227 protein-coding genes and 11 pseudogenes (2 of these 238 only partly in view) are annotated in these 230686 nt (G+C 37.1%); 227 read left to right on the top strand and 11 right to left on the bottom strand.

Translation table 11 applies throughout. From position 1 onward, the window contains the following. The 78 genes from rnc to rpsO form a co-directional block, all read left to right on the top strand. Nucleotides 1-506: the 3' portion of a ribonuclease III gene (rnc, locus tag KHA88_RS06965; protein ID WP_213096612.1), read on the top strand. The gene continues 226 nt to the left of window position 1, outside the view; 506 of the gene's 732 nt are visible here — the last part of the coding sequence; the start codon falls outside the window, past its left edge; it ends in the stop codon at nt 504-506. A 33-nt stretch (nt 507-539) separates the two neighbouring features. Then, nucleotides 540-4100, top strand: a complete 3561-nt coding sequence (smc, locus tag KHA88_RS06960; protein WP_213121672.1) for a chromosome segregation protein SMC — start codon at nt 540-542, stop codon at nt 4098-4100. Between the two features lie 23 nt (nt 4101-4123). Further along, complete coding sequence (gene ftsY, locus KHA88_RS06955; protein WP_213096614.1) at nt 4124-5113, top strand: signal recognition particle-docking protein FtsY; 990 nt, start codon at nt 4124-4126, stop codon at nt 5111-5113. A gap of 93 nt (nt 5114-5206) precedes the next feature. After that, a complete protein-coding gene (locus KHA88_RS06950) occupies nt 5207-5545 on the top strand; it encodes a putative DNA-binding protein (RefSeq protein ID WP_430413625.1) in 339 nt (112 codons plus the stop codon). A gap of 11 nt (nt 5546-5556) precedes the next feature. Next, complete coding sequence (gene ffh / locus KHA88_RS06945) at nt 5557-6900, top strand: signal recognition particle protein (protein ID WP_213121671.1); 1344 nt, start codon at nt 5557-5559, stop codon at nt 6898-6900. Between the two features lie 94 nt (nt 6901-6994). Next, nucleotides 6995-7267 carry a 30S ribosomal protein S16 gene (gene rpsP, locus KHA88_RS06940; RefSeq protein WP_213096616.1) on the top strand — a complete coding sequence of 91 codons (273 nt, stop codon included), beginning with the start codon at nt 6995-6997 and terminating at the stop codon, nt 7265-7267. An 11-nt stretch (nt 7268-7278) separates the two neighbouring features. Continuing rightward, nucleotides 7279-7512 carry a KH domain-containing protein gene (locus tag KHA88_RS06935; RefSeq protein ID WP_213096617.1) on the top strand — a complete coding sequence of 78 codons (234 nt, stop codon included), beginning with the start codon at nt 7279-7281 and terminating at the stop codon, nt 7510-7512. 72 nt (nt 7513-7584) lie between these two features. After that, nucleotides 7585-7974, top strand: coding sequence for a YlqD family protein (locus KHA88_RS06930; protein WP_213096618.1), 390 nt, complete (start codon nt 7585-7587; stop codon nt 7972-7974). A 6-nt stretch (nt 7975-7980) separates the two neighbouring features. Beyond that, entirely contained in the window at nt 7981-8499 is a 519-nt protein-coding gene (gene rimM, locus KHA88_RS06925; protein ID WP_213096619.1) for a ribosome maturation factor RimM, read from the top strand. After that, nucleotides 8496-9218: a tRNA (guanosine(37)-N1)-methyltransferase TrmD gene (gene trmD / locus KHA88_RS06920; protein WP_249312934.1), complete on the top strand. Its 723-nt coding sequence runs from the start codon at nt 8496-8498 to the stop codon at nt 9216-9218. Before rimM ends, trmD begins: the two co-directional genes overlap by 4 nt. A gap of 155 nt (nt 9219-9373) precedes the next feature. After that, nucleotides 9374-9718, top strand: a complete 345-nt coding sequence (gene rplS, locus KHA88_RS06915; protein ID WP_213096620.1) for a 50S ribosomal protein L19 — start codon at nt 9374-9376, stop codon at nt 9716-9718. Nucleotides 9719-9930: 212 nt separating this feature from the next. Next, nucleotides 9931-10473, top strand: a complete 543-nt coding sequence (gene lepB, locus KHA88_RS06910) for a signal peptidase I (protein ID WP_213097818.1) — start codon at nt 9931-9933, stop codon at nt 10471-10473. A gap of 20 nt (nt 10474-10493) precedes the next feature. Continuing rightward, the gene (gene ylqF, locus KHA88_RS06905; RefSeq protein WP_213121670.1) at nt 10494-11351 is read left to right on the top strand and encodes a ribosome biogenesis GTPase YlqF; all 858 of its coding nucleotides are present in this window, start codon (nt 10494-10496) and stop codon (nt 11349-11351) included. A 56-nt stretch (nt 11352-11407) separates the two neighbouring features. Then, nucleotides 11408-12175 carry a ribonuclease HII gene (rnhB, locus tag KHA88_RS06900; RefSeq protein ID WP_213096622.1) on the top strand — a complete coding sequence of 256 codons (768 nt, stop codon included), beginning with the start codon at nt 11408-11410 and terminating at the stop codon, nt 12173-12175. 17 nt (nt 12176-12192) lie between these two features. Then, nucleotides 12193-13485, top strand: coding sequence for a hypothetical protein (locus tag KHA88_RS06895; RefSeq protein ID WP_213121669.1), 1293 nt, complete (start codon nt 12193-12195; stop codon nt 13483-13485). Then, the gene (locus tag KHA88_RS06890) at nt 13482-13775 is read left to right on the top strand and encodes an EscU/YscU/HrcU family type III secretion system export apparatus switch protein (RefSeq protein WP_213121668.1); all 294 of its coding nucleotides are present in this window, start codon (nt 13482-13484) and stop codon (nt 13773-13775) included. Before KHA88_RS06895 ends, KHA88_RS06890 begins: the two co-directional genes overlap by 4 nt. Nucleotides 13776-13866: 91 nt before the next feature. Further along, a complete protein-coding gene (sucC, locus tag KHA88_RS06885) occupies nt 13867-15027 on the top strand; it encodes an ADP-forming succinate--CoA ligase subunit beta (protein ID WP_213096625.1) in 1161 nt (386 codons plus the stop codon). A gap of 82 nt (nt 15028-15109) precedes the next feature. Next, nucleotides 15110-16012 carry a succinate--CoA ligase subunit alpha gene (gene sucD, locus KHA88_RS06880; RefSeq protein ID WP_213096626.1) on the top strand — a complete coding sequence of 301 codons (903 nt, stop codon included), beginning with the start codon at nt 15110-15112 and terminating at the stop codon, nt 16010-16012. A 76-nt stretch (nt 16013-16088) separates the two neighbouring features. Beyond that, the gene (dprA, locus tag KHA88_RS06875) at nt 16089-16967 is read left to right on the top strand and encodes a DNA-processing protein DprA (protein ID WP_213121667.1); all 879 of its coding nucleotides are present in this window, start codon (nt 16089-16091) and stop codon (nt 16965-16967) included. A gap of 225 nt (nt 16968-17192) precedes the next feature. Further along, on the top strand, nt 17193-19268 hold the full coding sequence (gene topA, locus KHA88_RS06870; RefSeq protein WP_213096628.1) for a type I DNA topoisomerase: 2076 nt from the start codon (nt 17193-17195) through the stop codon (nt 19266-19268). 240 nt (nt 19269-19508) lie between these two features. After that, nucleotides 19509-20813 (top strand): FADH(2)-oxidizing methylenetetrahydrofolate--tRNA-(uracil(54)-C(5))-methyltransferase TrmFO, encoded by a 1305-nt coding sequence (trmFO, locus tag KHA88_RS06865; protein ID WP_213121666.1) that lies wholly within the window; start codon nt 19509-19511, stop codon nt 20811-20813. Between the two features lie 60 nt (nt 20814-20873). Continuing rightward, nucleotides 20874-21776, top strand: coding sequence for a tyrosine recombinase XerC (xerC, locus tag KHA88_RS06860; protein WP_213121665.1), 903 nt, complete (start codon nt 20874-20876; stop codon nt 21774-21776). A 23-nt stretch (nt 21777-21799) separates the two neighbouring features. Next, the gene (hslV, locus tag KHA88_RS06855) at nt 21800-22342 is read left to right on the top strand and encodes an ATP-dependent protease subunit HslV (protein ID WP_213096631.1); all 543 of its coding nucleotides are present in this window, start codon (nt 21800-21802) and stop codon (nt 22340-22342) included. Nucleotides 22343-22430: 88 nt separating this feature from the next. After that, nucleotides 22431-23819: an ATP-dependent protease ATPase subunit HslU gene (gene hslU, locus KHA88_RS06850; RefSeq protein ID WP_213097819.1), complete on the top strand. Its 1389-nt coding sequence runs from the start codon at nt 22431-22433 to the stop codon at nt 23817-23819. Nucleotides 23820-23932: 113 nt separating this feature from the next. Next, a complete protein-coding gene (gene codY / locus KHA88_RS06845) occupies nt 23933-24712 on the top strand; it encodes a GTP-sensing pleiotropic transcriptional regulator CodY (protein WP_213121664.1) in 780 nt (259 codons plus the stop codon). Nucleotides 24713-25459: 747 nt separating this feature from the next. Next, nucleotides 25460-25852, top strand: coding sequence for a flagellar basal body rod protein FlgB (gene flgB, locus KHA88_RS06840; protein WP_213096633.1), 393 nt, complete (start codon nt 25460-25462; stop codon nt 25850-25852). Nucleotides 25853-25854: 2 nt separating this feature from the next. Beyond that, a complete protein-coding gene (gene flgC, locus KHA88_RS06835) occupies nt 25855-26310 on the top strand; it encodes a flagellar basal body rod protein FlgC (protein WP_213107201.1) in 456 nt (151 codons plus the stop codon). 96 nt (nt 26311-26406) lie between these two features. Next, nucleotides 26407-26661 carry a flagellar hook-basal body complex protein FliE gene (gene fliE, locus KHA88_RS06830; protein ID WP_430413696.1) on the top strand — a complete coding sequence of 85 codons (255 nt, stop codon included), beginning with the start codon at nt 26407-26409 and terminating at the stop codon, nt 26659-26661. Nucleotides 26662-26724: 63 nt separating this feature from the next. After that, nucleotides 26725-28323 (top strand): flagellar basal-body MS-ring/collar protein FliF, encoded by a 1599-nt coding sequence (fliF, locus tag KHA88_RS06825; protein WP_213121663.1) that lies wholly within the window; start codon nt 26725-26727, stop codon nt 28321-28323. A gap of 11 nt (nt 28324-28334) precedes the next feature. Beyond that, on the top strand, nt 28335-29342 hold the full coding sequence (gene fliG / locus KHA88_RS06820) for a flagellar motor switch protein FliG (RefSeq protein ID WP_430413624.1): 1008 nt from the start codon (nt 28335-28337) through the stop codon (nt 29340-29342). Beyond that, the gene (fliH, locus tag KHA88_RS06815) at nt 29335-30090 is read left to right on the top strand and encodes a flagellar assembly protein FliH (RefSeq protein ID WP_213121662.1); all 756 of its coding nucleotides are present in this window, start codon (nt 29335-29337) and stop codon (nt 30088-30090) included. The genes fliG and fliH overlap by 8 nt, the downstream gene beginning before the upstream one ends. Next, nucleotides 30090-31415: a flagellar protein export ATPase FliI gene (fliI, locus tag KHA88_RS06810; protein ID WP_213121661.1), complete on the top strand. Its 1326-nt coding sequence runs from the start codon at nt 30090-30092 to the stop codon at nt 31413-31415. Before fliH ends, fliI begins: the two co-directional genes overlap by 1 nt. After that, nucleotides 31412-31858: a flagellar export protein FliJ gene (gene fliJ / locus KHA88_RS06805; protein WP_213096639.1), complete on the top strand. Its 447-nt coding sequence runs from the start codon at nt 31412-31414 to the stop codon at nt 31856-31858. Before fliI ends, fliJ begins: the two co-directional genes overlap by 4 nt. Nucleotides 31859-31866: 8 nt before the next feature. Continuing rightward, nucleotides 31867-32469: a MotE family protein gene (locus KHA88_RS21310; protein WP_213096640.1), complete on the top strand. Its 603-nt coding sequence runs from the start codon at nt 31867-31869 to the stop codon at nt 32467-32469. A 28-nt stretch (nt 32470-32497) separates the two neighbouring features. After that, a complete protein-coding gene (locus tag KHA88_RS06795) occupies nt 32498-34183 on the top strand; it encodes a flagellar hook-length control protein FliK (RefSeq protein WP_213121660.1) in 1686 nt (561 codons plus the stop codon). Between the two features lie 8 nt (nt 34184-34191). After that, a complete protein-coding gene (flgD, locus tag KHA88_RS06790) occupies nt 34192-34821 on the top strand; it encodes a flagellar hook assembly protein FlgD (protein ID WP_213121659.1) in 630 nt (209 codons plus the stop codon). 18 nt (nt 34822-34839) lie between these two features. Next, a complete protein-coding gene (locus tag KHA88_RS06785; protein ID WP_213121658.1) occupies nt 34840-35232 on the top strand; it encodes a TIGR02530 family flagellar biosynthesis protein in 393 nt (130 codons plus the stop codon). Nucleotides 35233-35330: 98 nt separating this feature from the next. After that, entirely contained in the window at nt 35331-36206 is an 876-nt protein-coding gene (gene flgG / locus KHA88_RS06780) for a flagellar basal body rod protein FlgG (protein WP_213096644.1), read from the top strand. A 51-nt stretch (nt 36207-36257) separates the two neighbouring features. Further along, nucleotides 36258-36464, top strand: a complete 207-nt coding sequence (locus KHA88_RS06775; RefSeq protein WP_213096645.1) for a flagellar FlbD family protein — start codon at nt 36258-36260, stop codon at nt 36462-36464. A 4-nt stretch (nt 36465-36468) separates the two neighbouring features. Beyond that, the gene (gene fliL / locus KHA88_RS06770; protein ID WP_213096646.1) at nt 36469-36894 is read left to right on the top strand and encodes a flagellar basal body-associated protein FliL; all 426 of its coding nucleotides are present in this window, start codon (nt 36469-36471) and stop codon (nt 36892-36894) included. Nucleotides 36895-36932: 38 nt separating this feature from the next. Further along, entirely contained in the window at nt 36933-37934 is a 1002-nt protein-coding gene (gene fliM / locus KHA88_RS06765; protein ID WP_213096647.1) for a flagellar motor switch protein FliM, read from the top strand. Next, nucleotides 37924-39057, top strand: coding sequence for a flagellar motor switch phosphatase FliY (gene fliY, locus KHA88_RS06760; RefSeq protein ID WP_213096648.1), 1134 nt, complete (start codon nt 37924-37926; stop codon nt 39055-39057). The genes fliM and fliY overlap by 11 nt, the downstream gene beginning before the upstream one ends. 20 nt (nt 39058-39077) lie before the next feature. After that, nucleotides 39078-39440 (top strand): chemotaxis protein CheY, encoded by a 363-nt coding sequence (gene cheY, locus KHA88_RS06755; RefSeq protein WP_213107195.1) that lies wholly within the window; start codon nt 39078-39080, stop codon nt 39438-39440. 8 nt (nt 39441-39448) lie between these two features. Then, entirely contained in the window at nt 39449-40138 is a 690-nt protein-coding gene (locus tag KHA88_RS06750) for a flagellar biosynthetic protein FliO (protein WP_213121657.1), read from the top strand. Beyond that, nucleotides 40131-40799 carry a flagellar type III secretion system pore protein FliP gene (fliP, locus tag KHA88_RS06745; protein WP_213096651.1) on the top strand — a complete coding sequence of 223 codons (669 nt, stop codon included), beginning with the start codon at nt 40131-40133 and terminating at the stop codon, nt 40797-40799. Before KHA88_RS06750 ends, fliP begins: the two co-directional genes overlap by 8 nt. A 39-nt stretch (nt 40800-40838) precedes the next feature. Continuing rightward, entirely contained in the window at nt 40839-41108 is a 270-nt protein-coding gene (gene fliQ, locus KHA88_RS06740; RefSeq protein WP_213096652.1) for a flagellar biosynthesis protein FliQ, read from the top strand. Nucleotides 41109-41112: 4 nt separating this feature from the next. Beyond that, entirely contained in the window at nt 41113-41892 is a 780-nt protein-coding gene (gene fliR, locus KHA88_RS06735) for a flagellar biosynthetic protein FliR (protein ID WP_213107193.1), read from the top strand. Further along, on the top strand, nt 41889-42971 hold the full coding sequence (gene flhB, locus KHA88_RS06730) for a flagellar biosynthesis protein FlhB (protein WP_213107192.1): 1083 nt from the start codon (nt 41889-41891) through the stop codon (nt 42969-42971). The genes fliR and flhB overlap by 4 nt, the downstream gene beginning before the upstream one ends. Before the next feature lie 30 nt (nt 42972-43001). Further along, complete coding sequence (flhA, locus tag KHA88_RS06725) at nt 43002-45035, top strand: flagellar biosynthesis protein FlhA (RefSeq protein ID WP_213121656.1); 2034 nt, start codon at nt 43002-43004, stop codon at nt 45033-45035. After that, the gene (gene flhF, locus KHA88_RS06720; protein ID WP_213096656.1) at nt 45032-46189 is read left to right on the top strand and encodes a flagellar biosynthesis GTPase FlhF; all 1158 of its coding nucleotides are present in this window, start codon (nt 45032-45034) and stop codon (nt 46187-46189) included. The genes flhA and flhF overlap by 4 nt, the downstream gene beginning before the upstream one ends. Further along, nucleotides 46186-47055, top strand: coding sequence for a MinD/ParA family protein (locus KHA88_RS06715; protein ID WP_213121655.1), 870 nt, complete (start codon nt 46186-46188; stop codon nt 47053-47055). Before flhF ends, KHA88_RS06715 begins: the two co-directional genes overlap by 4 nt. After that, nucleotides 47052-47648 carry a chemotaxis protein CheB gene (locus tag KHA88_RS06710; RefSeq protein WP_213096658.1) on the top strand — a complete coding sequence of 199 codons (597 nt, stop codon included), beginning with the start codon at nt 47052-47054 and terminating at the stop codon, nt 47646-47648. Before KHA88_RS06715 ends, KHA88_RS06710 begins: the two co-directional genes overlap by 4 nt. A gap of 14 nt (nt 47649-47662) precedes the next feature. Beyond that, nucleotides 47663-49711 carry a chemotaxis protein CheA gene (locus KHA88_RS06705; RefSeq protein WP_213121654.1) on the top strand — a complete coding sequence of 683 codons (2049 nt, stop codon included), beginning with the start codon at nt 47663-47665 and terminating at the stop codon, nt 49709-49711. Nucleotides 49712-49731: 20 nt separating this feature from the next. Further along, nucleotides 49732-50199, top strand: a complete 468-nt coding sequence (locus KHA88_RS06700; RefSeq protein ID WP_213121653.1) for a chemotaxis protein CheW — start codon at nt 49732-49734, stop codon at nt 50197-50199. Next, the gene (locus KHA88_RS06695) at nt 50189-50830 is read left to right on the top strand and encodes a chemotaxis protein CheC (protein ID WP_213121652.1); all 642 of its coding nucleotides are present in this window, start codon (nt 50189-50191) and stop codon (nt 50828-50830) included. The genes KHA88_RS06700 and KHA88_RS06695 overlap by 11 nt, the downstream gene beginning before the upstream one ends. After that, on the top strand, nt 50823-51311 hold the full coding sequence (locus tag KHA88_RS06690; protein WP_213096662.1) for a chemotaxis protein CheD: 489 nt from the start codon (nt 50823-50825) through the stop codon (nt 51309-51311). Before KHA88_RS06695 ends, KHA88_RS06690 begins: the two co-directional genes overlap by 8 nt. A 43-nt stretch (nt 51312-51354) precedes the next feature. Then, on the top strand, nt 51355-52122 hold the full coding sequence (locus KHA88_RS06685) for a FliA/WhiG family RNA polymerase sigma factor (RefSeq protein WP_213096663.1): 768 nt from the start codon (nt 51355-51357) through the stop codon (nt 52120-52122). A gap of 13 nt (nt 52123-52135) precedes the next feature. Beyond that, a complete protein-coding gene (locus tag KHA88_RS06680) occupies nt 52136-52678 on the top strand; it encodes a hypothetical protein (RefSeq protein WP_213121651.1) in 543 nt (180 codons plus the stop codon). A gap of 149 nt (nt 52679-52827) precedes the next feature. Beyond that, the gene (gene rpsB / locus KHA88_RS06675) at nt 52828-53547 is read left to right on the top strand and encodes a 30S ribosomal protein S2 (protein WP_213096665.1); all 720 of its coding nucleotides are present in this window, start codon (nt 52828-52830) and stop codon (nt 53545-53547) included. A 133-nt stretch (nt 53548-53680) separates the two neighbouring features. Further along, nucleotides 53681-54562 (top strand): translation elongation factor Ts, encoded by an 882-nt coding sequence (tsf, locus tag KHA88_RS06670; protein WP_213096666.1) that lies wholly within the window; start codon nt 53681-53683, stop codon nt 54560-54562. Nucleotides 54563-54663: 101 nt separating this feature from the next. Further along, the gene (gene pyrH, locus KHA88_RS06665) at nt 54664-55389 is read left to right on the top strand and encodes a UMP kinase (protein ID WP_213107186.1); all 726 of its coding nucleotides are present in this window, start codon (nt 54664-54666) and stop codon (nt 55387-55389) included. After that, nucleotides 55389-55946: a ribosome recycling factor gene (gene frr / locus KHA88_RS06660; RefSeq protein WP_213096668.1), complete on the top strand. Its 558-nt coding sequence runs from the start codon at nt 55389-55391 to the stop codon at nt 55944-55946. Before pyrH ends, frr begins: the two co-directional genes overlap by 1 nt. A 238-nt stretch (nt 55947-56184) precedes the next feature. Beyond that, a complete protein-coding gene (gene uppS, locus KHA88_RS06655; RefSeq protein ID WP_213096669.1) occupies nt 56185-56982 on the top strand; it encodes an undecaprenyl pyrophosphate synthase in 798 nt (265 codons plus the stop codon). Then, nucleotides 56979-57770 carry a phosphatidate cytidylyltransferase gene (locus KHA88_RS06650; protein WP_213096670.1) on the top strand — a complete coding sequence of 264 codons (792 nt, stop codon included), beginning with the start codon at nt 56979-56981 and terminating at the stop codon, nt 57768-57770. Before uppS ends, KHA88_RS06650 begins: the two co-directional genes overlap by 4 nt. Before the next feature lie 23 nt (nt 57771-57793). Beyond that, complete coding sequence (locus tag KHA88_RS06645; protein ID WP_213096671.1) at nt 57794-58936, top strand: 1-deoxy-D-xylulose-5-phosphate reductoisomerase; 1143 nt, start codon at nt 57794-57796, stop codon at nt 58934-58936. A gap of 18 nt (nt 58937-58954) precedes the next feature. Then, complete coding sequence (rseP, locus tag KHA88_RS06640; protein ID WP_213121650.1) at nt 58955-60217, top strand: RIP metalloprotease RseP; 1263 nt, start codon at nt 58955-58957, stop codon at nt 60215-60217. Between the two features lie 34 nt (nt 60218-60251). After that, on the top strand, nt 60252-61952 hold the full coding sequence (locus KHA88_RS06635) for a proline--tRNA ligase (RefSeq protein ID WP_213107184.1): 1701 nt from the start codon (nt 60252-60254) through the stop codon (nt 61950-61952). An 82-nt stretch (nt 61953-62034) separates the two neighbouring features. Next, complete coding sequence (locus tag KHA88_RS06630) at nt 62035-66360, top strand: PolC-type DNA polymerase III (protein ID WP_430413695.1); 4326 nt, start codon at nt 62035-62037, stop codon at nt 66358-66360. A gap of 305 nt (nt 66361-66665) precedes the next feature. Further along, entirely contained in the window at nt 66666-67133 is a 468-nt protein-coding gene (gene rimP, locus KHA88_RS06625; protein WP_213096675.1) for a ribosome maturation factor RimP, read from the top strand. A gap of 31 nt (nt 67134-67164) precedes the next feature. Next, nucleotides 67165-68292, top strand: a complete 1128-nt coding sequence (gene nusA / locus KHA88_RS06620) for a transcription termination factor NusA (RefSeq protein ID WP_213096676.1) — start codon at nt 67165-67167, stop codon at nt 68290-68292. A 6-nt stretch (nt 68293-68298) separates the two neighbouring features. Beyond that, nucleotides 68299-68580, top strand: a complete 282-nt coding sequence (gene rnpM / locus KHA88_RS06615) for an RNase P modulator RnpM (RefSeq protein ID WP_430413622.1) — start codon at nt 68299-68301, stop codon at nt 68578-68580. Beyond that, nucleotides 68581-68889 carry a YlxQ family RNA-binding protein gene (locus KHA88_RS06610; RefSeq protein WP_283247407.1) on the top strand — a complete coding sequence of 103 codons (309 nt, stop codon included), beginning with the start codon at nt 68581-68583 and terminating at the stop codon, nt 68887-68889. A gap of 15 nt (nt 68890-68904) precedes the next feature. After that, entirely contained in the window at nt 68905-71256 is a 2352-nt protein-coding gene (gene infB / locus KHA88_RS06605; protein ID WP_213096678.1) for a translation initiation factor IF-2, read from the top strand. Further along, a complete protein-coding gene (locus KHA88_RS06600; RefSeq protein WP_213121648.1) occupies nt 71253-71531 on the top strand; it encodes a DUF503 domain-containing protein in 279 nt (92 codons plus the stop codon). The genes infB and KHA88_RS06600 overlap by 4 nt, the downstream gene beginning before the upstream one ends. A gap of 15 nt (nt 71532-71546) precedes the next feature. Further along, on the top strand, nt 71547-71888 hold the full coding sequence (gene rbfA, locus KHA88_RS06595; RefSeq protein ID WP_213096680.1) for a 30S ribosome-binding factor RbfA: 342 nt from the start codon (nt 71547-71549) through the stop codon (nt 71886-71888). 83 nt (nt 71889-71971) lie between these two features. Beyond that, entirely contained in the window at nt 71972-72883 is a 912-nt protein-coding gene (truB, locus tag KHA88_RS06590) for a tRNA pseudouridine(55) synthase TruB (protein ID WP_213096681.1), read from the top strand. Nucleotides 72884-72914: 31 nt separating this feature from the next. Then, the gene (gene ribF, locus KHA88_RS06585) at nt 72915-73865 is read left to right on the top strand and encodes a bifunctional riboflavin kinase/FAD synthetase (protein WP_213121647.1); all 951 of its coding nucleotides are present in this window, start codon (nt 72915-72917) and stop codon (nt 73863-73865) included. A 119-nt stretch (nt 73866-73984) separates the two neighbouring features. Then, complete coding sequence (gene rpsO / locus KHA88_RS06580) at nt 73985-74254, top strand: 30S ribosomal protein S15 (RefSeq protein ID WP_213096683.1); 270 nt, start codon at nt 73985-73987, stop codon at nt 74252-74254. A gap of 68 nt (nt 74255-74322) precedes the next feature. Here rpsO and KHA88_RS06575 read toward each other — a convergent pair whose 3' ends face one another. Next, nucleotides 74323-74484 (bottom strand): hypothetical protein, encoded by a 162-nt coding sequence (locus KHA88_RS06575; RefSeq protein ID WP_213121646.1) that lies wholly within the window; start codon nt 74482-74484, stop codon nt 74323-74325. 281 nt (nt 74485-74765) lie between these two features. Here KHA88_RS06575 and pnp point away from each other — a divergent pair, with 281 nt between their 5' ends. From pnp to glnA, 45 genes and pseudogenes are all read left to right on the top strand, one after another. Then, a complete protein-coding gene (pnp, locus tag KHA88_RS06570; RefSeq protein WP_213096684.1) occupies nt 74766-76883 on the top strand; it encodes a polyribonucleotide nucleotidyltransferase in 2118 nt (705 codons plus the stop codon). A gap of 177 nt (nt 76884-77060) precedes the next feature. Then, on the top strand, nt 77061-78008 hold the full coding sequence (locus tag KHA88_RS06565) for a polysaccharide deacetylase family protein (protein WP_213097822.1): 948 nt from the start codon (nt 77061-77063) through the stop codon (nt 78006-78008). Between the two features lie 63 nt (nt 78009-78071). Then, nucleotides 78072-79307 (top strand): M16 family metallopeptidase, encoded by a 1236-nt coding sequence (locus KHA88_RS06560; protein WP_213096685.1) that lies wholly within the window; start codon nt 78072-78074, stop codon nt 79305-79307. A gap of 100 nt (nt 79308-79407) precedes the next feature. Beyond that, complete coding sequence (locus KHA88_RS06555; protein WP_213096686.1) at nt 79408-79650, top strand: YlmC/YmxH family sporulation protein; 243 nt, start codon at nt 79408-79410, stop codon at nt 79648-79650. A 903-nt stretch (nt 79651-80553) separates the two neighbouring features. Then, complete coding sequence (gene dpaA, locus KHA88_RS06550) at nt 80554-81453, top strand: dipicolinic acid synthetase subunit A (protein ID WP_213096687.1); 900 nt, start codon at nt 80554-80556, stop codon at nt 81451-81453. Continuing rightward, on the top strand, nt 81453-82046 hold the full coding sequence (gene dpaB, locus KHA88_RS06545) for a dipicolinate synthase subunit B (RefSeq protein ID WP_213096688.1): 594 nt from the start codon (nt 81453-81455) through the stop codon (nt 82044-82046). Before dpaA ends, dpaB begins: the two co-directional genes overlap by 1 nt. Nucleotides 82047-82201: 155 nt before the next feature. Continuing rightward, the gene (asd, locus tag KHA88_RS06540) at nt 82202-83266 is read left to right on the top strand and encodes an aspartate-semialdehyde dehydrogenase (RefSeq protein WP_213121645.1); all 1065 of its coding nucleotides are present in this window, start codon (nt 82202-82204) and stop codon (nt 83264-83266) included. Nucleotides 83267-83285: 19 nt separating this feature from the next. Next, the gene (gene dapG / locus KHA88_RS06535; protein WP_213096690.1) at nt 83286-84527 is read left to right on the top strand and encodes an aspartate kinase; all 1242 of its coding nucleotides are present in this window, start codon (nt 83286-83288) and stop codon (nt 84525-84527) included. 11 nt (nt 84528-84538) lie between these two features. Then, nucleotides 84539-85414 (top strand): 4-hydroxy-tetrahydrodipicolinate synthase, encoded by an 876-nt coding sequence (gene dapA, locus KHA88_RS06530; protein WP_213121644.1) that lies wholly within the window; start codon nt 84539-84541, stop codon nt 85412-85414. Between the two features lie 163 nt (nt 85415-85577). Next, nucleotides 85578-87248: a ribonuclease J gene (locus KHA88_RS06525; protein ID WP_283247406.1), complete on the top strand. Its 1671-nt coding sequence runs from the start codon at nt 85578-85580 to the stop codon at nt 87246-87248. A gap of 150 nt (nt 87249-87398) precedes the next feature. Beyond that, nucleotides 87399-88127, top strand: coding sequence for a ClpP family protease (locus tag KHA88_RS06520; protein ID WP_430413640.1), 729 nt, complete (start codon nt 87399-87401; stop codon nt 88125-88127). Continuing rightward, entirely contained in the window at nt 88124-88336 is a 213-nt protein-coding gene (locus KHA88_RS06515; RefSeq protein ID WP_213096692.1) for a YlzJ-like family protein, read from the top strand. Before KHA88_RS06520 ends, KHA88_RS06515 begins: the two co-directional genes overlap by 4 nt. A 145-nt stretch (nt 88337-88481) precedes the next feature. Then, entirely contained in the window at nt 88482-89840 is a 1359-nt protein-coding gene (locus tag KHA88_RS06510; protein ID WP_213121643.1) for an MATE family efflux transporter, read from the top strand. Between the two features lie 169 nt (nt 89841-90009). Next, the gene (locus KHA88_RS06505) at nt 90010-92331 is read left to right on the top strand and encodes an FtsK/SpoIIIE family DNA translocase (protein WP_213121642.1); all 2322 of its coding nucleotides are present in this window, start codon (nt 90010-90012) and stop codon (nt 92329-92331) included. A gap of 187 nt (nt 92332-92518) precedes the next feature. Next, the gene (locus KHA88_RS06500; RefSeq protein ID WP_213096695.1) at nt 92519-93610 is read left to right on the top strand and encodes a BMP family lipoprotein; all 1092 of its coding nucleotides are present in this window, start codon (nt 92519-92521) and stop codon (nt 93608-93610) included. Nucleotides 93611-93742: 132 nt separating this feature from the next. Then, complete coding sequence (locus tag KHA88_RS06495; protein WP_213121641.1) at nt 93743-95278, top strand: ABC transporter ATP-binding protein; 1536 nt, start codon at nt 93743-93745, stop codon at nt 95276-95278. Beyond that, nucleotides 95271-96311 (top strand): ABC transporter permease, encoded by a 1041-nt coding sequence (locus KHA88_RS06490; protein WP_213096697.1) that lies wholly within the window; start codon nt 95271-95273, stop codon nt 96309-96311. The genes KHA88_RS06495 and KHA88_RS06490 overlap by 8 nt, the downstream gene beginning before the upstream one ends. A gap of 9 nt (nt 96312-96320) precedes the next feature. Continuing rightward, nucleotides 96321-97271 (top strand): ABC transporter permease, encoded by a 951-nt coding sequence (locus KHA88_RS06485; protein WP_249312995.1) that lies wholly within the window; start codon nt 96321-96323, stop codon nt 97269-97271. Between the two features lie 207 nt (nt 97272-97478). Further along, entirely contained in the window at nt 97479-98759 is a 1281-nt protein-coding gene (gene yfmF, locus KHA88_RS06480; protein ID WP_213096699.1) for an EF-P 5-aminopentanol modification-associated protein YfmF, read from the top strand. After that, nucleotides 98756-100042: an EF-P 5-aminopentanol modification-associated protein YfmH gene (yfmH, locus tag KHA88_RS06475; protein WP_213121639.1), complete on the top strand. Its 1287-nt coding sequence runs from the start codon at nt 98756-98758 to the stop codon at nt 100040-100042. Before yfmF ends, yfmH begins: the two co-directional genes overlap by 4 nt. A 60-nt stretch (nt 100043-100102) precedes the next feature. Next, the gene (gene ymfI / locus KHA88_RS06470; protein WP_213096701.1) at nt 100103-100825 is read left to right on the top strand and encodes an elongation factor P 5-aminopentanone reductase; all 723 of its coding nucleotides are present in this window, start codon (nt 100103-100105) and stop codon (nt 100823-100825) included. 95 nt (nt 100826-100920) lie between these two features. Further along, a complete protein-coding gene (locus tag KHA88_RS06465; RefSeq protein ID WP_213096702.1) occupies nt 100921-101178 on the top strand; it encodes a DUF3243 domain-containing protein in 258 nt (85 codons plus the stop codon). Between the two features lie 255 nt (nt 101179-101433). Next, nucleotides 101434-102222, top strand: coding sequence for a DUF3388 domain-containing protein (locus KHA88_RS06460; RefSeq protein WP_213096703.1), 789 nt, complete (start codon nt 101434-101436; stop codon nt 102220-102222). Between the two features lie 18 nt (nt 102223-102240). Next, on the top strand, nt 102241-103125 hold the full coding sequence (locus KHA88_RS06455; protein WP_213121638.1) for a helix-turn-helix domain-containing protein: 885 nt from the start codon (nt 102241-102243) through the stop codon (nt 103123-103125). Between the two features lie 57 nt (nt 103126-103182). Beyond that, nucleotides 103183-103761, top strand: a complete 579-nt coding sequence (gene pgsA / locus KHA88_RS06450; RefSeq protein WP_213096705.1) for a CDP-diacylglycerol--glycerol-3-phosphate 3-phosphatidyltransferase — start codon at nt 103183-103185, stop codon at nt 103759-103761. A gap of 26 nt (nt 103762-103787) precedes the next feature. Beyond that, nucleotides 103788-105029, top strand: coding sequence for a competence/damage-inducible protein A (locus tag KHA88_RS06445; RefSeq protein WP_213121637.1), 1242 nt, complete (start codon nt 103788-103790; stop codon nt 105027-105029). A 285-nt stretch (nt 105030-105314) separates the two neighbouring features. Next, a pseudogene (locus tag KHA88_RS20935) lies at nt 105315-105440 on the top strand (IS1595 family transposase); the annotation flags it as partial. A gap of 63 nt (nt 105441-105503) precedes the next feature. Beyond that, entirely contained in the window at nt 105504-105932 is a 429-nt protein-coding gene (locus tag KHA88_RS06440) for a glycosyl-4,4'-diaponeurosporenoate acyltransferase CrtO family protein (protein ID WP_213121636.1), read from the top strand. A 324-nt stretch (nt 105933-106256) separates the two neighbouring features. Further along, nucleotides 106257-106865: pseudogene (gene recA / locus KHA88_RS06435) on the top strand (recombinase RecA); the annotation flags it as partial. Nucleotides 106866-107183: 318 nt separating this feature from the next. Beyond that, nucleotides 107184-107621: pseudogene (locus tag KHA88_RS06430) on the top strand (recombinase RecA family protein); the annotation flags it as partial. A 224-nt stretch (nt 107622-107845) separates the two neighbouring features. Continuing rightward, nucleotides 107846-109411 carry a ribonuclease Y gene (rny, locus tag KHA88_RS06425; protein ID WP_213096708.1) on the top strand — a complete coding sequence of 522 codons (1566 nt, stop codon included), beginning with the start codon at nt 107846-107848 and terminating at the stop codon, nt 109409-109411. 105 nt (nt 109412-109516) lie between these two features. Beyond that, a complete protein-coding gene (locus KHA88_RS06420; RefSeq protein ID WP_213096709.1) occupies nt 109517-110317 on the top strand; it encodes a TIGR00282 family metallophosphoesterase in 801 nt (266 codons plus the stop codon). A gap of 140 nt (nt 110318-110457) precedes the next feature. Continuing rightward, nucleotides 110458-110718, top strand: a complete 261-nt coding sequence (gene spoVS, locus KHA88_RS06415; RefSeq protein WP_213096710.1) for a stage V sporulation protein S — start codon at nt 110458-110460, stop codon at nt 110716-110718. Between the two features lie 251 nt (nt 110719-110969). Beyond that, nucleotides 110970-112505 carry a tRNA (N6-isopentenyl adenosine(37)-C2)-methylthiotransferase MiaB gene (gene miaB, locus KHA88_RS06410; RefSeq protein ID WP_213096711.1) on the top strand — a complete coding sequence of 512 codons (1536 nt, stop codon included), beginning with the start codon at nt 110970-110972 and terminating at the stop codon, nt 112503-112505. A gap of 1 nt (nt 112506) precedes the next feature. Continuing rightward, a complete protein-coding gene (locus tag KHA88_RS06405) occupies nt 112507-112935 on the top strand; it encodes a YlbF/YmcA family competence regulator (protein ID WP_213096712.1) in 429 nt (142 codons plus the stop codon). Nucleotides 112936-113306: 371 nt separating this feature from the next. Then, nucleotides 113307-113855, top strand: coding sequence for an outer spore coat protein CotE (locus KHA88_RS06400; RefSeq protein WP_213096713.1), 549 nt, complete (start codon nt 113307-113309; stop codon nt 113853-113855). A 158-nt stretch (nt 113856-114013) separates the two neighbouring features. Beyond that, nucleotides 114014-116599, top strand: a complete 2586-nt coding sequence (gene mutS / locus KHA88_RS06395; protein WP_213121635.1) for a DNA mismatch repair protein MutS — start codon at nt 114014-114016, stop codon at nt 116597-116599. 19 nt (nt 116600-116618) lie between these two features. Next, a complete protein-coding gene (gene mutL / locus KHA88_RS06390) occupies nt 116619-118487 on the top strand; it encodes a DNA mismatch repair endonuclease MutL (RefSeq protein WP_213121634.1) in 1869 nt (622 codons plus the stop codon). 175 nt (nt 118488-118662) lie between these two features. Continuing rightward, nucleotides 118663-118917 (top strand): hypothetical protein, encoded by a 255-nt coding sequence (locus KHA88_RS06385; protein WP_213096716.1) that lies wholly within the window; start codon nt 118663-118665, stop codon nt 118915-118917. A gap of 183 nt (nt 118918-119100) precedes the next feature. Next, nucleotides 119101-120054, top strand: coding sequence for a tRNA (adenosine(37)-N6)-dimethylallyltransferase MiaA (gene miaA, locus KHA88_RS06380; protein ID WP_213121633.1), 954 nt, complete (start codon nt 119101-119103; stop codon nt 120052-120054). 29 nt (nt 120055-120083) lie between these two features. Continuing rightward, on the top strand, nt 120084-120311 hold the full coding sequence (gene hfq / locus KHA88_RS06375) for an RNA chaperone Hfq (protein WP_213096718.1): 228 nt from the start codon (nt 120084-120086) through the stop codon (nt 120309-120311). A gap of 198 nt (nt 120312-120509) precedes the next feature. Beyond that, nucleotides 120510-121454 carry a stage V sporulation protein K gene (spoVK, locus tag KHA88_RS06370; RefSeq protein WP_213096719.1) on the top strand — a complete coding sequence of 315 codons (945 nt, stop codon included), beginning with the start codon at nt 120510-120512 and terminating at the stop codon, nt 121452-121454. Between the two features lie 149 nt (nt 121455-121603). Next, complete coding sequence (gene hflX / locus KHA88_RS06365; protein ID WP_213121632.1) at nt 121604-122854, top strand: GTPase HflX; 1251 nt, start codon at nt 121604-121606, stop codon at nt 122852-122854. A 14-nt stretch (nt 122855-122868) separates the two neighbouring features. Next, a complete protein-coding gene (locus tag KHA88_RS06360) occupies nt 122869-124140 on the top strand; it encodes a methionine gamma-lyase family protein (RefSeq protein WP_213121631.1) in 1272 nt (423 codons plus the stop codon). Nucleotides 124141-124259: 119 nt separating this feature from the next. Beyond that, nucleotides 124260-125594 (top strand): type I glutamate--ammonia ligase, encoded by a 1335-nt coding sequence (gene glnA, locus KHA88_RS06355; RefSeq protein ID WP_213121630.1) that lies wholly within the window; start codon nt 124260-124262, stop codon nt 125592-125594. Between the two features lie 102 nt (nt 125595-125696). On the opposite strand, the gene KHA88_RS06350 is transcribed toward glnA, so the two are convergent. The 3 genes from KHA88_RS06350 to KHA88_RS06340 form a co-directional block, all read right to left on the bottom strand. Then, entirely contained in the window at nt 125697-126836 is a 1140-nt protein-coding gene (locus KHA88_RS06350; protein ID WP_213121629.1) for a site-specific integrase, read from the bottom strand. 380 nt (nt 126837-127216) lie between these two features. After that, the gene (locus KHA88_RS06345; RefSeq protein WP_213121628.1) at nt 127217-128125 is read right to left on the bottom strand and encodes an ImmA/IrrE family metallo-endopeptidase; all 909 of its coding nucleotides are present in this window, start codon (nt 128123-128125) and stop codon (nt 127217-127219) included. Next, the gene (locus KHA88_RS06340; protein ID WP_346729163.1) at nt 128112-128492 is read right to left on the bottom strand and encodes a helix-turn-helix domain-containing protein; all 381 of its coding nucleotides are present in this window, start codon (nt 128490-128492) and stop codon (nt 128112-128114) included. The genes KHA88_RS06345 and KHA88_RS06340 overlap by 14 nt, the downstream gene beginning before the upstream one ends. A gap of 228 nt (nt 128493-128720) precedes the next feature. On the opposite strand from KHA88_RS06340, the pseudogene KHA88_RS21425 reads away from it, so the two are divergent. From KHA88_RS21425 to KHA88_RS06200, 28 genes and pseudogenes are all read left to right on the top strand, one after another. After that, nucleotides 128721-128828, top strand: a pseudogene (locus tag KHA88_RS21425) (helix-turn-helix domain-containing protein); the annotation flags it as partial. Nucleotides 128829-128891: 63 nt separating this feature from the next. After that, nucleotides 128892-129155 (top strand): group-specific protein, encoded by a 264-nt coding sequence (locus KHA88_RS06330; protein ID WP_213121626.1) that lies wholly within the window; start codon nt 128892-128894, stop codon nt 129153-129155. A 355-nt stretch (nt 129156-129510) separates the two neighbouring features. Continuing rightward, entirely contained in the window at nt 129511-130107 is a 597-nt protein-coding gene (locus KHA88_RS06325) for a Rha family transcriptional regulator (RefSeq protein WP_213121625.1), read from the top strand. A gap of 206 nt (nt 130108-130313) precedes the next feature. Further along, entirely contained in the window at nt 130314-131294 is a 981-nt protein-coding gene (locus tag KHA88_RS06320) for a hypothetical protein (protein ID WP_213121624.1), read from the top strand. A 74-nt stretch (nt 131295-131368) separates the two neighbouring features. Then, nucleotides 131369-131854 carry an ArpU family phage packaging/lysis transcriptional regulator gene (locus KHA88_RS06315; RefSeq protein WP_213121623.1) on the top strand — a complete coding sequence of 162 codons (486 nt, stop codon included), beginning with the start codon at nt 131369-131371 and terminating at the stop codon, nt 131852-131854. A gap of 705 nt (nt 131855-132559) precedes the next feature. After that, the gene (locus tag KHA88_RS06310) at nt 132560-132844 is read left to right on the top strand and encodes an ArsR/SmtB family transcription factor (protein WP_213121622.1); all 285 of its coding nucleotides are present in this window, start codon (nt 132560-132562) and stop codon (nt 132842-132844) included. Nucleotides 132845-132921: 77 nt separating this feature from the next. After that, on the top strand, nt 132922-133971 hold the full coding sequence (locus KHA88_RS06305; RefSeq protein WP_213121621.1) for a flavin-containing monooxygenase: 1050 nt from the start codon (nt 132922-132924) through the stop codon (nt 133969-133971). A 212-nt stretch (nt 133972-134183) separates the two neighbouring features. Beyond that, nucleotides 134184-134633: a MarR family winged helix-turn-helix transcriptional regulator gene (locus KHA88_RS06300; RefSeq protein ID WP_213121620.1), complete on the top strand. Its 450-nt coding sequence runs from the start codon at nt 134184-134186 to the stop codon at nt 134631-134633. A gap of 111 nt (nt 134634-134744) precedes the next feature. Next, entirely contained in the window at nt 134745-136130 is a 1386-nt protein-coding gene (locus KHA88_RS06295; protein ID WP_213121619.1) for an FAD-dependent oxidoreductase, read from the top strand. 64 nt (nt 136131-136194) lie between these two features. After that, the gene (locus tag KHA88_RS06290) at nt 136195-136419 is read left to right on the top strand and encodes a hypothetical protein (protein WP_213121618.1); all 225 of its coding nucleotides are present in this window, start codon (nt 136195-136197) and stop codon (nt 136417-136419) included. Beyond that, nucleotides 136420-136917 carry an arsinothricin resistance N-acetyltransferase ArsN1 family A gene (locus tag KHA88_RS06285; RefSeq protein WP_213121617.1) on the top strand — a complete coding sequence of 166 codons (498 nt, stop codon included), beginning with the start codon at nt 136420-136422 and terminating at the stop codon, nt 136915-136917. A 240-nt stretch (nt 136918-137157) separates the two neighbouring features. Beyond that, on the top strand, nt 137158-137571 hold the full coding sequence (gene merR, locus KHA88_RS06280) for a mercury resistance transcriptional regulator MerR (RefSeq protein WP_213121616.1): 414 nt from the start codon (nt 137158-137160) through the stop codon (nt 137569-137571). Further along, on the top strand, nt 137571-138029 hold the full coding sequence (locus KHA88_RS06275; RefSeq protein WP_213121615.1) for a putative iron-sulfur cluster-binding metallochaperone: 459 nt from the start codon (nt 137571-137573) through the stop codon (nt 138027-138029). The genes merR and KHA88_RS06275 overlap by 1 nt, the downstream gene beginning before the upstream one ends. A 352-nt stretch (nt 138030-138381) precedes the next feature. Then, entirely contained in the window at nt 138382-138726 is a 345-nt protein-coding gene (locus tag KHA88_RS06270) for an ArsR/SmtB family transcription factor (RefSeq protein ID WP_213121614.1), read from the top strand. 16 nt (nt 138727-138742) lie between these two features. Continuing rightward, the gene (locus tag KHA88_RS06265; protein ID WP_213121613.1) at nt 138743-140041 is read left to right on the top strand and encodes an arsenic transporter; all 1299 of its coding nucleotides are present in this window, start codon (nt 138743-138745) and stop codon (nt 140039-140041) included. Between the two features lie 25 nt (nt 140042-140066). Continuing rightward, a complete protein-coding gene (gene arsC / locus KHA88_RS06260; RefSeq protein ID WP_213121612.1) occupies nt 140067-140486 on the top strand; it encodes an arsenate reductase (thioredoxin) in 420 nt (139 codons plus the stop codon). A gap of 93 nt (nt 140487-140579) precedes the next feature. Continuing rightward, complete coding sequence (gene arsD, locus KHA88_RS06255) at nt 140580-140942, top strand: arsenite efflux transporter metallochaperone ArsD (protein ID WP_213121611.1); 363 nt, start codon at nt 140580-140582, stop codon at nt 140940-140942. Between the two features lie 21 nt (nt 140943-140963). Then, complete coding sequence (gene arsA / locus KHA88_RS06250) at nt 140964-142739, top strand: arsenical pump-driving ATPase (protein WP_213121610.1); 1776 nt, start codon at nt 140964-140966, stop codon at nt 142737-142739. Between the two features lie 19 nt (nt 142740-142758). Then, nucleotides 142759-143706 (top strand): thioredoxin-disulfide reductase, encoded by a 948-nt coding sequence (trxB, locus tag KHA88_RS06245; protein WP_213121609.1) that lies wholly within the window; start codon nt 142759-142761, stop codon nt 143704-143706. A 14-nt stretch (nt 143707-143720) separates the two neighbouring features. Next, nucleotides 143721-144152 (top strand): protein-tyrosine phosphatase family protein, encoded by a 432-nt coding sequence (locus tag KHA88_RS06240; protein ID WP_213121608.1) that lies wholly within the window; start codon nt 143721-143723, stop codon nt 144150-144152. 18 nt (nt 144153-144170) lie between these two features. Further along, nucleotides 144171-144446 carry an adhesin gene (locus KHA88_RS06235; protein ID WP_213121607.1) on the top strand — a complete coding sequence of 92 codons (276 nt, stop codon included), beginning with the start codon at nt 144171-144173 and terminating at the stop codon, nt 144444-144446. Nucleotides 144447-145321: 875 nt separating this feature from the next. After that, nucleotides 145322-148963 (top strand): YobI family P-loop NTPase, encoded by a 3642-nt coding sequence (locus KHA88_RS06230; RefSeq protein ID WP_213121606.1) that lies wholly within the window; start codon nt 145322-145324, stop codon nt 148961-148963. A 941-nt stretch (nt 148964-149904) separates the two neighbouring features. Further along, nucleotides 149905-150162, top strand: coding sequence for a hypothetical protein (locus tag KHA88_RS06225; protein ID WP_213121605.1), 258 nt, complete (start codon nt 149905-149907; stop codon nt 150160-150162). A gap of 3 nt (nt 150163-150165) precedes the next feature. After that, nucleotides 150166-150399, top strand: coding sequence for a pilin (locus KHA88_RS06220; protein ID WP_213121604.1), 234 nt, complete (start codon nt 150166-150168; stop codon nt 150397-150399). 60 nt (nt 150400-150459) lie between these two features. Then, complete coding sequence (locus tag KHA88_RS06215; RefSeq protein ID WP_213121603.1) at nt 150460-151431, top strand: hypothetical protein; 972 nt, start codon at nt 150460-150462, stop codon at nt 151429-151431. Beyond that, on the top strand, nt 151394-152440 hold the full coding sequence (locus KHA88_RS06210; protein ID WP_213121602.1) for a toprim domain-containing protein: 1047 nt from the start codon (nt 151394-151396) through the stop codon (nt 152438-152440). Before KHA88_RS06215 ends, KHA88_RS06210 begins: the two co-directional genes overlap by 38 nt. Before the next feature lie 42 nt (nt 152441-152482). After that, nucleotides 152483-154735, top strand: coding sequence for a VirD4-like conjugal transfer protein, CD1115 family (locus KHA88_RS06205; RefSeq protein WP_213121601.1), 2253 nt, complete (start codon nt 152483-152485; stop codon nt 154733-154735). A 47-nt stretch (nt 154736-154782) separates the two neighbouring features. Then, a complete protein-coding gene (locus KHA88_RS06200) occupies nt 154783-155019 on the top strand; it encodes a YdbC family protein (protein ID WP_213121751.1) in 237 nt (78 codons plus the stop codon). A gap of 193 nt (nt 155020-155212) precedes the next feature. Here KHA88_RS06200 and KHA88_RS20930 read toward each other — a convergent pair whose 3' ends face one another. Then, nucleotides 155213-155299: a putative holin-like toxin gene (locus KHA88_RS20930; protein WP_249312991.1), complete on the bottom strand. Its 87-nt coding sequence runs from the start codon at nt 155297-155299 to the stop codon at nt 155213-155215. A gap of 183 nt (nt 155300-155482) precedes the next feature. Between KHA88_RS20930 and KHA88_RS06195 the strand changes: the two genes are divergently transcribed. From KHA88_RS06195 to KHA88_RS06080, 24 genes are all read left to right on the top strand, one after another. Next, on the top strand, nt 155483-156007 hold the full coding sequence (locus tag KHA88_RS06195) for a hypothetical protein (protein WP_213121600.1): 525 nt from the start codon (nt 155483-155485) through the stop codon (nt 156005-156007). A gap of 40 nt (nt 156008-156047) precedes the next feature. Continuing rightward, the gene (locus KHA88_RS06190) at nt 156048-158435 is read left to right on the top strand and encodes a pLS20_p028 family conjugation system transmembrane protein (RefSeq protein WP_213121599.1); all 2388 of its coding nucleotides are present in this window, start codon (nt 156048-156050) and stop codon (nt 158433-158435) included. Next, nucleotides 158432-158776 (top strand): DUF5592 family protein, encoded by a 345-nt coding sequence (locus KHA88_RS06185; RefSeq protein ID WP_213121598.1) that lies wholly within the window; start codon nt 158432-158434, stop codon nt 158774-158776. Before KHA88_RS06190 ends, KHA88_RS06185 begins: the two co-directional genes overlap by 4 nt. A gap of 1 nt (nt 158777) precedes the next feature. Beyond that, entirely contained in the window at nt 158778-159419 is a 642-nt protein-coding gene (locus KHA88_RS06180) for a TraC-like domain-containing protein (protein WP_213121597.1), read from the top strand. 3 nt (nt 159420-159422) lie between these two features. Continuing rightward, nucleotides 159423-161372, top strand: coding sequence for a VirB4 family type IV secretion system protein (locus KHA88_RS06175; RefSeq protein ID WP_213121596.1), 1950 nt, complete (start codon nt 159423-159425; stop codon nt 161370-161372). A gap of 2 nt (nt 161373-161374) precedes the next feature. Then, entirely contained in the window at nt 161375-162016 is a 642-nt protein-coding gene (locus KHA88_RS06170) for a hypothetical protein (protein WP_213121595.1), read from the top strand. 19 nt (nt 162017-162035) lie between these two features. Then, a complete protein-coding gene (locus tag KHA88_RS06165; RefSeq protein ID WP_249312929.1) occupies nt 162036-163154 on the top strand; it encodes a peptidoglycan DD-metalloendopeptidase family protein in 1119 nt (372 codons plus the stop codon). 24 nt (nt 163155-163178) lie between these two features. Next, entirely contained in the window at nt 163179-164075 is an 897-nt protein-coding gene (locus KHA88_RS06160; protein WP_213121594.1) for a coiled-coil domain-containing protein, read from the top strand. 557 nt (nt 164076-164632) lie between these two features. Then, a complete protein-coding gene (locus KHA88_RS06155) occupies nt 164633-164962 on the top strand; it encodes a hypothetical protein (protein WP_213121593.1) in 330 nt (109 codons plus the stop codon). Then, a complete protein-coding gene (locus KHA88_RS06150) occupies nt 164959-165414 on the top strand; it encodes a hypothetical protein (protein WP_213121592.1) in 456 nt (151 codons plus the stop codon). Before KHA88_RS06155 ends, KHA88_RS06150 begins: the two co-directional genes overlap by 4 nt. Nucleotides 165415-165423: 9 nt before the next feature. Beyond that, nucleotides 165424-166611 carry a MobP2 family relaxase gene (mobP2, locus tag KHA88_RS06145; protein WP_213121749.1) on the top strand — a complete coding sequence of 396 codons (1188 nt, stop codon included), beginning with the start codon at nt 165424-165426 and terminating at the stop codon, nt 166609-166611. A 536-nt stretch (nt 166612-167147) separates the two neighbouring features. Next, the gene (locus KHA88_RS06140) at nt 167148-168878 is read left to right on the top strand and encodes an ArdC-like ssDNA-binding domain-containing protein (protein WP_213121591.1); all 1731 of its coding nucleotides are present in this window, start codon (nt 167148-167150) and stop codon (nt 168876-168878) included. Nucleotides 168879-169230: 352 nt separating this feature from the next. Then, on the top strand, nt 169231-169434 hold the full coding sequence (locus KHA88_RS20925) for a PDDEXK family nuclease (RefSeq protein WP_249312927.1): 204 nt from the start codon (nt 169231-169233) through the stop codon (nt 169432-169434). Nucleotides 169435-169871: 437 nt separating this feature from the next. Then, nucleotides 169872-170153, top strand: a complete 282-nt coding sequence (locus KHA88_RS06130) for a hypothetical protein (protein WP_213121590.1) — start codon at nt 169872-169874, stop codon at nt 170151-170153. A 68-nt stretch (nt 170154-170221) separates the two neighbouring features. Continuing rightward, entirely contained in the window at nt 170222-170722 is a 501-nt protein-coding gene (locus tag KHA88_RS06125) for a hypothetical protein (RefSeq protein WP_213121589.1), read from the top strand. A 92-nt stretch (nt 170723-170814) separates the two neighbouring features. Continuing rightward, nucleotides 170815-171258 carry a ribulose-phosphate 3-epimerase gene (locus KHA88_RS06120; protein WP_213121588.1) on the top strand — a complete coding sequence of 148 codons (444 nt, stop codon included), beginning with the start codon at nt 170815-170817 and terminating at the stop codon, nt 171256-171258. A gap of 504 nt (nt 171259-171762) precedes the next feature. Beyond that, entirely contained in the window at nt 171763-172464 is a 702-nt protein-coding gene (locus KHA88_RS06115) for a cyanophycinase (RefSeq protein WP_213121587.1), read from the top strand. A 19-nt stretch (nt 172465-172483) separates the two neighbouring features. Then, complete coding sequence (locus KHA88_RS06110; RefSeq protein ID WP_213121586.1) at nt 172484-172858, top strand: DUF120 domain-containing protein; 375 nt, start codon at nt 172484-172486, stop codon at nt 172856-172858. Nucleotides 172859-173261: 403 nt separating this feature from the next. Beyond that, the gene (locus tag KHA88_RS06105; RefSeq protein WP_213121585.1) at nt 173262-174173 is read left to right on the top strand and encodes a DMT family transporter; all 912 of its coding nucleotides are present in this window, start codon (nt 173262-173264) and stop codon (nt 174171-174173) included. 296 nt (nt 174174-174469) lie between these two features. Next, a complete protein-coding gene (locus KHA88_RS06100; RefSeq protein WP_213121584.1) occupies nt 174470-175765 on the top strand; it encodes an IS110 family RNA-guided transposase in 1296 nt (431 codons plus the stop codon). Between the two features lie 637 nt (nt 175766-176402). Continuing rightward, nucleotides 176403-177179, top strand: coding sequence for a class I SAM-dependent methyltransferase (locus KHA88_RS06095; RefSeq protein ID WP_213121583.1), 777 nt, complete (start codon nt 176403-176405; stop codon nt 177177-177179). Between the two features lie 711 nt (nt 177180-177890). Then, the gene (locus tag KHA88_RS06090) at nt 177891-178448 is read left to right on the top strand and encodes a hypothetical protein (protein WP_213121582.1); all 558 of its coding nucleotides are present in this window, start codon (nt 177891-177893) and stop codon (nt 178446-178448) included. A gap of 70 nt (nt 178449-178518) precedes the next feature. Continuing rightward, entirely contained in the window at nt 178519-179745 is a 1227-nt protein-coding gene (locus KHA88_RS06085; protein ID WP_346729162.1) for a GIY-YIG nuclease family protein, read from the top strand. A 151-nt stretch (nt 179746-179896) separates the two neighbouring features. Further along, nucleotides 179897-180199, top strand: a complete 303-nt coding sequence (locus tag KHA88_RS06080; protein WP_213121580.1) for a competence protein CoiA family protein — start codon at nt 179897-179899, stop codon at nt 180197-180199. Between the two features lie 523 nt (nt 180200-180722). Here the strand turns inward: KHA88_RS06080 and KHA88_RS06075 are convergent. Continuing rightward, complete coding sequence (locus KHA88_RS06075; RefSeq protein WP_213121579.1) at nt 180723-181610, bottom strand: LysR family transcriptional regulator; 888 nt, start codon at nt 181608-181610, stop codon at nt 180723-180725. A gap of 197 nt (nt 181611-181807) precedes the next feature. Between KHA88_RS06075 and tkt the strand changes: the two genes are divergently transcribed. Then, nucleotides 181808-183829 carry a transketolase gene (tkt, locus tag KHA88_RS06070; protein WP_213121578.1) on the top strand — a complete coding sequence of 674 codons (2022 nt, stop codon included), beginning with the start codon at nt 181808-181810 and terminating at the stop codon, nt 183827-183829. A 218-nt stretch (nt 183830-184047) separates the two neighbouring features. Continuing rightward, a pseudogene (locus KHA88_RS06065) lies at nt 184048-184595 on the top strand (DUF402 domain-containing protein). A 416-nt stretch (nt 184596-185011) separates the two neighbouring features. Here KHA88_RS06065 and KHA88_RS21305 read toward each other — a convergent pair. Next, nucleotides 185012-185439: pseudogene (locus KHA88_RS21305) on the bottom strand (class I SAM-dependent methyltransferase); the annotation flags it as partial. A gap of 258 nt (nt 185440-185697) precedes the next feature. Here KHA88_RS21305 and KHA88_RS06050 point away from each other — a divergent pair. The 10 genes and pseudogenes from KHA88_RS06050 to KHA88_RS06010 all read left to right on the top strand — a co-directional run. After that, on the top strand, nt 185698-186378 hold the full coding sequence (locus KHA88_RS06050) for an HAD family hydrolase (protein WP_213121575.1): 681 nt from the start codon (nt 185698-185700) through the stop codon (nt 186376-186378). Nucleotides 186379-186637: 259 nt separating this feature from the next. Next, complete coding sequence (gene murA / locus KHA88_RS06045; RefSeq protein ID WP_213121574.1) at nt 186638-187930, top strand: UDP-N-acetylglucosamine 1-carboxyvinyltransferase; 1293 nt, start codon at nt 186638-186640, stop codon at nt 187928-187930. 691 nt (nt 187931-188621) lie between these two features. Then, nucleotides 188622-189083: pseudogene (locus KHA88_RS21420) on the top strand (NUDIX hydrolase); the annotation flags it as partial. Continuing rightward, the gene (locus tag KHA88_RS21415) at nt 189069-189659 is read left to right on the top strand and encodes a nucleoside-triphosphatase (RefSeq protein WP_283247419.1); all 591 of its coding nucleotides are present in this window, start codon (nt 189069-189071) and stop codon (nt 189657-189659) included. The pseudogene KHA88_RS21420 and the gene KHA88_RS21415, both read left to right, overlap by 15 nt. 178 nt (nt 189660-189837) lie before the next feature. Continuing rightward, entirely contained in the window at nt 189838-190326 is a 489-nt protein-coding gene (locus tag KHA88_RS06035; protein ID WP_213121572.1) for an NUDIX hydrolase, read from the top strand. A gap of 149 nt (nt 190327-190475) precedes the next feature. Beyond that, nucleotides 190476-190958, top strand: a complete 483-nt coding sequence (locus KHA88_RS06030) for an NUDIX hydrolase (RefSeq protein ID WP_213121571.1) — start codon at nt 190476-190478, stop codon at nt 190956-190958. 195 nt (nt 190959-191153) lie between these two features. Continuing rightward, complete coding sequence (locus KHA88_RS06025; RefSeq protein WP_213121570.1) at nt 191154-191609, top strand: hypothetical protein; 456 nt, start codon at nt 191154-191156, stop codon at nt 191607-191609. A gap of 158 nt (nt 191610-191767) precedes the next feature. Next, the gene (locus KHA88_RS06020) at nt 191768-192610 is read left to right on the top strand and encodes an alpha/beta fold hydrolase (protein WP_213121569.1); all 843 of its coding nucleotides are present in this window, start codon (nt 191768-191770) and stop codon (nt 192608-192610) included. 631 nt (nt 192611-193241) lie between these two features. Beyond that, entirely contained in the window at nt 193242-193862 is a 621-nt protein-coding gene (locus KHA88_RS06015; RefSeq protein ID WP_213121568.1) for an NUDIX domain-containing protein, read from the top strand. Nucleotides 193863-194013: 151 nt separating this feature from the next. Then, nucleotides 194014-194379: pseudogene (locus KHA88_RS06010) on the top strand (class I SAM-dependent methyltransferase); the annotation flags it as partial. Here the strand turns inward: KHA88_RS06010 and KHA88_RS06005 are convergent. Beyond that, nucleotides 194376-194644, bottom strand: a pseudogene (locus KHA88_RS06005) (transposase); the annotation flags it as partial. The pseudogenes KHA88_RS06010 and KHA88_RS06005 overlap by 4 nt on opposite strands. Nucleotides 194645-194848: 204 nt before the next feature. Here KHA88_RS06005 and KHA88_RS06000 point away from each other — a divergent pair. From KHA88_RS06000 to KHA88_RS05880, 26 genes are all read left to right on the top strand, one after another. Beyond that, entirely contained in the window at nt 194849-195265 is a 417-nt protein-coding gene (locus KHA88_RS06000) for an NUDIX hydrolase (protein ID WP_213121566.1), read from the top strand. Nucleotides 195266-195399: 134 nt separating this feature from the next. Continuing rightward, the gene (locus KHA88_RS05995) at nt 195400-195627 is read left to right on the top strand and encodes a DUF3977 family protein (RefSeq protein WP_430413694.1); all 228 of its coding nucleotides are present in this window, start codon (nt 195400-195402) and stop codon (nt 195625-195627) included. 99 nt (nt 195628-195726) lie between these two features. Continuing rightward, nucleotides 195727-196617, top strand: coding sequence for a methyltransferase domain-containing protein (locus tag KHA88_RS05990; RefSeq protein ID WP_213121565.1), 891 nt, complete (start codon nt 195727-195729; stop codon nt 196615-196617). A 35-nt stretch (nt 196618-196652) separates the two neighbouring features. Continuing rightward, nucleotides 196653-197000: a GNAT family N-acetyltransferase gene (locus KHA88_RS05985; protein ID WP_249312926.1), complete on the top strand. Its 348-nt coding sequence runs from the start codon at nt 196653-196655 to the stop codon at nt 196998-197000. A gap of 453 nt (nt 197001-197453) precedes the next feature. Further along, a complete protein-coding gene (locus KHA88_RS05980; protein WP_249312925.1) occupies nt 197454-198566 on the top strand; it encodes a kanamycin nucleotidyltransferase C-terminal domain-containing protein in 1113 nt (370 codons plus the stop codon). Nucleotides 198567-198693: 127 nt separating this feature from the next. Next, nucleotides 198694-198996, top strand: a complete 303-nt coding sequence (locus tag KHA88_RS05975) for an HAD family hydrolase (RefSeq protein WP_213121564.1) — start codon at nt 198694-198696, stop codon at nt 198994-198996. 167 nt (nt 198997-199163) lie between these two features. Beyond that, nucleotides 199164-199352, top strand: a complete 189-nt coding sequence (locus KHA88_RS21410) for an SDR family NAD(P)-dependent oxidoreductase (protein WP_213121747.1) — start codon at nt 199164-199166, stop codon at nt 199350-199352. Further along, nucleotides 199353-199484, top strand: a complete 132-nt coding sequence (locus KHA88_RS21135; protein ID WP_283247402.1) for a hypothetical protein — start codon at nt 199353-199355, stop codon at nt 199482-199484. It abuts the gene before it with no gap. Between the two features lie 292 nt (nt 199485-199776). Further along, the gene (locus KHA88_RS05965; RefSeq protein ID WP_213121563.1) at nt 199777-200448 is read left to right on the top strand and encodes a 5'-methylthioadenosine/S-adenosylhomocysteine nucleosidase family protein; all 672 of its coding nucleotides are present in this window, start codon (nt 199777-199779) and stop codon (nt 200446-200448) included. 139 nt (nt 200449-200587) lie between these two features. Then, a complete protein-coding gene (locus tag KHA88_RS05960) occupies nt 200588-201325 on the top strand; it encodes an alpha/beta fold hydrolase (RefSeq protein ID WP_249312923.1) in 738 nt (245 codons plus the stop codon). 182 nt (nt 201326-201507) lie between these two features. After that, nucleotides 201508-201957: an HIT family protein gene (locus KHA88_RS05955; RefSeq protein WP_213121562.1), complete on the top strand. Its 450-nt coding sequence runs from the start codon at nt 201508-201510 to the stop codon at nt 201955-201957. A 95-nt stretch (nt 201958-202052) separates the two neighbouring features. After that, nucleotides 202053-202520, top strand: a complete 468-nt coding sequence (locus KHA88_RS05950; RefSeq protein ID WP_213121561.1) for an NUDIX hydrolase — start codon at nt 202053-202055, stop codon at nt 202518-202520. A gap of 30 nt (nt 202521-202550) precedes the next feature. Beyond that, entirely contained in the window at nt 202551-202802 is a 252-nt protein-coding gene (locus tag KHA88_RS21295) for an NUDIX domain-containing protein (RefSeq protein ID WP_346729161.1), read from the top strand. A gap of 352 nt (nt 202803-203154) precedes the next feature. After that, entirely contained in the window at nt 203155-203661 is a 507-nt protein-coding gene (locus tag KHA88_RS05940; RefSeq protein ID WP_213121560.1) for a DUF1572 family protein, read from the top strand. A gap of 140 nt (nt 203662-203801) precedes the next feature. Continuing rightward, nucleotides 203802-204239, top strand: coding sequence for an NUDIX hydrolase (locus KHA88_RS05935; protein WP_213121559.1), 438 nt, complete (start codon nt 203802-203804; stop codon nt 204237-204239). A gap of 96 nt (nt 204240-204335) precedes the next feature. Continuing rightward, nucleotides 204336-204809, top strand: a complete 474-nt coding sequence (locus tag KHA88_RS05930) for an 8-oxo-dGTP diphosphatase (RefSeq protein WP_213121558.1) — start codon at nt 204336-204338, stop codon at nt 204807-204809. Between the two features lie 100 nt (nt 204810-204909). Then, a complete protein-coding gene (locus tag KHA88_RS05925; protein ID WP_213121557.1) occupies nt 204910-205554 on the top strand; it encodes a hypothetical protein in 645 nt (214 codons plus the stop codon). 214 nt (nt 205555-205768) lie between these two features. Further along, complete coding sequence (locus KHA88_RS05920; RefSeq protein ID WP_213121556.1) at nt 205769-206638, top strand: SDR family oxidoreductase; 870 nt, start codon at nt 205769-205771, stop codon at nt 206636-206638. Between the two features lie 245 nt (nt 206639-206883). Further along, complete coding sequence (locus KHA88_RS05915) at nt 206884-207723, top strand: PHP domain-containing protein (protein WP_213121555.1); 840 nt, start codon at nt 206884-206886, stop codon at nt 207721-207723. Between the two features lie 279 nt (nt 207724-208002). Then, nucleotides 208003-208800, top strand: a complete 798-nt coding sequence (locus tag KHA88_RS05910; RefSeq protein WP_213121554.1) for a hypothetical protein — start codon at nt 208003-208005, stop codon at nt 208798-208800. Between the two features lie 200 nt (nt 208801-209000). Then, nucleotides 209001-209231 carry a nucleotidyltransferase domain-containing protein gene (locus KHA88_RS21405; protein WP_213121553.1) on the top strand — a complete coding sequence of 77 codons (231 nt, stop codon included), beginning with the start codon at nt 209001-209003 and terminating at the stop codon, nt 209229-209231. Between the two features lie 60 nt (nt 209232-209291). Next, nucleotides 209292-209630, top strand: coding sequence for an aminoglycoside adenylyltransferase domain-containing protein (locus KHA88_RS05900; RefSeq protein ID WP_213121552.1), 339 nt, complete (start codon nt 209292-209294; stop codon nt 209628-209630). A 192-nt stretch (nt 209631-209822) separates the two neighbouring features. After that, nucleotides 209823-210422, top strand: a complete 600-nt coding sequence (locus tag KHA88_RS05895; RefSeq protein WP_213121551.1) for a class I SAM-dependent methyltransferase — start codon at nt 209823-209825, stop codon at nt 210420-210422. A 113-nt stretch (nt 210423-210535) separates the two neighbouring features. Beyond that, a complete protein-coding gene (locus tag KHA88_RS05890) occupies nt 210536-210673 on the top strand; it encodes a hypothetical protein (RefSeq protein ID WP_213121550.1) in 138 nt (45 codons plus the stop codon). A 57-nt stretch (nt 210674-210730) separates the two neighbouring features. Then, entirely contained in the window at nt 210731-212620 is a 1890-nt protein-coding gene (locus tag KHA88_RS05885; protein WP_213121549.1) for an ATP-dependent nuclease, read from the top strand. Further along, nucleotides 212613-214529 carry a UvrD-helicase domain-containing protein gene (locus KHA88_RS05880; protein ID WP_213121548.1) on the top strand — a complete coding sequence of 639 codons (1917 nt, stop codon included), beginning with the start codon at nt 212613-212615 and terminating at the stop codon, nt 214527-214529. Before KHA88_RS05885 ends, KHA88_RS05880 begins: the two co-directional genes overlap by 8 nt. 2370 nt (nt 214530-216899) lie before the next feature. On the opposite strand, the gene KHA88_RS05875 is transcribed toward KHA88_RS05880, so the two are convergent. After that, a complete protein-coding gene (locus tag KHA88_RS05875) occupies nt 216900-217073 on the bottom strand; it encodes an asparagine synthase (protein WP_213097825.1) in 174 nt (57 codons plus the stop codon). Nucleotides 217074-217306: 233 nt separating this feature from the next. On the opposite strand from KHA88_RS05875, the gene KHA88_RS05870 reads away from it, so the two are divergent. From KHA88_RS05870 to KHA88_RS21400, 7 genes and pseudogenes are all read left to right on the top strand, one after another. Beyond that, nucleotides 217307-218587, top strand: coding sequence for a purine/pyrimidine permease (locus tag KHA88_RS05870; protein ID WP_213121547.1), 1281 nt, complete (start codon nt 217307-217309; stop codon nt 218585-218587). A gap of 325 nt (nt 218588-218912) precedes the next feature. Further along, complete coding sequence (locus tag KHA88_RS05865) at nt 218913-219359, top strand: GNAT family N-acetyltransferase (RefSeq protein WP_213107166.1); 447 nt, start codon at nt 218913-218915, stop codon at nt 219357-219359. A gap of 32 nt (nt 219360-219391) precedes the next feature. Beyond that, on the top strand, nt 219392-219877 hold the full coding sequence (locus KHA88_RS05860) for a DUF3995 domain-containing protein (protein ID WP_249312920.1): 486 nt from the start codon (nt 219392-219394) through the stop codon (nt 219875-219877). Between the two features lie 160 nt (nt 219878-220037). Beyond that, on the top strand, nt 220038-220655 hold the full coding sequence (locus KHA88_RS05855) for a pyridoxine/pyridoxamine 5'-phosphate oxidase (protein ID WP_346729160.1): 618 nt from the start codon (nt 220038-220040) through the stop codon (nt 220653-220655). Nucleotides 220656-220682: 27 nt separating this feature from the next. After that, a complete protein-coding gene (locus tag KHA88_RS05850; RefSeq protein WP_213121546.1) occupies nt 220683-221675 on the top strand; it encodes an NADPH:quinone oxidoreductase family protein in 993 nt (330 codons plus the stop codon). Between the two features lie 263 nt (nt 221676-221938). After that, on the top strand, nt 221939-222364 hold the full coding sequence (gene tnpB / locus KHA88_RS05845; RefSeq protein WP_213121545.1) for an IS66 family insertion sequence element accessory protein TnpB: 426 nt from the start codon (nt 221939-221941) through the stop codon (nt 222362-222364). Between the two features lie 100 nt (nt 222365-222464). After that, a pseudogene (locus KHA88_RS21400) lies at nt 222465-222916 on the top strand (IS66 family transposase); the annotation flags it as partial. Between the two features lie 88 nt (nt 222917-223004). Here KHA88_RS21400 and KHA88_RS05835 read toward each other — a convergent pair. After that, on the bottom strand, nt 223005-223430 hold the full coding sequence (locus KHA88_RS05835) for an exosporium protein C (RefSeq protein WP_213107162.1): 426 nt from the start codon (nt 223428-223430) through the stop codon (nt 223005-223007). Between the two features lie 147 nt (nt 223431-223577). Here KHA88_RS05835 and KHA88_RS05830 point away from each other — a divergent pair. After that, nucleotides 223578-223997: pseudogene (locus tag KHA88_RS05830) on the top strand (GNAT family N-acetyltransferase). Nucleotides 223998-224053: 56 nt separating this feature from the next. After that, nucleotides 224054-224602, top strand: a complete 549-nt coding sequence (locus KHA88_RS05825) for an RDD family protein (RefSeq protein WP_249312916.1) — start codon at nt 224054-224056, stop codon at nt 224600-224602. 125 nt (nt 224603-224727) lie between these two features. Here KHA88_RS05825 and blaOXA read toward each other — a convergent pair whose 3' ends face one another. After that, nucleotides 224728-225531, bottom strand: coding sequence for a class D beta-lactamase (gene blaOXA / locus KHA88_RS05820; protein ID WP_213121544.1), 804 nt, complete (start codon nt 225529-225531; stop codon nt 224728-224730). Nucleotides 225532-225647: 116 nt separating this feature from the next. On the opposite strand from blaOXA, the gene KHA88_RS05815 reads away from it, so the two are divergent. From KHA88_RS05815 to KHA88_RS05795, 5 genes are all read left to right on the top strand, one after another. Further along, the gene (locus KHA88_RS05815) at nt 225648-227000 is read left to right on the top strand and encodes an aminotransferase-like domain-containing protein (protein ID WP_213121543.1); all 1353 of its coding nucleotides are present in this window, start codon (nt 225648-225650) and stop codon (nt 226998-227000) included. Nucleotides 227001-227069: 69 nt separating this feature from the next. After that, entirely contained in the window at nt 227070-227561 is a 492-nt protein-coding gene (locus KHA88_RS05810) for a DinB family protein (protein ID WP_213107159.1), read from the top strand. A gap of 211 nt (nt 227562-227772) precedes the next feature. After that, nucleotides 227773-228726, top strand: coding sequence for an SDR family oxidoreductase (locus tag KHA88_RS05805; RefSeq protein ID WP_213121542.1), 954 nt, complete (start codon nt 227773-227775; stop codon nt 228724-228726). A gap of 147 nt (nt 228727-228873) precedes the next feature. Next, a complete protein-coding gene (locus tag KHA88_RS05800; RefSeq protein ID WP_346729159.1) occupies nt 228874-229485 on the top strand; it encodes a TetR/AcrR family transcriptional regulator in 612 nt (203 codons plus the stop codon). Between the two features lie 365 nt (nt 229486-229850). Beyond that, on the top strand, nt 229851-230686 hold the 5' portion of the coding sequence (locus tag KHA88_RS05795; protein WP_213121541.1) for an ABC transporter ATP-binding protein. Its footprint extends 169 nt past the window's final position; 836 of the gene's 1005 nt are visible here — the first part of the coding sequence; the start codon lies at nt 229851-229853; its stop codon lies beyond the right edge, outside the window.

The following is a 230686-nucleotide window of genomic DNA, read 5'->3' as shown; positions in this document are numbered from 1 at the left end:
TCAAGAAGTATCCAACGATGAGTGAAGGCGAATTAACTAAGCTTAGAGCAGCTATCGTATGTGAGCCATCATTAGTCATGTTTGCTAATGAGGTGAAGTTTGGCGAAGTTGTTTTGCTCGGAAAGGGCGAAGAAATGACAGGTGGCCGCACACGTCCCGCTTTGCTCGCCGATGCATTTGAAGCCTTTATCGGAGCGTTATACCTTGACCAAGGGTTGGAGACCGTCATTTCGTTCTTGGATAAGGTCGTATATTTAAAAGTGGATTCGGGTGCTTTTTCTCATGTGATGGACTTTAAGAGCCAATTGCAGGAATATGTTCAAAGAGATGGTCCAGGTACTTTGGAATATAAAATTCTCCAAGAAGAAGGACCTGCACATAACCGTATTTTTGTATCACAAGTATCTATAAATAATGAGGTACTCGGAGAAGGGGCTGGCCGGTCCAAGAAAGAAGCAGAACAGCATGCAGCCCAAATGGCATTAGGGAAATTAAAAGAGGAATAGGATCTATTTGAGCCGCAGAATGGAGGGAAGTTCTTGTTCCTAAAACAACTAGATATTATCGGCTTTAAATCGTTTGCAGAAAAGGTTACCATCGAATTTGTTCCTGGAGTAACTGCTGTCGTAGGTCCGAATGGAAGTGGGAAAAGTAATATTACCGACGCAATCCGTTGGGTGCTTGGAGAGCAATCGGCGAAATCATTACGTGGTGGGAAAATGGAAGACATCATTTTCGCAGGAAGTGATTCAAGAAAACAATTGAATTTCGCCGAAGTTGCTTTGACGTTAAATAATGAAGACGGTGCCTTGCCGATTGAATACAACGAAGTAAATGTGGCGAGAAGAGTATTTAGAACAGGAGATAGTGAATATCTCCTTAATGGCCATGTTTGCAGATTAAAAGATATTATTGATTTATTCATGGATTCAGGCTTGGGAAAAGAAGCCTTTTCCATTATCAGTCAAGGTAAAGTAGAAGAAATATTAAACAGTAAGCCGGAAGAAAGGCGAATAATCTTTGAAGAGGCAGCTGGTATCTTAAAGTATAAGACGCGGAAAAAGAAAGCTGAATCAAAGCTGCAGGAAACAAGTGAAAATTTAAATCGAGTCAATGATATTCTTCATGAATTAGAAGGACAAATTGAACCACTACAAATCCAAGCATCCATTGCTAAAGATTATCTTGATAAGAAAAAAGAACTTGAAAATCATGAAGTAGCATTGACTGTATTTGAAATAGGTGCTTTGCATGAAAATTGGGAAAAATCAAAGGTGGAATTACAAAAATTAGCTTCTCAGCATCAAGAACTTTCACAGATGATTAAACAAAATGAATTGCAAGTGGATGAGGGGCGAAGTCGCTTATCGTCATTTAATGCAAATATAGCAGAGCTACAATCTGTATTGCTTACGGCCTCCAAGGAACTAGAGAAACTGGAAGGTAGACGTGAGGTATTAAAAGAGAGAACGAGAAATGCGACTCAAAATACCGAACAGCTAAAAAAGAGTATACAAGAGGCAGAACTAAAAGGACGTCAATTAGCGGAAAACCTTAAAATAACAAAGAACGAAGCCAAAATTAAGGCAGCAGAAGTCCAAAAATTAAAAGACTCCCTAGCTGAAAAGAAGAAAAAATTAAGTCTTCTAGACGGTTCAATTGAGGACACAATTGAATCATTAAAAAGTGACTTTATTGAAGTGCTGAATGAACAAGCAGCCGCTAAAAATGAACTTCATTATTTGGATCAACAACTAAATCAGCAAATAGTAAAAAGTAATCGTTTAGATGGAGAGAACGAGAAATATATAGAACAACGAAGTGAAATTACTCAAAACTTGAAAAGTAAGATTGAAGAAATGGCAGTGGTTGAAGCAGAAATTGAAGCTCAACTCATTCAATTTGGCGAAGCGAAAAAAAATATTGACTTATTAAAACAGCAATATGATACAAAAACCTCTTTACTAAACCAGGCAAATCAATTTGTTCAAAAAGCACAGTCTCGAAAAGAAACCTTGGAAGAAATGGAAGAAGAATATACCGGATTCTTTCAAGGGGTCAAAGAAATTTTGAAAGCCAGGGGAGAAGCCCTTCAAGGAATAGAAGGGGCAGTAGCTGAGCTCATTTCTGTTCCCAAGCAATATGCTTTGGCAATCGAAACAGCTTTAGGAAGCTCGATGCAAAATATAGTTGTAAAATCGGAAGTATATGCAAGGAATGCAATTGACTTTTTAAAGAGGAATCAATATGGGAGAGCTACCTTTCTGCCTTTAAATATTATTCGAGAGAAAAACGTGCAACCAAGTCAAGAGGCAATTCTTAAAACAAATGATGCTTTTATTGGCATTGCAGCTAACCTGATCAATTACCAGATTGAACATGCACCTGCTATCAAAAGTCTCCTTGGAAACATAATTATTGCCAAAGATCTACCTGGTGCGAATACATTGGCAAAATTACTTCAGTACCGTTACCGAATCGTTACTTTGGAAGGGGATATTGTTAATCCGGGTGGATCGATGACGGGTGGAGCATCTAAGCAAAAAACGAGTTCATTGCTAGGGCGCAAGAGTGAGCTTGAGGAAATAAAAAACAAATTGGCTGATATGAAAGCTAAAACGGCCATCCTTAAGCAAGAATGGGTAAATATCAAACAAGAATTGGAAGATGAAGAAAAACGTCTTGAACAGATCAAATACACAGGTGAGAAACTGCGGATTAGGCAAAATGAGACGGAAGCAGCCATTGTCCAAATTGAAATAAGTAAAAAGAATGTGGACGAGCGTCTCGCTTTATATGATTTGGAAACGTCAGAATTAAAAGCTGAAAAAAATAAAATAACTGAACGAAGTACCGTGCTTGCTTCGATCACCGCACAATGTGAGGAAAAAATAAAGTCTTTAAACAACAGAATTGAAGAATTGACTGCTCAGCGGAACAGCGAAAGACAATCAAAAGATTTTTTAGCAAGTGAAATTACTGATCTTTCATCTCGATTTGCAGTAGCGAAAGAGCAACTTTCAGCGATTCATGCCCACTTAGAAATACTCACGCGGGAAATTTCAGAATCTAAAGCACAGCAAAAATCATTGGAAGAGGATTTGGCCTGGATTGAAGGTGAAATGACAGGTCACAATACAAGTGAAGAAGAGCTTGCAGCACAAGCGGAAGCGAAAAAAACAGAAAAACATGAAACTGAAAAAATGATTGCATTACGTAGTGAGGAAAGACTTCAACTCCAAACCTCTATTGAACAGAGAGAAGCTGAATTGAAAGAGCATAAGCGATTGTATAATGGAATAAATGTTATGTTAAAAGACGAAGAGGTCAAAACCAATCGTCTAGATGTAGAGCTGGAAAATCGACTATCCAAACTGCGAGAGGAATACACAATTACGTACGAAAGTGCCATGGAGAAATATCCACTTGTACTTCCAGTTGATGAGACTAGTCAAAAAGTGAAGCTATTAAAGATAGAGATCGCAGAACTTGGATCTGTCAATCTTGGAGCGATTGAAGAATATGACCGTGTGTATGAAAGATATCACTTTCTTTTAGAACAGCAGACGGACCTTTCTGAGGCAAAAGATAATTTGTTTCAGGTTATGGACGAAATGGATAATGAAATGATCAAAAGATTCAGTACTACTTTTTATGAGATTCAGAGCCAATTTGAAGGAGTCTTCAAAGCATTATTCGGCGGTGGCAGAGCCGAATTGAAGCTAACTAATCCGGAAGACATGCTCAATACAGGCGTTGATATCGTCGCACAACCGCCAGGGAAAAAACTGCAAAATTTAAGTTTGTTATCCGGCGGAGAGCGATCTTTAACAGCCATTGCACTCTTGTTTTCCATATTAAAAATTCGTCCCGTGCCATTTTGTGTACTAGACGAAGTAGAGGCTGCTCTAGACGAGGCAAATGTTCAAAGATTCAGCCGTTATTTACAGCAATTTAGCAGCGAAACTCAGTTTATCGTAATTACCCATAGACAAGGAACCATGCAGGGGGCAGATGTTTTATACGGTGTCACAATGCAGGAATCAGGGGTTTCTAAGATTGTTTCTGTAAAATTGGAAAGTGATAAGCAGATGGCATAAATTTAGGAAAGGAGCAGTATATTATGAGTTTTTTTAAAAAGCTAAAAGAAAAATTTACCACTTCTACCGATACTGTTTCAGAAAAGTTTAAAGATGGACTTGCGAAAACAAGGAATAATTTCACTGGAAAAGTGAATGATCTTATTTCTCGCTACAGAAAAGTAGATGAAGACTTTTTTGAGGAACTTGAAGAAATCCTCATCCAAGCAGATGTCGGTTTTGAAACAGTGATGAAGCTCGTTGAGGAATTGAGGACAGAAGTTAAGAAGAAGAATATTAAGGACCCTGAGGATGTTCAATCGGTAATCTCAGAAAAGCTTGTGGAAATTTACGAATCAGGCGCAGAATCCTCTAATAACTTGAATATTCAAGAAGGTGGCCTCACAGTCATTTTATTTGTTGGTGTAAACGGAGTTGGGAAAACGACAACGATTGGCAAGCTTGCACACAAATTTAAGCAAGAAGGAAAAAAAGTAATCATGGCTGCTGGTGACACGTTTCGAGCCGGAGCAATTGAACAGCTGGAAGTATGGGGAGAACGTGTGGGGGTTGATGTAATTAAACAAGCAGAAGGTTCCGACCCGGCGGCTGTCATGTTTGATGCACTGCAGGCTGCCAAATCACGAAAAGCCGATATTTTACTTTGTGATACAGCAGGCAGATTGCAAAATAAAGTTAATTTAATGAAGGAACTGGAAAAAGTTAAACGTGTCATTGAACGTGAAGTGCCTGAAGCCCCTCATGAGGTATTACTTGTTTTAGATGCTACAACTGGACAAAACGCATTGATTCAAGCGAAAACATTTAAAGAGGCCACGAATGTGAGTGGGATTGTCCTTTCTAAACTTGACGGAACAGCAAAAGGCGGAATCGTTCTAGCTATCCGGAATGAATTGCATATTCCTGTTAAATTTGTTGGTCTTGGAGAAAAAATGGATGATCTTCAAGAATTTGATGCTGAAAAATATGTATATGGACTGTTTTCCGATGCGATCGAAAGCGAAAATGAATAAGATAACGGTGCTTTTTCCGTTATCTTGACATTAATGAAGCTTCCGTGTATTATTTCATTGTAAAGGCTTTTAACTTAACAAGGTGGGATTTAAATGGCCATGCTTGAGAAAACAACGCGTATAAACTATTTATTTGATTTTTACCAGGCGCTGTTGACTCCGAAGCAACGCAGTTATATGTCCCTTTATTATCTCGATGATTTCTCGCTTGGTGAAATTGCGGAAGAATATGAAATTAGCCGTCAGGCTGTCTATGATAATATAAAACGTACTGAAGCCATGCTGGAAGAATATGAAGAAAAACTGCTGTTATTTCAAAAATTTCAAGAGCGCAAAAAAATTACCGAGCAAATGGAAAAGTGTTTGGCGGAAGGAAAACTAGACCGAGCCAATCTAGACCATTATTTGGTTTTGCTTGAGGAATTGGATTAGGGGGCGGCAAAATGGCATTTGAAGGATTGGCCGACCGGCTGCAAGCAACAATGCAAAAAATCCGAGGCAAAGGAAAAGTTTCGGAAGCTGACGTAAAGGCAATGATGCGTGAAGTCCGCCTTGCTTTGCTTGAAGCCGATGTTAACTTTAAGGTCGTCAAGCAATTCATTAATAAAGTTAGTGAAAGAGCGGTCGGGCACGAAGTAATGAAGAGCCTCACTCCTGGTCAGCAAGTTATTAAAGTAGTTAAGGAAGAGCTGACTGAACTCATGGGAGGAGAGGAGAGCCAAATCGCGACCGCGAATCGGCCTCCGACCGTAATCATGATGTCAGGTTTACAGGGCGCAGGAAAAACAACCACAACAGGAAAATTGGCGAATTTACTGCGAAAAAAATACAATAGAAAACCTTTGCTTGTAGCTGCGGACATATATCGACCAGCTGCCATAAAACAGCTGGAAACGCTTGGGAAACAGCTAGACTTGCCGGTGTTTTCAATGGGTGATCAAGTCAGCCCTGTTGAAATAGCTCGCAAGGCAATTGAAAAAGCAAAGGAAGAGCATCACGATTATGTGCTGATTGATACTGCAGGTAGGCTCCATATTGATGGCGAATTGATGAATGAGCTGAAAGAAATCAAGGAAGTTGCAAAACCGCAAGAAATTTTCTTAGTCGTGGATGCAATGACCGGGCAAGATGCAGTTAATGTTGCACAAAGCTTTAATGAACAGCTTGAAATTACCGGCGTTGTTTTGACAAAGCTTGACGGTGATACACGAGGCGGAGCTGCTTTATCAATCCGTGCAGTGACAGACAAGCCTATTAAGTTTGTTGGAATGGGTGAAAAAATGGATGCTCTGGAATCCTTTCATCCTGAACGAATGGCTTCCAGAATTCTTGGCATGGGAGATATGCTTACCTTAATCGAAAAGGCGCAAGCGTCTGTGGATGAGGAGAAAGCGAAGGAACTTGAACAGAAATTCCGTACGGCATCTTTCACATTTGATGATTTTCTTGAGCAGCTAAGCCAAGTGAGAAATATGGGGCCGCTTGACGAATTAATCAAAATGATGCCTGGGGCGAATAAAATTAAAGGTATGAATAACCTTCAAGTTGATGAAAAACAAATTGGCCATGTCGAAGCAATCATTCGTTCCATGACTACTGCAGAAAAACAACAGCCGGAGATCATTAATGCGGGAAGACGGCGTCGGATTGCAAAAGGAAGCGGTACATCCGTACAAGAAGTAAACCGACTTCTGAAGCAATTTGAAGAAATGAAAAAAATGATGAAACAAATGACCGGCATGCAACAAAAAGGGAAGAAAAAAGGGTTTAAACTCCCTTTCATGTAATTTTTTTAACCTGTTAAGAAAAAATACTTTACAAACAAATCATATATTTGATATCATACTATCTTGTGTGAAACTATTCGGAGGTGCTATTAAAATGGCAGTTAAAATTCGTTTGAAACGTGTGGGAGCAAAAAAATCTCCTTTCTATCGTATCGTTGTTGCAGATTCACGTTCACCACGTGATGGCCGTATTATTGAGGAAATCGGAACATATAACCCAATTTCACAGCCAGCTCAATTGGCAATCAATGAAGAAACAGCTCTAAAATGGCTTCAAGATGGAGCAAAACCATCTGATACTGTTCGTAACTTGCTTTCAAAACAAGGCATTTTGGAAAAATTCCATAACGTTAAGAATAGCAAGTAATTGTGATGCACATGCAAGAGTTGATTTTGTCGATTGTCAAGCCAATTGTTGATTATCCCGATGATGTTCGGGTGCATGTGAAAGAAGAAGAACAGCGCATCACCTACCACCTCTCGGTTCATGAAAATGATATTGGGAAGGTGATTGGTAGACACGGGAGGGTTGCAAAAGCAATCAGGACAGTCGTCTACGCAGCAGCAGGATTAAAACAACATAAGAAGGTATACATGGAAATCGACGAATAGGGGGCGGAAACACCCCCTTTTTTTGTATAAAAAACTCAGGTGAAAATACATAAAAGCGCGGAGGATGAGACAATGAAAATTCTCCAAACGGTCACCGTTAAGCAGATACTGACTGAATCGAGCAAAAAAAGCCTGCTTAATAAATACAATCATAATAAGCTGCAGCTGAAGAAGGAATGCGATCAGCTACTGTTTGAATTAAAGAAGCTGGAAAGAACCCGAAAATATTCTTCCAACGGTTTGAAAACACAATTTGACAAAGAATTAGATAAGCGTAAGGAAAAAATAAAATTAATTGACTTCCAAATTGACCAGCTTGATTTACTGCCACTGGGGAGTGAATTAAAGGACCAAGATGTTCAAGCGCTTATAGACATAAATATCGGCGATAGTTGGGATGATATTATAAAGGGAAAAACAGTGATCATACAAGATGGTATTGTCACGGAAATTAGGGAGTGAATGAAGATGGAGCGCTGGTTTAATGTAGGGAAAATTGTAAACACACATGGCATTATGGGAGAGGTTAGAGTCATCTCAAAGACTGATTTTCCAGAAGAAAGATACTCTCCAGGCAACCTCCTTCATCTTTTTATGCCCGGTAGTAAGCAACCGCAACAACTAAAGGTGAAAAGTCATCGAAAGCATAAAAATTTTGATCTCCTAACCTTTGAAGGACATTCCAATATTAATGATGTGGAAAAGTGGAAAAATGGCATTTTGAAAGTTTCGGAAACGCAACTGGAGGAATTGTCCGAGGGAGAGTATTATTTTCATGAGATCATCGGATGCGTCGTTACTACGATAGATGACGATAAATTAGGAAAAGTGATAGAAATTCTTACTCCGGGCGCTAACGATGTTTGGGTAGTGAAGCTAGATAATGGCAAAGAAGTTCTAATCCCTTTTATTGATGAGGTTGTTAAAGATATTTCAATTGAAGAAAAAAGAATTATTATTAATCCAATAGAAGGATTGCTAGAATGATGAAAATTGACGTATTGACATTATTTCCAGAAATGTTTTCTGGTGTATTCGGATCTTCCATTTTAAAAAAGGCAGCGGAGAAAGAGCTCGTGTCTTATCACGTAGAGAATTTCCGTGACTTTTCGGAAAATAAACATAAAGCTGTAGATGATTATCCATATGGAGGGGGCGCGGGGATGGTTCTTAAACCCCAACCCATTTTCGACGCAGTCGCTCATTTACAAGAAAAGAATGATTCGAACCCTCGGATTATTTTGCTTTGTCCACAAGGCGAGCAATACAATCAGCAAAAAGCTGAAGAACTCTCCCAAGAAGACCATTTAATCTTTATTTGTGGCCATTATGAAGGCTATGATGAGCGTATTCGTGAACATATAGTGACCGATGAAATTTCTATTGGGGATTATGTATTGACTGGTGGAGAACTCGGGGCGATGGTTATCATTGACTCAATCGTGCGATTAATTCCCGGAGTACTTGGAAATGAAGCTTCTCCTATTCTTGACTCTTTTTCTTCTGGTTTACTTGAACACCCCCATTATACTCGTCCTGCTGACTTCCGCGGAATGAAGGTTCCCGATGTCCTTTTGTCTGGCAATCATAGCAAAATAGACGAATGGCGCCAACAAGAATCATTGAAAAGAACCAAAAATCGGCGTCCGGACCTACTTGATAAACATCCGCTCTCGGAAAAACAAAAAAAATGGCTGAATGAGTAATATTTCTAAAAGTTACAATTGCAATCAAAATGGCTGTATGTTAATATAGTTTTTGTGGCTGGGGCACTTTATGCCCTTTGACCGCTTGAAACAACGGTGTTCCGCTGCATTTGCTTGTAGTTTGCAAGAGCATCGGTTGGAAGGAGATGAATACGATGCACAAACTTATTGAAGAAATTACTAAAGACCAGCTTCGCAATGATCTTCCAGCATTTCGCCCTGGGGATACTGTCCGTGTCCACGTTAAGGTTGTTGAAGGAACACGCGAAAGAATCCAGCTTTTTGAAGGCGTAGTGATCAAGCGCCGCGGAGGCGGAATCAGTGAAACATTCACTGTCCGTAAAATCTCTTACGGTGTTGGAGTTGAGCGTACATTCCCTGTACACACTCCAAGAATTGCGAAACTTGATGTCGTGCGTCGCGGTAAAGTACGTCGTGCAAAACTTTACTACCTACGTAAATTACGTGGTAAAGCAGCTCGTATCAAAGAAATTCGATAATTATACAGTAAAGGATCAGCTTATCGTTTTTGGGTGAGCAGACATATTTTACTGGATTATAAGAAATGATGTAAAAGGAGCTTGGGTACAAGCTCCTTTTATGTATTTTTAAATGATTAAACGTGTGCTTAAAGTTTTTTAAATACTAATTTTCCGGTACAATAGTACATATATGAATGGCAGATCTAAGCTTTGAATTGGATGGTGACAATATGACTAAAGAAAAAAATGAGTTGTGGGAGTGGACCAAAGCGCTGCTCATTGCAATTGGATTGGCAGCGGTAATTCGCTATTTTCTCTTTGCACCGATCGTGGTGGATGGATTATCGATGATGCCGACATTACATAATGGCGACCGGATGATTGTGAATAAATTAGGAAAACCAGAACGGTTCGATATCATCGTTTTTCATGCACCGGAACAAAAAGATTATATTAAACGTGTCATTGGTTTGCCAGGCGACACAGTAGAATATCGAGATGATATTTTATATATAAATGGTGAGCCGTATGCAGAACCATATTTAAACACTTATAAAGAGCAAATTACCGATGGCCCTTTAACAGCTGATTTTACGCTGGAAGAAATCCCAAATGGACAAAAGACAGTGCCTGAGGGCGAATTGTTTGTAATGGGAGACAACCGCCGTTTTAGCAAAGATAGCAGGCAAATAGGCACGATTCCGATTGAAAAAGTGATTGGTGATACAAATGTCGTTTATTGGCCGCTAAAAGATATTAGACTTGTGAAGTAAACTAGCTGGAGGCAAATTTTATGACAATACAATGGTTTCCTGGACATATGGCGAAAGCGCGCCGAGAAGTGACAGAAAAGCTAAAACTAGTGGATATTATCTTTGAACTTGTGGATGCCCGCATTCCCGAATCATCCTCCAATCCTATGCTCCAAGAAATTATTCATCAAAAACCACGTCTAATTTTATTAAATAAAGCTGACATGGCTGATCGAGAGTTAACCAAAAAGTGGACTGCCCATTATGCAGAACAAGGTCAGACAGCATTGGCCATTAATTCACAGGCAGGGATAGGGATAAAGGAAATTGTGAAGGCAGCTGAAAAAATACTGCATGAAAAACGCGAACGCCAAAAAGCAAAAGGATTAAGACCTCGAGCTATTAGGGCAATGATCATTGGTATCCCTAACGTAGGAAAATCGACTTTAATCAATCGGCTCGCCAAGCGTAATATTGCCAAAACAGGTAATACTCCCGGCGTTACAAGAGCACAGCAATGGATTAAAGTCGGAAAAGAGCTGGAGCTCCTTGATACACCAGGAATATTATGGCCGAAATTTGAAGACCCCGAGACTGGTTACAAACTTGCTTTGACCGGTGCCATAAAAGATACGCTCCTTAACATGCAAGATATCGCTGTATTTGGTCTTAATTTCCTTCAAACCAATTATCCAGATCGGCTCATGGAACGGTATGCATTAGCTGAAATACCGTCTGAAATCTCATCTTTGTTCGATAAGATTGGAGAGTTGAGAGGTTGCCTTGCTGCGGGTGGAGAAATAGACTATGACAAAACAGCCGAAACAATTGTTAGAGATTTGAGGATGCAATATTTTGGCGCGATTACATTTGATTTACCGGATCAAAATCCGATATAAGGGGCCCCATCGTTTGGGGTCTTTGTTTTTTAAAATTATTATGTTTGGAGTAAAAGATGAAAACAGCTTCTGTTAAAGAAATAAAGCGAATTTTAATGAATGTAAAAGATGAACATGACCCGTTAATTGCCGAGCTTGCAACAGATACACGAAAGGGTGTTATCGAGTTACTGGACAAATGGAGGCGTGCCAGGCTTCAAGAAAAGCAAGACTGGCATAATTATCAATCCATGACTCAATTTGAGCAGGAGGCTAGGATACAGGGATATCAATATATCGCTGGCATTGATGAAGCGGGACGTGGACCACTTGCAGGACCTGTTGTCTCGGCAGCGGTAATTCTGCACGAGAACAGCTATTTCCAGGGATTAAATGATTCAAAGAAAATAAATGAACAAAAACGGAAAGAGTTATATAGGCGCATAATGGATGAAGCGATTGCCGTAGGAATTGGTATTATATCCGCGGAAGAAATTGACCGTCTCAATATTTACGAGGCTACTAAAAAGTCAATGCGAGAGGCAATTCAAAATTTATCCACCCAACCAGATTATTTGCTCATTGATGCCGTGAATTTGAAGAGTATTTATCCGGAAAATCCGATCATTAAAGGGGATGCCCGAAGTGTATCAATCGCTGCAGCATCGATTATTGCAAAGGTTACACGTGATCAAATCATGAAAGAATATCATCATAAATATCCTGACTATGGATTTAATGTACATATGGGCTACGGAACGAAAATTCATTTAGAGGCAATAAAAACATTCGGACCATGCTCGATTCATCGGAAAACTTTCGCTCCTTTAAAGACTATGCCATAACAAGGAGGGGCCATATCGTGGAAGTGAAAGCTTCAATAAAAGCCTTGCTTCAAAATCAAGTATTACATCAAAGCCGCCCTTTACAGTTTCAACTGGGGCAAATCTTTTATGGTACTGTTCAAAAGTTATTTCCGAATCATCATGCGGAAATAAGGCTAGGGAACGATAAATTGATTGCTAAACTTGAGGTGCCGCTTACCATTGGAACGGGGCATTGGCTTCAAGTCTCCTCAAACGAGGGAGAAACAAAATTGAAGCTTTTAAATCAAAATATTGATTCGGTCTCAAATAAAAGCTTACAAGAAAACTTATTACGTCAATTATCCCTCCCAAACGATAAGTTAGGTCTAGCACTTGCCGGATATTTAATGAAAGAGCATATTCCATTAACAAAAGAAGACATCCACAAGTCTGTTCAGCTTTTAAAAATAACCGATAATCTTGAGCTGGGATTAAACACATTAAAGTTGATGCATGAGAAAAATAGTCCCTTTAATGAAGCGATTTTTAAATCCCTGATAGCTGCGGGGACAGAAGTAACAACAAATGAATTAATAAAATCACTAAGAACTTCGCTGAGTTTCGAACAAACCACCACTCATCCAGTGGCAAGGGAAATCCTATCATTATTACAAACTATCGAACAACATACTAGTGGGCCGGAAAAGCAGTATGGACGACAGGAAGCCTTAATGCAAATAAAACAGGCAGTCAAGTATACTGGACTTTTTTATGAGCGTACATTGTTAAACGATTCCCTAAGCAAGGATTCTTTTCAGGAATCTATCAAACCATTATTGGTTAAGTTTCTACACGAAACACAAGACTTTCAGCACCCGAAATCCAGAGATTTTGCAGAACAGCTACTATACAGAATGAATGGGCTGCAGCTCCTATCCACCCAAGATGGGCCGATTCAGCAAATGATATACGAGCTTCCCATTAACATTGCAGGCCATCAAACCGAACTTACAATGCAATGGTCAGGTAAGAAGACCGCAGAAGGAAAGATCAACCCAGATTTTTGCCGGATTGTATTTTATTTAGAGCTCGAGCACTTAAAGGAAACAGTCATAGATATGCAAGTTCAAAACCGTGTAGTTACAATTAATATAATAAACGAAAATAACAGTATGAAACGAGTAGCTGAGCAACTGCTCCCTTTACTGAAATCAGGATTAAAGGAGATGGATTACCACTTATCCGCCGTTTTTTTTAAGCAACCTGAAAGCAGTCCCAAGCAGAAAGAAAATACAAGTGATTACTTTCAAAAAAGCAGATCATATAATGGAGTTGATATACGGATATGAAAAGTAAGCAGAACGGACTTCCTCCTAGAAGGGAGGCTGTTGCTCTCCGCTATCAATCTGACATACATGAAGCCCCAACGGTCTTAGCGAAAGGAAAAGGGATGGTTGCAGCCAATATTCTTGAAAAAGGAAAGCAAAACAATATCCCTGTTCAGGAGGACCCAACGCTTGTCGAATTATTAGGTCAATTGGAACTGAATGAAGCAATTCCCGAAGAATTATATAAAGCGGTCGCTGAAGTATTCGCTTTTGTCTATCAAATGGATCGCAATAAAGCAAAGCAATTATAGTATTTGACAATAAAATTGGACAACCATTCAGCGTTTTAATACAATTATATAGCAATCTAATTTTTTTGACAGTGTGATAGGAGGATGGGAAATGAATATCCACGAATATCAAGGTAAAGAAATCCTCAGAAAGTATGGGGTTACAGTGCCTAATGGAAAGGTTGCTTTTACCGTTGAAGAGGCTGTTGAAGCGGCGAAAGAACTTGGTTCCGATGTTTGTGTCGTAAAAGCTCAAATCCATGCTGGTGGAAGAGGCAAAGCCGGCGGTGTAAAAGTAGCTAAAAATCTTGATGAAGTCCGTACATACGCCAATGAAATCTTAGGCAAAACTTTGGTAACTCATCAAACTGGCCCTGCTGGAAAAGAAGTTAAGCGCCTTTTAATTGAAGAAGGGTGCGATATTAAGAAGGAATATTATGTAGGTCTTGTAGTTGATCGTGCTACTGACCGTGTAGTATTAATGGCTTCTGAAGAAGGCGGTACTGAAATTGAAGAAGTCGCAGAAAAAACACCAGAAAAGATTTTTTATGAAGTAGTAGACCCTGTAGTTGGGCTCACAGGCTTCCAAGCTCGCAGAATCGCGTTTAACATTAACATCCCTAAGGAACTGGTTGGAAAGGCTGCTAAGTTTATGTTAAGCCTTTACAAAGCATTTGTGGACAATGACTGTTCAATTGCAGAAATTAATCCACTTGTTGTAACTGGTGATGGAAATGTAATGGCTTTAGATGCAAAATTGAATTTTGACGCTAATGCTTTATTCAAGCATAAAGACATTTTGGAATATCGAGATCTTGAAGAAGAAGATCCTAAGGAAATTGAAGCGTCTAAATACGACTTGAGCTATATTTCTCTTGAAGGTAATATCGGCTGTATGGTTAATGGTGCAGGCCTTGCGATGGCGACAATGGATATTATTAAACATTATGGCGGAGATCCGGCAAACTTCCTTGATGTTGGGGGCGGTGCAACTGCTGAAAAAGTAACAGAAGCATTTAAAATCATTCTTTCTGATGAAAATGTAAAAGGAATTTTTGTTAACATTTTCGGAGGAATCATGAAATGTGACATCATCGCTACAGGCGTTGTTGAAGCTGCTAAGCAAGTTAGCCTAGAAGTTCCTTTAGTAGTAAGACTTGAAGGAACGAATGTAGATTTGGGTAAAAAGATTCTTAACGAATCGGGATTAAATATTGTTGCTGCTGAATCAATGGCGGATGGTGCCCAAAAAATCGTAGAACTAGTAGGATAAGTCTAGAGGTCATCATTAGATAATGAGTAGGCGAGCGTTAGGCTAATGCCCGCCGCTAGAAATCTGAAAGGCAGGGAAAATGATGAGCGTTTTTGTAAATAAAGATACAAAAGTAATTGTTCAGGGAATTACAGGTTCAACAGCTCTTTTCCATACACAGCAAATGCTTGAATATGGTACGAAAATTGTCGGAGGCGTAACGCCGGGCAAAGGCGGAACAGAAGTTGAAGGAGTACCGGTATTTAATACTGTTTCTGAAGCAGTGAAAGCTACTGGTGCAAATGCTTCAGTCATCTATGTTCCAGCACCATTCGCTGCTGATGCAATTATGGAAGCAGTTGATGCTGAACTTGATCTAGTTATTTGTATCACAGAGCATATTCCTGTAATTGATATGATTAATGTTAAGCGTTTTATGGAAGGTAAGAAAACACGTCTTGTCGGTCCAAACTGCCCTGGAGTCATTACTCCTGGCGAATGTAAAATTGGTATTATGCCGGGTTATATTCATACAAAAGGTCATGTAGGAGTTGTATCCCGTTCAGGGACATTGACTTATGAGGCTGTTCATCAGTTATCCCAAGCAGGTGTAGGTCAATCTACTGCTGTTGGAATTGGCGGTGACCCGGTTAATGGAACCGATTTTATCGATGTTCTTAAGGCTTTCAATGAAGATCCGGAAACGGAAGCTGTGATCATGATCGGTGAAATCGGAGGCACTGCCGAAGAAGAAGCTGCAGAGTGGGTAAAAGCTAATATGACAAAGCCTGTAGTCGGATTCATCGGAGGCCGCACAGCACCTCCAGGCAAACGCATGGGCCATGCTGGCGCAATTATTTCTGGTGGAAAAGGTACAGCCGACGAAAAAATCCGTGTTATGAATGAATGCGGAATTAAAGTAGCTGAAACTCCATCTGTAATGGGTGAAACATTAATTGGAGTCCTAAAAGAAAATGGACTTTATGAAAAGTGCAAAACACATTAATGGCCATAATGAAAACCGGAACAGCCCCTCAAAATATGAGGGGTTGTTTCTCCATAAATTTATTAGAAAAAGGGGTATGATTAAAATTTTCGAAGAAAAATTATTTCATCTCATTCATTGCCGCCACCTTACCCACCGGTCAATTAGAAAATTGCTTAAGGTTGACCCTGATTTAAACATGTTTCCATCCCTCTCTTTAACGAACCTCCAACGAATTCTCCAGCTTGAATCTACTAAAATAAACAAGTTTTCTGAAGAATATCTCTCTATTAATGTGCAAAAACTCCTTGCGTTCTATGAATCAAAAAATATTTCTATGATTTCTTTTCGGGATCCTAGTTATCCGCATCTACTAAAAGAGATTCATGATCCTCCGCTTGTTTTGTTTACAATGGGGGATCAAACCCTTCTGGATAGGCATTCAGTGGCAATTGTCGGAGCTAGAGATGCAAATAGCTATGCAGAAAAAGCTCTCGATTTATTTCTGCCCTCCCTAATCGAAAAAAACATTGTTATTGTTAGTGGCTTAGCAAAAGGAGCGGATACGATGGCCCATAAACGTACCATCGAATTAAGTGGTAAAACGATAGCTGTATTAGGTGGAGGGTTTTTTCATTTATACCCTTCTGAAAATAGAGGGCTTGCAGAAAAAATAATAAAGGAGCACTTATTAATTTCGGAATATCCGCCGATATGGCGACCGGAAAAATGGTATTTTCCAATGCGGAATCGGATAATAAGTGGTCTTACAAAGGGTACGATTGTTCTTCAAGCGAAGAAAAAGAGTGGCTCCTTAATCACTGCAGACTTAGCATTGGAAGCAGGTCGAGAAGTTTTTGCCTTACCCGGACAAATTAACGATAAACTGTCAGAAGGAACAAATCAGTTAATTAAGCAAGGTGCGAAATTAATCGCTTCAAGCGATGATATTTTAGAAGAACTATTTTTAAGTTAAACAGTGGTAACGCTTAAATAAATGCATATGTAAAAAAGAGTACAAAAATAAAATGCTTGCATTTACTCATATTGTAGGATAGATTTTTCAAAAGGTGGGAAATCAAAAAATACATTAACTTTTCTAATGGAAGATATTTACTTCATTGACAAAAATAAAATAGCCATATAGTATTTACTCTGATTTATAGAGATGTTTATTAATAACCTCTAGGGAGGATTTTGCATGTCGGATTATTTAGTGATAGTGGAATCGCCAGCAAAGGCGAAAACAATTGAGCGCTATCTCGGAAAAAAATACAAAGTAAAAGCATCCATGGGGCATTTACGGGATTTGCCTAAAAGCCAAATGGGTGTGGATGTTGAACAAAACTATGAACCTAAATATATTACAATCAGAGGCAAAGGCCCAATTTTAAAAGAGCTTAAAACAGCCGCTAAAAAAGCAAAAAAAGTATATCTGGCAGCTGACCCCGATAGAGAAGGAGAAGCTATTGCCTGGCATTTAGCTCATAGCTTGGATGTTGATATTTATTCTGATTGCAGGGTTGTTTTTAATGAAATTACCAAAGACGCTATTAAGGAGTCTTTTAAACATCCACGTCCTATTAATATGGACCTTGTTGATGCCCAGCAAGCAAGACGAATTTTGGATCGGCTAGTCGGTTACAATATTAGCCCGCTTCTTTGGAAAAAAGTTAAAAAAGGACTTAGTGCAGGTCGCGTGCAGTCTGTTGCTGTTCGGCTAATTATTGATCGGGAAAATGAGATCAAAAGTTTCGTACCCGAAGAATACTGGTCTATCGATGGGAATTTTATAAAAGGAAAAGAGAATTTCCAAGCAGCCTTTTTCGGCTTTAATAGCAAAAAGACAAAGCTGAATTCAGAGGAAGATGTCAACTCAGTGATGAACAAGCTGACAGGTGACTCGTTTAAAGTTGACTCCGTTGTGAAAAAGGAAAGAAGAAGAAATCCTGCTCTCCCGTTTACAACTTCATCTCTTCAGCAAGAAGCAGCTAGAAAGCTGAATTTCCGTGCGAAGAAAACGATGATGCTCGCTCAACAATTATATGAAGGAATAGATCTTGGTAAGGAAGGGACCGTCGGGCTAATCACATATATGAGGACCGATTCAACTAGAATTTCCGAGGTTGCCCAAAAGGAAGCTGCAGAATATATAACGGCACAGTACGGAAAAGATTATATGAAATCTGAAGATAAAAAAGAGAAGAAGCAAAGTAATGCACAAGATGCCCATGAAGCAGTAAGACCTACAAGTACTCTACGTGAACCGAATGCTGTTAAAGCTTCTTTGAGCCGAGATCAACATAGGCTATATAAATTAATATGGGAACGATTTGTAGCAAGCCAAATGGCTCCTGCAGTCATGGATACCATGACCGTTAATTTGAAAAATGGAGAAGTAACGTTCCGAGCCAACGGTTCGAAAATAAAGTTTCCTGGATTTATGAAAGTATACGTCGAAGGAACAGATGATCAGCAGGAAGAAAAAGAAAACATGCTGCCAGATCTTGTTGAAGGCGATATGGTTCATGCTGAAAAACTTGAACCGAAACAGCACTTTACGCAGCCGCCGCCAAGATACACTGAAGCACGACTTGTAAGGACACTTGAAGAACTCGGTATTGGCAGACCATCAACTTTCGCTCCCACGCTTGATACGATTCAAAAACGTGGGTATGTAGCGCTTGAAAATAAGCGATTTATCCCGACGGAACTTGGCGAAATTGTTTTACAATTAATTATGGAATTTTTCCCAGAAGTCATCAATGTTGCATTTACCGCCAAGATGGAAAGTGAACTTGATGAAATAGAAGACGGAAAAATTGAATGGGTATCAATTATAGATGAATTTTATCAAGGCTTTGAGAAAAATTTAAAAAAGGCCGAAATTGAAATGCAGGAAGTTGAAATTAAAGATGAACCTGCCGGAGAAGACTGTGAAAACTGCGGAAATCCAATGGTGTTCAAAATGGGACGCTATGGAAAATTTATGGCATGTTCTAATTTCCCTGACTGCCGGAATACGAAGCCGATTGTCAAACAAATTGGTGTTAAGTGTCCGAAATGTAAAGAGGGCAATGTGATTGAAAGAAAAAGTAAGAAAAAACGTATTTTCTATGGCTGCGATCGTTATCCTGAATGTGATTTCCTATCATGGGATAAACCTTTAGAACGACCTTGTCCAAAATGCGAAGGGGTTCTTGCAGAGAAAAAACTCAAAAAAGGAATCCAAGTTCAGTGTGCAAATTGTGATTACAAGGAAAAGCCAGTACAATAGCACATCAGATTAAAGGGGCTAATACAATGGCCTCTTTTTTCGTGGCATTCTAGGTTAACGTCTAGCTTCAGCGCCTAGCCCCTCGATGTGGCGGTCTTAGCCGTTCATCCTAAAAAAGAGCTTGCGCTTTTCTAATAAGCTTTTAAAATGTAAATTTCTTGTCGAATAGTGTAGAATGCAAGAGGGACTATTATAAGTAGATTTTATAAGGATTTAGTTTTATATATAGGAGGGGCATATATGGAGCAGACTGTAAATGTAGTGGGTGCTGGTCTTGCCGGTAGTGAAGCGGCTTGGCAAATTGCTAAAAGAGGTATACGTGTTAATTTATATGAAATGAGACCTGTCAAGCAAACTCCTGCGCACCATACGGATAAATTTGCTGAACTCGTATGCTCCAACTCATTGAGGGCCAACACTTTGGCAAATGCAGTTGGAGTACTAAAGGAAGAAATGAGAATGCTTGATTCCGTAATTATAAGTGCGGCGGATCGCTCATCTGTTCCTGCTGGAGGCGCTTTAGCTGTCGACAGGCATGAATTTGCGGGCCATGTGACAGAAAAAGTTAGGAATCACCCTTTAATTACGGTATATAATGAAGAGATATCTGAAATTCCTGACGGTATTACAATAATCGCAACTGGACCGCTAACTAGCGAACTTTTATCGCAAAAATTACAGGAATTGACCGGGGAAGAATACCTATATTTTTATGATGCTGCTGCTCCTATTATCGAAAAAGACAGTATCGATATGGAGAAGGTATACTTAAAATCCCGTTATGATAAGGGAGAAGCTGCATATTTAAACTGTCCAATGACAGAAGAGGAATTTGACAGATTTTATGAAGCGCTTATTTCTGCAGAAACTGTTCCATTAAAAGAATTTGAAAAAGAAATTTTCTTTGAAGGTTGTATGCCAATTGAAGTCATGGCAGCCAGAGGAAAAAAGACGATGCTATTCGGCCCTTTGAAACCAGTAGGATTAGAAGATCCCCGGACAGGAAAGCGCCCCTATGCAGTTATCCAGCTTCGTCAAGATGATGCTGCTGGAACATTGTACAATTTAGTTGGCTTTCAAACCCATTTGAAATGGGGTCCACAAAAAGAAGTTCTCAAATTGATCCCTGGATTGGAAAATGTGGAAATTGTTAGATATGGAGTCATGCACAGAAATACTTTTATCAATTCACCAAAGGTTTTGGAACGGACATATCAATTTAAAGAAAGACCGACCTTATTTTTTGCAGGTCAAATGACAGGTGTTGAAGGGTATGTGGAATCAGCAGCGAGCGGTCTTATTGCTGGGATTAACGCAGCTAAACTTGCCTTAAATGAGGAGCCCGTCATTTTTCCAAAGGAGACGACGATGGGAAGTATGGCTTATTACATTACCTCTACAGGATCAAAAAACTTTCAACCGATGAATGTGAATTTTGGATTACTTCCAGATTTACCTGAGAGAATTAAGGATAAGAAATTAAGAAATGAACAATACGGTGAACGGGCATTGCGAACAATTCAAAACTTTGTGAAAAATTTGTAACATTCATTGCATAGGCTGCTAAATTATGATAATATTTAGTAGCCTTTGTGAGGTGAAGAGATGAATAAGTTTTCAGATGAATCAGTTTACTCTTTTATTGAATACCTGCAAATAGAAAAGAATTATTCTGAGTATACAATCGGCTTTTATAAAAAGGATATAGAGCAATTTTCCTTGTTCATGAATGCACAAGGTATTGACTCGTTTAAGAGCGTTGAATATTTTGACGCGCGTCTTTACGTCACTGATCTATACAGTCAAAAATTAGCAAGGGCAAGTGTGGCGAGGAAAATTTCCTGCCTGAGAAGCTTTTATAAATTTCTTTTAAGGGAAAAATTAGTGAAAGAGAATCCATTTGTTCTCGTTATTCAACCGAAAGCAGGTGTTAGGCTTCCTAATTTTTTTTACGAAGAAGAAATGAGAATATTATTCGAGGCGTGCGATAATTCAACTTTACTTGGCAAAAGGAATTTAGCTTTACTCGAGTTGCTGTATGCGACAGGAATACGAGTTAGTGAATGCTCTAACATCTTAATTAAGGACCTGGATTTTGACTTTGCAACTATTTTGGTAAAAGGTAAAGGTCGAAAAGAAAGGTATGTCCCTTTTGGGAGTTTTGCTTATGATGCCCTTCAAGGTTACATAAGTGGTGTAAGAGATGAGCTTATGAAAGGTAAACAGCAACATCATTACCTATTTGTCAATTCCCGTGGAGGTCCTCTTACTCCAAGAGGAGTTCGATATATTTTAAGTAATATAATTGAATCAGCTTCTCTAACTGGAAAAATTCATCCTCATATGCTTCGCCATACATTTGCAACACATCTACTTAACAACGGTGCTGATATGCGTACTGTTCAGGAATTACTTGGTCACGCTCACTTATCTTCAACACAAGTTTATACACATGTGACGAAAGAACATTTGCGAAAAACATATTTGAATCATCATCCCCGGGCTTAAATGTCTAGCAAGGAGGAGTTAAAATGAATCAATTTCATGCGACAACAATTTTTGCTGTTCAGCATAATGGGAACTGTGCAATGGCAGGAGACGGCCAAGTTACATTCGGAAATGCAGTAGTAATGAAACATACGGCTAAAAAAGTGCGAAAACTTTTTAATGGTAAAGTGTTAGCTGGGTTTGCAGGTTCAGTGGCAGATGCCTTTACATTGTTTGAAAAATTTGAAGGAAAGCTCCAAGAGTTTAACGGAAATCTCCAGCGTGCTGCCGTTGAATTGGCTAAAGAGTGGAGAAGCGATAAAGTATTGCGAAAGCTTGAAGCTATGCTGATCGTCATGGATAAAGATGATATTCTGCTTGTTTCCGGGACTGGAGAAGTGATTGAACCAGACGATGGAGTGCTTGCCATTGGCTCTGGTGGGAATTACGCATTGGCGGCGGGAAGAGCACTTAAAAACTATGCAGCAGAACATTTGACGGCAAAAGAAATGGCAAGGGCTGCCCTGGAGATTGCTGCGGATATTTGTGTGTATACAAATAGAAATATCATTGTAGAAGAGTTGTAAAATCAAAAAAGCCGAAAAGATATTAGAACTGAAAACATTCGTCTTATAAGGAGGGGACAGTTTGACAGCTGAAATTAAAGGGTTTAATATGACTCCGCGCCAAATCGTTGAAAAACTGGATCAATATATCATCGGCCAGAAAGATGCGAAAAGGTCTGTTGCTGTTGCACTTCGTAATCGCTATCGCCGAGGATTGCTAAGCTCTGAAATGAGAGATGAAATCATTCCGAAAAACATCCTGATGATTGGCCCTACGGGAGTAGGGAAAACAGAAATTGCAAGACGCATGGCTAAATTGGTGGGTGCTCCATTTATTAAAGTGGAAGCAACGAAATTTACTGAAGTCGGCTATGTGGGCCGTGATGTCGAATCCATGGTACGTGATCTCATGGAAACATCGATTAGACTTGTAAAAGAAGATAAAATGCAAGAGGTTAAGGCACAAGCTGAAAAGCAGGCAAACGAAAGGCTTGTAGAATTATTGGTTCCTTCAAGGAAAAAAGCTGAAAGCTTTAAAAATCCATTTGAAATGATTTTTGGAGGCCAACAGCAGGAATCAAGCGACGACTCAGATACACAAGAAGAAATGAGCTTACGGGATAGAAGAAGACTTATTGCTCAAAAGTTAGCAAATGGTGAAATGGAAGACCAAATGGTCCAGGTGGAAGTGGAAGAACAGCAGCCATCAATGTTTGATATGCTTCAAGGGTCTGGTATGGAACAGATGGGCATGAACATGCAAGACGCGCTAGGCAGTCTAATGCCAAAAAAGAAAAAGAAACGAAATCTCCCAGTAAAAGACGCCCGTATTGTCTTAACGAATGATGAGGCTCAGAAATTGATTGATATGGATGAGGTTTCTCAAACTGCCATTTTTCGAGCTGAACAAACGGGAATTATTTTTATTGACGAGATTGATAAAATCGCAAGCAAAAGTAATAGTACCTCTTCAGCTGATGTATCAAGGGAAGGTGTACAACGAGATATTTTGCCAATTGTAGAAGGCTCAACTGTAGTAACGAAATATGGTCCAGTTAAAACCGATCATGTATTGTTTATCGCAGCTGGAGCGTTTCATATCTCGAAGCCATCAGATTTAATCCCTGAACTTCAAGGTCGTTTTCCAATTCGCGTTGAACTTGGCAAATTATCGGTTGAAGATTTTGTGAGTATCTTAACTGAGCCTGATAATGCATTGATTAAACAATATATTGCATTATTGGAAACGGAAGGTATACAAATCGAATTTTCTGACGATGCTATTCATAGACTTGCGGAAATTGCCTTTACTGTCAATCAACAAACAGACAATATTGGAGCGAGGCGTCTTCATACAATTTTGGAAAAGCTGCTTGAGGATCTTTCATTTGAAGCACCGGAAGTGACATTGGAGACAGTTAAAATTACGAGAAATTATGTTGATGAAAAACTTGCCGCTATTTCTAAAGACAAGGATTTAAGCCAGTTTATCCTTTAGGTCGTAGGGGAAATGGTAAAGAGAGCAATTAACAGGTACTGAGAAGAAAAGGTATGTTATTATTTTCGCAATTTATGTATAATTGCATTTTCAATTTTTTAGGAGGAAAATACATGGAATTATTACCAAGAACAAGAACGATAAATGCTATGCTTCAAAAAGCTGCAGGAAAGTCAGTTAACTTCAAGGAGATGGCAGAAACATTAAGCGATGTCATCCAAGCTAATATTTTTGTAGTAAGTAGAAGAGGTAAGCTGCTTGGCTTTGCAATTAACCAACAGATCGAAAATGAAAGAATGAAAAAAATGTTCGAAGATCGCCAGTTTCCAGAAGAATATACGAAGAATCTTTTCAAAATTACAGAGACATCATCAAATTTGGATGTAGATAGTGAGTACACGGCTTTTCCGGAAGAGAATAAAGAGCTCTTTGGAAGTGGTTTAACAACGATCGTCCCTATCATTGGTGGTGGCGAGCGACTTGGTACCCTTATCCTTGCTCGATTGGAAGAGGAATTTCAAGACGATGATTTAATTCTTGCTGAGTACGGTGCGACTGTTGTCGGAATGGAAATATTACGTGAGAAATCGGAAGAAATTGAAGAAGAAGCCAGAAGCAAAGCGGTTGTGCAAATGGCAATCAGTTCACTATCTTATAGTGAGTTGGAGGCAATTGAGCATATTTTTGAAGAATTAAACGGTACAGAAGGTTTACTAGTTGCTTCAAAAATTGCTGACCGTGTTGGAATCACGCGCTCCGTGATTGTAAATGCATTAAGAAAACTTGAAAGCGCTGGTGTCATTGAATCACGTTCACTTGGAATGAAAGGTACTTACATTAAAGTATTAAATTCGAAATTTCTTAAAGAACTTGAAAAAATTAAATCAAGCTAATTAACCTAAAATACTAATGGGAATTTCCCCAAGTAGTGTCAGGCTGTAGACAAACTTGTCTACAGTCTTTTTTTATGATAAAGCAGGTTTTCCGAAGCTTACCGCTCGCTTTCCGCGGGGCGAGCGCCGAGCCGCTTCGTCGCTACGCTCCTGTAGGGTCTCGGCTGTCTTGCATATCCCGCAGGAGTCGAGCGGACGCTTCTCCAAACCAATAAAATGCTATATTTTACTATTCTATTCACTCATTCATTTTTATAATGGAAGCAGCCAAAAAAAGACTCTAAAAATCAAAATATGATTTTAGAGTCTTTTTTTATATTTTAATTAGGGTCTTGAATGTTGATTTTTTAGCAAGCTCCGTTGATTGGAGCGGAAGGCGGCGACTCCTGCGGGAAAAGCGCGTCCAGGTGAGACCCCGCAGGAGCGAAGCGACGAGGAGGCTCACCGACCGCCCGCGGAAAGCGTCCGCCTGGAGCGGAAATCAACAGTACCATAAGATCCTTTTTCAGTTCCTCGAGGTCAAATAACCTGATCTAATAAAACGCAGACCGGACTTTTATTGGATCAGAACTTTTCGGGGCTGATCAAGGAACCTATGCTTTTGAGTCTTAAGTACTATTTTCCTTTATTTGTCGCAAATTGTCATTTAATTAGAGTGACACGTATAGACGAATTGTTACATAGATATTACAATGAAGATATTGGAAATATACTATTTGTTGAATATTATAATTGGTGGTGTCGAATTTGGAAATATTTTCTGGCAATATTAATACTCTTGAAAGAGCATTGAATTATTCGTCACTTAAGCATAAACTAACTGCTCAAAACATCGCTAATGCAGATGTCCCGAATTATAAAGCAAAGGGTATCAGTTTTAAGAAAGAATTAGCAGATGCTTCAGCGAGAACCATACATTCGTATCGCAGCGATCCTCGTCATTTTGACTTTCAGATTGAAAATCGCTCTTTTTCAATTTACAACAAAAAAAATATGCAATATCAACATAATGGAAATAATGTGGATATTGATAAGGAAATGACAGACCTTGCATCAAATCAAATTTATTATAACGCTTTAATAGAAAGATTGAATGGGAAATTTTCTACACTTCAGAATGTTATTAAAGGTGGTAGGTAAAATTGTCACTATTTCAAGGTATGAGCATTACATCATCAGCATTAACTGCACAACGGTTAAGAATGGATGTTATTTCATCTAATATGGCAAACGTGGATACGACGCGTGGGAAGGTCGTTGATGGCGTATGGCAGCCGTATACACGGAAAATGGTTGTGATGCAGCCGCAAGGTCAATCCTTTTCTTCCATTTTAAACGCTTCACTGGGGAAAAGTGGCAGCGCGGAAATGAATGGAGTGAAAGTTACAAATATTGTAGAAGATGATTCTCCATATAGGCTTGTTTATGATCCTCAGCATCCGGATGCAAACGAAGACGGTTATGTGCAAATGCCGAATGTTGATCCCCTACGGGAAATGGTTGATTTGATCAGCACGACCCGCTCTTATGAAGCTAATGTTACAGTTTTAAATGCCTCAAAATCCATGTATATGAAAGCATTGGAAATAGGAAAGTAAGTTTAAAAAGTTTAATTGGAGGTATTTCCTAGTATGCCGGTTAATAATATCAGCTTTCCGAATGCACCGTTGGAAGCGATGAAAAGCTTGAATAACATGAATAACAATCAAACGATGCCAGTGCAAGCAGAAAAGAGCTTCGGTGAATTATTAAAAACAGCAATAAATGAAGTAAATAGTACCCAACTACAATCAGATGCTGCCACAGCCAGTCTCGTAAGAGGGGATAATATTGATTTGCATAATGTGATGATCTCGGCGCAAAAAGCATCAATCACTTTACAGGCAGCCTTGGAAGTTCGAAATAAAGCTGTCGAAGCATACCAAGAAATAATGAGAATGCAAATGTAAAATTAATTATCGACAATCGTTTAGAATAAGTACGTTGTGAATGTATGAGTAAGGGGCTTATAAATGAAAGAGACTCTAGGTAAGTATATAGCCGGTATAAAAGAATATTGGGCGAGCAGAACAGGAAACCAAAAATTCATTTTACTTGGTTCCTTGTTTACTGCCATTATTTTTGTGGTTGGCATCTTTTATTTTACAACTAAAACCACTTTAGTCCCGTTATATACAAATTTAAAACCTTCTGAAACCGGGTCAATCAAGGAAAGTCTCGATGCCAAAGGAATTAAATCAGAAATAGCGGATGGGGGCACGACGATTAAGGTTCCCGAAGAAAATGTCGAGACGTTAATGGTTGAACTCGCAGCAGAGGGGATTCCAAAATCAGGTAATATTGATTATTCCTTTTTTAGCAAGAATGCTAGTTTTGGAATGACTGATAATGAATTTAATGTACTAAAACTTGATGCGACACAAACAGAACTTGCCGAATTAATGAAAAGCGTTGAAGGTATTAATTCCGCAAAGGTAATGATTAATTTGCCTGAAAAAGGTGTTTTTTTGAGTGATGCAAATGAAGCGGCCTCTGCATCTATTATTCTTCAAACAAAAGCTGGCCATGAGTTTAATGAAAAGCAAATTAAATCACTATATCACCTGGTCTCTAAAAGTATTCCTAATCTGCCTGTAGAAAATATTGTAATTAGAAACCAATTTTTAGAATACTTCGATTTAAACAATGATCAATATGCAGAGAATGGTTATACACAGCAGATGCAAATAAAAAATCGAATTGAAAGAGACATCCAGCGCCAAGTTCAAAATATGCTTGGGACATTGATGGGGTTTAATAAAGTAGTCACCTCTGTTACAGCAGATATAGATTTTACCCAAGAAAATAGGGAAGAAAACCTAGTTGCGCCAGTTGATGAAGAAAATATGCGCGGACTCGCGATTAGCGCTCACAGAATAACGGAAACGTTCACCGGAAATGCCGACCAAGCAGCAGGAGGGGGAATTCCGCAAGGCAGTGATCCTGCTGATAGTGGAGGAAACCAGTATCTTGAAGGTGATGGGGAAAATGGTGATTATGAAAAAACGGAAGAAACAATTAATAATGAAATTAATAGAATCCATAAAGAAATTGTAGAAAGTCCATATAAAATTCGTGATCTTGGCATTCAAGTAATGGTAGAACCACCAAATCCTGAAGATGTTAATTCTTTTCCTGAAAATAGAAAGGAAGATATTAGGCAACTTCTTTCAACCATTGTTAGAACTTCAATTCATAAAGATGCGGGAATTGATATTTCTGATGACGCGATTCAAAACAAAGTGGTCATATCTGTCCAGCCGTTTAATGGAAAGGTTGAAATGGAGGATGTTCCAAGTAATAGACTTCCGTGGTGGGTGTATGTAGCAGGAGGGCTTCTCTTTGCGGTGATCGGAATATTGATTTTCCTCATAATCAGGGGAAGACGAAGCGTTGAATCGGAAGAGGATGTGCTTCTTGATGAAACGATTCCAGAATCTGTGGAAATACCTGATGTAAATGAAGAAGTAGTGACGGAAGCCGGAATGCGCAAAAAGCAACTGGAAAAACTCGCCAAGGAAAAGCCTGATGAGTTCGCCAAACTATTACGCACGTGGCTGTCAGAGGATTAGGGGGATTGTCGTTGTCTAAGAAAGGTTTATCGGGAAAACAAAAAGCAGCCATACTCTTAATTTCACTTGGACCAGATGTTGCTTCTTCCGTTTATAAGCATTTGACAGAGGAGGAAATGGAAAAACTAACACTAGAAATTTCAAGTGTTAGAAAAGTTGACTCTTCTGCAAAAGAGGACGTTTTAGGTGAATTCCATAATATCGCCATTGCGCAGGATTATATTTCACAGGGTGGGATAGGTTATGCAAAAACCGTTCTAGAAAAAGCACTTGGAACGGATCAGGCAATGGCGATTATTAATAGACTTACTTCTTCACTTCAAGTTCGTCCATTCGATTTTGCTCGAAAAGCAGACGCAGCTCAAATACTTAATTTTATTCAAAACGAGCATCCTCAAACAATTGCACTTATTTTATCTTATTTGGATCCGGAGAAAGCTGGACAAATTTTATCCGAACTTCCGCAAGAAATGCAAACCGATATAGCAAAAAGAATTGCTATTATGGACAGCACATCTCCAGAAGTTATTAGTGAAGTAGAAGCTATTCTAGAAAGGAAACTCTCAACAACTGTCACACAGGATTATACCCAAACTGGTGGCATAGAAGCTGTTGTAGACGTTTTAAACGGTGTAGATCGCTCGACAGAGAAAACAATTTTAGATGCACTCGAAATTGAAGACCCAGAATTGGCCGAGGAAATAAAAAAGCGGATGTTTGTGTTTGAAGATATTGTCACACTTGATAATCGCTCTATTCAACGGGTCATTCGGGAATGTGATAATGAAGATTTACTGCTGGCACTTAAAATATCAAGCGATGAAGTAAAAGACGTAATTTACAGAAATATGTCTACGCGAATGGTCGAAACAATCAAAGAAGAAATGGAATTCATGGGTCCAGTAAGGTTGCGTGACGTCGAAGAATCACAGTCTAAAATTGTAGGTATTATTCGTCGATTGGAAGAAACGGGTGAAATCATCGTAGCACGCGGCGGAGGGGATGATATTATTGTCTAGGATCATTAAATCTGATTCCGCTCCGGTCATTCAAGAGGAAAAAACGAAGCTAATTAAAGTGAGAAATTTGCTTGCGAATGATGCCTTTGAAGAATCATCCATCTCATTACATCGTGAAGAAATTCTTCAAGACGCAGAACAGAAGGCGAAAAAAGTATTGGATGAAGCTAACCATCATGCATCACAACTACTCTCACAAGTGCAACAGCAACAGGGAGAATGGGAACAGAAAAAACAGGAATTAATAAATCAAGCGTATGAAGAAGGTTTGCAAATTGGGATAAATGAAGGAAGGGTTAACGGATATTCGGAATATGAAAAATTAATCCTTCAAGCAAAAGAGGTTGTAGAATTATCCAAATCTGCTTTTCACGAACATGTTTCAGACGCGGAATCGACGATTCTTGAATTAGCCATAACAGCGGCTGAAAGAATAATTCACAGCAGTTTAGCTGAAGATCATGAAAAGTTTCTTCCGATTGTTAAGAAGGCAATAAAGGAAGCACGAGAATTTAAGGAAGTACAAATTCATGTTCACCCATTACAATATGATTTGCTTATCGCTGAAAAAAAAGATTTAGATGCAATTTTTCCTTCTAATACCCAATGCTTTATTTATCCAGATGCGGAACTAGAAGAATACGCCTGTTTTATAGAATCTGAGAATGGCAGAATTGATGCCAGTATCTCTAGCCAGCTTGTCGAGCTCAAAAAACAGCTAATGGAATTGCTTGAGGGTGATCATTGATGGAAGCACGATCCCTTATACCTCTCATAAATAATTTGAATACGTTTAAAAAATACGGGAAGGTGATTCGAGTCATCGGTTTGATGATTGAATCTCAAGGACCGGAAAGCTCTATCGGTGATGTTTGTTTAATTCATGTTGGAGGAGAGGCAACTCGAAGAAAGATTATGGCTGAAGTTGTAGGCTTTAAAGAACAAAATATTATACTAATGCCGTATACAAACATTCAGGAAATCGGTCCGGGAAGTCTCGTTGAGGCAACATCAAAACCATTACAAATCAAAGTAGGGCATGAATTAATTGGTAAAGTAGTCGATTCACTTGGTCAACCGATGGATGGATCGATAATCCCAGCTGGAATGAGAGCAGTAGCTACTGATCGTACTCCGCCAAATCCATTAAGTAGACCGCCTATATCTGAAACACTTGAAGTTGGTGTAAGGGCGATAGATAGCTTATTGACCGTGGGTAAAGGTCAACGGCTTGGGATTTTCGCTGGTAGTGGCGTGGGAAAAAGTACTTTGCTAGGTATGATTGCCAAAAATACAAAAGCAGATATCAACGTTATTGCGTTAATTGGTGAACGAGGACGTGAAGTAAGGGAATTTATCGAGCGTGACCTAGGACCAGAAGGACTGAAAAAGTCGATCGTTGTAGCTGCAACATCTGATATGCCTGCATTAATGAGAATTAAAGGTGCTTTTACAGCAACGGCCATTGCCGAATATTTTCGTGACAAAGGCCATGACGTTATGTTTATGATGGACTCTGTTACGCGAGTAGCGATGGGGCAGAGAGAAGTTGGACTTGCCGTCGGTGAACCACCAGCTACGAGAGGTTATACTCCTTCTGTTTTCTCGATTTTACCTAAATTGCTAGAAAGAACGGGAACCAATGATCAAGGCTCGATTACTGCTTTTTATACTGTTCTTGTAGACGGTGATGATATGAATGAACCAATCGCGGATGCGGTCAGAGGGATATTGGATGGTCATATTGTGCTAGATAGGTCTTTAGCTAACAAGGGCCAGTATCCTGCTATAAATGTGTTAAAAAGTGTCAGTAGATTGATGAATCATTTAACAAGTAGAGAACATCGAGCGGCAGCTGAAAAAATTCGTGATTTACTTAGCACCTATTTAAATTCGGAAGATTTGATAAATATTGGAGCCTATAAACGCGGCGCATCAAAAGAAATCGACGAAGCGATACAAACATACCCACAGATTATCTCTTTCTTAAAGCAGGAAACCGAGGATAAGATTTCTTTAGAAAAAAGTATCCACTCCCTGCTACATTTGGCGGAAACAGGTGAGTTGAATTGAAATATGAATTCAAATTTCAAAAAATCTTAAATTTGAAGGAACGAGAAAAGGATGAAGCTTTAGGCTTATATCAGGATTCTGTTGAAAAATTTGAAGCAGCTGCTGAAAAGCTTTTCGATCTTTTAAAGAAAAAAGAGGATTTAGAGTTATATCAATCACAGAAAATATCAAGTGGTCTTTCTATTCGTGAAATAAGACATTATCAACAATTTATCCTTAATATGGAAAAGACAATTGATCATTTCCAAAAAGTTGTTATGAATGCCCGTAATAAAATGAATTGGTGCGAAGAGAAATTAAAGGAAAGCAATATTGAAATGAAAAAATATGAAAATTTAAAAGAAAAAAGCCATAAAAATTATTTGCATATGATTAATGAAACTGAAAACATACAACTCGATGAAATTTCCGCTCTTCAATACTTTCATCGAGGCGGAAATTAGGTGAGAAAGTGGACAAAGCCTTAAAAAAACAAAAAGAGGAGAAGGAAGACCCAAGCCTTTTCCAGCGTTTTATCTTTTGGGTTTTAATTCCTCTTTTATTTGCTGTCTTCTTAGGTCTGCTTATCGCATCAATAGCGGGAGTAAATATCTTTCAAAAAGCTAATGAAATCAGCGAGAAGATTCCTTTTGTTCATGATAAAGCGGGTGGCAGTGAAGATCTAAGTGTTGCCGAATACGAAGAGAAAATGATCGGCCTCGATGCGGAGATTGAAAATAAAACTATTCAAGTTGATCAACTAAAAAAACAATTAGAAAACAAAGAAATGGAAATTGATCGACTACAGATTGAGCAGAAAAGGTTGGAACAAACAATAGAAGAATTAAAGCAAGTGAAGGATGAGCATAAAAGGGCTTTTAAAGAGATTGTATCTACATATGAAGCAATGACGCCTAAAAACGCGGCCTCGATTATTATGAAGATGAAGAATGAAGAGGCTGTGAAAATATTATCAAATATTGGTGCAGAATCATTGGCTAAAATTATGGAGAAAATGCCTCCGGAAGAAGCTGCGAAATATTTAGAAATGCTCTCTGCGGAAATAAAGCAATGAATAGGAAACCTTGGAAGGGGGTGAAAAAATGAAAATAGGAGTCTTAGATTTTGTTAATAACCAAGCGCCTTTACCGATAGGAAGCACAAAAGCTACTGTTGAATCAGACTTTCAAATGACACTTGGATTACTTCTAACCGAGAGTGAAAATATATCGCCGGCTTTTGAAACTAAAGGAAAACCTAATCCAGATGATGTTGGGCCAATAAATAAAGGCGGTCAGATGAGCGTAGCGGATGTAGATAAGCCACCTTTGCTGGAAATCGACCATAGAGAAGAAACTCTATCTCAAAATCCCAAATGGCATGAAGTTATCAAGAAGCTAGTTCATACGGTAAGTAAGACAGTGGAAAATACGCCTGTTGATGAATCGATTAACAAAATGCCTACACGTCAGGAAAAGATTAGCTCGGTTGATTTTTCAACTGAAATTGCCCCCCTCATTCAAATATTAGATGAGACGAATGAAAAGGTGGCGGAATCTATCGATGCTGATTTAGTTGTTCCACTTATAATGGTAGGAAAAGAGATGCTTAGTTTGCCTCATTTTCAAGAAAATTCAAAAGTGGAGATGGAAGAGGTAGAAAAGCTGGACAAAGAACTACAGCATTTGTTGGATGAGTTTGATACTAAAGGAAAAGAAACATTTCCTTCTCAACTCATTAAAATGGACTCTTCTGATAATAAGGTCAATCCGGAAAAACAATTTTCTGTTTTACAGCATATTCCTCGGAATATACAAATGGAAAAGGCTGGAAATTATAGCGTTGAGCCTGAAACATTACAGACCGAATTCAAAGTAGATTCGCTTCAACCATCTATCATGCAAACTGAGACTGATTCTAATCGGTTAGAAAAATTGAATCACTTTCGTCTTGTACGTCCAGAAACGATAATTGACCTAGTTGGGACAGGAAAATCGCAATTACCTCATTTAAACGAAGATGAATTATCTGGGGAGAAAAAGCTTAGTCAGCTTGAAAATGCTCTTCGGAATTTGTTGGATCAGCTGCAGAATAATGGCGAAGAAACAAAGCCTCAACATCTAGGTAACGCAATTAAATTAGCTTTCTCGCAAAGTAAAGAAAAACTAGAAAAAATCCCAACCATGAATCAGTTTTCTGTTTTTCAGCATATACCAAGGAGAGTTCAACTAGATTCGGTTCAAATAACAATGATACCGTCAGAATCCGAAACTGTTTCCCAAGTGAATGTAAATCCTACTGCTCATATGCGTACGGAAACATTTGATTTAAATTTACTAGATCAGATGAAACAGGAACCAACCATGCGTGGCTTTATGCAGGAATTTTCAAACATTCTAGGAAGATCAAATTTAACTACCAGTATGAATACGACTAAACTTTTAATTAAATTGTATCCAGAGGCACTAGGCATGCTAAGGATAGAATTACTTCAAAAGGATGGTCTAATGACGGCTAGACTGATGGCATCTACAAGCATGGCAAAAGAGATCTTGGATTCGCAGCTTCATAGTTTAAAGCATGCATTTATAACACAAAATATTCAAGTAGATAAAATTGAGGTCACCAATAGCCAAAGTGAAGCACAAAAGTATACAAGTCAAGATGGACATAGAGAAGAACAAAACAAAGACGAACATCAGCGTGAAGAAAATCTCCATACTTTGCAAAAAGATGATAGTAGTTTTAAAGAAGCTTTAAGTAACATTTTATTTGAAACCGAAGTGTAGGTGAAATAATGACAATTTCAATCAATCCAGATTTACTATTATCCTCTGTAAAACAAAGGGATGTGAAAACTGGAAATGATATTCTGGGTAAAGATGATTTCTTGAAGATATTAATGACTCAACTTCAGAATCAAGATCCAATGAACCCAATGGAAGATAAAGATTTTATTGCGCAAATGGCCACCTTTTCTTCACTTGAGCAAATGACGAATATGAATAAATCAATGGATCAATTATTGCAGCTAGAGTCGCAAACAAGTTTAATTGCTTATAACCAATTTGTTGGTAAAGAAGTGACTTGGCATAAACTGAATGATGATTTGCAATTGGGAGACTCAAATGTGACTGAAGGGAAAGGTATCGTGAGATCAGTCCAATTTATGGGTGATACGGTAAAGTTTATTTTAGCTGATGGAACGGAATTATCTCCAGCTAATATTTCCCAAGTAAACAGTTTAGAAATAGAACCGCCGCTTGTCCATGCAAGTTCTATGATTGGAAAGAATATTACATGGATGGATGGAGAAATTGAAAAAAACGGTATTGTAAACTCGGTAACATTGAAAAATGGAGTCGTTACCCTTAATACAGATAACAAACAATCAGTACAAACGAGTCAACTCATTAAAATAGGTTAATAAAAGGAAGTGGTTGTAATGAAAAGTTCTTTTGTTCACAAACTTCAACCACAGCCGATGAGAATCCAACCAATTCCGTGCAAGTCTAGTAGACCGGAAGCTTCTAAAGATCATTCTTTTTCAAGCCATTTAGAAAAAGCCACATCAGCTCAGACAAGATTGACGGTTAGTAAACACGCAGGGATAAGAATGAACGAACGGAAAATTACTATCGAACCGGACATGTGGGAACAAATTGATGCCAAAGTGAATGAAGCAAAACAGAAGGGTGTTAACGATTCACTCGTCTTGCTTAAAAATGCTGCATTAATCGTAAGCGCAAAAAACAGAACAGTTGTAACAGTGATGGATAGACAGGAAGCGGGTAAACAAATATTTACCAATATTGACGGCACAATCGTGATGGATTAATTTTTTATTATTAATTATTGGAAAAACAGCTGGACCTTTACAGGAAGCTGGGAGCTGCCGACTGATAGACGCGGCTCATATCGAAGGGAGAACTTTTAATGATTCGGTCAATGTATTCAGGTATTAGTGGGATGAAAAATTTTCAAACCAAATTAGACGTAATTGGTAATAATATTGCCAACGTAAACACATATGGGTTCAAAAAAGGTCGTGTTACATTCAAAGATATGGTAAACCAAACTATTTCGGGTGCTAGCGGTCCTTCTCAAGGAAAAGGGGGAATCAACCCGAAACAAGTTGGACTCGGCTCACAACTTGCGGCAATCGATACGATTGACACACAAGGATCATTGCAAACGACAGGAAGAGTATTAGACCTCGCCATTCAAGGAGACGGCTATTTGGTCGTCTCGGAAGGGACTGGGGCAGCGAGTTCCACATTTTATACAAGAGCAGGAAATATCTACTTAAATAATGATGGTTATCTCGTTACTTCAGGTGGACAATATGTGATGGCCACGAATGGTGCTAACCCACCTGTTATGTCGCGAATTCAATTAAATAACGGTAATATAAACGAAATTAAAAATTTAAGTATTTCTGAAGACGGAAAAATAACTTTTATTAAAGCTCAGGTCAATGGAGAAAACCTTGGCGCCGACTACCATCGTGATGGTGATCTAGTAATCTCTAATATTTCAATTGCTCTTGCCCGCTTTTCAAATCCAGGCGGTCTTGAAAAAGTTGGCGAAAATATGTATATAAATACAGCTAATTCAGGGGCTGCAACTAATATGGTTCCAGGATCAAATGGAGTTGGTTCACTTATTTCAGGTGCACTGGAAATGTCTAACGTCGATCTTTCAGAAGAATTCACCGAAATGATTGTCGCCCAGCGCGGTTTCCAAGCGAATACGAGAATCATTACGACTTCCGATGAAATCTTACAAGAGCTTGTGAATTTAAAACGATAATGTAAGGGAGGGACAGGGCCGGGGCCTTATGCTCCGGTTCTGATTTATATATTGATCACACTTACAAAGTTGAATGGCAAGTCTTTTCAGCTAAACCCACTGTACATAGAAACGATTGAGTCTTTTCCTGATACGACCATTACTCTGACGAATGGCCGTAAATATGTTACAGCAGAATCTGCAGAGCTAGTGAAAGAGCGTATACTGGAGTTCTATCAATGTATTAATCTTCTTGGCTTCAAACATATGGAGGATTGAGTAGATGAGTAAACGATTAATCAATACGATGATTATCATATTAACGGCCATTTTGCTTCTTGGTGCTTTTGCCATCATTGTTATGAAGAAATTAGAATCAGGAAATACAGAAAAAGCTTCATCGATTGAAGAAGTGTTGAAAGTATCTGTTGATGTGCCGGAACTTATGACAAATTTAAAAAGTAATGAATATGTGAAAATATCCTTCAAAGTACAAACGGATGGAAAAAAGGCGAAGGAAGAGTTTCAAATGCGGGATTTTCAAATTAAGAATTTGATTATTTCCGAACTCTCAGAAATGGAAGCCGATGATTTACAGGGAAAAAAAGGTAAAAAGCAGCTTGAAGAAACAATGAAAGTAAAAATTAATGATTTGATGCAAGATGGAAAAATCGTAAGAGTATATATCACCTCCTATATAATTTCATGAAAAAGCATTGAAACTAATTTCGAAACGGGGGTGCAGCCATGCCGGAAGATGTGTTATCACAAAGTGAAATAGATGCATTGCTATCAGCGATTTCAACAGGAGAAATGACGGCTGAAGATTTTAAAAAGGAAGACGAAGAGAAAAAAGTAAAAGTCTATGATTTTAAAAGGGCATTAAGGTTTTCCAAGGATCAAATAAGAAGCCTGACGAGAATATATGATAACTTTGCCCGTTTGTTGACAACCTATTTCTCAGCGCAACTGAGAACATATATAAATATCATTGTAGCTTCAGCTGATCAAATACCTTATGAAGAGTACATTCGTTCTGTTCCAAAAATGACGATTTTGAATGTTATAGATGTTCAACCACTTGATGGGCGCATGATCATGGAAATTCATCCGAACATCGCTTATGCAATGATAGACCGTATCCTCGGAGGAAAAGGTACAAGTTATAATAAAATTGAAAATTTAACTGAAATTGAAATGAGATTAATGACCAATCTATTCGAGCGGACACTGGAATTTTTACAAGATGCATGGTCTGGTATTGCTGAAATTGATCCAGTTTTGTCAGAGCTTGAAATCAATCCACAATTTTTACAAGGTGTTTCTCCAAATGAAACAGTAGTAGTAATTTCGATGAATGCTAGTGTAGGAGAAACGAGTGGAATGATTAATATTTGTATTCCACACGTATTACTTGAACCGATTATCCCGAAACTTTCAGCTCAATATTGGATGGAAACTTCGAGGAAACATAGAAAACCTGATGAAGTTGAACTTCTACAACAAAAGATTAAAGAAGCCAAAGTTCAATTGACAGCACAACTGGGATCCTCCAAATTGACGATCGAGGATTTCTTGTCGCTCGATTATGGAGATGTTATAGAATTGGATACTCGTATCGATGAACCACTCGTTTTGAAAATTGGGGAGATACCAAAATTCACTGGACAGCCTGGTAAACTGAATAAAAAATTGGCTGTGCAAATTCTGGATACGATAGAGGAGGGAGATGAAAAAAATGAATGGTGATATGCTCTCTCAGGAAGAGATAGATGCGTTATTACGTGGGGATTCCAACTCTGCACAACCAACTGATTATATAAATCATAATGTTACAGACCACTTAACAGACATGCAGCAAGATGCCCTTGGAGAACTTGGAAATATTTCCTTTGGTAGTTCAGCTACAGCTCTTTCTACATTGCTTAGCCAAAAGGTAGAAATAACTACTCCGGCAGTTTCCATTATCGATCACTCAAATCTGGAGGATGAGTTTCCGCATCCTTATGTGGCCATTCAAGTAAATTATACTGATGGCTTTTCCGGAATGAATCTATTAGTCATTAAACAGAGCGATGCTGCAATTATTGCAGATTTAATGCTTGGTGGCGATGGAAAATCGCCATCCGAAATGATGGACGAAATTCATTTAAGTGCCGTCCAAGAAGCAATGAATCAAATGATGGGCTCTGCTGCAACATCCATGTCTTCAATATTCAATAAAAAGGTAGACATTTCTCCACCATCCATTGAATTACTAAATGTTTCATCAGGAGAAGGCACAAATAATATACCTAATCAAAATTTACTTGTGAAAGTATCATTCCGTCTAAAGATCGGAAATTTAATAGATTCAGGTATTATGCAAATTCTGCCGGTAGACTTTGCAAAGAGCCTTGTGGAAGATCTTTTTTCACAAACTGAAAAAAAGACACCAGATTCATATAGCCAATCTGCAGTTGAATCGACACCAGTGATGGAAGAAACAATCAAAAAATCTGAAACAACGAGTGAACTCGAAAGCGGCCGGCCTTTATTAGAAGAAAACAAGCTGACTGTACAGCCGGCAAGCTTCTCTGAATTCAATGAGATTCCAGTTGCAACACCTGAGACAAAAAATCTTAATATGTTGCTCGATATTCCATTAGAGGTAACAGTGGAACTTGGAAGAACAAGCCGATCTGTAAAGGATATTCTAGAATTAGGGTCAGGCTCAATCATTGAATTAGACAAGCTGGCAGGTGAACCGGTCGATATACTTGTAAATAGTCGCTTGATTGCCAAAGGAGAAGTTGTTGTCATTGAGGAAAACTTTGGTGTGAGAGTAACTGACATCGTTAGCCAGTCCGATAGAATAAAAAAATTAAAATAACGCATTAGGGAGGAAATAAAATGGCAAACAGAATTTTAATTGTGGATGATGCCGCATTTATGAGAATGATGATCAAAGATATTTTGGTAAAAAATGGTTTTGAGGTGGTTGGTGAAGCCGCGGATGGTGCTCAGGCAGTAGATAAGTATAAAGAGTTAAACCCCGATCTCGTTACGATGGATATAACTATGCCAGAGATGGATGGCATTACAGCATTGAAAGAAATTAAAGCTTTTGACCCGTCGGCAAAAATAATTATGTGTTCAGCAATGGGACAGCAAGCAATGGTCATTGATGCAATTCAGGCAGGGGCAAAGGATTTCATCGTAAAACCTTTTCAAGCTGACAGGGTAATAGAAGCAATCCAAAAAACATTAGGGTAATCATGGTAATGAACTTCTTTATACTACGGGTACTTCTTGTCTCCGTTCTTATCTTTTTATTCTTTGCCCAAATGAGTGGCATAACAGTATTAGCTGAAAATAGCCCAATCAAAGGCAGCGTTACTGAATATATGAAGAATCCTGAAAAGTTTGAAGGAAATGACATAGAAAGCGTACCTAATAAAACAGAAAGTGAGCGTTCAAATCAGCTTGATATTGGAATTTTAGACGTATTAAAAATGGTGGCAGCGCTCATTTTTGTTATTGCTTTATTATATTTAATACTAAGATTTATTAATAAAAAGAGTCAATCATACCAACAGAACCGGTTAGTTCAAAATTTTGGCGGTACCCCACTAGGAGGTAATCGTTCAATACAGATTGTTAAGGTTGGCAGTCGATTATTAGTTCTCGGAGTTGGAGAGGATATACGCCTTCTGAAAGAAATTACAGATGATAAGGAACTAGAAGATTATATTCGGCAATATAATGAGCAGCTCACGCAAAATTCGCAGCATGTAGATGTGATTACAAAGTGGCTTAAAAGAAAAAAAGAAGGCTTCACCAAGCATAGTGCCAGCTCTGAACAACCTTTTCATCTTATTTTGAAAGGGGAGCTCGGTGAAATGAGAAAGAACCGAAAAACTGTATTGGATGAGCTTGAGCTTGGAAAGAAGGGGAAAAATAAAGATGAATGAGTTTATGGAGTTTTTTAATAACAGTTCATCGGAATCTGTTTCCACTTCTGTCAAGCTGTTTCTGTTATTAACCGTTTTATCACTTGCACCAAGTATATTAATATTAATGACTTCATTCACTAGAATTATGATTGTTCTGTCATTTGTCAGAACCTCTCTTGCGACGCAACAAATGCCGCCAAATCAGGTCCTCGTTGGGCTTTCATTGTTTTTGACTTTTTTCATTATGGCTCCAACCTTTAGCCAGATTAATGAAGAGGCACTGACACCATTATTCGATGATGAAATTAATTTGGAGCAGGCATATGAGCGTGCTGCCAAACCATTGAAGGAATTTATGAGTTCTCATACAAGGCAAAAAGACCTGGAGTTATTTCTGAATTATTCACAAGCAGAAAGGCCCTCAACAATAAACGACATTCCGTTGACAGCTCTTGTTCCTGCTTTTGCATTAAGTGAATTGAAAACTGCTTTCCAAATTGGATTTATGATATTTATTCCATTTCTAGTAATTGATATGGTCGTTGCCAGTATATTAATGTCCATGGGAATGATGATGCTCCCACCTGTCATGATCTCACTGCCATTTAAAATACTTTTGTTTGTACTTGTTGACGGGTGGTATTTAGTAATTAAGTCATTGCTCCAAAGCTTTGGTTAGATTGAGGTTTCAAAAATTGCAGTGTAACGAGGTGAGAGAATGAACGCGGAAGCAGTCATTTCACTTGCAGAAAAGGGAGTTTTTACAACACTTGTTGTAGCGGGTCCACTTTTGCTGCTCGCTTTAGTTGTCGGACTCGCAGTCAGTATTTTTCAGGCAACAACTCAAATTCAGGAACAAACCCTTGCGTTCATTCCAAAAATTGTCGCAGTTCTCGTTGGAATTGTTTTTATGGGACCATGGATGTTAAGCAGGCTTCTTTCGTATGCAACAGAAATATTTCAAAATTTAACTAGATTTGTAGGTTGATTGAATGGAAGTAATACTGCCAAGTTTATCAGTATTTATCCTTGTTTTTATGAGAGTTTCGGCCTTTTTCGTAACAATGCCGCTATTTTCTTATCGTACACTTCCAGCTTCATATCGAATAGGATTTGCTTTTTTTTTATCATTTCTCATTTATTTTACACTAGATGTTCAGCCGTTCGAGATAACAGGAGAATACTTTCTTCTTATTATAAAAGAAGCAAGTGTAGGCTTGTTCGTTGGTTTCATCGCCTACATGATGCTATCTGCGATACAAATAGCTGGCGGATTTATTGACTTTCAAATGGGATTTGCCATTGCTAATGTCATCGACCCACAAACAGGTGCACAAAGTCCCCTTGTAGGACAATATTTATATATGTTTTCTCTACTTTTTCTATTAGCGATTAATGGACATCATTTAATTCTCGATGGTATTTATAATAGTTATCAATTTATTCCAATCGATCAGTTGTTTATTCCTTTTGGTAATAGTGCATTTATAGGTTTTATCATTCAAGCTTTTGCCATGATGTTTATGATCGCATTTCAAATGGCGATACCAGTTGTGGCTTCATTATTTCTTGTAGATGTGGCACTCGGGATTGTTGCTAGAACAGTGCCACAGTTAAATATATTTGTTGTTGGTTTTCCGATAAAAATCGCTGTTAGTTTTATTGTCCTCTTCATCGTCTTAGGAATTATTTTTGGGGTTGTTCAAAACTTATTTGAAAATATGCTTTACGTGATGAGAACTGTGATGGAGTATATGGGAGGAACGAGATGAAGCAGCTTATTCTTGATCTCCAATTTTTCGCAGGAGAGAAAACAGAAAAGGCCACACCTAAAAAAAGGCAGGATACTCGAAAAAAAGGTCAAACCGCCAAAAGCCAGGATGTTAACACGGCCATTGGATTATTAGCTGTTTTTTCATTTCTTCTGTTCTTTTCCCCTAAACTCGGTGAAATTACTCTTAATACTTTTCGCCATTCTTTCAATGAGTATTTGCTAATGGAAGTGACGGAGGCAAACGTTCGTTTGATAATGATGGATATATTAAAAGAGATTGCGATTTTATTAGGCCCAATTATGCTTGTCGCATTACTGGCAGGTATAGGAGCGAATTTGATGCAAGTCGGATTCATGGCATCGGGTGAACCATTAATGCCTAAATTAGAGAAAATTGATCCAATAAAAGGATTAAAGCGGATTTTTTCAATTAGAGCAATTGTCGAATTATTAAAGTCTATGCTCAAAATTGGATTTGTAGGAGCTATCACATTATTTGTTTTATGGTCTAGGATTGATGAGGTACTGATTTTATCTCACAAATCAATTGCGTCCGCTTTAAAAACGCTTGGCAGTCTGACAATTCAAATGGGGATTGCCGCATCTATTGCCCTTCTCTTCTTATCCTTGTTCGATTATTTATACCAAAGGTATGACTATGAAAAAAATATCCGCATGTCAAAACAGGATATTAAGGATGAGTATAAAAATATAGAAGGGGATCCGTTAATAAAATCAAAAATTAAACAAAAACAACGGGAAATGGCTATGTCCAGAATGATGCAGGAAGTACCCAAAGCGGATGTGATTATAACGAATCCAACACACTATGCGATAGCGCTGAAATATGATGAAGAAAAAGCAGAAGCTCCTATTGTATTAGCAAAAGGAGTTGATTTTATGGCACAAAAAATCAAACTCATTGCTGGAGAACATAAAATAGTCATGGTGGAAAATCGCCCGTTAGCACGTTCCTTATATGAACAAGTTGATATAGGTGATACCATTCCAGATGATTTTTTCAAGGCAGTAGCTGAGATATTGGCTTATGTGTATAGAATCAAGCATAAAATATAATTTTTTTGAGAAATGCTGGGAGAGAACGTTATGAAATTTAAAGATATAGCCGTTTTATCGAGTGTTATTTTGATCGTAGCCATGCTGGTGATTCCATTTCCGACATGGTTATTAAGCTTGCTGATCATAACGAACATTTCTCTTGCACTTCTCGTTTTATTAACTTCGATGAATATGCAAGAACCACTCCAATTTTCTATATTCCCTTCCTTGCTACTGTTATTAACTTTATTCAGATTAGGCCTGAATGTTTCAACGACAAGATCTATCCTTTCAAAAGGAGATGCTGGCGGAGTTGTTGAAACGTTCGGGACTTTTGTTGTCGGCGGTAACGTGCTTGTCGGTTTAGTCGTTTTTTTCATCTTGATTATCATTCAATTCATTGTCATAACGAAGGGGGCAGAGCGGGTATCGGAAGTTGCTGCAAGATTTACTCTTGATGCCATGCCAGGAAAGCAAATGAGCATCGATGCAGATTTAAATGCAGGGATGATATCTGACCATGAGGCAAGGGAACGCAGGGACAAAGTGTCTCGTGAGTCCGATTTTTACGGAGCGATGGATGGTGCAAGTAAATTTGTTAAAGGGGATGCCATTGCAGGTATCATTATCGTATTAATAAACCTTTTATTTGGTATCATCATTGGCATGCTTCAACAAGGCTTACCAGTCGGAGAAGCAGCATTGAAATACTCAATGCTAACTGTCGGGGATGGAATTGTAAGTCAAATACCTGCTTTACTTATTTCAACTGCGACCGGAATTGTCGTAACAAGAGCAGCGTCAGACGGAAATTTGGGTACAGATATTGTAGGACAGCTATTTGCTTATCCGAAACTGTTATATATAGCTGCAGCAACCATTTTCTTGTTAGGGTTGACAACACCGATCAATGATATATTAACAATTCCAATTGCCGCATCGCTTGCAATTGGCGGCTATGTGCTGTCTCGTGTACCATCCGGAACGGAAGAAGAGTTATTGATGAATACCGATGAAACTGAAGCAGATGAAATGAAAAGTCCAGAAAGTGTAATTAATTTGCTGAATGTAGATGCGATCGAGTTTGAATTTGGATATGGTCTTATCCCATTGGCTGATGTGAATCAAGGGGGAGACCTATTAGACAGAATCGTTATGATTCGAAGGCAGCTTGCCCTTGAACTTGGGATTGTCATTCCGGTCGTGCGTATTCGAGATAATATACAACTTGAACCCAATGCCTATCGGTTAAAGATTAAGGGAAATGAAATGGCCAGAGGTGAGCTTCTTCTCGATCATTATTTAGCTATGAGTCCTGGCGGTGAAGATTTTATTGAAGGAATTGACACGATCGAACCTTCCTTTGGCTTACCGGCAAAATGGATTACGGAAGAGGTCAAAGAACAGGCGGAAATTTTCGGATATACCGTCGTTGATCCTCCTTCCGTCGTTTCTACCCATATTACCGAAGTATTAAAAACAAATGCTTGTGAATTACTAGGAAGACAAGAAACGAAACAACTCATTGACCATGTGCAGGAATCTTACCCTATTCTTGTTGAGGAAGTTACACCAAACCCGCTATCTGTAGGTGAGGTGCAAAAAGTACTTGCAAAATTATTAAAAGAAAGTGTATCGATTCGAAATTTGCCAATCATCTTTGAGACTTTGGCAGACTATGGGAAAATGAGTACTGATACAGATTTGTTAGCGGAATACGTGCGCCAAGCATTAGCGAGGCAAATCACTAATCAATATGCAGATGAAAGTACGACATTAAAAGTAATTACTGTTTCAGGGAAAATAGAAAAGCTAATTGCTGACAGTGTCCAACAAACTGAGCATGGGAATTACTTATCAATGGACCCAGGTGATTCACAAGCAATTCTTGAAGCTGCTGCAGCGCAAATTGAACAGCAATCACTCATGCAACAAGTACCTATTTTACTTTGCTCACCTGCCGTACGGATGTACGTTCGCCAATTGACAGAAAGATATTTTCCGCAAGTGCCTGTTCTTTCGTATAACGAATTGGAGGCCAATGTGGAAGTCCAAAGCACTGGGGTGGTGAATCTTGAATGAATATTAAAAAAATAATAGCTCCTACCATGCCTGAAGCAATGAGAAAAATAAAGGCCGAGCTTGGTGATAATGCCGTCATATTGAATTCAAAAGTTATTTATCATGGTGGATTTCTCGGCATGTTTCGAAAAAAGAAAATTGAAGTAATTGCTGCACTTGATAAACATCCAGTTAAACAAAATAAAAAACATAAGAGTCGGAAATTACCTGAAAAAGTAGATGTACACAATGAAAGAAATATCCCAATTGAAGCTGCGCCAATAAATGATCGGAACCATCTAGATATAATACAAGAGATTGCCGGGTTAAAAAAAGAGCTTGAAATAACCCGGCGGAAACAAGGGCTTTCATACATGCACTACCCTGAGTTGATTCAAACGTATATATCACAACTTCAGGAAGCAGGTTTGGAAGAAGAATTTATTGATGAAATTGGCGAGGGTCTCCTCAAGAATTGGCGAGAAGCAAAAAATTCACCCACGATCGAGGAGCTAAAAGATTGGTGTCATACTGCATTAACAGATCATTTACTTAAAGTAGATTTTAAAGGGATTTCCTATAATCGAAAATTCGTGACCTTTGTCGGGCCTACAGGTGTGGGAAAAACAACAACAATAGCGAAACTTGCCGCAGAAGCTGTCCTTGAACATAAAAAAAAGGTAGCTTTCATAACTACTGATACATATAGAATCGCTGCGATTGAACAATTAAAAACGTATGCAGAACTTCTTGATATTCCGATAGAAATTGTTTATTCACCAGATGATTTTCAGACTGCTGCAGAAAATCTATCACATTGTGATTTGGTTTTTATTGATACAGCAGGCCGAAATTATCGTGATATGAAGTTTATCAATGAGTTAAAAAAGATGTTTGGTGAAGAGAATAATATGGAAACATTTCTTGTCTTGTCACTATCGATGAAAGAACAGGATATTCGTAAAATTGCTAATAATTTTCTTGAAATGAAATTTAATAAATTTATTTTTACGAAGGCGGATGAGACGCGGGACTACGGAGTCATGTATAACATCGTTCGCAAACATGGCATAGGGGCTGCATATATCACTACTGGACAAGAGGTACCTGACGATATTACAGCATTAAATCCGGAAATGATCGCGGACTATCTACTTAGGAATGAAGACATATGAAAGACCAAGCTGAAAAATTACGCATGAAACTTCAAGAACAAGATCTGCCCATGGGAAAAACCATTGCCGTTGTTAGTGGAAAAGGTGGGGTTGGAAAATCAAATATATCTATCAATACCGCAATGATATTAACGAAAAAAGGCTATAAAGTTTTGCTTTTTGATTTAGATGTTGGGATGGGTAATGTAAATATTTTGCTCGGAAGATCATCTCCAACAACACTTTCTGACTTTTTGCAACAATCTATGCCGTTAGAAGACATTATATACAGTACTCCTGAAGGTGTATCGTATATTTCAGCAGGTAATGGTTTAAATGAGGTAATGCACATTAATGACTACATGCTTGAAAAGCTATTATCAGGGCTACGGGAGCTGCAGGTAAACTATGATTATATTATTTTTGATATGGCTGCCGGCGCTACGGCCGCATCATTAAAAATTTTGATGGCGGCAGACGATATATTTGTAGTATCTACCCCCGAGCCAACCGCCATTACAGACGCATATTCTATGATGAAATTTATTACTCTAGAGAAATCCACGAGCAGATTTCTGCTCATTTGTAATCGTGCAGACAGTGAGAAACAAGGAAAAGAGGCATTAGATCGCCTGCAACAAACTGCATTAAAATTTCTTGAAAAGATTGTAATTATTCTAGGCGTTTTGCCTGAGGATGGTCATGTAAGAAAAGCAGTGTTAAGCCAAACAGCTTTTACTAATAAATATCCTAATTCTCCTATTACCTTAAAACTTGAAAAAATAGTTCATTTATATTTACAAAAAGCAAATTTGGGAGCACTTGAAGAAAAAGAATCGTTTATTCATAAGCTTCGACGCTTTTTTATTGTGGAGGTACGAAAATGACTTTACGCAATCATCGCCAACAAGAAAAAATAATCTGTATCGGCACTTCCACTGGTGGGCCTCGAGCTTTACAAGTAGTTTTATCTAAATTGCCTAGCGGCCTACAAGCGCCAATTGTAATTGTTCAACATATGCCTCCTAACTTTACAAAATCTTTGGCAAATAGATTAAATTCTATTTGTGATATTAACGTAAAAGAAGCTGAAGATGGAGAAATCTTAAAAAAGGGAACGGCTTACCTCGCTCCCGGCGGTAAACATATGGAAGTCTTACAAACTGGTCGCGAAGCAGTTGTGAAAATTATTGATACTTTGCCAGTGAACGGGCACAGACCTTCAGTAGACGTCTTGTTTGAATCTATTAGTCATTTTAAAAAATATGAGAAGATTGCCGTAATCATGACAGGCATGGGTAATGATGGTGCTGCGGGTTTAATTAAATTAAAGGAAAGTGGCAATGCTAAAGCAATTGCAGAATCTGAGAGCAGCTGCATTGTCTATGGAATGCCGAAAGCAGCGATCAATACAGACATGGTAGATGAAATAGAAGATTTGGAAAATATCGCAGCAACGATTTTGACTTATATGAATTAAAGGGGTGGGCAAAATTGGATCTAAATCAATATTTAGAAGTGTTTATTGACGAGAGTAAGGAACATTTGCAAGCACTTAATCTTAATCTCCTAGAATTGGAGAAAAGCCCTACTGATTTAGGAATAATTAATAATATTTTTAGGGCTGCCCATACATTAAAAGGTATGGCCGCAACAATGGGATATTCAGACTTGGCCAACTTGACTCACATTATGGAGAATGTCTTAGATGGAATCCGTAATGAGAAAGTCCAAGTTACCTCTCAATTGCTCGATGTTGTTTTTCTTGCAGTTGATGATTTGGAAGCGATGGTTGAATCAATTGCTTCGGGAGGCGACGGAAAGAGAGATGTAAGTATGGCTATCGCCAAGCTGGAACAATTAGAAAATGGAAATCCTTCAAGCATTGAACAGGCTGCGAAAGAAATAGCAGCAACAACTTTTACTGAAAAAATACAGCCGAAAAATAAGTATGACCAATACGAAAGAACAATCATTGAACAATCACAAGAACAAGGGTTTGAATGCTTTGAATTAACTATTTCATTACGCCCGGATTGTTTACTGAAAACTGCTCGTGTCTATATGGTATTTGAAGTGTTAGAAAAATGTGGCGATGTGATTAAATCTTCCCCTTCAGTCGAGCAATTAGAAGATGAACAGTTTGATTCCGAATTTACTGTTTCAATCATTACAAAAGAACCTCTGGATGATCTGAAAATGAAGGTTATGAAGATTTCTGAGATTGACTCTGTTAATGCTGTTTCAATCAATATTTCTCAAATTGATAATGATGATCAAACAATCGATGCGATTAACCAGAATAATATTATGGAAATTAAACCAGATCAGCAAACAGCGGAATTAGTCCCATCTAAACAGCAAGCAGCGGAAAAACGCCCAGGAAAAGCGGCGGGAAGCAAAACAATAAGAGTTAATATTGAACGCTTAGATATTTTAATGAATCTATTCGAAGAGCTTGTCATTGATAGAGGACGCCTAGAACAAATCTCCGAGGAAATTGAAAACAATGATCTTGCAGAGACAGTAGAAAGAATGACAAGAATTTCTGGCGATTTACAAAATATTATTTTAAATATGAGAATGGTGCCTGTTGATACGGTATTTAATCGTTTTCCGAGAATGGTGAGACAGCTTGCGAAGGACTTAGACAAGCAGCTTGATCTGGAGATTATTGGTGCAGAAACTGAATTAGACCGTACTGTTATCGACGAAATAGGAGATCCCATTGTTCATTTATTAAGGAATGCCATTGATCATGGAATAGAAAGACCGGAAATTCGAAAAGCGAATGGAAAAGCTGAAAAAGGAATCATCCAGTTAAAGGCCTATCATAGTGGAAATCATGTGTTTATTGAGATTGAAGATGACGGGGCAGGGATAAATCGACAAAAAGTAATAGAAAAGGCGATAGCAAAAGGCATTATAACGGCGCATGAAGCAGCCGATATGTCAGATGTTGAAGCATTTGAGTTAATTATGGCACCAGGTTTTTCAACCGCAGATATTATATCTGACGTATCTGGGCGCGGTGTTGGACTTGATGTGGTGAAATCGACGATAGAATCTTTAGGGGGAATCATTTCTATTGATTCTCGTGAAGGAGAAGGTTCGGTATTTTCAATCCAATTGCCATTAACACTTTCCATTATATCAGCAATGTTGATTGAACTTGGGGATGAAAAATACGCCATTCCATTATCCTCTATTATTGAGACCGCGATTATTAAAAAGTCGGAAATTTTGCTTGCGCACAATCAACGAGTAATTGATTTCAGAGGCAGAGTTATCCCGCTTGTATCATTAAAAGAAGTATTCGATATGGACCATGATGAAGTATTAGATGAATTCATCTCAATTCTCATTGTGCGCAAGGGAGACAAAATGGCAGCACTGATGGTTGATTCTTTTATTGGTCAACAGGAAATCGTACTAAAATCGCTAGGCAATTATTTGACTGAAGTATTTGCAGTTTCTGGTGCAACTATTTTGGGAGACGGACAGGTAGCTCTAATCATTGATTGTAATGCATTAATAAAATAAGAGTTAGGAGTTGAGTGAAAATGAAAAAAGCAGCTGCTCCCGATCGGAAAGTAATTGTTTTTCAGCTTAGTGGCAAAGAGTATTCGATTTCTGTCGAAGAGGTAACCGCAATTGAAAAAATGCAGCACATCACGAGAGTTCCTAATGTCCCTGCGTTTATTAAGGGTGTAATTAACTTGCGTGGCGTAATTATTCCGATCATTGATTTAAAAAGACGTTTTGACTTAGGTGATGCTGAGTATACACATAGTACGAGAATAATTATTGTCTCATTTAACGAATTGGAAGTAGGATTTATTGTTGATTCTGCCAATGATGTATTAGATATTCCTGAAAGTGCAATTGAGCCACGCCCTGACAGTGTAGGAACATCAGAAGCGGAGTATATTAACGGAGTAGCCAATCTTGAGAGCCGGCTTCTTATCCTATTAAGTATGGAGAATATTTTAAAACCCGCTATTTTAAGGAATGTTGATCATGGGGCTTGAAAAACAAATTACCCCCCTTCATTTAGACGTGTTAAAAGAAATTGGAAATATCGGGGCAGGGAACGCAGCGACAGCGCTTTCTATTTTAGTAGACAAGAAAATTGATATGAAAGTCCCCACAGTCAGAATTATTACTTTTGATGAAATGCTAGATTTGACTGGAGGCCATGACAATATTGTAACAGCTGTTTTTCTAAGAGTGGAAGGCGATGTATCGGGAAGTATATTCTTTATCCTCCCATTGGATCAAGCGACGCGTTACGTCCAACAGCTGACAGGTGATTTATCATTTTCCTTTTCCGAGCCTCCTTATTCTGAGTTTGGGCTTTCTGCAATGCAAGAATTGGGAAATATCTTAACAGGATCATATTTGACTTCTCTTTCGGATTTTACCGGTCTCGATCTATACCCATCTGTTCCATCGATTAGTGTGGATATGGCGGGTGCAATTATTAGCTTCGGTCTCATCGAACTCTCACATACTGAAGATTTCGCCATTGTCATTGACACGGCATTAGATGAAAATGGTCAGAAAGAATCGGAAACTGTGAAGGGACACTTTTTCTTTTTGCCTGATCCCGATTCATTTTCCGTGATTTTTAAGACGCTGGGAGTAGGAATGAATGATTAAGACTGTAGTCAGAGTAGGGATTGCTGACATGAAAATAGTGAGAGCACCTGGCACCATCCGTACCTCTGGCCTGGGATCATGTGTAGGTGTCATTCTTTATGACAGTAAGATGAAAATAGCTGGCCTGGCACATATCATGCTTCCTGATTCTTCACTGGCCAGAGAAAAAAAGTCGATTAATACAGCCAAGTTTGCAGATACAGCCCTGATCGCATTACAAAAAGAAATGGCAGCAATGGGAGCAAAGAGCCTGAAAGCAAAAATTTCGGGTGGAGCCCAAATGTTTCAATTTACATCTCAAAATGATCAGATGAGGATCGGCCCCCGTAATATAGATGCAGTAAAAAGAGAGTTACAAGCTTTGGGAATTCAACTTGTGGCAGAAGATACCGGAGGAAATAGCGGCAGAACAATTGAATTCGATCCAGAAACATGTGTGCTGGAAATTAGAACTGTTTATCAGGATCCGATAGAAATTTGAATCAGCATTCAAAAAAAGCTTGTAGCTGTGAGGAGGAGATAGGATGTCAAACTCACCACCGATAGAAGAACAAGAATATTGGGAACTTTGGACGAGTTCCCGTGATGCTGATGCAGGAAATATATTAGTAAAAAAATACATGCCATTAGTAAGTTATCATGTTCAACGTATAGCAGTAGGACTTCCACGGAATGTGAGCAGAGAGGAACTGAAAAGTTTAGGATTAGTTGGTCTTTTAGATGCATTAAATAAATTTGATATTAGTCGCGATTTGAAATTTGATACATATGCATCTTTTCGAATAAGAGGCGCCATCATCGATGGATTACGCAAAGAAGACTGGCTTCCAAGGAGCACAAGAGAAAAGGTGAAAAAAATAGAAGCGACTTCTAATCAGCTTGAACAACGATTAATGCGTCATGCATCAACAGCAGAAATTGCAGCTGAAAGTGGTTTTTCTGAAGATGAAGTATGCAAAACTTTAAATGAGTATTTCTTTTCCAGCGTTCTTTCAATGGATGAACACATACAGGATCATGAAGAAAGTGAATCTGGTTCGCATGTAATAAAGGATGAAGAAACTCCTACCCCAGAGGAGCAGTTAGTAAAGAATGAATGGCTTAAAGAACTTACAATAGCAATTACAAGGCTAAATGAAAATGAGCAGCTTGTGTTAAGTTTATTTTACAAAGAAGAATTAACCTTTACAGAGATAGGTGAAATTATTCAACTATCCACATCAAGAATTTCTCAAATTCATTCGAAAGCCCTTTTTAAACTACGAAGCTTTTTATTAAAACAAACCCCTTGAATGGAGGATGAAGTTGACAGGAACACTAATCTTTCTATTATTTATGTTTAACATCCTCTTGACATTAGCTGTGGTCCTTCTGTACCTTCGGCAAAATCGATTTGTAGAAATAGAAAAAAAACAGCGCAAAATGCAGGCTGAATCAGAAGAATTATTAACAGGATTTTTGATGGAAATAAAAGAAGAGAACGAACAATTTATTTCAAAAGTATCCAAGATGAAAGAAGAAGAGGATTTATTTCAACAGGAGCTAAACACAGCTCAGCAATCTATTAAAGATGTTAAACATGAATCACATATATCAGCCGAAGCATATGCCAGGCTACTTGCAGCACGTGTGTACCAAACAGACGAGGTTGATAGCAGAAGCGACCTTCAACAATCAATGAACGATCCAGCGGATGCTGAAGAAGAAGCTTTAGATGAAAAAAGCTTCTCCGAACAAGTAAACTACTTAACAAAACAAGGGCTGTCAGAGGAAGAAATAGCAAAAGTATTAAAAAAAGGTAAAAAAGAGGTCGAATTACTTCTAAAGTTTCGAGGAGAGGGCAATTAACACTTGATAATGCTTTTTTTTTATGATATATTGTGTGATGGTGTTAATACACACGTTCCGTGATTTTGTAGCATGGTGCTGTTCATTCAACAGTTTGCTCAAAATATGAGCGGGGCGGAGGATAAAACAAAACCGAGGAGGAAACACAAATGTCAGTAATTTCAATGAAGCAATTGCTTGAAGCTGGTGTACACTTTGGACACCAAACACGCCGTTGGAACCCGAAAATGAAAAAATACATTTTTACGGAGCGTAACGGTATTTATATCATCGACCTTCAAAAAACAGTTAAAAAGGTTGAAGAAGCTTATAATTTCATGAGAGAGCTTGGAGAAAACAACGGAAAAGTTCTTTTCGTAGGTACAAAAAAACAAGCCCAAGAATCAGTTAAAGATGAAGCAGAGCGTGCAGGTCACTATTATGTGAACCATCGCTGGTTAGGCGGAACTTTGACTAACTTTGAAACTATTCAAAAAAGAATTGAACGCTTAAAAGCAATTGAAAAAATGGAAGAAGATGGTACTTTCGATGTACTTCCTAAGAAAGAAGTTGTGATGCTGAAGAAAGAGCACGAGCGACTTGTTAAATTCTTAGGCGGCATTAAAGACATGAAAGGTCTTCCTGATGCAATGTTTATTATTGATCCGCGCAAAGAAAGAATTGCTGTTGCTGAAGCACGTAAATTGAATATTCCGATTGTCGGCATTGTTGATACAAACTGCGACCCGGATGAAATCGATGTTGTTATCCCAGCAAACGATGATGCAATCCGCGCTGTGAAATTATTAACTTCCAAAATGGCTGATGCACTATTGGAAGCTAAACATGAAGAAGAAGCAGAAGAAGCAGCTGAAACTGCAAACGTCTAATATATAAAAGCTGCAGCATTTTTTTGATAGAGCTGTATCGTTACGATGAAAGGTGATGAGAGTGATAGACACTTATCACCTTTTTTCAAACAATTATTTATTTGGACAAGAGAGTACAAGGAGGAATATTCTTATGGCAATTACTGCACAAATGGTTAAAGAACTTCGCGAGAAAACTGGCGCTGGTATGATGGACTGTAAAAAAGCATTGACTGAAACAAACGGAGATATGGAAAAAGCAATTGACTTTCTTCGTGAAAAGGGCATTGCTTCAGCTGCCAAGAAAGCTGATCGCATTGCTGCAGAAGGCTCAACTTTTATATTGAGCGAAGGCAATGATGCAGTTATTCTTGAAGTGAATGCTGAAACAGATTTCGTTGCAAAGAACGAGAACTTCCAAATTCTTGTAAAAGAATTGGCGGAACATTTGCTAGCGAACAAACCAGCAACAGTAGAAGAAGCTCTTGAGCAAAACATGAAAAATGGCCAATCTGTAGGCGAATATGTAAACGAAGCGATTGCTAAAATCGGTGAAAAAATCACTTTGCGTCGCTTTGAAATAAAAACAAAAACGGATAACGGTGCATTTGGTGAATACTTGCATATGGGCGGTCGAATTGCAGTTCTAACTGTAGTAGAAGGCACAACTGATGCAAGTGTTGCTAAAGATGTAGCTATGCATATTGCTGCACTTAACCCGAAATATGTTTCTCGCGACGAAGTATCTGCTGAAGAAACTGAACACGAGCGCCAAGTATTAACACAACAAGCCTTAAATGAAGGCAAGCCAGAAAAAATCGTAGCAAAAATGGTAGAGGGACGTCTTGGTAAATTCTTTGAAGAAATTTGCTTGTTAGATCAGTCTTTCGTGAAAAATCCTGATCAAAAAGTTCGTCAATTTGTTGAAGCAAGTGGCGCTCAAGTTATCGGATTTATCCGCTATGAAGTTGGAGAAGGCCTAGAAAAACGCCAAGAAAACTTTGCTGAAGAAGTAATGAACCAAGTTAAAAAATAAGTAATACTTATAATCTTTACAATCCAATAGGGAACACATTGTGTTCCCTATTTTACAAAAGATGATTAAATACATATTAAGTAATTGCATTGGAGGTTCATATGAGCAACCCAAAATATAAAAGAGTTGTACTTAAACTTAGTGGTGAAGCATTGGCAGGAACTGAAGGCTTTGGCATCAACCCGTCTGTGATCAAATCGATTGCTGAACAAGTTAAAGAAGTTGCTGAGCTAGGTGTTGAAGTGGCCGTTGTTGTTGGCGGTGGAAATATTTGGCGTGGTAAAGTAGGAAGCGAAATGGGAATGGACAGAGCAACAGCCGATTATATGGGCATGCTTGCAACTGTTATGAATTCCCTCGCGCTGCAAGATAGTTTAGAACAACTTGGAATTGAAACGCGAGTTCAAACTTCTATTGATATGCGCCAAGTAGCGGAGCCTTACATCAGAAGGAGAGCTATTCGTCATTTAGAAAAGGGCCGCGTCGTTATTTTTGCTGCCGGGACAGGAAATCCATATTTTTCTACAGATACAACGGCAGCGCTGAGAGCAGCCGAAATTGAAGCAGAAGTAATTCTTATGGCGAAAAACAATGTAGATGGCGTATATAATGCAGATCCGAAGTTAGACAAAAATGCAGTGAAATATGAACAACTATCGTACTTAGATGTTTTAAAAGAAGGATTAGGCGTAATGGATTCCACAGCATCGTCTTTATGTATGGATAACGACATCCCATTAATCGTGTTTTCATTCAATAAAAAAGGAAATGTAAAACGTGCAGTAATGGGTGAACAAATTGGAACATTAGTGAGGGGGAAGGAATAATGGCAAACCAAGTGATTTCCGCAACAAAAGATAAAATGGAAAAAGCTATTCAAGTTTATAGCCGTGAGCTTGCAAGTATTCGTGCAGGTCGTGCAAGTTCTGCGCTTCTCGATAAAATCTCTGTAGATTATTATGGAGCTCCAACTCCGATTAACCAAATGGCGTCAATTTCAGTCCCTGAAGCGAGGCTGCTTGTTATTCAGCCATATGATAAAACAATTTTAGGTGACATTGAAAAAGCTATAATGAAATCTGATCTCGGATTGACTCCGACAAATGATGGATCATTAATTAGAATATCGATTCCACAACTAACAGAGGAACGACGTAAAGACCTTGTAAAAGTTGTCAGAAAAGAAGCTGAGGATGCAAAGGTAGCCATTCGAAATATTCGCAGAGACGGCAATGATGATTTGAAGAAGCTAGAAAAAAACGGTGAAATTACTGAAGACGATTTACGTGGATATTCCGATGATATTCAAAAGCTTACGGATGAAAACATTAAAAAAATCGACGAAATCACTAAAGATAAAGAGCAAGAGATTTTAGCTGTTTAACACCGTTTGGCGAGAGCATATGTTTTAGAACGGCTCCCTTCATATGAGGGGAGTTTTTTTATGGAATAATTAATACATTTATGAATACTATCCAAACAGAAATTTTTTCTTTATAATAGAAATGACTGTTTCATTAAATGTTTGCAGTACATTTAAGGCTGAACAAGGCGCTTGTGCTTTACTTATGTTAAGATAGGCTTTGGTACAGAGGGAAGCAACTCTGATGGAGGACACTTTCATGCTAAAAAAAATGAGATTATGGAAAACTTCCAAGGGAAAACCAGCGATTGAAGATACGGTGGATCGGATATTAAAGCAACCAGTCCCAGGGCATATAGCCATTATTATGGATGGGAATGGCAGATGGGCAAAAAAACGGGCCCTTCCGCGAATCGCGGGACACCATGAAGGAATGAAAACCGTAAAGAAAATCACGATGCTGGCTAATCGATTGAACGTAAAAACGTTAACTCTTTATGCGTTTTCCACAGAGAACTGGAAGCGTCCAAAACAAGAGGTTGATTATTTAATGGGACTGCCTGAAGAATTTCTCGGAAGTTTTTTACCTGAACTTATCCAAGAAAATGTAAAAGTCTGTATGATAGGCTATCCCGACCAACTTCCAGTCAGCACGAGGAAAGCCGTCGAACGAGCAATGGAAAAAACGGCAGAAAATTCGGGTCTTATCTTAAATTTCGCTTTAAACTATGGAAGTCGCGCAGAAATCATCGATGCTGTTAAGGAACTTACTAATGATGTTCAAAAAGGCGTGCTATCTGTAAAAGATATTGATGACGATTGCTTTTCCAATTATTTGATGACAAAACAGATCGAGGATCCTGATTTATTGATCCGCACAAGTGGTGAGCTGCGTCTAAGTAATTTCATGTTATGGCAGTTAGCCTATACAGAACTTTGGTTTACAAATGTACTGTGGCCGGATTTTTCTGAAGGACATCTGCTAGAAGCAGTTGAAGCCTATCAACGTCGATCGAGGCGTTATGGAGGGCTTCATGGCGAGGAGAGTGAAAAATGAAACAACGAATCATCACAGCAGCCATTCTAATTGCTGTGTTTTTACCAATAGCTATATTGGGCGGTGTCCCATTTTTAATTTTAACTTATGCGATGGCGACGATTGGATTGTATGAGCTTTTTCAAATGCGAAAGCTTAAATTAGCATCTATGCATGGACTAATTGCAATTATATTACTTTGGGTTTTTCTTTTGCCAAACAAGTATTTTGAAGTAATTAATGTGACTGAGCTATCAAAAATAGAATTGGCTTTTGCAGCAGTTTTGATCTTTTTGTCCTACACTGTCATTAGGAAAAATCAATTTACGTTTGAGGATGCTGGCTTTACTCTCCTTTCGGTATTGTATGTAGGGATAGGTTTCTATTATTTTGTTCAGACACGTGATGCTGGACTTATCTATCTTTTTTATGCATTATTTGTTGTTTGGGTCACGGACTCAGGCGCATATTTTATTGGAAGAAAATTCGGGAAGCGAAAACTTTGGCCGGATATCAGCCCTAATAAAACAGTAGAAGGTTTTTTCGGCGGCATTATTTCCGCACTAGCCGTTGCGGTATTATTTGCTCTGTTCTCTGATATTCAAATTTCATTTGTCAAGTTAATTTTAATGACGATTATCCTCTCAATTTTTGGCCAGATGGGAGATTTAGCGGAATCGGCATTAAAACGCCACTATGGAGTGAAAGATTCAGGTAATCTTTTCCCTGGACATGGCGGCATTCTTGATCGGTGCGATAGCTGGCTATTTGTTTTGCCGCTGCTGAATTTCTTACATATCTTACATTGATTATTCAGCAAGGAGAGAAAAGAATGAAGTATATAAGTTTGCTTGGGGCTACAGGCTCAATTGGTTTACAAACGCTCGATGTCATCAGGGAAAAGCCTGAACAGTTCAAGCTTCTTGCTATTTCTGCAGGAAAGAATATCGAGCTTGTCAGAAAAATCATTAATGAATTCTCTCCGGAACTTGTGTCCGTTCAACTAAAAGGAGATTGCGAAAAATTAAAAACTGAGTATCCGAGTGGCATAAAGTTTACATATGGAACTGATGGTCTATCGGAGGTGGCAGTTCACGAAAAATCCAATATCCTTCTTAATGCTGTAATGGGAAGTGTAGGGCTTCATCCCACATTGCAGGCCATTAAAGCAAAAAAAACGATAGCACTGGCAAATAAAGAAACACTCGTTACTGCCGGACATATTGTAATGGCCGCTGCTAAGGAGAATAATGTAAGTATTTTACCAGTAGATAGTGAACATTCTGCTATTTTTCAATGCCTTCAAGGTGAGCAGCACAAAAATGTGAACCGGTTGATTGTAACTGCTTCAGGTGGAAGCTTTCGGGATTTGACACGTGAAGAATTACGTTTTGTGACTGTGGATCAAGCTTTAAATCATCCAAATTGGTCGATGGGCTCCAAAATTACAATTGACTCTGCTACAATGATGAACAAGGGACTAGAAGTTATTGAGGCACACTGGCTCTTTAACTTGCCGTATGAGAAAATTGATGTGCTTTTGCATCGCGAAAGCATTATTCATTCAATGGTTGAATATCATGACAGCAGTGTGATTGCTCAACTTGGTAGCCCAGATATGAGAGTTCCTATTCAGTATGCACTATCGTATCCGGACAGGCTGTATTATGAAACGGAAAGCTTAAACCTTGCCAAAATTCGTAAGCTTCATTTTGAGGATATGGATTTCCAGAGATTCCGATGCTTACAATTTGCATATGAAGCCGGCAAAGTTGGCGGAACAATGCCAACTGTTTTGAATGCAGCGAACGAGGCGGCTGTCAGTGCATTTCTTTTAGGGGAAATATCGTTCCTAGATATAGAGGAGTTGATTGAAAAAGCTCTCGTCCGACATAATAACATTGAAAACCCAGATCTAGATGCCATCCAAGAAGTCGATATAGAAACGAGAAAATATGTTAACTCACTCTTTTAATAAAGGTGGTCATTTATTTTGAATACTGTTATATCCTTTATCATCATTTTCGGTGCGCTTGTCTTTTTCCATGAGTTTGGACATTTTATTTTTGCTAAGCGTGCAGGGATACTAGTAAGGGAATTTGCAATTGGATTTGGCCCGAAAATTTTTTCTTATTCAAAAGATGAAACAACGTATACGATCCGCCTCCTTCCAATCGGAGGATTTGTAAGAATGGCGGGTGAGGATCCTGAAATGGCAGAGATTAAGCCAGGCCATAGGGTTGCACTCGTGTTCGATGAAGATAACATAGTTAAAAAGATTATTTTAAATGGTAAAGATCGCTATCCGAATGCAAGAACAGTTGAAGTTGAAAAAGCTGATTTGGAACACCAACTTTTTATTCAAGGCTATGAAGATGGTGAAGACGAAGTTCTTCAAACATTTAAGATTTCTAGGGAAGCAGTCATCATTGAAGATCAAGCACAAACACAGATTGCCCCTTGGGATCGCCAGTTTGCATCAAAAAAATTGAGTGCTAGAGCAATGACGATATTTGCAGGTCCAATGATGAACTTTATCTTGGCAATTGTCGTTTTTACCATCATTGGGAGCATTCAAGGGGTCCCTGTAAACGATCCGGTACTCGGTAAAATTTCACCAGATGGTGCTGCACAGGAAGCGGGATTGCATCAGGGCGATGATATACTTAGTATTGATGGATCGGAAGTAGCTAATTTTGATGATATAACAGAAATCGTCAGGGCCCATCCCGAAGAAGAGCTTATTTTTACCGTTGAACGTAATAAACAAACAATTGATATCCCAGTGACTCCTAAAAGACATGTAGCTGAGGAGGGGGAATTCGGATTGATTGGTGTTCAGTCTCCAATGGATAAATCTTTTGTTAAGGTTTCGACAAACGGATTCAAGGAAACTTACCATTGGACGGTAGAGATTATTAGACTTCTCGGAAAGTTGGTTACCGGCCAATTTTCAATTGATATGCTTGCGGGGCCGGTTGGAATTTATGTATCGACTGAAACAGTAGCCAAGGCAGGTATTCTTTACTTAATGAAATGGGCTGGATTACTTAGTATCAATTTAGGTATTATGAATTTGCTCCCTATCCCCGCGCTGGATGGAGGACGCCTACTGTTTTTCGGCGTTGAAGCTCTTAGAGGAAAGCCAATCGATCGTCAAAAAGAAGGCATGGTACATTTTATCGGATTTGCTCTTTTGATGTTACTTATGATTGTTGTTACATGGAATGACATACAACGTTTTTTTATAAATTGATTGCAAATTGATCTATGAAGATGGGGTGCACAGAATGAGACAAAGCATGACACTGATTCCAACACTTCGTGAGTTTCCAGCTGATGCGGATATTAAAAGCCATCAGCTATTACTCAGGGCTGGTTATATTAGACAAACGGCTAGTGGAGTATATACTTACATGCCGCTTGCAAAAAGAACATTAGATAATATTGAGAAAATCATTCGTGAAGAAATGGAAAAAGCAGGAGCAGCGGAAGTACTAATGCCTGCGCTTCAGCCAGCTGAATTATGGCAGGAATCTGGACGCTGGTATTCGTATGGTGAAGAGTTGATGCGCCTCCACGATCGCCATGGCCGGGATTTTGCACTAGGAGCTACACACGAAGAAGTTATCACCAGTTTAGTAAATGACGATGTACAATCATATAAGCGTTTGCCGCTTACGTTATTTCAAATTCAAACAAAATTTCGTGATGAACAGCGTCCTAGATTCGGATTATTACGTGGGCGTGAATTTATTATGAAAGATGCGTATTCATTCCACACATCTGCTGAAAGCCTTGATGAAGCTTACGATAAAATGTACAAGGCATATACAAATATTTTTAATAGATGCGGACTTGACTTTAGAGCTGTTCTCGCTGATTCGGGTGCCATTGGCGGCAAAGATACGCAGGAATTTATGGTATTGTCAGATATTGGCGAAGATACGATTGCCTTCTCGGATAGTTCCGATTATGCCGCTAATATTGAAATGGCTGAAGTAACGCGTAAATACGAAAAGTCTTCGGAAGCGGAAAGGGCATTAGAAAAAATAGCAACTCCTGATCAAAAAACAATCGCAGAAGTCTCTACATTTTTAAATGTTCAGCCAGAGAATTGTATAAAGTCGCTCGTCTTTAAGACTGATGATGAATATGTCATGATTCTTGTTCGAGGCGATCATGAAGTAAATGATATTAAAGTAAAGAATGAATTAAATGCAACTATTGTTGAACTTGCTGATCATGAAGAAACAGCTGCGCTTCTAAACTGTTCTGTCGGATCGCTTGGTCCAGTCGGTGTACCGGAAAAAATGAAAGTATATGCGGATCACGCTGTTGAAGCCATGGTTAATGCGGTGTGCGGTGCGAATGAAGAGGGCTTCCACCTTATTAATGTGGTTCCTGGTCGTGATTTCATTGTAGAAAAGTATGCTGACTTCCGGTTTATTATGGAAGGTGATCCATCTCCAGATGGTGAAGGTACAATTCGATTTGCTAGAGGAATTGAAGTAGGGCATATTTTTAAGCTTGGAACGACATATAGCGACGCGATGAATGCGAAGTATTTGGATGAAAACGGCAAATCTCGAAGCTATATCATGGGTTGTTATGGAATTGGGGTTTCGAGGACCCTTTCTGCGATAGCCGAGCAATTCAATGATGAAAATGGACTTGTTTGGCCAAGCAATATTGCCCCATATCATGTTCATATTGTTCCAGTCAATATGAAAGATCAAGCTCAAGTGGAACTTGCTGACGAATTATATGATCTGTTAAAAGATAATCGCTTCGAAGTATTACTTGATGACCGGGCTGAGCGTCCCGGGGTTAAATTTAAAGATTCAGATCTAATTGGCCTTCCAATCAGGATAACAGCTGGTAAAAAGTCATCTGATGGGATCGTGGAAGTAAAAGTGAGAAAAACAGGCGAGATGTTTGAAGTAGAAAAAACAGAACTTTTACAGCTGCTTCAGCAGTTACTTAAATAGTATGAGGAAAAAGGTACCTTTTAAGGTACCTTCCTTTATTCAATAAGGAAAAAGAATAATATGGTGGATGGGAGCGAGAGATGTGGCTAATAATCCCGCCGAAAAAATAGAAAGATTTCGTCTGCTGCTTCAGCAGCTTGAATTAACAGAAGACGCAGTCGTGCGATATTTTGATAACGCGAAAATCGATAAACTAATAGTTGATAGAAAAAGTAAACAATGGCAATTCTCTTTTATTTTTGAAAAACATATTCCATGCAATATATTTTCACGTTTTACAGATCATCTCAGGCGTACATTTCATCACATTGCACAAGTCACGTTTACAGTAGAAGTAATCGACCACTCCAATAGTGAGAATCTGCTGTTAGACTATTGGAATCATTGTATAAAAGAAATAGATGGAATTTCTCCTATGCTTCTTAAGCTTTTGAACGAACAAACCCCGAAAATCCACGGTAATAAAATAACGGTAAGTACAAGAAATGATACAGAGGCACAAACCCTAAAAATGAAATACGGGGAAATTATTCAAAAAATATATCAAAGCTTTGGATTTCAGCAAGTTCTCCTTGATGCAGAGGTTGCAGAACAACCCCATTCGAATGAAGATTATCAAAAGTTTCTTGAGGCAAAACAAAAAGAAGATCAAGAACGTGCAAGGCAAGCTGTTTTTGAAATGCAACAGCAAGAAGCATCCAAAGAAAATAACAATGGCATCCCTTCCGGACCGTTAACAATCGGGATAACGATAAAGAATGATGATGAAATCAAAAAACTCGAAGAAATCATCGATGAAGAGCGGCGGGTGGCAGTGGAAGGTTATATTTTTGATGCTGAGACTAGAGAACTACGTAGTGGAAGAACTCTATTGACATTTAAAATCACCGACTATACGGATTCAATTTCAGTTAAAATGTTTTCCAGAGATAAAGAGGATGCAGAAATGCTGAAAATGGTCAAAAAAGGCATGTGGGCAAGGGTTCGAGGAAGCGTGCAGAACGATACATTTGTACGAGACCTTGTCATGATGGCAAATGATATTAATGAAATTAGACCTAAAGCAAGAATGGATACGGAACCCGAGGGTGAAAAACGAGTCGAACTGCATCTTCACTCGCCTATGAGCCAAATGGATGCTGTTTCATCCATTTCAAGCCATATCGCACAAGCAAAAAAATGGGGGCATCAAGCGATCGCTATAACAGACCATGCAGTTGTCCAATCTTTTCCTGAAGCATTCAGCGCAGGCAAAAAAAATGATATTAAGATTTTGTACGGTCTTGAAGCTAATCTCGTAAACGACGGCGTACCAATTGCTTATAACAGTGTCCATCGTCTACTCGATGACGCAGAATTTGTGGTTTTTGACGTGGAAACTACTGGATTATCAGCGATATACGATACGATAATCGAACTGGCGGCAGTAAAAATCCGTGACGGTGAAGTAATCGATACGTTTGAAAGCTTTGCTAACCCACATCATCCATTATCTGCCACAACGATTGAACTGACAGGGATCACCGATGATATGGTACAAAACGCTCCTGAGGTACATGAAGCACTTCAAAAATTTTATGAGTGGACAGGGGATGCTATATTTGTTGCCCATAATGCATCTTTTGACATGGGCTTTTTGAATACGGGACTTCAAAAGATGGGATTAGGGAAATCTGAAAATCCAGTTATCGATACTTTAGAACTGGCTAGATTTCTTTATCCTCAATTTAAAAACCATCGCCTAAATACATTAGCAAAAAGATTCGACATAGAGCTCACCCAGCATCACCGAGCCATTTATGATGCCGAAGCAACCGGATATTTATTTTTGAAGATGCTGAAGGATGCAAAGGAAAAAGGAATTGAATTCCACGATCAGCTTAATGACAATATGGGAGTCGGTGACGCCTATAAACGAGCAAGGCCCAACCATTGTACATTGCTGGCCCAAAATGAAACCGGCTTGAAAAATTTATTCAAACTCGTTTCCATCTCACATATGAACTATTTTTATCGAGTCCCACGTATTCCGAGATCGGTATTGGAAAAACATAGAGAAGGGATTCTTATTGGGTCCGGGTGTGATAAGGGTGAAGTATTTGAAGCAATGATGCAAAAGGGTAGTGCTGAAGCAGAAAAGGCGGCCGAATTTTATGATTATCTCGAAGTTCATCCGAAACCTGTATATAGGCATCTCATTGAGTTAGAGCTTGTTAGGAGCGAGAAGGATCTAGAGGATATCATTAAAAATATTGCTACTATGGGCGAGAAATTAAATATTCCAGTCGTCGCAACTGGAAATGTCCATTACTTGAATGAGCAAGATAAAATTTACCGTAAAATCCTGGTTAGCTCACAAGGGGGGGCTAATCCAATGAATAGGCATGAACTGCCAGACGTTCATTTTAGGACTACTAATGAAATGCTTTCCGAGTTTTCTTTCCTAGGAGCCGAAAAAGCAAAGGAAATTGTCGTTGAAAATTCAAACGCTATTGCTAATATGATTGAAGCCATCAAACCGATTAAAGACGACTTATATACGCCGAAAATTGAAGGCTCTGAGGAAGAAATTCGATCGATGAGCTATGAAATGGCAGAGCAAATTTATGGTGAATCATTACCTGAGATCGTTGAAGCACGACTTGAAAAAGAATTGAAAAGTATTATTGGCCATGGCTTTGCCGTTATCTATTTGATTTCTCATAAACTTGTAAAAAAATCCTTGGATGATGGTTACTTAGTTGGTTCCCGGGGATCTGTCGGGTCATCGTTTGTTGCAACGATGACAGAAATTACTGAGGTTAATCCTCTTCCACCACATTATGTTTGTCCTGGGTGCAAGCATTCAGAATTTATAGCTGATGGTACGGTGGGTTCAGGCTTCGATTTACCTGATAAAACATGTCCTGAGTGCGGTGAGGAATACAAAAAAGATGGACATGATATTCCTTTTGAAACTTTCCTAGGTTTTAAGGGAGATAAAGTACCCGACATCGACCTCAATTTCTCTGGAGAATATCAGCCTCAGGCCCATAACTATACGAAAGTACTATTTGGAGAAGATTATGTTTATCGGGCTGGTACAATCGGTACAGTTGCCGAGAAGACGGCATTCGGTTATGTAAAGGGCTATGCACAAGATCACAATCTTCACCTGAGAAATGCTGAGGTAGATCGGCTTGTTCAAGGTTGTACGGGTGTAAAGAGAACAACGGGCCAGCATCCAGGTGGTATTATTGTTGTACCGGATGATATGGAAATTTACGATTTCTCGCCCATTCAATTCCCGGCTGATGACAGTGAGTCACAATGGAGGACCACACATTTTGACTTTCATTCTATTGATAATAACTTGTTAAAGCTAGATATTCTTGGCCACGATGATCCAACGGTCATAAGAATGCTACAGGACTTAAGCGGAATTGATCCGATAACAATTCCGACTGATGATTCTGAAGTAATGAAAATTTTTAGCGGGACTGAATCACTCGGTGTAACTGAAGAGCAAATTATGTGTAAGACAGGAACGTTGGGAATACCCGAATTTGGAACTAGGTTTGTAAGGCAAATGTTAGAGGATACAAAACCAACCACCTTCTCCGAGTTGGTACAGATATCGGGACTTTCTCATGGTACTGATGTTTGGCTTGGCAATGCACAGGAACTTATCCATAATGGAACATGTACACTTCCTGAAGTGATCGGTTGCCGTGATGACATTATGGTTTATCTCATTTATCAAGGGTTGGAACCGTCACTTGCCTTTAAGATTATGGAGTCTGTGCGAAAAGGAAAAGGCCTTATCCCAGAATGGGAAGAAGAAATGAGAAAAAACAAAGTGCCTGAATGGTATATCGACTCATGTAAGAAAATTAAGTACATGTTTCCGAAAGCCCATGCTACAGCTTATGTGCTTATGGCTGTCAGAATTGCCTATTTCAAGGTACATCATCCATTGTATTATTATGCTGCCTATTTTACAGTGAGAGCAGATGATTTTGATCTAGAAGCGATGGTGAGAGGATCTCAAACGCTACGTGCTCGAATTGAGGAAATTAATGCAAAAGGTCTTGAAGCCACTACTAAAGAAAAGAACTTGTTAACCGTGTTAGAGCTCTCACTTGAAATGTGCGAAAGAAAGTTTCAATTCCAAAGAGTTGACCTTTACCGATCAAGCGCATCGGAATTCCTTATTGATGGAGATACGCTGATCCCGCCATTCAACGCGATACCAGGGCTCGGAACAAATGCTGCACTTAATATCGTGAAAGCCCGGGAAGATGGAGAGTTTCTTTCGAAAGAGGATTTACAACAGCGAGGCAAAGTATCGAAAACGATTATTGAATACCTGGATAACCACGGTTGTCTAGAATCATTGCCAGATCGGAATCAATTATCGCTATTTTAAAAAACCCCAAGGCGCTTCCGCTTTTGGTTCGTCTAGCTGCAGGCGCTAGGGGCTCGAGGTCATAAGCCAGTTGCTTTCAGAAGGCAAAAGACCGCCTTCTGCTAGCCCCTGTCATATGCTTGTCGCCCCTGGGCAAGCGCCTTCCGCATTTGGTTATTTGCAATAAAAATATGACTATGGTATATTTTTAATGGAAATACTGTGAATAACTCTCTGTTGACAAAAGAGTGGGCGCCCCCCACTCTTTCGTATTGTCGCGGATAATCTGGTATATAACCATAGAAATTCTTATCCTGGAGGTTATTATGAGTAAAGTAACGGACATGGTTGAAGAACTTGTAACACCAATCTTAGATGATATGCAACTTGAGCTTGTTGATATTGAATACGTTAAAGAGGGGAAAAATTGGTTTCTCCGTTTATTTATTGACAAAGAAAACGGCGTAGACATAGAAGAGTGCGGAATTGTCAGCGAGCGATTAAGCACCCACTTAGATGAGCTTGACCCAATTCCTCACAACTATTTTTTAGAAGTCTCTTCACCAGGTGCTGAGCGCCCACTAAAGAAAGAAGCTGATTTTACTAAATCAGTTGGAAAGAACGTTAATATAAAAACATATGAGCCAATAGATGGTGAAAAAACTTTCGAAGGTAAATTGACTGATTTTCATGCAGGAATATTAACGATTGAAGTGAAAATTAAAACAAGAACAAAGACAATTGAAGTGCCTTTGGACAAAGTTGCAAAAGCAAGGTTGGCGATTGTTTTTTAAAAAGAGGCGGTTTAAAGGGGATGACATTTGAATGAGCTCAGAATTACTGGATGCTCTAATTATTCTTGAAAGAGAAAAGGGTATTAGTCGGGATATACTGATTGAAGCGATCGAAGCAGCTCTAGTTTCTGCTTATAAGAGAAATTTTAATCAAGCCCAAAATGTCCGTGTAGATTTAAATTTGGATACAGGGACCATGAGAGTTTTTGCTCGAAAAGAAATCGTCGATGAGGTTTTTGATTCTCGACTTGAAATTTCTATTGATGATGCGAAGAATATTAACCCTGCATATGATATTGGGGATATTGTAGAGTTGGAAGTAACGCCAAAAGATTTCGGTAGAATCGCCGCTCAAACAGCAAAACAAGTAGTTACGCAGCGTGTTCGAGAAGCAGAGCGCGGCATCATCTACTCCGAGTTTGTTGACAGAGAAGACGATATTATGACGGGGATTGTGCAACGCCACGACCCGAGATTTATTTACGTTAGTCTTGGAAAAATTGAAGCATTATTACCACAAAGTGAACAAATGCCGAATGAGACGTACAAACCTCATGACCGGATTAAAGTCTATATTACAAAAGTTGAAAAAACAACAAAGGGTCCACAAATATATGTATCACGTACTCATCCAGGTTTGTTAAAAAGGCTTTTTGAAATAGAAGTCCCGGAAATTTATGATGGTACAGTGGAAATAAAATCTGTAGCCCGAGAAGCTGGTGATCGCTCGAAAATATCAGTCAGCACTGATAATGCCGAAGTTGATCCGGTAGGTTCATGTGTAGGTCCTAAAGGATCCCGTGTGCAAGCGATTGTAAATGAACTAAAAGGCGAAAAAATCGATATTGTTGAATGGTCATCAGATCCCGTCGAGTTCGTTGCAAACGCACTAAGCCCGTCTAAAGTTTTAGATGTAGCTGTTAATGAAGAGAATAAAGCAACAACAGTTGTCGTTCCTGATTATCAACTATCGCTAGCTATCGGTAAACGGGGTCAAAATGCTAGGCTTGCGGCTAAATTGACCGGGTGGAAAATCGATATAAAAAGCGAAACCGATGCGCGTGAAGCAGGTATTTATCCACGTGAAGAATCATTTTTATTATTTGACGAAGATGAAACAAACGTAACATTCGATTTGAATGAGGATGAAATCGAGTAGAGGTGAATGGTTTTGGCAATTCGAAAAAAAATCCCAATGAGAAAATGTTTGGCAACAGGTGAAATGAAGCCAAAAAAAGAGATGATTAGAATTGTCCGATCAAAAGAAGGGGAAGTATCGGTAGATTTGACAGGGAAAAAGTCTGGCAGAGGCGCTTATATTTCATTGGAAAGAGAAGCGATCTTGGCAGCAAAAAAGAAAAATATCTTTGCTAGTCAGTTAAGCGCCGAAGTGAACGAGTCGATTTACGATGAACTACTCTCTTTAGTCGATAAGGAAAGTAAATAAATGATAAAACAGGAAAAATGGATGTCACTGCTTGGATTGGCAAATCGAGCGAGAAAGATTATTTCTGGAGAAGAATTGGTTGTTAAAGAAATTAAAAATGGCAAAGCCAAGCTTGTTTTAATATCCAATGATGCTTCTTTAAATACTTCCAAGAAAATACAGGATAAATGCACCCATTACCAAGTTCCACTTCGTTTCGTTGAAACCAGGGAAAAACTCGGCCATGCCATAGGGAAGGATGCAAGAGTAGTTGTAGCAATTTTGGAAGATGGCTTCGCAAAGAAGCTCGGTTCAATGCTCGATGAATAAAACGGGGGTGAACATATGAGTAAAGTACGTGTATATGAATACGCAAAAAAACAAAATACATCTAGTAAAGATGTAATTGAAAAATTAAAGAACATGAATATAGAAGTGGCTAACCATATGTCTACGATTGATGGTGAGACGGCCGGAAAACTAGATTCTTTGTTTAAAGGCAATAACAAACAAGATAAAGAGATGCCTAAGAAGCCTATGCAACAAAACAGGGAGAAAACTCAAGGCGAGCAGCCTGCTAAAAAGGAACGAGTGGTCCATTCTAGCAATCAGCAAAAAAGGGATAATAAACCTGTACAGGCGCAGCAAGGTAGTCATGGTAATGCACAACGCGGCCCTGGGCAACGTCGCCAAGATAAACCGCAAACACAAGCACAAGCAGCAACCAAACCGCAAACGAGCGGAAATCAACGTAATAATGAGATGGGGCAAAATAAAACAAATATGAAAAACAGCAGTGGAAGTACTCAGAATAAAAATCAACAGCAAAGAGGCGGCAATAAAGGCTTCAACAAGAACCGACGAGGAAATAATACAAATAAAAACACGAAGCAACGTCAAAAGCCGCAGCAGCATCAACCTGCACCTCAAAGGCAAAAAGAGCTTCCTGAAAAAATTACTTTTAGCGGTTCACTTACTGTAGGCGAGCTAGCGAAGAAAATTTATCGTGAACCTTCTGAAATTATTAAAAAACTATTTCTACTTGGTGTAATCGCGACGATTAATCAAGAACTAGATAAAGATGCCATTGAATTGATTTGCGGTGAGTATGGCGTTGAAGTGGAAGAGGAAATCCAAATTGACGCAACAGATTTAGAAGTGTATTTTACTGAAGAAGATGAGGAAAACTTAATAGAGCGCCCATCTGTTGTTACTATTATGGGACATGTTGACCATGGTAAAACGACATTGCTCGATTCATTACGTAATACGAAAGTAACAGCCGGTGAAGCTGGTGGGATTACCCAGCATATTGGTGCTTACCAAATTGAATCAAATGGCAAAAAGATTACATTTCTTGATACACCAGGTCACGCTGCTTTTACAACGATGCGTGCTCGGGGAGCAAAAGTAACGGATATTACCATTCTTGTTGTTGCTGCTGACGATGGTGTAATGCCACAGACGGTTGAAGCAATTAATCATGCCAAAGCAGCCGAAGTACCAATTATCGTTGCTGTTAATAAAATGGATAAGCCAACTGCGAATCCAGACCGGGTTATGCAGGAGCTTACTGAACATGGCTTGGTACCTGAAGACTGGGGTGGAGATACAATATTTGTTCCGATTTCCGCTTTAAAAGGAGAAGGTATCGACAGCTTGCTTGAAATGGTATTACTTGTAAGCGAAGTTGAAGAATTTAAGGCAAATCCTAATCGGAATGCAATCGGAACTGTTATTGAAGCACAGCTCGATAAAGGTCGTGGCTCTGTAGCAACGCTCCTTGTCCAAAATGGTACATTGAAAATAGGCGATCCAATTGTAGTTGGAAGCACGTATGGCCGAGTTCGCGCTATGGTAAATGATATCGGACGAAGAGTGAAAGAAGCTGCTCCATCTACTCCAGTTGAAATAACTGGGCTTAGTGATGTTCCGCAAGCAGGAGACCGTTTCGTAGTCTTTGACGATGAAAAAACGGCGCGGCAAATTGGTGAAATCCGTGCACAGGAAGCATTGCAGGCGTCACGAAATGAAAGCTCCCGCGTAAGCCTTGATACATTGTTTGAGCAAATGAAGCAAGGTGAAATGAAGGATTTAAATGTTATTGTAAAAGCTGATGTACAAGGTTCTGCAGAAGCATTAGCGGCCGCGCTCAGACAAATTAATGTTGAAGGCGTAAATACCAAGATTATTCATACTGCTGTAGGTGCGATTAATGAATCTGATATTACGCTTGCAGCTGCATCAAACGCTATCGTAATCGGATTTAATGTTCGACCGGATGTAAATGCTAAACGTGCTGCTGAATCTGAACAAGTTGATGTTCGTCTTCATAGAGTAATTTACAAAGCCATTGATGAAATAGAAGCTGCTATGAAGGGTATGCTTGATCCGGAATTTGAAGAAAAAATTATCGGCCAAGCGGAAGTTAGACAAACATTTAAAGTATCCAAAATTGGTACTATTGCTGGATCGTATGTTACTGACGGAAAAATTACTCGCGACAGCGGTGTTCGCTTGATCAGAAATGGAATTGTCATATTTGAGGGTGTAGTTGATGCCCTTAAGCGCTTTAAGGACGATGTAAAAGAAGTGAGCCAAGGTTATGAGTGTGGAATCACTATTAAAAATTTCAATGATATGAAAGAAGAAGATATTATTGAAGCGTTTTTGATGGAAGAAATTGAGCGCACTTGATCGGTTTCGTTGAATGTGAGTATAGAATTTTCCAAACTCATTCATTAAAAGAAAAGCGTGCTGTGCTCAAACGGACTTTAACGAGGCTAAAGCAAAAGTTTAATGTATCTGCTGCCGAAGTAGAACATCAAGATTTATGGCAATTGACAAAAATTGCGATAGTCACTGTTTCTACCTCCCAGAAGTCGGCGGAACGTGAACTTGATTATGCCCTTAAATTTCTTGACTCTTTCCCAGAATGGGAAAGAGTCAAGACAAATTTTGAATGGCTGTAATGTGAGGTGTTTGACATGAGTGTACGTGCAAATCGAGTTGGAGAACAAATGAAAAAAGAAATTGGTGAAATAATCACCCGCAAGCTTAAAGATCCAAGGGTTGGCTTTGTCACCGTCACTGATGTGCATGTGACAGGGGATCTTCAGCAGGCTACGATTTATATATCCGTTCTTGGCGATGATGAACAGAAAGAATCTACTTTGCTAGGACTCGCTAAAGCTAAAGGATTTATTAGATCAGAAATAGGCCAAAGAATTCGTCTACGCAAAACTCCAGAAATTAATTTTGAATTTGATGAATCAATTGGCTATGGAAATAAAATAGAATCATTATTAAAACAAATTAAAGAAGACTGAGACTGGCTTCTAGAAAATGGGATAGACATGGAGTCTATCCCATTTTCTATGCAACAAAAGAAGCACTTGGAAGGGGGATGGCAATGGACGGAATTTTACCATTATGGAAGCCAATGGGATTAACATCACATGACTGTGTGTTTAAAATCCGAAAAATGCTAAGGACAAAAAAAGTCGGTCACACTGGTACATTAGATCCTGATGTGGAAGGTGTCCTTCCTATTTGTTTAGGTAAAGCAACAAAAATTGCTGAGTATATTACCGATGCTGGCAAAGTGTATGAAGGTGAAGTGACATTAGGCTTTTCTACTACTACTGAAGATGCCTCAGGTGATGTGGTTGAAAGTAATAAAGTTGATCGCAATATCTCAATCGAAGAAATTAAAACTGTCTTGCAGTCTTTAACTGGAGAAATTGAGCAAACTCCTCCGATGTATTCGGCAGTTAAGGTTAATGGGAAAAGGTTATATGAATATGCACGTGCAGGTATCTTAGTTGACCGCCCATCTAGAAAAGTGAATATTTACGATTTAACTCTTTTTAATGAATCTATTTCTGCTAAGGATGGGCTAGTTTCTTTCGCGTTTCGCGTACATTGCAGCAAGGGAACGTATATTCGCACACTTTCCGTCATGATTGGAGAAAAATTAGGTTTTCCGGCTCACATGTCCAAACTGACACGTGTAGCCTCAGCTGATTTTACTGTAAATGATTGTGTGACTTTCGATACACTTGAACGGATTATTGAAGAAGGAAAATTAGCTGATATCATTTATCCACTTGAAAAGGGAATTTCTCATTTGCCTATCTATCAATTAGATGATAATTTAGCATTAAAGGTAAAAAACGGTGCGGTTTTAACCAAGCCTAAAACTTGGCCAGAGGGTGAAGTTGTGATGACTTATCATGATATGGCTCTCGCGATTTATCAAGCACATCCTGAAAAAGAAAACGTCATAAAGCCGGTCAAGGTTTTGCGAAATGAAAATATATAATATCCAAATGCCAGAAATAAGGTGACCAGTATTGAAAGTAATAATGATCCATCATCCACACAATATTGATATTAAGGATTTACCGCCGATGGCCATGGCTCTTGGCTTTTTTGACGGCGTACATAAAGGGCATCAAAAAGTAATTTTAACAGCTAGGCAAATAGCGAATGATAATGGTTGGAAAAGTTCAGTTATGACATTTGATCCACATCCATCTGTCGTTCTTGGTACGAAAAATAAGACCATTCATTATATAACACCACTGAAAGATAAAATTGAAAAAATCGCTTCACTTAAAGTTGATTTTTTATTTGTTGTGCGATTTACCTCTGCTTTTGCTAGTGTAGAGCCTGAGAAATTTGCAGATGATTACCTTGCAAAATTAAATGTCCGTCACGTTGTAGCAGGCTTTGATTATACGTATGGAAAGTTTGGAAAAGGTACAATGGAAACATTGCCAATTCATTCAAAAGATAACTTTAAAGTAACAACAGTAGCCAAATTGGAAGATAAAGAAGAAAAAATAAGTTCTACAGCCATCAGAAATCTGTTGAATCAAGGTGATGTATACGATGCTAAAGCATTACTTGGCCGTTTCTACACGACAAAAGGCACCGTTGTTCACGGAGAAAAGCGAGGAAGGACGATAGGATTCCCAACGGCAAACGTCCAAATCCTAAGCGATTATCTTATTCCTAAAACAGGGGTATATGCGGTCCGGATACTTGTCGCCGAAACTTGGGAAAATGGAGTATGTAATGTTGGCTATAAGCCTACTTTCAATAAGCCAGGGCATTCCCAGCTATCAATCGAAGTTCACATTTTAGATTTTGATCGTTCTATATATGGTGAAGAAGTAAGTATAGAGTGGCATATGAGACTAAGGGATGAAAAAAAGTTCAGTGGAATTGAAGAGCTGAAATTACAAATTAATAAGGATAAAGAAATTGCGGTAGGATACTTTCAAACATTAGGTAAATAAACTTGATTTTTCTTTTAGAAAGATGTATCCTAATACAGTATCAAGAACCTTTGCTTGGCAAAACGACTCACCAACGTTTGCTAGGTAACAGGGGATTTTAAAACAGGAGGTGAAATAGGATGGCGATTTCTCAAGAACGTAAAAACGAAATCATCAACCAATATAAGATTCATGAAAATGATACCGGATCTCCGGAAGTTCAAATTGCGGTATTGACAGAAGATATCAACAAATTGAACGATCATCTTCGCACGCACAAAAAGGACCATCATTCAAGACGTGGTTTGATGAAAATGGTAGGCCGACGCCGTAACCTTTTAACGTATCTTCGTAATAAAGATGTGCAGCGTTATCGTGAATTAATTAACAGCCTTGGCTTGCGTAGATAATCAACGCAGAGCTATTTGAAAAAGCGGGATTTTTTCCCGCTTTTTTGTTAGGATTTATTAATAAGGTTTCATCGTATGCTAACTGTGGCAATACTGCTAAGGACTGTCATGTTTAAGCATGGCAGAACTGAACATTGGACATGCGTGTGATAAAGAAAAGCGGAGGCGCCTTGCAAAGGAAGAACGGCTAAGATCGCCACGTCCTGTGGCAACGCCGTTCTGACCCGCATCCTGCGGGCCTCCGACAAGCAAATGTTCTGAGACAATAAAAGTCCGTTCTTGACTTTTCTTGTCTCAGGTTATTTGACCTCGAGGGCTAGGCGCTGGAGCTGGACAGCTATACTTCTTTTAAAGAAAACGCAAGCGATTAATAATGATCACACTTATGTCTAATGTTCAGTGTGCAGGCAGCATCGATGATTCCAACAAGTAACAGTGGCTAAACCATAGTTCTCTGTGAACAATATAAAAAAGAGTCGACAATCGCTTTATGAAAGAGAGGAAATTCTGCATGGATCAAACGAAACAAACTTTTAGCATTGATTGGGCAGGTCGCAAACTGACTGTAGAAGTAGGCCAATTAGCGAAACAAGCAAACGGAGCTGTTTTAGTTCGTTATGGTGATACAGCTGTTTTATGTTCAGCTACTGCATCAAAAGAACCAAAAGCGGTTGATTTCTTCCCATTGACAGTAAATTATGAGGAAAGATTATACGCAGTTGGTAAAATTCCCGGAGGATTTATTAAAAGGGAAGGGCGTCCAAGTGAAAAAGCTATTCTCGCTAGCCGATTAATTGACCGTCCTATTCGTCCTCTATTTGCTGATGGCTTCCGTAATGATGTACAAGTGATTAGCATCGTAATGAGTGTGGATCAAAACTGCGATTCGGAAATGGCAGCAATGTTTGGTTCATCCCTTGCGTTAAGCGTTTCTGATATTCCGTTTGAAGGGCCAATTGCAGGTGTTAGAGTTGGACGTGTTGACGGGGATTTTGTTATTAATCCCACTGTTGACCAAATGGAGCAGAGTGATATTGATCTCGTTGTTGCAGGTACAAAGGACGCAATAAACATGGTCGAAGCAGGGGCAAATGAAGTTCCAGAAGAAACAATGCTTGCAGCAATTATGTATGGACATGATGAAATAAAACGACTAATTGCTTTCCAAGAAGAGATTGTCGCTAAAGCTGGAAAAGAAAAACGTGAAATCCCACTTTATGAAGTAAATGCTGACTTAGAAGCCGAAGTTCGTGCAATGTGTGAAACTTCACTTATTGCTGCAATTCAAGTTGAAGAAAAACATGCTCGCGAAGAGGCAATCCAGACTGTAAAAGACAAGGTTATTGCTGACTTTTCTGAGCGTGAAACTTCAGATGATGCAATCATGAAAGAAGTCAAGCATATTTTAAGCAATCTTGTTAAAGACGAAGTACGCCGTTTAATAACAGTTGAAAAAGTTCGTCCGGATGGTCGGAAACCAGATGAAATCCGTCCTCTTTCTTCTGAGGTACGCTTGTTAGCTAGAACACATGGCTCCGGTTTATTTACTCGAGGCCAAACACAAGCATTGAGCATTTGTACATTAGGAGCTTTAGGCGACGTACAAATTCTTGATGGTCTTGGCATTGAAGAATCGAAAAGATTTATGCACCATTATAACTTTCCACACTTTAGTGTTGGGGAAACAGGTCCGATTCGTGGACCGGGACGAAGAGAGATTGGACACGGTGCCCTTGGAGAAAGAGCTTTGGAACCTATCATTCCAAATGAGGTAGATTTTCCATATACAATTAGGCTTGTTTCCGAAGTTTTGGAATCTAATGGTTCCACATCTCAAGCAAGTATTTGTGCAAGTACCCTTGCAATGATGGATGCAGGTGTTCCAATTAAGGCACCAGTTGCTGGTATTGCTATGGGATTAGTTAAAACGGGAGAACATTATACAGTTTTAACAGATATTCAAGGGATGGAAGACCATCTTGGTGATATGGATTTCAAAGTTGCAGGAACTGCACAAGGTGTTACTGCATTGCAAATGGATATAAAAATTAAGGGGCTTTCTCGAGATATTCTTGAAGAAGCTTTAATGCAGGCTAAGCAAGGAAGAATGCATATTTTAGAATCCATGCTAGCAACTATTACAGAACCAAGGACACGCTTGTCCGAATATGCTCCAAAAATCCTGACCATGCAAATTAATCCGGATAAGATTAGAGATGTTATTGGACCTAGCGGGAAACAAATAAATAAAATTATTGAAGAAACTGGCGTAAAGATTGATATTGAGCAAGATGGTAAAGTTTTCATTGCATCAGCTGATGAGGATATGAATGCGAAGGCCAAGAAAATCATCGAAGATCTTGTGCGCGAAGTTGAAATTGGTCAAATGTATTTAGGAAAAGTAAAACGCATCGAAAAATTTGGTGCTTTTGTTGAATTATTCCCTGGAAAAGATGGCCTAGTCCATATATCTCAACTAGCGGAAGAAAGAGTAAACAAAGTAGAAGATGTAGTTGCAATTGGTGATGAGCTTCTCGTAAAAGTTATTGAAATAGACAATCAAGGCAGAGTTAATATTTCAAGAAAAGCTGTACTTAAAGAACAAAAAGAGCAACAGGATAAAGAATAATCGAAGCCAGGGTAACCTGGCTTTTTTTTCTTTTTGCTTAGTATTGTATAGCGCCAGTAGGTCCCCACACTTAGTTCTAACTTGTCCTCCTTATTCATAATGTAATTTGTGAAGGAGGTTTTGGCTTTGTACAATACAAAAAACTTGCTTGGCTTCGTAGTGATTGCTATTCTATCAATGTCTGTTATTTTTAATCCCTATACAACTGAGTATATTAGCCGATTAAAAACGGATGCTATATATGTAAATCAAGTACAAAATAAATTGTATAGGCAAATAGAACGTGCGGCGGAACATTATAATGTTGAACCGCAAGATGCTAAGCTTGATCGAGTCTGGAAAGCTATGCCCGGTTATAATGGAATAAAAGTGGACATCGATTCATCATACCAAAAGATGAAAAAAGGGAAGGTGTTTGATGAGCGAAAACTTGTTTTTATCCAAGTTCCACCTAAAGTACATTTAAAGGATTTGCCTCCTTCCCCGATTTTTCGAGGTCATCAGGAGAAGCCGATGGTTAGTTTTTTAATTAATGTAGCATGGGGAAATGAATATTTGCCGAAAATGCTGGAAACTCTTAAGAGAAACAACATTCATGCAACCTTCTTTTTGGAAGGGCGATGGGTGAAAGAAAATCCAGATTTAGCTAAAATGATTGCTGATAGTGGACATGAATTAGGAAATCATTCATACAGTCATCCTAATATGAAAATACTAGGGGCGGCTAAAATAAGAGAAGAGATTACTAAAACAAATGAGATTATCGAAGCTACTACTGGAAAAAAAGTAACATGGTTCGGTCCGCCCAGCGGCGCATTACGTGATGAAACAGTGGAAATTGCCCATTCGTTAAAAATGCGAACCGTAATGTGGACGGTGGATACAATTGATTGGCAAAAGCCGTCGCCACATGTATTGATTCAGCGTGTTACCTCTAAAGTGCATCCTGGTGCTATGATTCTTATGCATCCAACAGAACCAACTGCACAGGCGCTTGAAAAATTAATATTAGAACTTAAAACCCGGAACTTAAAAATTGCGACTGTTTCTAAATTAATGGATGAAGAACGGATTATAAAATTAAATGGGATAAAAAACATGGAAGAGAATAATAAGCATCCATAAAATGTTCAAATAGATTGGACATAAGGTATGTTTCTTTGCACCATGAACAGGAGGAATTGCTTTATGAAGAAATATATATGCCAAAATGGAGTAAGAGTTGTCCTAGAACAAATTCCTACAGTTCGGTCAGTAGCAATAGGTATTTGGATTGGAACAGGATCGCGTGATGAGGATGAAAGTAATAATGGTATTTCTCACTTTTTAGAACATATGTTTTTTAAAGGAACCGATACTCGCTCAGCAAGAGAAATTGCGGAGTCTTTCGATTCAATTGGTGGCCAAGTAAACGCATTCACATCAAAGGAATATACGTGTTACTATGCAAAAGTACTTGATAACCACGCAAAATATGCCTTGGAAATTTTAGCTGATATGTTTTTTAATTCGGTTTTCGACAAGGATGAGCTTAATAAAGAAAAAAATGTAGTTTTAGAAGAGATAAAAATGTATGAAGATACCCCCGATGACATTGTTCATGATATGTTGAGTAAAGCGGCTTATGAAACACATCCGCTTGGCTATCCCATTCTTGGAACAGAAGCAACACTTGAACGATTTACGAGTGAATTATTAAAAGATTATGTTCATAATATGTATACACCGGATAACGTTGTCATTTCTATTGCAGGAAACATTGATGAGAGTTTTATAAGTAATATCGAACAATACTTTGGATCTTTTGAAAGAGGGACAAAACAGATAGTAGAGATAAGCCCCAAATTTCACACAAACAAGATTACAAAACAGAAAGACACTGAACAAGCCCACCTTTGCATCGGATTTGAAGGTTTGCCAATTGGGCATGAAGATATTTATAATTTAATTGTCATGAATAATATTTTCGGTGGAAGTATGTCATCCCGTTTGTTTCAAGAAGTTCGTGAAGAAAAAGGACTCGCTTATTCTGTTTTTTCCTACCATTCTTCCTTTAAAGATAGTGGCTTAGTAACTCTTTACGGAGGTACAGGAGCTAATCAAATGGATGAACTATATGACACAATGCATTCTACGTTAGAAAAGCTAACAGATAAAGGTATTACTTTAAAAGAGCTAACTAACAGTAAAGAACAGCTAAAAGGAAACTTGATGCTTAGCCTGGAAAGTACTAACAGTAGAATGAGCCGAAATGGCAAAAATGAGTTACTACTTGGAAGGCATCGCACATTAGACGATATTATCGAATCCATAGACAATGTAACAATAGAAAGCGTAAATAAAATTGCCAATCAAATATTTGCAAATGATTATACAATTTCATTAATTAGTCCAGATAATAAACTTCCAGCTCGCCTCGGATGAATAACTTACCCCTTTGAAACCAATAAGGGGTTTTTTTGATTCTAAAAATGGCTAATCCAGCCTATACATGGTATTAATGGATTTCAAAAGGGGGGGCAATATGCGTCTTAGCGAACTTGGTGGAAAAGAGATCGTAGATTATAAAAAAGCGGAAAGACTAGGTATACTTGGCCAGACAGATCTTGAAATTGATTCAAGAACAGGTGAAATCAATCATTTGATTATTCCTTCCGGTAAATGGAAGGGAATGAGAAAAGGAGGAAATGAGATCAAAGTTCCGTGGCATTTTATAAGGACAATAGGAACCGATATGATTATTCTTGAAGTTCCTGAAAATAAATAGTAATAAACATAAAGGCAATTCAATCGCTTTTTCAGACTGTAGACAAACTCGAAATATATCGGGGGTGTTGACAGTATGTTTATTTTATATAGGGCAGGTTTACCGAAGCTTACCGCTCGCTTTCCGCGGGGCGAGCGCCGAGCCGCTTCGTCGCTACGCTCCTTTAGTGTCTCGGCTGTCTCGCAGATCCTGTAGGAGTCGAGCGGACGCTTCTCCAAACCAATAAAATGCTACATTATAAAACAAATGAAAAGTCAACCAGATCTTTAGTTTTACGCAAAAGATTATCATGTGGAACTACTAAATCATTAATATTCATATATGGACAAAAAACCATTGATTGGAGCGAAAGTGCGAGACTCCTGCGGGATCAGCGGGACAGGTGAGACCCCACAGGCGTTTACGCCGAGGAGGCTCTTGGAAAAGCGAAAGCGCCTTGACCAGCCCCGACAAGCATAAGACATATTACGTAGTGGCTTGCCTTTCAGCCACGAAGTAATATGACTTATGACCTCGAGGGGCTAGGCGCTGTAGCTGGACAAACCGCCCGCCCCGCGGAAAGCGAGCAACTGTAGCGGAAATCAACCTTCCGCGTTACTTAGTTAAAAGCAACAAAGTTTGCGCAAACAGCTCCCCAAAAAATAAATTGGGGACTACGAGTAAGAAAGCGTCCGCCTGGAGCGGAAATCAAGAGGCCGGTTAGCAGAGACCATCAATGAATGAAAAGTTGCCTAGAAATATACCCTTTATCGACAATCTGTAAGGCGATTATTATCGCCTTTTTTTGTTGGAATTAAATAATTTTTTGAGTTCCTACAAAGTCTTACATGCACCGCCTATTCCAACAAACATACACTGATTGTGCGGTGTTATTCAGCATGCAAAAGAAGGTGAAGAAACTTGATGTTGACAGATATGCACATAGCCGTATTGGGCGGAGATGCAAGGCAGTTGGAGATAATTAGAAAATTAACAGAACTGGATGCCAAGTTATTTTTAATTGGCTTTGAGCAACTAGCTCAGCCTTTCTCCGGAGCTGTGAAAGAAAAATTGGAAAACGTGGACTTTTCACAAATGGACTCGTTAATCCTCCCAGTACCGGGAACTAATCTTCAGGGTGAAGTAGAGACGATATTTTCAAGTGAAAAAATTGTTTTAACCGAGCAAATTCTTAATATGACGCCTTCTTACTGTACCATTTATTCTGGAATCAGCAATACTTACTTGGATCAAATATCAAAAGATTCGAATCGTAGACTGATCCAGCTTTTCGAAAGAGATGATGTGGCCATTTATAATTCGATTCCTACTGTCGAAGGGACGATTATGATGGCAATTCAAAATACTGACATTACGATCCATCAGTCATCCATTGCTGTTTTAGGACTCGGCCGTGTCGGTATGAGTGTTGCAAGAACCTTTGCGCTTTTGGGAGCAAAAGTTAAAGTAGGGGCAAGAAAAAGCGCCCATCTTGCGAGAATAACGGAAATGGGGCTAGTGCCCTTTCATTTAAATGATTTAAAGGATGAGGTTAAAGATCTTGATATGTGCATTAATACAATTCCATCTTTGATATTAAACGCAGGTATTATCGCAAATATGCCTTCTAATAGTTTGATTATCGATTTAGCGTCAAAACCTGGCGGAACAGATTTTCGCTATGCTGAAAAACGAGGTATAAAAGCATTACTTGCACCGGGGCTTCCGGGTATCGTTGCTCCAAAATCGGCAGGGCAAATACTTGCAAATGTACTTTCTCAGCTCCTTGCTGAAGATTTGGAAAAAAGGAAGGAGAAATCATAATGAGCTTAGAAGGAAAAAGAATTGGTTTCGGTATGACTGGATCTCACTGTACTTATGATGCTGTAATGCCTGAAATAGAGAAACTAATTGAAATTGGCGCTGAGGTAATACCAGTAGTAACATACACATTGAAAAATACAAATACAAAATTCGGAGATGGCATTGACTGGCTGGCTAGAATTGAAAAAGCAACAGGACGAAAAGCGATTGATTCAATTGTTGACGCTGAGCCGTTAGGACCAAGGGAACCGCTGGATTGCATGGTCATTGCTCCATTAACCGGTAATTCGATGAGCAAATTTGCCAATGCTTTAACCGATTCACCTGTACTCATGGCAGCAAAAGCCACATTAAGGAATCGGCGACCCGTTGTTTTAGGCATTTCTACAAATGATGCCCTTGGTTTAAATGGAATGAATTTAATGAAACTCATGGCAGCCAAGAATATATATTTTATTCCATTTGGTCAAGACGATCCTGTTAAAAAACCGACATCCATGGTTGCCAGAATGGAACTCCTTCCCGAAACAGTCGCAGCGGCCATTGAAGGGCATCAGTTCCAACCGGTCATTGTAGAGCGCTTTCGAGATTGAAAAGAAAATAATAATTAGGCCCATAATAGTTTATTAAATAGCTTTTTGCTAAAATAATACCGATAGCCGAGCCAATGTGATAAAATAATAGGTATTAACGATATTCAAATATCAACCAAGATCATCGTAATGTTGGAGTGGAAGGGGAATTCTTAATGTCGAAACTACAAGGCTATCATTTGGCTATTATGGGAGCAACTGGAGCAGTTGGACAACAAATATTGAAAACATTGGAAAAGAGAGATTTTCCAATCCGAAAGCTATCCTTATTGTCTTCAGCACGTTCTGCAGGCAAGGAAATTACTTTTAAAGGACAGACAATTATAGTAGAAGAAGCAGTTCCTGAAGCATTTGAAGGTGTGGATATTGCCCTTTTTAGTGCAGGAGGAAGCATTTCAGAAAAATTTGCGCATGAGGCAGTAAAACGCGGTGCGATCGTTATAGATAATACAAGTGCTTTTCGGATGAATCCAGAGGTGCCACTTGTTGTACCAGAGGTGAATGAGCAAGCCCTTCATGGTCACAATGGCATCATTGCAAATCCAAATTGCTCTACTATCCAAATGGTTGCTGCCCTTGAGCCAATTAAAAAAGCATACGGATTACAAAAAGTCGTTGTTTCCACATACCAAGCTGTTTCGGGTGCCGGTGCAGCTGCTATAAACGAATTAAAGGAACAAACAAATGCAATTTTAAATAATGAAGATTTCAGCCCGAGTGTTCTTCCTGTCGGTAGCGCTGATAAGCATTACCAAATAGCTTTTAACGTCATTCCTCAAATCGATCAATTTAGTGATAATGGCTTTACTTTAGAGGAATTGAAAATGATTAATGAAACAAAGAAAATAATGGAAATGCCTGATTTGAAAGTGGCTGCAACATGTGTTCGTCTACCGGTGGAAACAGGCCATTCAGAATCTGTATATATTGAAATTGAGAAAGATCACGTTGAAGTAGAAGACATAAAAAATACATTATTAAATGCACCAGGTGTTACTTTACAAGACAAACCTACGGAACAATTGTATCCAATGCCGGCAATGGCAGCTGGTAAAGAGGATGTATTTGTAGGCAGAATCCGAAAAGATTTGGATGAAGAAACAGGATTCCATATGTGGATTGTTTCTGATAACTTACTTAAGGGTGCTGCACTGAATACGATTCAAATTGCGGAAAGTCTAATAAAATTAGGCTTGGTTTCTAACAAACAGTATAGTTAATGGCAGATGGGGTGAAAGCATGAAAATAATCGTCCAAAAATTTGGCGGAACCTCCGTTCAAAATGACGAAACCAGGCAGCACGCTGTCGGCCATATCGAACGTGCGATTAAAGAAGGTTATAAAGTCATTACAGTAGTGTCAGCGATGGGGCGAAAAGGAGATCCTTACGCTACAGACACATTATTATCACTTGCTGGCGGAAACAAAACTCAATTATCCAATAGAGAGCAGGATATGCTGCTCTCTTGTGGCGAAACGATTTCAAGTGTCGTTTTCTCACAAATGCTGAAAGAAAATGGTATTAAGGCAACTGCTATGACTGGAGCCCAGGCAGGCTTTATCACTAGCAATGATCATACGAATGCAAAAATATTAGAAATGAAATGTAACAGACTCTTAAATGAGCTAGATTCCCATGATGTAATTGTCGTGGCAGGTTTTCAGGGAGCGGCAAAAAACGGCGACATCACTACAATTGGCAGGGGTGGAAGCGATACGTCCGCTGCTGCACTTGCAGCCGCATTAAATGCTGAATGGATTGATATATTTACGGATGTGGACGGAATGATGACAGCGGACCCTCGATTAGTAGAGAAAGCGCGGCCTCTCACAATAGTTACTTATAATGAAGTATGCAATATGGCCTATCAAGGGGCGAAGGTGATTCATCCACGGGCTGTTGAAATTGCCATGCAGGCAAAAATTCCAATCAGGATTAGATCAACATATACCGATTCCCCCGGAACGCTGGTTACTTCGCTCAGTAAACAAAATCAGAGTGCTGATGTATACGAGCGCCTTGTCACTGGAATCGCTTATGTTCCCAACGTGTCACAAATAAAAGTGGCTGCTAACGAAGGGCAATACAACCTTCAGTCGGAAGTGTTCAAGGCTATGGCAAATGAAAATATAAGCGTTGATTTCATTAATATTTCGCCTAATAGCGTTGTTTATACTGTTCCTGAGGCTGCAGTCGAAAAAGCCATAACTGTATTAAGAAAACAGGGATATGAGCCTTCCGTTGAAAGGAACTGTGCGAAGGTGTCCGTGGTAGGGGCAGGAATCGCCGGAGTACCTGGCGTAACTGCTAAAATTGTTACGGCTTTGTCTGAAAAGGAAATTCGGATCTTACAATCTGCAGACAGCCATACTACTATATGGGTGCTTGTCGACGGGATTGATTTAGCAGAAGCTGTCAACGCATTACATGATATTTTTCAACTACAGGATGAAAAAGTTGAACATGAACTAAAAGATTGAGGTGTGTAGAAATGGTTCATTTTGGCCGTGTATCAACTGCAATGGTGACTCCATTTGATCGAAAAGGAAATATTGATTTTACTAAAACAACAAAGCTCGTCAACCATTTAATTAGCAATGGCACTGACTCTCTTGTTGTTGCCGGTACAACAGGTGAATCTCCAACCCTCTCTACAGAGGAAAAAATCGCATTGTTTAAGCAAGTTGTGAAAGCCGCCGAAGGCAGAGTGCCTGTTATTGCAGGAACAGGAAGTAATAATACGTATGCTTCGATAGAACTGACAAAAAAAGCCGAAGAAATTGGCATGGATGGAATTATGTTAGTAGCCCCTTATTATAGCAAGCCTAATCAAGCGGGCTTATTTGAACATTTTCATTCGATTGCCAATTCTACTTCTTTGCCAGTTATGATTTATAATATTCCAGGCAGAGCAGCGGTTAATATTGCACCAGAGACGATAATTGAACTTTCAAAGGTTGAAAATATTATTGCTGTTAAAGAAGCAAGTGGTGATCTCGGCGCGATGGCAAAGATCATTGAAGGAACGGATGAAACATTTCAACTTTATAGTGGTGATGACGGATTAGCGCTACCAGTTCTCGCAATTGGTGGAAATGGCGTAGTATCGGTCGCTAGCCATGTAATTGGCCCTGAAATGCAAGAGATGGTCCGTTTGTTCGAAGAAGGGGACCATCAGCAAGCTGCCACACTTCATAGGAGGCTGTTACCGCTCATGGGTGGTCTTTTCCAAGCACCAAGTCCCGCTCCTGTTAAAACTGCATTGCAAATGACTGGGTTTGATGTAGGTTCTGTCCGACTGCCTCTCGTTCCACTTTCGGAACAGGAAAGATCATCGCTATTATCCTTGTTAGAATCTGTAAAATAAAAACACGGAGCTAAATTATTTACTATAAATAAAAGCTGGTTCCCAATATGGAACCGGCTTTTATTTTTTCTAAGGATTGGTATTTGTTGAACAGCGATTTCACATTCAAGTATAATGAGACTAACTGATGCAGATCGGGAATATAAAATGGGAGGAAATGGATTTGACAAAAATAAAAAATGAAATAATTAAAATTATTCCACTGGGAGGTGTGGGGGAGATTGGGAAAAATATGTACGTCATCGAAGTTGATACGGAGATTTTTATAATCGATGCCGGACTCATGTTCCCCGAAAACGAAATGTTGGGTATTGATATTGTCATCCCTGATATATCGTGGCTAGAAGAACAAAAGGATCGGATTAAAGCAATTTTCTTAACGCATGGACATGAAGATGCAATCGGTGCCTTGCCGTATATCCTCCGTAAAATTAAAGCGCCGGTTTATGGTTCAAAGTTAACGATTGCATTAGCACGTGAAAAAATGAAAGAACATAATATGAAATTGGATGTTCAGTTTCAAACGGTTAAATCTAATTCGAAATTAAGGTTTGAAGGAGTAGCTGTCAGCTTCTTCCATACCACACATAGCATTCCTGATTCACTTGGTGTTTGTATTCATACATCCGAAGGAAAAATTGTCCATACAGGCGATTTTAAATTTGACCAAGCCGCAACTGGACTGTATAAGTCTGAAATAGGAAAAATGGCGAGCATAGGAGATTCAGGGGTACTTTGTCTTCTATCCGATAGTAAGGACGCTGAGCATCCCGGATTTACTACTTCCGAATCTGTAATGGCACGAGAAATTTCAAATGCTTTTCACGCAGCACCAGGACGGATGATTGTCGCATGTTTTGCATCCAATTTCATTAGAATCCAACAAGCGCTGGATGCTGCATTTGAAAACGGGAGAAAAGTCGCTGTTGTCGGCAAAAGCATTGAACGGACTTTTGATATCGCCCTTAAATTAGGATATATAAGTGTGGAAGATAAAGAGCTCATTATTCCGATCCAAGAGATTGGAAAATATGAAGATAAAAATGTAGTGATCATTTCAACTGGAATTATGGGCGAGCCCATTGAAGCACTTCAGAAAATGGCTAGGCAAAACCATAAGCAGGTCAATATTAAAAAAGGGGATACTGTCCTTATTACAGCGACACCTTCAGCAGCCCATGAGACATCTTTATTTAAAACAATTGACTTACTTTACCGTGCTGGAGCAGTTGTGAGTTCAGCTAATCGAAAAGTACACGTTTCTGGACATGGCAGTCAGGAAGATTTGAAATTAATGCTTAATTTAATGAAGCCCAAATACTTTATTCCAATTCAGGGTGAATATAGAATGCTTTTTTCACATTCAAAAGTAGCTCAAGAGGTTGGGTTGTCAAAAGAGCAAATATTCATCCCAGGTAAAGGTGAAGTAATCGAATATAAAAATGGCAAAATGAGTACTGGTAATCGGGTACCAGCAGGTAATGTTTTAATTGACGGAATTGGTATTGGAGATGTGGGCAATATTGTGCTTCGTGACAGAAAACTATTATCACAGGACGGAATTTTCACTGTCGTTGTAACACTCAATAAGAAACAGAAAACAATCGCATCAGGTCCCGAGATTATTTCACGAGGATTTGTATATGTACGTGAATCCGAGCAATTGCTTGAAGAATCAGCATCAATCGTTCGCAAAATAGTTGATGAGGCAGTCTCAGGCGACTCTTTTGACTGGTCAAGCCTAAAGCAAGACATTAGGGACAAGCTCAATCACTTTCTTTATGAGAAAACAAAAAGAAGACCAATGATCTTACCAATAATTATGGAAGTGTAAAAAAGCTAAGGATTTATATTAAGGCTAGCCCGTAGATATTATGGGATAGCCTTTTTCCTTTTTAGAATGAAAATGTCTCCACAGTTTATACTATGGTTAATCACAAGTATTTCTTAGGAGGCCACCATGCAAAATCAAGATATGTCCAAAATGGACGTTGATCAACCAAATGAATCACCTGTGGATAAACCATCAGGTATCATTGAAAAAATTCAGCAGCTGGGACAAACAAACGTACCACAGCTTGCTCAAGATACGAATATCCATTGTTTAACCATTATTGGCCAGATCGAAGGCCATATGCAATTACCTCCACAAAATAAAACAACGAAGTATGAGCATATTATCCCTCAATTGGTGGCAATTGAACAAAATCCAAAAATTGAAGGGTTGCTTGTTGTCCTTAATACAGTTGGTGGTGATGTTGAAGCAGGGCTTGCCATTTCCGAAATGATTTCCACCTTATCCAAGCCTTCCGTCTCAATCGTTTTAGGAGGGGGCCATTCTATCGGAGTTCCAATTGCGGTTTCTTGCGCTTATTCATTTATTGCAGAAACTGCCACTATGACAATCCATCCCATCAGGTTAACAGGACTTGTTATCGGAGTTCCCCAGTCCTTTGAATATATGGATAAAATGCAAGAGCGAGTGGTGAAATTTGTAACAAGGAATTCCGATGTAACCGAAGAAACATTTAAAGATTTAATGTTTGCAAAGGGTAATTTAACACGAGATATCGGAACAAATGTAATTGGGGCAGATGCAGTTAAATATGGGCTGATTGACGAAGTAGGCGGGCTCGGTAAAGCACTAAGTAAATTAAACGAACTAATTGCTTTGCGCGGAAGCCAAAGACCTGAAGAAGGGATGATACAATGATCATTCATTCAATCGTTCCTCCCGAACTCATTTTTCAAGATAACGCGGAACATTTCTCCGGCCAAATGTCCCTTACGCGAAATGGAATTCCTATGATCGTTGAACAAAGCGGTAATATGTATAAAGTAATCCGCATTATGAGCAGCGATCCAGCAGATTATTTAAGGATGGATTTTCATCCGGGATCGTATATTTCTTTGTATGAATAAACTATTTACTTATTTAGCCTCTTTTCGGTTGATATATCGAATGGAGGTTTTTGTTTTATTTAAAAATTGTATCTATTCATTTTTCGTTAATTATGATTTAATTATAAGTATTGTAAAAATTTCATAAACACTGGGGATAGACGTGATGAAGAATTGGAAAAAAATCCTTCTATTAGCGATTCCATCAATTGCTTCTTTTGCTTCCATGACAGTTACTGGGATGATTAACTTGATCATGGTTGGAAATCTTGGAGCGATGGCGATTGCAATTGTAGGTGTAACGAATGTTATTATGTATAATGCTTGGGCGATGTTTTCGGGAATAGGACATACCGTTAATTATTTAGTTGCACAAAACTATGGATCAAATGATATGAAGAAAGGCCTTGAACGAACGTTCATTGCTCTTGGGTTCGGCCTTCTTGCCGGTATCTTTACTATCCTTGTAGGATTCTTCGGAGCAGAAGGTATATTGAGACTGATGGGCAGTCCGGATCGCATGGTAGAAGAAGGAATTACCTACCTGCAAATTCGCTTTTACGCAATGCTTTTTTCAATATTAACGTTTACACTATATAGTTTTTTTCGTGGTATTGGAGATACGAGAACCCCGATGTATGCGTCCTTAATTGGGAACGGTATCATGATCTTTTTTACCTATTCACTAACATATGGGAACTTTGGATTCCCCGAGCTTGGTTTAAAAGGTGCCGGAATCGCTTTGTTTCTGGGTGAACTTGCCGCATTTATACTAATCGTTTATGCATTTATTATGAGATTGAAGGAAACTTTCGGAATACGAATTAAAGCTGTGATTGGTTCTATGTTGGATTATGCAGAATCAAAGTTAATTTTTATCGAAAGTTTTAAATTGGGAACACTAGAGTTTTCCCAGAGTTTGGCGATGCTTGTTTTTACAGCATTTGTTACTCGCCTCGGGACAAACGCACTTGCATCAAATGAAATTGCCTTAAGCGTGATGAGTCTAGGATTTATGCCGGCATTTGCATTCGGTTCAACCGCTACAATTCTCGTAGGACAGGAACTAGGAAAAAACAAACCGGATATAGCAAAAAAACTGGGAATAGAAACTGCCGTCATTGGAACGGTATTTCTACTAGTCCTCGGAACAGTGGAATTCTTTTTTGCAGAACCAATTGCTAAAATATACACGAATGAACCGGAAGTTTTCTTATTAACCGCTAGTTTAATCATGATATCTGCTTTCCTACAGCTTTTTGATGGCTTTCTAAACTTTTTTTCTGGAGCATTGCGTGGTATAGGAGATACTACCTTCCTATTACGTGCATCCCTTATTCTTGCTTGGGGGGTATTCGTACCATTATCCTATTTGATGGTGTTTGTTATGGATTTTGGAAGCTACGGTGCATGGATTGCCCTTTATATTTATCTGACAATCTTTGGTATAACAATCATGACTCGATTTTTCCTTAAGGATTTTACAAAAGTAAGCTTAAAAAAAGCGATTAAAAAACCTGCCTAATATATGAAAATACAAAAAGGCTGCCGGGGAACCTCTGCAGTCTTTTTGCGCTGGATATTATGGTATAATATACTAAAATCATGGCAGCCGTTTATTCATGGCTGCTTTCTTTCATCTTAAAAACTAAACATAATTAATTGACAAAAATAAGCATGGATAAGGTGATAAAATGGCAAAGAAAAAAAAACGAAGGAGCCGCAATACTAAGCGGATTAAAAAATCATTACAATTTGAAATATCGGGAATTATCTTAATTCCACTTTGCTTAATTTCTATTTTTCCGGATGGTATGTTTGGTAACAACATTACATTCGTTTTTTATTGGTTGCTAGGGTCATTTTATTTGGCAGTACCCCTCACAACTTTATTACTTGCAGTATACTTCATTATAAAAAGAAATTGGCCGCAGTTTTTTTCTCCGAGACTAATAGGAATGTATATAATCGTTGCTGTAGTTCTACTCTTAAGTCATATCAATATGATAGAAACGATGATAACAGAAGGGAAAATTGTTGGAAAAAGTGTTTTCGGCAATACGCTTGAAATGTATAAACAAGTAAAAGCCGGAGAAGAAACCTTCCTTAAACTTGGAAGTGGAATGGTTGGAGCAGTTTTGTATTCCATCCCATATATGCTGTTTGGACCAGTTGGTACAAAGCTGCTTAGTTACTTTTTAGTATTAATTGGCATTATCCTCATCACGGGCAAATCGATAGGAGAAGTGCTTGAAAAGGTAGGAAAGAAGCTAGCATTATTGATCAAAAAGCAATGGCAGGAATATGTACAAGATATGAAAGAATGGAGAACCGATCGTCGTGCACGTGCTAAATTAGACAAAAAACAAGAAAAGAAACTTCCAAGTCAAACCGAAGAAATAATCGAAGTTGAAGAAGGTATACCGCAGCAATCATTAGCGGATACTTCAAAGCCGATCATTTCTAGTTTTACGGAAAAAGCTTACCCAGTTGATGAAAATGAAGCCATTGTGAATGAAGTTAAATTGGAGACAACAACTGAAGATGAGGAATTAGTACCGCCAATGACATTTACAGAACATGAAAACAAGGATTATGATCTGCCGCCCTTATCATTGCTTACTAGGCCAGGTGCAACAGATCAAAGTAGTGAATATAAATTAATCCACGAAAATACGACAAAGCTTAATAAAACGTTCCAAAGCTTCGGTGTAAAAGCGAGAGTTACACAAGTTCACCTTGGACCTGCTGTAACTAAATATGAAGTTCATCCGGAAGCTGGTGTCAAAGTCAGCAGAATTGTAAGCTTAAGTGATGATATTGCACTTGCCCTTGCGGCAAAAGGAATTCGCATTGAAGCGCCTATCCCGGGAAAATCTGCCATTGGCATAGAAGTTCCTAATACTGAGATAGCTGTTGTTTCACTTAGGGAAGTACTAGATTCTAAACAAAATGATAAACCAGATGCTAAATTGCAAATTGCTCTTGGCCGTGATATTACTGGTCAGGCCGTTGTAGCTGAAATGAATAAAATGCCGCATCTTCTCGTGGCTGGGGCAACTGGTAGTGGGAAAAGTGTTTGTATTAATGGCATTATTACTAGCATTTTAATGAGAGCAAAACCTCATGAAGTCAAAATGATGATGATTGATCCAAAGATGGTAGAACTGAATGTGTATAACGGAATTCCTCATTTGTTAGCGCCAGTTGTTACAGATCCGAAAAAGGCATCTCAGGCACTAAAAAAAGTGGTTAATGAAATGGAACGCCGCTATGAGCTTTTTTCCCATACAGGAACGAGAAATATTGAAGGGTATAATGACTATGTGACAAGATTTAATTCAGAATCCGAAGAAATACAGCCATTGCTTCCTTATATCGTAGTAATAGTTGATGAGCTAGCGGATTTAATGATGGTTGCATCTAATGATGTGGAAGATTCCATTACTAGATTGGCCCAAATGGCAAGGGCGGCCGGTATCCACTTAATTATTGCTACTCAGCGTCCATCAGTCGATGTCATTACAGGAGTAATTAAGGCGAATATCCCATCACGAATTGCTTTCGCAGTATCATCTGCAATAGATTCTAGGACGATCTTAGATACAGGAGGAGCGGAAAAACTGCTTGGTAGAGGGGATATGCTCTTTATGCCTGTCGGGGCATCTAAACCGGTTCGTGTCCAAGGTGCTTTTTTATCGGATCAAGAAGTTGAAGAAGTCGTTGATTTTGTTATTGCCCAGCAAAAAGCACAATACCAAGAAGAAATGATTCCAGATGATATTCCCGAGGTTTCTACGGAAGTAGAAGACGATTTATACGAGGAAGCAATCCAGTTGATTGCCGAAATGCAAACGGCCTCCGTTTCAATGTTACAGCGCAGGTTCAGAATCGGATATACAAGAGCGGCCCGTCTCATAGACGAAATGGAAGCGAGAGGAGTTGTCGGCCCTTACGAAGGAAGTAAGCCAAGAACAGTTCTTGTTCCGAAACCGGCGGAAGAGCAAATGTCATAGGAAAAAATGGATAAATGTGTTTTACAACCAAAATTGTTACATTTTTCGACATTTAACCTATTTCTTATTTATTTATGAATAAAAAAGTGTTATAGTATTTTCGATTAGCAGGAATGATATAAAGGAAAATGCTAACACGGCATCTTTATCTTTTTGCTAAATCAACAAAAATTAGGGGGTTCTCTCAGTGAAAAAGCGTAAATACGGCTTGGCGCTATCACTTATTTTAGCAGCAGGCACAATTCTTGGCGCTTGTGGGACGAGTGACAACAAGCAAGGCGGTACAAAAAATGAAGGCGCAAAAGAAGATAAAAACTTTACTGCGGCCATGGTAACAGACGAAGGTGGAGTAGATGACAAATCTTTTAACCAGTCTGCATGGGAAGGTCTTCAGGAATTCGGAAAAGAACATAATCTTGAAAAAGGCACAAATGGCTATAATTACTATGAATCGAAAACGGATGCAGATTATTCAACAAACTTGAATACGGCTGTTAGAAATAAGTTTGATGTTATTTATGGAGTTGGTTTTAAATTAACAGATGCGATCAGCAAAATTGCCGGACAACGCAAGGATAATCATTTCGTTATCGTTGATGACGTGATTGAGGGTAAGGATAATGTTGCTAGCTTAACGTTTAAAGAACATGAAGGCTCATTTCTTGTTGGTGTGATTGCTGGATTAATGACCAAATCGAATAAAGTAGGTTTTATTGGTGGAATAGAAAGTGATCTTATCAATAAGTTTGCTGCAGGCTTTGAAGCTGGAGTGAAGGAAGTAAATCCGAATGCCACAGTTCAAATTGAGTTTGCAGGCAGTTTCTCTGATTCCGCAAAAGGAGCATCTATGGCAGCTGCACAATACGGTTCTGGTATTGACATTATTTATCATGCAGCCGGTGGTGTAGGCCTTGGTGTATTTACAGAAGCTAAAAACTTGAAACAAAAGGATCCGGATCGTGATGTATGGGTGATTGGTGTAGACCGCGACCAGCATCCTGAAGGTGATGTAGAGATTGGCGGCGAGAAGAAAAATATCACTTTGACTTCTATGGTTAAACGTGTGGATGTAGCAGTTAAAGATATTGCTAATCAGGCAAAAGAGGGGAACTTCCCTGGCGGAAAAGTTGTCGAATATGGTCTTGAAGAAAACGGAATCAAAATTTCCGATTCACAGGAGCATTTACCGGAAGAGGTTTTGGCTAAAGTGAAAGAATACGAAACAAAAATTAAAAATGGCGATATTAAAGTGCCACATGAATTAACGAAAAAGAAATAATAATATCACTAAAGGGTCCGGCTTACGCCGGACCATTAAAAATGTTACATAAATGACGGGGACGCCCTGGCATTTATTTAACATTTTTAATGCATGACTATAATAGCTCGAGTAAGTAAGGAGAGGGCTGCAATGAATTACGTAATTGAAATGTTGGACATTCGAAAAGAATTTCCCGGAATTGTCGCAAACGACAATGTGACATTGCAAGTAAAAAAGGGTGAAATCCATGCACTTCTTGGTGAAAATGGTGCTGGGAAATCCACATTAATGAATGTCTTGTTCGGCTTATACCAACCCGAACGTGGCGAAATAAGAGTGAATGGGGAAAAGGTTCAGATAACAAGTCCAACAGTTGCAAATAATTTGGGGATTGGTATGGTACATCAGCATTTTATGCTCGTGGACCCGTTTACAATAACAGAAAATATCATCCTTGGGGAAGAACCGAAATCTGGTTTAGCCATTGATATTAAGAAGGCAGAACAAAATGTGCATGAAATATCAGAAAGATATGGGCTTTCAGTAAATCCGTGTGCGAAAATTGCGGATATCTCTGTTGGTATGCAACAACGCGTGGAAATCTTGAAGACTTTATACCGGGGGGCAGATATTCTCATTTTTGATGAACCTACAGCGGTTTTGACCCCACAAGAAATCAAAGAATTGGGTCAAATTATGAAAGCGCTAATTAGCGAAGGAAAATCAATTATATTAATTACACATAAATTGAAAGAAATTATGGACCTATGCGACCGGGTAACCGTGATTAGAAAAGGAAAAGGAATAGGAACCGTTAATGTTCATGAGACAAACACAAATGAGCTAGCAAGCCTAATGGTAGGTAGAGAGGTTATTTTTACAACCGAAAAAACAAAATCCAAGCCTGAAGGCAATGTTTTAGAAATAAAAGATTTAGTTGTTACCGATATGAGAGGAGTTTCTGCGGTTAGAAATTTGGACCTAAGTGTAAGGGCTGGGGAAATCGTTGGCATTGCAGGTGTGGACGGCAACGGGCAAAGTGAGTTGATTGAAGCTATCACAGGATTAAGAAAGTCTGAGAGTGGCTCTATTAAATTAAATGGTAAAGAAATTGCAAACATGAAACCGAGAAAAATTACGGAATCCGGCATTGGACATATTCCCCAAGATCGACATAAACACGGCCTCGTACTTGATTTTCCAATCGGCGAGAATATGGTACTACAAACGTATTATAAGCAACCGTATTCAAAGTCCGGCGTGTTAAATTTTAAAGAAATATATAAAAAGGCAAAACAGCTTATTAATGAATTTGATGTACGGACCCCTAATGAATATACTCCGGCCCGCGCTCTCTCAGGAGGTAATCAGCAAAAAGCAATTATCGGCAGGGAAGTTGACAGGAATCCGGATCTTTTAATAGCCGCACAACCGACGAGAGGGCTTGATGTTGGCGCAATCGAATTTATTCACAAACGCCTTATTGATCAACGCGACAATGGTAAAGCGGTCCTTCTCGTCTCATTTGAACTTGATGAAATTATGAATGTTAGTGATAGGATTGCAGTCATTTATGAAGGAAAGATCGTGGCTGTTGTCAACCCAGAGGAAACAACGGAACAAGAACTCGGGTTATTAATGGCCGGATCGAGGCGTGAAGAAGCGGGGGAAAATGTTCATGTCTAATCGATTTTCTAATTTATTAATTCCGGCAATTGCAGTTCTCCTAGGACTGTTGGTTGGTGCCATTATCATGCTGATAAGTGGGTATAATCCCATTGCTGGTTACGGGGCTCTATGGAGAGGAGCTTTTGGTGAATCATACTATATAGGTGAAACCTTAAGGCAGATGACACCTTATATTTTCGCAGGCCTTGCTGTAGCATTTGCTTTTCGAACAGGACTTTTCAATATTGGAGTGGAAGGGCAGTTGCTTGTTGGTTGGATTGCTTCAGTCTGGGTTGGTTTGGCATTTGAACTTCCTAAAATCATTCATCTTCCATTAGCCTTAATTGTGGCCGCTGCGGCCGGTGCAATTTGGGGGTTCGTTCCAGGCTTTTTAAAGGCAAGACTTCGCGTTCACGAAGTAATCGTGACAATTATGATGAACTACATTGCATTGCATATGACGAATTATTTTATACGTTATGTACTTTCGGATCGAAAAGATTCTACACCAGCAATACACGAATCGGCATCACTATGGTCACCTTTTTTTGAAGAAATAACGGATTACTCAACATTACACTATGGAATTTTCCTTGCTCTAATTGGAGCAATCATTATGTGGTTCATTTTAGAGAAAACGAAAACAGGATTTGAATTACGCTCAGTTGGTTTCAACCAACATGCATCAGAATACGCTGGGATGAGCGTTAATCGTAATATTATTCTTTCCATGGTAATTTCCGGAGCTTTTGCTGGATTAGCAGGGGCAATGGAAGGTTTAGGGACTTTTGGTAATGCTTTTATTCACTCGGGCTTTTCAGGTGTCGGATTTGATGGGATAGCGGTTGCACTTCTTGGAGGAAATACAGCTATCGGAGTCGTCTTGGCCGCCTTCTTATTTGGAGGATTAAAGGTAGGGGCGCTAATGATGCCTGAAGCTAATGTTCCAAAAGAGCTAGTAGAAATTGTTATTGCTTTAATTATTTTCTTTGTGGCATCAAGCTATATGATTAAGTGGCTTGTAGCTCGCTTCAATAGGGGGGTGAAATAGGTGGATATTATGACATTATTGGCTATTATCATCTCCTCATCTATAATGGCAGCTGCCCCACTTATTTTCACGGCGCTTGGCGGTGTTTTTTCCGAGCGATCGGGTATCGTTAACATTGGACTAGAAGGTTTAATGGTCATTGGGGCATTTAGCGCGATTATTTTTAACTTAGGGACATCACATATTTTCGGTGCTGCTACGCCATGGGTATCCATTTTATTCGCCATGTTAATTGCGGGAGTGTTTTCTTTACTTCATGGACTAGCTTCCATTACCTTTAGGGCGGATCAAGTAGTCAGCGGTGTAGCAATCAATTTCCTGGCACTCGGTCTATCTATTTTCCTTGTTAAAAAGATCTATGGTAAAGCACAAACAGAAATGATTCTTACTAATGTTAGAAAGATAGATATTCCTGTTTTAAGTAAAATACCGATTATAGGTAAACTTTTTTTCAGTAATGTATCTTACGTAGCTTACGTTTCCATTATTCTTTCATTTGTTGTGTGGTATATTTTGTTTAAAACGCCGTTTGGTCTAAGGTTGCGAGCGGTAGGAGAGCATCCAATGGCTGCCGATACAATGGGAATTAATGTTACGCTCATGCGCTATATCGGTGTTTTTCTTTCCGGAGTTCTCGGCGGTGCAGGTGGTGCCGTTTATTCGCAGTCAATAACACTTGATTTCAGCTATTCAACAATTACTGGTCAAGGGTTCATGGCATTAGCCGCGATGATTTTTGGAAAATGGCATCCACTGGGTGCGATGGGTGCTGCCTTGTTTTTTGGATTTGCACAAAGCTTGAGCATCGTAGGTTCTCGAATTCCATTTCTAGAAAATGTACCATCCGTATTTTTGCTAATAGCACCATATGTATTAACCATTTTAGCGCTGGCAGGGTTTATCGGCCGTGCTGACGCCCCAAAAGCACTTGGGCAACCATATATTAAAGGTAAGAGGTAAGGAAAAGGGTCAGACAACTTAATGTCTGACCCTTTTCATATGTGAAATAGAATAAAAACAGTTATGCATACATAAAATAGAAAGAAGTTTATTAAATACGATAAAAATATTATGTAAACTAACTTTGTTTTTTCTTGCCTCACATCCAGTTAAATGAGTATAGTATACGTACTTGTAAAATATTGTTTCTTAATGGAGGTTTGCCGTATGGAGCTTGTAAAGGAAAATGTAATAAAGAAACCTGGATATAATCTGCATATAATTAAAACAGATAAGTATAAGACCAATTCCCTCATCTGGAAAATGAAAGCGCCGCTAAGGGAAGAAACCGCTACATACAGGGCATTACTGTCTCAAATTTTACAAAGTAATACAAAAAGCTATCCTACCACAGCTGCACTTCGCTCCTATCTCGATGAGCTTTATGGGGCATCATTCTATACAGATTTAAGTAAAAAAGGCGAATTTCATATTCTTACTTTTAGTTTAGAAATTGCAAATGAAAAATTTTTACAAGATAAAACTCCGCTTTTACAAAAGGCAGTACAGTTTTTTGGAGAGGTTTTACTTAATCCGAATGCGACCAATCAAGCTTTCGATGAACTTACGATGGACAAAGAAAAACGGACTTTAAAGCAGCGTATCCAATCCGTTTTCGATGATAAGATGCGTTACGCAAGTGTTCGTCTTGTCGAGGAGATGTGCAAAGGGGAACCTTATGCCATCCAAGCAAGTGGTGAGTATGATAAGGTCGATGACATAACCGCTGCTTCCCTCTTTCAATATTATCAACAAGCATTCAGTGAAGACGAAATGGATTTTTATATTATCGGTGATGTTGATGTGAATCAGGTTGAAAGTTTCTGTGCTCCTCTTCAATTCGAAGATCGACCAATTAGGCCACATGAAAGAGGATCTGAACGAGAAGTTACTGATATTAAGGAAGTAAAGGAAACGCAGGATATTAAACAAGGAAAACTTAATATTGGTTGCCGTACGAATATTGTATATGGGGATCCAGACTACTTTGCCTTGCAAATGTTTAATGGAATATTTGGTGGCTTCCCTCATTCAAAGCTATTTAGAAATGTCCGCGAAAAAGAAAGCTTGGCATATTATGCGGCAAGTAGAGTGGAAAGTCAAAAAGGCTTGCTAATGATTATGTCAGGTATTGATAATAAAAAATACGATCAGGCGCTATCAATCATTAAAAAGCAATTAGAATTAATGAAAACAGGAGATATAACTGATGAAGAGATTAATCAGACGAAAGCAGTCATCCAAAACCAATTTTTAGAAACGGTAGATTCTGCTAGAGGTTTGATTGAAGTTCTTTACCATAATATTGTAGCTGGAACAAATGTTTCACTTAATGACTGGCTTGACAAAGTGAAGGAAACAACAAAGACAGACATTGTCGAAGTGGCTAAAAAAGTGAAGATGGATACGGTATATTTTCTTGCTGGAACGGATGGTGATCAAGGATGAATAAAATTGTTTTCGATCAATTAGAGGAAACTTTATACCATGAAAAACTTGAAAATGGGTTAGAGGTATTCATTTTGCCGAAAAATGGATTTAATAAAACTTTCGCAACTTTTACGACAAAATATGGATCAATCGACAATCAATTTATTCCGATCAATGAAAGTAAGCCTGTACGTGTTCCTGACGGTATTGCTCATTTTCTTGAGCATAAGATGTTTGAAAAAGAAGATGGAGATGTGTTTCAGCAGTTTAGTAAACAAGGCGCTTCCGCTAATGCATTTACATCTTTTACGCGAACTGCATACTTATTTTCAAGTACTTCACGCATTGAAGAAAATTTATCGACACTTATTAATATGGTTCAAGAGCCTTATTTTACCGACAAAACGGTTGAAAAAGAAAAAGGGATCATTGGGCAAGAAATTACGATGTATGATGATAATCCTGACTGGCGGTTATATTTTGGCCTGATAGAAAATATGTATCATCATCATCCCGTGAAAATTGATATTGCAGGGACGATTGAATCGATATCAAATATTACTGCAGAACATCTTTATGAATGTTACAACACGTTTTACCATCCAAGTAATATGCTTCTTTTTATTACAGGACCTGTTAATCCAGAAGAGATTATGGAGTTTGTTCGTTCAGGACAAAAGGCGAGGTCATATGGCGCTGCTCCGGTGATCAATCGCTATTTCGAAAAAGAACCGGAAACTGTTGCAACAAAACAGCAAGTGCTAAAAATGAATGTCCAAACACCTAAATGTCTTGTCGGAGTAAAAGCACTGGAAGTGAATGAAAGCGGCAAGGAAATGTTAAAAAGTGAATTATCCATTAATATTTTGCTTGACATGTTATTTGGTAAGAGCTCTGATAATTATGAAGAGCTCTATAATGAAGGATTGATTGACGATACATTTCAATTTGATTATACACAGGAGCTAGGATTCGGATTTGCCATGCTTGGAAGCGATACGAAGAAACCAGATTTGCTTGCAGAACGTTTACAAAAAATTATGTTAGAAGCGAAAGATGGTAAGCATTTATCAGAAGATGACTTGGAAAGAGCAAAAAGGAAACGCATCGGCGGTTTTTTAAGGTCAATCAATTCCCCTGAGTACATCGCTAATCAATTTACCCGCTATGCCTTTAATGAAATGGGATTTTTTGAAGTTGTACCTGTCTTGGAAGATTTGACTTATACTGATATAACAAACGCAGCGAAAAACTTTTTTGACGATAGTCGTATGACTGTTTGCCAAGTTGTTCCGAAATAAGCTGTTACGTATGCCCGGTATAATGTGCCGGGCTATGTTGTTTTTAAGGAGAGGTAAGGAATGAAAAAGTTTGCCTTAATTACAGGTGCAAGCGGCGGTATAGGAGCAGCTACTGCTGAGCGATTGGCTCGCGAAGGCTGGAATTTATATTTACACTATAATCGAAATGAAGACAAAATTATTGAACTTATAACAAACCTGAAGAAATATAATATCGAACTTATTCCCATCCATGCAGATCTTAATACGACAGCTGGCGTACAAATCCTTTCCACTAGTGTGTTTCAACTTGATGCCATTGTTTATTCATGCGGAACGGCTCCTTATGGTCTGTTTACCGATTTAGATGACAAAACAATGGAGGATATGCTTCAGCTACATGTTAAAAGCCCATTGTTGTTAATTAGAAATTTACTTCCGAAATTGATGAGAAACGCAACTTCTCAAATTGTATTAGTTAGTTCTATTTGGGGTCAGACGGGTGCGGCTTGTGAAGTGATGTATTCTACGGTAAAAGGGGCACAAATTGCTTTTATTAAAGCATTAAGCAAAGAAACAGCTAGGTCTGGTACGAGAGTTAACTGCGTTGCACCAGGGGCTGTAAACACAAATATGCTGGATCGATTTACAGCTGAAGAACTCGAGGAACTTGCATCAGATATTCCGCTTGGACGTTTAGCGGAATCCACTGAAATTGCTGACGCAATCGCTTTTTTATTATCGGAAAAATCCACTTATATTACGGGTCAAGTACTGGCGATCAATGGGGGTTGGTACACTTAATTTACATTGTTTTTCTAAAGCCTCCTCATGAATAATGTGAATTTGGCTTGCGCATAATAACGGAGAACGTTATATCTTATAAAGGAGGCAAAGGAATGTCAGTACTTGAAAATTGGGATCAATGGAAAAACTTTCTCGGTGACCGCTTAAACAATGCCCAAGAACAGGGTATGTCACAAAAGGTGATAAATCAGCTGGCACACCAAGTAGGAGATTATCTTGCGGGTCAAGTTGATCCAAAAAACGAGCAAGAACGAGTGCTTTCAGACTTATGGTCTGTTGCTTCTGAAGAAGAACAACATGCAATCGCAAGTGTAATGGTAAAGCTTGTAGAAAATAATAGTTCACATTAAATGTAGCTTAGGCTGTCCCACTAGTAACTGACTTCTCTTAGTAAAAATATAGTATATGAAAATTCTTCATACTATATAGCGGTATAGAGAACGCAGTCCTTAGTCTGGGGCAGCCGTTTTTTGTCAAGAAATGCCGAATGTGGATATGTTTTTCTTTCATATTTTTTTATAATCAGCTATGATATAAACGAGACATTTTGTAGTCTATAAAACAAATCACTCCGGGTGGATTACCATTTACAGGGAGATGTTTTCATGGATAGAAAAGAATGGTATTTGGAATATGAGATAACAATAGACCGTCCCGGATTACTAGGTGATATTTCTTCCTTATTGGGCATGTTGTCCATTAATATTATTAGCATAAATGGGATTGACAGTGGAAGGCGTGGGCTTTTGCTTCGCGCAAGCAGTGAAGAGCAAATTTTGCGCTTGGAATCGATTTTGAAGACAGTAGAGACGATCAAAGTTACGAAAATACGTGAACCGAAGCTTCGTGATCGCCTTGCTGTAAGACATGGAAGATATATTCAGCGGGATATGGATGACAAAAAAACTTTTCGATTTGTACGTGACGAACTTGGGCTTCTTGTTGATTTTATGGCAGAACTTTTCAAACAAGAAGGGCATAAACTTGTTGGCATTAGAGGCATGCCACGCGTTGGAAAAACTGAGTCCGTTGTCGCATCCAGCGTTTGTGCTAATAAAAAGTGGCTGTTTGTATCATCGACATTATTAAAACAAACGATACGAAAAGAACTGATAAAAGACGAATATAGTTCAGATAATATATTTATCATTGACGGCATAGTTTCGAGAAGAAGAGCTGATGAACGTCATTGGCAGCTTGTAAGAGAGATTATGAGACTGCCTGCAGTAAAAGTGATTGAACACCCAGATATATTTGTCGAACATTCGGAGTATTCAATGGAGGATTTCGATTATATTATTGAGCTGCGAAACAACGATGAAGAAGAAATTACATATGAAGTTGTGGAAGAAAATAATTTTTTTAGTGAACCAGGCTTTGGATTTGATTTTTAGGATTGGCAGGTGTTTTAATTGACGGAATTAGGAAGCCGGCTTCGTAATGCGAGGGAGGAGAAAGGCCTCAGCTTAGACGAGCTTCAAAATATGACAAGAATACAAAAAAAGTATTTAATTGGCATTGAAGAAGGGAATTATGATATTATGCCCGGTAAGTTTTATGCTCGGGCTTTTATTAAGCAATACGCTGAAGCTGTTGGATTAGAACCAGAGGAACTTTTTGAAGAACATAAAAATGAAATACCGCTTGCTTATGAAGATGATTTACCTGAACAGCTTTCACGTACTCAATCAAGAAAAACCGTTTCAGCTGGCGGTTCAAAAATAATGGAGATGTTTCCAAAAATCTTAGTAGCCATTTTTGTTTTAGCATTTTTAATTCTTATTTGGTATTTAGTTACGAATTACATGGGTACGCGTGAAAAGCCGTCGGGCAATATTAATAATGATACCGTTGATATTCAAGAATCTGATGAAATTGCGCCACCTGAAGACAAAGAAAAAAAATCTTCGGATAATAGTAATAAACAAGCAGATGACAAGGACAAGGAGCAACAAAAGGAAGTTGTTCAACAGGAACTTGCGGTAGAAAATGTTTCTGGCTATGTTACGACCTACACTTTATCGAAAACAGACACGTTTGAATTAAAAGTGACAGCATCCAATCCCGGAAGAAGCTGGGTAGAAATTAGAAATGGAACTAATACTACTCTTTTTTCAGGTGAAATTAGTAATGGAGATAGCAAATCTTTCGATCTTACTGATGAGACTGGTGCCTATATTGTAGTGGGAAGAGCGACAGAAGCGGATCTCTTTGTGAATGATGAAAAACTGGAATATGAATTACCTCCAGGAAATACTATTAGACAAGATATAAAAATTCAATTTGAAAAGAAATAGTTTATTTTACTTTCTAAGCCGCCGCTTTTCGGCGGTTATTTTTTCAGGAGGCCTGACATGAATTTACCTAATAAAATCACAGTTTCAAGAATCTTGCTTATCCCGGTATTTTTGATATTAATGCTTGCTCCGTTTAATTGGGGCATTGTTCATCTGCCGGGGACAGAACTTGAGACAGCGCATTTTCTTGGCGCTATGCTTTTTATAATCGCCTCAATTACGGATTGGGTTGACGGGTATTATGCACGTAAATATAACCTCATCACTAATCTTGGGAAGTTTTTGGATCCTTTGGCGGATAAACTGTTAGTTTCAGCTGCATTAATTGTACTTGTGGAACTTGGATATGCACCTTCATGGATGGTTATTGTCATTATTAGCCGTGAATTTGCTGTAACTGGACTTAGACTCATCCTTGCCGGCACTGGAGAGGTAGTCGCGGCAAATATGCTAGGGAAAATTAAGACTTGGGCGCAAATTATAGCTATTTCAGCTTTGCTTCTGAAAAATATCTTTTTTGAAGCGATTGGTATTCCCTTTGCACAGATTGCTTTATGGGTTGCATTAATTTTTACCGTTTGGTCTGGATATGATTATTTTCATAAGAATCGAGATGCATTTAAAAACTCAAAATAGATTTTATACGTGGGGGGATTACGGATATGAACGCTGAAATCGTAGCGGTTGGAACCGAGTTGCTGCTTGGCCAAATAGCCAATACAAATGCACAGTTTTTATCAGAACAACTGGCTGAAATTGGTGTAAACGTTTATTACCATACAGTTGTGGGAGATAATCCTAAACGGCTTGAAAGGGCGATTGTTCAAGCTCAAGAAAGAGCAGATCTAATCATTTTTACGGGTGGTTTAGGCCCGACTAAAGATGACTTAACAAAGGAAACAATCGCTAAGCATCTTGGTAGAAAGCTCATTTCAGATGAAGCAGCATTACAAACAATTATTAGCTATTTTCAAAAAACAGGCAGGGTCATGACAGAGAACAATAAAAAACAGGCACTTGTCGTAGAAGGTGCCAAAGTGCTTCCAAACGAGCACGGAATGGCACCTGGTATGTTTTTGAAAATTGATACATCCCATTATATGCTTCTTCCGGGACCACCCCATGAAATGCAACCGATGTTCAGAAAGTATGGCCGTCCGGCCGTCTTAGATCAATTGGAAGCTAAAGAAAGAATTGAATCACGTGTCCTTCGCTATTTTGGCATCGGTGAAGCACAGCTTGCTGAAGAAATAGATGACATACTTGAGACACAATCCAATCCGACTGTCGCACCACTTGCCGGCGATAATGAAGTGACAGTAAGAATCACTGCTCGCCACCAGTCAGAAGATGAAGCAGTTCTTATGATTGATGAGATGGAGAAAAGGGTTAATGAGCGAGTGGGTGAGCACTTTTATGGGTATGGTGATACGTCGCTGATGAGAGAGCTGCTTAAAGTTCTCGAAGGAAAAAATCTTACTATTGCTGCGGCTGAAAGTTTGACAGGCGGGTTGTTTCAATCAGAGATGACTGCAGTCACAGGTGTAAGTACGATGCTGATTGGCGGTATCGTTTGTTATTCCAACCAATCTAAACTCAAACTGTGTAACGTGAAGGAAGATACGATTAATAATCATGGGGTTGTCAGTGAACAGTGTGCCGTTGAACTAGCTGAAAATGTCCGAGAATTGTTAGGTACGGATATAGGCATCAGTTTTACTGGTGTGGCTGGACCAGATTCTCTTGAAGGTCATCCTGCAGGAACGATATGGATAGGCATCTCCCTTAAGGACAAACCTACAAAAGCTTTCTTGCTAAACTTAGCCGGGTCTCGCAATGGTAATCGGAAGCGGACAGTACAGTATGGATGCTATTATTTATTACGGGAATTGGCGAAAAGTTAAGGGCGTATAGTTACGGGTTCGGTTGATGAGGAGAAAAATGCTAAAAACAATCTAAATTACAACCTAATTAGAATATATTTCAACAGTAAATCAGCAATATAAATGGCAAGTAAAAACGCTCAGATTGAGCGTTTCAGACTGTAGACAAACTCGAAAAAATGAGTTGTCTACAGTCTTTTTATTTTCATATAGGATAGAGGAGGCTTTCCGAAGCTTTCCGCTCGCTTTCCGCGGGGCGAGCGGTAAGCTTCTCCAAACCAATAAAATGCTGCATTTCACTTTTCTATATTTGCCAAAAGGCGTAGTAACTATAGCACTAATCAGCATATTAAAGAATTTCTATTAACATCATTTGTATTTAAAATGACTGATACAAATGACAGTTTGCGGCTTTTAATATTCAATGTATAGTTCTTATTAATCGGTGCATAAGAGTTGAAGAAGTATCTATGGCTTAGGAGGTAAAAAGAAAAAATGAAATTATTAAACAGAATATTTAATGATAAATATTACAGTATTAAACACTTTGAACGGGAAGGTAAAATATATGAAATTTTAGGAATAAAATGGTTTAAAAGATTACTACTTAGAATAGCAAGGAGTAGAAAAAACGAAATCCCATTTAATGGATATTTTTTAAAAGAACTGTCAATAGAAGGAATAATTGAATTTGAGAATAAATCTAAAAAAAGTGAAAGAAGTCACGTCATTATAGCAATAATAATCTTATTCTATCAGTTCAGGATTATTATTTTTTGGGAAGGAATTTTAGATGTTTTATTTCTTCTATTCTTTACTGTATTGAATGTCATAACAAATATATATCCAATTTTTCTACAAAGATATAATCGAATTAGAATTAAGAGAGTCCTTCAAAAAATGAAATCGATAGAAAAAAAGTGATAATTGCTAAAGGATTGAGTTAGTTGCATAAACTGGAGAAATCCTTATATATGGATTTTCCTTAAATATATGCTATATCAACATTAAAATTTAACAGAGCCTAAATTTTAAAAGCTAAGATTTGCACAATCTTAAAATGCTTAATCTGTTAAATGAAAACGAAATTTTGACACAATTCCACACCCGAAATCAATCGAATAAATGTTCGCTTTTTACTTGGCAAAGTAGAAAAAAGGCTGTATACTAAAGATAGGTTTTGTTATGAAACACAACATGAAGCACATAAATTTCAAATAATAGAATATAAGTTGAGGAGGAATATGTGTGAGTAATCGCCAGGCAGCATTAGATATGGCCTTAAAACAAATAGAAAAGCAATTCGGAAAAGGTTCAATTATGAAGTTAGGTGAGCAGACAGACCGAAAAATTTCTACCATTCCGAGTGGATCGCTAGCTTTGGATGTAGCGTTAGGAGTAGGAGGCTATCCTCGCGGAAGGGTGATAGAAATCTACGGTCCTGAGTCTTCAGGTAAAACAACAGTAGCGCTTCATGCTATCGCAGAAGTGCAAGCAAATGGCGGTACAGCGGCGTTTATCGATGCCGAACATGCGCTCGATCCTGTATATGCTCAGAAATTGGGTGTAAATATTGATGAGTTGCTTCTTTCCCAGCCTGATACGGGTGAGCAGGCCTTGGAAATTGCGGAAGCACTTGTGCGAAGTGGCGCCATTGAAATTATCGTTATTGACTCGGTTGCAGCATTAGTGCCGAAAGCGGAAATTGAAGGGGAAATGGGAGATTCACACGTAGGATTACAAGCGCGCTTGATGTCCCAAGCTCTCCGTAAACTTTCAGGTGCGATTAACAAATCGAATACAATTGCTATTTTTATAAATCAGATTCGTGAGAAAGTTGGAGTTATGTTCGGAAATCAACTTCAAACTGCTTAGGAATTAAGCAGTTTACTCTGGGTTTCCCTTGCTAGCGATAGCATGTAAAAAACCTTGTGAACCCTATTGCCTAGGGGTGTGATGGAAACATTGCTAACGGTGAAGCCCTCCTTTTACTGGGTAATACCGTGCCAAGCCTTTTTATGTCAAAAAGGAAGGTGTAGAGACTACCGAAGAGCATCGAATGATGAACTTAGTAGGGTACGGCAGAAGATAGGCTACTGCTGGAAGTGCAAGGCTCTCCACTTTGGAGATGAAGAGATAGTCCACGCTATAGAAATGGTAAATCTATAGATTAAGCCAGAGACAACTCCAGGAGGACGTGCTTTGAAGTTTTACTCCTCCGTACGTCTTGAAGTTCGCCGTGCTGAGCAATTGAAGCAAGGTCAGGACATTGTAGGTAACAAGACAAAAATAAAAGTTGTAAAAAATAAAGTAGCTCCACCTTTCCGCGTAGCGGAAGTTGATATTATGTATGGAGAAGGAATTTCCCGTGAAGGTGAAATTATTGATATGGGTTCTGAACTTGATATTGTCCAAAAAAGTGGCTCTTGGTACTCTTACAATGAAGAGCGTTTAGGCCAAGGGCGTGAGAATGCAAAGCAATTCTTGAAAGAAAATCCTGAAATCCGCAGTGAGATTATGTACAAAATCCGTGACCACTATGATCTGGATGGAGAAAAAACAGCTCCTGAAGATGATGAATCACAGGAAGAATTCAGTCTTCTGGAAGAATAATTTGATTGTTTAAACAGCATTGCTAATAGCTTTGCTGTTTTTCTTATTGGATATGATTGTCATCTCTTGACAATAAAACTCTACAACTATAAAATTAACATGTATATTTTACATTTTTTCGAATGAATTTTGAGCCTGGCTCTGTATATTGAAACCTATGTAACAATGTACCAGCCGACATGTTAGAAGCATGATACAAGTTAATAGCAAGAGGGGGTGAAACTATGGATCCAATTCCAATTATTATCATCTCCATTTTGCTTGCCCTTATCGTCGGTGTAGTTGTTGGCTATTTCATCTTTCAAGCAGTTGCTAAAGCTAAGATAACAGGTGCCAGAAGTTCTGCTGAACTGATTTTAGAAGATGCGAAGCGGGAAGCTGAAGCATCGAAAAAAGAAGCCCTGTTGGAAGCGAAGGATGAAAATCATAAACTTCGTACTGAAACTGAACGTGAACTTCGGGAAAGAAGAACCGAATTGCAAAAACAAGAAAATCGCTTATTGCAAAAGGAGGAGAACCTCGACCGGAAAGATGAATCTCTTGACAAGCGTGAAAATATGCTTGAAAAGAAAGAGGACTCTCTTAATGAAAGACAACAACATATTGAAGAGATGGAAAGCAAAGTGGATGAATTGATCCGCAAGCAAAAGCACGAGCTTGAAAGAATTTCAAGTTTGACTCGTGATGAAGCAAAATCAATCATTTTGGCCGGTGTAGAGAAGGAACTAGCTCACGATACCGCTTTAATGATTAAGGAAAGTGAAATGCGTGCGAAGGAAGAAGCGGATAAGAAAGCAAAGAACATTCTGTCCCTTGCCATCCAACGTTGTGCTGCTGAACACGTAGCAGAAACGACTGTTTCAGTTGTTAATTTGCCTAACGACGAGATGAAAGGTCGGATTATTGGCCGGGAAGGCCGAAATATTCGAACGCTCGAAACATTAACGGGTATTGATCTCATTATCGATGATACACCAGAAGCTGTAATCCTATCTGGATTTGATCCAATTAGGCGTGAAACTGCTCGTATAGCATTGGAGAAACTCGTTCAAGATGGCCGGATCCATCCAGCGCGTATTGAGGAAATGGTTGATAAAGCAAGGCGGGAAGTTGATGAACACATTCGTGAAATTGGCGAACAGACAACATTTGAAGTCGGTGTTCATGGACTTCACCCGGATTTAATCAAAATTCTTGGACGTTTGAAATACCGGACAAGCTACGGGCAAAATGTCTTAAAACATTCCATGGAAGTTGCGTATCTCTCTGGATTGCTAGCTGCTGAGCTTGGCGAAGATGAGACACTTGCTAGACGTGCAGGACTTCTACACGATATTGGTAAAGCCATTGACCATGAAGTAGAAGGAAGCCACGTTGAAATTGGAATTGAACTTGGAACAAAGTACAAAGAGCATCCTGTCGTTATAAACAGTATTGCTTCTCACCACGGTGATACAGAACCGACATCTATTATTTCGGTCCTTGTAGCAGCAGCAGATGCTTTATCAGCTGCGAGACCTGGTGCACGAAGTGAAACGCTCGAAAACTATATTCGTCGCCTAGAAAAATTAGAGGAAATCTCGGAGTCATATGATGGAGTAGAAAAATCATTTGCCATCCAGGCGGGTAGAGAAGTTCGCATTATTGTCAAACCGGAACAAATCAATGATTTGGAAGCACACCGGCTTGCGCGCGACATCCGAAAAAGAATCGAAGATGATCTCGATTATCCGGGACATATTAAAGTTACGGTTATTCGCGAAACTCGGGCAGTTGAATATGCGAAATAAAGCGGTGTGAACTCACACCGCTTTTTTGCGCCTAAAATATAAAGTCGCAGGTAGCTATGTTAATATAAAAGAAAGAAAAGAATTTTACTTCAGAAAGGGATTTGTATGGATATTTTATTTGTAGGCGATGTAGTTGGTTCACCAGGTAGGGACATGGTTAAGGAGTATTTACCGAAACTGAAAAGGAAATATCGTCCGCAATTAACGATTGTGAACGGTGAAAATGCTGCGGGTGGAAGAGGGATAACAGAAGAGATTTATAAGCAATTTTTAGAAGCCGGGGCAAATGCCATCACATTAGGTAACCATGCCTGGGACAACAAGGCCATATTTGAATTCATTGATAAAGCAAAGTATATAGCTAGACCAGCTAATTTCCCCGAAAACACTCCAGGTACCGGATTGGTTTTTTTAAGAATAAATGCGCTTGAAGTTGCAATCATCAACTTGCAAGGAAGAACATTCATGCCTCCTTTGGATTGTCCTTTTAAAAAAGTCGATGAATTAATTGAGATCGCGAAGCAACGAACGGATATTATTTTCATTGATTTTCATGCAGAAGCAACGAGTGAAATGCAAGCGATGGGCTGGTATGTTAACGGCAGAGCAACGGCAGTGGTAGGTACACATACACACGTACAAACAGCCGATCATCGCATACTTCCTGATGGAACAGCCTATATGACAGATGTCGGTATGACTGGTCCATATGATGGTATTCTTGGTATGGAAAGAGAGGCTGTGCTTCACAAATTCCTTACAGGCTTGCCTGTCCGTTTTGAAGTACCGAAGAGCGGCAGAAAACAATTAAGCGCCTGTATAATTACCGTTGATGATAAAACTGGAAAAGCGGTAACAATAAAGCCCATTCTTATCAATGATGACCAGCCTTTCTTTACTGAATAATTCCCATTTCTTAGCTCCTCGGTTTTGGACAAACCGGAATAGTTCATAAATCTCCTGAATATAGTAGCAATGGAAGGGTTTACCGCGATTGTGGTGTGATAGGGCAATCGCTATGGGGAAATGACAAGGAGGAACAAGAAATGGAAATATTAAAAGTTTCAGCAAAATCCAATCCTAATTCCGTAGCGGGTGCGCTGGCAGGTGTTCTCCGTGAGAGAGGCAATGCAGAGATTCAGGCAATCGGAGCCGGGGCATTGAATCAAGCAGTGAAGGCAGTAGCTATCGCAAGAGGTTTTGTCGCCCCGGGTGGTGTGGATTTAATTTGTATTCCCGCATTTACTGATATTTTAATCGATGGAGAAGAAAGAACAGCGATCAAGCTCATTGTAGAACCAAGATAGGTATAATAGTTTGAGCGAGCAAGGTGGATTAACTGCAGGCATTTATATGTTAAAAAAGGGCTTGTTTGCAAATATGCAAACAGGTCTTTTCGAATTTTATGCAACAATTGTCGGCGTATGTTGTATTCGAAAATAAAAGGCTTTATACTAATAGAGTGTATGGACATATTTTTTTGAAATAATTTTAATATAAATGATAATGAACATTTTCGGCATTCTCGATTTTGTTTTAGTAAAGAAAGGGGATTTTCATGAACGAGAAACAACGTTTAGAAAGTCAACAAATCACAAGCGAAACGGCTAAAAAGGAAAAGGATTATAGCCAATATTTCCAAGCGGTCTATACGCCTCCATCATTAAAGGATGCAAAAAAAAGGGGCAAGGAAGAAATTAAGTACCATAAGGATTTTGAAATTGATGAACAATTTCTCAACATGGGAAAAGGCCGGAAATTTTATATTAGGACTTACGGGTGTCAAATGAATGAACACGATACTGAAGTAATGGCAGGCATTTTCATGGAACTCGGCTATGAGCCTACCGATTCAGTCGACACTGCGGATGTCATCCTTTTAAATACATGTGCTATTCGTGAAAATGCGGAAAATAAGGTGTTTGGTGAACTAGGTCACTTGAAGCCTCTTAAGCTAGAAAGACCAGACCTGGTTATTGGCGTATGTGGCTGTATGTCCCAAGAGGAGTCTGTTGTTAATAGAATTCTTGAAAAGCATCAGTTTGTCGATATGATTTTTGGGACGCATAATATTCACCGTTTACCGCAAATTTTAAGCGAAGCTTATATGTCTAAGGAAATGGTCATTGAAGTATGGTCAAAAGAAGGCGATGTTATTGAAAACTTGCCGAAAATACGCCGCGGTAATATTAAAGCCTGGGTAAATATTATGTATGGCTGTGATAAATTTTGCACATACTGCATCGTTCCATATACGCGAGGAAAAGAGCGCAGCAGACGACCGGAAGATATTATTCAGGAAGTTCGCCAGTTAGCAGCTCACGGCTATCAAGAAATAACTTTGCTTGGGCAAAACGTAAATGCTTATGGTAAAGATTTCGATGATATGGAGTATCGGCTTGGTGACTTGATGGATGAATTACGGAAAATTGATATTCCACGGATTCGCTTTACAACAAGCCATCCACGTGATTTTGACGATCATTTAATCGAAGTGTTAGCTAAAAAAGGAAACTTGGTTGAACATATTCATTTACCGGTTCAATCAGGTTCAAGCGATATCTTGAAAATTATGGCGCGTAAATATACACGAGAACAATTTCTTGAGCTTGTCCGAAAAATTAAAATAGCCATTCCTGACGTATCGTTGTCAACAGACATCATTGTCGGCTTTCCTAATGAAACAGATGAACAGTTTGAAGAAACGATCTCTCTGTATCGTGAGGTAGGCTTCGAAACCGCTTATACATTTATCTATTCACCAAGGGATGGTACACCGGCTGCCAAGATGAAGGACAACGTACCAATGGAAGTGAAAAAAGCACGACTTCAACGCTTAAATGATCTCGTTAATGAGATGTCTCGTGAAGCAATGAGAAAATACGAAGGGCAAATCGTTGAAGTGCTTGTAGAAGGTGAAAGTAAGAACAATCCTGAAGTCCTTGCAGGTTACACAAGAAAAAATAAACTTGTAAACTTTAAAGGGCCGAAGTCGGCAATCGGAAAATTAGTAAAAGTGAAAATAAAAGCTTCTAAAACGTGGACGCTTGATGGAGAAATGTTAGAAGCACAAGAACCAGTAGAGGTGATGTAACATGGGGAAATATACAAAAGACGATATATTAAAACAAGCTCATGAGCTGGCAAAGATGATTGCAGATACCGAAGAAGTGGATTTCTTTAAACGTGCCGAAGCGCAAATAAATGAAAATCAAAAAGTTCGCGAGATGATTGCCAGTATGAAGAGCTTACAAAAGCAAGCGGTGAATTTCCAACATTATGGAAAAGAAAGAGCACTTCATTTGATTGAAGAAAAAATCGACAATCTGGAAAAAGAAATAGATGAAATTCCAATTGTACAGGAATTTAAGCAATCACAGGTTGATGTAAATGATTTACTTCAACTTGTCGCTTCAGCAATATCCAATAAGGTGACTGATGAAATCTTAATTTCCACTGAAGGTGATTTGCTCACTGGTGAAACAGGATCTAAATTAAGAAGCGGTAATTCAAGCTGTTCATAATATTATTCCAGAAGGCCATTCCTAACATAGAAGGGAATGGCTTTTTTCTTAACTTAGAAAACTATAAAATATCACAATGTAGATATAAGTTTAAACAAAGTGAGTAGTCGTCCAGCTACAGCGCCTAGCCCCTCGAGGTCAAATAACCTGATCCAATAAAAGTCAAGACCGGACTTTTGTTGGATCAGAACATTTGCTTGTCGGGGCTGACCAAGGCGCTTGCGCTTTTGTTCTAATAATCCCCTCAACACATTCCATTCTTTAGCATAGGTTATCGTAGTGACACCGGGCTATTGGGCGCTTGTAATAAGCACACTAGTCTAGATAAATGCATAGGATGAAGGGAAAATGAATGAGGAGGGTTCGCTCGAATGGCAGAATACAGAGAAATAATAACTAAAGCGGTCGTTGCGAAGGGGCGTAAATTTACGCAATCCAATCATGCGATCAGCCCGCAGCATCATCCTTCGAGCATTTTAGGCTGCTGGATTATCAATCATAAGTATGAAGCACGCAAGGTCGGCAAAACAGTCGAGATTAGCGGCTCATTTGATATGAATGTTTGGTATTCCCATCATGATAACACGAAAACATCTGTAGCTACTGAGAGAGTTGAGTACAAAGATGTGATCAAACTTCATTATCATGATCCAGATTGCATGGATGATAAAGAAGTTGCGGCAAAGGTTCTTCAACAGCCTAATTGCATCGAGGCAGTCATTTCCAAGAAAGGGAATAAAATTCTCGTTAGTACAGAAAGGGAATTTCTTGTAGAGGTGATTGGAGAAACAAAAGTATGTGTGGCGATCCATCAAGGAGAATGTCCATGTGACGATGATGATGACTGGGCTGAAGAATTAGATGATAGTGAACTAGAAGAAATTAATCCTGACTTCCTAGTTGCAAATGAAAATGAGTAAAGGGATCGAAAAGAATTTTTGAATACCGGCCATATCGGGAAGACGCCCTCTTCCCGATATTTTTCTTAAATTGCTATAATTTAAGAACTGAAGAGTGTTTCTTTGATATGTTATACTAGTCAGGATAGAGTTTTTGAACGGAAAGGAAATTGGTACATATGCATCAATATACGCCGATGATTCAACAATATTTACGAGTAAAGGCAGAATATCTAGATGCCTTTTTATTTTTTCGCCTAGGCGATTTCTATGAAATGTTTTTTGAAGATGCGCTAAAGGCTTCGCAGGAACTGGAAATTACGTTAACTAGCCGGGAAGGTGGTTCTGAAGACCGCATACCAATGTGTGGAGTTCCATATCATGCAGCTGCAGGTTATATTGAACAACTCGTCCAAAAAGGCTATAAAGTAGCAATTTGTGAGCAAACTGAAGATCCAAGGCAAGCGAAAGGGGTTGTAAAGCGGGAAGTTGTCCAGCTGATTACCCCCGGCACTGTCATGGAAGGAAAAGGTTTGCAAGAAAAAGAGAATAACTATATTGTCTCGATTTCCATGTACACTGGATCTTCATTTGGAATTGCTTATAATGACTTATCTACTGGGGAGAGCAGAGCGTCAATCATCAATGGTTCATCTGATCTACTGCTAAATGAAGTTTCCACCATCGGTGCTAAAGAAGTGGTAGTTGATTCTAATTTTGATCAAATTCTTTTGAAAACAATTAAAGATCGTTGCAATGCTATTATTTCAATTGAAGATAAGGTAGAAAATAATAAAGAGTTTAGTGAAATACTTTCAGAACTTGTTACTGACGAATTACAATCTCCGGCGCTCAGGCTCCTTCATTATTTAAAGAAGACACAAAAACGAAGCCTAGACCATTTACAGCCATTTTCTGTATATGAAACAAACCATTTTATGAAAATAGATTATTATTCTAAAAGAAATCTCGAATTAACAGAATCAATCCGCGGGAAAGGCAGCAAAGGTACGTTATTATGGCTGCTGGATGAAACGGCGACTGCCATGGGTGGGAGAATGCTAAAACAATGGATCGATCGCCCCTTAATTAGCGAATCAGATATTACTAAACGACTGGAACTTGTTGAAACGATGATTCAACATTATTTTGAGCGGCAAGATCTTCGCGAACTATTAAAAGGAGTCTATGATCTCGAACGGCTTGCGGGTCGAGTCGCATTTGGCAATGCAAATGCGAGGGACTTTATTCAACTTAAAAACTCGCTACTGCAGATCCCTGCCATTATCCAACTGATTCAGCAACTAAATCAAAATGACGCTGACGAACTTGCGGGAGAACTTGATCCGTGTGACGATTTAACTAATCTTCTTGAACAGTCAATCATGGACAACCCTCCTTTAACAGTGAAAGAAGGAGGCATCATTAAAGACGGTTTTCATAAAGAATTAGATACGTACCGAGATGCAAGCAGGAACGGAAAGAATTGGATTGCAGAGCTAGAGCGTGAAGAAAGACAGCGAACAGGTATTAAATCACTCAAAGTAGGATATAATCGCGTGTTTGGCTACTATATAGAGGTTACTCGCGCAAATGTCCACCTTCTAGAGGAAGGACGTTATGAACGAAAGCAAACGTTAACGAATGCAGAACGCTATATCACCCCTGAATTGAAAGAAAAAGAGGCACTTATCCTTCAGGCTGATGAAAAATGTGTTGATCTGGAATATTCATTATTTATGGAAATTCGCGAATCAGTGAAAACGTTCATTCCAAGACTTCAAAAAGCCGCAAAAATAATCAGTGAGCTGGATGTATATCAAAGTTTTGCGACGGTGAGTGAAGCCCGTCACTATGTAAGGCCAACATTTAATAAGAAAAGAGAAATCAAACTGACAGATGGCAGACATCCGGTCGTTGAAAAGGTGATGGGTTCACAAGAATATGTTCCTAATGATTGCATAATGGATAGTGAAAAGGAAGTCCAACTCATAACTGGTCCAAATATGTCAGGAAAAAGCACATATATGAGGCAAATCGCACTAACCGCCATTATGGCACAAATTGGCTGTTTTGTGCCGGCAGTTTCGGCAGAAATACCAATATTCGATCAAGTGTTTACTAGAATTGGTGCAGCTGATGATTTAATCGCTGGCCAAAGTACATTTATGGTTGAGATGCTCGAAGCGAAAAATGCGATTACAAATGCAACCAAGGATAGTTTAATTTTATTTGATGAAATTGGCCGCGGCACATCGACATACGACGGGATGGCACTCGCGCAGGCAATTATTGAATATATACACGATAGGATTGGTGCGAAAACCCTGTTTTCAACCCATTATCATGAATTAACAGCGCTGGAAGAAAAGCTGGAGCGTTTAAATAACATCCATGTAAGTGCAATTGAACAGCAAGGGAAACTAGTTTTTCTCCATAAAGTAAAAGCAGGACCCGCTGATAAAAGTTACGGGATTCATGTAGCAGAACTTGCAGAGCTGCCAAAGGAACTCATTGATCGTGCAGCTGATATTCTTACCGAACTTGAAAGTGAGAATAAAAATAAAACAAAAACAAAAGAAACTGATCAAAGTAGTCAGCATTTAAACGAACAGCTTGCTTTCTTTGGCGAACCAGCAGCCACTAAAAAGGAGCTTGGCCCGGAATATAAAGTGATAGAGGAGATTCGCACCGCAAAATTACTTGAAATGAATCCGTTACAAGCGATGAATTTCCTATATGAGATCCAAAAGAAGTTAAATTAGTAATAAGGGAGCGGGGCAAATGCATGAAATCATTGAACTAAATGATGCACTTTCCAATAAAATAGCTGCGGGTGAAGTTGTCGAACGCCCTGCCTCTGTAGTAAAGGAATTAGTAGAAAATGCGATTGATGCCGAGAGCACTGTTGTCGAGATCGATGTAGAAGAAGCAGGACTCGGTCTGATACGTGTCATAGATAATGGTAAGGGTATCGGTGAGGATGACGCGATCAGGGCGTTTAAACGCCATGCTACAAGCAAGATTAAAGATGAGAATGATTTATTCCGCATAAGAACATTAGGTTTTCGTGGCGAGGCTCTTCCGAGTATCGCATCTGTATCACATCTTGAGATTGTGTCCGCTAAGTCTGGTGCAGATGGAACGAAAGTAATTCTTGAAGGCGGGAAGGTCATCACCCAAGAAAAAGCAGGTGGCAGAAAAGGAACAGATATAAGTGTTTCGAACTTATTTTTTAATACACCTGCACGATTGAAATATTTGAAAACCATTCATACTGAAATTGGCCATATTTCAGATATTATCAATCGGCTCGCTCTTGCTCATCCAGATGTATCAATTCGACTCCGTCACAATGAACGGGTTTTACTCCATACAAATGGCAATGGTGATGTAAGGCAAGTGCTAGCAGCCATTTATGGAGTAAATATAGCTAAAAATATGATTCCCATTCAATCGCAGTCTCTTGATTATTCAATATCCGGATATATTACCCTTCCTGAAGTAACTCGTGCATCACGGAATTATATATCAACGATGATTAACGGTCGCTTCATCAGGAACTACTCACTCGTTAAGGCCATACTTGAGGGATATCATACCTTATTGCCAATTGGCCGTTATCCAATTGTGCTTTTAGCGATTGAGATGGATCCCTTACTTGTTGATGTGAATGTCCATCCGGCAAAAATGGAAGTACGATTAAGTAAGGAATTAGAATTGAATAATCAAATATCCGCCTTAATTAAGACGGCATTTAAAAAAAGGGAATTAATACCTCATGGTGTTGCCCCTGTTAAAAGAAGAGAGTTTGTATCGGAACAAACAACATTAAGCCTCGAAAATCAATCTAATAATAAACCAAAAACTAACGAGGTACGTAACAGAACTAGTAATTTTAGCTACCAAAAGGAACAGCTTTTGCCTTCAGAAGAAATGAAAAAATTATATGAACCGGAAGAAAAGCAGATCGTGGTTGATGATGAGATACCGGTGGAAAATACAATCGCGGAATCAACAGCTGTTATTCATCAACAACTGGATGACGAGCAATCACCTAAAACGGACAAAAGGGTCCCTGCTTTATATCCGATCGGTCAAATGCATGGCACATATATATTCGCTCAAAATGAACGGGGATTATATATGATCGATCAGCATGCAGCACAAGAACGAATTAAATATGAATATTATCGGGAGAAAGTAGGTCAAGTGGAAAATGAGCTTCAAGAACTACTCGTACCATTGACGCTTGAATTTTCCCCTGATGAGTTTTTAAAAATTGAAGAAAGCAAACAACAGTTAGAACAAGTGGGAATTTTCCTTGAGGATTTTGGTATGAATAGCTATATTGTTCGGTCTCATCCACAATGGTTCCCAGTGGGACAGGAAAAAGAAACCATTGAAGAAATGATTGAACAGCTGCTTTCAATGAAACGGATTGACATCAAAAAACTGCTAGAAGAAGCAGCGATCATGATGAGTTGTAAAGCCTCAATCAAAGCAAATCAATATTTGAGAAACGATGAAATTCAGGCATTACTTAATGAACTGAGAAACACCGAAGATCCATTTACCTGCCCACACGGACGACCAATCATAATCCACTTCTCAACAAACGAAATGGAAAAAATGTTCAAAAGAATAATGTGACAAGTGCCTGTCACCACCCGCTTTTTGTTGGATTTTGTCGAACGTGAAAGTGGTGACAGGCAAGAATGAAAAGTCATGAAACTTTCTTATTTGGATTGGTCATATTGTTTTTGTTTGCGGTAAGATATTAGTAGTATGAATTCTTCCTATCTATAATTTTTAGGAGCGGATAAAGTTGACTGTTTTATTAATTATCGCTGCGGTATTCACAATTATTGTTGCTCTTGTGGGCACACTTCTTGTCGGAAAAGATATAAACTCAAAAATGCAACAATATGAAGCTGAAGGGGATACACTAGAGAATGAACTTGCTAGATCCCATGAATATGAATCAAGCTCTTTGCGTGTTAATATAAAATCCCTTTCATGGATATATGTAGCCCTGGGCATTGTTGTATTTTTAGTTTGCCTTGGCATTTTCTTTTACTAAAACACCTGAAAACTCAGGTGTTTTTTACATATATTCATATAAACCATAACTTTATTATGTAAACAGTCATTCGTATTGAGTATATATTGATTCCAATTTTGTTATAATTATGAGGGGAACGAGTAATCGGAAAATAGCTGAAACAGCTATCACCATTTAGAAAACGAAAGCAGTGAAATTACGATGGATAATAAGCAAAAGTTAATTGTCTTAGTAGGACCTACAGCAGTAGGAAAAACAAAACTAAGCATTGCGATAGCGAAAGCATTCAATGGAGAAATTATTAGTGGGGATTCAACGCAAATTTATAAAGGAATGGACATCGGTACTGCTAAAATCATGCCCAATGAAATGGAAGGGATTCCACACCATCTGATTGATATTAAAGAGCCTGAAGAGTCTTTTTCAGTTGCGGAATTTCAAAGCTTGGTCCGAGAAAAAATTTCCGAGATTAATAATCGCGGTGCTATCCCTATTATCGTAGGAGGAACAGGTCTTTACATACAAGCTGTTTTATATGATTACCAGTTTTCGGAAGGACCCGGTGACACAGAATTCAGAGCAGAACTTGAAAAACAGGCGATGGAGGGGGAAAGTAAAGCTCTATATGAACAACTGGAAAAAATTGATCCGGAAAGCGCGAAGAAAATTCATCCAAATAATTATAGAAGAGTGATTCGTGCATTAGAGGTTTATCGCAGTACAGGTAAAACAATGACCGAGTTACAACAAAACCAAATGAAATCAATGTTATATAACACAGCTCTAATAGGCCTTTCAATGGATAGAGAAAAATTATATAATCGAATTAATAAACGGGTCGACTTGATGATGGAGGAAGGCCTCCTAAAGGAAGTCGAAGATCTATATGAAAGAGACATTAAAAATGTTCAATCAGTAAAAGCAATTGGATATAAAGAGCTTTATGATTATTTGGACGGTCATACTACATTTGAAGGTGCCGTCGATAAATTAAAACAAAACACAAGAAATTATGCGAAGAGACAGCTTACTTGGTTTCGCAATAAAATGGATGTTACTTGGTTTGATATGATGGAAGAAAGGGAACACTTGAAAAAAACAGCTAAGATTATTGATTTCATTGCAGGAAAGCTAGAAATAAAATCGAATACATAAGTATAGAGATAAAAGAGGAGGCCAATTATATGAAACAACCTATTAATATTCAAGATCAATTCCTAAACCAACTTCGCAAGGAATCGGTACCAGTTACCGTATTTCTTTTGAACGGTTTCCAATTGCGGGGCCATGTAAAAGGATTCGATAATTTTACAGTTTTGTTTGAGTCCGAAGGGAAACAACAATTAGTATTCAAACACGCAATTTCTACATTCTCCCCTCAGCGAAACGTTCAAATCAATTATGAAGAATAGTCATACCAACGTAAAAAACACGCATATATCTTCTTATGCGTGTTTTTTCTTATATCGCTCCTTCACACAGTATGTAATCTTGTTGCTCTCATATGAATATAATGTACAAAGCTGAAGTGTTCGGCAATCATAAAACAAAAAGGGTGGAACCAAATTCATTTCTGGGCGTATACTGTTTTTGAATGTGAGGTGATGGGCATGAGTGAGCCATTCCGAATGAAGAACAATGGGCAAATCAGCATTATGTTGAACGTTAATAAAAGAGAAAAAGTAAAACAGCTGCCAAACAAAGGGATGTCATCAAAGCCATTATCACATGAACATACAGTCTTGAATGAAATAGAAGCTGAAATGAACGCCCTTGTCGGTTTGGATGAAATCAAAAAAATGATGAAAGAAGTATATGCCTGGATTTATATTAATAAAAAACGTGAAGCAGCAGGGTTAAAAGCTGGTCAACAAGTCCTCCATATGATGTTTAAAGGAAACCCCGGTACAGGAAAAACTACCGTTGCACGCCTAATCGGCAAGCTATTTCAAAGAATGGATGTTTTACCAAAAGGTCATCTCATTGAAGCGGAACGAGCAGATCTCGTGGGAGAATATATCGGTCATACTGCTCAAAAAACTCGTGATCTTATTAAAAAAGCGGCTGGTGGAATTTTATTTGTTGATGAAGCCTATTCACTTGGGCGCGGTGGGGAAAAAGATTTCGGTAAGGAAGCAATTGATACTTTAGTTAAACATATGGAAGATAAACAAAATGATTTCATTTTAATTTTAGCCGGATATTCAAGGGAAATGGAGTATTTCTTAAGTTTAAACCCTGGTCTACATTCCCGTTTTCCCCTCGTTTTTCATTTCCCAGATTATACGGTGAATGAATTAATGGAAATTGGCAAACGCATGCTCAATGAAAAAGAATACGGATTGAGTAAGGATGCGGAAACTAAATTAAAAAATCATCTTTTATATGTAAAAGCAATTAACGCTGACACCTTTTCAAATGGACGCTATGTTCGTAATATAATAGAAAAAGCGATTCGATCCCAGGCGATGAGGCTCTTGTGTGAACCAAATCTAGAAAGAACAATATTATCGTCACTTCTAAGTGAAGATTTTATCTTTTCTGAAGTGGAATGAATTAAGATCATATAGCGGCTGTTCCTAAAGAGGGTCATTCTTTACTTTATGGACAGTCCATTTTCTTATATAATTTTGATAGATTCGTTTTCATAATCGCTTTCTGTTATGATGGGGCTAGAGTAATTAGATGGAAAGAAGGGGATTTTTTGCAAGCGCAAAATAAAGAAAAAGCCATTCTTGTCGGTTGCCAATTGAATGTAAGCGACCGTCATTTTCAGTACTCAATGGAAGAACTCGAGTCATTGGTCACGACTGCACATGGTGAAGTAGTATCAACGCTTTCCCAAAAACAAGAACGATTACATCCATCTACATACATAGGCAAAGGTAAAGTTGAAGAACTGCAAATGCTCGAAGAAGAGCTAGAGCCGGAATTAATTATTTTTAACGATGAATTATCTCCAAGTCAGCTTCGAAATCTCCAAGAAAAATTAACTGCAAGAGTATTGGATCGTACACAGCTTATTCTTGATATTTTTGCCCAGCGAGCTAGATCAAAGGAAGGAAAACTGCAAGTGGAATTAGCTCAACTCCAATATTTATTACCTCGATTGGCAGGACAAGGAATTTCACTTTCAAGGCTTGGTGGGGGAATTGGAACTAGAGGACCCGGTGAAACAAAACTTGAGTCAGATCGCCGTCATATTCGTCGCCGGATCGATGAAATAAAAAAGCAACTTCATGTTGTGGTAGAGCATAGGGAGAGATACAGGGAAAGACGGAAACGCAATAAAGCTTTTCAAATTGCCATAGTTGGTTATACAAATGCGGGAAAATCCACGTTATTTAACAGACTATCCATAGCAGAATCGTTCGAAGAGGATCAACTTTTCGCAACGTTAGATCCGATGACTAGAAAACTGGTATTACCAAGTGGCTATGCCGCCATTATTACTGATACCGTTGGATTTATTCAAGATTTGCCAACTGCGCTGATCGCTGCATTCCGCTCAACTTTAGAGGAAGTAAGGGAAGCGGATCTATTACTCCATGTAGTAGATAGTTCAAATCCTGATTATGAAAACCATGAAAAAACGGTTCAACAACTATTGAACGATTTGGATATGGATCATTTGCCTCAGCTTACTGTCTATAATAAAGCAGATGAAATGCATGGAGATTTTGTTCCAAGCTCAGGAGAAATATTGATCATGAGTGCATTTCAGGAAGAGGATAGAAACGAACTAAAGAAAAAAATCGAAGATATGGCTGTTTCTAATATGAATTTCTACAATGTTGTTGTTCCATCTAATGAAGGACGCCTACTATCCGTATTAAAGAATGATACGATTTTACGAGAACTCATATTTAGAGAAGAAGATCAAGCCTATCAATGTAAAGGATATGTCCAGGCAGATCATCCTGTCTCGGGAGCATTAAAATTATATGGTATTTAAAGGAGTACAGCATCATGTATCAAACATTAATGAATAGTCATACTTTAGGCCCGATCATCGAAGAGGTGGAGGAACAAATTTCCTCTGTACACCGAGAAATCGACCGAATGATTGAAATGAACCAATATCGTGTTTTAAAAAGCTTTCAAGAGCATCGGGTAAGTGATACTTATTTTACACCGTCCACAGGTTATGGCTATGACGATATTGGAAGAGATGCCCTTGAGAAAATATATGCAGATGTATTTGGGGCAGAAGCAGGGCTAGTTCGCCCACAGATCATCTCGGGAACGCATGCTATCTCCATCGCGTTATTTGGCGTCTTACGTCCTGGTGATAAACTTTTATATATTACGGGAAAACCGTATGATACTCTTGAAGAAATAGTTGGGCTTCGAGGTGTTGACAACGGTTCATTGAAAGATTTCGGGATCGGTTATGCCTGTGTAGATTTAACGGAAAATGGGGAAATAGATTTTAAAGCGGTACAACAATCGATGAAGTCGAATACGAAGATGATCGGAATTCAACGCTCAAAAGGCTATGCTGAAAGACCTTCTTTTACCATTGAGGAAATTAAAGAGATGATTCGCTTTGTAAAAGAAATTAACCCGGAAGTTGTTGTTTTTGTTGATAATTGCTATGGGGAGTTTGTCGAAGAATATGAGCCATGCCATGTCGGCGCAGACTTAATGGCAGGCTCGCTTATAAAAAACCCGGGTGGTGGTATTGTAAAAACAGGTGGGTACATAGTAGGTACAAAAAAATGGGTTGAAGCTTGTTCCTATCGAATGACTTCACCAGGCATTGGTGCTGAAGCAGGAGCGTCCTTATACAGTTTATTGGAAATGTATCAAGGCTTCTTCTTAGCCCCCCATATTACAGGACAAGCCTTAAAAGGCGCCGTTTTTACATCTGCCATACTCGAACGTATAGGATTGAACACTTCTCCGAAATGGGATGCAAAGCGGACGGATTTAATTCAGTCGGTCCAATTTACTAATGAACAGATGATGATTGAATTTTGTCAGGCTATTCAGGCTGCATCACCTGTTGATTCTTATGTGACCCCATACCCAAGCTATATGCCCGGCTATGAAGATGATGTCATTATGGCAGCAGGTGCATTTATCCAAGGATCAAGCATTGAATTATCAGCAGATGGCCCGATCAGACCTCCATATACTGCATATGTTCAGGGAGGATTAACTTATGCACATGTAAAAATTGCCATTGTCACTGCTCTTAATCGATTGATAGAAAAAGGTTTAATTACAATTCAATAAGTGAATATGTATAAAAGACAGCTTTTTTTGCTGTCTTTTTTTGAAAAAGTTTTGTAAAATTTTAGAGTACATTTTTCATCATGAGATTAAACTTTATTTTGTAGGAGGACATTGGGAAAATGGGGATGTTTACGAAGGAAAGTATTGCACAGCTAGCCGAAGAACAGAACGTCAAGTTTGTGCGGCTGCAGTTTACGGATATTTTAGGAACGGTGAAAAATGTCGAGATTCCGATCAGTCAATTAGGAAAAGCATTAGATAATAAGATGATGTTTGATGGCTCTTCGATTGAAGGTTTTGTTCGGATTGAAGAATCGGATATGTATCTTTATCCAGACCTAGATACATGGGTAATATTTCCATGGACTGCTGAAAAAGGAAAAGTTGCAAGATTAATATGTGATGTTTATAACTCCGATTTACAGCCGTTTGCAGGAGACCCAAGAAGTAATTTAAAGAGAGTATTGAAGGAAATGGAAGGATATGGTTTTACGAACTTTAATCTTGGTCCTGAACCTGAATTCTTTTTATTTAAATTAGATGATAACGGCGATCCGACCCTTGAATTGAATGACAACGGCGGTTATTTTGACCTTGCTCCAACGGATCTTGGTGAAAATTGCCGCCGTGATATAGTGCTTGAACTAGAAGAAATGGGATTTGAAATTGAAGCTTCACATCACGAGGAAGCTCCAGGACAGCATGAAATTGACTTTAAATATGAGGATGCAATAAAAGCATGCGACCAAATCCAAACGTTCAAGCTAGTCGTGAAGACCATCGCCCGAAAGCACGGGCTTCACGCAACATTCATGCCAAAGCCATTATTCGGGGTAGCGGGTTCAGGAATGCATTTTAATATGTCTTTATTTAGAAATGGTGAAAATGCATTTTTTGATGAATATGGCGAGATCAAGATGAGTGAAACAGCTTTTCAATTTTTAGCAGGTATTATTAAACATGCTCCAGGATTTACGGCGATCACGAATCCGACAGTCAATTCTTATAAACGACTAGTTCCTGGTTACGAGGCACCATGCTATATTGCTTGGTCTGCACAAAATAGAAGTCCACTCGTAAGGATTCCTTCTTCACGCGGGTTGAGTACTCGAATTGAAGTGCGCAGTGTCGATCCAACAGCAAATCCATATTTGGCCATGGCCGTGTTATTAAAAGCAGGACTAAGCGGGATAGAAGATCAATTGACTCCACCGCACTCAGTGGACAAAAATATTTATATTATGAACAAGAATGAAAGAATGGCGGAGGGAGTCATTGATCTTCCTTCCAATCTTTATGAAGCCCTAGAACAATTAAAGGTAGACGAAGTTATTAAAGAGGGCCTTGGAAAGCATATTTTTGAAAACTTTATTGAAGCAAAAGAAATTGAGTGGGATATGTTTCGGACGCAAGTACATCCGTGGGAAAGGGAGCAGTATATGAGAATGTATTAATAAGTAAAAGCCTTGGTGCTACTGGTATCAGGGCTTTTATGTTTTGTGGGTGAAATAACAATTAATCATTATTTCGAAATACACCCACGAAACACCCACAAATTATCTTAAAATGTTTTTAGTATACTCTTCAAATTTGTTCATCGTATTTTGATCAATTTTCTTAGAAATATGAGCATAAACATCCGCAGTAATTTGTATAGAACCATGCCCTAAACGTTCCTGGATGTATTTCATATCTGCTCCAGCCTCCAACTGGAGAACTGCATGAGTGTGTCTTGTGGAGTGAATCGGTAGGGAAGGAAGACCAGCTTTTTTCAAGATTCTAGAAAATGCATTAAAAAGACTAGACTTTGGCATAAAGTTCCCATCATTTCTACATAAAACTAAATTAAGGTCATGATGATAAACCTCATTCAATGCTAGTTTATTTTGATTTTGATATTTCTTGTGAAAGTGAAGATCATTAGTAAGTGATTGACTCATTGTGATAATTCGTTTAGAATGAAATGTTTTTGTGTCTCCAAATAGCTCAGACATATCTCTAGGCTGAAAATCTAGTGACTTATTAATATTGATGGTACGTTCTTTTAAATCGATATCTGGCCACTGAAGTGCAGCTGCTTCACCCTTACGCATACCCGTTTCAATTAATATTTTAAAGAAGATCCAATAAATATAATCGTATTTATACGCTTCCTGGAGAAATAATGGGATGTTATTTGAGTCAATAAACTTTATTTCTCTATCTTTATCTTTACCTTTTATAGATACTCCCTTGCATGGGTTATCCTCTACCTTTTTAATAATGACAGCTTTCTCAAATGCGTTATACATTGTGCCGTGTATAATTTCAACAGTTCTCCTGCTGTAACCTTGATCTGAAAGATGGTTTAAAAATTTTTGATACATAATAGGCATAACTTCCTGTAGTAATATATTTTTAAAATAGGGAAGTATATGATTATTAATATTCCTTTCATGCAACTCAAACGTATTTTTGCGTATAGTTCCTCGCTTATATTCAGTAAGCCATGTGTTCAAGTACTCTTTTAACGTGATGGGAGACTGTTCTATACCAGCTAATAGCCTTTTTTCCATCCCTTGTGCAGCATAACGCGCTTCAGATTTAGATGTAAATCCACGTTTTGACTTTTCCTTATGTTTTTGGGTAATAGGATCTTTGTATTTTATTCGATATTCCCAATTCTTTTTACCATGTTGCCTATAACTGATTCCCATAGTTCTAAACCTCCCTATTTTATATATCAGTACAGCAAACAATGAAAATGGCTTTTACGCCAATTTATGTAATTTTGTGTATTCTTCAAATTTATTCATTGCGTTCTTTTCAATCTCTTTTGAAATTTATAAATATAATATCAGTTTTATCTTGCATAACCTAAACATTCATTAAAGTGCTACGATAAAAAAGTCCCACCCTATCCCATTGTGATTTGGGCTTCTTATTTTGTTCTAAACATTCCAAGACTAAATTTTTTTCCATCCTTGGGGACTCTAGATTGCCATCGCCATTATTTAATTTTTAAATGTAGCAATGATTTACCCACCATTTACTAATCCTCTGTATTTGGAACAGAAATTAAATTAGGTGATGAAACCTATTTTTTTAGAAGTCCATTATCATAGAAGGTTGAGGTAGAGCCACACATTGGACAAAAACGGGCGTTGTAATCCAAAATTTCTCCGCAGCCTCCATCATGTTCATGCCATTTAATGGTTAACTTATTATAATCATCATCGCTAATATTAAAACCTGTACATTTATTAATTAGATATGTCCCACAATAAATACAGTATTTAAAGTCCGGTTTTTCCACGTTATTATTACAATTTGGACACTTTTTAACTGTGATAGGAATCCCCTCGGTATTATTTTGACCCAACCCGTTCATCTTTTCTATAAAGTCGGAGAATTGTATCCGTATAGGATGATCTTCAGAATAATGGATGTTAAATTCTTTTTTACCTTTTGTTAAAAATTTTTTTACTTGTTTTGATGCGGAAGGGGTAAGATCGCATAAATTGGATATAGCTTTTTCATCAAACACATTTAGTGCCCTTAATACAGGCGGCGGTGCAAGGAGTTCCCTCGTAAATGCATTTGCTTCACTTTCCACAATATAACTTTCTGTTTCAGAAAGACTTTTACCATTTGAAAGGGAACAATTTGTTTGGTGTAGATGTTCTAGCATATAATGACCTAATTCATGTGCAAGTGTCCAGTTAATCTTTTTTTTCGATACAACATTTTCATTATAGGCAATAACATATTTTTTTCGATTACTTAAATATCGTATCACACCATCTCTAGAGCCATTCGTATCACTGATTTCTTTTTCTGTAAGATTGGTTATTTTTTTCATTTGGTTGTAAGTAAGTAATTTAATGTCGGAAATGGAATCTATAATGGAACTTACTTTGACTGGTAATTCCGTTACACGATGTTGAATTAATACATCCCTTGCCATTTTTTGTGCTAGATTATAATTTGGTTTAGTCCTCTTCATCATCAAACAACTCCTCAAATGTTGCTTCAAGGATTTTTATTGCCTTTTTTCTTTGTTCTGGTGTCAATTTACGTCCGTATCTGTTAAGTGTTCTGTAATCCTCATCATCTTCTTGCGTTGTCATATCTGTTTTTAAAGGATAATCAGTCCTTCCCATTAGGTAATCAGTATCTACGTTGAAAACCATTGCAATCTTATTAATTGTATCTAAAGGTGGAACCTTTGTTCCATTTTCATAGGCAGTATAGGTAACTCTTGCTACCCCAATAAGATCAGCAACATACTTTTGTGTCCACTTTTTATTTTTATTTTTTCGTTCATCACGGAGTTTTTTTAATCGGAGAGAAAATTTACTCACACTTATCACTCTACTTTCTCCTATATTACTTTATATTATAAAGGTTTCCTAGAGTAACGTCATCAATTGTTCCTAACAGTATAATTTAGTATTCAATATGTATTGACATGTTCCCTAGGGTAACGTATAATAAATTACAATAAATGTTCCCAAGGGGAACAAGTGGGGCGGGTATTCAGTGAGAATGGCTAAAGCTGTTTTGTGATAAGAGAGGATTAACTCAAAAAGAAGGTTGCTCATTTGTCCTACATTTCAAGAAGCCATTATACAAAAATTGAGCAAGGTATAAAATTGCCATCTGTTCCCGCTGCTAAAGAAATAGCCCAAACTCTGAAGATTGATTAAGTAATTTTTTAAATGAATGTGGTTCTTTATAGGAACCAAATAAAACCTTGGATGGTGATGATAGTGATTAAAATTCAGGTTGATGAAAGTGAAATCAGGCAAATGTACCAAGATGCAATTGAGAGCAGGCTAGAAAAACTTGATAAAGAAATGGTGTATTGGGATTCCAGCGAATTAAAGAAACGTACCTGTATGAGTTGGAACACCATCCAGAACACATTCTTTTTTGATGACGATTTTCCAAAAATCAAGGTTGGTGGTAAGTGGTACTTTCCTGCGGAAAAAGTAAAGCGATTTCTTGAAGAATGGCTAATTAATAGGAGGTAATGCTTGGGAGGTTACTAGAATGAAAAGTATCTTTAGGATTAGCAAAAATAACAATTTTATAGTTTTGGATAAAACGGAATTGAATGATAGGAATTTGTCCTAGAAAGCGAAAGGTATATTGGCCTTTAACCTATTGGGAATCATCAAAAATGATTAGAAAGGGAAGGAAGGAGATCAATTTGAATACAAAACAAAGGATGAATTTTTACCAAAATAATCGACAGTCTAGATTGTTACGATTAGTTTCCGAAATGAAAAAAAAGGGAATCGCCATTGATTTTGCAAGCCATCCTTATTTTTTAAAAAGTAACAAATGATTCGCCAAAAATGGTGAGTGCAAGGGAGGGAGTAAAGGATGAAGATGCTAGTTAGTGAATCACTAAGTAGTGACCTGGTTTTCGTAGAAGGAAATAAAGTCTTTACTGACAGCTTGACAATTGCGGAAGTTTTTCAAAAAGGTCATGACAAGGTACTGCGGGACATTCGTAATTTAAAATGCTCGGTTAAATTTCGACAAGTCAATTATGGAGAGTCCTCATATAAAAATCGGCAAGGGAGGGTCATGCCAAGTTTCATCATGACATTTGACGGTTTTGCTATGCTAGCCATGGGTTACACCGGGGAAAAGGCCATGCAATTTAAAGAAATGTACATTGAGGAATTTAATCGGACGCGTCACATGTTGGAAAGTCATAACGTAACACTTATATCACATGAACAAAAGATAATCCAAAATGCCGTGCACAAAGTTATTCATACTAACTTTCCATTACTACATGATACTGCAAGAAGGAAATATTTCTCAAAAATTTATTCCGACTTAAAAAAACAATTTGATGTCAATTCCTACCGTGATATCCGAAGGCATGATTTTGAGGACGCTCTTGAGTTTATAAGAAATTGGGATTCACCAAAATTGGAGATTCGGTCACGAAGCAATTATGTCCAGTGAAACGCTGTATAAAAATTTGTTGAAGGTGTAAAAAAAGGAATGTATACATGCTGTGGTTGTTTATTTTGATTGAACCGGTTTTAATACATTTCATAACTAATGCATGCGTAACCAATTATTCATTCATTACCGGGGTTAGGGTAATTTAAGAAATTAGGATGCATATACAGAAAATACGAATCGCCAAAATTGGAGAGTGGGAACGAATGAATGGCAATGTTAAGAAATTCAAAAGTAAGGGGTATGAATCTATTAACAGAAATATGCTACATGATGTGGATAGTCTAAGTTTACAGGCCATTGGGCTCCTTAGCAATTTAACGTCCATGCCTGACAGCTGGACAATCTACAAAACGGAACTTTATAAGAGATATGCCAAAAATGGTCGTACATCCGTGCAAAATGCCTGGAATGAATTGGTGAAGAACAATTACGTTGTTCAACTTAGAAGAAGGGTTGGAAAAAAATTTGAATACGTTTACTATCACTCACAGGAAAAATTCACCCATAAGGACATTAAGGATATTGAAAAAAAAGAGAGTTGTTTAGTTTGGGATGGAAAGAAATCTTCTAATGTTGAATTTCAACATTCCAAAAAAAGTTCGGCTTCTAATGTTGATTTTGGACTTCCCAAAATGGACTTCCCAAAATCAACATATAATAAATTAAGTAATAAAGAGATTAAGTATAAAGATAAAGATAAAGATCTAGATACAATAGATACTGTTGATGCTCTGCAAAATAATTATGATTTCCCTGATTCTTTATCAACGGAAAAGAAAGAGGAATTAAAAGAAAAATACATGGAGCAGGCGTTTTACGATAACCAATTGCGAATTCCCAAAAGATTGGCCGGCATGCTTCAAGTGTTCTCTGGATCACCGGAACAGGCAAAAAAATACTATGAGACAATCCTCCTTGCAAAACATAACTCTGAAAAAGAAATGGACTGTGTTATCTGGTTGGAACATGAGCCAGCGCTTGAACATAAAATCATTCAAGCTTTTAGCCGAGCTGTTAGAAAGATTGAGAAAGAGCGAAATGTGGAGAATAGATTTGGTTATATTTACACAGCCGTATTTGAGTTGTTGACGAAGGAGCTGCGGGATCGGAAACAAAACTATCAAAACGAAAATACAGGTGTTCTTTATAATTGGTTGGACGATGACGATAAACAAAAAATGTAACTCAATGCAGTTAAGAAATATAGATAGACCTTGAAATAGATCATTAAAGTTTTAAAGGGAGGGAAAGAAACGATATGCAGCTTGCTTTTGAACTGATCTCTGAAAATATCCTGTTTGATTACGATGCGAAACAGATGGAAGAACAAGAAATTGAGACCGTAATTGAATATGTGTTAGGAGAATGGATCAGAAAGTATTTCCGAATGAAACTAATGGCAGAAACAACAAAGATTCCGTCAATTACAAGCAGTTATTCAGACATGCCTTTTCATTCCAGTGGTTTTCATAGCTCAACAGAGTCCACTGCCTTAAAGACCCTAACTGCCGAAGAATGGCTTCACTATTTTCATGAAAGGTTAATCAAATTACCTGAAATGCATCAAGAAATCATAGAAAAAAAGTATTTGCAGAGAGGGTATGATGGAAAATATCCACCGGATGATTTGGTTTATCAAGAAATGCATATGGGACGAACTCTGTATTATCAAAAGAAAAAGGAATCTTTGTATTGGTTTGGGTTGGCTTTATTAAGTGGACAAAAGAGGGAAGATTGTTACTAAAAATTAAAGTACTATGATCCACTTTTATTCTTGTATTAAAGGGGTCATCAAATGGGAAGGAAAGGAGTTCAGTCTTTTTAAGCGGCTGGACTCTTTTGTTAACGAAATTTAGAGGAGAAAGGGAATGTAAACTCACTTATTAACAAGTGTACCTTTTGAGTACACTCAAAATGAACAATTTGAAATCTCAATATAATAGGCTATATTATGCTCAATTAGAGTTGTTCATTAAATATTGTTTGAGAATTTAATTATTTTCATAATCTTATAAGTTAACATTATAGAAAATGGTTCCAAGATATAATTAAATATTATTGGGTAATCGGAAAATAGTGTGGAAGAGGGTTAAAAGGTACCCTCTTCCATAGCCTTGATCAATGTGAAAAAATCAGCACCGTTTGATTTAGTGGCATCTAGGGTTATCAAACTATTGAATATTATCGTATCTTTATTTATCAACTTACATTATTGTAAGGTTTTATCTATTTTTCGTTTGATAGTATACTATTGAGCTAATAAAACCATTTTCTATTATATAAAAAATAATGCAAAATATAATAAATAGATTTTATATACTTTAGTGAAATACACATCTAAGTTTCCAAATCTTTAGTTAGGGATTGACATGAAAATTGGAGAAGAATATGATGAAGGAAAACATATCGTAAAAACACGATATGAAAATAAACGAAAGGAGTTCAACTTTTGATTAATGAGGAAATCTTTCGCTTCTTAAAAGCTTTGGCTAGTGAAAAGAGACAGGAAATCATATTTTTATTTTTAAACAGAAATGAGGTAACCGTGAATGAGGTTTCTGAATTAGTTGGTATTGGTCAATCAACGGCTTCTGAGCAATTAGCAATTTTAAAAAAGGCAGGGCTCCTTTCTTCTCGGAAGGAAGGGAAGGAAGTTTTCTACTCAACAGATAGAAATAAAATCATGGAGTTATTACAGAGCTTAAATCAAATACTGACGGATTGTTGTAAGTGAACATGTAGGAATTCTATATGTTCATATTTATTCAATAATATATCGTTAAATAACGATATGATAAAGGAGAGTATAAAATGAAAAATCAATTTGATTGTATAGTTATTGGTGGGGGCCAGGCGGGATTAGCTTCTGGTTACTACTTGCAAAAAGAAAGCATAACATATTTGATTTTAGAAGCGGAAGAACAAGCTGTTGGTTCATGGCCTAAATACTATGACAGTTTAACCCTATTCTCTCCAGCTCGTTATTCATCACTTCCTGGTTTACAGATTTCTGGAGATTCGGATCGCTATCCATCTAAAGATGAAGTGATTTCCTATTTGAGTCAATATGCAGAGCATTTTGGATTGAACATTAGGACAAAACAAAAGGTAGTGGATATCCAGAAAAAAGGTGATTCATTTGTAATTAACACTGCTGATGGGAACGTTTATTTTTCAAAGTCAATCATTTCAGCTACTGGGGCGTTTAGTAACCCGAGAATTCCTCAAATAGAAGGAAGTGAATTGTTCAAAGGTAAAATATTTCACTCCAGCCAATATAAAAATGGAGAAGAGTTTAAAAAACAAAGAGTGATAGTTGTCGGGGCAGGAAACTCTGCAATACAAATTGCCTACGAGTTAGCAAAAGTTTCAAACCTTACACTCGCAACGAGAAAACCAATTAACTATGCTCCCCAACGAATATTAGGTAAGGACCTTCATTTCTGGCTTAAAGTAACGGGAGTTGACACACTTCCTTTCGGAAAGAAATTTGCCTTGAGTAGCTCTGTATTAGATACAGGAATCTATAAGGAAGCGATTTTAAATAATATGCCAGAAAGGAAAGACATGTTTATCCGTTTTACAGAAGAGGGGATTATATGGAAAGATGGGACAAATGAGAAAGTGGACTCAGTCATTTATGCAACTGGTTATCTTCTTAATGTGAGTTATTTAACATCCCTAAACGGAGCTGAAGAATTAAATAGCACCCCGTTACACAAAAGAGGAATAAGCATCACAACACCTGGATTATACTTTGTAGGTATTTCTGGGCAGCGCTCATTTTCTTCTGCTACCATTCGGGGGGGAGGAAGGGATGCAAAATATGTGGTGAAACACATTAAAGAACATATAATTTAAAAAGTCCTCTTAAAATGACCTTTTCCATGAAGTTTTTGTGTTGGCCGTCAAATAAAAGTTTGTGGCTCAATTTTTATAAAGATTTATTCCAAACCACAATTTATGAAAAGTTAAAATCACTATCAATTTTGATAACTAATTTTGTTCCAATCATAAAAATTAGTTGCATTTTGCAAGTGATTTGCATATAATGTGATTAAGAGGTGAAAATATTGGAAAATATTCGAGGAATGTTTCAAATAATGACACGTCGTTTTGGTTTACTTAATAAAAATTGCTGCAGTATAGGTGGATGCGAGATTTCCCTTATTCAAAGCCACATCCTTTATGAAATCGATAATCAAAATAAACCATCGATGCAGCAGATTGCAGAAACATTAGGAACTGATATTACTACTTTTAGCAGACAGGTACAATCGCTTGTAAAAATGAACTTAGTTAAGAAAACACCAGATCCTGTTGATAAAAGAATAAGTATTCTGTCTCTGACTACTGAAGGTAAGTATATTGCAGCAACCATAGATCAGCAAATGAATGCATTTTTAAGTGAGGTTTTTTCTCAAATGAATGAGTTTGAAAAAGAAACCGTCATCCGTTCCATTCAATTATTAAATAATGCCATGGCAAAGTCTAGCGCATGCTGCAAGCCACTGCAGGGGTGATTCCCCAGAATTAATACTTGCATTTTGCAAGTAAAAACGTTTTTAAAAGTAAACATTTTTTATTGTGTACAGAAGTAAAAAAATCCTATTTAAAAGAAATGAGGAGAGAACATGACTGCTTTGAATGATAATATCCAAGGATGCTGTAGCCCTAGAAAAAATGATTTAGAAAACAACAATGTAACAAATAAGGAAATAACTAAGCAACTGCCTGTTGTTATCATTGGAGCTGGACCGGTTGGTTTAGCAGCAGCTGCACACTTAGCAAGCAGAGGGCAATCGTTTATTTTATTGGAGGCAGGAATGGAAGTATGCGCCAATATCAAGAGTTGGGGACATATTCGGTTATTCTCACCATGGCGATACAATATAGATAAAGCTGCTATGAACTTATTAAATGCCAGTGGATGGATTCAGCCAGAATTAGAAAATTTACCGACTGGGCAGGAGCTAGTTGAACAATATTTGCAGCCACTTTCCAGGGTGCCAGAAATTCAACCTTTCGTTTACCTTAATACGAAAGTTTTATCGATTGGTAGAAAAGACGTGGATAAAATGAAAACTGCACATAGAGAAAATGTTCCATTTGTCATCCATGCTGAAAACAATGGGGAGTACAAAACATATGAAGCTAAGGCAGTAATTGATGCCACGGGTACATGGGGAAATCCCAACCCTGCTGTTTCAAGTGGTATTTGGCTAGCTGATGAGAAATCCCTCCAAGAAAAAATATATTATGGAATTCCCGATATTTTAGGGAAGGAACAAGAACGTTATGCAAATAAACGTATAGCTGTTGTTGGAGGCGGCCATTCAGCCATAAATACCTTATTAGATTTGGCTAAATTGAAAGATTCCTATCCTGAAACTGAAATATTATGGATTATGAGAAGACAGAGAGTTGAAGATGCATATGGCGGGGAGGAAAAGGATGCGCTTGAAGCTCGTGGCCTTCTCGGCAGTAGAATTAACAATATGGTAGATAACCGACAGGTCAAAGTAATTACACCATTTCGTATCCAATTAGTTAGGAAATCAGAAGAGGGTATTGAATTAATAGGCAACCAAAATGACAAGCAAATTAGACTGGATGGAATAGATGAAATGATTGTAAATACAGGAAGCCGTCCAGATTTTTCAATAATAATTGAACTTCGTACTTCTATTGACTCCGCTACCGAAAGTGTAAAAGCGTTAGCACCATTGATCGACCCAAACATTCATAGTTGCGGTACTGTTCGTCCTCACGGTGAAAAGGAATTAAGACAGCCAGAGAAGGATTTTTATATCGTGGGTGCAAAAAGTTATGGCCGAGCCCCAACCTTCTTAATGGCAACAGGATATGAGCAGGTTAGGTCTGTAGCCGCATATTTAAGTGGTGATTTGAATGCCGCTGAGAAAGTGGAATTAGATTTGCCAGAAACGGGTGTCTGTAGCGTCAATTTAAATAGTAAAAGCTCATGTGATGGACCTGCATCTGCTTGTTGCAATTATTAAACACCATCAAAAAAAGGGGAGCGCGTGCTTCCCTTAAAAATTTTTATTAAAAGGTGAGTGTAAAATGATCATTAACCATGGTGGATCGCTCAAAAAGGAATATTTCATTTCATATATGAAATTAATCATGAATGCTTTTGATTGTACAGTTGAGGAAGCTAAAGATAAAACCTTTGAACGGCTGTTTCGTTTTCAGGAAAATGAAATGGGTCAGCAAACGTATAGACAGTTTCTTTTAGCTTATAAAGAAATAAAGAACAATTTTAATTATTGTTGTGGAGGAAATTAAATGATAGGAGAAGCAATCATTCGTGGAGCCAGAGAGACAGACTTAGAAGCTATTATGGAAATTTATAACCAAGGGATAGAAGATCGGATAGCCACGTTAGAAACAGAGGTTAAAGATATATCATATATGACAGAATGGTTCGAGCAGCATCAGAACAGATATAGTATTGTGGTTGCAGAAGAAGGAAAAAAAATAATTGGATGGGCTTCTTTAAATCCATATAATAACCGTTGTGCTTATGATGGGGTTGCGGATATTTCAGTTTATATTTCCAGGGAATACAGAGGCAAAGGAGTGGGTGGTAAACTGCTTTCCACTCTCGAAACCAAAGCAAAAGAACATAATTTTCATAAGCTGGTTTTATTTACTTTTCCATTTAATGGTTTAGGACAAGGACTATATAAAAAAATGGGTTTTCGTGAAGTAGGCGTTTTTAAAAACCAAGGTATTTTAGATGGGGAATTTGTTGATGTCATGGCAATGGAAAAAAATCTATAACTTATTTCTTGTTAAAGTGCGGCTAATATCTAGCCGCCTCTGTTAAATGACAATAAAGGTGTTTAATTACAAATAAAGTCGTTTAATTTACAATAAAGTTATTTAAAAATGTCCGTTCTGTTATTCAACAAACGGGCCATTTACTGAAGAAGCAAGTTAGCTCATAAGAGAAATAATTTAAAATTCCACTTTACCCTGTTCTATGGTACAGGGTTTATAATTTATTTAGAGGTGAAAATAGTGATGTATCTTATTGGTGAACTTGCAGAAAAATGTGGGGTCAATAAAGAAACGATTCGGTACTACGAAAGAGTGGGGATAGTATCAGAGCCTTTCCGAACAGATTCAGGGTATAGGATGTATCCATCTGAAACGGTTGATCGTATTCGGTTTATTAAACGAATGCAAGAATTGGGGTTCTCTTTATCTGAAATTCATAAATTACTTGGGGTTGTTGATAAAGATGATGAAAGGTGTATGCATATGTATGATTTTGTCATTCAGAAGATAGATGAAGTACAAAAGAAGATTAAAGACTTAAAAAAAATAGAACATATGCTTATTAATTTAAAAGAGTGTTGTCCTGTTGAAAAATCTTTATTTGAATGCCCTATTATTGAAACTTTAATGAATGAGAGGAAGGTGGGAGAATGATGGAAAATTGTTGTAGTAATGTTAATGAAATAAAAACTGAAAGTGATGGTATTTGCTCATTATGTGAAAATAAGGGTAAAAAAGTACAGTTAATCACATTAAAATCATTACTTAAACCTTCTGCATTAGAGTCATTAGATGCTAAAGAAAATCACTATTTTTGTTCAACCAAAGACTGTAATGTAGTCTATTTTGCTTCTAATAATAAAAATTATATTATATCTGACATAAAGGTTCCAGTTCATCAAAAAGATGATTCGATTATAACACCGGTTTGTTATTGTTTTAATTGGACTAAAGAAAAAATAAAAGTATTTGTAGTAAATGGACTTACCCCGACCCCAGTAGATCATATTCGTAAAAACATAAAAGAAAACCGATGTGGTTGTGAAGTTAACAATCCCCAAGGTAGTTGTTGTTTAGGCAACATAACAACTTATATAAAAAAACTGACATAATCAAAAATAAATTAATGTTCAACATACGATCGGGCACGATTATAGAATAAATTTTAGATTTAAACGACTTTATTGTTATATTTTTAAGTGCAGTGGAGTAATCTACATCTAAAATTAAACAATTTTATTTTAACTCCATGCTGATTTTAACATGGGGTTAAGCTTGTTAGAGGTTTTAAAATTAAATAACTTTATTGTCTCTTATCAGCCTTTTTGTTCATTAATCATCATTAATTGAGAACTTTGAAATGAACATACTAAATGTAAAGATTTTGTAAATGAGAATAAAAGCATTTACTTATATAAGTAGATTGTTATATATTAATATTTGAAAAGCGGAGGTGAACAGAGGATGAAAATATCTATAGTTGAGATTGATAAAGCAGCAAACATTTTAAAATTATTGGGCGATAAAACACGATTAACCATGGTGGCAATTTTAAATAACCATGATTGTTGTGTATGTGAATTTGTGGAGATCTTTAAAATGAGCCAGCCCGCTATCAGCCAGCATATTCGAAAATTAAAAGATGCGGGTGTGGTAGGAGAAACCAGGAGAGGACAATGGATTATTTATTCGTTAAATAAAGACAGTGATTATTATCCGATCGTGCAAGACCTGCTGAATCACCTTCCAAGCCAAGATTACAGATTAAAAGAACTGGAAGAACAGGGTTTGAGAATTTCGTGTGACTAGATGGAGGATTTAAGTAATGACATCAATCATTTTAGCGTCAGTAATCTTTTTACTCACACTTACACTTGTTATATGGCAGCCAAAAGGACTATCCATTGGGTGGTCTGCATGTGGTGGAGCCATTTTAGCTCTTATAGTAGGTGTTGTAGATTTTAAAGATGTCATTGATGTGACATCAATTGTTTGGAATGCTACTTTGGCTTTCGTAGCCATCATTATTATTTCTCTCATCCTAGATGAGATTGGCTTTTTTGAATGGGCAGCCCTACATATGGCAAGGGCGGCAAAGGGTAACGGGGTAAAGATGTTCATCTATGTTTCCATTTTGGGAGCGATAGTCGCTGCATTCTTCGCGAATGATGGGGCAGCACTGATCTTAACGCCGATTGTCCTTGCCATGGTGAGAAACCTTAATTTTAATGAAAAAATGGTTTTTCCTTTTATCATTGCGAGTGGATTTATTGCGGATACAACATCACTGCCATTAGTTGTAAGTAACTTAGTTAATATCGTATCTGCTGACTTTTTTGGAATAGGTTTTGTAGAGTTTGCCTCAAGAATGATTATTCCGAATTTCTTTTCTTTAGCTGCTAGTATTATTGTCTTGTACTTATATTTTAGAAAAAGCATTCCAAAGAATTACGATTTATCACATTTGAAGGCACCAGCTGAAGCGATTCGTGACCATAAAATGTTTAAACTATCTTGGGCTGTTTTAGGAATTTTATTAATAGGCTATTTTGCAAGTGAATTTATTGGGGTTCCGGTTTCTTTTATTGCGGGGATAGTCGCTATATTCTTCTTAATCATGGCCCGTAGAAGCACAGCTGTTAATACGGGTACCGTTATCAAGGGAGCACCTTGGGCAATCGTTTTCTTCTCTATTGGAATGTATGTAGTGGTTTACGGTTTAAGAAATGTAGGTCTTACAAATGTTTTAGCTGATTTAATTCAGTTAACGGCAGACCAGGGACTATTTGCGGCAACAATCGGTATGGGATTCATCGCGGCAATTCTTTCTTCAGTAATGAACAATATGCCGACTGTGATGATTGACGCACTTGCTATTGCAGATACCAATACAAGTGGAAATATTCGTGAAGCACTCATTTATGCGAATGTCATAGGATCTGATTTAGGTCCAAAGATTACACCGATTGGTTCTCTCGCAACCCTGCTTTGGCTGCATGTATTGTCTCTTAAAGGAGTTAAAATCTCCTGGGGAACCTACTTTAAGACGGGAATTGTATTAACCATTCCAACCTTATTCATTACACTGGTTGGTCTATATATTTGGTTACTAATCATTCATTAATCTACTTTAAAAGGAGCAAATGAACATGTCTAAAAAAACAATTTACTTTTTATGTACTGGAAACTCTTGCCGAAGCCAGATGGCAGAAGGATGGGCAAAAAAGCATTTAGGTGATGAATGGGAAGTGAAAAGTGCTGGACTGGAAGCACACGGATTAAATCCGAATGCAGTGAAAACAATGAAAGAAGCAGGTATCGATATTTCAAATCAAACATCTGATGTGATAGATCCCGAAATATTAAATAATGCAGACTTGATCGTAACCCTTTGTGGTCATGCAGCAGACAATTGCCCAGTAACACCTCCACATATCAAACGTGTTCACTGGGGATTCGATGACCCTGCAAAAGCTGAGGGTACAGAAGAAGAAAAATGGGCGTTCTTCCAACGTGTTCGTGACGAAATTGGAGAAAGAATTGAACGTTTCGCGAAAACAGGAGAATAATAATTAAGGTAAAGAGCCGCGAGAAACTCTCTCGGCTTTTACTTTCACTAATGCATAAGTACATTCTTATATCATAATAAGGAGGATGAAAATATGTTAAAAGTTGAAATCTTTGATCCTGCTATGTGCTGTTCTACGGGGGTTTGTGGACCAATTGTTGATCCTGAATTAACTCGTGTAGCATCTGCTGTCTTTTCGCTTGGTAAAAAAGGATATGAAATTATTCGATACAACCTTGCAAATGATCCAGGAGCATTTGCAGGGAATAATGAGATAACTAAAATACTTAATGAAAAGGGTTCAGATGCCTTGCCTGTAACTCTCGTTAATAACGAAGTTAAAAAAGTTGGTGAATATCCTACAAATGATGAATTATCTGAATGGTTTGGAGTCAAGGCAGAAGATTTAAAAGAAAAGCCCAAGATACGTTTATCAATCGATTTAAAGCAATTGTAATACAAAGGAAGAAGGGATAGAATGTATCAACCTTTTAATCCGAAGGAAACAATTAAAACACCATTTTTATTCTTTACAGGTAAAGGCGGAGTAGGAAAAACTTCTACTGCTTGTGCAACAGCTGTTGCATTAGCTGATATTGGAAAAAAAGTATTACTTGTGAGTACAGACCCAGCATCAAATATACAGGACGTATTAGAAATCGAATTAACGAATGAACCAAAAGTGGTTTCAACCGTACCTAACCTTTTTGCATGTAATTTGAATCCAGAAGAAGCAGCAAAAAATTACCGAGAAAAGGTGATTGGACCTTATCGTGGTAAATTACCTGAGGCAGTGGTAGCCACAATGGAAGAGCAGTTGTCTGGAGCATGTACAGTTGAAATAGCTGCATTTGATGAATTTACAAGTTTGTTAGTAAATAACTCTACTGTAAATGAATATGATCATATCATTTTTGATACTGCTCCAACGGGTCATACATTAAGACTTTTACAGCTTCCAACAGCTTGGAGTGGCTTCTTAGAAGAAAATACACATGGTGCTTCATGTTTAGGTCCATTATCGGGTTTGGGAGATAAGAAAGATTTGTACTCGAAGACGGTTGAAATTCTATCTGACTCAACAAAGACAACATTATGCTTAGTATCAAGGCCTGAAGTTTCATCAATAAATGAGGCGAATCGAGCGTCACTTGAATTAAAGGGAATTGGAATAAGAAATCAAACACTTATAATAAATGGTTTATTACAATCTTTTATTTCAGATGATGAAGTCTCATCTGCTTTTTATCAACGTCAGCAAAATGCACTAAAAACCATTCCTGATGGGTTAAAACAAGTACCTATTTATTCTTTACCATTTGTGTCTTATTCCTTAACAGGTATTCAAAATCTTCGCTATCTTTTTAAAAACTATTCTTTATCACTATCACAAGGGGTAAGTGATCTAGATTCTAATTTATCCTTAAATGGACTTAATGAAGTGATAAATGATTTATCAACGACAAATAAAAGGATTATTTTTACGATGGGAAAAGGTGGAGTAGGAAAAACAACTGTTGCATCAGCTATTGCGGTTAGTCTTGTAGAAAAAGACCATAAGGTCCATTTAACGACAACAGATCCTGCCTCCCATTTACAATATATGTTTGAAAATAGAAAAATAAATGAAAGCTTAACCATAAGTTCTATTAATCCAATAGAGGAAGTTGAAAAATATAAAAAAGAAGTCCTTTTAAAAGCAAGTGAAAAACTTGATGAAGAAGGTATTGACTACTTACAAGAAGACTTAAATTCCCCTTGTACTGAAGAAATTGCCGTGTTTCGAGCATTTGCAGATATTGTTGCAAAATCAGAACAAGAAATTGTTGTTATTGATACAGCACCGACAGGACACACGTTGTTATTATTAGATTCAGCACAGAATTACCATAAAGAATTTACTCGTTCTAAAGGAGAAGTACCAGAAAGTATTAGCAAGTTACTCCCAAGGTTAAGAAATCCACGAGAAACAAGTGTCGTAATTGTAACATTAGCTGAGACAACACCTGTTTTAGAAGCTGAGAGACTACAAGAGGACTTAAAACGTGCAGATATTCAACCAGTATGGTGGGTAATCAATCAAAGTTTACTTGCTGCAAAAACTAAAGATCCGATTTTAATGGGTAGAGCTGCTTCCGAAAGAATATGGATCAAAAAGGTTTACGAGGAGTTAGCAGCTCGTTCTGCTATCATTCCTTGGATCAGCGAAGAAAAAATAGGATATGACGAAATTAAAGAGTATGTAAAATCATAACATATTATGGAGGATTATCATGGGGAAAGTTGTCATTTTAGGAACTGGACCAGCAGGGTTAACGGCAGCTATCTATTTAGCGAGAGCAAATATGAAACCTATTGTTATTGAAGGCGATCAACCAGGAGGACAGTTAACATTAACAACAGAGGTTGAAAACTTTCCAGGATTTATTGATGGCGTTATGGGACCAGAATTAATGGATAACATGCGAAAGCAAGCAGAGCGTTTTGGAGCTGAATTTAAAAGAGGATGGGTAACTGATGTTGATTTTTCTGCAAAACCTTATCGTTTACAAGTCAATGGTTTAGGTGAGATTGAAACCGAATCTTTAATCCTTTCAACAGGTGCATCAGCGAAACTGTTAAATATACCGGGGGAGAAAGAAAATATTGGTCGAGGTGTTAGTACATGTGCTACATGTGATGGATTTTTCTTTCGAGGTAAAAAGGTCATTATCGTTGGCGGCGGAGATTCTGCAATGGAAGAAGCAAATTTCTTAACTAAGTTTGCAAGTGAAGTGATTATTGTTCATAGAAGAAATGAGCTTCGTGCTTCAAAAATCATGCAGGATCGTTCTAGAGGGAATGAAAAAATATCCTGGGAACTAAATAAATCACCTCTAGAAGTAATTGCAGGTGAAAATGGAGTTACAGGACTAAAAGTAAAAGATAATGAAACAAAAGAAGAAAAAGTAATTCAAACTGATGGTATTTTCGTTGCAATCGGTCATACACCAAATACATCATTTTTAAATGGGCACATAAATACAGATGAAACAGGTTATATAAACGTTATACCTGGAACAACTGAAACTAATGTCCCTGGTGTTTTTGCTTGTGGTGATGTACAAGATAAAAAGTATCGTCAAGCTATCACAGCTGCGGGTACTGGATGTATGGCAGCTTTAGATGCCGAAAGATATTTAGAAGGAAATACAGTACATGATTGGAGTAAATCATTGTAAAGGGAGAAGTTAATATGTCAACAAAAAATTACCATGAATTATTGAAAGATCGTATTTATATTGGTGGTGCGGACGGTATCGAAGAAGTTATGGAAAATGAAAAAATAGATATTTTATTTGATTTAAGAGCAGAGGCACCGAAAGAAGATTATAAATATAATAGAGTGCATAGCCCAATTGTAGACGATGCAGTCCAAGAAGACGAATCTGTTAAAAAGTCAATTGATAGTGTAATAAATGCATATAACGAAGGAAAAAATGTGTATTTTCACTGCCAAGGTGGTAGTAATCGTACAGGTACAGTTGCAATTGGAACACTTTTAGCTTTGGGAAAAGCAAAGACAATCGAAGAAGCAGAACATATTGCAAAGACGGCGCGTCCTAAAATAAATGTAAAGCCTGAGATGAAAGAAACGTTAAAAAGAATCTTTCCAAATGCAAAATGATGTCTAGGAGGAGAAAAAATGAATATTACAGATAGGGCTAAACAACTGTTAGAAAATTTTTTAAACAAAAAAGGTGCAGAAGGAATTCGCCTTTCTTCTGTTCCAGGTTGTTGTGGACCGCAATTTACTATCTCTATAGATGAGCCACAAGAAACTGATACTGTGAAAACTATAAACGGAATTAAAGTGGCTATTGATTCACAAATTACTGGAACAGATGAATTAACTTTAGATAAAGAAGAAAATCAAGAAGGTGAAAGTTTGGTTTTATTAGGTGCTAGTAACTGTTGTTAAAAGTGGAACAGATATCAGCGTTATAAGTGCTGTGAAGCCATTTTAGTGTCCGAAAAGTATCCGAAAAGGTTATAAAACAACTGATTATGTGTGACTACGAAAATTAGAAACGTTGATTTATTTAGCTTTTAAGTGTCTGTTTTTGATTGTATGTAAGATTATTAAATGGGCGCCATGATGTAGCGCCCCCTGAAACCCTTGATATAAAAGCATTCTAAAGTATATGCTAACAAAATGGTAACATAGTATAAGAAATTTTAGAGGCTTCCCATTAGTTGACTAAACTAATGGGAAGCTTCTTTTTCATTTTTTTGCGTTATATGAGATAGATATTTTTCGTAATCTGGTACTGTTTGGCCGAGTCGGTAAATGATTTGTTCTAGTGCGACACCAGACTTGACAAGAAGAGAAAGTATGAGTGTGTTTTAAACTATCAGGCGTTAATTCTTAATGTAACTTAAACACATCGATAGTCAGAAGTCTTATAATCTGGTCTAGTACAGTTTTAATCAAAATAGGATAAACATATTTTTCTTGCATTTTGGATGATATCCATGTTGTAGTAATCTGCACCTTGTCGCTTAATAAGTTAATTTTGAGTGTCGTTTTTCTATTAATGACCTTTGATTTGTATGTGTGAAATAATAACAACTTATTGATTCCAAAATGTTGAAAATGGTTAGAATGACATGAAAATTATCAAAAAGTGTAGAATTATAAGTGGTAAAATTATACAATTGATGCAAGAGGTATGGGTTTGTAAAAAACTTTTCAGTATAACCTAAACGAACAGACACTAAACTTTATCTTGTCCATTTAAAAAGTCAATTTCTAGGGAAAAGTGCCTTTAGTAACAAAAGAATAGAGGGATAGAAGTGGAAGAAGGAAATAATAAATATAAGTTTCAAAAACTAACCCCAGATACTGATGTGGACTTAAAACTTTATGAGGATGCTATTGATTACATTTTTGATAATCCTGATGTTCGAAACGTTGCCATATCTGGAGCATACGGTGCTGGTAAAAGCAGTGTAATAGCATCGTATAAGAAAAAGCAAAAGCATAGTAAATTGCGATTTGTGCATATTTCACTGGCGCATTTCAAACAATCTGATAAAGAGGACGAAATTAAAATTAAAGAATCTGTATTAGAAGGGAAAATACTAAATCAACTTATCCACCAGATTCCATCGGAAAATATCCCTCAAACAAATTTTAAAGTAAAGAAAAAAATAGAAACTAAAAATATTGTAATCAGCACTGTTTTTACGATGCTATTTTTAATATCTATACTACATATTACCATGTTTGAATTGTGGAATGGGTATGTGGCTTCATTATCAATCTCTTGGGTAAAAAATCTGTTGGAAATTTCTACAAATAGATATGTGCTAATCATTAGTGGATTTCTGGTTGCTATCACATTCTACATATTTCTTTACTCATTGGTAAAAGCACAAAAGACCAAAAATATATTTAGGAAAGTCAGTTTCCAGGGCAACGAAATTGAGATTTTTGAGGAAAGCGAAGAATCCTATTTCGATAAATATTTAAATGAAGTTTTGTACTTATTTGAAAACGTTGAAGCTGATGTCATTGTGTTTGAAGATATGGATCGCTTCGATGCGAATAGAATTTTTGAACGTCTCCGAGAGATAAACACCATAGCAAACATCCAACTTGAAAAGGATAAAAAACATCCACTTCGATTCTTCTATCTTTTGAGGGATGATATTTTTGTATCAAAGGATCGCACAAAGTTTTTTGATTATATAGTACCTATTGTTCCTGTGGTCGATAGCTCAAATTCATATGATCAGTTCATAAAGCATTTTAAGGAAGGGGGTATTTATGAGCTGTTTGATAACAACTTTCTACAAGGTCTTTCATTATATATTGATGATATGAGAATTCTAAAAAACATATACAATGAGTTTGTAATTTATTATAACAGACTAAATACAACCGAACTTAATTGTAATAAAATGCTTGCTATGATAACCTATAAGAATTTGTTCCCGCGAGATTTTAGCGAATTGCAACTTAATCAAGGTATGGTATATACACTTTTTGCAAAAAAGGATGATTTTATTAAGACTGAAATTGAAAGGCTAAAAGAGGTAGCAGCCAATAGGAAAAAAGAAATTGAGTTTGCTAGAAAAGAGCATTTAACCTCCATCCAAGAATTAGATGATGTATATACTGCAAAGCGGTCACGAATACCAAACGGCTGGAACTATAATCAAGAACGACAGGAACTAGCGGAAGAGTATAATGAGAAATATCCTTTCCGTAAACAGGCAATCGAGAACAAGTTAAATAGCCGCCTTCCTTATTTAGAAGACGAATTATCTCGGCTTAAGAAGGAAATAATTTTAACTCAATGCAAACAACTTAATGAGATTATTACGAGAGAAAATATAGATTCTATTTTCAAAATAACAACAACAAATGAGATAGGCGTTGAAACTAACTTTTATGAGATTAAGGGTAGCGAATATTTTGCATTGCTGAAATACCTTATACGCAATGGATTTATAGATGAAACCTATGCTGACTACATGACTTATTTCTATGAGAGCAGTCTTAGTCGAGTAGATAAAACTTTTTTACGAAGTATTACCGACAAGAAAGCCAAAGAATTTACGTATCAACTAAAGGATCCAGCGTTGATAACTGATAGGCTGCGACCAGCGGATTTTGACCAAGAAGAAATCCTTAACTTCGATTTGCTTCAACACCTTTTGCGAACACCTACTAACCTGATTTTTCTTAATAGGTTTTTGCAACAACTAAGTAATAACAGAAACTATAAATTCATAGGGGGATTCTTTGATACTGAAAGGGAAATTTCTGCTTTTGTAAAGGGTCTTAATCAGCAATGGCCAGAAATGTTCTCCTCTGCAATAGAAGCTAATGCTTTGACCGACAAACAGATACGTCTATATTCGATATATACTCTTTACTACTCAGATGATGACGATCTTCAAGCTGTAAATATCGAGAATTGTCTTACGAATTATATCTCTAACAGTTCGGATTACTTATATATAGATGAACCCGATATCGATAAGCTGATACATGCTTTCATTCTATTAAATGTTTCTTTTGTAAGTTTTGACACGGCAAATGCAAACCTTTTGGAAGAAGTTTACAGAAATTCACTATACGAAATTAATTTTGAGAATTTAAGTTTTATTCTTAGAGAATTTTATCAAGTTGAGGACGAGAACGACATTTATCATAGGAACTATACATTGGTGCTCACTCAACCTGAATCACCCTTAGCCAAATATGTAAAAAACAACATTTGCAACTATATTGACGTCGTTCTGTCAAACAGTAAAGGTGTAATCAATGATGATGAAAAAGTCGCTCTACTTATTTTGAACAATGAAATAATAACTTGTGACCAGAAAAACGCCTATATGGAATTATTAAGTACTATCATTACATCTATTATTGATGTAAATGATAAAGAGTTGTGGAGTTCACTATTAAATAATCGTTTAGCTAAGTATTCAGAAGAGAATATCATTGAATATTTTGGAGATAGTCAATCGTTAGAACCTACATTAATATCATTCATAAATAGTGACGAATCTATGTTAAATTTTTTGGAAGTAAAAAACAATTATGGATCTGAAAAGGCAGAAAAATTCTTTGATGCTTCTATAGTTTCAAATAGCCTATCAAATCTCAAATATATAGAGATACTGACTTCACTGGATTTCTCATATAATCATTTCGATATTAGTGGCATATCAGATGAAAAATTGCGCATCCTTATCGATGAAGGTATTGTACCCATGAATCTGGATAATTTACTATTTATCCGAGAAAATTATTCAAACCAGGTCTTATACTTTATCGAAAAAAATACTAATGAATATGCAAATACAATTCATAGTGAAGTGTTTGTACTTGATGAGGTGGTCGAGATACTTTCATGGGATGTTTCCGATGATATAAAGATTAGGTTGCTTGGGTATACAAGCGAACGGTTATCTATTTTGAATAAAGGATATTCAACTGCTGTCAATGCAATGATTTTGAAAAATAACCTCGAACCTAATGATCTTTCCCACTTATATGATACTTTTGAAGATTGGGATGATGAAATTCAGCAAACAATACATGACTTGGCAATAAACAGGATAAAATTAATCATCTCAGACCCTAAGGATGTTTCTAATGAATTACGTAAAACATTATTTGCATCGAGTGGTTTGGATTTTAGCCTAAAAGTTGATGTATTGATATCTTTGCTGCCCAATCTGGAAGAAGAGATATGTAAAGAATATCTTGATTTATTAGACTTAGCTGAGTACAATAAAATCTTTAAATACCGCACTAGACCTAAGTTTGAGATTAATACAACAAATGAAAGACTATTAACTGCATTTAAAGAGAACAACTGGATTTTTGATTTTAAGGAGGATCAAAATAAAGAGGGATACTACAAAATAATACGACATAGACCGGCAACAATTTCTTTATCGCCAGATTTACTATAAAAACGTCACTCGGCTAAATGAATTTTATCATTCTTTCAGTTGGTATTAATAATGTAGTAGACCAATTACCGATTCTCTAATAGACGGGTTTACAATTCCATTTATTCAATGGAGAATATCTATGTGCCCATCCAAGACCACTGTTTGACAAAAGAAAGTATCGTTAAGTGCCAATACGGCAGATAACAGACCTTTGCAAGGGAAGAAAGATACATTTATTCTAGACTTTGTATACAGTGAGGAGGAAAGAAGCACTTCAACAGTTCTACGAAGTTACTACTTTGGATAGCGAAATCAATATTAACTTAATGATAAAGAATAAGTAAATTTTTAATGTTTGCTTCTTAACCCAAAGAGTGTTTCTAATAGCAATTCAAGTACACATTAAGATTGATAATGCTCATAATTTTGCTCATAACATTTTATACTTCTGTTTAACGATATTTTAAGTAAAAGCAGAAAACCCTATAATATCAAGGGGTTATTAAAATAATTTTCCGCGATTATAAGCTCTGATGAATGGGCGGCATGATGTAATTGATTATTACTATGCATAATATAAATATTGAATACTAATAAGGTGTTGAATAAATGTAATACAATGCCTTATTTTTTCTTCCCTTATACTTAAATAACTACGATGAACCATATCATTAATAGAGAAAATTGTTTTCTGTGAATCTTTATCGTACTTTTCCTGAACTTTTTGCGAACTTGAACCGTACAAAAATCTCTAAAAAACGTGTTATATTGTTAGTATCAAAGGATTAGGCGGACGTCAGTAGACAGTTTTGTTTTTCCTTTGAAGGACCTTTTCAATTTGGAAGGTCTTTTTTTATTGCAAATAAAAGGGAGGAGATTTTCCAGACTGGAAGACTATGTATGAAATGCACTCATAGACTTTTGTCACTTTTCACTTTATAAATGGAGGAGGAAGTTGATTGATGAACAATGAGGAAAGGTCGATACAAAACGAATCAACAGGGAAAAAGATTACAGCAAAGCCAATTAGTAAGAAAAAGCGTTCAAATGTTAAACCCGAGGGCTTTCAGGAGTTTGAAGCATTAGCAAAAGGAATTTTGGAAGGACAGGATCTTTCGTATTTTGAATGGCTCCATAAGAAGCATCAGGAGGTTGTTCTGCATTTTAACTTATCAAACAAAGATTTCATAGCAGAAATGGTGAAGAAGGTGGAATGATCTATGAATCAGGTGATTACAACCATTAGAAATATTACAGACGGAATTAAACCGGTGGCGCCTGTTTTGGCCGGTTTAATACTTGTGGTGATTGGTCTGTTGTGGACATTTGCTAGAGATCCGCAAAAGAAAGATATGTATTCAGGATGGATGGTCAATGTATTCATCGGATTTGCCATTGTTTATTTGGCAGCATCCCTTGTGACCTGGTTCTCTGGACGTGTGGTTGGATTTTAATAGAAGAGAACAATCGGGTTATTTGTTAAGGAAAGAAGAAAGTAGAAAGTAGGTGTGAAAATGAGGGAATTAATCATTCGGTTTGGCAAGGAAGGTGAATATCACCGGAAATTGGAAGAAGATCGGAATTACTTTTTATGTGAAGCAGATGAGGTTGTCCAGAAAATAAAAATACATCTCGAACAAGAGAAGCGAATGGTGAAACAGAAATCAATCGAATTATGGATGAACGGTCAAAAGCTGCTGGTAACTCAAATGAGTTTTGACAAAAGGCTGCCGCTCGAGAAGCAATTGGAGGAAGGTTTGCTCAAAGCTAATGGAGTACAGCGTAAGCACGTAAATATATTTAAGGATTATGCAAAAAAGGAACGTCTGCTGCTTTTAGATAGAGAGTTTAAGGCTTTTGCCATTCGATTTGATCAGGTTTTAGGGTATCCGGACATGAAACCATTTCCATTGGTTTTGGATCTTGACAAGTTGAAGAAGTTATTTGACGAAGTAAATGCTCATATAGCAACGGGATTTTATTTCGAATTGGAAGGGATCATTACTTCTATTGATTTAGCTTACCAAACCGTAGTCAACCAGATTCGGCAGAATAAACCTTCAGTTAAAGAAGAAGAGATTAATAAAGAAGTAGAGATGTGGTGTGAAGAGGAGGAATGTTTTTCAAGTTTTGTTCTGTATGCCGCTGCCAGTTTACAATCAGTATCAAAAAAACGAATTGATACGCTTTATCCGCGTTTCCGACCATATCAACAGTTGGAGACGTTTTTGTTTGAAGAATTAGCAAATAAAAAGGGATTTTCAGATGCACATGCATTGCAAGCTGGATTGTACAATACATTCTTAAATGAATACGATAAGATTTTGTTCCGTGGGTCCGTCCTAAAAACAGACGAGATGGTGGAATCGCTAGTATTGGCACCTGTCATTCAAAAATACTTGGATCAAGTACTGGGATTAATAAATAATAACCGAAAGGTGATTATGGATGCAGAACAGGGACAAGTTGCTATATCAGAACATTGAGAAAGCATTGGTGGACCTTAATGCAAAAGACAAAGGGCGGTACTTCCTATGTACATGTCCCGAATGCCAGCAGCAGGAAGCATTCATTTATAAAAACAACCCCAGTTTTATTCTATGTAATCGTCAAAACCAATGCGGTGAACGTATGATTTTACATTTTGAAGAGAAAGAGGGAGCTGAATCTTATAAAAAATTATCTGAGGAATATCCTAATCTAACGAATAAACAGTCCCTGGCCCTTGAATGGATGACACGATTCATGAATCATGTGCAAAATCATTTTGAAAGCCCTACCCTTGACAAGGGGTATAGAGGGCTTTCAAAAGAAACAACAGGGAGGTTTATAGCAGACTTAATAAATGAGGCCTACGTCCAAAAAATGTTTGATTCAGGAAAAGAGCTATTTCCCAAGAATTATTCAACAAATGATTGGATGTGCAAACGGAATTTAATCTTTCCAATCTACGGGGCCGATGGACATTTGGAACGTATATTATTACGATCCAGCATTGATCATCATATAGAACCAAAGGAGCTTCAGTTGATTGTGAATCCTTCAAAGGAAACGAGGGATTTTTTTGTGGACATTCCCGAGAAATCCAAAACCGTGGTCATAGGGGAAGCGATTTTAGATGCAGCATCATTCCGCGAGGTGGATCCTGATGTTGGAGTCTTGGCCTTGACAGGTGCGGCCAAGACAAGGAAGCTTTGCCAATTTATTTTGGAAAACAAAGCATTGTTCCAGCAAAAAAAATTCGTTCTTGCTTTAGATGACGATAAGGCTGGGGACAAGGCAACAAAGGATATTATTGATACGTTAGAGCAAACGCAGGCTGAATATCAAGTTTTTCCTTTTCCGTCTGGTGTTAAAGATTCTAATGCATATTTAAATTATGATAAAGAGCTTTTTACAGAAGCATTTAATGATGTGAAACGCTCCTTTAGTAGAGAAAGGAAATACCGTGATTCTTCATATTTAAATAAAGGAGTTGTTGAAATGGAAAGATAAATCGTAAAAAAGCAAGAGTAGAAAGGAAGGTGGAACAAGAATATGCAAGATAAGCAACCGTTAGAGCGACTATCGAGTCCGAAGGTACTGTTCTTACCTACCATCGGATTTTTAATTGTTTCTTTTTTCTTGGCGAATTTTATTTTGGCTTTTTTGCAAGCCTTTCTCCTTGCTGTTGAACAGTTCGCAAGAGACCCTGATAACCTTAGCTTTTCCATTCCAAGGGGAAGCTTTTTGCATTTTCAGGGAGATATTTTATGGTTTTATGCTGGATTCTATCTGGTTGTCGGAATTGGGCTGATTAAGTTTCTTTTTAATATGCGGCTGAACTATCAGTCTTTGAACAAAGGGCAGCATGGGACAAGCGAATTTGAAAAGGTTAATGGTCTGAAAAAGCAATATAAAATTATTCCTTCGGCAACAAAGGAATATGACGGTAATGGAGGAGTCATTATATCAGGACTTCAGGAAAAATATCGGCCTTATCGCTTATTGATTGACGAAGGGCCGAATCATACGATGGTCATTGGAATAACAAGGTCAGGGAAAGGGGAAACTTTTGTTTTCCCGATGCTGGATGTGTTAAGCCGAGCGAAAAATAAACCTTCCTTGGTCGTCAATGATCCTAAAAGTGAACTGGCTGCTGCCAGTTATGACACATTGGTTAAGCGTGGCTATGATGTGCATGTGTTCAATCTTATTCAGCAATCTATGGGCATGGGATTTAATCCTTTGCAATTGGTGGTTGACGCCTGGAAAAAAGGGAACTCAAGTTTAGCCCAACAATATGCAAACAGTGTGGCATATAGTCTTTATCAAGACCCAAATGCAAAAGATCCCTTTTGGTCCAATTCAGCAAAGTCTTTAGTGACTGCAATTATTTTGGCACTTACTGAAGATGCCGTTGCTACAGGTAAAGAAGAAAAAGTCAACATGTATTCTGTGGCAAATTTTCTTTCTACTAAAGGCAGTGACATTGATGGCGAAGGAAATAATATGCTGGACTTGTTTTTTAAATCAAGGGATGATAATAACCCGGCAAGGATGATGTATGCAACCAGTAACTTTGCTGCCGGTAATACAAGGGCCAGTATTTTCTCAACAGCGATGGATAAGTTGCAGATATTCACGCTGGAACCTAACGCGAAACTAACAAGCTACAACAGTATGAATTTAACCGATATAGGTTTTGGTGACAAGCCTGTTGCTGTGTTTATGGTGACACCCGACTTTGATGGGTCAAATCATGTGTTGGCTAGTATTTTTGTCAGCCAGTTGTATCGTGTGAATGCTGAAAAAGCGACGATGAGTCCATCTGGGAAAATGAAGCGTCATGTTCATTTTTTGCTGGATGAATTCGGAAACATGCCGACAGTTGAAGGGATGTCGGGAATGGTGACAGTTGGTGCGGGTCGTGGTTTTCGTTTTCATTTGATAATACAGGCATATTCACAGATAAAGTCACGATATGGTGAAGAAGCAGATACAATCATAGGAAACTGTTCAAACCAAATTTACATTCTTACGAAGGATGAGCAAACAGCCAGGCAGTTTAGTTCATTGATCGGTACAAAAACGATCACGGATGTCAGCCGGAATGGAAGATTACTGTCTTCCGACAAGTCTCATAGTGAATCAGTCAAGGAACGGCCTCTTATGATGCCGGATGAATTAATGCAATTAAAAGAAGGGCAATCAGTTGTTGTTAGAGCTAACAAACGCCAGGATAACAAGTTTCGTAAAATCGTTCCAAAACCGATTTTTAATAAAGACGTGACTTCACATAAGTTTCGGTGGGAATACTTGGCCGGTGATTTTGATAACAACTGGTCCTTATTAGAGCTGCCGATAATGTCTACGACATACCATAACTTGAATTTATCGGAAATTGTCTTTACTTCAAAGAATGAGCAGGAGCTATTTGTGTGCATGGTGGATGCCATGGGAAAGGATGCCTTCTCTGAGCTCAAAACTGATTTAAGGAAAGTGGTTATCTCGTGCGGTGTATCATTTGAATATGAAAACGGGATGGAAAGATGGTCCTTTTTGCATCTGTTGAGTTATATAACTTATGAAACACCCTTATCTGGTCCAATCATCTATAAAATATTTAAAAGCCTGAGACGGTATCTTCCCGATGATGTACTAAAAAAATGGGATAGGAAAATCAGGGAATTAAGAGAAAAGCAGGAGAAGCAAAGGTACAGACAGGAAGAAAGCATCGGGGAAACCAAGGAGCCTATGGAATTAGATGAAAAAGTGGCATTGAGGAAACAGGTGAAAGGAGCAGTATAACTCAGTATAACTCTATCTTAAAAATAGGAGGTGCAGGCGAAGTGAGAATGAAATTTCAAATATTGAAGGAAATAGCAGTTCTTAAAGAAGGAAAAAACGGCTGGAGGAAAGAATTGAATCTGGTAAGCTGGAATGGAAAAGAACCAAAATATGATATCCGTTGGTGGCCGCCGAACAAATCAGATATTGGGAAAGGGTTAACCTTAATGCCTGATGAATTATTTCAACTCGGCGAAGTGATTCCTATGTTATCAAGGGATCTTCATATCATTCATCAAATATGAACATTTTAGCCCGTTTATTGTAATTGGTGATAAAATGTGTTATAAAAAGGGTAAGAAGTACGTAAAGTAAAAGGGACCGCAAGTGCTGGTTACACTTACGGTCTTGTACAATAGTTGCCTCTCATAGAGTGGCAGGCTCGAGTAGTCAATTGAAATAGACCAACCCTAGAACTCGTCAGGTCTCAAGGGAGGTCTATTTCTTTTTGTCTTGAAACAGCATGGCAATTAAAGCGCCAAAAGCTATCATAAGTGATAAAGCTTCAAATACTGTCATATGCATCACCCCCCTTCACGGGGATGAGCCAGACCGCCCTTGAGAGAGCCAATTCTATTGTACTAGTAAAAGTATATCACAACACATTTCCCATAAGATGTTACTTTTTATTCATATTTCCAAAAGGTTCCTATTTTAGCTGTTAATTTTGATATAATTAAAAACAAAATTAACTTCGGGGGGATAGACGTGGTAAAACGAATCTTATTCCCTTTTGGTGCTGTATTGGTTATTCTGCTTGTAGTGGCAGGATGCGGTAAACCAGAAGAGGGTATGAATGAATTGTCATTAAAACAATTAGAAATGAAATTGGATAACCATGAGACATTTTTGTTATTGACGTTTGCTGCTGATGAAAATGCTGTTAGTAAAACTGATTATATTAAAGCATATGATGATTCATTGAAGCGAGGAGGATTAACCGGATACTACTTCAATTTTGAGGGTGAGAGCAAAGAAGCAGTTGATGAATTTGGAAAGAAGTATACTCATCCTAAGTCAAAAGGTTGGAACCCTATCACGGATGGACTTGGAATTGTTGATAAGGGTGGTGTTATTGACGAATATGGGACCCACCAAGCAGAAGGCTTGATTGAACAGCGTGCAAAGGATAATGATAGTTTTTTAGATAAAGATGAAATGAAGGATATTGATTCAGGTGTTAAGGAAATGTTAGAATACATCCAAGTAAATAATGTAGAACTCACTGACTAAAAACACGCTGATTAGGTCTTTAAAAGGGAAGGTGTTATCTGTGAGTGATGAACAGTTAATTGATCTATATAAAATTCTGGATTACTTGCTTCATGTTAGTGATGGTTGGTTATGGCAAGATCTTTTCCGAACAATCGGTGGAGGTCTTGTTTTTTTATTAAGTTGGTTGAATAACTTTATTGAAGGGATTATAGATAAAGTTATTACGTTAAATAACTTTTATTTATCAGGACCAATGAAGGAGTTTATAGATATCGCGCGTCCGATTATATGGGGCGTGTTTTTTATTGCGCTTTTTATACTGGGGTTCCAATTTATGTTAAATAAAATCGAAAAAAGAAATGAAATAATCTTAAACGTGATAATGTCCCTGTGTTTTATCGTGGTAATTCCGGACTTAATGGTAAATATGGGAAAAATTACAAACATCGGTGTAGAGGAATTAAACTCTGTAAAACAAAGTCTCGCTACTGAACTAGTAAAAAGTAATGTGGCTGATGTTCGATATTATGCTGAAAGTAACTTCAAGTTTTCGGGAAAAAAGAACGGAGATAATCAATTACCTCCACGCCCAGCTAGTAAAGTTGATAGTGAAGAAGGTACAACGGACTTTACTCATGCAAATAGATTAACAACAAATTCTTTACCATATATATCCTTTGCAGAGAAATTGGATGTAAGTAAGAAAGGAGAAGCTGCCCAATGGGGCGCAGATCTTAAAAAGAACAATAAGGATTCGTATAAAGTTATTACAAACAAATTAGTTGCAACTGGAAACGGTGATCAGTTCGAAGTAAAAGAAATGCGAGAGAATCAAGTCCCTCTTACGACCTTGGGTCAGGAAAGTTATTATCGCTACCATGTGAATTGGTTTGTTTTAATTTTTTCGTTGGCTGTTACCACGGTTGCTTTAGCAATTACGGTAATTAAGATCGGCCGTTCCATCTTTGATTTAGCTTTTCACCAAATATTTGGGATGTTTATTGCTGCAACTGACTTAACCGGCGGACAACGTACAAAGAAGGTCTTGGTCGAGATCATGAACACCTTTGCGATTATATTTATCATGACCATGCTGTTAAAATTGTTCATCCTGTATTCTTCTTGGGCAAACGGGCTGAAGGGGAACATTGGCGGTGTGGGTGTCCTTCTTTTGTTAATTGCCGGTGCATGGGCATTAATTGATGCACCGGATATTGTACAAAGGATGCTTGGCATTGATGCTGGTTTACGAAGTGGATATCAAGCCATGTTGGGGGCATATGCAGGAGCCAAATTAGCTGGTACGGGTACAAAGGCTGTTGGGAAAGGAATAGAGAAAGGTCTGGGACTTGCAGGGAAGGCTACGGCAGGTCTAGCAGGTGGAGCGAATCTTGTTAGGCGTACTGTAACAGGCATAGCAAGTAAAACACCGGAAGAAATGGTAGGCCGGTCAAGGGTCCCTGTCAAAACGATCCCTGGAACGGCGGAAAAAGGAGAAATTCCTAAGAATAATAGTGAAAAAATAAAGGCCAACGAAGATTCGCCAAAAATGGCGAATGAAGGTACAAGAGATAGAATATCTTCTTCTAGAAATGAACAGGTTGATTCGGCTTCACTTTTAGAGGCCGCAGAACCTATTGTTAACGGAACAATCCCCTCACAACCAACGGGGCATTCAAAAGAAGGAAATTTGAAAATCCAGTTGTCTGAGGGAGCAACTGTTGCCAATAAAGGCACAGAAGGACAGGTTCCAATTTCTACAGGAAACCTACCAAAAGGTCATTTTTCAAATACTAAAAGGCAACCAGTGGGAGTATTTTCACACGGGCGTGGAGTAGATCAAAGGCAAAGTCAACAAAATGTACCGTCTGGATATGCTCAAACGGCCTCCGGAATTTTAGTTCCCGGATCGGCAGTCAATAATTTGGATGGTTCACAATTAGCCAACACAAACGTCTCTATCTCTAACCAACCAAGGAAAAGTAGCAATCAAGACAATTACACGGGTGGAACTGTAGAAGTGTCATCAGGTGAGGGAGGAGGATATACCCCGTCAACTTCAGGAGGTCAGACAGTTTATCAAACATCTGGAGCACATAAGCAAAGTAAGTCGTATGGCCATAAAGATGCCAATCATACAAATACATTAGTTGGCGGGAACCGTCACTTCCAGCAGGCAAAGGAACAGATTGTACGCTCAGGAAATTCCGGCTTTAGTCTTGGTCAAAGCATACGAAGGTTAGGACGAGCTTCCGGAAACGCTACGGTTCAATCTATCAGGGCGGTTGTTCATCCGAAACAAACTTTACAAACAGGCATGGATAAAGCTAAAAATGCAACATATACCCGAGTAAAGAATATGAATGAGTCTATGAATTCAGTTGTTCACCAAATAAAGACACCACCTGGTAAGCGATTGATAAGGAAGGAGAATCATGACGAGTGAAGTATGAAATACCTACAGAAATCAGATCAAAGCCCAAACTTTTCGGATTGGAAATGAAAGAGCTAATCATTTTGTTGGTTAGCTTTTTTCTTGTATTTACTATGTTGTTTGATTTGGTCCATAGCGTATTTACGGTTCCATATTTTACTGTTAGTGGTGCTTTACTGTTGTGGATCGTCATACCGTCCAGAAACAATCCTGGCATGAAAAACTATATGTCCTTCTATCTGCTTTTTAAACATAACAGACAAACATATCACTCATTGGACAGCCAAAAACTCTTAAATGAAAATTGCTTCAAAAAGAGAGACACAGGGAGGATAGATAGACGCTATGGGTGAGTTGAAAAAAGAACAAGATGTTGTTACATCAATGGTTCATCCTGCTTATTCTAAAAAACAAAAGAGGAACAATGAGTGGCTGAAGCGTTTTAAGTTCAAGAGAAGTGAAAAAACACAAAAGAAACAAGTAAGGAAAGTAAAAGTAATGAGACAAACCCCTTCGATTCTGCCTTTTTTACAGATACACGAGGGCTACTTTCTGATGAAAAACGGTGTGATGGACATTTTGCAGATCACCACAAAGGATTTATACTCCATGAATGATGGAGATTTGCAATTTATGTTATTGTCCCAAGCTAGGCTTTTAAGAAGTTACTTTCCGGCTTTTAAAGAAGTTTCTTTGAACTTTCCTGCGAATACGGAAAAACAGAAAGCCTATTGGTTAAGAAAAAAAGAGAAAACGATTGATCCTTTGCGTTTGCAATTTATTGAGCGAAAATTATTTGAATTGGGTTACTTGGAGAAAGAGCGTACCAATCGAGAGTTCTTTCTTTTTTTATATGCCGAGACTCCTGAACAATTAAATGATCAAAAAAAACAATTGATTCGAGGAATGCAGCAGACCTTTCCTTTAGAAAAATTGTCCGTGGAAAAGAAAAAAGACGTTCTCTTTATATTGAACAATCAAAATTCCAAACTGTAGGTGATGATCTTGCAATTGATAAAAGGAAAAAAAGTAGAAACTGTAAAGACGAAGGAAGAGCAGCCAAAATTTGATCCTTCCTTCTTAGCCGCCATTCAGCCGATGGGTGGAATTAATTTCAAAGATAAGTACATTCAAAAGGGTGACGGGTATGAAACGTGTATTCATATTTGGGATTACCCTAGTGTGGCAAATGAATTATGGTTGGAAAAAATCATGGCCATGCGTGATGTAATCACGATCAAAGACGTAGCAACAATGGTTAAAGACGAAGCTGTCAGCTCTATCAACAAAAGTATGCTGGAACAACAGGTTCGTTTTCAAAGTTCAAAACATGATTCTGAACGGATTGATGCTCAAAACGGCTATAGAGAATTGGAAGGGCTCTATCAGGAAATTAGTCAGATGGGAGAGGTAGTGAAACTCATTCACCTTCGTCTGTTTGTACATGCTGGAACGCTCGTTGAAATGGAGCAAAGGGTTCAATCTGTGATAACGGAATTAAACTCCCTCGGTTTTAAAGGGCAAATATTTTTAAATGAATCCAGTTGGGAATGGCAATCGATCTTTTTGCCGTATGATCAACAGCAGAATTTACCTAATAAAAGGGAGGGTAAAGGGATTCCTGCTCTTTCCCTTGCAGCTGGATTACCTTTTCATTTTTCGGAACTAAATGATCCAAAAGGCAGTTACTTAGGTGCTACTTTCACAGGTGGAAATGTCCTCTTTGACCTGTTTCATAAAGACAAAAAGCGCCGTTTTTATAATGGGGTTGTAGTGGGGACGATGGGGGCGGGCAAATCTACAGCGCTAAAAAAATTGACAATGGACAATGCCTGCCGTGGAAATTTTATACGCGGTTTTGATGTAACAGGGGAATTTTCCACACTTGTTGATGCATTGAACGGCAAAAGCATCAGTTTGGATGGAAGCCATGGAGTGATCAATCCTTTACAAATTTATCGAGTAGAGGATGGCGAGGATTTTGATAAAAATGAAGAGTTAAGTTTTATGCAGCATTTATCGAAAGTAGCCACATTCTATAAGTTTTTAGCAAATAATCCAACTACCGAAGAGATAGAGGAATTTAAAAAAATTCTTCGTTCTTTCTATCAATATCTTGGTTTTACAGAAAAAATTCATACAACAGGAGTAACAGACTTGGAGCATGATGCGTATCCCATTTTCAGCGATTTCCTAGCATATGTAAGAAATGAATTGTATGAAGTTCCTGACAAGAAAATGATTCGGAGCGAACTATCCGTATCCCGTGCTAATCGATTAGAAAAAATCGAATTGGTGATAGATAACTTGGTTCATAGCTACTCCTATCTGTTTAACGGCCATACAACTCTAAAGGAATTCACGAATGAACAGGTGATTTTCTTTTCCATCCGGAACTTAACCCGGTTAGAGAAAAGCGTGTTTAATGCCCAAATGTATAATGCATTAACACTCATCTGGGACAATCTCATTCAAATTGGCGCCCCGCAAATGAAAGCTATTTATGAGGATGAGAGCTTTGATGAAGATGATGCCATCCGTTTTATGGTCATTATTGATGAAGCTTATCGGTTGGTCAATGCAGACAATATGTTGGCCGTAGGCTTTTTAACAGACTTTGCAAGAGAAGCCAGAAAATATTTTGGTGGACTGCTTCTTGCCAGTCAATCCATTCGGGACTTTGTTCCGAATCATTCGGATTCGGAAGTAGTGACAAAGATCCGTACCTTGTTTGAACTCACTCAATACAAATTCATCATGCAGCAGGATTCAAATACATTAGATGCATTAAGAACCATTTTTGAAGGTCAAATGAGTGAATCAGAAATTGCTCAAGTTCCTCAGTTTCAGCAAGGAGATTGCCTGCTTTCGATTACTAGTGTAGGAAATTTATTGTTTAGTGTGGAAGCCTCGGAAGGAGAATTGGCAATCTATCGGGGAGGAATGTAGAAGTGGATAAAGCGATGAAAACAAAGTTCGCTATTATGCTTACCGTCGGTGTTGTGCTTATCTTCATTATTTTAACCAATCAAATTGGCAGCAAAAGAAACCCAGTATTTCAGGATTCATTTGCAGATACAGCTTTTCCCAATAATTCAATAATCAACGAGAAAGAGCTGGATACGGCCATTCAAAAAACGGAAAAAATGAAGGAAGAGGAAGATAGTGAAACTATCGAAGAACCTAATTTTGAATCGGAATATGCTTCAAAACATGGTGATGATGCTGTAGAAAAAGGAAAGGGAGTAGCGGAGAAAATAGTAACTTTATGGTTGGAAGAAAACACCGACAAGTCGAAATGGAAAACATATTCCAGTTCGTCTTTTTTTAATGAAATACAAAAAGAACGATTACCTCCTGGTGATGGAGTTTCCCGAAAGGTGGTTGAACTGGAAATGCATGCGGCTTCGCCAGGGAGTAAAGAAGAGATGAGATTTGGAGTAGTTGCAACTTGGAATGTGATCTATAACGACAGTATTATTGGCAAACAATCACAATTATTCTATGTGGCGGTGGTGCCTTATAAAAATAGTTGGGTCGTCAATAAACTGGTAGAACCATCTGAAGAGAACCATCAATCTACCAAACAATGAAACAAGAAAGGGGGCGGAGATGGCACCTCAAGACTTTTATAAAGTCAGAGAATCAGCCAAAGAAAATATGGATAGTATTTTGCGACACATTGGTCAAGCTCTGAAAACAAAGATGGCCTTATGGATTGGAGGGATTTTAGGACTTTCAGGATTTGCTTTTATTGTCGTTTTGTTAGTCCTGTTCCTTCTTATTGTAGGGATAGCAGCCGGCTCATCAAATAATGAATCCTCACCAGCAGGTGGAGGGTTTTCTTGTTCCCAAACAGGAGAGGTTGATATAGGGAAATGGGATATCGTTTTTAAAGGAGCCGGGAAATTATCTGGAAGCCATGAAACCCTCATTTCTTTGTCAGCTGAAAAAGGAATTGATCCAGTTTTATTTGCGGCGGTTGCATTACACGAAACAGGATTTGGAACATCCAATGCTATGGTGAAAAAAAATAATCCTGGAGGATTAATGGATCCGACAACAGGCAGTTCAAGGCTGTATCATTATGCTTCAATTGAAGAAGGATTAGGGGCAATGGCTAACACTTTATATAACCGGATTATACGAGATGGATTAAATACAATAGATAAATTAGGGAGTGTCTATGCACCAATCGGTGCGGCAAATGATCCGACTGGCCTTAATAAACATTGGGTTCCCAATGTAACGTCCATAGCAAAAAAGCTTGGTGGCTTTACTATGAATTGTGAAGATGTCGGAGAAGTTGAAGTTACTGGTGATAAAGCATGGCCGGTCCCTCATACAAAGAATATTACCTCGGGTTTTGGACCTCGATGGGGTGATTTACACAATGGTATTGATATAGCAGGCGGTAATGATTCTGGAAAAGCAATTATCGCATTTATGGATGGGAAAGTGGTTGTCTCAACTTTTGGGAAGCGTGGTAGTGGGTATGGAGGGTACGGCAATGTAGTTGTTATTGATCATGGGAATGGGATGAGGACACTTTACGGTCACATGCTGGAAAAAGGCATACCTGAGGGAACAGAAGTGGAGGTTGGACAGGTGGTTGGAAAGATAGGAAACACTGGTGAATCAAGAGGAGAACATCTGCATTTTGAAATTAGAATTAACAATAAACAAGTGGATCCGATACCATATTTAAAAGAACTACTAGGGAAGAAATAGTGTTAAAAAGGAGTGTTAATTTCTTTGAAAATAAAAATGAAACGGGGTCTTGAAAACAAAGTTTATACCATTATGTTACTTGTGATATGCATTTGTTTTATCACTTTTTTTACGTCAAAATTCTGGATGTACGATGATCATTCCATCATGCAATCTCCTTTCCATACAGAAATAAACGGGTTGGAACAGACAATCTTAAGACTAAATAAGTGGGAATATAACCCTAGAAAAGAACTCATGGAAGTTTCAATAACAACAAAACATACTGGATCAGATCTGGTGAAACCGACGTTTTCTTTTGCTGCAAAAGAGAAAGAATCCTTGATCGATTATCCTGTCAAAGTTGTTTACGCAGATGATGCAAATATCATTGTTCATATTAAGAAAGTCCCCAAAAATTACCGAATCTTTGGATTATTTGTGAAAGAAAAAAGAGATCAGGCGATTGTAGAGAATGAAATGAAAGCCATTTTAATGGAGTCGTCAGGGACCTTGGACCAAGACGATGATGAAATAGCATATAAGGAACCAAAGCCAAAAAAATTAGTTATTATTGGTGACTACCGTAAGATCAAAACAAACAAAAACTTAAAAACAAAAGAGCCTATTGATTACCAAAAAGAACTAATCAATCGGGAAATCAAGCAAGTGGAGAAGAAATTATCTGCGTTAGAGGAAAAACAAATGCCGTTGCAGCAAAAGCTCATTTCTTCTATCGAAAAAGAAATTAAAGCTCTTGAAATAGATATGGAATATCAAACGGAAGAAGAAAAACAAGAGTCTATGACGCGAATCACCTCTAAAAAGGAAGCCATTGAAAATGCAAAAAAAGACCAGGAGGAACATCAACAGGATGTTGAAAAATTAAAAGAGAAACGTGAAAAGTTGTATGGGAAATTAGAATCCCTTCGTCCAGGATGAGGAAATAAAACAGAGTCAAATGAGAAACAAATCGATCAATTGGAATCAAACAAATATAGATAAAAAAGATGCCAAAATAAAGTACAATCGTTACCTGAAAAAGTGAAAACTGGACAACAAAAATCCGAGGATAAGAAGTTGGATTAACTTGATAATCATTTGTTTTTGGTCTGTTTACTTGTCGGACAAATGTGTGGTTTTTAACAATATCTGTAATATCATAAGCAATTTTGAATTTCCGATGATACAAAACCACGTGAAAATGTCGGACAAACGTATGATTTTACTTCTTTCTGCGATATCACGGAAAAGTTAGGCTCTGCCTAACCTATCACCATTGGTGATAGCACTTTTCCCTTATGCTCTTTCTTTCATTCAACATGCTCTCAAATAGGCTGTTTTCAAAGGAACATGCGTTATGTCCGCATGTTCCTTCCGTTTCCTGATGCCGTTTATTTTATTCTTCTGACACAATACTGAGCTATAAATAAAATTGTTCATCTCTGCAAACGGGCATCAACTGCTCACTATTCAAATGAAGTTTGGAGGAAGATAAAGTGGATGTATTTCTAAGAAATATAGATGTGGTTGCAGTGAAAAAGATTGATGATTTGGCAAAGAAAAAGAAGTTGTCTAGGAATGAATATTTGAAATTACACATTGAAAAACTGGCTCATACGGATGTGCTTCTGGAAGAACGGAACAGGTTTGAAGAGACATTAAAAATGGTTAGCAGGGTGTTGGAAAGAAATGTTCATATGATGAAAGAAAATAATAAAGAGATACAACGGATGAAATCCATCTTTATGTTGATGATGGAAGTGAATGAGGAAGAAGTCAATGAATATATGAAAGTTTTTGTTGCGGATCAAGGTGAAGTTGTATGACCAAACTAAAAAAGAGTTACCGTTTAACAAGTGATACCATTCAAAAAATTGAGCAACTTTCCGTTGAAGAAAATACCTCTCAAGCAAATGCGATTGAAATAATGGTTAAGCAATTTTTTGAGAATCGGGAAAAGGAACGGGTTGCATTGTTAGAAGCAATTGAAAAATTAGTTGATCAAAAACTGATTGAGAATCTTTTAGATATGCAGGAAGACTTAAAAAGAATAAAGGTGACTGGTAATGTGATCGATCGAAATGTGCAAATGCAATTGGAATTTTGGAACCATTATTTTATTGTAAATGAATTTAAAGAATTGGCCACCACGGAAAAATATAAGACGGAAGAACTGAAAGAAGCTGAAGCGGTAGTGAAAAATCGAATAGCCCATAACCGGCAGCGGAAATTAGATTGGAAAAGCAAAAGGAAAAAAGATAATGACCAAACTAAGTAGGTGTTTTTTATGACTCCCGGAGTCGTTTTAAAGAGTAAATTTGTTATGCCTGGATCTGCGGAATATAAAAAGTATGTTGATTATATTGATCGTGATACGAAACAGTTAAATGATTTTCGTGTCTTTCATTCGTATATGGATTACATGGAAGATGATGAAAAGCAAGGCTCTCTTTTTACAAATGAAGCTGATCAATTGGATGAAAATACGAAGCTGAAATTAAAGGATGCTTTTACAAAAGCAGAACAAAATGGCTCTCCATTGTGGCAAGATGTAATCAGTTTTGATAATGCCTGGCTTGAAAAAAAGGGAATATTCATCTCGAAAACAGGGGAACTAGATGACGCAAAAATAAAGAATGTAGTTCGTGAAGCAATGCATGTGATGCTTGATGCTGAACAAATGAATGAGACGGCTGTTTGGTCAGCAGCCATTCATTATAATACAGATAATATCCATGTTCATGTTGCAACTGTAGAGCCTTTTCCTTCCCGAGAAAAGAAAAAACTTTTTAATAAAGAAAGTAACCAGTGGGAAGAGCAATACCGGGCCAAACGGAAGCAGGGAACACTGGATAAAATGAGATCCAAAGTAGCTAATATGATATTGGATCGAAGCGAAAGCCGTAATCGAATCAATGAAATCATTCGCGGGGCTGTGCATGATAAAAAAGAAAACACTGTTGACTTGGCAAACTTCCGAAAAACAAAACGGTTGTTTCAAAAAGCGTTGTTAAAGCTGCCAGAAGATAAACGCCAATGGAACTACGGTTATCAGACGATCAATGATGCAAGGTCTTATATTGATGAAATTGTAGATGTATATTTAAAGTCTTATCATAAAAAAGACATGGAGGAATTAGGAAAGCGGTTGGATGATGAAGTCGAGTTAATGAAAGAGTTGTACGGAGAAGGTAGCAATTACCAAAATTACAAACAGACAAAATCAGATGATTTACGTAAGCGAATGGGTAATGCAGTTCTTACAGAAATGAAAGCATACGTAAAAAAAGAAGAGTTCTTCCAAAATCAAAAGAAATCATATCAAAGATATTATAGGAAAAAGTGGCAATCGAAATGTAACTTAGATCGTGCCATTCGAAACTTACAGTTTCATATGCGAAAGTCTTATCATGAATATCAAAAGGATCGAAACTATGAAGAATTTGATCGGACGCTGGATGGGCATGAGCGTTAAAAACTTTTTTCATTAGGTAAGCTATTGAAATGAGAATCGAAACTTCGTTGGTATATGATAGAACATATTGCGTACTTCATCCGTACGTTAAAAACAAGTATGATTGATAAAATATTAGTGTGGGTAGCCCGTTCCACACTCTTCCGATTTTTAAGGACTTCTTAATAATAGGTGTCCTTTTTTCTTTTTTACTTTTCAAGGAATGTTGTGATTTATTATGACCAATAAAAACACAAGAGCACATATAGAGGTCAGATATGATAAAAAAGGTCACTTGAGATTAGGAGGGTGGCATGAAGATGGCTGACATAGAACGAACGTCTTACCTTTGAGAAGATAGATAAACTGGAAATGATTTAATTGGATTTTGAGCCATTAAACGGAAAAGATTGTAAGGCATTAATAAATATTACGGTAAGCCATCTGTACAATCTAAACAATTAAAAAACGAAATCGGGATGGAACAATAGGAGCTTCTTATTAAACGGAGGCTCTTTTTTTATGTTTTTTTCAAACTGGAAGGAGTGGAAATTAAAATGACAAAAACGAAAAGGAGTAACTACAAGCGCAAAACATGGGAAGATAAACTGAAAGAAATTGAGAATTTAACTAGCAATATGGAAAAAAGAATTATGGAATATTTTCAAAGCCCTGAAAGCATCAAAGAATACTTGAGTTTTATGGCTAAGTTCCATAATTATTCATCCAATAACTGTACATTAATTGAAAGCCAGTTTATGGGAGCTCAAGCGGTAGGCAGTTATAAATTTTGGAAAGACAAAGGATTTTCTGTGAAAAAAGGTGAGAAAGGGATCAAGGTGCTAGTGCCTAAAAGGACGACATATTTTGAACGGAGTGATAAAGAGGTAAAGCTTAAATTTGCAACCAGAGAGGAAAAAGAGAAAATCGAAAAAAAAGAAATACCTACATATACACGCACTTCCTTTGATATTGGACATGTATTCGATGTGTCTCAGACTAATGCGACCTCAAAGGATTTACCTGATATTTTTCCTAACCGTTGGCTGGAGGATTCTGTTGAAAACTATGGTCCGATTTATCAAGCACTTGAAAAAATGGCTGAAAAGCACGGAATCAAAATTGTGGAACCGCATAGGGAACTGGGGGCTGCTAAAGGTGTTAGTTATACGTTACAGAAAGAAGTTGCATTAAATCCCCGAAACAGTAAACTACAGAATGTGAAAACACTTGCTCATGAGCTAGCACATGCCGTGCTGCACACAGAGGAAACACACAATCAATATTCCTCCCAAGAAAAGGAATTCCAGGCAGAAATGGTTGCTTATACGGTGTCCAGTTATTTTGGACTGGATACGAGTGAATATTCGTTGCCGTATTTACATCATTGGACATCGGGAAAGGAACTGAAAGAACAAGAAAGGTTATTAAAAGAAGTGCGGCAAACAGCCCATGATTTTATTTCTGTCATTGAAGAGGAATTGGCGAAGCAATGGGACAAAGAGAAGGCACATGATCACAAAAAAGAAGATCCCTTTGAGGAAGCACTGATAATTCAAGAGAATTATGATATGACCTCAAATGGAGTTGAGTGGGAAAATGAAAGGTTTTTGACTTACTTAAAATCTGTTGATGAAGAAGCTTATGAAAAGTTTATCTACAATAAAAAAATGCATGAAAGAGAGGTGGAGAATAACGAGGCAGATATTCTTTTGATTAAATATGGGCATTTATCAATTTCGGAAGAATGCTATGTTTCGATGAATGAATTAAAGGATTTCGTAGAAGAAAAAGGGATAGATATAGAGGACGAACTGAGCAGAGCAAATTACCTAAGTGAATTCAATCAGCAATTCAAAGAGCGGTATGCAGCCGTTGATACGAAATTATTAGAACGTCCTAGCATCTTGATACAGTACTCCGAAGCTGTACATGAATTGAAACCCAATATGATTATGCCTTTTGTTGAAGGGAATTTAAAGATGGAAAAGTTAGAAGAAAAATATCAAGGAGAGGTAGGTTATTTTAAGACTCGTTATCACCTATTGTTCCCTAAAGCTTTGCATAATGAAGAAAAAAAGGTCTTTATTGTCAATATGGATAGATTAGATATTGGTGATGGACTTTATGTAAATCCTCATCATCAGGTAGGACAGGAAAATAATCTAGATCCTAGACTCTTAGAAGTTCTTAATAAAGAGGTAATAAGTAAATTAACAAATGAAAAAAAGTTAAAGATTTTATTTAAAGGTAATCAAAGAAAAGAAGTTCAAGAATTAGAACCTTGAAAGTAAAAAAATCATCGTAGCTAAACTTCTAGTCAAGTTATTAAAATCCTTTTTTTAAAAACATATTTGAGAAACGAAGATCTGAAAAACGCTATTAACAAGTTAAATATGCCTAAAGAAGAATAATCATGTAGAAACACTAAGTTTTTATGTAGGTGTAAAAGGACATGAAAGTCTAAACTGATTTTATATTATTCCATATTGATTTACCAGGACATACGACTTTTTAGTTTAGACTTTCTTGTCTTTAATAATGGACAAGAAAGTCTAAACTACTTATATTTGAGACAAGAAAGTCTAAACTCATCAAATTTCTGATTATTCAAATTTCAACCAAAGAAAGGAGTTATACATGTACAAACCATTAATTACCGATGGAAGTAAAAAGTTCGGAAATAATAGATGGCTGTCATATAGCTCCAAGTTAAAACGTGATGTCTATTTTTTTAGTGATTTAGAGTATGAGCATTGGTTACTGGTTGAATCGAATCCTAAAGTTGTAGAGTTTTGTGAGCAAGCCTTACTAATGAATTCGTTTATAAATGGCAAATTATAAACATCTATAATTGATATGTGGGTAAAATATGATAACGGTACTGAAGAGTTTATAGAAATTAAATATTCTTTAGATCTTTCCAGAGAAAAAGTAAAAAGCCAGATTGCGGTCAAAAAAAATGGTGTAATGAACATGGATTCCAACACCAAGTAAGAACAGGAAACATATTCGAGCAAATAAATTGTTGCTTTCCAATTTAAAATTACTAATAAAGGGAAACAAACAACAAAAACAACATATCGAGATTGATAGGTATCAAATTTTGAAAATACTCAGGCAGCAATATCCTAAAAAAATGCTAATAAGTTCCCTTATTAAAATAACTAATATACCACAGAATAGATTATTATTATCCCTAGGTAAAATGATACTCCAAGGTGAAGTTTATTCTGACATATCTCTAAAACATTATGGAAAAAATACAGAGGTGTGGATAGATGTATAGAAAATTTTTTGAAGGTTTAGAAATTGAGGAGCGTTATTTGGACGTAGTAAATTGGCCCCAAGTAATAGTTGAAAGGCTGGATGATGAAGAAAAAAATATTTTCTTATCCAGAAAATTAGCTATCGATTTATTTATGAATACCAATACAAAAATTTCGGTAATAGAACAAAAAACTAGGCTGTATAGAAGTGAAATCTATAGATTCGTTCGTCGGTGCTTAGAAAAGGATGATTTTGATCAAATAAGAGGATATAAGATCACAGCTTATGTGTAAAAATCTTTAATAAAGAAAGGCAAAATGGGGATGTATGTCCACATGCTTTAGCTTTTATCTTATGGAAAATGGAATGTGAAGGTATTGATAACTTTTGGGAAATCGAAAATAAAAATAAAATCTCAAATAATATTAACTTTGTAAGAATGAAGGAACAATTTAGTATCTTTCTTCGTGGATCCTTTATGACACATGTAGAAGAAATATTAAACCCCGTTGGGAGAAATTATGCATTTGATTTCATGGAATGTAATATTGCCAGCATAAGTTACATTCTAAACAGAATTATTTCACATTTATTAATCGAACGTTTTATTAAATGGTTGGAAGTAGTTCAAAATCCTAAGAAATTTAAACAAATATATCCCGATGACAACATACCAATTTATATTGTTATGATTCCAAAAAGCTATAGTGAAGGAATAAAATTTTATTTATTTAAAAACCGAATTGGCAACATGAAAAATATCGTAAAAAACATCAGTAATGTAAAGAGTTGTCCCTTCAATAGAACAAAAAATTATCGTCCGTATAGATCTCCCTTGCGTATAGCATTGGATAATATGTGAGCAAGTATTAAAACTGAAGTCCATATTATGAAAGAAGATTAATTGATGGAAGATGAAAAATTATCATAATAACTGTTAGGAGTGATGATGTTATGATGATAGCACCATCCGTTTTAGCAGCCGATTTTGGGCAACTAAGTCGTGAATTAGAAGAGGTAAAAAATGCTGGGGCTGACCTAATACATATCGATATAATGGACGGACAGTTTGTACCAAACATTAGTTTTGGTGTACCTGTTATGGGGGCTATAAATAATTACTCTGATTTACCCAAAGATGTACATCTTTTGATTTACAAACCAGAAAATTTTATAAAAACTTTTATCGAATTAGGAGCAGATTATGTAACCATCCATCCGGAGTCTACCAATCAGTTAGAATATTGTTTGGAATTAATAAAGACTAATGGTGTTAAGGCAGGAATAGCCTTAAATCCAGAAACCGATTTAGATGTAGTACTGCCCTATTTACATCAAATCGATTTATTGCTATTTATGACTATAAAACCTGGATTCGGGGGGTCAGAAATTTATTGATAGTGTAGTAGCTAAAATAATTAAAGCGAATAGTTACAGGGAATTTCACGGATTAACTAATTTACTGTTTGAAGTCGATGGGGAATTAACGAAGATACTGCGAAAATTTGTCGAGAAAATAATATCGATATATTAGTTTCCGGTACTACGATCTTCCATTCAAAAGATAAAAAGAGAACAATCCAAAGCCTTAGAAATGCATAAAAATATAAAATATAAGAATCTACAAAAAATGAAACAGGTCGTTCTTCAACTGACCCCTTTTTGAGAAAAAATTGATTAAACCACTGAGCTAACGGTTGCGTTTTTACAATTAGAGGTGACGCTTTTTTTTACTAAAGGCAGTTTAGTTTAAAAGATATTATTTGAAAATAAGAAGGTATGTGAAGAAGGTATTTGAAGAAGTATTGAAGAATTGTTTATCCAGTAATACCCTTGAAAGGAAGGTGATTTTATATTAATAGAACTATTTTTTTATATGGAGATATTGGTGATAATTTTAATTTGACATCAATTCCATTTATCGAAGCAGCAGGTGGTGACAATGCAAAAATTGCTGTTTTAGGATTAGGTGGAGACCAGTGGAATTCCTATTTTAAAAGAGTGTATAAAGACCGTTGGGAAAGTTTAGGTGTAAAAGAAGTAATATCAATTATACCGAATAAGAAAATGAAAATAGAGAAAGAAAAAATGGAACGAATAAATGAATGTTCTGGATTGCTAATATGCGGTGGAGATACAAGAGCGTATCAAAAAGTTTATGTTAATTCGTCAGTAGCAAAATTCATTAGAGAATTTTATCTCAGAGGAAAAGTTTTTGCTGGTGTTTCAGCTGGGGCACTCATTTCCACTAACCCGTGTACTATTTGGGGAAGTAAGGTTTCAAAACAATCCAATGAATTTGTGGTAAGAAGCCATTTTAATAATGAAGAATTATTAATAGATAAAGGGATCGGGGTACTTCGAAATTGTATAGTGGAACCACACTTTAGTGAATATGGTGGTTTCCCACGATTAATTGAAGCATTAGAACAAACTAATGAAAAGCAAGGTTTAGGAATAGATGAACCAATTTGTTTAGAAATTATAAATGAAAAAGATATAAAAGTTCACGGTAGAGGGAGAGTTTATTTTATAAGTAGATATAAGACCCTTGAATTTAAAGTGAAAGTATATGAACCAGGAGACTCATTTTCACTTGAGTAAAGGTAATAAGGAGAGGAACTTGATTAAACTTACAGGAAAAGTTGTTAGTGGTTTAGGAAACTATTCATATTGGATTGAAAAATATCAAAGTATTTACTATGAAAAGACTGGGATGATTTTGTTTCCTGGTACGTTAAATGTAGAATTAGATGAACCCTATAATCTTCCTTCCAATGCTATACGATTAGAAAAAGAGGAATATGGTGGTACGGTATCTGTAAGTATACTACCTTGTAAAATTTTTGGTAGGAAATCCTTTATTTTGAGGACTGATGGTAATGCAAAGGGAATGGGGGATCATCCAAAAACAATTATTGAAATCGCAACGGATATAAAACTTCGTGATAAATTCAATTTAAAAGATGGAGATTTAGTTAATGTGGTTGTTATTTAGAAGACAGTATATTGTTCAATTAACGGGTACGTTGTCCAATAAGTGAGACGTTTTTTTACTAACGTAAGCAGGATAGTGTAATAAGGAATTTTATTACAGATGGCGAACGGAACACTAAAAGAAGAAGGTGCTTTTTAAATAGGTAAGCGATTCTTCAATATGAAGGTTGCTTTTTTCTACTAAAATAATTGTGAAATATTACACTTAAACGCTATCGGGGGCTTTAGTAAGATAATTAGATTGCCAATATGTTGTCTTTTTACTAACTTGGTTGTGTAGTTGAAGAATGGAACAAAAGATGATTATACACTTAATATTGATGAATCGTCTTTTTTGGGGATTGGAATGAATGTAACATTTTGAATACTTCGTTACTTGTGGAATACAAGAAAGGAGGAATCATTTGGGAATTTTGTTTGCTCTTTTGACTGGTGTTACAACGGCATTTTTCAATATTTTCATCAAAAAAGGGATGGATCAATCGCAAGGGAAAAGTATTGGATTTGTCATTACGATTTTTGTCAATGTCGTTATACATAGTCTGATTTTCATCGTAGTTATTATGCTGAACGGATTTACTTTTCAATTCAATTGGACAGCAACGGTTTGGTTTATGGTAGGAGGGATCTTTAGTACAATTATTGGAAGATACGCATTACTATCCGCTATTCAATCGATTCATCCCTCACGTGCATCTGCTCTTAAAAACATTACACCAGTATTTACTGTATTGTACGCTTTGTTGATTTTACAAGAAGATTTTAGTTTGTTATCTATCATTGGTCTCCTTATCTTATTCGTTGTCATTTTTATGCAAGGTGTATTTTCTTTCAGACAATCTCGCCTTGCCTTACATAAAGATAAATACGATAAGTCCGAATGGAGGGGGTACTTAATGGGGGTTATTGCAGCATTTATTTTCGGACTTGGCCAAGGTGTAAGAAAACAGGGCTTATTAATTAGCAGTGAACCAATCTATGGTGCATTAATCGGTTTGCTTATTGCTTTTATTGTAATCGTTTTATATCAAGGCTTTAAAGGTTCGTTAAAAACAATCATTTTAGAGAATTACCGTATAATAAATATCAATTTTATACTTGCAAGTGTATTCCTGAGTTTTGGTCCCGTCTTTTTTTTCATAGCTGCATCACTGATACAAGTGAGTTATGTTAGTGTAATAGCAGCAGTGGAACCTTTAATTACCATCTTATTGTCTATATTTTTTTTGAAAGGCAGAGAGAAACTAACACCATCGGTCTGGATAGGAGCCTTTCTTATTCTTGTAGGTATAACGTTTATTTCCTTAGATAATTAGAATTTACTCAATCACAAATTCAAAAGGCATAAATGCCAAGTAAAAGTCGGATGGATGAGATCAAGTCAAACATACTGCAAAAATTAGATATAAATACTACATTTTTGATTAAATGATCTTAAGTGTAACTTCTTATCTAACTAACGCTCTTTTTGTTGAAAATATTATACGAACTGGGCAGCATTCCTGTAATAACTGAAAATGAGGTTTGAACGAAAAAAGGCCTCTTGATAAGATGAATGTGTCCTCAGCTGGCCAGCTAAAAAGGACAAAACCATCTATTTGGAGGCCTCACAATGAATTATAACCAAAATCATAAAATCTCTCAAATTACTTCTGAAACCTTAATTGTCGGAGTAGACATCGCCAAGCACAATCATGTTGCAAGAGCGCAAGATTTTAGAGGATTGGAACTGGGTAAAACGTGTTTCTTTGAAAATACGAAAGCAGGATTTCATTCGTTTCTAGATTGGATTAACCAACTAGTTAAAGGGTTTAAGCTAAATCAAGTAATTGTAGGCATGGAGCCAACCGGTCACTACTGGTTAAATCTAGCTCATCTTCTAAAAGAGAATAATATTAAGTTCGTATCTGTTAATCCATTACATGTTAAACGAAGTAAAGAATTAGATGATAATTCACCTACAAAGAATGACGTGAAAGATGCAAAAGTCATCGCACAGTTAGTCAAAGACGGAAGATACGCCGAACCAACAATTCCACAAGGGATTTACGCAGAACTCCGAGTGGCAAAAAAACTCCGCGATCTTCTCAATGTTGACTTACAAATCGTTCAGGGACAAGTTCATAACTGGCTTGATCGTTACTTTCCTGAATTTTTGACAGTGTTCAAAAGTTGGGAAGGCAAGGCAGCTATTCATTTTCTAAAGTTAGAATCCTTGCCACATGAACTTGTAAAGTATACGGATGAAGAGCTCTTACTTTACTTAAGACAAGTGGTAAAACGCAGTATAGGCTTAAAGAAGATACGAGCACTTAAAGAAGCAGCCAATCGTTCGATTGGTATTCGACAAGGGTCAGCTATGGCGAAATTAGAGTTGAGAGCTTTACTAGAGAAGTATGAATTTATTCAATTAAAATTCGAAGAATTAGATCAGCAATTAGATCAGTTATTAGAACATATCCCAGGTGTAACACAGATGCTAGAGGTGTCAGGGATCGGTCGAGATACAGTAGCAGGTTTTTTTGCAGAGGTCGGCGACCTCAGAGACTATAAACATCCACGCCAAATCGTAAAATTAGCGGGTTTAAGTTTAAAAGAAAACACATCCGGAAAGCACAAAGGTCAGACCAAGATTACCAAACGGGGACGAAAGAAGTTGAGGGCCCTCTTATTCCGAGCAGCCATGATACTGGTGGCAAAGAACAAAGCTTTTAAAGCTCTTCATATCTATTACACAACACGGTCTCACAATCCTTTAAAGAAAATGCAATCTCTGATTGCCTTGTGTAACAAGCTTATTCGAATTCTGTTTTCAATAGGTAAAAAACAATTTACGTTTCAAGAAGACAAGATGTTAAAGGACATCCCTCATATGGCAACATTTGAGGAGCATCAAACAGTTGCATAAGTTCAACGAATTAAAGGTTTCACAGTCACTTCATTAGTCACTATCTTTTACAAGGGAAGCACGGATTAGTCGGCAAAGCAACTAACGTGAGGGCTTAGATCCTGTGGGGCAGCATGACCGACATCCACCTCATGGAAAGGTTGAACGAAGGAATGTAGGAGCATCGACTCTGTGAGGCATGGGAGGGTTGACCTCCATGAGACATGTGGACATCCAAAAGTGCGATCATAAGTATGTTTACCAATTTATTCCTGTAATTGGCTAGTTTAGTATACACTTTTTTCGGTAAACCCCTATCCTTGAGGAGTAATGCTGATCTTACGTAGATACTGGTTAATGATATGGTAATGAAATCTTATGAATTCAAGAGTAATCGTGAGATTGTGATTAGTTTATTGAGGGAGTTTAGTTGAACAACAATAGTTCTTTTTTGAAGATATATCTATAAGGAAGACGACTTATGTTTGTAAAAAATAATTTTAAAATTTTCTTATAATATCAATTGGGGTAAAATTAGAAATATCAAGTATGCCTATATATTGTTGATCTTACTGTAAACGAAAAACTTACCTGGAGATTTTAGAAATTAAATAATTTTGGTGAAATGCACTGTAAAAATTGAAATGAGGGATGTTAAGTGGGGATTAATTTTCATAGTGAGAAAAATCGCATTACTTATACAACTCGGAACGCTGACAACTCGTGGATTAAAGCTATTAAAGACCTTGTACCTATAGAGAGTAATTTTAAAGCTTTGGATATTGGATGTGGTGGAGGAATTTATTCCAAATCCCTATCAGATATGGGAGTAGCTTCTGTTACCGGTGTGGATTTTTCCGAAGCAATTCTTGATGGTGCAAGAGAAAATTGTAAAGCATATAATAACATATCTTTTAAACACGGAAACGCTTTTGATACTGGCTTAGAAAGTAAAAGTTTTAATTTATTACTTGAAAGAGCATTGATACATCATATTGTTGAATTAAAACATTGTTTTAAAGAAGCATATAGATTGTTAAAGGACAACGGATTTTATATTGTTCAAGACCGTACGCCTGATGATTGTTTATTGGAAGGTAATGATAGTCATATAAGAGGATATTTCTTTGAACTCTTTCCAAGATTAATTGAAAAAGAAACTAAACGTCGTCACAATAGTCAATTTGTACTCGAAACCCTTAAGGAAGTTGGATTCAGAGAAATCGAAGAAGTTAAGTTATGGGAAACAAGAAAAGTGTATGAAAATAAGAAGCAATTGCTAAGTGACTTAAGTGAAAGAACAGGAAGAAGTATTTTACACGAATTGAACGATAAAGAATTAAAATTATTAATTAATCATATAGATGACTCAATTTCAATAGATAATAACATAGTTGAAAAAGATAGATGGACAATTTGGAAAGCAGTTAAATAATCGGTTAACTTAATTTAGATTGTGAAAAAATTTCACGAGTTTCTTTAGTTGAACAGTCTAAATAAAGAAAGACCTTAAATATACAGCAAATTATAATTTACTGATATTCAAGGTCTTTATAAAGTTTGTACAAACTTTCCTTTCGTTTATATACATAAGTAGAATCAATTCTCATCTATTAATCGAACATTTTATTAAGTGGTTGGAGGTAGTAGTACAAAATCCTAAGAAATTTACCTATTGACAACATACCGAGGAGGTATTCAACGTGGCAGATATTAAATACATAGAAAAATTTGATTATAGAATACCACTAGTTTAGACTTTCATGTCTCAAAAACAGTGTACTGAAGGGGGTTTAGACTTTCTTGTCCTAATAGTTTAGACTTTCATGTCTTTGAACAAAAAGACAACAACAGGAGGATAAAGATTTCCTTTTTTATTTGGCACTAAATTCAAATTTAGAGAACAATAAACAATGAGAACAAGGGTTTGGTAAAATTACTTTATAGAAACAAAATTTGGAATTGGAGGAATTTTAATGCAGAGGTTAAAGATAATTCAATAGTAGATGAAGTTGCATCTGTTGAGTTTGCTGCAATATTTGAGATCGGAAGACTTATCTTAAACAATGACAAGTAAAGATGGTACCGATGTCTAACAATATTAGACGCAAGAAAGTCAAATTTTATAATTATAAAGGGGAAAAAGATGAAACAATATAGAAACCCCCATCATCATTTGTACCGATTAGAAGAAATAGACATAATTGATGATGATAACAAAAATGTTAAAAAAGGTTATGTGTTTGTAGATCATCAAGGGGAAATTCTTGATAGAAAAAAAGCATTAGAATATATTGAATTTCTTCAAGAAGCATATTCAAATACTAGTATCGATGAATTTATTACAGAAAGCAATAAACAACAATTTTTGTATAATGCTGTAGCGTCAAAATTGTACTCCAGTTCATTAAAGTTTGAAAAAGTGGATGAAAATTGCTACAAAGTAAATCGACCAGATTATAAAAAGAATACTTTCAATAAATCAAAAAGAGATTGGTCATTCCGTTGTTCCCTTTGTAACAAAAAAGTATCGAGTAAATATGATGAAAGCTACTATTTAGTAAGTAGTCCTTTCGATCAGTATTTTGATATGCCAACAGAGAGAACTTGTTCTATACCTTGTGCAGATGTTGTTTATAAAGATAATCTAAAAAGATGGATTAAGGAACGGGAACTTAGTGACTACGTAATAATTAACTTTTAATGAAATTTAATAACACCTTTTAAACTTCCTTATTGCTTAAAAAATCGTGGAATAAAACCTTATTACTAAAGTGGTGAGTTTATTGGAAGGCTACATATATGTATTAACGAATGAATCTATGCCAAACTTACTTAAGATTGGCAAAACAACTCGGGATACTTTTACACGTATCACAGAATTATCTAATTCTACAGGAGTTCCTACCCCTTTTGTTTTAGCTTTTCAACAGTATTTTAAGGATTGCCATACTGCAGAATCGGTAATCCATAAGACGTTAGAATTAAAAGGAGAAAGATTGAACAATAATCGTGAATTTTTCAATTCTTCCCTAGAATCAGTTATACAATTAATATTGGAATTAAAATTTAAAGAAAATGATAATCTTGTAGATAGAACTACTAATGGACTTACGGAATATAAAGGGAAAGAATTGCTATCTCAAGGAATCGCACAATATCTTGGAATAGGTGAAACGATACAAGATTACGAGGAAGCTCTCAAAACCTTAAAATTAGCAAGTAATTATGGTAATCAAAATGCCAATCGGTGGCTATCAATGCTCTATTACAAAGGTGATGGTACAAAGAAAAATGAGCGGATGACTTTTGATTATCTTAAAAAAGGAATGAATGCCGGTGATGTAGGAAGTACAGCTTTATTGGCCCTCTTATCCTTACATTCAAAAAAATATGCGAATAAAGAGAACTGTAAAAAATATTGGAAATTGTTTTTGAATGGACTACAAACTGAAGAAATTACTGATGAACTTTTGATTTACCTATATGAATTGATATGTTTGGAGGTAAATGAATACGGTCAGATTTCTTTGCAAACGAAAAATGTTATAAAGGAGAAAAATATTAATTTAATAGATTACATCAAAACTAGAATTTTACGAACGAAAGACAGTGAATTAAATAAATGCAATTACCCTATTTTATTTCAAGAAGTCTTTGTCGATGACTTAGACGACATAAGGTATATTGAAATCAAAGTTGAGAATTTTACTCAGTTTAATAATGAAAAATTCTATAGAAATAAAAGTGATGAACTTTCCAATCAGGAATTACAAACCATAAATATTGATGAATTACAAGAATTAATGGTGAATGGAATAACCGAGGAATATTACTGTTTTAAATATATACAGAGTAACAGTAAAAGATATGTTAAAAAAAGTGACATTGCGGATTATCTTAGTAGGCATAATTATGTGGAAGTATACAAAACTTCCGATATTAAATATCTTGAATATATTTTAAATACCCTGTTATCCGAACCTATTCTCTCAGTTTAATATTCATTTCTTAAATACCCCAAACAATTGATAGTATAGGAGAAAAACATGGCACTCTTAAGTTGGAATGAAATTAGAGCAAGAGCTATAAAATTTTCAAAAGAATGGGAAAATGTCGTAACGTCGAATCACGATAGGGAGGTAAACTTTATTGGCAGTAAATATAACGTTTGCTTTATTACAAGGTCAATTGGTCCATATAAGTGAGCGAATATCGAAGGATAAGAAATATTATTGCCCTTCTTGTATGGAATCGGTTATTGCAAAGAAAGGAAATATTAATGCGCATCATTTTGCTCATAATGCTAATAGCTCTTGCTTAACTAATGAAGAAACTATGTTGCATTATTTTTCCAAACACTACCTGGCATCTGCTAAAGATGAAAATATTGCCTTGCAATTTCCGGTGTCATTTTTTAATACTATTAATGGTATAGCTACTGCTATAAGATAACTTTGGTTTAGGAGAAGAAATACCAAGATATCTTCCTTTTGTCTTATACGAAGATAATCCATATGATTTCCATTTTACATTGTTAAAAAACAAAATTATGGATTTTTCTTATAAAATAATGGATGGAGTAAAAAATTTAAATACTTAAAATATAGATTTTGAAGAAATGCTCTTAAAGGCATCCGATTGTTTCATTAATTCGTAACGGGAAAAAGTGAATCCTGATACTAAATTAAATAGAGGTACAACTGAAAAATTCTAGAAGGGCTACTGCAAACATTTTAGAAATTTTGTTTAGGAGGCTACCCGTTCATAAATGTAATAATAATAAGTGTATTAATTTTTTTTATCAATTTATCCCTAGAATAAAGAAGTATCGGTCCTCGTTAAACTATATTAGGAAAGACCGGAAACTTTTAAATTCTGCGAGAATTTTTTTACATATGGTAGAAGAACTTTTTAAATTTCTACCCCACCAAAAACAAAAATCTTCTCTTCACTTTTATACACTTCTAAATTCTTCTTATAGCACGTCTAAATATTGATGGATAAAAGTACTACTTGCTTTCGAAAGCTGATGTTGACGAAGATAAACAATACCTATTTTGCGCGAGGGAATTTGCTCGACTAGTTTTAACTCCACCAACGCTCCGTTATCAAGCTCCTTTGTCACAAACTGTTTTGTGACAAAGGATATTCCAAGACCTACTTTGGCAAACTCAATCAGCAAATCAACACTAGCCAATTCAATTTCAGGAATTATTTCGAGTCCTTCTTCTGCAACAAAATTTTCTATAAATTGGCGGGAACTGCTCTTTTTTGTGAATAAAATGATTGGATGCTTAATGAGTTCGGATAAATGCAAGGCCTTTTCCGCCAAATGGCTGTACCTTGGACCAGCGACAAAGCAGTCCTGCACCGTCGTTGCTTCCCGAACTACGAGCTGATTATCATCGACTGGAAGTCTTACAATACCGAAATCAATCCTTCCTTCTTTGACGTACCTGATGATTTCGGAAGTTGTCCCATGTATCAAGTCAAGGCGTATTCCGGGATAATCGGAAAAGAACGTTCCTAAATGTGGTAACAGATAATATTTACATAATGAATCGCTGCTGCCGATACGCAATTCACCTCGAACAAGGCCGTTGATGTCGGCCATATGGCGTTCAGCTGAATCGAGAAAATTGAAAGCTTGTTCAACACTCCTAAACAACACTGTTCCTTCATCAGTCAGCCTAACCCCCCTTGCTTCTCGATGAAACAGTTTTATTGAAAGTTGCTCTTCCAACTGTTTTATTGCATAGCTGACACTCGGTTGAGTAATATAAAGCCGCTCTGCAGCACGAGAAAGATTTTGTTCCCTTGCCGTCCAATAAAACACACGGTATAACTCCAAATTCGCAACCATACATAACCTCCATCTATATCTAATATATAAAATATTTATTTGTTCAATAGATATAGCGTTATTATAATGGATTAAAATTGAAAAAACACCGTTTCACAACCATGAAATTTTTCATCATCAACGCATTTTCCGTTGATTTGAAAAGGTAAGCATGGATGCGTGTATGAGAAACAGGAACTAAAGGAGGAATACTGATCGTGCCCTTAGTTAATAAAACGATTGAGAATTTAGCAATTAATACAATTCGTACACTGACCATTGACGCTGTTGAAAATGTAAATGCAGGCCATCCGGGAATGCCGATGGGGGCAGCTCCCATGGGTTACGTGCTTTGGACTAAAGTTATGAAGCACAGCCCTTCAAATCCTTTATGGTTTGACCGGGACCGTTTTGTGTTGTCGGCCGGACATGGCTCCATGTTGTTGTACAGTCTGTTACACCTGTGCGGATACGGTTTAACATTGGATGATTTAAAGGAATTCCGTCAATTGGGCAGTAAAACACCGGGCCATCCGGAATTTGGCCATACTGTTGGCGTTGAGGCAACTACCGGCCCTCTCGGTCAAGGGATCGGTATGGCCGTCGGCATGGCCATGGCTGAAGCGCATCTTGCCGCAACCTATAACAAAGACGATATTACGCTGGTAGATCATTATACTTTTGCACTCTGCGGCGACGGCGACATGATGGAAGGTGTTTCGTATGAGGCTGCTTCGCTAGCAGGGCATTTAAAGCTAGGCAAGCTAATTGTATTGTACGATTCCAATGATATTTCACTTGACGGTGAACTAAGTCTATCATTCTCTGAGAAAGTAAGAGACCGCTATGAATCCTTCGGATGGCATACGGTGCTTGTTAAGGATGGCAACGATATTGCAGCAATTCAAAGCGCATTGGAACAAGCGAAGAAAGAACAAACACGCCCGACTTTAATTGAAGTGAAATCGATTATTGGTTACGGCAGCCCAAACAAATCCGGTCTGGTTGCTGCTAGCGCCTCTCACGGATCACCGCTAGGAGAAAACGAAACCAAGCTGACCAAACAAGCCTACGGATGGCCGGAAGATAAGCATTTCTGGGTGCCGGAAGAAGTAAAGGCGCACTTTGCTTCTGTGAAGGAGCAAGGAGGAAAGCAAGAACAACAATGGAACGAGCAGTTGGCTGCGTACAAGAGTAAATATCCCGAATTGGGTCTTCAATTCGAGCAAGCGAAGAAAGGTGAATTGCCTCAAGGATGGGATACGGATATTCCTAAGTACGCTCCAACTGACAGGGCGATTGCTACCCGTTTGGCTTCCGGCAAAGCATTAAATGCCATTGCTAAAAAGCTGCCATTCCTATTCGGGGGTTCAGCCGACCTGGAGGGCTCGACTTTGACGCATATGGACGGATTTGAGAAATTCGATGATAAAGATTATAGTGGCCGCAACATTTATTTTGGCGTTAGGGAATTCGCGATGGGCTGCGCTATAAACGGCATGATGCTGCATGGTGGCTTACGTTCGTATGGAGGAACGTTCTTCGTTTTCTCTGATTATTTGCGAGCTTCGATACGTCTCGCGGCAATCATGAAGGTACCGGTCGTTTACGTGCTAACACATGACAGCATCGGAATCGGGGAAGACGGACCGACTCATGAGCCGATTGAACAATTGCCTGCCTTGCGGATTATTCCAGGAGTCACCACAATTCGTCCGGCTGATGCGAACGAAACTTCGGAAGCATGGCGTTATGCGGTTGAGCAGCAGGGGGGCCCCGTAGCGCTGGTGTTAACCCGCCAAAACATACCGATACTTGAAGGCACTGCTGAAAAATCGGGTGAAGGCGTCCGAAAAGGAGCGTATGTACTATCCGATGCCGCAAACGGTCAGCCGCAGGTACAGCTGATAGCCACCGGGTCGGAAGTGCAATTGGCCATTGAAGCTAAGAAGAAACTGGCAGAAGAAAGTATTGCCACCCGCGTCATCAGCATGCCAAGTTGGGAGTTGTTTGAGCAGCAACCACAATCGTACAAAGATTCGGTCATCCTACCTGATGTCAAAGCACGTCTTGCAGTCGAAATGGCCTATCCGTTAGGATGGGAGCGCTATGTCGGTGATAAAGGCACCATTCTCGGTATCAATAAATTCGGCGCATCAGGTAAGGGTGATGCGGTCATCAAGGAATATGGATTTACATCAGAAAATATAGTGGCACACGTTAAGCGTATGCTGAGTTAATGTTAAATAAAGAAGAAAGCGCTGATTATACGTCGGATACAATCAGCGCTGAGGGTTAACCTATAACTATCTCATTGTCATGTCTGTTCTATAAAAATGATCTTCAGCAATCGGGTCGTTTAATAGAATAAAATATTGATTTATCAGTGATGTAAAAATTAATAAAGACAATTGTTTTGGGAAGGAAGATTAGATAGGAAGGAGAAGCCAAAACAGTGATGAATATTCGTATCCCACCTAATAAACGTGGAGATATAATAATTGAAAGAAAAATACGATATGATTCCATTGTAATAGAAAGCAGCTGGAGTTGTTAGGCGTACATAATCAAAATGTAGTACTTTTCCATATCATTCAAGAATCCTTTACTATAATAGCAAACCAGACAAAATTAACTATTCCTAGAGGTAGTTACAAAATCGCATATTACTGGAAAGATCGTCCATATAATTTATACATCTGGAGAGATAATAAAGGGAAGTATATAGGTTCCTATTTTAATATTGTAAAAAATACATATATGACCGACAAGTTGGTATCCTTTGAGGATTTGATTTTTGATATTATGATTCTTCCAAATGGAGACTTCTTTATTTTAGATCTAGATGAGTTACCTGGGGAATTGGATCAATTTGAGAATGGATCTGTCCTACAAACTCTAAACTCATTAACGGGTTCAATTGATGTTCTTCTTTCTCAAATTATTTCAGAGACTAAAAATATCTATAAACACGAAGAACTTCTCCCTTGGTTGAACAACAAATAACATTTATGAAAGTCTGTTTTAAAAATTTGAGATTCAACAATTGTATGCTATTGCTAATTTTTAAAAAAGATATAGACTTATTTTTACATTTTACAACCAAGTTGCTGAAAAACGCAGTTATGGTATTTTGCTTGCAGAAGTAATATATCGTTTTAGCTTTTTTTTGCAACAACTCCATACAATGATGGTAATGATGAATTTGCACCTATTGTCAGTGGTTCGTCCATATGAATAATAGAAAATCCAATATCTAATAATTTATTTATATATTGCGATATCGGGCGATGATAAGCTCCTAAAGTTGATCGAAGTGTACCTGAACCTTTTGATTTCCAATGTTGAGAAGAATAAGATGAAACATTTCTTGAGCCATCTTCAAGTGCATAGCTAAATGGCGATTGAAAACACGGATGCATGATTACGTAGACAAAGATTCCTCCAGGAACTAACACACGATATGCCGATTTAAATACAGATTGAAAATCAGGGACATCCATCAACATTAGATTTGAAACTACTACATCAAAGGAATTATCGGATATTTGTTTAAGTTTCATAGCGTCACCACATATCCACTCTATTGTTGATGATTTATTACGCGCCAATCTAATAATTTTTCACTAACATCGATTCCAGTAACCTTTGCTCCAAGTTTGCTTAATCGGAAACTAAGTTCTCCTTGACCGCAACCAATATCACAAATTTTCATTTTTGAGGGATCAGCAAATTCATATAGTTGTTCTAAAACGAATTGATAAGAAGTTTCAATTATTCCTGTTTTTTTCTCTACATTACTATTAACAACATCGTTGTATTGTTTGGTCCACTGGTCATAATTAGACAATCACCTTCACCTCCAAAATAAATATATGTCCATATTCTATATTTAATTAAAAAACCTTCTCTGCCAGAAGTGGATTGAAATAGATATATTAGAAAGTATCTTAATTTACAAAGATAAGATGTTTATAAAAAGATTTACCGAAATGTATCAACAATTAGGTTTTTCTTATTGAACAAAAGGGGAGCTGCTTTGTTCAATAAGGAATTTCATCAAAGTATCAGAATATAACAATATAAAAGGATCTATTTGGAGGTTAATATGAATCAAACAAATGATGTGAAAGTAATTTTCTTTGATGCTGGTGGTGTTCTTTTTGATACTGCCTTTAAAGGAGATGACAGAATAAGATATATTTTGATGGAAAGAGGTTATCAAAAATCTAAAATCGATTCGGCTATTTTAAAGGCTAAACAAGTTCCTCTACCTTTTATCACAAATTGGAATGAAGAAGAACAATACTTTAAGAGTTATTATGGAACCATTGCAGAAGAACTTGGAGAAATTGAGCTGACAAATGAATTGTTATATACAACTCATTTTGCCAGTCATTGTGAGATTTTTCCAGAAGTAAAAGGTGTACTTGAGGAATTAAAAAATAAGTACATATTGGCGGTTATATCAAATGCTATGCCAAGTATGGACTGGATATTTGATAGATTAGGAATTCGTAAATATTTTGATGCTATCATTCTCTCAGCATTTGTAAAAGGAGAAAAACCAGGTGAAGCCATTTATAATATCGCTTTAAATAAAACAAAAGCACAAAAAGAAGAGAGTGTTTTTATCGATGATAAAATGGAAAATATTGAAGGCGCTGAACTAGTTGGAATAAAAGGACTTCACTTGGATAGAAAAACGCAAGATTTAAAAGAATTGCTCGGTGATTATCAGTTAATTAAAGATTCACCAATAAATTCTAATATAAGAATTACGAACTAATTGATTTATCTTTGAATATTAGAGGTCTAGCTGTGATTATGGCTAGCTTTTTTTATATACTAAAATCTTTCTCAATATATTACAAGGCCCTCTATAAACTGTCGTGCATTAGATGCAATCATGACCACTAATAGAATTTCTTATGAAACTTGGAAAACAAACCCCGTTTAATTACTAGGAGGACTGGGTTCGTAAAATATACGCGTTACAGTTACTTTGTGAATTTCAAAGTTATTTAAAAAGATAAGGGGTGCCAAAAGTGGATATAAATTTAGAAAATCTTCTAAAGACAAATAAAATCCGTATAGATGGAGGAATCCAACTAGAAGGAGAAGTAAGTGTTGATGGGTCAAAAAATGCAGTCCTTCCAATGATTGCAGCTGCTTGCTTAACAAAAGAGGGGCAAACTACTCTTGAAAATGTACCAGCTATTTCAGATGTGGATGCCATGATAGGTATTATGGATGAGATAGGAGTTAAATATCAACGAGATGGTACCACACTACGCATTGAAGGAAATGGTATTGCTGCAGGTTATGTTTCAAATTTATTTGCACCTAAGCTTCGTCAATCTATTGTTTTCCTAGGAGCACTTGTCACAAGTCTAGGGGAAGCTAAAATTGCTTTGCCAGGAGGGGATAAAATAGGAGGAAATAGACCAATTGATTTTCACATCCAGGCACTTAAAGCCTTAGGTGTGGAAGTTAAACAAACTGATGGTTTTGTCCATGCAAAAGCTAAGCGATTGCCATTAAAAGGTGGACACATTATTTTCCCAAACCCAAGCATAGGTGCTACAGTAACAGCGGTTCTTGCAGCTGTGTTAGCAGATGGAGAGACGATTATAGAAAATACGCCTATTGAACCAGAAATTTTAGGGTTTTTGAATATGTTAAAAAGAATGGGGGCAAAAATTCAAGGGGATGGAACAAGTACAATAATTATAAATGGAGTACGAGAGTTAAAGGGCGTTACAGCCCAAACTATTCCAGATAGGATTGAAGCAGGGACATTACTTATCGCATTGGGTTTAACGGGTGGAACGGGAACAATTAAAGGTGTTATTCCTATCCATCATGAAAAGCTCCTTACCTTATGCCGTAATATTGGTATGAAGATATCTTTTTATAATCAAAACTGTCTGCGATTAGAAAAATCAGACCGATTACTACCTTTTCAAACAATTACAGGTCCGTTTCCCGATATTCCGAGTGATTTACAACCTCTTATTACTAGTTTGGCAACAAAGTGTAAAGGAATCTCGATGATTACCGATGTAGTATATAATGATAGATTTAATCATGTATCTGAATTAAAAAAGCTCGGAGCAGAAGTCCACATTGATGGAAGGTCCATTCAGGTTTTAGGTGGTAAAACGTTAAAAGCTAATACCCTTTATGGAAAAGATTTACGTGCAACTACCAGTCTTATATGTGCAGCTCTGAATGCACAGGGAACATCCTTCATACACGGAATGGAGCATGTACACCGTGGCCATGGAGGTCTATTAGAAAAGCTACAAAAATTAGGCGCTCAAGTTTCATATATATAACTTAATTAAATACTCTTTTCATCAAACAATTCACGATAATGTCATTAAGATGCCAATTAATAGATCGATGCTCAATTAACTCAATGACATCTTTATGATTTGTGTTTTGCTAAAGGTTGACACGCAAAAAAGCAATAAGAAAAATCTATACTAGAATAGCTGTATTAACCGGCTGAGTTAGATCGAAAAAAATAAAACCAGTCCGAAAACTAAAATCAGATGAATTCGTAAATTTGGGTACTAGATCCCAATAATTCTATGATGTTGAATGGGATGCAAATGACGATGTGATTTACGAGAAGCGCTTTTAATGCGCTTTTAATTGCTTTTAAAGATTTTAGTAGTGGGGCAGACAGAGCACCATAACGAGAAATGCCCATAGGAGGTCGGTCAACGGTAAATTGGACGAACTCAATAAAAAAGTATCGGGGACAGCATTTATGATCATGCAGTATTTTGCCACGGTCTTTAATAATAATAAGGGAGCGATTGGTTAATTTTAATTAAAATAATATATTACATTTTTAGTTTAATTTCTTATTCGTTAAGGGGATTCTCGAACAAGAAAAAGGGTTTTGAAATATAAAAAAGAATTATAGTAAGTATTGGCTATAGTTATTTATCTACAATGAATTGTTTAGTTGGTAAAGACATCGAATTGGACAATAAATTGAATTGGTGGGGTTAAAAGATGAATGAACAGTCAAAACATTTAATTGCCGTTTCAGCACTTGTTAAGAATGAGAGTGGACATTGCTTAATGGTTCGTACACATTTCAGATCTGACAGTTGGGAAATGCCAGGAGGATTTGTTGAAACTGGCGAGCCATTAGATATTGCTGTATGTCGAGAGTTTCTTGAAGAAACAGGGGTTGTTATTCGCCCCTTAGGAATAACAGGAGTTTACTACAATGAAAAGATTCATATTTTGTCTGTGGTTTTTAATGCGGAATATGTTAGTGGTGAAATAAGAATTCAACCTGAAGAGATCCTAGAGGCTAAATATATAGACTTGGATAATACTAATATTGATGAATATATAAAACGACCCAATGTAAAATCACGCACGCTCGATGCACTAAATGCAGTAAACCCCGTTCCATACGAGACATGGAATTTGAATCCTCCCAATTACAAGTTGTTGTCAAGGATAGACGGACATAGGAATACTAAAAATGTTTTTTTACTTACAGGAAAGCCTAGAATAGGCAAGTCAACCATGATAAAAAATCTCATTAATGATATTGGAACAGATATTTGCGGTGGATTCTATACGGAAGAAATAACCGATTCAAATGATCGAGTAGGTTTCAGATGTGTGTCCATTAATGGGGAAAGTCTAGAAATAGCAAATGTGGAGAGTCCTAGCAAAACTCGAATTGGAAGGTACGGAATTGATATAGAAAAGTTCGAAAATTTTGCTATTAAAGTATTACAAGACGCCTTGTCTTCCAAAAAAATAATTGTAATTGATGAAATTGGATTCATGCAGATGCTATCTAATTCCTTTAAAGAAATAGTTCAGGAAACTGTTTCCAATAAAAAGAAGATAGTTCTTGGGACAATTCCTTTAGACAGTCATCCTGAAATAGACAAAATTAAATATTTGGAAGAAGCAAGGATCATAAATGTAAATGAATTCAATCGTGATAGTATATCAGAATCTTTGGTAGTGGATATTTGGAAAGTTTTAGAGTTAAAATCCCAAGTAGTTGCCGACATCGTATAGTCCACCTCATGATCACATTCGGATTTTATGAGATACGATTATTTAAGATAACAAGGATGGTTCAAGCAGGATTAGTCCCTGAAGTAAAATAGCAGTTTACTTGAATAGGCAAAATCTATCAAATATTAGAAGATAGTTTAATAAATATATAAATTTGCAGCATAAGGAGGTCAAAAACTTGTCATTTCCAACGCATATCGTTGCCGCAGGTGGCTTTGTAGAAGATGGTGAAGGAAATATTCTTTTAGTAAAAACTCGTGATGGTGGTTGGGTTTATCCAGGTGGACAAGTGGAAGTTGGAGAAAACCTGATGGATGCTTTGGTGCGTGAAGTCAAAGAGGAAAGCGGAATTGACACTAAGGTTAGCTACTTAGTTGGTATCTATTCGAATACAGGGATTTTTAAATGGTATGATGGTGTGACTGATGTTCCAACGCAAGTTATCTTCGATTTTGTATGTAAACCTGTTGGTGGGGAGTTAGCTGTTTCTGAGGAAACAACCGAAAGTCGTTGGGTGGCGAAAGACAAAGTTCTGGATTTCATAGAACATCCAGCTATCCGAACTCGCTATCAGGCTTATTTGGATTTTAATGGAGAAATAAATTACAAGGAGTATGTAACCAAGCCCGAGTTCCAATTAAAACACGAAACATATATATCTAAGTAGATTATTTCTAGTTACTGAACAATACGAAATGAAAGTTGATTTTAAAGTTATTGTTTGTACAAACTTTCTTGTCGTATTTGTCCAAAGACTAATGTCCTTGGACATATTAACCTAAAGATATACACACTGGATAACTAGGAGGGGGAAAAGTGGGGTACATCTCTGAAATACGAAAGATCATCGGTAGTAGAGCAATTATAAGTGTAGGGGCAACGATACTTGTCATAAATGAGAAAAGGGAAATCCTTTTTCAACATCGTTCTGATACATTAGATTGGGGTTTACCTGGCGGTTCAATGGAACTAAGTGAGACTTTAGAAGAAGTTGCTTCTCGAGAACTGAAAGAAGAAACAGGTCTTGTAGCGAACCAGTTTGAGCTAATAGGTGTTTTTTCTGGTCCACGTTATTATTTCAAGTATCCAAATGGAGATGAAACATATAGTGTAATTAACTTATTTCGTGCGAAAAATGTAAGCGGAACATTAGAAATGAATGATGGGGAGAGTTTTAACCTTAAGTATTTCAATAAAGATAATCTTCCAGATAAGATTGAAAAAAGAGCAAATGAACTAATAGAAAATTTGGGAGATAAATTGTGGAATTTAGATAGCTCTTTCGTAGCTAATTATTAGGGCAACAGGCTTTAGTTTAATAAGATGAATTAAGGAACAAATCTCGGTCCTTAATTTATTTTTTCGATTATCAAAGATGTAGCAATGCCCTTTGTTGAAATTATTGTACTAACGGAACAATTTAGTTGAACAAACAGGAATAATTATTCATAAAGTCGAGAGTTACTAGTGTAATGAAAAATTAGGGGGGAAAATATGTCTTATAATCCAAAAAAAATTAGTTTGGAAGAAGCTCGTTTATCTGGAATAGATGTTAATTTTGAAATTATGAATAATGGTGAAAAACGATTTAGGTTAGTTAGTTCTGATGGCAGTTCATATTGTCGTACGGTTGGCTCAGCAATTGGTGCATGGCAAAATAGCCATTATCACAAAGCTGTTTCTGAGTTTTATGTTGTTCAGACAGGTTGGATTGTTTATGCAGAGATTGGTTTGAATGGAGAAATTGATTTTCGCTTTCTACAGGAAGGGGAAAGCGTAAGTGTAACCCCATTTGTTCATCACAATATTTACATGGCTTCCAATTCAATAACCCATACTATCAAATATGGTGGTGGGAGTGATGGAATTGATTGGTTTCCATCGGAAGAATTAGATAATATCACAAAAAAACTTACGGAAAATGACTTGCTTGAGATAAATAAAAACTAAGACAAATGATCTTAAACAAAAGGGGGTGTTAATCGGAGAAGGATTAACGCTTTTTTGTTTAAGTTACAGGTCTAACAAGGCGGTATAGCGAAAGAAGGAATATTGTAATGGTTTAAAGAAATAAACAAGTATAATAATTTCAAAACAGGGAGTGTATTATGAAGGATTATGATCTTGGTAACGAAGAGTTTAGTGTTCATTTTTATGAATGGGGAAAAAATAACAAACCAATAATAGTCTGTTTACACGGACTTGGAAATAGTGGTGCAGCCTTTTTTGAGTTGGCTGAATATCTAGAAGATAATTATCATGTACTATCTTTTGATAATCCAGGCCACGGAAGGACATCTTCTTTTGTAAATGAAGACGACTATCTCTTTTCAAACATTGCACAATGGTATGACAATGTATTTCAACAAGTATTAAAAGAACCTTTCTACATTTTAGGTCATTCTTGGGGGGCAGATATTGCATTACATTATGCTAAAAAGTATCCTGAAAAAATTAAAGGGGTTATTTTACTTGACGGTGGTTATACATTTCCTGATTTCCAAGAGGATATGACCTTTTCAAAAGTATATGATGGTTGGAACTATTATATGAATCATTCCTCGGTTTTCGACAATTGGGCAGATATTATAAAAGAGTATCAACAATACACAAATCATTGGAATAAAAAAATAGAAGAAATGGTTTCGACACTTTTTATTAAAGATGAAAAATATGAACTAATTAGTTCAAAGTTTACTGTTCTATCCATTATTAAAGCCTTTTTTAAAGAAAGTTTTACAACAGCATATCCTTACATAAAATCATCATTGATCCTAATCCACGCGACTCTTCCAAAAGAATTAATTAACGCTAGAAAGGCTGGAATAACCAGATTAAAACAGAACATAAAAGATGTCACAATTGTTTCAATGATAAAAACTAATCATTTGGTTCATTGGGACGACCCTCATAAAGTAGCTAATGAAATTCACAACTGGATAACAAAATAATTTTTGAACTATCGGAAGGGCGTTTGTTGAAGAATGAAATAGCTTCGTTTGAAATCTGAATTTAGGTAGACGTTAAAATTAATAAATCTTATAGGTGAACCTAACATAGCAGCATATCAAAAAATTTAAAAGTGAATTCAAAAGGAGTAGAGTTTTAAAAAAATTTTCCCATAACAGTGTGAGAGCCTGTAAAAAGTTGGGAGCTAACAATTGGCATTCCCTTGATCCAAAGTTATCCAATATTAAGCTAATCCATTCTACTTTTGAATAATGGGTTTATGAAAAATAATTACTATTAATAAAAAAACATAGGAAGTGTGAAAATATGTTGGATACTACGTGTTTGTTCTGCAAAAATAAATATACAATTAATCACTCTGATTCACAATATTATAAAATCAAAAAAGGGGAAAATAAATACTATATATGTAAAAGTTGCAATAATTCATTTCAACGGGAAGCGATTAATAAAACCGGAATAAGTCCAGATCAAATTGATGATTATGATAAGTTTTTCCGGTATAAATAAAACTCTCTTTTTAAATGTTTCACGTTAATGTCAATTTTCTTAATTGGTCTTATTTAAGGGCTAGTACAAGAGAGTTCAACTAATTATTTCCTGGAGGGTACTATGGAAAACGTATTAGGAAAGGTTACATGCTTTATTACTAGAAAAAAAGATGAAAATCTAGAACTTCTTTTGATTAAGCACCCAAATGCAGGTATTCAAGTACCAGCAGGTACAGTCGAAATAAATGAGGACTTTTATCAAGCTGCTATTAGAGAAGCTATTGAAGAAACTGGTCTTAAAGAATTTGTTTCATGTAACAGCATTGGAAAGCAAGAACAAAATTTGGTAGGGAAATACATCATTTATGAAAAGGCAAAATTATATTCAAGACCAGATATGACAAGTTTCCAATGGGCAGAAATAAGAAGAGGTATTACTGTTTTTCACGAACGAAGCCAAGGGGAATTTGTGCAAATCTCTTATAAAGAAGGAGATAAACATCCAGAACCCAATTACATAACATATCAGATAACCGGCTGGACTAAAAAATTGAATTTAGCATCAAAAGTAACAAGACAATTTTATCATCATCAATCAAACAGTCAGCTTGATAAATGGGAAATAAAGACAGATAACCACACCTTTAAATTATATTGGTCTCCATTAGACAACTTACCACAGATTGTTTCTCCTCAAAATGATTGGCTTGATTACTTATTAAATCAAATGAACAATTTGTAATATATTCTAGGCAAACGATTATTAAAGTAACCGGGGAATTTCCGTAATAATCAAGAATGCTTTTTCACTACGAACGGGTCAGTTTGGTAAAAGAAGGACATAAAGCCTTTTTACCGAATTAAATTAGGTAAAAAGGAATTAGGTGAAAATTATGAGTGAGATAGTTAACTATTATAATCAATTTGATGAATGGGGAAGGCTTGAACGTGAACCAATTGAATTCCAAGTAAATTGGCACTATATAAAGAAATATATGCCTTAAACAGGGAATATCCTTGACAATGGAGCTGGACCAGGAAAATATTCAATGGAACTTGCTAAAGATGGCTATAAGGTAACATTAACGGATTTAACGCCAAGATTAGTTGAAATTGCTAGGGATAAAGCAGAGGAACTTAATTAAGAAGAACAATTTGAAGGGTTTTATGTAGCAGATGCCAGAGAACTTAATATGATCAAAGATGAACAGTTTGACTCAAGCTTAATGCTTGGTCCCATGTACCATCTACAAAAAGATAATTTGTGAAGATTTCTTTCTATCACTTCTATTTTCGTCCCATGATCAGCGCGGCTTGCTTTAAAATATCGACTTCCATTTCTAGCTGCTTATTTCTCTTTCTTAAATCAATCAATTCTTGTTCTTCTGGGCTTCGATTATCTTTCTCTTGAAAAGATCCAGACTGTTGAAATTGAGCAATCCATCTGTCTAATGCAGAAGGGGTTAATTCATATTCGCTTACAATGGATTGACGGCTTTTTCCACTTTCATATAAAGCCACCACTTGTTTTTTAAACTCCGTTGAAAAGGTACGTCTTTTTTAGGCATTGTAGATTCTCCTCACTAGTTGTTTATTATTCTACTCGCCTTTATTTTTATTGTCTAACTTAGTGTAGCCTATCCAAATCGCTCTTTTTTGTTGAAGAGAGACTTAGAAAAAATCTAAACTATAAAGAATGCTTATAAATATATGTCGGAGGGGCATTTAATGTTCATTGTAAATGTAGAAGGTGCAATTCATCGAAATAACAAATGGCTTTTAATCCTTAGAAGTGAAAAAGAGGAACACGCAGGCGGTTCTCTTTCTCTTGTTGGTGGGAAGTGTGAAATTGAAGGAAATTCTTCGGATATTTTAGAAAGAACTTTGCAAAGAGAAATATTTGAAGAAGTGGGAATCGAAGTAACAGATCTTAGATATGTAAATAGTTCATCTTTTGTTACTGATTCAGGGCTTAATGTTATTGACATAGTTTTTATATGTCATCATAAATCGGGTGAGCCTTTTGCTAAAAGCACGGAAGAAGTTGATGATGTCATATGGATGACAACACAAGAGATATTATCCCACAATGGATTACCCACATATTTAAAGGAAAATATAAAACTTGCTGAGACGCTATTATAAGATATGAATCTTCTTTATCCAACTGGCAAGTTGCTGCAATAATGGCTTTTTCCTTATTGAAGAAAGGGAGTTTAGTTTAGAAAAGAATTCAAAGACCTCTTAAAGAATATAAGAAGAGTAATTAGTTTAAGGGGGTGTTGTTTTTGAAGTTTATCGAATTTGGAATACGCAACACTTGGTTGGTTAGGACAGAAACAGAGTTAGAAGATGGAATGGATTATGACGAGAAAGGAATAGTAGGACCAATTAATTTTCACTCTTTGTATTTAAGGATTTGGATTGGTGAAACTGTTTTAATATTTGATTTGAAGGAAGGATTTAAGCGGATTAAAAAAAGCGAAAAAAATTTAAAGTTATTATAGGTGTAAGCTCTAAAGTGAACTGAAGTAGTAGTTTTGTTCAATAAGAACAGGGAAATCTCTTTATCTTATTAAAAACCTTTAGGAAAAGGAGGACATTAATTGGAAGAGTATTATTGGGATACCAAGCTGGAATACCTCAAAAGAACGAGAGATTTATATTATAATGATGACTATTTAGAGTTTTTAGTGAAATACGTTTGGAAGCTATCTAAACCTATCCATATTATCGATTTTGGTTGCGGATTTGGATATTTAGGGCTTAAGTTATTACCCCTATTACCAACTGGGTCGAAATATACAGGAGTAGATAAAGGACAACAACTTATTAATAAGGGGATAGAGCTTTTTCAAAATCTCAAATATGAAGCTGAATTCTTTGAAACTGACGCAAACGAGATAGAATTAGAGTGTAAGTATGATATTGCAGTTTGCCACGCTTTTCTTTTACATATGTCAGACCCCAAAAGAATGCTTCAAAAAATGATCAGTTCTATTGTAAACAATGGAAAAATAATTTGTTTTGAACCTCACTGGATTTCAAATATGTCATCATACTGCATTGATGGGTATGACCAAACACATATTATGAAACTTGGCATTCTTCAAAATCTATTTGAAAATGATGAAAAAAAGAATGGAAAAGATGGAAATATAGGGGCTAAAATACCATTATATCTAGCAGAATTGGGTGTGAAGAACATTGAGTGCAGAATTAGTGACAAGGTAAATTTCCTCAATCCCTATATGGATCAAATAGATAAGCAAAAGTTGTATTTTTCTTTAAAAGAGGAAGGTTTAGGGGAAAAACCATCAAATAAAGAAGCGTTTATTGAAGGTTTAAAAAACAGTGGGGTCACTTTGGAGGATGCACAGGCTCAGTATGAAGCTGAGCTACTGTTTTCAAAAGTATTTAACATTGATTCCTCTTTAGTATACGCTCCTAGTATGAAAATTACTTTTGGAGAAATAAAAAATTGCAATCAATCTTAAATTCTGAACTTATTATTCAATAAGGTGGTGTTTCTTTGGAAGAATTAAAATCAATAGAAATTCACCCTAATGTGTGGGACCTTTTATCCTTTGCCACCTCAGAAAAAAATATTAAAAAAGAATATAAAGCATATATGGAATTGCCAACTAGAAAACTATATGCCTATAAAGTTGATGGTGAGATTGTAGGTTGTATTGGAATTAAATTTTTAGTTAACAAGCGTTGTGAGATAAAGCATATTGCAGTAATGCCAAGTCATAGAAAAGAAAATATAGGAAGTAAAATGATTAATTTTATATTGGAAAAATATTCATTTGCTTCCATATTGGCGGAAACTGATAAAGGGCTGTATACTTTTATAAAAAATATGGATTCACAATAACAAGTTTAGGTGAAAAGTATCCTGGAGTTGAACGTTTTCAATGTATTCTCGGTAATAATTAGCAATGTCTTAATGAATTATCAGGTGTTAATCAAAGAAGGATTAACTCTTTTTTTGTTGGAGTTATTAAGCTCTAACGGGGCAGTATTCTTATTTAACTTATAACAAAAAATGTTGAGAATTGTAAAATAATATGATACAGTTTCAGTAATAATCTTTGAAAGGGTGACCAAAAGCCAATGATAAACTAATTCTATCTGCAATGGAAAAGTCAGTTAACGAATTTTCTGGGTAGGATTAGTGTGGCCACTTTTTTGTATTAGCAAAAAGAGTATTGCTTTTTTGTAAAGCAGTGAATCTCTTTGTTCGTGCCTGCCTCCTATCCCATGACAATCGGAAGGTGGCTTTTTAGCGTTTTCTAAAAGAATCGCTTGAAGCGAAGGAGGAATTATTTTGTTTAATGTATTTGAGGTTGCGGACTCTTTGGTAAATCATATCAAATCTAAATGTCCAGACGACATTGCCCTTATCGGTTATTACGGATCGCGCGCACAGGGAACGGCAACTATTCGTTCTGATTTGGACTTTTTCTTCATTCCTGCGACGACTGCTGGTTTCCGCCAAAGTATTCAGTTCGTGGTGAATAATATTAGCTTTGATTTTTGGCCCATTAGTTGGGAGCGAGCGGAAAGAATAGCTGCATTCGAAGAACTTAATGTATCAATCATAGCTGATTGCAAATTATTATATGTTCGTTCTGAAGGCGACCGAAATCGCTTTTTCAAGCTACGCCAAAAGATCACCGATATGACTCATCAAGGAATGGAGTTGATAAATAAAGCTGAATCGCAATTGCGCGATGCGTATATTCATTTATATAACATGAGTCAGTTCGGAGATTCAATGGATATTACCATCTACCGTCATGAAGCCCAAGAGATACTGATAAATGTTCTTTATAGTATCTCTTTGATTAATCGAACATACTTTACAAAAGGGTGGGGCAAAAACACGGAACAAATCATGAATTTTCCATTAAAACCTGAAAATCTTGAACAACTGATGGAAAAAATTACGCGATCTTCTTCGTGCGTCGAAATCCGCGTAGCATGTGAACAGCTAACAAAAAACACGGTTGATTTACTATTGCAACAAAAAGAAGCATATTCCGATGGACCATCCTACCCTGTTCGAATGAAAGGTTTTTATGAAGAGATAAAAGGCATATTGGATAAAGTTCTAACGGCTAGTGAAATGAACGACTACAACTCTGCCTACTTTTGGGCTATCGGTGTGCAAAGTGAAATATCCCGGTTTCTTTATTTCGCTGAAAAAGGACATTGGCCCACCTCATTAGACTCAAGTTTAGATTATCAAAATGTTTACAAGAAATTAGGTTTTCCTGATTTAATCGCAATCCTTGATGCCCGGGATCTATCTCACCTTTTTGAAGCAGTAAAAAGACTTGATTCTTTGTTTGTAAATCACCTCAGAAATCAAGGAGTTGAAATTATTCTATTTAAAAATACTGAAGAATTTAATGAGTTCCTAAAGACTTTTAAATAAATAGGTATATTGGTACTAACGAGACAAGATAGTAGAATTAATTAACTGAGATCCATCAATTATTTGATGGATCTCACCATTAACATTAATGGCTCTATTTATAATATTCGACTGGGGAGACACTCGTATGCGGGATTTTCCTCATTACACAGAACTAATGGGATTAGCTTTAAATAGGGTTGATTTAAGAAAAAACTTCAATCATCTTTTTACATCTCGTGAACTTGGAATACCAAACCTTGAATTCTTCACTAAAATGCTTGGAGATTTAAATCTAAAACCCGAAGAATGCATAATGGTGGGGAATGATTGCGAAATGGATATTATACCTGCAAAGGCTGTTGGTTTACATACGATATTATTTACAGAAGAAAATAATAAAGCAATTTTTAATTATGCCGATTACTTAATTAGTTCGATGATAAAATAAGTGAAGTTATTAAGAATTTTGGCGGTGTTAATAAAACAAATCTGTTTTAATTTTACTTTGAATAATCCTGATATTGTGAAAAGATACACTTAAGCTTAAACGGGTGCTTTACTTCAAGAAAGAGTAATGCCTTTTTTCTATTTGACTAGAGGGACAGTTTAGCTTAAATCTGTTTTACTAAAGGAAATTATCTTAAGCTTATAGAAAAAAGAATTTTAAATGTTTCGTCTGGAGCGTCGTTCAATTTATCATCTGGTGGAAGTTGCTATTCCACATCGAAATCTGGACTAGAAACGTTTACGAAAAGTATTGGGATAGAGAAAAGTAATGTTAAGATAATGGCCATTAGACCTTGAATGGTTGATACATATATGCACAGAAATACTGAAAATAAAAAAACCTTAAAAACATCTGAGTACGCAGCTGATCGAATAATTACATTTTTATTTGAAAGATTTGAACACGGGAAAGCAGTAAAAGCTTGGTAATATACGCCCCAATTATCTATTCCAGACCATGTGACAAATCAAAAATACCGGAAAATGCAATCAAAGGGCAATCCATCCATTTTCAATTTTCATTTGATGACGGTAAAACTTGGGTGGATCCAAAACCCATTACCAGGGCTCATGATGATTCAATTACGGATGTTACCCAAATAATGGAGTGCCACCATCGTTATTGTATTTTCTTAGTTAATCTTTGCGTTTCTATGCACTTGGACTGGAATTGCTAAAGTGAATAATAGTGATAAATAATATTTGTAGGGTGGATAATTCGATGATAGGAATAAGTATAGCAACGAAGTGGGAATATGAAGCGACATTGGAATACTTTGGCATAAAAGATAACGAACGTGTCGGTTATCCTTATGGCGAGTATTTCTTAAGGATATTTAATGATGCTGAACTTGTTTTTTATAGTACCGGAGTAAGAAAAGTAAATGGTGTTGGTGGTAATCAGTATATGATTTCTAAATTTAATTTAACTAAGATAATCGTTGCTGGAACATGTGCTGGAATAGATGATAAGTTCAATAATTTGGATATTTTTGTGCCCGATAAAGCCGTTCAATATGATTGCACAGTAAAAGAAATAGAGCCTTTTATTAAACAATCCTTCACAGTCGATATTGATCTATCAAAATATGGAAATGATTTTTATACCGGAACAATTGGCACCGCTGATAAAGCAGTAGTTATGTGGAAGGACTATTTAGAACTTAAAGAAAACGAAATAACAATAGCCGATACAGAATCGGGTGCAATTGCTTATATCTGTAAGAAGAATGATGTTGAGTGCATTATTATAAAAGGAATATCTGATTTTCCAACAGATGAAAGTGATTCTGATAAATTCGAATCGAACATTGAACAAATTAATGTTTATTTAGAAAACACCCCCAAAGTTATGAACAAAATATATGGCGATTATTTAAATAGATTTATTTAAATGAATTTAAAGTTAGATAGATTGTGATTGGTGATGAAACTTCTCTTTTATTGAACTATCGCGGCAGATTAACGGAACAAGAAGGAGATCCTAAGTTCTTTGTGGAAAAGCTTTATATAAAGTTTTTTTGGAGGAAATGATGGGTATCAATATTATCGGTAAAAAGTTGAATATTGATGGAGTAAATTTATACTATGAATACTCGGAAAGTTTAGCTAGTAATCCGACCATTGTATTTGAATCGGGGTTCGGTTGGAATCTAAATAATTGGCTTCCGATTAAGGATGAAGTATCAACATTTGCAAATTTATTTATGTATGACAGAGACGGTATCGGAAAGAGTGACAGAAGTGAAAAGCCAAAACATAGTTTGCAAATTGTTGAAAACCTTAGATGCTTGCTGAAAAAGGCAAATATAAAAGCTCCTTATATCTTAGTAGGACATTCATTTGGAGGAATAATTATCAGATTGTATGCAGGTAAGTATCCAGAAGAAGTAGCTGGAGTTATACTCATAGATTCTTCCCACGAAGATCAAAATATAAAAATGGTTCCTTTTTGGGATAAAGAATTACAAGAAGACTATTTTAAAGGGTTTTCACTTGAAAGTTCACTTAGTACATTTGAGGAAAGCTTAGAACAAGTAAGATCTGTAAATTCACTTGGGACCATCCCATTAACCGTTTTAACAGGTGGTTCACAACCACATCATACACCCGAATCTTGGGTTTACTGGACAACATTTCAAAAAGAGTTGGTTAATATGTCTTTAAATAGCAAACATATTATTGTGGAAAATGCTGGCCACGCTATTCATATTGATAATCCGAATGCAGTTGTAGAGGCTATTAGAGAAATGGTTATGAAAATAAAATAAGGATAGGTGAGATTTCTTGTAATATGGGAATCTCCTTATTTATGTAACAGGTGCTTTACTTCAAGTTAAGATTCTTTATTTTTTAACGAAAGGACAGATTAGATTAACAATTTTTAATAAAGGCATATAGGAGTACAGTCGAATTGGTATTCATTAGTTGAATACTTTAGGAGGGGTCCATAATGGAGGATTGTTTAATTTGTAATCGGATTAAAATGATAAAGGAAAGCACCAATAAATACTTTGTAAAGGAACTCGAAACAGGATATGTTGTCATTGGGGACCATCAATATTTCAAAGGTTATACGCTCTTTCTTTGTAAGGAGCATCGGAATGAACTACACGAATTGGATAGGGGCTTTAAAGAAAAGTTTCTTGTAGAAATGAGTAAAGTATCCGAAGCAGTGCATAAAGCTTTTATGCCCATTAAATTAAATTATGAGCTCTTAGGCAATGGCGACCCTCATATACATTGGCACATTTTTCCTAGAAGCGAACAAGAGGCAAATCCGACCCACCCAGTCTGGTGGACACCCAAAGAGCAAATGTATGCAGAAAATGTGAAACCAAATGATGAAGAACTAGAAACATTAAAATCACTTTTATTAAGTGAGTTGGATAAACTTATATAACAGAAAAATGACAAACCCCTACTTGATTAGCAGATTTAGCTTATTAATCTATCTTAAATAAAGAATAGAAAAGAAACAATTTAAAAGGAGAAAAAATGGATTACATAAAACATTTAAGAAGTATGGTTGGTAACGAAAAAGTGATAATGGTGGTGGCAGGTGCATTTGTATTTGATAAAGAAAATCGTGTGCTTATGCAAAAACGTACTGATAATGGACAATGGGGATTTCCAGGCGGGTTTATGGAATTAGGTGAAAGCGTTCAGGATACTGCTAAGAGAGAAGTTTACGAGGAAACGGGGCTTCTCTTAGATGAACTTGAATTATTTGGGATTTATTCTGGTCCTCAATATGACAAGACATTTTCTAATGGAGACCAAGTAGCATTGGTGCAAATTTCATTTATTTGTAAACGGTACAGTGGGGAGTTAGTTGAAAGTAACGAGGAGTCTATACAGAATAACTTCTTTCCGCTTGAAGAACTTCCAGAAAATATATTTACCGATCATAAAATGTTGGTTGATGATTTATTATCTAAAAAAGCACTTCCGATTATTGGTTAAAAATTAAACGGCTTTTTGCAGGAGGTAAGAATGGAATATTTTAAACAATTACGCTCATTTGTTGGACACAGTCCGCTTATATTACCAGGGTCATTAGTTATTGTATTGAATGAAAAGAGACAGATACTTTTACAGAACATAACTGATGGTACGTGGGGCTTACCTGGAGGCCTTATGGAAATAGAAGAATCTTTGGAAGATGCGGCTAGAAGAGAAGTCTTTGAAGAAACAGGGTTAAAAATAGATACATTAGAATTAGTTAATGTTTTTTCCGGGCCGTGATTACTTTCAGAAACTTTCCAATGGCGATGAATCATATTTTATTTCTTCCTTGTATATGACAGATGATATTTCAGGGGAAATTATACTCGAAGAATCTGAATCCAAGGAACTTAAATTTTTCAACATAAATAATATTCCTGAACCAATGAATCAGATTTATAGAGACTGTATTAATGCTTATATTGTTAAATACACAATCCCGCAATAAATAATGTTTGAAAATATTAAACTGTCAATGATGTAAGTGGAAAATAGAATTTAACGAGGCAAGTTAGCTAAGAATGGAATTTATTTTACCATGTAGAAATAAGTATAATCGTATTTCAAATTAGTACAGAAAGTAGGTAGCTCATTGGATATTTCGATCTTACTTATTGATAGTATGTTGGAAAAGTTTATATCTGAAAAAAAGTGGGTCTATCAAGCGATTGATCAATTATCAGAAGAAGACATTGTATGGCATCCAACTCTGGAGAGTAACAGCATAGCAAATCTAATATCCCATATAAGGGGAACAGTACATCAACGACTTGAAACAGTATTTTTTAATGTAGCAGATGAAAGAGATAGAGATAAAGAGTTTGAGCGAGGACTTCATTTATCAAAAAAAGAAGCTCTTACACTTGCTAATGAATCATTTGATGTAATCATTCAGATTTTAGAAGATGTTAGATTAAAACCCCAATTGTTAGTGTCGCAACCTCATCTGAATATGCCTCCACTTACTTTTAGTGCCAATAGCAACGAATCAACATTACTTGATATGATGGTACAAATGGTGCGAGAAGTACATAACCATACAGGGCAAATTATGTACATAGCAAAAATGAGGAAGGGACAGTTAGAGTGGGTTTATTAAGTTTAGTATGTTTAAAGAACCTTTTGAAACAGAACGCTATTTCTTGAACTAACAATTGCGTTGATTCAGGAAGGATTAACGCTTTTTTTGTTGAAGTTATTAATGATCGTGGCAGTTTAATTTAAGTAGGGGGGCATATCGTGCAAGGATATAATGTTTTAATGATTTATAACAAAGATATGAATCAATTGCTAATGTGCAAACGATTGAGGGATCCCTATAAAGGATTAAGTAATTTAGTAGGAGGGAAAATCGAGGTTGGGGAATCTGGTATAGAATCTGCTTACAGGGAACTCTTTGAGGAAACTAGTATATCTAAAGAGGATGTTAATCTCCATCACTTAATGGACTTTAAATATTATTTGCAAAATTGTTATGTTGAAGTTTATGTTGGCAGATTAAAGCGAGAGGTAAGGGTTTCGGTAGATGAAAATGTTTTATATTGGTCTAATTTGAATAAAGACTTTTTTGATATGTCTCTTTATGCTGGTGAAGGAAACATTGGCCATATGGTAGAGCAAGTAAATATGGTCAAAGATAGTTTATTATCTGATAAAAACATCTTGGCTGAAAAATAAGTTTTCTTAGCAGTAAACCTTATTGTTCATACAGGGTGGTTTGGTGAAAAAGGAATTGGAAAAATACGATAAAATTGAAAAAACTTAGGGGGACCAATGAGTAATTCTGTAAATCATAAACTGTGGACTATTTGTATGATTCAAAAGGAAGATAAGATTTTACTACTTGATAGACAACACGATAATTTTAAAGGATTTATTCCACCAGGTGGCAAAGTTGAATTTCCTGAAAGTATAGTAGAAGGTGCAATTAGAGAAGTAAAAGAAGAAACTGGATTGGAGGTAAGTAACCTGATTTTTAAAGGTCTTTATGAATATGTAAATCCAGTTGCTAGGGATCGATACATGATTTTTAATTACATTACAAAGGATTTTAAAGGAGAACTAATTGAAGATGCACCAGAAGGAAAGGCTGTTTGGGTAAATATAAAGGAAGCATATAACATTCCGATGCAGGAATCTATTCGAAGAAGATTCCCTTTATTCTTTGAAGATGGGACATTCGAAATACAAGTTGAATGGAATCATGCAGAAAATAAAGAGGGAAAAGTTACAATAAAGAATACATAAATGAAAATGTTGTTCTATTATCGTTTGTTATTTCTAGAATGATAATGGTTTTAAATGCGGAAATATTGTGTAAATTACTTTTGATGGAAGGTGTGTATGAATGAAAATATTAATAATACAACCAAAACTTGAAAAACATATTGAACAACTCGAAGATGAACTAAATAAAAACCCTGATGTTGATATAGTCATTTTTCCAGAGGGGTATTTAAATGAAAATGTTAAAAAAGCCTGTAATATAGCTAAAAGATATAATACTGTTTTAATCGGAGGTCACAGAAGGCTACAAGAAAATCCAAAAGACAGAGTTTTATTAATTAATCGCATGGGTGAGGTAATTTTAGATAGGGTAAAGTATAGTAAAACATCTTTTGTAGTAGTAGAGGGTTTGAAAATTGGTCACATTCTTTGTGATGAGTTAATAGTCCAAGGCATTAAGGGTAAAGAATATAATCACGTTGACTTAATTGTACATCCAATTGGTGTAGGGATGTTTAGCAATGAACAGTTCGAAGAATGGATTAAAGAAGCAACAATTGTCGCAATCAAATATAAAACAATGGTTATTGGGACTAGCCACGCTGATGGTTCATTTGGAGATACAGGTGTTTCTATACCTATTGCTTATTGTATTGACAAAGATGGTTCAGTTGTTTTTATATCGCAGAATGATGTCCGATCTCGCATTTTAATTTTTGAAACAAAAAAAGTGACAGTTCTAAGCGATTCTTTAAGATTGGAATAGATATAGTTTGATAAGAGTTGGCAATATAAAAAGTGCTTGTAAAAAAAATGCACTTAAACGGAGCAGGTCTTAAAAAAGAGAAATGCAATTTGTTATGTAATGTAAGAATTTAGTGAAAAAATCCCCTCTTTAATTTAATCATGATATAAAACGAATATACGTTCCTCATCGAAACATTTAATGGATGACACTTATTGAAAGGTATGTGGTAAATTTGAATTCGTTAAAGGGAAAAATTGCAGTTGTTGCTGGTGGAACTCGTGGGGCTGGTCGTGGTATTGCTGTTAAATTAGGTGAAGCGGGAGCCGTTGTTTATGTGACTGGAAGAACCACTATTAGTAATCAGTCACCTATGAGACGTAAAGAAACAATTGAAGAAACAGCGGATTTAGTAACTAAAGCAGGTGGAGTTGGGATTCCTATAAAAGTAGATCATACTGTTGAATCAGAGGTTGTAAGTTTATTTAAACAAATCAAAAAAGAACAAGGGCGATTAGACATACTTGTCAATGATATTTGGGGTGGGGATCCCCTTACTGAATGGGGAAAACCAATTGGAGAACATGACTTGGATAAAGGTCTTCAAATGCAAAAACAGGCTGTTCAATCACATATTATTACAGCTCATTATAGTATTCCTTTATTTAAAGAAAATAAAGGTGGTCTTATCATTGAAATTACAGATGGTATTGATTACAAACCTCGAGGTAACTTCTATTATAGTCTAGCAAAAATATCTAATATACATATGGCTCAAGCAATGGCACAGGATCTAAAAGACTACAATATAATTTCAATTGCAGTTACCCCAGGGTTTTTAAGATCAGAGGCAATGCTTGAGCACTTTGGTGTTACGGAAGAAAATTGGAAAGAAGGAGCTCAAGTCGATCCGCATTTTATTGCTTCTGAATCACCTTATTACATTGGGGAAGCAATAAAATGTCTCGCCTTGGACCCTACCCTTGCAGATAAAACTGGTGAGATTTTTAGTACGTGGAAACTTTCCGAGATTTATGGGTTTAAAGATATTGACGGATCACAGCCACATTGGGGAAATTACTTCCAAAATAATGTAGAAAATTAAATTGAATTTGTAACTCTTGTTGAGCTAACAGAGGGGGCTAGCCTGACTTCAATGAAATAACAAAAGCAGAAATAGAGTTAGTTGGAGTTTTTAAATTAGAAAATACCGAAAAACGATATCTTGCTTCTCAAGCGATAACTAACAAGAACGAAGAAAAGTCCATGACCGTCACGATATCATACAACTAATCAATATATAAGAAAAAAGGAATTAGACATTTAATTACAAGTTAAGGTGAAATTATAATGTATGCAGATTTACACATTCATTCACACTATTCCGATAGTACACGTTCTCCTGAGGACATTGTTAAGAAGGCAAGAGAGCTCGGCATTGACTTATTATGTGTAAGCGACCATAACACAACGGCAGCTTATAACGAGCTTATACCTTTGTGTAAAGCGAACCAAATTAAATTAATTCGAGGAGCAGAAATCTCTACCTCTTTTGAAGATAAAGAATTTCATGTCCTCGCTTATGGCTTCAATTTTGAAAATAAAGAGATAATTGATATTTGCAAACAATGCGAGACGGTTTATGCTGATATTGATTTAGAATTAATAAAAAAGATAAGTGTTGACTACAAGGAAATAAATATAGAAGATTTTAATTCTTACAATCGAAGTCTAAAAAACGGTGGTTGGAAAGGTATTGACTACCTAAAGAGCAAAAACTTAGTTATTGATGTTCCTAGTTATTTTAAGCTCATCAGTGATTATAATATTAAACCAAAAAATTCATTTCCATCAATAGAATATGTAATAAATGTAATACATAATGCAAATGGTAAAGCAGTTATTGCCCATATCGGAGAAACGATGAGGAATAATCTTTTTGAAATAGAACCTCGTTTAAAAAAACTTAAAAACATGGGCGCAGATGGCTTTGAATGTTATTACACAACTCATACAGAAGAAACAACAAATGTTCTTATAGACTTTTGTCAAAAAAATAATATGTTAATAACCATAGGCAATGATGACCATGGTGGATTTAACAATAGGTCAAATATCATATATGAAATGGGGGCAATTAAGGTTGATTTTAGTAAGTTGAATTTGAAAGATATTGAGATTTTGGGTTAACTTTAATAACCATAAATGGTAGCACAAAACAGGCTTTTTTCATTATAATAAGCTTAACAAGAAAAATTGAAAAAACGGTTCCTAAACGTTGTAAAGGAACCGTTTTTTCAATGGTCTAATTTGCTTAACGTTGTAAATCAGCGGAATTTCCTGACGACCTCATTACTTAGAGGGTTTCGTCAGAAAACGTATAGGATGCAGGATGAAAATATTTTTTTAACAGCTTAATAATAATTTATACAATTGTGATTATGGTAGATTCTATTTAGGGGTGGTAATATGTTTGGGTATATTCCGGAATTTAAAGATTATTATATTAAACTTTTAAACTTAGCCGATTTCGATTCAAATTCAAGTGGCGGTAAAGTGGATTTTAAGTATCATATACATAATAGTGAAGAATTAAAAATCTTAAGGGAGAAATATGATCTAGAAAAAATCGCTGGTAACGGTAATGAACTATCACAAATACTAAATCTTATGTATTGGGTAAGCGAGAAGCTGCAGCATGGAAATGTAATGCCACCACTTCCTTGTAATGCATTACATATATTAAACTTAATTGATAGTGAAACAATTAATGTTAATTGCTATGCCATTGCAACCGTCCTAAATGAAGTTTTTCTTAGTATGGGCTTTCGTTCCCGGCGTGTTCATTGTCGCCCTTACGATGCTTATGATATGGACAGCCACGTTGTAACCATAGTCTACTCTGAAACGTTAAGGAAATGGCTGTATTTAGATGCCTCTTGGGGTATATATGTTAAAAACAGTCACGGTGATTTATTAAGTATTGATGAGTTTCGACATTATCTAGCAAATAATCTTGAGGTTAGAATAAACGGCAATGAGGAAGTTTCAAGCGAATTTTATATTGGATATATGGCAAAAAATCTTTTTTGGTTCATGTCTCCATTGGAAAGTAAATTCAATTACGAAGTGGTTCAAAAAGAAAAGGAATACGCTCTCTTATTGCCAAAGTTCTATGAGCCGTTGGAATTAAGGAATGAATCCTCTGGTCACTATAAAGTCCAAGTAATTAGAAATCAAGATTATTATTGGGGTATTCACGAGTAGGGATTGAAATAAATATTAGTTCCTTTTTAAATACAGTAATATGGGATGTTGACAAAGAACTTTATGGGTATATTTAAGCAATTAATATTTGAAATAGATAAGGTGCTGATTTCTATTGAGTGGATACGACTGGAATAATTGTCCCATAGAAATAAAAATGCAGATTGTAAACATAAGGGATTTTTTACATCACTCCTTGCTTGAGCGAAGAATTAATTGGAATTTATCTTCATGGCTCTATGTGTTTAGGTAGCTTTCAACCTTCCCATAGTGATTTAGATATAATTGTAATTACGAAAAAAACACTAAATGCTCCTCAACGGTTACATTTAATGAATGGATTGTTGGAATTGCATAAAAAGCCATCACCTATCGAATTAAGTATTTTGTGTTTTTCAGACCTTAGTCCATGGAGACATCCAACCCCTTAGGAGTTTCACTTTAGTGAGTACTGGTGGCCAAAATTTGAGGTTATAGCTAGGGAAAATGACTTGACATTCTGGGAATTTAATGAGGTATATACGGACGGAGATATAGCATGTCACGTAACTTTAATTAACCAAAGCGGTATTTGTATATACGGTAGAGCCATAAGTGAGATATTTCCTTCAGTACCCGAAAAAGATTTCTGGGACTCAATTTTTTGGGGAGTAGATTATTTCAGCAAATTAGATGGTGAGCCTCTCATTCCGGGGATTCTTACACTTCTTAGGATTTGGTCTTACAAAGAAAACAAAGCAATATATTCAAAAGCACAGGCAGGTGAATGGGCAATTGGATTAGTCCCCTCACAATACCGTTACATCGTTGAAAATGCTGTAGATGTTTAAACAGTAATGCTAAGATCAAGGGCTTTGCAGCCTCTGATCTGGATGATTTAAGGCACTATGTTATTAAACAAATCAAAGAACCGGCATTGAACTAACTGGTTCTATTCATAAATAAGCTACAAAGCTTATGTTATTCCAGAAAGAATCTGTTTAGCTTGGGAAGAGAAATGAAAACAGAGGGAGAAACAACCAATGAATAATAATATGGATGAAAAATTATTTCAATTTTATCTTGAACTTAAAAGTCCCGAAGCTGGTGTATGGAATACCTCTCCTCAATGTATACACACGGAATTAATAACGAGAGATTATATGAGAAAATCCTTTGTGGTTACAGAAGGAATGGAAGTTTGTAATGTGGGAGTTGGTACAGGTGACTGGGATGATTACCTGGGTTATTGGTTAAGAGATAAGGGGAAATTAACAAGCATTGAAATCGACAATGAAATATGTGAAATATTTGCATATAGACAAGTTAGGGAAGAACACCCAAATCCTTCTAAAGCTATTTGTAAAAGCATTTTCGATACTGATCTACCTGAAGAAAAGTTTGATATTGTTACACTTATTGGCTCAGCTATTAATGAAATAGGTGAATTCCAAAAATGTCTAGATGCCTGTTTTAGCTTATTAAAACAGGGTGGGTACCTTATGTTTATGGCAAACTTAAAATACTCCCCTTTTGAGATGATAGAGGATTACATAAGAAAAACGGATCGTCACTTAGAAACAAAGGATATTTACGATGATTTTCCTGAATATCCGTTTTATATTTGTAAAATTAAAAAGTGATCAACTCTAGAGTGCATTTCTTTAAAAGAGAATGGCACCCTAGCTTAGTGATGTTATAAACGCATGAAAAATAAAAATATAAACCCCGTTATAAACATAAAGGTGTGGATTTTATGGAGAGACTAACTACAGCACAAATTGAGAATATCATAAAAGATAAGATTAATAGTCGTGAAATAATTGATGATTCGAAATTTGGTGTATTTGGTGCATTGGACAATGAAAGGCAGGATCTTAAGAAAAAGCAATGAAGTAAGTACTAGTCTTAATAAATATTACTTGAAAAGAAAACAAAAGGAGTATAAAAAATGTACCTTTCAGAAGTGTGTATAAAAAATTTCCGTAAATTCGGAGAACCAGGGCTTTATTTAACCCTAAATAAAGGATTTAATTTGTTTGTAGGAGAAAATGATTCTGGGAAGACGACGATAATTGACGCAATTAAACTAGTCCTAGGCACCCAAAGTAATGATTTTAGTAAGATTGAGACTGATGATTTTCATATTCCAAATAAAAATTCTCCTGAAAAAGAAAGGGCTAAAACTCTAGAAATTTCTTGTATCTTACGGGATATCTCATTAGATGAAGCAAAACATCTATTAGAATGGTTATCGTTTGAAAAAGCAAACGGACAGACAGTGTACGTACTTCATATTACTTATTTTGCTAAAAGAGATGGTAAAAAAGTGTTTTATGACGTAAAGGCTGGTATTGGGGATGGGGGGAAGTTATTAAACAGCGAAGCAAGAAATAGAATAAGGGCTACTTATCTAAAGCCTTTAAGAGATGCTAATACTGAATTAGCGCCTAGAAAAAATTCAAGGCTTTCAAATATTCTAAACAGTCATTCTGCATTTGAAAATGAGGATAGTCATTTTTTACTTGAAACCTTTAAAGAAGCGAATAAAAAAATTGATTCTTATTTTAAGGGAAAAGATTTAAATAATGAAGATTTACCAGACCAGCTTGGGAAAAATCTTTTAGAAGAAATTAATACATATCTTAATAAGTTTTCGAACAAAAATAACGTTTTAGAATCAAGTTTTCGAGTCTCAGACTTAAAATTAAGAAACATACTTGAACGGCTTACATTGGAATTTGAAAGCTCAAAACCAGGGCTAGGTTCACATAACATCTTATTTATTGCAGCTGAACTTTTATTGTTGAAAAGGGAAGAATTTGATGGTCTAAAGTTAGCCTTAATTGAAGAGATTGAGGCTCATTTGCATACCCAAGCTCAAATTAGACTCATCGAGTATTTACAGGAAGAAGCTGAGAACTCAAAAATCCAACTTATATTAAGTAGTCATAGCACTGCTTTATCTTCAAAAATAAAATTGGAAAATTTGTTCATATGTAACAATAACAATATTTTTTCAATGAGGTCCGACGAGACCGAGTTACTAAAAGGGGATTACTTATTTTTAGAACGGTTTCTAGATGCTACGAAGGCGGACATGTTTTTTGCACAGGGAATAATTATGGTAGAAGGTGATGCAGAAAATTTAATTTTACCGTCCTTAAGTAAAGTTATTGGGAAACCATTTTCACAATACGGTGTAACGGTACTAAATGTGGGGAGTACGGCATTTTTAAGATATTCGAGGATTTTTAGACGGAAGAATAGTGAAAATGGTTTATTTAATATTCCTGTAGCTTGCGTGACAGATTTGGATATAGATACTGATGAATATATAAGTAATGAAGGATTAAGCGAAGCTTACAATGAGAAACGACAGGAGAAAAAAGCTAGTATTGTTGAAAGATTAGATGGACAAGTTGTCCAAACCTATGTTTCACCTTATTGGACGCTAGAACATGATATTGCTTTAAGTGAACTTCGGCCACTGCTATTGAAGGCAATTTTGCAAGCGAAGAAAATCCAAAATAGTGATAAGCATGGACTAACCGATAAGAAAAATGAAGTAGTTGAAACTGAAATAAAAATCTTAAATGCTTCTTGGAAGGAAAGGAACTATACTGATTTTCAAATAGCTTATGATATTTATAAAAATATAGTAACCAAAGAAAGCAATAAAATATCGAAGGCAATTATAGGTCAGTGCTTTGCCACTTTAATTGAAGAGTATAAAGACAAGGAAGAATTAAAAGAGATAATCTTAAGGGATAAGAAATTAAAGTATTTAGTTGAAGCTATCAATTATGCGACTTCCCAAGGAGGTCATAAAAATGATTGAAATTACAAATGAAGATATAGATTCAATCGAAAAGATATTGCTGCCTTATGGAAGTAAATTTGATGATGATCATAGGAAGGTTATTAAAAATTTAAAAACGGTTGATATAAAAGCATGTCCTGGAAGTGGAAAAACGACGACCCTGATTGCAAAGCTATTAATTCTTGAAAAGAAACTTCCGTTAAAAAATAATCAAGGGATATGTGTGTTAACGCATACGAATGTTGGAGTAAATGAAATTAAAGAAAGAAGTAGTAATCAAGAGGAGAGTAAGCTTTTCCAATATCCCAATCACGTATCAACTATACAGGTATTCGTTAATAAGTACTTAGCAATCCCATCTTATAAACATTTTTACAACGACAATGTTTATAGTATTGATCAAGAGACATATAGTGAAAGCTTTAATAGAGCCTTTTTAAAAATTCCATGGAAATACCGAACGAATATTAACCGAAAATATAAAACTGATGATCTGTGTAATAAGTTGAATTTTGGTTTAGAAGACGATGAATTTATTTATATAGGAAATAAGAAATTAAGTGATGTATATAATGAGACTTCAGATACTTTTAACTATTTAAAAGGGCTTAAGAATGATCTATTTAATAAAGGGATCCTTTCATATCATGATGCATATGTATTGGCTTTTAAAATATTAAAAGAATTCCATGAAATACGGAATTTAATTTCTGCTAGATTTAGGTATTTATTTATGGACGAAATGCAAGATACCTCCAGTGTCCAGATGGAATTATTAAACCGTGTCTTCGATAAAGAACAAGTGAGTATTCAATGTATTGGAGATGAGAATCAAGCAATATTCGAAAACTCAAGTGGTGAATTAAGCTGGAGGCCAAAGAATGCTCTTTCTTTGGCTAAAAGTAAACGATTTTCAACATCGATTGCAGAATGCGTCGATAAAGTATGTATTAAACCACAAAATATAGAAGGAAACCAGAATATAAACAATATACCACCTATAATACTTGTATTTAATGATTCAACTATTAACAAAGTGTTACCGACATTCTCAAAAATAATTATTGATAACAACCTACATAACAATGATCGAAAGATTTTTAAGGCAATTGGCAGGGTTGCTAAAGTTCACAATGAAGGGTACATTACGATTCCAAGCTATTTCCCGTCTTATATTAAAAGTGGGAATGAGAAAATTAAAAGAAGTTACAAATCTTTAGGAGGATATTTACAGGCAATTTCACAGTTTGAAGATCTTAATGTGAGTGGTTGCCGCAAACTAATAATAAATTGTTTGTTGCATACAATGAGAATTGAGAATATTAGAATTGAAGGTAAATGGTACTCAGAAAGAAAGCTTGTAGAGAAGCTAGAGGAAAAAAATAAAGTTGTGGTAGTTAATTTAAATAGACATATAGCAAGATGGGTATTAAAGATTCAAAATGCTGAAGCCATCAGTGGTGAAATATCTACATTTATTATGGAAAAATTTATACCCTTTTTTAAGGGGAATAAGCAAATAAGTAATGATCTGAAAGAATTTTGCAACAAAGAAGCAGATGAACCTAGTGAAAATTCAGTTGTAACAAATCAGTTAAATACAGTTACCTATCAAGATGCAAATAACAATGATGAAATAAAAGTTAACCTAGATACAGTTCATAATGTAAAGGGAGAAACACATACAGCAACGCTATATCTAGAGACATATTTTAAGCAATATGACCTAATGAGAATAATGCAATATTTAAAGAAAAAACATATTACTCCAAAAGGTAAAGAGCTGCCAGAAGCTTTAAGTATATCTTATGTTGGGTTTACTCGACCTACTGATCTTCTTTGTTTGGCTATGAGGCACGAAACCATCGATGGAAATGAGGAAGATCTTAAAAAGGCGGGGTGGCAAATAAGATATCTATTAGATTGAGGAATTGAAAGGTGGATCAAGGAACTGTTGAGTGGCAATGAAGTTTACTTCATTTAAAGTGACCGATTCTTTAGTTATCAATAAGATCCATGGTGCATCGTATATGGAAGGTATGGCTACAACCAACTTTATCCAGTAGTGGCCGCATAGCGTACCCCATCATTGTAATAGTTTTACAGATTAAATAATTATTAGAATTGATGCGTGTCGAATGTTTTTTTGACACCCTAATAACGGTTCAAACCGTTGATACATCAATATTTATAGAGGGAGGTTTTTGTTTGATTCATTATCGAAAGAATTTGGAATTGCATCCGACAACATCAGTCAGAGAGGCATCGCCGCAAGTACGGGTAACTCGCGTCCGATGGTTATGAAGGTGATTGAGAGGGCTAATAAGACAGCTTTAAAGGTAAGCGTTTTTTGCTTCAAAAAAACAATTTTAATCATTACACATTTAAGTTACTAATTGAATCAATTTCATAATTTAACACCTTAGAGTCCCAAGGCTTTTGAGACGTAAAAAAAGGAGTACCTCCCCAAAATGTAGGACATAATTAAACATCTTTATTGTAACTGGTTAATAGGCAAGACCCCGCAGGGCGTAAGCCAGGAGGCTTGCCACTCACCCGCGGAAAGCGAAGTGTATTTAGACTGCGGGTGCCACTTGGTAATAATAGTCACTAATAAATTTTAAAAAGGATTTTGAGAATTCCGTTAATCTTTGGTTTTTCAAAAAAGTAATTATGAAATTGATTCAATTGAAAAGATAATAAATAGTTGCTTTAGCGCTTAAGTAAAGGGTTTAGAAGAAATCGATAAAATAATTCGTGCCGGATTCGTGCCTGATTAGATTGAAAAGGAATGGAAAGAAATGATAAGCAAAAACGGATAAACGTTGATATATCAATGTTTTTGATACAATAAAAAAAGCATTGAAAACACTCATTAATTAAGTTCGAAATGGAAGGTAGAATATTATAACATAGGAAAAACCTTTATATAGTATAATGACCTGTCCGAGAACAAAAACCAGGTTGCCGTGCTTCTGAATTCCAGTGGGTTGAATACTATCGTAGATGTATCCCGGCATATTACAAGGGCTTTTCGGAATATGTGGATATTTCGCACATAACGGATAACTGCGTTTATGAGATGATTCTACTAATGTTCGGGTACAGACTTGTGGAGTGGCATATGAACGCAGGGTCGGGAAATAAACTCCAAAAAACAGATGATGAAAGAATGCTGCACATACATACCCTGCAAAAAGTCTATGAGATGCGGAATGAACACTGATTGATAAATTGTTTCACTTATTACTGAAATCCGCGCTTTGGCAGCGAAGCAAAGCACCTTTTTGGATTGAGGAGCATATTTCAAAGGGGATGCTTGAACCTCACTTGAATCCCGATTGGGACGTAGCCAGCCGTAATTGTTCAACTACCGGGTAACTTAGTATGACAAGAATAATCATTAATCACTATCGTGATCTTCTGCAAACGGATGGCGTTTGCGGGAGATCATAAACCTAATTCCTCGCTAATAATAAGAAGGGATTACGCTTTTTTGGGTTTCAATATCTTTAACGTTTTTAAATTCCCAATTCCTGACGATATCCATTGGTAAATGCATTGGTGATAAGTGGGTAAATCAAGGGTGCACCCGCTGGTAAAAAACCCGACAGAAGTGAACGAATTCTTATGACCGAGATTAGCTCGAATTTGATTAGTCAAAAGTAATGAAGGTTACGGAAGTTTTATTACTAGGCTGTAGAAACCAAACATTTCTGTACAATCAATAAATAGTGGGGAAAAACACCCACCTAGATTATTCCATGTTAAATGGCTTTGTTAACCTGTAGCAAACACCATAAAAACACCCACAGTACACCCACAAAACACCCACAAACATTTGAAAAACTATAAAATGAATTGAAAAAGTTATTTGAAAAACCGGCTTAATAACAACAGTTTGATAAGATATGAAACGTTTTTCACCCTATAAAACATGTTCCGAACTCAAGTTCATCCTTGGGAGAGGGAGCAATACATGACAATGTATTAATGGTTAAAACCGTTGGGGCTATTATGTTCCAGCGGTTTTAAATTTTAGTTAATAAGAGGGTTGTTGGTCAAAAAATTGACCATTTTTTGACCAACAAATTTCACTAACCTATTAGAAATCGTTTATAACTGTGAGCAGGAAGAATGGTGGGCAAGTAAAAACTATACTTTAAAAACAGGTTTTGAAGGCGAATCACTTACTGTTTACAGGTCAATTTGGATTGGGAAAACGCAGAAGGTTAATACACATTTCGAACAAAAGCTGAAATAGAAAAGGAGAGCACAAGAGGTGCTCCCCTAGATACTAACGACGGTGTTCTACAAGGTCAATTGCACCTAAAACAACGTGGGCTAAACCGAATCCAAAAACTGTGTTTGCAACCATTTTATTAGTACCTCGTTTTTGTTTTAAAACGTATCCGGTAGCTGTAACTGCAGAACCTAATACAGTTGGGATTAAGCCTTCACGAATATTCAATTCAATATCCCCCCGCATCGAAGTTAGTAGGTGTATTAACACCAAATATTACTATTACCTAATGCAGCAATATGTATGCAATAAGAAATTATTCAGCTATACAGAAGGGAGGCGCTTCGATGGAAACTTTTTCGATTAGTTGTCGAAGTTTTTTAGGCTAAGTGTATTTAGTATGTTAATATAGAAAAGCAATAAATACATACAGCGTACTAAAAGAGAAAGTAGGCAAGATTATGAAGTTACTTCTGTCTGGACTGCAATGGATGATTTTCATGATTGCAGGCGCAATTGCGGCACCTATTGCAATAGCTGACTTATATCAGTTATCACCGGTTGAAACGGCCGAGTTTATTCAAAGAACAATCTTTATTTTGGGATTGGCGGGTTTTTTACAAGGCCTAATTGGTCATAAGCTTCCCATTCATGAGGGCCCGGCAGGCCTATGGTGGGGGATTTTTGCCATTTATGCAAGTTTGGTTGGCGTATTATACAGCTCCAATATTGCGGCTCTGCAGACACTTAGTGGTGGGATGATTGTGAGCGGCGTTTTTTTTATTTTGTTATCAGCTTTTAAGTTGATTGATAAGATTGCAAAGTTATTTACACCGACGATTACTTTTGTTTACTTAATTTTATTGATCTTTCAGCTAAGTGGTTCTTTTATCAAAGGAATGCTTGGGATATCGTCTGGGAACAGCGAAATTAAGCTTATAATATTCATTCTTAGTGTGGTTGTAATCTGTTTAACATTTTGGTTAGGGAAACACAAAGTTTCATTTTTACAACGGTATTCAGTTATGATCAGTATTATATTTGGCTGGCTTCTCTTCATCGTTGTTCATCAAGCCCATCCTATTCAGAAAGCTGAATACATATTTAGACTCCCGCAAAGTTTTCCTTTTGGATTTCCAACGTTTGACACAGGAACGATGATTACTGCGGTATTATTGACGTTATTATTAATCACGAATGTCATTGTCTCCATTAGGCTGATGGAGTCAGTGGTAAGGCCTGATAAAGATAGGAATCGATATTTGCGTGCAAGTTTTGCTTCAGGTATAAATCATTTATTAAGCGGATATTTCGGCGCTATCGGATCAGTCCCCATTTCCGGAGCCTCAGGATTTGTAGAACAAACTGGCATGAAGAAACGCCTTCCTTTTTTGATAGGCTGTTGTTTAGTGATTGGTGTTTCATTGTTTCCCATTCTTATGAATGTGATAGCAGCGATTCCAGCACCTATTGGATATGCGGTTACATTTGTCATATTTGTGAGTATGTTTGGATTGGCATTGAAAGAGTTGAAAACTGTTGATAACGAAGAACGAGCTTTCACAGTAGGGGGAATATCCCTTATGGCAGGCATTGGGTTAATGTTTATTCCTGCGGAAGCAACAACAAGTTTGCCTCCAGCCCTTCAAGTAATAGTAAATAATGGCTTAATTTGTGGTAGTGTCATCGCCATTATTATCGAACAAGGCTTAATTATGAGGAAAAAGGTTAGGGTCAAATAAACATTAGATGATCATGCGGGTTTTCCAAATATCGCGGACATTAAATAACATTGTTAAAAAATAGCCAAGGATCTATAACCTTGGCTATTTTTGTTTATAAATCAGCTAGTTGTATTTCTGTTCTACTGTAGATCATTATTTACCCCCTTAAGCATCGATTGAACTTTATAAATAGCCATTATGGTCATTGATTTATCTCTAATCGCATAGTGAAATCGAAAATTTGTCTCCTATTTTTGTAAAATGATGGTAAATTCGAATACAATAAATATTAGGCGTACTGGTTTTAGTTAAATAATATCTATTAAAAGGTGTTGATAGCTGTATGAATCAGAAGATAGAAATTAGGGTAATCAAGCCGGAGGAAACATATCCGATTCGGCACTTAGTTCTGAGACCGAACCAGATGCTGAAAAACTGTGTGTACCCCGGAGATCAAGATGTCTCTACATTCCACTTAGGTGCGTTTTACGAAGGGAAACTTGTAGGAATAGCATCCTATTATCTTGAAGGAAATCAGGAATTCAAAGAAGAAACCCAATATCGTTTAAGGGGCATGGCTACTTTGACTGAGTACCGTGGTATGGAGGCAGGAAAACAGCTGATCAGAGAAGCGGAAAAAATCATGAAGAATCGTGGCGCGGAGTTGTGGTGGTGTAATGCCCGATCGAGCGCGAGCGGTTTTTATGAGAAGCTTGGCTTATCTGTCCATGGCGAAGTTTTTGACATCGATCCAATCGGTCCGCATAAGATGATGGTGCGAAATCTATAGAAAAATCTGCATAAATCTAGGTGGCGATAATATTGTTTAAAAGCAAAAAGCTTTACATCTATGCCGGATTCATATGGTGCTTTCTTTTTGCGTTAATGAGTTTTTATTGGGCAAGCGGAGGGATGATAGGGACAAAATCATTAGGTGGTTCGATATATCAGCATGCATTGGAAAGAGAGGAAGCATTTATTACAGTTGTCTGGATAACCGGTTTTGTTAAGTTGGGTGGCGGTTTGGTGTTATTGTTGCTTCTAAGAGATTGGTCTAAAATAATAAATCGAATATTATATTTTCTATCTTTTATAGGTGGGGTTTTTTTATTTTTATACGGTATGGCAAACTTCATCACTATTCTTCTTTCGTCCTTTGGTCTGCTATCCCTGCAGATTAACAATTTTGCACTTAGTTGGAGACTCTTTTTTTGGGAGCCGTTTTGGATGCTTGGGGGATTTTTATTTATACTTTCTGCATTAATGTACAAAAAGGATAATACTAGACCAAATTCGTATGATATTTAATGGGAGGGATTTATCCATATATTGATAAGGCAGTTCCTTATATACTAAGTCTTACACTTAACCACAAAGGGAAGTCATTGACTTCTCCCAGGTTTTTTTTGAGGTAATAAGATCGGAGGCTTGTATAAAGAATACAAGGAATATTCTTAGAAGTCTTAAAGTGCTAGAAGGAGATTTTCCCAAATTTAATACTGAAGATGTACCAGAAACTCCACATGAGCTATTTCTTGATTGGCTAATTGGTGCCATCGAAAAAGGAGTCCATGAGCCTCACGCTATGACTCTTTCTACGATTGATTGGAATGGATATCCTGATGCACGTATACTGATATTAAAAGATGTAGATCAATTTGGCTGGTACTTTGCATCAAGTTCTGAGAGCAAAAAAGGACAGCAATTAAAAATCCAGTCAAATGTAGCTCTAACGTTTTACTGGTCTTTGATTGGAAGACAAGTCCGTATACGTGGAACCGTGGCTGAAATGGGCATTGAATCGAGCGCAAATGATTTTTTATCAAGAAGTGAGATTGCGCGCGCAGGAGCATTTATAGGAAAACAAAGCACTACACTTTCAAGTCGCAAAGATCTGGATGAAGAATTGGCTAAGCAGGAGGAAAAAATAAAAAAGGAGCCCACTCTAGTTTATCCTAGTTGGATGTTATATCGGATAAAAGCGGAGAAGGTCGAATTTTGGCAAGGGGACAAGGAGCGCAAGCACACGAGACTGCAATATCGAATAAATGGGGATAAATGGCTTCGTGAACTTTTGTGGCCATAAAATAAAAAAATTGTGAGGGAACAGATGATGGATGCACAGTTCAAAGCATTAATGGTGAATAAAACTGAAAATCATTTTTCGTTAACTGTCAATGATATTACGATTAACGAACTGCCTGATGCCGATGTTTTAATAAAGGTTGCATACTCCAGCATTAACTATAAAGATAGCTTGGCTTGTATTCCAAATGGGAAAATAGTAACATCCTATCCTCTAATACCTGGAATTGATTTAGCAGGGGTCGTGGTTTCTTCACAAGATCCGCGTTACCAAAAGGGGGATGAGGTTATTGCAACAAGTTATGAAATCGGGGTTTCCCATCATGGCGGATATAGTGAATATGCCCGTATCCCTGGGGATTGGCTTGTTCCATTACCTGAAAATTTAAATCTAAAAGAAGCAATGGTACTTGGAACCGCAGGCTTTACAGCGGCTCTTTCAATACAGCGTTTAGAAGATAATGGATTAACCCCAAATAGCGGCAAAGTTCTTGTTACTGGAGCCACTGGGGGAGTAGGCAGTTTAGCGATTTCAATGCTAGCAAGAAAAGGATACGATGTTGTTGCCAGCACCGGAAAAATTTCGGAGGATGATTTTATAAAGAAAATTGGCGCTAAAAATATTATCACAAGAGAAGAGGTAAATAGCGGGAACATTAGACTAATTGATAGTCAAGTGTGGGCTGGTGCGATCGATCCCGTTGGAGGATCTACCCTTGCTTCAATTTTAAGTAAACTAAATTACAATGGCTCTGTTGCGGTTAGCGGACTAACTGGTGGTGTAGAGGTACCAACATCTGTACTTCCATTTATTCTTCGGGGGATTAATTTGCTCGGGATAGATTCCGTCCATTGTCCAATGGAAATCAGAAAAACGATATGGAATAGATTGGCAAACGACTTAAAACCAGACCATCTATTTGATTCAATTCAAAAGGAAATCACACTTGAAGAAATACCAATAACACTCCCATCCCTCCTAAAAGGACAAGCTAGAGGGAGAATAATTGTAAAACTATAATTTTAGTGTGACCATCTAAAAATTTGTGATATCAACTGTTAAAAAAGCCAACTATATAAATCTGGCTATTTTATACCGCAACAATCTCTAACAATCGTCCCCGTTGCATTACTTCCTACTTCCGGATAATAAAAAAACTTTATCCTCTACTTCCGCAAGTACTTCGGTCTTTGCTCGATCAAAACAGCAAATGTTGAAGTTTCCTTTCATAATGGCGTTGAAGAGCGACTCACCCAAATGGGTATGAGGGAGTTGAGACATTTATGAGACAAGACTATACAAGTGTGAAAAATATCTATATCGTCTGCGGGAAAACAGATATGCGTAAAGGCATTGATGGGCTAGCTACTTTGATTCAAGATGCTTTCGAACTTGATCCGTACAGTGTTTCGATTTTCTTGTTTGCTGGATGGAGTAAAGATCGTTATAAATGTTTATACTTCGATGGGGATGGCTTCGCCATGCTTTATAAGCGTTTAGATAACGGCAAGCTCCAATGGCCCAAAAACGAAAAGGAAGTAAGGATCTTTCACAACAGGAGCTTCGCTGGCTACTGGAAGGATTATCGATTCAGCAAGCAAAAGCCATTCAACCGTCGCCGAAAGGTGCATTTTAAATTTATGTTCACCTTTCTTCCATCAGCTGAACTCGTTATAATAAAAGGAACGAGACCGAACGGAAAGTGGTGAATGATACCACCCGTTACACTCTTTCAGAGTTCCTTATCGCGCTCAAGATCCGTGTTGGATACGTTCACGCAAGATTTTAAGGGAACAAAAGTTTAAATAATTATCCCCAAGCAAACGACGACGAATGCGTAAGAAATATTCCAAGCCAATTGTAGAGGAATTCTTTCGTTGGATAGATACGTCTCATTTTTTGGGAAAAGTGCTCTAGCGAAAGCAGTGGAGTATACATTAAACCGAGCGGAAGGGTTACGTGCATTTTTATCTGATGGCCGGATTGAAATCGGCAATAATCCAGGTGAAAATGCCATCCAACCGAAGGTAATTGGAAGAAAAAATTGGATGCATTCCGTTAGTGAGGCTGGAGCAGGAGCAAATGCGATTTGTTTAAGTCTCGCAGAGACAGCAAAAAATAAAGGCATCGATATCTACGAATATTAAAAGAAGCTGCTTACAGATTTGCCGAATCTCGATATCTATCAACATCCAGAAATCTTAGTTCAGTATCTTCCTTGCTCAAAGACCATTCAAGTAACATATAGCAAACCATTATAAAGCCGTCTATGCGATTTGAAAAATCGTCCAAGACGGCTTTTTGTCGTGCATGCTGAAAAGGTACGCGTTTTTATATTTCGGGCTTACATCATGATAGAGCAATTGCTAAGCCACTAAAGGATACAGGGCCTACAACAGCAGCTTCTGTCCCACTGGTCAAATTTTGAGCAGTTACTTGATAAACATGGGTACCTTGTCCAACATTAAAATCTATTGCTTGGAAGGTTTCTACATAGTTTACTTCTGATGTAGGATCGGATTCTACTCCTACTTGGGTATTGAAGATTTGTCTTCCGTCGCGGAAGATCCTAAACAAAATTTGGGATGTTCCAGTAACCCCATGCACTCCTACTGTCGCAATTAATTCTACACGATTTCTAGTTGCGCCACTGGGAATCCTTATTCGAATATTTGCCAATGAAAGCCTTAATGGTGAACGAGGAATCGTAATTGGTCTATTTAGATTCACCCTACTAATGGGTTGTGCTGCTCGGTAATCAATTATCTGAACCACTATAGTCACCTCCTTAACTTAATACTTTAAAGTATGCAGTTTAGAAGGAAGAGCTTGGACAATTGAATCATTTTTAATAGATTTCATTGAAAAAAGGCTAATATAATAAAGTAAGCCCGAAATAAAAATAAGCGCACCTTTTATGCGTTGTTTGATTGGGGGCTTACAGAATACCAACATAAATATGCTCCTACAGTGGCTGTATCCCTTGCTAAAGTTTATATAAAGCCTGATGGCGAAAATGTCGGCTATATTCCCTTTGGCATATATGACAATGATCTATTGGTCGGTTTCATCATGCATGCGTATGAGAAACATACAACCAATATGTAATGGATAAACGGATTTATCAGTGATGAAAATTATCAAGGAAGAGGATATAGAAGAGCAGCCTTATCAGAAATGATTCATTGGATTGAAAATAAATTTATTGTATGCAAAGAAATTCGTCATACAGTATTTGAAGATAACCAAGTCGCTAAGGAATTGTATAAAGGTTTAGGCTTTCTTCCTACAAAGCAATTTTTTGGAGAGGAAGAGGTTTGGCGGCTTTCGATAAGATGTTAATTTAAGTGATTACAATGAAGTTGGAAAAAATTAAAAACGAAAAGGGGGAAAATTGTATGCAAGCAGATCTCAAAGGAGAAAACCTTGGCAGAATGCATTATACGCCATTTAAAACTCGCATTTATGCCTTTTTATTAGATTATCTTGTTATCGCTATTTATTGTATTTTCGTTGCCGGTACCATTTCTTTCGTATTTAAATCATTTCTAACCCCATTGTTTTCAGGTTCTCCAGTTATAGCTGAGCTGACAGGCTTTTTATTGCTGACACTTCCCGTTTCGCTCTATTTTATATTGTTTGAGAGCTCTAAATGGCAAGGAACATGGGGAAAGAAGAAGATGTCCATCCGTGTTTTGGACCGCGCTAGTAAACGGATTGGACTCGGTCGATCAACTGTTCAGACTGCGATCAAGTTTCTCCCTTGGGAGGTTGCTCATTTCGGTATGTGGAGATTAATCCATCCCACTGTCTTTTCTGAGATTACTATTATGGTAATCTTATATGTAGCCATGTTTACAGTATTAATATACCTATTAAGTCCACTGTCCAATAAAAAAAGGAGAACTATTTATGACTGGATTGCAGGGACGAAAGTTGTTAGTTAAATTAGTTTTCTGAAATCGTATTACAAATGAGAGTAGAAAGAAACCATCCATTAAAATTACGAAATGCAATATAGAATGGATGGTTCCAGACTTGATAGTTTTATCTGGTGATTGGTATTAGCTGTTTAAGATTCATGGTTTTTGATGATGTTTAGCCTCATTAAACATTTAAGTGTTATCTCTTTCGCTTTTGATCCGCTACTGTTAATATTTGTAGAAAATACCCACGTATCCTTTTTTGTTTCAACATATCCGACATACCAACCTAGTTCTAGATCTGAGAGTCTCGTACCTGTTTTCCCATGAATTGTATAGTCGTCATATTCCTCATTGATTATGATTCTTTTCACAGTCTTCATGTTTTGCTGTTTAAAGGAGAGATTTTCTTTCACAAGCTTTTCAATAAATCCTGTTTGTTCTTGAGCTGATATTTTCAAGCTACTGTTTAACCAAAATGTATCAATTCCGCCAGATATATTGTTATTTCCGTAATTAATTTTATTAAGATTAAGTTGCATTTGCTCAATTCCAATATCCCTGGCCATATTTTGATAAAACCAAATAGCTGACTGTCTCATTGCTGAAGCTAACGAATGATCTGTATTCCATCCATCAAATTCTCTAACAATGCCATCCCATCTTTTGACTTCGTATTCATCAGTGACGGCCTTCGTTTCAAGGCCAATTAATGCATTTGGGACTTTAAAAGTAGACTCTGGAGTGAATCGCTCTTTGCTCCTATTTTGGTTATAGATGTAGACTTTGTCTGTTTTAAGGTTTTTAATGACCGTTGTCCCTTCAAAGCCTGTAAATAAATCCTGAACAGGGAGATCTTTTACTTTCGATGTTTTAGCATTTGTTTGAATACTGAAGATTGATCCCATTACCACAAACACAATCAGCAAAGCTAATACCTTTAATCTTTTCATGTTACGTCCTCCTAATTTTTATTTGCAATTTCTATTAAAGTATAATTATAGGTTAATAAATTTTAAATCCCGTTTTTCTTGTACTGTACCCGTACAGAATAGGAGGCTAAATAGAAATGATGATGAAATACGAAGAAATTATGAGAGGGATTGATCAACGAATAGCAGAAGGGAAATTGAAGCCTGGAAGTAAATTACCCTCCATACGATCCTTATCTCAAGAGCTTTCTTGTAGTAGAAATACTGTCATAAAGGCGTATGATCAATTGGAAAAGAAGCATTTAATATATGCTGTGCCAAAGAGTGGATATTATATCGTGGATAATAATCTTTCACGTAAAGGGAATCCAAAGGCGAATAAAAAGATTGATTTCTTGTCTGCTGGTCCAGATAAACAAGCGATGCCTTTTCGTGATTATCAGCATTGTATTAATCAGGCTATTGATCTTTATAAAGAAGATATGTTTTCATACTCTGAGATTCAAGGTTTGTATTCATTACGTGTTCAATTATCCAAGCAATTGCAAGATCTCCAAGTCTTCACTCCACCGGAAAGAATATGTGTGGTAACCGGCTCGCAACAGGCACTTCATCTTTTAGCATCTCTTCCTTTTCCAAATGGCAAGACCAATATTTGTTTGGAACAGCCAACACATAGTGGCTTCATTGAATCAATTCAACACCAAAAAGCGGTGGCTTTTGGTATTGAAAGAAATAGTAGAGGAATCGATTTGCAATACTTAGAGGATATATTTAAGCATCACGATATCAAGTGTTTCTACACCGTTTCTAGGTTCCATAATCCAACAGGACATAGCTACACAAATGTTGAAAAGAAAAAGATTGTAGAATTAGCCCAAAAGTATGACGTTTATATTATTGAAGATGATTACATGGGTGATTTGGATACCAATCTAAAGCAGGATCCGATGTATGCCTACAACCCTTCAGGAAGAGTCATTTATACGAAAAGCTTTTCCAAAGTCATGCTGCCAGGATTAAGACTGGGTCTAGCAGTAATCCCTGAACCAATGATAAAGTCATTTTTACAGGCTAAGTATGCGGCAGATTTACATACGCCAGTGCTTACACAAGGTGCACTTGAAATTTATTTGAAAAGTGGAATGTTTCACGCACATATTCAAAAAATGAGGACTATGTACACTAATAAGGGAATGGTTTTACAGGAAGCTTTCAAAACATATTTGCGGCCTTCTTCCTATTCGTGTTCATTATCTGGATTCTATTCCACTATTGAATTACCGAAACAGTTAAAAGCTACAAAACTTATTGAACGATTGAAGCTGGAGGATGTATACGTCGACCGTACGAATCATATGTATTTGCCAGATTATAAAAAAGAAAATATCATTAGATTAAGTGTTTCACAGGTGGAAGTCGAGTCAATCAATATTGGTGTGAAAAAGATTGCTGAAGGAATTTCAAGGCTTCTTAAGGAAAGAAGGTAGCCGGATCAGGTAAATAGACAATTTTTTTAAAATGTTAGTGTACTAGTAGAATAAAATGGAGGGATCAGTTTGCAAACAATGTTTCTCTATAATTGGAAGGTAAGAGAAGATTGGTATCGATGGTGTGAGGAAATTAATGAGGACGAGCTACTTCTCGTCAGAACTGGTGGCGTAGGAGGGATTTTGCATACGCTTTTTCACATTATTGATGTTGAGTGGAGCTGGATTCGTATTCTTCAAGGAAAACCGGATTTCGAGGAGAGTTTTGACGGATACAAGAGCTTAAACCAAGTTCGGGCTCTAGACGATAAATTTCATGAAGAAGTTGAGGAATTTGTCCGTAATTGGGATGATGATATGGAGTTGAATGTAATAGAGGAGACAATGCCTGATGGACGTATTGTAATCGACACCTGGGGTGAGGTAATGAGACATGTAATCGCCCATGAAATTCACCATATCGGGCAATTATCTGTATGGGCGCGGGAGATAGGGAAAAAGCCTGTATCTGCTAATCTAATTGGCAGAGGACTTGTTCCTATTTCTAAGACCGACAAATAAAAACTTATCCTGTGAATTGAAATTCCTTTAATAGTCCCGCTTTTTGATAAGGAAAAAACAAATTGTGCAAAAGTAAAAACCAGATAGACCTATACTTTGGTCTATCTGGTCTATCTACCTACCTGAAAGACCGTGAATATCCCGAGATTAAGATGCCTCTAAATTCAAATTTCTTGTTGACAGATAAGATGGTTTTTTTATATCATTATGAATGAATGGTTCATTCATTCATAATGAAAATGGAGATGATCTTAAAGTGAAGAACATAAATAATCCAAAGTGGACAGTGCAAGGAAAGTATGTCGTGATTACCGGGGCCACAAGCGGCATCGGGCTTGCCGCGGCCAAACAGCTCGCGATTCGAGGTGCAAACTTGGGAATTGTCGCACGAAATCATGCTAAAGCGAAACAAGTAGCGGATCAAATCAGGGCATTAACCATGGGAAAAACTACAGTTGACATTTTCCTGGCCGATTTAGCCTCACAGAAGTCCATACGTCAGGTGGCTGCAGACATTCTGGCCAGATGCCCGAAAGTGGATGTACTAATTAACAATGCTGGAGCCATGTTTCAAAAACGGCAACTGACTGTTGACGGTTTGGAGATGACCTGGGCAGTCAACCATTTAGCGCCTTTTCTGCTTACGGCGTTACTTCTTGACCGAATGAAGGAAAACGTTTGTGGCCGTGTGATTACAACGGCATCTCACGGCCACAAATTGGCTAAGAAGGGAATCAATTTTGAGGATCTCAATGCGGAGAACCATTATAGCTTCCCAGGAAAGGCCATGGGTGGCCCTACATTTCGCTACGGAGAATCCAAATTAGCAAATATCTTATTTACTGCAGAGTTGGCTAAACGGCTGGATGGTACTGGGGTCACAGCTCACTGCTTCGACCCTGGATTGGTATCCACAAACTTTAACAGTAACAATAAAGGATTGTTAGTCCGCTTGACTATGGCTGCGATGAAGATGTTCTCCCATAGTCCCGAAAAAGGTGCAGAAACTTTGGTCTGGCTGGCGGACTCAGATGAGATTACTGGTCATAATGGACTTTATTACACTAATATGGAAATTACCACCCCATCTATACCTGCTCAGAATAAGGAAGCAGCGAAGCGATTGTGGGAGGTTAGTGAGAAACAACTCTTAAACCAGCAGTAGATAAGGCGTGTTGACAGTCTATAAAATTTAAATTATTATATCAAGTAATGACTGAATCATTCATTCATTAGGTTTTTCCTACGAGATAAAGATTTAATAGCAAAGAAGAGATTGGAACTATAGAAGCATGCCTAATTTAGCATAAAATTGGAGAGTGAGCAGACTTTGACTCGAGTAAATAAACATCAACCAGATTATATTCACGATGAACGTAGGGAACAGATTAAAAGAGCAGCCTTAAAAGTATTTGCTCTTCGAGGAATCTCCGGAACGAAAATGAGCATGATTGCTGCAGAAGCAAATATTAGCCAAGGACTTTCCTATCGTTATTTTAACTCTAAGGAAGAGCTTTTCTCTATACTCGTGCAGGAAGCGGTGGAAGAAGCTCAAGCGGAGATAAGGAACGTTCATAGCCTGCCCGGAACACCCATTGAACAAATAAGAACTTTTACAAAAAATATGCTTGATGAGAGTAATAAACATTTCTTCATGTTGCTTCAGCAAGCGCAAACATCAGATGAAGTGCCGGAAAAGGCCAAAGAGATTATCGAACAATATTCCCCGGAGAAAACCATTGAACAGCTGATTCCCATTTTTATCAAAGGGCAGCAAATGGGCGAGTTCTGTCTGGGTGATCCCTATAAGTTGTTATTCCTTTATTTTTCCGTCATTACTGGCCTTATGTTGCAAGATGTACAAACTGACGAAGGTTATTGGCTGGAAGAGATCAATTTATTAATAAAAATTTTAACAAAATGAGATACCTTACATGAAGAGTGCTTCCTGGCCTACTCATCATTTATTAATTTAAAAATACAAGTTCAAATCACAGCAAAGATCTACGCCTGTTGTGTTTTGAACTTTTTTGTGCTTCACCCAATTTCCGAATGATTTGTATCATATTTTTTTTCGTCTAATGTAATGAAAAAGAGTATTAGTGAAAATAAAAACGATAATATATTCATATATTATATTTCCACGATACTTTAATACACTTTGGCAATGGTACTAATATGGGGCAAAAGACCTCTTTTGTAAGCGCTTCCTGCAATTTGTTGTAGACTCTTTTTGGTAGTGTTACAATTCTAAATATAGTGTATTTTGTGAATTTGGGAGTGGGAGCAATGGATCCTATTTTAAATGTGAAAGGGTTAAGTACGAGTTTTACCTCAGATGATGGAGAAATTCCTGTGGTCAAAAATATTAATTTTATGGTTAATAAAAAAGAAATATTAGGCATTGTCGGGGAATCAGGCTGTGGTAAAAGCATCACTTCACTTTCTATTATGAGGCTTATTTCAACACCGCCGGGAAAGATTGAGGGGGAAATCTTCTTCAATGGTGAGAATCTGGCCATCCTCCCCGAAAGCAGGATGTGTGATATTCGCGGCAATGATATTGCCATGATATTTCAAGAACCAATGACCAGCCTTAACCCCGTATTTACTATTGGAGATCAATTGATCGAGGCCATTAGGATCCATAAAAGCGTGTCGAAGAAAAAAGCCTTGGAACAGGCAATTTTTATGCTCGAACAAGTTGGACTTCCACGTGCAAACCAACTGGTGAAGGAATATCCGCATCAGCTTTCTGGAGGAATGCGGCAAAGAGTCATGATTGCGATGGCAATGGTATGTGAACCTAGGCTGCTCATCGCGGATGAACCTACTACAGCGCTTGACGTCACAATCCAAGCGCAAATATTGGAACTGATGAAAAAGTTGAATCGTAATACAGATACAGCAATTATGCTGATAACTCATGATCTCGGTGTAGTGGCTGAAATGTGCAAGCGGGTTCTCGTCATGTATTCAGGAAAGATTGTTGAAGAAGCATCGGCGGAATTATTATTTAAAGAACCTAAACATCCTTATACAGTCGGTCTCCTACAATCTGTTCCTGACCTGCACGAAAAGAAAGAGCGGCTTTACTCCATTCCTGGAAATGTTCCTAAACCCGG

This window comes from Lederbergia citrea (assembly GCF_018343525.1).
Classification (GTDB): domain Bacteria; phylum Bacillota; class Bacilli; order Bacillales; family Bacillaceae_C; genus Lederbergia; species Lederbergia citrea.
The sequence above is the reverse complement of the archived record's forward strand: the minus strand, read 5'-3'. Positions and strand labels throughout refer to the sequence as shown.

Coding starts and splice junctions, on each gene's coding strand:
- pyrH (WP_213107186.1), top strand. CDS start 54,664: ATGAGCAACCCAAAATATAAAAGAGTTGTACTTAAACTTAGTGGTGAA.
- KHA88_RS06785 (WP_213121658.1), top strand. CDS start 34,840: ATGAAAAGTTCTTTTGTTCACAAACTTCAACCACAGCCGATGAGAATC.
- fliP (WP_213096651.1), top strand. CDS start 40,131: ATGAATGAGTTTATGGAGTTTTTTAATAACAGTTCATCGGAATCTGTT.
- KHA88_RS06285 (WP_213121617.1), top strand. CDS start 136,420: ATGATAGGAGAAGCAATCATTCGTGGAGCCAGAGAGACAGACTTAGAA.
- trmD (WP_249312934.1), top strand. CDS start 8,496: ATGATGAAAATTGACGTATTGACATTATTTCCAGAAATGTTTTCTGGT.
- KHA88_RS06460 (WP_213096703.1), top strand. CDS start 101,434: ATGGATAGAAAAGAATGGTATTTGGAATATGAGATAACAATAGACCGT.
- KHA88_RS06360 (WP_213121631.1), top strand. CDS start 122,869: ATGTATCAAACATTAATGAATAGTCATACTTTAGGCCCGATCATCGAA.
- nusA (WP_213096676.1), top strand. CDS start 67,165: ATGAGCTCAGAATTACTGGATGCTCTAATTATTCTTGAAAGAGAAAAG.
- KHA88_RS06075 (WP_213121579.1), bottom strand. CDS start 181,610: ATGGTTGCGAATTTGGAGTTATACCGTGTGTTTTATTGGACGGCAAGG.
- mobP2 (WP_213121749.1), top strand. CDS start 165,424: ATGACTCCCGGAGTCGTTTTAAAGAGTAAATTTGTTATGCCTGGATCT.
- KHA88_RS06645 (WP_213096671.1), top strand. CDS start 57,794: ATGAAGTATATAAGTTTGCTTGGGGCTACAGGCTCAATTGGTTTACAA.
- KHA88_RS06140 (WP_213121591.1), top strand. CDS start 167,148: ATGACAAAAACGAAAAGGAGTAACTACAAGCGCAAAACATGGGAAGAT.
- rplS (WP_213096620.1), top strand. CDS start 9,374: ATGCACAAACTTATTGAAGAAATTACTAAAGACCAGCTTCGCAATGAT.
- rpsO (WP_213096683.1), top strand. CDS start 73,985: ATGGCGATTTCTCAAGAACGTAAAAACGAAATCATCAACCAATATAAG.
- KHA88_RS05890 (WP_213121550.1), top strand. CDS start 210,536: ATGGAGAGACTAACTACAGCACAAATTGAGAATATCATAAAAGATAAG.
- blaOXA (WP_213121544.1), bottom strand. CDS start 225,531: ATGAAAAGATTAAAGGTATTAGCTTTGCTGATTGTGTTTGTGGTAATG.
- dpaB (WP_213096688.1), top strand. CDS start 81,453: ATGAGCTTAGAAGGAAAAAGAATTGGTTTCGGTATGACTGGATCTCAC.
- hfq (WP_213096718.1), top strand. CDS start 120,084: ATGAAACAACCTATTAATATTCAAGATCAATTCCTAAACCAACTTCGC.
- KHA88_RS05975 (WP_213121564.1), top strand. CDS start 198,694: ATGCGGGATTTTCCTCATTACACAGAACTAATGGGATTAGCTTTAAAT.
- hslV (WP_213096631.1), top strand. CDS start 21,800: ATGAATCAATTTCATGCGACAACAATTTTTGCTGTTCAGCATAATGGG.
- KHA88_RS06350 (WP_213121629.1), bottom strand. CDS start 126,836: ATGGGAATCAGTTATAGGCAACATGGTAAAAAGAATTGGGAATATCGA.
- fliF (WP_213121663.1), top strand. CDS start 26,725: ATGAAAGAGACTCTAGGTAAGTATATAGCCGGTATAAAAGAATATTGG.
- trxB (WP_213121609.1), top strand. CDS start 142,759: ATGGGGAAAGTTGTCATTTTAGGAACTGGACCAGCAGGGTTAACGGCA.
- KHA88_RS06295 (WP_213121619.1), top strand. CDS start 134,745: ATGACTGCTTTGAATGATAATATCCAAGGATGCTGTAGCCCTAGAAAA.
- KHA88_RS06795 (WP_213121660.1), top strand. CDS start 32,498: ATGAAAATAGGAGTCTTAGATTTTGTTAATAACCAAGCGCCTTTACCG.
- frr (WP_213096668.1), top strand. CDS start 55,389: ATGGCAAACCAAGTGATTTCCGCAACAAAAGATAAAATGGAAAAAGCT.
- KHA88_RS05865 (WP_213107166.1), top strand. CDS start 218,913: ATGAATCAGAAGATAGAAATTAGGGTAATCAAGCCGGAGGAAACATAT.
- KHA88_RS06325 (WP_213121625.1), top strand. CDS start 129,511: ATGAAGATGCTAGTTAGTGAATCACTAAGTAGTGACCTGGTTTTCGTA.
- KHA88_RS05965 (WP_213121563.1), top strand. CDS start 199,777: ATGATAGGAATAAGTATAGCAACGAAGTGGGAATATGAAGCGACATTG.
- KHA88_RS06200 (WP_213121751.1), top strand. CDS start 154,783: ATGAAATTTCAAATATTGAAGGAAATAGCAGTTCTTAAAGAAGGAAAA.
- KHA88_RS05815 (WP_213121543.1), top strand. CDS start 225,648: ATGATGATGAAATACGAAGAAATTATGAGAGGGATTGATCAACGAATA.
- codY (WP_213121664.1), top strand. CDS start 23,933: ATGGAATTATTACCAAGAACAAGAACGATAAATGCTATGCTTCAAAAA.
- KHA88_RS06715 (WP_213121655.1), top strand. CDS start 46,186: ATGAAAGACCAAGCTGAAAAATTACGCATGAAACTTCAAGAACAAGAT.
- KHA88_RS06320 (WP_213121624.1), top strand. CDS start 130,314: ATGAATGGCAATGTTAAGAAATTCAAAAGTAAGGGGTATGAATCTATT.
- KHA88_RS06315 (WP_213121623.1), top strand. CDS start 131,369: ATGCAGCTTGCTTTTGAACTGATCTCTGAAAATATCCTGTTTGATTAC.
- KHA88_RS06240 (WP_213121608.1), top strand. CDS start 143,721: ATGTCAACAAAAAATTACCATGAATTATTGAAAGATCGTATTTATATT.
- flgG (WP_213096644.1), top strand. CDS start 35,331: ATGATTCGGTCAATGTATTCAGGTATTAGTGGGATGAAAAATTTTCAA.
- KHA88_RS06950 (WP_430413625.1), top strand. CDS start 5,207: ATGGCCATGCTTGAGAAAACAACGCGTATAAACTATTTATTTGATTTT.
- mutL (WP_213121634.1), top strand. CDS start 116,619: ATGCATGAAATCATTGAACTAAATGATGCACTTTCCAATAAAATAGCT.
- miaA (WP_213121633.1), top strand. CDS start 119,101: ATGGATAATAAGCAAAAGTTAATTGTCTTAGTAGGACCTACAGCAGTA.
- KHA88_RS05960 (WP_249312923.1), top strand. CDS start 200,588: ATGGGTATCAATATTATCGGTAAAAAGTTGAATATTGATGGAGTAAAT.
- KHA88_RS06610 (WP_283247407.1), top strand. CDS start 68,581: ATGATAAAACAGGAAAAATGGATGTCACTGCTTGGATTGGCAAATCGA.
- glnA (WP_213121630.1), top strand. CDS start 124,260: ATGGGGATGTTTACGAAGGAAAGTATTGCACAGCTAGCCGAAGAACAG.
- KHA88_RS06575 (WP_213121646.1), bottom strand. CDS start 74,484: ATGCGGGTCAGAACGGCGTTGCCACAGGACGTGGCGATCTTAGCCGTT.
- KHA88_RS05955 (WP_213121562.1), top strand. CDS start 201,508: ATGGAGGATTGTTTAATTTGTAATCGGATTAAAATGATAAAGGAAAGC.
- KHA88_RS06445 (WP_213121637.1), top strand. CDS start 103,788: ATGAACGCTGAAATCGTAGCGGTTGGAACCGAGTTGCTGCTTGGCCAA.
- KHA88_RS06265 (WP_213121613.1), top strand. CDS start 138,743: ATGACATCAATCATTTTAGCGTCAGTAATCTTTTTACTCACACTTACA.
- KHA88_RS06555 (WP_213096686.1), top strand. CDS start 79,408: ATGCGTCTTAGCGAACTTGGTGGAAAAGAGATCGTAGATTATAAAAAA.
- rimP (WP_213096675.1), top strand. CDS start 66,666: ATGAGTAAAGTAACGGACATGGTTGAAGAACTTGTAACACCAATCTTA.
- ymfI (WP_213096701.1), top strand. CDS start 100,103: ATGAAAAAGTTTGCCTTAATTACAGGTGCAAGCGGCGGTATAGGAGCA.
- KHA88_RS06565 (WP_213097822.1), top strand. CDS start 77,061: ATGTCTGTTATTTTTAATCCCTATACAACTGAGTATATTAGCCGATTA.
- KHA88_RS06210 (WP_213121602.1), top strand. CDS start 151,394: ATGCAGAACAGGGACAAGTTGCTATATCAGAACATTGAGAAAGCATTG.
- KHA88_RS05825 (WP_249312916.1), top strand. CDS start 224,054: ATGCAAGCAGATCTCAAAGGAGAAAACCTTGGCAGAATGCATTATACG.
- fliM (WP_213096647.1), top strand. CDS start 36,933: ATGCCGGAAGATGTGTTATCACAAAGTGAAATAGATGCATTGCTATCA.
- KHA88_RS06485 (WP_249312995.1), top strand. CDS start 96,321: ATGACATTATTGGCTATTATCATCTCCTCATCTATAATGGCAGCTGCC.
- KHA88_RS20930 (WP_249312991.1), bottom strand. CDS start 155,299: ATGCATATGACAGTATTTGAAGCTTTATCACTTATGATAGCTTTTGGC.
- flhB (WP_213107192.1), top strand. CDS start 41,889: ATGAAGCAGCTTATTCTTGATCTCCAATTTTTCGCAGGAGAGAAAACA.
- KHA88_RS06515 (WP_213096692.1), top strand. CDS start 88,124: ATGATCATTCATTCAATCGTTCCTCCCGAACTCATTTTTCAAGATAAC.
- yfmH (WP_213121639.1), top strand. CDS start 98,756: ATGAATAAAATTGTTTTCGATCAATTAGAGGAAACTTTATACCATGAA.
- KHA88_RS06205 (WP_213121601.1), top strand. CDS start 152,483: ATGCAAGATAAGCAACCGTTAGAGCGACTATCGAGTCCGAAGGTACTG.
- fliQ (WP_213096652.1), top strand. CDS start 40,839: ATGAACGCGGAAGCAGTCATTTCACTTGCAGAAAAGGGAGTTTTTACA.
- fliE (WP_430413696.1), top strand. CDS start 26,407: ATGAATAACAATCAAACGATGCCAGTGCAAGCAGAAAAGAGCTTCGGT.
- KHA88_RS06290 (WP_213121618.1), top strand. CDS start 136,195: ATGATCATTAACCATGGTGGATCGCTCAAAAAGGAATATTTCATTTCA.
- rny (WP_213096708.1), top strand. CDS start 107,846: ATGGATCCAATTCCAATTATTATCATCTCCATTTTGCTTGCCCTTATC.
- topA (WP_213096628.1), top strand. CDS start 17,193: ATGTCGGATTATTTAGTGATAGTGGAATCGCCAGCAAAGGCGAAAACA.
- arsC (WP_213121612.1), top strand. CDS start 140,067: ATGTCTAAAAAAACAATTTACTTTTTATGTACTGGAAACTCTTGCCGA.
- KHA88_RS06520 (WP_430413640.1), top strand. CDS start 87,399: ATGGACGTTGATCAACCAAATGAATCACCTGTGGATAAACCATCAGGT.
- KHA88_RS05850 (WP_213121546.1), top strand. CDS start 220,683: ATGGATGCACAGTTCAAAGCATTAATGGTGAATAAAACTGAAAATCAT.
- KHA88_RS05895 (WP_213121551.1), top strand. CDS start 209,823: ATGAATAATAATATGGATGAAAAATTATTTCAATTTTATCTTGAACTT.
- pnp (WP_213096684.1), top strand. CDS start 74,766: ATGGATCAAACGAAACAAACTTTTAGCATTGATTGGGCAGGTCGCAAA.
- trmFO (WP_213121666.1), top strand. CDS start 19,509: ATGGAGCAGACTGTAAATGTAGTGGGTGCTGGTCTTGCCGGTAGTGAA.
- ylqF (WP_213121670.1), top strand. CDS start 10,494: ATGACAATACAATGGTTTCCTGGACATATGGCGAAAGCGCGCCGAGAA.
- flhF (WP_213096656.1), top strand. CDS start 45,032: ATGAATATTAAAAAAATAATAGCTCCTACCATGCCTGAAGCAATGAGA.
- hslU (WP_213097819.1), top strand. CDS start 22,431: ATGACTCCGCGCCAAATCGTTGAAAAACTGGATCAATATATCATCGGC.
- KHA88_RS05885 (WP_213121549.1), top strand. CDS start 210,731: ATGTACCTTTCAGAAGTGTGTATAAAAAATTTCCGTAAATTCGGAGAA.
- cheY (WP_213107195.1), top strand. CDS start 39,078: ATGGCAAACAGAATTTTAATTGTGGATGATGCCGCATTTATGAGAATG.
- KHA88_RS06935 (WP_213096617.1), top strand. CDS start 7,279: ATGCAAGAGTTGATTTTGTCGATTGTCAAGCCAATTGTTGATTATCCC.
- arsA (WP_213121610.1), top strand. CDS start 140,964: ATGTATCAACCTTTTAATCCGAAGGAAACAATTAAAACACCATTTTTA.
- spoVK (WP_213096719.1), top strand. CDS start 120,510: ATGAGTGAGCCATTCCGAATGAAGAACAATGGGCAAATCAGCATTATG.
- fliY (WP_213096648.1), top strand. CDS start 37,924: ATGAATGGTGATATGCTCTCTCAGGAAGAGATAGATGCGTTATTACGT.
- KHA88_RS06495 (WP_213121641.1), top strand. CDS start 93,743: ATGAATTACGTAATTGAAATGTTGGACATTCGAAAAGAATTTCCCGGA.
- KHA88_RS06235 (WP_213121607.1), top strand. CDS start 144,171: ATGAATATTACAGATAGGGCTAAACAACTGTTAGAAAATTTTTTAAAC.
- fliL (WP_213096646.1), top strand. CDS start 36,469: ATGAGTAAACGATTAATCAATACGATGATTATCATATTAACGGCCATT.
- KHA88_RS06100 (WP_213121584.1), top strand. CDS start 174,470: ATGAATTATAACCAAAATCATAAAATCTCTCAAATTACTTCTGAAACC.
- truB (WP_213096681.1), top strand. CDS start 71,972: ATGGACGGAATTTTACCATTATGGAAGCCAATGGGATTAACATCACAT.
- ffh (WP_213121671.1), top strand. CDS start 5,557: ATGGCATTTGAAGGATTGGCCGACCGGCTGCAAGCAACAATGCAAAAA.
- KHA88_RS21135 (WP_283247402.1), top strand. CDS start 199,353: ATGGTTGATACATATATGCACAGAAATACTGAAAATAAAAAAACCTTA.
- KHA88_RS06750 (WP_213121657.1), top strand. CDS start 39,449: ATGAACTTCTTTATACTACGGGTACTTCTTGTCTCCGTTCTTATCTTT.
- KHA88_RS05930 (WP_213121558.1), top strand. CDS start 204,336: ATGAGTAATTCTGTAAATCATAAACTGTGGACTATTTGTATGATTCAA.
- tsf (WP_213096666.1), top strand. CDS start 53,681: ATGGCAATTACTGCACAAATGGTTAAAGAACTTCGCGAGAAAACTGGC.
- KHA88_RS06710 (WP_213096658.1), top strand. CDS start 47,052: ATGACTTTACGCAATCATCGCCAACAAGAAAAAATAATCTGTATCGGC.
- KHA88_RS06275 (WP_213121615.1), top strand. CDS start 137,571: ATGGAAAATTGTTGTAGTAATGTTAATGAAATAAAAACTGAAAGTGAT.
- rpsB (WP_213096665.1), top strand. CDS start 52,828: ATGTCAGTAATTTCAATGAAGCAATTGCTTGAAGCTGGTGTACACTTT.
- rbfA (WP_213096680.1), top strand. CDS start 71,547: ATGAGTGTACGTGCAAATCGAGTTGGAGAACAAATGAAAAAAGAAATT.
- fliI (WP_213121661.1), top strand. CDS start 30,090: ATGGAAGCACGATCCCTTATACCTCTCATAAATAATTTGAATACGTTT.
- KHA88_RS06090 (WP_213121582.1), top strand. CDS start 177,891: ATGAAACAATATAGAAACCCCCATCATCATTTGTACCGATTAGAAGAA.
- flgD (WP_213121659.1), top strand. CDS start 34,192: ATGACAATTTCAATCAATCCAGATTTACTATTATCCTCTGTAAAACAA.
- rimM (WP_213096619.1), top strand. CDS start 7,981: ATGGAGCGCTGGTTTAATGTAGGGAAAATTGTAAACACACATGGCATT.
- rnpM (WP_430413622.1), top strand. CDS start 68,299: ATGGTTTTGGCAATTCGAAAAAAAATCCCAATGAGAAAATGTTTGGCA.
- KHA88_RS06405 (WP_213096712.1), top strand. CDS start 112,507: ATGGGGAAATATACAAAAGACGATATATTAAAACAAGCTCATGAGCTG.
- KHA88_RS06690 (WP_213096662.1), top strand. CDS start 50,823: ATGATTAAGACTGTAGTCAGAGTAGGGATTGCTGACATGAAAATAGTG.
- sucC (WP_213096625.1), top strand. CDS start 13,867: ATGAATATCCACGAATATCAAGGTAAAGAAATCCTCAGAAAGTATGGG.
- KHA88_RS06685 (WP_213096663.1), top strand. CDS start 51,355: ATGTCAAACTCACCACCGATAGAAGAACAAGAATATTGGGAACTTTGG.
- KHA88_RS05870 (WP_213121547.1), top strand. CDS start 217,307: ATGAAGTTACTTCTGTCTGGACTGCAATGGATGATTTTCATGATTGCA.
- KHA88_RS06400 (WP_213096713.1), top strand. CDS start 113,307: ATGGCAGAATACAGAGAAATAATAACTAAAGCGGTCGTTGCGAAGGGG.
- lepB (WP_213097818.1), top strand. CDS start 9,931: ATGACTAAAGAAAAAAATGAGTTGTGGGAGTGGACCAAAGCGCTGCTC.
- fliR (WP_213107193.1), top strand. CDS start 41,113: ATGGAAGTAATACTGCCAAGTTTATCAGTATTTATCCTTGTTTTTATG.
- KHA88_RS06130 (WP_213121590.1), top strand. CDS start 169,872: ATGTATAGAAAATTTTTTGAAGGTTTAGAAATTGAGGAGCGTTATTTG.
- KHA88_RS06165 (WP_249312929.1), top strand. CDS start 162,036: ATGGCACCTCAAGACTTTTATAAAGTCAGAGAATCAGCCAAAGAAAAT.
- KHA88_RS06050 (WP_213121575.1), top strand. CDS start 185,698: ATGAATCAAACAAATGATGTGAAAGTAATTTTCTTTGATGCTGGTGGT.
- sucD (WP_213096626.1), top strand. CDS start 15,110: ATGAGCGTTTTTGTAAATAAAGATACAAAAGTAATTGTTCAGGGAATT.
- KHA88_RS05950 (WP_213121561.1), top strand. CDS start 202,053: ATGGATTACATAAAACATTTAAGAAGTATGGTTGGTAACGAAAAAGTG.
- dprA (WP_213121667.1), top strand. CDS start 16,089: ATGATTAAAATTTTCGAAGAAAAATTATTTCATCTCATTCATTGCCGC.
- KHA88_RS06440 (WP_213121636.1), top strand. CDS start 105,504: ATGAAATTATTAAACAGAATATTTAATGATAAATATTACAGTATTAAA.
- KHA88_RS06930 (WP_213096618.1), top strand. CDS start 7,585: ATGAAAATTCTCCAAACGGTCACCGTTAAGCAGATACTGACTGAATCG.
- ftsY (WP_213096614.1), top strand. CDS start 4,124: ATGAGTTTTTTTAAAAAGCTAAAAGAAAAATTTACCACTTCTACCGAT.
- pgsA (WP_213096705.1), top strand. CDS start 103,183: ATGAATTTACCTAATAAAATCACAGTTTCAAGAATCTTGCTTATCCCG.
- KHA88_RS06560 (WP_213096685.1), top strand. CDS start 78,072: ATGAAGAAATATATATGCCAAAATGGAGTAAGAGTTGTCCTAGAACAA.
- KHA88_RS06345 (WP_213121628.1), bottom strand. CDS start 128,125: ATGAAGAGGACTAAACCAAATTATAATCTAGCACAAAAAATGGCAAGG.
- rnhB (WP_213096622.1), top strand. CDS start 11,408: ATGAAAACAGCTTCTGTTAAAGAAATAAAGCGAATTTTAATGAATGTA.
- KHA88_RS06700 (WP_213121653.1), top strand. CDS start 49,732: ATGAAAAAAGCAGCTGCTCCCGATCGGAAAGTAATTGTTTTTCAGCTT.
- KHA88_RS06120 (WP_213121588.1), top strand. CDS start 170,815: ATGATGATAGCACCATCCGTTTTAGCAGCCGATTTTGGGCAACTAAGT.
- KHA88_RS05910 (WP_213121554.1), top strand. CDS start 208,003: ATGTTTGGGTATATTCCGGAATTTAAAGATTATTATATTAAACTTTTA.
- KHA88_RS06465 (WP_213096702.1), top strand. CDS start 100,921: ATGTCAGTACTTGAAAATTGGGATCAATGGAAAAACTTTCTCGGTGAC.
- KHA88_RS06215 (WP_213121603.1), top strand. CDS start 150,460: ATGAGGGAATTAATCATTCGGTTTGGCAAGGAAGGTGAATATCACCGG.
- KHA88_RS06025 (WP_213121570.1), top strand. CDS start 191,154: ATGTCTTATAATCCAAAAAAAATTAGTTTGGAAGAAGCTCGTTTATCT.
- yfmF (WP_213096699.1), top strand. CDS start 97,479: ATGGAGCTTGTAAAGGAAAATGTAATAAAGAAACCTGGATATAATCTG.
- KHA88_RS06015 (WP_213121568.1), top strand. CDS start 193,242: ATGGAAAACGTATTAGGAAAGGTTACATGCTTTATTACTAGAAAAAAA.
- KHA88_RS06125 (WP_213121589.1), top strand. CDS start 170,222: ATGGAATGTGAAGGTATTGATAACTTTTGGGAAATCGAAAATAAAAAT.
- KHA88_RS06175 (WP_213121596.1), top strand. CDS start 159,423: ATGATCTTGCAATTGATAAAAGGAAAAAAAGTAGAAACTGTAAAGACG.
- KHA88_RS05880 (WP_213121548.1), top strand. CDS start 212,613: ATGATTGAAATTACAAATGAAGATATAGATTCAATCGAAAAGATATTG.
- KHA88_RS20925 (WP_249312927.1), top strand. CDS start 169,231: ATGTACAAACCATTAATTACCGATGGAAGTAAAAAGTTCGGAAATAAT.
- KHA88_RS06270 (WP_213121614.1), top strand. CDS start 138,382: ATGAAAATATCTATAGTTGAGATTGATAAAGCAGCAAACATTTTAAAA.
- KHA88_RS06220 (WP_213121604.1), top strand. CDS start 150,166: ATGAATCAGGTGATTACAACCATTAGAAATATTACAGACGGAATTAAA.
- KHA88_RS06650 (WP_213096670.1), top strand. CDS start 56,979: ATGAAACAACGAATCATCACAGCAGCCATTCTAATTGCTGTGTTTTTA.
- KHA88_RS05805 (WP_213121542.1), top strand. CDS start 227,773: ATGAATGGTTCATTCATTCATAATGAAAATGGAGATGATCTTAAAGTG.
- flhA (WP_213121656.1), top strand. CDS start 43,002: ATGAAATTTAAAGATATAGCCGTTTTATCGAGTGTTATTTTGATCGTA.
- asd (WP_213121645.1), top strand. CDS start 82,202: ATGTCGAAACTACAAGGCTATCATTTGGCTATTATGGGAGCAACTGGA.
- infB (WP_213096678.1), top strand. CDS start 68,905: ATGAGTAAAGTACGTGTATATGAATACGCAAAAAAACAAAATACATCT.
- dpaA (WP_213096687.1), top strand. CDS start 80,554: ATGTTGACAGATATGCACATAGCCGTATTGGGCGGAGATGCAAGGCAG.
- xerC (WP_213121665.1), top strand. CDS start 20,874: ATGAATAAGTTTTCAGATGAATCAGTTTACTCTTTTATTGAATACCTG.
- KHA88_RS06000 (WP_213121566.1), top strand. CDS start 194,849: ATGTTCATTGTAAATGTAGAAGGTGCAATTCATCGAAATAACAAATGG.
- KHA88_RS06305 (WP_213121621.1), top strand. CDS start 132,922: ATGAAAAATCAATTTGATTGTATAGTTATTGGTGGGGGCCAGGCGGGA.
- tnpB (WP_213121545.1), top strand. CDS start 221,939: ATGAGACAAGACTATACAAGTGTGAAAAATATCTATATCGTCTGCGGG.
- uppS (WP_213096669.1), top strand. CDS start 56,185: ATGCTAAAAAAAATGAGATTATGGAAAACTTCCAAGGGAAAACCAGCG.
- KHA88_RS06505 (WP_213121642.1), top strand. CDS start 90,010: ATGGCAAAGAAAAAAAAACGAAGGAGCCGCAATACTAAGCGGATTAAA.
- KHA88_RS06150 (WP_213121592.1), top strand. CDS start 164,959: ATGACCAAACTAAAAAAGAGTTACCGTTTAACAAGTGATACCATTCAA.
- KHA88_RS21295 (WP_346729161.1), top strand. CDS start 202,551: ATGGAATATTTTAAACAATTACGCTCATTTGTTGGACACAGTCCGCTT.
- KHA88_RS06635 (WP_213107184.1), top strand. CDS start 60,252: ATGAGACAAAGCATGACACTGATTCCAACACTTCGTGAGTTTCCAGCT.
- mutS (WP_213121635.1), top strand. CDS start 114,014: ATGCATCAATATACGCCGATGATTCAACAATATTTACGAGTAAAGGCA.
- KHA88_RS05925 (WP_213121557.1), top strand. CDS start 204,910: ATGAAAATATTAATAATACAACCAAAACTTGAAAAACATATTGAACAA.
- KHA88_RS05915 (WP_213121555.1), top strand. CDS start 206,884: ATGTATGCAGATTTACACATTCATTCACACTATTCCGATAGTACACGT.
- KHA88_RS06695 (WP_213121652.1), top strand. CDS start 50,189: ATGGGGCTTGAAAAACAAATTACCCCCCTTCATTTAGACGTGTTAAAA.
- rpsP (WP_213096616.1), top strand. CDS start 6,995: ATGGCAGTTAAAATTCGTTTGAAACGTGTGGGAGCAAAAAAATCTCCT.
- KHA88_RS06020 (WP_213121569.1), top strand. CDS start 191,768: ATGAAGGATTATGATCTTGGTAACGAAGAGTTTAGTGTTCATTTTTAT.
- dapA (WP_213121644.1), top strand. CDS start 84,539: ATGGTTCATTTTGGCCGTGTATCAACTGCAATGGTGACTCCATTTGAT.
- dapG (WP_213096690.1), top strand. CDS start 83,286: ATGAAAATAATCGTCCAAAAATTTGGCGGAACCTCCGTTCAAAATGAC.
- arsD (WP_213121611.1), top strand. CDS start 140,580: ATGTTAAAAGTTGAAATCTTTGATCCTGCTATGTGCTGTTCTACGGGG.
- KHA88_RS06490 (WP_213096697.1), top strand. CDS start 95,271: ATGTCTAATCGATTTTCTAATTTATTAATTCCGGCAATTGCAGTTCTC.
- KHA88_RS06420 (WP_213096709.1), top strand. CDS start 109,517: ATGGATATTTTATTTGTAGGCGATGTAGTTGGTTCACCAGGTAGGGAC.
- KHA88_RS06510 (WP_213121643.1), top strand. CDS start 88,482: ATGAAGAATTGGAAAAAAATCCTTCTATTAGCGATTCCATCAATTGCT.
- spoVS (WP_213096710.1), top strand. CDS start 110,458: ATGGAAATATTAAAAGTTTCAGCAAAATCCAATCCTAATTCCGTAGCG.
- miaB (WP_213096711.1), top strand. CDS start 110,970: ATGAACGAGAAACAACGTTTAGAAAGTCAACAAATCACAAGCGAAACG.
- KHA88_RS06890 (WP_213121668.1), top strand. CDS start 13,482: ATGAAAAGTAAGCAGAACGGACTTCCTCCTAGAAGGGAGGCTGTTGCT.